This is a genomic window from Lentilactobacillus sp. Marseille-Q4993 (assembly GCF_951230165.1).
GTDB lineage: Bacteria > Bacillota > Bacilli > Lactobacillales > Lactobacillaceae > Lentilactobacillus.
The window spans coordinates 1-166,084 of sequence record NZ_CATNVB010000001.1; the positions used below are offsets into that span (position 1 = coordinate 1).

Annotated in this window: 161 protein-coding genes, 9 tRNA genes, 1 rRNA gene, 1 other RNA gene, 1 riboswitch and 2 other annotated features; of the genes, 143 read left to right on the forward strand and 29 right to left on the reverse strand. The window is 39.9% G+C overall.

The window, feature by feature from the left end; translation table 11 throughout:
- Positions 1–31: 31 nt before the first annotated feature.
- From rrf to QOW94_RS00070, 14 genes are all read left to right on the forward strand, one after another.
- A 5S ribosomal RNA gene (gene rrf, locus QOW94_RS00005) occupies positions 32–148 on the forward strand.
- 6 nt (positions 149–154) lie between these two features.
- A tRNA-Asn gene (locus QOW94_RS00010) sits at positions 155–227 on the forward strand.
- A gap of 48 nt (positions 228–275) precedes the next feature.
- Positions 276–348: transfer RNA gene (locus QOW94_RS00015), tRNA-Thr, on the forward strand.
- Positions 349–610: 262 nt separating this feature from the next.
- Positions 611–931, forward strand: coding sequence for a PTS sugar transporter subunit IIB (locus tag QOW94_RS00020; RefSeq protein ID WP_283677994.1), 321 nt, complete (start codon positions 611–613; stop codon positions 929–931).
- Positions 931–1,230 carry a PTS sugar transporter subunit IIA gene (locus tag QOW94_RS00025; protein WP_283677996.1) on the forward strand — a complete coding sequence of 100 codons (300 nt, stop codon included), beginning with the start codon at positions 931–933 and terminating at the stop codon, positions 1,228–1,230. The genes QOW94_RS00020 and QOW94_RS00025 overlap by 1 nt, the downstream gene beginning before the upstream one ends.
- Positions 1,231–1,449: 219 nt before the next feature.
- Entirely contained in the window at positions 1,450–2,940 is a 1,491-nt protein-coding gene (locus QOW94_RS00030; RefSeq protein ID WP_283677997.1) for a peptide MFS transporter, read from the forward strand.
- Positions 2,941–2,989: 49 nt separating this feature from the next.
- Positions 2,990–3,811, forward strand: coding sequence for a metallophosphoesterase (locus tag QOW94_RS00035; protein ID WP_283677998.1), 822 nt, complete (start codon positions 2,990–2,992; stop codon positions 3,809–3,811).
- Between the two features lie 89 nt (positions 3,812–3,900).
- Positions 3,901–3,983, forward strand: a tRNA-Tyr gene (locus QOW94_RS00040).
- Between the two features lie 10 nt (positions 3,984–3,993).
- Positions 3,994–4,065 (forward strand) — tRNA-Gln (locus QOW94_RS00045).
- Between the two features lie 236 nt (positions 4,066–4,301).
- Positions 4,302–4,384 (forward strand) — tRNA-Tyr (locus QOW94_RS00050).
- Positions 4,385–4,393: 9 nt separating this feature from the next.
- Positions 4,394–4,465 (forward strand) — tRNA-Gln (locus QOW94_RS00055).
- Positions 4,466–4,581: 116 nt separating this feature from the next.
- Positions 4,582–5,376, forward strand: coding sequence for a pyrroline-5-carboxylate reductase (proC, locus tag QOW94_RS00060; RefSeq protein ID WP_283677999.1), 795 nt, complete (start codon positions 4,582–4,584; stop codon positions 5,374–5,376).
- Between the two features lie 22 nt (positions 5,377–5,398).
- The gene (gene nagA / locus QOW94_RS00065) at positions 5,399–6,523 is read left to right on the forward strand and encodes an N-acetylglucosamine-6-phosphate deacetylase (protein WP_283678000.1); all 1,125 of its coding nucleotides are present in this window, start codon (positions 5,399–5,401) and stop codon (positions 6,521–6,523) included.
- Positions 6,524–6,541: 18 nt separating this feature from the next.
- Positions 6,542–7,246 carry a GntR family transcriptional regulator gene (locus QOW94_RS00070; RefSeq protein WP_283678001.1) on the forward strand — a complete coding sequence of 235 codons (705 nt, stop codon included), beginning with the start codon at positions 6,542–6,544 and terminating at the stop codon, positions 7,244–7,246.
- A gap of 37 nt (positions 7,247–7,283) precedes the next feature.
- Here QOW94_RS00070 and QOW94_RS00075 read toward each other — a convergent pair whose 3' ends face one another.
- A complete protein-coding gene (locus QOW94_RS00075; RefSeq protein ID WP_502867221.1) occupies positions 7,284–8,006 on the reverse strand; it encodes a WecB/TagA/CpsF family glycosyltransferase in 723 nt (240 codons plus the stop codon).
- 109 nt (positions 8,007–8,115) lie between these two features.
- Between QOW94_RS00075 and QOW94_RS00080 the strand changes: the two genes are divergently transcribed.
- The 13 genes from QOW94_RS00080 to QOW94_RS00140 all read left to right on the forward strand — a co-directional run bounded on the left by QOW94_RS00080 (position 8,116) and on the right by QOW94_RS00140 (position 20,854).
- Positions 8,116–9,588, forward strand: coding sequence for a nicotinate phosphoribosyltransferase (locus QOW94_RS00080; RefSeq protein ID WP_283678002.1), 1,473 nt, complete (start codon positions 8,116–8,118; stop codon positions 9,586–9,588).
- Positions 9,588–10,415: an NAD(+) synthase gene (gene nadE / locus QOW94_RS00085; RefSeq protein ID WP_283678003.1), complete on the forward strand. Its 828-nt coding sequence runs from the start codon at positions 9,588–9,590 to the stop codon at positions 10,413–10,415. The genes QOW94_RS00080 and nadE overlap by 1 nt, the downstream gene beginning before the upstream one ends.
- Before the next feature lie 192 nt (positions 10,416–10,607).
- Positions 10,608–13,271: a calcium-translocating P-type ATPase, PMCA-type gene (locus QOW94_RS00090; RefSeq protein ID WP_283678004.1), complete on the forward strand. Its 2,664-nt coding sequence runs from the start codon at positions 10,608–10,610 to the stop codon at positions 13,269–13,271.
- Between the two features lie 18 nt (positions 13,272–13,289).
- Entirely contained in the window at positions 13,290–13,724 is a 435-nt protein-coding gene (locus tag QOW94_RS00095; RefSeq protein WP_283678005.1) for a hypothetical protein, read from the forward strand.
- Between the two features lie 178 nt (positions 13,725–13,902).
- A complete protein-coding gene (locus QOW94_RS00100; RefSeq protein ID WP_283678006.1) occupies positions 13,903–16,065 on the forward strand; it encodes a Tex family protein in 2,163 nt (720 codons plus the stop codon).
- A gap of 10 nt (positions 16,066–16,075) precedes the next feature.
- A complete protein-coding gene (locus tag QOW94_RS00105; RefSeq protein WP_283678007.1) occupies positions 16,076–16,522 on the forward strand; it encodes a SprT family protein in 447 nt (148 codons plus the stop codon).
- A gap of 19 nt (positions 16,523–16,541) precedes the next feature.
- Positions 16,542–17,420, forward strand: coding sequence for a homoserine kinase (thrB, locus tag QOW94_RS00110; RefSeq protein ID WP_283678009.1), 879 nt, complete (start codon positions 16,542–16,544; stop codon positions 17,418–17,420).
- Between the two features lie 51 nt (positions 17,421–17,471).
- Positions 17,472–17,556: transfer RNA gene (locus tag QOW94_RS00115), tRNA-Leu, on the forward strand.
- Positions 17,557–17,622: 66 nt separating this feature from the next.
- Positions 17,623–18,231 carry an HAD family hydrolase gene (locus QOW94_RS00120; protein WP_283678010.1) on the forward strand — a complete coding sequence of 203 codons (609 nt, stop codon included), beginning with the start codon at positions 17,623–17,625 and terminating at the stop codon, positions 18,229–18,231.
- A gap of 80 nt (positions 18,232–18,311) precedes the next feature.
- On the forward strand, positions 18,312–18,728 hold the full coding sequence (locus QOW94_RS00125; protein ID WP_283678011.1) for a PTS sugar transporter subunit IIA: 417 nt from the start codon (positions 18,312–18,314) through the stop codon (positions 18,726–18,728).
- 1 nt (position 18,729) lies between these two features.
- On the forward strand, positions 18,730–19,212 hold the full coding sequence (locus QOW94_RS00130) for a PTS sugar transporter subunit IIB (RefSeq protein WP_283678012.1): 483 nt from the start codon (positions 18,730–18,732) through the stop codon (positions 19,210–19,212).
- Between the two features lie 14 nt (positions 19,213–19,226).
- Entirely contained in the window at positions 19,227–20,009 is a 783-nt protein-coding gene (locus QOW94_RS00135; RefSeq protein WP_283678013.1) for a PTS sugar transporter subunit IIC, read from the forward strand.
- 14 nt (positions 20,010–20,023) lie between these two features.
- A complete protein-coding gene (locus QOW94_RS00140; protein ID WP_283678014.1) occupies positions 20,024–20,854 on the forward strand; it encodes a PTS system mannose/fructose/sorbose family transporter subunit IID in 831 nt (276 codons plus the stop codon).
- A gap of 63 nt (positions 20,855–20,917) precedes the next feature.
- Here QOW94_RS00140 and QOW94_RS00145 read toward each other — a convergent pair whose 3' ends face one another.
- Entirely contained in the window at positions 20,918–22,003 is a 1,086-nt protein-coding gene (locus QOW94_RS00145; RefSeq protein ID WP_283678015.1) for an LCP family glycopolymer transferase, read from the reverse strand.
- 193 nt (positions 22,004–22,196) lie between these two features.
- On the opposite strand from QOW94_RS00145, the gene QOW94_RS00150 reads away from it, so the two are divergent.
- From QOW94_RS00150 to QOW94_RS00160, 3 genes are read left to right on the forward strand one after another with little or no spacing between them, the layout of a single operon-like run.
- Entirely contained in the window at positions 22,197–23,141 is a 945-nt protein-coding gene (locus tag QOW94_RS00150; RefSeq protein ID WP_283678158.1) for an AEC family transporter, read from the forward strand.
- 12 nt (positions 23,142–23,153) lie between these two features.
- On the forward strand, positions 23,154–24,122 hold the full coding sequence (locus tag QOW94_RS00155; protein WP_283678016.1) for a DMT family transporter: 969 nt from the start codon (positions 23,154–23,156) through the stop codon (positions 24,120–24,122).
- A 14-nt stretch (positions 24,123–24,136) separates the two neighbouring features.
- On the forward strand, positions 24,137–24,808 hold the full coding sequence (locus tag QOW94_RS00160; RefSeq protein ID WP_283678017.1) for a 2,3-bisphosphoglycerate-dependent phosphoglycerate mutase: 672 nt from the start codon (positions 24,137–24,139) through the stop codon (positions 24,806–24,808).
- A gap of 52 nt (positions 24,809–24,860) precedes the next feature.
- On the opposite strand, the gene QOW94_RS00165 is transcribed toward QOW94_RS00160, so the two are convergent.
- On the reverse strand, positions 24,861–26,195 hold the full coding sequence (locus tag QOW94_RS00165) for a C1 family peptidase (RefSeq protein ID WP_283678018.1): 1,335 nt from the start codon (positions 26,193–26,195) through the stop codon (positions 24,861–24,863).
- 96 nt (positions 26,196–26,291) lie between these two features.
- A complete protein-coding gene (rpiA, locus tag QOW94_RS00170) occupies positions 26,292–26,972 on the reverse strand; it encodes a ribose-5-phosphate isomerase RpiA (protein ID WP_283678019.1) in 681 nt (226 codons plus the stop codon).
- A 139-nt stretch (positions 26,973–27,111) separates the two neighbouring features.
- Here rpiA and QOW94_RS00175 point away from each other — a divergent pair, with 139 nt between their 5' ends.
- From QOW94_RS00175 to mprF, 18 genes are all read left to right on the forward strand, one after another.
- Entirely contained in the window at positions 27,112–27,651 is a 540-nt protein-coding gene (locus tag QOW94_RS00175; RefSeq protein WP_283678020.1) for a dCTP deaminase/dUTPase family protein, read from the forward strand.
- Positions 27,652–27,765: 114 nt separating this feature from the next.
- The gene (gene radA / locus QOW94_RS00180; protein WP_283678021.1) at positions 27,766–29,136 is read left to right on the forward strand and encodes a DNA repair protein RadA; all 1,371 of its coding nucleotides are present in this window, start codon (positions 27,766–27,768) and stop codon (positions 29,134–29,136) included.
- 17 nt (positions 29,137–29,153) lie between these two features.
- Positions 29,154–30,308, forward strand: coding sequence for a PIN/TRAM domain-containing protein (locus QOW94_RS00185; RefSeq protein WP_283678022.1), 1,155 nt, complete (start codon positions 29,154–29,156; stop codon positions 30,306–30,308).
- A 103-nt stretch (positions 30,309–30,411) separates the two neighbouring features.
- Entirely contained in the window at positions 30,412–31,905 is a 1,494-nt protein-coding gene (gene gltX / locus QOW94_RS00190; protein ID WP_283678023.1) for a glutamate--tRNA ligase, read from the forward strand.
- Between the two features lie 134 nt (positions 31,906–32,039).
- A complete protein-coding gene (cysS, locus tag QOW94_RS00195) occupies positions 32,040–33,449 on the forward strand; it encodes a cysteine--tRNA ligase (RefSeq protein ID WP_283678024.1) in 1,410 nt (469 codons plus the stop codon).
- Positions 33,450–33,454: 5 nt separating this feature from the next.
- Entirely contained in the window at positions 33,455–33,868 is a 414-nt protein-coding gene (locus QOW94_RS00200; protein ID WP_283678025.1) for a Mini-ribonuclease 3, read from the forward strand.
- Entirely contained in the window at positions 33,855–34,622 is a 768-nt protein-coding gene (gene rlmB, locus QOW94_RS00205) for a 23S rRNA (guanosine(2251)-2'-O)-methyltransferase RlmB (protein ID WP_283678026.1), read from the forward strand. Before QOW94_RS00200 ends, rlmB begins: the two co-directional genes overlap by 14 nt.
- An 8-nt stretch (positions 34,623–34,630) precedes the next feature.
- Complete coding sequence (locus QOW94_RS00210; protein WP_283678027.1) at positions 34,631–35,158, forward strand: NYN domain-containing protein; 528 nt, start codon at positions 34,631–34,633, stop codon at positions 35,156–35,158.
- A gap of 121 nt (positions 35,159–35,279) precedes the next feature.
- On the forward strand, positions 35,280–35,834 hold the full coding sequence (locus QOW94_RS00215) for a sigma-70 family RNA polymerase sigma factor (protein WP_283678028.1): 555 nt from the start codon (positions 35,280–35,282) through the stop codon (positions 35,832–35,834).
- Between the two features lie 50 nt (positions 35,835–35,884).
- On the forward strand, positions 35,885–36,034 hold the full coding sequence (gene rpmG / locus QOW94_RS00220; RefSeq protein WP_283678029.1) for a 50S ribosomal protein L33: 150 nt from the start codon (positions 35,885–35,887) through the stop codon (positions 36,032–36,034).
- 29 nt (positions 36,035–36,063) lie between these two features.
- Positions 36,064–36,240 (forward strand): preprotein translocase subunit SecE, encoded by a 177-nt coding sequence (gene secE / locus QOW94_RS00225; RefSeq protein ID WP_283678030.1) that lies wholly within the window; start codon positions 36,064–36,066, stop codon positions 36,238–36,240.
- A 110-nt stretch (positions 36,241–36,350) separates the two neighbouring features.
- Positions 36,351–36,899 carry a transcription termination/antitermination protein NusG gene (gene nusG, locus QOW94_RS00230; protein WP_283678031.1) on the forward strand — a complete coding sequence of 183 codons (549 nt, stop codon included), beginning with the start codon at positions 36,351–36,353 and terminating at the stop codon, positions 36,897–36,899.
- 22 nt (positions 36,900–36,921) lie between these two features.
- Positions 36,922–37,776, forward strand: a complete 855-nt coding sequence (locus QOW94_RS00235) for an alpha/beta hydrolase (RefSeq protein ID WP_283678033.1) — start codon at positions 36,922–36,924, stop codon at positions 37,774–37,776.
- 115 nt (positions 37,777–37,891) lie between these two features.
- A complete protein-coding gene (gene rplK / locus QOW94_RS00240) occupies positions 37,892–38,317 on the forward strand; it encodes a 50S ribosomal protein L11 (RefSeq protein ID WP_283678034.1) in 426 nt (141 codons plus the stop codon).
- Between the two features lie 94 nt (positions 38,318–38,411).
- On the forward strand, positions 38,412–39,104 hold the full coding sequence (rplA, locus tag QOW94_RS00245; protein ID WP_283678035.1) for a 50S ribosomal protein L1: 693 nt from the start codon (positions 38,412–38,414) through the stop codon (positions 39,102–39,104).
- A gap of 54 nt (positions 39,105–39,158) precedes the next feature.
- Positions 39,159–39,271 (forward strand) — a sequence feature (ribosomal protein L10 leader region).
- Positions 39,272–39,298: 27 nt separating this feature from the next.
- Positions 39,299–39,805 carry a 50S ribosomal protein L10 gene (gene rplJ / locus QOW94_RS00250; protein ID WP_283678036.1) on the forward strand — a complete coding sequence of 169 codons (507 nt, stop codon included), beginning with the start codon at positions 39,299–39,301 and terminating at the stop codon, positions 39,803–39,805.
- A gap of 50 nt (positions 39,806–39,855) precedes the next feature.
- Positions 39,856–40,221, forward strand: coding sequence for a 50S ribosomal protein L7/L12 (gene rplL, locus QOW94_RS00255; RefSeq protein ID WP_283678037.1), 366 nt, complete (start codon positions 39,856–39,858; stop codon positions 40,219–40,221).
- A gap of 201 nt (positions 40,222–40,422) precedes the next feature.
- On the forward strand, positions 40,423–43,020 hold the full coding sequence (gene mprF, locus QOW94_RS00260; protein ID WP_283678038.1) for a bifunctional lysylphosphatidylglycerol flippase/synthetase MprF: 2,598 nt from the start codon (positions 40,423–40,425) through the stop codon (positions 43,018–43,020).
- An 83-nt stretch (positions 43,021–43,103) separates the two neighbouring features.
- Here mprF and QOW94_RS00265 read toward each other — a convergent pair whose 3' ends face one another.
- Complete coding sequence (locus QOW94_RS00265; protein WP_283678039.1) at positions 43,104–43,997, reverse strand: LysR family transcriptional regulator; 894 nt, start codon at positions 43,995–43,997, stop codon at positions 43,104–43,106.
- A 100-nt stretch (positions 43,998–44,097) separates the two neighbouring features.
- Here QOW94_RS00265 and QOW94_RS00270 point away from each other — a divergent pair, with 100 nt between their 5' ends.
- The 5 genes from QOW94_RS00270 (at position 44,098) to QOW94_RS00290 (ending at position 50,365) form a co-directional block, all read left to right on the forward strand.
- Positions 44,098–45,129 carry a YeiH family protein gene (locus tag QOW94_RS00270; RefSeq protein WP_283678040.1) on the forward strand — a complete coding sequence of 344 codons (1,032 nt, stop codon included), beginning with the start codon at positions 44,098–44,100 and terminating at the stop codon, positions 45,127–45,129.
- Positions 45,130–45,442: 313 nt separating this feature from the next.
- Positions 45,443–46,609: a galactokinase gene (locus QOW94_RS00275; protein WP_283678041.1), complete on the forward strand. Its 1,167-nt coding sequence runs from the start codon at positions 45,443–45,445 to the stop codon at positions 46,607–46,609.
- Positions 46,610–46,650: 41 nt separating this feature from the next.
- Complete coding sequence (gene galE / locus QOW94_RS00280; protein WP_283678042.1) at positions 46,651–47,652, forward strand: UDP-glucose 4-epimerase GalE; 1,002 nt, start codon at positions 46,651–46,653, stop codon at positions 47,650–47,652.
- Between the two features lie 4 nt (positions 47,653–47,656).
- Positions 47,657–49,120 (forward strand): UDP-glucose--hexose-1-phosphate uridylyltransferase, encoded by a 1,464-nt coding sequence (locus tag QOW94_RS00285; protein WP_283678043.1) that lies wholly within the window; start codon positions 47,657–47,659, stop codon positions 49,118–49,120.
- Between the two features lie 249 nt (positions 49,121–49,369).
- Positions 49,370–50,365 carry a D-2-hydroxyacid dehydrogenase gene (locus QOW94_RS00290; protein ID WP_283678044.1) on the forward strand — a complete coding sequence of 332 codons (996 nt, stop codon included), beginning with the start codon at positions 49,370–49,372 and terminating at the stop codon, positions 50,363–50,365.
- Positions 50,366–50,423: 58 nt separating this feature from the next.
- On the opposite strand, the gene nrdF is transcribed toward QOW94_RS00290, so the two are convergent.
- The 3 genes from nrdF to QOW94_RS00305 form a co-directional block, all read right to left on the reverse strand.
- Complete coding sequence (nrdF, locus tag QOW94_RS00295) at positions 50,424–51,383, reverse strand: class 1b ribonucleoside-diphosphate reductase subunit beta (RefSeq protein ID WP_283678045.1); 960 nt, start codon at positions 51,381–51,383, stop codon at positions 50,424–50,426.
- Between the two features lie 15 nt (positions 51,384–51,398).
- Positions 51,399–53,564: a class 1b ribonucleoside-diphosphate reductase subunit alpha gene (nrdE, locus tag QOW94_RS00300; RefSeq protein ID WP_283678046.1), complete on the reverse strand. Its 2,166-nt coding sequence runs from the start codon at positions 53,562–53,564 to the stop codon at positions 51,399–51,401.
- Positions 53,565–53,663: 99 nt separating this feature from the next.
- On the reverse strand, positions 53,664–53,894 hold the full coding sequence (locus QOW94_RS00305; RefSeq protein WP_283678047.1) for a redoxin NrdH: 231 nt from the start codon (positions 53,892–53,894) through the stop codon (positions 53,664–53,666).
- 162 nt (positions 53,895–54,056) lie between these two features.
- On the opposite strand from QOW94_RS00305, the gene QOW94_RS00310 reads away from it, so the two are divergent.
- The 16 genes from QOW94_RS00310 (at position 54,057) to tsaD (ending at position 64,938) form a co-directional block, all read left to right on the forward strand.
- The gene (locus QOW94_RS00310) at positions 54,057–54,671 is read left to right on the forward strand and encodes a class I SAM-dependent methyltransferase (protein ID WP_283678048.1); all 615 of its coding nucleotides are present in this window, start codon (positions 54,057–54,059) and stop codon (positions 54,669–54,671) included.
- Positions 54,671–55,144: a tRNA adenosine(34) deaminase TadA gene (tadA, locus tag QOW94_RS00315; protein WP_283678049.1), complete on the forward strand. Its 474-nt coding sequence runs from the start codon at positions 54,671–54,673 to the stop codon at positions 55,142–55,144. The genes QOW94_RS00310 and tadA overlap by 1 nt, the downstream gene beginning before the upstream one ends.
- A 47-nt stretch (positions 55,145–55,191) precedes the next feature.
- Positions 55,192–55,278: signal recognition particle sRNA small type (ffs, locus tag QOW94_RS00320), an RNA gene on the forward strand.
- A gap of 170 nt (positions 55,279–55,448) precedes the next feature.
- Positions 55,449–57,239 (forward strand): DNA polymerase III subunit gamma/tau, encoded by a 1,791-nt coding sequence (dnaX, locus tag QOW94_RS00325; protein WP_283678050.1) that lies wholly within the window; start codon positions 55,449–55,451, stop codon positions 57,237–57,239.
- A gap of 21 nt (positions 57,240–57,260) precedes the next feature.
- Positions 57,261–57,572, forward strand: coding sequence for a YbaB/EbfC family nucleoid-associated protein (locus tag QOW94_RS00330; protein ID WP_283678051.1), 312 nt, complete (start codon positions 57,261–57,263; stop codon positions 57,570–57,572).
- A gap of 24 nt (positions 57,573–57,596) precedes the next feature.
- A complete protein-coding gene (gene recR, locus QOW94_RS00335; RefSeq protein WP_283678052.1) occupies positions 57,597–58,196 on the forward strand; it encodes a recombination mediator RecR in 600 nt (199 codons plus the stop codon).
- Positions 58,197–58,210: 14 nt separating this feature from the next.
- The gene (locus QOW94_RS00340) at positions 58,211–58,468 is read left to right on the forward strand and encodes a YaaL family protein (RefSeq protein WP_283678053.1); all 258 of its coding nucleotides are present in this window, start codon (positions 58,211–58,213) and stop codon (positions 58,466–58,468) included.
- Positions 58,469–58,593: 125 nt separating this feature from the next.
- A complete protein-coding gene (tmk, locus tag QOW94_RS00345) occupies positions 58,594–59,241 on the forward strand; it encodes a dTMP kinase (protein ID WP_283678054.1) in 648 nt (215 codons plus the stop codon).
- A 6-nt stretch (positions 59,242–59,247) separates the two neighbouring features.
- Entirely contained in the window at positions 59,248–59,574 is a 327-nt protein-coding gene (darA, locus tag QOW94_RS00350; RefSeq protein WP_283678055.1) for a cyclic di-AMP receptor DarA, read from the forward strand.
- Positions 59,575–59,591: 17 nt separating this feature from the next.
- Entirely contained in the window at positions 59,592–60,599 is a 1,008-nt protein-coding gene (holB, locus tag QOW94_RS00355; protein ID WP_283678056.1) for a DNA polymerase III subunit delta', read from the forward strand.
- 22 nt (positions 60,600–60,621) lie between these two features.
- Positions 60,622–60,954, forward strand: a complete 333-nt coding sequence (locus tag QOW94_RS00360; RefSeq protein WP_283678057.1) for a DNA replication initiation control protein YabA — start codon at positions 60,622–60,624, stop codon at positions 60,952–60,954.
- 13 nt (positions 60,955–60,967) lie between these two features.
- Positions 60,968–61,849: a 16S rRNA (cytidine(1402)-2'-O)-methyltransferase gene (rsmI, locus tag QOW94_RS00365; protein ID WP_283678058.1), complete on the forward strand. Its 882-nt coding sequence runs from the start codon at positions 60,968–60,970 to the stop codon at positions 61,847–61,849.
- Positions 61,850–61,864: 15 nt separating this feature from the next.
- Positions 61,865–62,620, forward strand: a complete 756-nt coding sequence (locus QOW94_RS00370; RefSeq protein WP_283678059.1) for an acyl-[acyl-carrier-protein] thioesterase — start codon at positions 61,865–61,867, stop codon at positions 62,618–62,620.
- A gap of 2 nt (positions 62,621–62,622) precedes the next feature.
- Complete coding sequence (tsaB, locus tag QOW94_RS00375; protein ID WP_283678060.1) at positions 62,623–63,345, forward strand: tRNA (adenosine(37)-N6)-threonylcarbamoyltransferase complex dimerization subunit type 1 TsaB; 723 nt, start codon at positions 62,623–62,625, stop codon at positions 63,343–63,345.
- A complete protein-coding gene (rimI, locus tag QOW94_RS00380; protein WP_283678061.1) occupies positions 63,329–63,904 on the forward strand; it encodes a ribosomal protein S18-alanine N-acetyltransferase in 576 nt (191 codons plus the stop codon). Before tsaB ends, rimI begins: the two co-directional genes overlap by 17 nt.
- 8 nt (positions 63,905–63,912) lie before the next feature.
- Positions 63,913–64,938, forward strand: a complete 1,026-nt coding sequence (tsaD, locus tag QOW94_RS00385; RefSeq protein WP_283678062.1) for a tRNA (adenosine(37)-N6)-threonylcarbamoyltransferase complex transferase subunit TsaD — start codon at positions 63,913–63,915, stop codon at positions 64,936–64,938.
- A gap of 77 nt (positions 64,939–65,015) precedes the next feature.
- Here tsaD and QOW94_RS00390 read toward each other — a convergent pair whose 3' ends face one another.
- Positions 65,016–66,947 carry an ABC-F family ATP-binding cassette domain-containing protein gene (locus QOW94_RS00390; protein ID WP_283678063.1) on the reverse strand — a complete coding sequence of 644 codons (1,932 nt, stop codon included), beginning with the start codon at positions 66,945–66,947 and terminating at the stop codon, positions 65,016–65,018.
- 159 nt (positions 66,948–67,106) lie between these two features.
- Here QOW94_RS00390 and QOW94_RS00395 point away from each other — a divergent pair, with 159 nt between their 5' ends.
- The 4 genes from QOW94_RS00395 to kimA all read left to right on the forward strand — a co-directional run bounded on the left by QOW94_RS00395 (position 67,107) and on the right by kimA (position 71,947).
- Positions 67,107–67,739: a redox-sensing transcriptional repressor Rex gene (locus QOW94_RS00395; protein WP_283678064.1), complete on the forward strand. Its 633-nt coding sequence runs from the start codon at positions 67,107–67,109 to the stop codon at positions 67,737–67,739.
- Positions 67,740–67,968: 229 nt separating this feature from the next.
- Complete coding sequence (groES, locus tag QOW94_RS00400) at positions 67,969–68,253, forward strand: co-chaperone GroES (RefSeq protein ID WP_283678065.1); 285 nt, start codon at positions 67,969–67,971, stop codon at positions 68,251–68,253.
- A 37-nt stretch (positions 68,254–68,290) separates the two neighbouring features.
- Entirely contained in the window at positions 68,291–69,910 is a 1,620-nt protein-coding gene (gene groL, locus QOW94_RS00405) for a chaperonin GroEL (RefSeq protein ID WP_283678067.1), read from the forward strand.
- A 195-nt stretch (positions 69,911–70,105) separates the two neighbouring features.
- Positions 70,106–71,947 (forward strand): potassium transporter KimA, encoded by a 1,842-nt coding sequence (kimA, locus tag QOW94_RS00410; RefSeq protein ID WP_283678068.1) that lies wholly within the window; start codon positions 70,106–70,108, stop codon positions 71,945–71,947.
- 305 nt (positions 71,948–72,252) lie between these two features.
- On the opposite strand, the gene QOW94_RS00415 is transcribed toward kimA, so the two are convergent.
- The gene (locus tag QOW94_RS00415) at positions 72,253–72,993 is read right to left on the reverse strand and encodes an LrgB family protein (protein ID WP_283678069.1); all 741 of its coding nucleotides are present in this window, start codon (positions 72,991–72,993) and stop codon (positions 72,253–72,255) included.
- 29 nt (positions 72,994–73,022) lie between these two features.
- Complete coding sequence (locus tag QOW94_RS00420) at positions 73,023–73,451, reverse strand: CidA/LrgA family protein (RefSeq protein WP_283678070.1); 429 nt, start codon at positions 73,449–73,451, stop codon at positions 73,023–73,025.
- 250 nt (positions 73,452–73,701) lie between these two features.
- Here QOW94_RS00420 and QOW94_RS00425 point away from each other — a divergent pair, with 250 nt between their 5' ends.
- Positions 73,702–74,793, forward strand: coding sequence for a glycosyltransferase family 4 protein (locus tag QOW94_RS00425; protein ID WP_283678071.1), 1,092 nt, complete (start codon positions 73,702–73,704; stop codon positions 74,791–74,793).
- Between the two features lie 252 nt (positions 74,794–75,045).
- Here QOW94_RS00425 and QOW94_RS00430 read toward each other — a convergent pair whose 3' ends face one another.
- Positions 75,046–75,690 (reverse strand): YigZ family protein, encoded by a 645-nt coding sequence (locus QOW94_RS00430; RefSeq protein WP_283678072.1) that lies wholly within the window; start codon positions 75,688–75,690, stop codon positions 75,046–75,048.
- Positions 75,691–75,754: 64 nt separating this feature from the next.
- Between QOW94_RS00430 and QOW94_RS00435 the strand changes: the two genes are divergently transcribed.
- From QOW94_RS00435 to whiA, 26 genes are all read left to right on the forward strand, one after another.
- On the forward strand, positions 75,755–77,071 hold the full coding sequence (locus QOW94_RS00435; RefSeq protein ID WP_283678074.1) for an ATP-dependent helicase ComFA: 1,317 nt from the start codon (positions 75,755–75,757) through the stop codon (positions 77,069–77,071).
- A 135-nt stretch (positions 77,072–77,206) separates the two neighbouring features.
- Complete coding sequence (locus QOW94_RS00440) at positions 77,207–77,749, forward strand: ComF family protein (RefSeq protein WP_283678075.1); 543 nt, start codon at positions 77,207–77,209, stop codon at positions 77,747–77,749.
- 127 nt (positions 77,750–77,876) lie between these two features.
- Positions 77,877–78,434 carry a ribosome hibernation-promoting factor, HPF/YfiA family gene (gene hpf / locus QOW94_RS00445; RefSeq protein ID WP_283678076.1) on the forward strand — a complete coding sequence of 186 codons (558 nt, stop codon included), beginning with the start codon at positions 77,877–77,879 and terminating at the stop codon, positions 78,432–78,434.
- A gap of 216 nt (positions 78,435–78,650) precedes the next feature.
- On the forward strand, positions 78,651–81,014 hold the full coding sequence (gene secA / locus QOW94_RS00450) for a preprotein translocase subunit SecA (protein WP_283678077.1): 2,364 nt from the start codon (positions 78,651–78,653) through the stop codon (positions 81,012–81,014).
- A 93-nt stretch (positions 81,015–81,107) separates the two neighbouring features.
- Positions 81,108–82,230, forward strand: a protein-coding gene (prfB, locus tag QOW94_RS00455; protein ID WP_283678078.1) for a peptide chain release factor 2 whose coding sequence is annotated in 2 segments (ribosomal slippage) — positions 81,108–81,185 and positions 81,187–82,230 — 1,122 coding nt in all. Because the reading frame shifts where the segments join, the coding sequence is not laid out codon by codon here.
- Between the two features lie 136 nt (positions 82,231–82,366).
- A complete protein-coding gene (locus QOW94_RS00460; RefSeq protein ID WP_283678079.1) occupies positions 82,367–83,515 on the forward strand; it encodes a PDZ domain-containing protein in 1,149 nt (382 codons plus the stop codon).
- 18 nt (positions 83,516–83,533) lie between these two features.
- On the forward strand, positions 83,534–84,259 hold the full coding sequence (locus QOW94_RS00465) for a response regulator transcription factor (RefSeq protein ID WP_283678080.1): 726 nt from the start codon (positions 83,534–83,536) through the stop codon (positions 84,257–84,259).
- Complete coding sequence (locus QOW94_RS00470) at positions 84,252–85,610, forward strand: sensor histidine kinase (RefSeq protein WP_283678081.1); 1,359 nt, start codon at positions 84,252–84,254, stop codon at positions 85,608–85,610. Before QOW94_RS00465 ends, QOW94_RS00470 begins: the two co-directional genes overlap by 8 nt.
- A gap of 358 nt (positions 85,611–85,968) precedes the next feature.
- Positions 85,969–86,853 carry a phosphate ABC transporter substrate-binding protein gene (locus tag QOW94_RS00475; protein WP_283678082.1) on the forward strand — a complete coding sequence of 295 codons (885 nt, stop codon included), beginning with the start codon at positions 85,969–85,971 and terminating at the stop codon, positions 86,851–86,853.
- Position 86,854: 1 nt separating this feature from the next.
- Entirely contained in the window at positions 86,855–87,784 is a 930-nt protein-coding gene (gene pstC, locus QOW94_RS00480; RefSeq protein ID WP_283678083.1) for a phosphate ABC transporter permease subunit PstC, read from the forward strand.
- Positions 87,781–88,671 (forward strand): phosphate ABC transporter permease PstA, encoded by an 891-nt coding sequence (gene pstA, locus QOW94_RS00485; RefSeq protein WP_283678084.1) that lies wholly within the window; start codon positions 87,781–87,783, stop codon positions 88,669–88,671. The genes pstC and pstA overlap by 4 nt, the downstream gene beginning before the upstream one ends.
- 11 nt (positions 88,672–88,682) lie before the next feature.
- Positions 88,683–89,498, forward strand: coding sequence for a phosphate ABC transporter ATP-binding protein PstB (pstB, locus tag QOW94_RS00490; RefSeq protein WP_283678085.1), 816 nt, complete (start codon positions 88,683–88,685; stop codon positions 89,496–89,498).
- Positions 89,499–89,509: 11 nt separating this feature from the next.
- Positions 89,510–90,268, forward strand: coding sequence for a phosphate ABC transporter ATP-binding protein PstB (gene pstB / locus QOW94_RS00495; protein WP_283678086.1), 759 nt, complete (start codon positions 89,510–89,512; stop codon positions 90,266–90,268).
- A gap of 11 nt (positions 90,269–90,279) precedes the next feature.
- On the forward strand, positions 90,280–90,936 hold the full coding sequence (gene phoU / locus QOW94_RS00500; RefSeq protein ID WP_283678087.1) for a phosphate signaling complex protein PhoU: 657 nt from the start codon (positions 90,280–90,282) through the stop codon (positions 90,934–90,936).
- An 88-nt stretch (positions 90,937–91,024) separates the two neighbouring features.
- Positions 91,025–91,348: a PspC domain-containing protein gene (locus QOW94_RS00505; RefSeq protein WP_283678089.1), complete on the forward strand. Its 324-nt coding sequence runs from the start codon at positions 91,025–91,027 to the stop codon at positions 91,346–91,348.
- A complete protein-coding gene (locus QOW94_RS00510; protein WP_283678090.1) occupies positions 91,345–91,692 on the forward strand; it encodes a phage holin family protein in 348 nt (115 codons plus the stop codon). The genes QOW94_RS00505 and QOW94_RS00510 overlap by 4 nt, the downstream gene beginning before the upstream one ends.
- Before the next feature lie 65 nt (positions 91,693–91,757).
- A complete protein-coding gene (hprK, locus tag QOW94_RS00515) occupies positions 91,758–92,792 on the forward strand; it encodes an HPr(Ser) kinase/phosphatase (protein ID WP_283678091.1) in 1,035 nt (344 codons plus the stop codon).
- A gap of 3 nt (positions 92,793–92,795) precedes the next feature.
- Positions 92,796–93,641 (forward strand): prolipoprotein diacylglyceryl transferase, encoded by an 846-nt coding sequence (lgt, locus tag QOW94_RS00520; RefSeq protein WP_502867219.1) that lies wholly within the window; start codon positions 92,796–92,798, stop codon positions 93,639–93,641.
- Positions 93,642–93,657: 16 nt separating this feature from the next.
- Positions 93,658–94,674 carry an NAD(P)H-dependent glycerol-3-phosphate dehydrogenase gene (locus tag QOW94_RS00525; protein WP_283678093.1) on the forward strand — a complete coding sequence of 339 codons (1,017 nt, stop codon included), beginning with the start codon at positions 93,658–93,660 and terminating at the stop codon, positions 94,672–94,674.
- Between the two features lie 28 nt (positions 94,675–94,702).
- Complete coding sequence (gene galU, locus QOW94_RS00530) at positions 94,703–95,596, forward strand: UTP--glucose-1-phosphate uridylyltransferase GalU (protein ID WP_283678094.1); 894 nt, start codon at positions 94,703–94,705, stop codon at positions 95,594–95,596.
- 71 nt (positions 95,597–95,667) lie between these two features.
- Entirely contained in the window at positions 95,668–96,615 is a 948-nt protein-coding gene (gene trxB, locus QOW94_RS00535; RefSeq protein ID WP_283678095.1) for a thioredoxin-disulfide reductase, read from the forward strand.
- 130 nt (positions 96,616–96,745) lie between these two features.
- Positions 96,746–98,749, forward strand: a complete 2,004-nt coding sequence (gene uvrB / locus QOW94_RS00540; RefSeq protein WP_283678096.1) for an excinuclease ABC subunit UvrB — start codon at positions 96,746–96,748, stop codon at positions 98,747–98,749.
- Between the two features lie 23 nt (positions 98,750–98,772).
- On the forward strand, positions 98,773–101,619 hold the full coding sequence (gene uvrA / locus QOW94_RS00545) for an excinuclease ABC subunit UvrA (protein WP_502867222.1): 2,847 nt from the start codon (positions 98,773–98,775) through the stop codon (positions 101,617–101,619).
- A 151-nt stretch (positions 101,620–101,770) separates the two neighbouring features.
- On the forward strand, positions 101,771–102,655 hold the full coding sequence (gene rapZ / locus QOW94_RS00550; protein WP_283678098.1) for an RNase adapter RapZ: 885 nt from the start codon (positions 101,771–101,773) through the stop codon (positions 102,653–102,655).
- Entirely contained in the window at positions 102,655–103,650 is a 996-nt protein-coding gene (gene mgfK, locus QOW94_RS00555; protein ID WP_283678099.1) for a gluconeogenesis morphogenetic factor MgfK, read from the forward strand. The genes rapZ and mgfK overlap by 1 nt, the downstream gene beginning before the upstream one ends.
- 16 nt (positions 103,651–103,666) lie before the next feature.
- Positions 103,667–104,608 (forward strand): DNA-binding protein WhiA, encoded by a 942-nt coding sequence (whiA, locus tag QOW94_RS00560; protein ID WP_283678100.1) that lies wholly within the window; start codon positions 103,667–103,669, stop codon positions 104,606–104,608.
- Positions 104,609–104,675: 67 nt separating this feature from the next.
- Here whiA and QOW94_RS00565 read toward each other — a convergent pair whose 3' ends face one another.
- Positions 104,676–106,055, reverse strand: coding sequence for a sugar porter family MFS transporter (locus QOW94_RS00565; protein ID WP_283678101.1), 1,380 nt, complete (start codon positions 106,053–106,055; stop codon positions 104,676–104,678).
- Between the two features lie 176 nt (positions 106,056–106,231).
- Positions 106,232–106,843, reverse strand: coding sequence for an ATP-dependent Clp protease proteolytic subunit (locus QOW94_RS00570; RefSeq protein ID WP_283678159.1), 612 nt, complete (start codon positions 106,841–106,843; stop codon positions 106,232–106,234).
- 173 nt (positions 106,844–107,016) lie between these two features.
- Here QOW94_RS00570 and QOW94_RS00575 point away from each other — a divergent pair, with 173 nt between their 5' ends.
- The 4 genes from QOW94_RS00575 (at position 107,017) to QOW94_RS00590 (ending at position 109,886) form a co-directional block, all read left to right on the forward strand.
- Entirely contained in the window at positions 107,017–107,925 is a 909-nt protein-coding gene (locus QOW94_RS00575) for a VOC family protein (RefSeq protein ID WP_283678102.1), read from the forward strand.
- A gap of 80 nt (positions 107,926–108,005) precedes the next feature.
- Positions 108,006–108,290, forward strand: a complete 285-nt coding sequence (locus QOW94_RS00580; protein ID WP_283678103.1) for a type II toxin-antitoxin system Phd/YefM family antitoxin — start codon at positions 108,006–108,008, stop codon at positions 108,288–108,290.
- A 101-nt stretch (positions 108,291–108,391) separates the two neighbouring features.
- The gene (locus tag QOW94_RS00585; protein WP_283678104.1) at positions 108,392–108,583 is read left to right on the forward strand and encodes a hypothetical protein; all 192 of its coding nucleotides are present in this window, start codon (positions 108,392–108,394) and stop codon (positions 108,581–108,583) included.
- 127 nt (positions 108,584–108,710) lie between these two features.
- A complete protein-coding gene (locus QOW94_RS00590) occupies positions 108,711–109,886 on the forward strand; it encodes an MDR family MFS transporter (RefSeq protein WP_283678160.1) in 1,176 nt (391 codons plus the stop codon).
- A gap of 3 nt (positions 109,887–109,889) precedes the next feature.
- On the opposite strand, the gene QOW94_RS00595 is transcribed toward QOW94_RS00590, so the two are convergent.
- On the reverse strand, positions 109,890–110,291 hold the full coding sequence (locus QOW94_RS00595; RefSeq protein ID WP_283678161.1) for an acyl-CoA thioesterase: 402 nt from the start codon (positions 110,289–110,291) through the stop codon (positions 109,890–109,892).
- 668 nt (positions 110,292–110,959) lie between these two features.
- Between QOW94_RS00595 and QOW94_RS00600 the strand changes: the two genes are divergently transcribed.
- The 3 genes from QOW94_RS00600 to QOW94_RS00610 are packed head-to-tail and all read left to right on the forward strand — an operon-like array spanning position 110,960 to position 114,204.
- Entirely contained in the window at positions 110,960–112,573 is a 1,614-nt protein-coding gene (locus QOW94_RS00600; RefSeq protein WP_283678105.1) for an ATP-binding cassette domain-containing protein, read from the forward strand.
- Positions 112,566–113,897: an ABC transporter transmembrane domain-containing protein gene (locus QOW94_RS00605; protein ID WP_283678106.1), complete on the forward strand. Its 1,332-nt coding sequence runs from the start codon at positions 112,566–112,568 to the stop codon at positions 113,895–113,897. Before QOW94_RS00600 ends, QOW94_RS00605 begins: the two co-directional genes overlap by 8 nt.
- Positions 113,884–114,204, forward strand: a complete 321-nt coding sequence (locus QOW94_RS00610; RefSeq protein WP_283678107.1) for an ATP-binding cassette domain-containing protein — start codon at positions 113,884–113,886, stop codon at positions 114,202–114,204. Before QOW94_RS00605 ends, QOW94_RS00610 begins: the two co-directional genes overlap by 14 nt.
- A 243-nt stretch (positions 114,205–114,447) precedes the next feature.
- On the opposite strand, the gene QOW94_RS00615 is transcribed toward QOW94_RS00610, so the two are convergent.
- Positions 114,448–114,519, reverse strand: a tRNA-Arg gene (locus QOW94_RS00615).
- A 282-nt stretch (positions 114,520–114,801) separates the two neighbouring features.
- On the opposite strand from QOW94_RS00615, the gene gap reads away from it, so the two are divergent.
- The 10 genes from gap (at position 114,802) to smpB (ending at position 126,646) form a co-directional block, all read left to right on the forward strand.
- Entirely contained in the window at positions 114,802–115,812 is a 1,011-nt protein-coding gene (gene gap / locus QOW94_RS00620; RefSeq protein ID WP_283678108.1) for a type I glyceraldehyde-3-phosphate dehydrogenase, read from the forward strand.
- Positions 115,813–115,912: 100 nt separating this feature from the next.
- Positions 115,913–117,127: a phosphoglycerate kinase gene (locus tag QOW94_RS00625; protein WP_283678109.1), complete on the forward strand. Its 1,215-nt coding sequence runs from the start codon at positions 115,913–115,915 to the stop codon at positions 117,125–117,127.
- A gap of 127 nt (positions 117,128–117,254) precedes the next feature.
- Positions 117,255–118,013 (forward strand): triose-phosphate isomerase, encoded by a 759-nt coding sequence (gene tpiA, locus QOW94_RS00630; RefSeq protein WP_283678110.1) that lies wholly within the window; start codon positions 117,255–117,257, stop codon positions 118,011–118,013.
- A gap of 103 nt (positions 118,014–118,116) precedes the next feature.
- Positions 118,117–119,436, forward strand: a complete 1,320-nt coding sequence (eno, locus tag QOW94_RS00635) for a phosphopyruvate hydratase (RefSeq protein WP_283678111.1) — start codon at positions 118,117–118,119, stop codon at positions 119,434–119,436.
- Positions 119,437–119,513: 77 nt separating this feature from the next.
- Positions 119,514–121,070, forward strand: a complete 1,557-nt coding sequence (locus QOW94_RS00640; RefSeq protein WP_283678112.1) for a hypothetical protein — start codon at positions 119,514–119,516, stop codon at positions 121,068–121,070.
- Positions 121,071–121,118: 48 nt separating this feature from the next.
- The gene (locus tag QOW94_RS00645; protein ID WP_283678113.1) at positions 121,119–122,669 is read left to right on the forward strand and encodes a ClC family H(+)/Cl(-) exchange transporter; all 1,551 of its coding nucleotides are present in this window, start codon (positions 121,119–121,121) and stop codon (positions 122,667–122,669) included.
- Between the two features lie 77 nt (positions 122,670–122,746).
- Entirely contained in the window at positions 122,747–122,983 is a 237-nt protein-coding gene (secG, locus tag QOW94_RS00650; protein ID WP_283678114.1) for a preprotein translocase subunit SecG, read from the forward strand.
- Positions 122,984–123,063: 80 nt separating this feature from the next.
- Positions 123,064–123,807, forward strand: coding sequence for an alpha/beta hydrolase (locus QOW94_RS00655; RefSeq protein WP_283678115.1), 744 nt, complete (start codon positions 123,064–123,066; stop codon positions 123,805–123,807).
- A 14-nt stretch (positions 123,808–123,821) separates the two neighbouring features.
- Positions 123,822–126,152 carry a ribonuclease R gene (gene rnr / locus QOW94_RS00660; protein ID WP_283678116.1) on the forward strand — a complete coding sequence of 777 codons (2,331 nt, stop codon included), beginning with the start codon at positions 123,822–123,824 and terminating at the stop codon, positions 126,150–126,152.
- Between the two features lie 17 nt (positions 126,153–126,169).
- On the forward strand, positions 126,170–126,646 hold the full coding sequence (gene smpB / locus QOW94_RS00665) for an SsrA-binding protein SmpB (RefSeq protein ID WP_283678117.1): 477 nt from the start codon (positions 126,170–126,172) through the stop codon (positions 126,644–126,646).
- Positions 126,647–126,724: 78 nt separating this feature from the next.
- Here smpB and QOW94_RS00670 read toward each other — a convergent pair whose 3' ends face one another.
- Positions 126,725–127,252, reverse strand: coding sequence for an LURP-one-related/scramblase family protein (locus QOW94_RS00670; protein WP_283678119.1), 528 nt, complete (start codon positions 127,250–127,252; stop codon positions 126,725–126,727).
- Positions 127,253–127,356: 104 nt separating this feature from the next.
- Here QOW94_RS00670 and QOW94_RS00675 point away from each other — a divergent pair, with 104 nt between their 5' ends.
- The 4 genes from QOW94_RS00675 (at position 127,357) to QOW94_RS00690 (ending at position 130,083) form a co-directional block, all read left to right on the forward strand.
- The gene (locus QOW94_RS00675; protein ID WP_283678120.1) at positions 127,357–128,049 is read left to right on the forward strand and encodes a uracil-DNA glycosylase; all 693 of its coding nucleotides are present in this window, start codon (positions 127,357–127,359) and stop codon (positions 128,047–128,049) included.
- A 27-nt stretch (positions 128,050–128,076) separates the two neighbouring features.
- Positions 128,077–129,051, forward strand: a complete 975-nt coding sequence (gene pta, locus QOW94_RS00680; protein WP_283678121.1) for a phosphate acetyltransferase — start codon at positions 128,077–128,079, stop codon at positions 129,049–129,051.
- Between the two features lie 75 nt (positions 129,052–129,126).
- Positions 129,127–129,597 (forward strand): tRNA (adenosine(37)-N6)-threonylcarbamoyltransferase complex ATPase subunit type 1 TsaE, encoded by a 471-nt coding sequence (tsaE, locus tag QOW94_RS00685; protein ID WP_283678122.1) that lies wholly within the window; start codon positions 129,127–129,129, stop codon positions 129,595–129,597.
- Positions 129,598–129,600: 3 nt separating this feature from the next.
- Positions 129,601–130,083: a GNAT family N-acetyltransferase gene (locus tag QOW94_RS00690; protein ID WP_283678123.1), complete on the forward strand. Its 483-nt coding sequence runs from the start codon at positions 129,601–129,603 to the stop codon at positions 130,081–130,083.
- Between the two features lie 57 nt (positions 130,084–130,140).
- Here the strand turns inward: QOW94_RS00690 and QOW94_RS00695 are convergent, their stop codons facing one another.
- Complete coding sequence (locus tag QOW94_RS00695) at positions 130,141–130,674, reverse strand: 3'-5' exonuclease (protein WP_283678124.1); 534 nt, start codon at positions 130,672–130,674, stop codon at positions 130,141–130,143.
- A 137-nt stretch (positions 130,675–130,811) separates the two neighbouring features.
- Between QOW94_RS00695 and murB the strand changes: the two genes are divergently transcribed.
- On the forward strand, positions 130,812–131,720 hold the full coding sequence (murB, locus tag QOW94_RS00700) for a UDP-N-acetylmuramate dehydrogenase (protein WP_283678125.1): 909 nt from the start codon (positions 130,812–130,814) through the stop codon (positions 131,718–131,720).
- A gap of 21 nt (positions 131,721–131,741) precedes the next feature.
- Entirely contained in the window at positions 131,742–133,856 is a 2,115-nt protein-coding gene (locus QOW94_RS00705) for a cation:proton antiporter (RefSeq protein ID WP_283678126.1), read from the forward strand.
- Positions 133,857–134,057: 201 nt separating this feature from the next.
- Here the strand turns inward: QOW94_RS00705 and QOW94_RS00710 are convergent, their stop codons facing one another.
- Positions 134,058–134,729 carry a DUF1361 domain-containing protein gene (locus QOW94_RS00710; RefSeq protein WP_283678127.1) on the reverse strand — a complete coding sequence of 224 codons (672 nt, stop codon included), beginning with the start codon at positions 134,727–134,729 and terminating at the stop codon, positions 134,058–134,060.
- A 175-nt stretch (positions 134,730–134,904) separates the two neighbouring features.
- Here QOW94_RS00710 and cdaA point away from each other — a divergent pair, with 175 nt between their 5' ends.
- The 10 genes from cdaA to QOW94_RS00760 all read left to right on the forward strand — a co-directional run bounded on the left by cdaA (position 134,905) and on the right by QOW94_RS00760 (position 145,880).
- A complete protein-coding gene (gene cdaA, locus QOW94_RS00715; RefSeq protein WP_283678128.1) occupies positions 134,905–135,753 on the forward strand; it encodes a diadenylate cyclase CdaA in 849 nt (282 codons plus the stop codon).
- The gene (locus tag QOW94_RS00720) at positions 135,750–136,715 is read left to right on the forward strand and encodes a CdaR family protein (RefSeq protein ID WP_283678129.1); all 966 of its coding nucleotides are present in this window, start codon (positions 135,750–135,752) and stop codon (positions 136,713–136,715) included. Before cdaA ends, QOW94_RS00720 begins: the two co-directional genes overlap by 4 nt.
- 20 nt (positions 136,716–136,735) lie before the next feature.
- Positions 136,736–138,082 carry a phosphoglucosamine mutase gene (gene glmM, locus QOW94_RS00725; protein WP_283678130.1) on the forward strand — a complete coding sequence of 449 codons (1,347 nt, stop codon included), beginning with the start codon at positions 136,736–136,738 and terminating at the stop codon, positions 138,080–138,082.
- Positions 138,083–138,270: 188 nt separating this feature from the next.
- Positions 138,271–140,088 carry a glutamine--fructose-6-phosphate transaminase (isomerizing) gene (glmS, locus tag QOW94_RS00730; RefSeq protein ID WP_283678131.1) on the forward strand — a complete coding sequence of 606 codons (1,818 nt, stop codon included), beginning with the start codon at positions 138,271–138,273 and terminating at the stop codon, positions 140,086–140,088.
- Between the two features lie 189 nt (positions 140,089–140,277).
- A complete protein-coding gene (locus QOW94_RS00735; RefSeq protein ID WP_283678132.1) occupies positions 140,278–141,753 on the forward strand; it encodes a glycoside hydrolase family 73 protein in 1,476 nt (491 codons plus the stop codon).
- Positions 141,754–141,772: 19 nt separating this feature from the next.
- A complete protein-coding gene (locus tag QOW94_RS00740; protein WP_283678133.1) occupies positions 141,773–142,555 on the forward strand; it encodes a glucosaminidase domain-containing protein in 783 nt (260 codons plus the stop codon).
- A gap of 142 nt (positions 142,556–142,697) precedes the next feature.
- Positions 142,698–143,762: a teichoic acids export ABC transporter ATP-binding subunit TagH gene (tagH, locus tag QOW94_RS00745; RefSeq protein WP_283678134.1), complete on the forward strand. Its 1,065-nt coding sequence runs from the start codon at positions 142,698–142,700 to the stop codon at positions 143,760–143,762.
- Positions 143,763–143,923: 161 nt separating this feature from the next.
- Positions 143,924–144,232 (forward strand): hypothetical protein, encoded by a 309-nt coding sequence (locus tag QOW94_RS00750; RefSeq protein WP_283678135.1) that lies wholly within the window; start codon positions 143,924–143,926, stop codon positions 144,230–144,232.
- Positions 144,233–144,315: 83 nt separating this feature from the next.
- Positions 144,316–144,387, forward strand: a tRNA-Asn gene (locus tag QOW94_RS00755).
- A 179-nt stretch (positions 144,388–144,566) separates the two neighbouring features.
- On the forward strand, positions 144,567–145,880 hold the full coding sequence (locus QOW94_RS00760) for a peptidoglycan recognition protein family protein (protein WP_283678136.1): 1,314 nt from the start codon (positions 144,567–144,569) through the stop codon (positions 145,878–145,880).
- Positions 145,881–145,936: 56 nt separating this feature from the next.
- Here the strand turns inward: QOW94_RS00760 and QOW94_RS00765 are convergent, their stop codons facing one another.
- Both QOW94_RS00765 and QOW94_RS00770 read right to left on the reverse strand, forming a co-directional pair.
- Complete coding sequence (locus tag QOW94_RS00765; RefSeq protein WP_283678137.1) at positions 145,937–146,245, reverse strand: DUF960 domain-containing protein; 309 nt, start codon at positions 146,243–146,245, stop codon at positions 145,937–145,939.
- 72 nt (positions 146,246–146,317) lie between these two features.
- Positions 146,318–147,139: a LicD family protein gene (locus QOW94_RS00770; RefSeq protein ID WP_283678138.1), complete on the reverse strand. Its 822-nt coding sequence runs from the start codon at positions 147,137–147,139 to the stop codon at positions 146,318–146,320.
- Positions 147,140–147,321: 182 nt separating this feature from the next.
- Here QOW94_RS00770 and QOW94_RS00775 point away from each other — a divergent pair, with 182 nt between their 5' ends.
- Positions 147,322–147,777 (forward strand): MarR family winged helix-turn-helix transcriptional regulator, encoded by a 456-nt coding sequence (locus QOW94_RS00775; protein WP_283678139.1) that lies wholly within the window; start codon positions 147,322–147,324, stop codon positions 147,775–147,777.
- 69 nt (positions 147,778–147,846) lie between these two features.
- Here QOW94_RS00775 and QOW94_RS00780 read toward each other — a convergent pair whose 3' ends face one another.
- On the reverse strand, positions 147,847–148,209 hold the full coding sequence (locus tag QOW94_RS00780; RefSeq protein WP_283678140.1) for a hypothetical protein: 363 nt from the start codon (positions 148,207–148,209) through the stop codon (positions 147,847–147,849).
- Between the two features lie 317 nt (positions 148,210–148,526).
- On the opposite strand from QOW94_RS00780, the gene QOW94_RS00785 reads away from it, so the two are divergent.
- Positions 148,527–149,876, forward strand: a complete 1,350-nt coding sequence (locus QOW94_RS00785; protein WP_283678141.1) for an amino acid permease — start codon at positions 148,527–148,529, stop codon at positions 149,874–149,876.
- A 65-nt stretch (positions 149,877–149,941) separates the two neighbouring features.
- Complete coding sequence (locus QOW94_RS00790) at positions 149,942–150,835, forward strand: magnesium transporter CorA family protein (RefSeq protein WP_283678142.1); 894 nt, start codon at positions 149,942–149,944, stop codon at positions 150,833–150,835.
- A 23-nt stretch (positions 150,836–150,858) separates the two neighbouring features.
- Here QOW94_RS00790 and QOW94_RS00795 read toward each other — a convergent pair whose 3' ends face one another.
- Both QOW94_RS00795 and QOW94_RS00800 read right to left on the reverse strand, forming a co-directional pair.
- The gene (locus QOW94_RS00795; protein WP_283678143.1) at positions 150,859–151,212 is read right to left on the reverse strand and encodes a hypothetical protein; all 354 of its coding nucleotides are present in this window, start codon (positions 151,210–151,212) and stop codon (positions 150,859–150,861) included.
- A 113-nt stretch (positions 151,213–151,325) separates the two neighbouring features.
- Positions 151,326–152,027: a hypothetical protein gene (locus tag QOW94_RS00800; RefSeq protein WP_283678144.1), complete on the reverse strand. Its 702-nt coding sequence runs from the start codon at positions 152,025–152,027 to the stop codon at positions 151,326–151,328.
- Between the two features lie 100 nt (positions 152,028–152,127).
- A riboswitch (SMK box riboswitch) is annotated at positions 152,128–152,209 on the forward strand.
- On the opposite strand from QOW94_RS00800, the gene metK reads away from it, so the two are divergent.
- On the forward strand, positions 152,207–153,397 hold the full coding sequence (gene metK, locus QOW94_RS00805; RefSeq protein WP_283678145.1) for a methionine adenosyltransferase: 1,191 nt from the start codon (positions 152,207–152,209) through the stop codon (positions 153,395–153,397). It overlaps the preceding riboswitch by 3 nt.
- Positions 153,398–153,470: 73 nt before the next feature.
- Complete coding sequence (locus QOW94_RS00810) at positions 153,471–154,958, forward strand: MDR family MFS transporter (protein WP_283678146.1); 1,488 nt, start codon at positions 153,471–153,473, stop codon at positions 154,956–154,958.
- A gap of 4 nt (positions 154,959–154,962) precedes the next feature.
- Here the strand turns inward: QOW94_RS00810 and mnmM are convergent, their stop codons facing one another.
- Complete coding sequence (gene mnmM / locus QOW94_RS00815) at positions 154,963–155,535, reverse strand: tRNA 5-(aminomethyl)-2-thiouridylate-methyltransferase MnmM (RefSeq protein WP_283678147.1); 573 nt, start codon at positions 155,533–155,535, stop codon at positions 154,963–154,965.
- Positions 155,532–156,161: a phosphatase PAP2 family protein gene (locus QOW94_RS00820; RefSeq protein ID WP_283678148.1), complete on the reverse strand. Its 630-nt coding sequence runs from the start codon at positions 156,159–156,161 to the stop codon at positions 155,532–155,534. Before QOW94_RS00820 ends, mnmM begins: the two co-directional genes overlap by 4 nt.
- Before the next feature lie 100 nt (positions 156,162–156,261).
- Positions 156,262–156,463, forward strand: a binding site (T-box leader).
- Positions 156,464–156,533: 70 nt separating this feature from the next.
- On the opposite strand from QOW94_RS00820, the gene leuS reads away from it, so the two are divergent.
- Positions 156,534–158,954 (forward strand): leucine--tRNA ligase, encoded by a 2,421-nt coding sequence (gene leuS / locus QOW94_RS00825; RefSeq protein ID WP_283678149.1) that lies wholly within the window; start codon positions 156,534–156,536, stop codon positions 158,952–158,954.
- Positions 158,955–159,041: 87 nt separating this feature from the next.
- Here the strand turns inward: leuS and QOW94_RS00830 are convergent, their stop codons facing one another.
- Entirely contained in the window at positions 159,042–160,007 is a 966-nt protein-coding gene (locus QOW94_RS00830; RefSeq protein ID WP_283678150.1) for an alpha/beta hydrolase, read from the reverse strand.
- A 3-nt stretch (positions 160,008–160,010) separates the two neighbouring features.
- Positions 160,011–161,036: an acyltransferase family protein gene (locus QOW94_RS00835; protein WP_283678151.1), complete on the reverse strand. Its 1,026-nt coding sequence runs from the start codon at positions 161,034–161,036 to the stop codon at positions 160,011–160,013.
- Between the two features lie 184 nt (positions 161,037–161,220).
- On the opposite strand from QOW94_RS00835, the gene QOW94_RS00840 reads away from it, so the two are divergent.
- Positions 161,221–162,870 carry a putative polysaccharide biosynthesis protein gene (locus tag QOW94_RS00840; RefSeq protein ID WP_283678152.1) on the forward strand — a complete coding sequence of 550 codons (1,650 nt, stop codon included), beginning with the start codon at positions 161,221–161,223 and terminating at the stop codon, positions 162,868–162,870.
- Between the two features lie 64 nt (positions 162,871–162,934).
- Here the strand turns inward: QOW94_RS00840 and QOW94_RS00845 are convergent, their stop codons facing one another.
- Entirely contained in the window at positions 162,935–163,759 is an 825-nt protein-coding gene (locus QOW94_RS00845) for an NAD(P)H-hydrate dehydratase (RefSeq protein ID WP_283678153.1), read from the reverse strand.
- 110 nt (positions 163,760–163,869) lie between these two features.
- Here QOW94_RS00845 and pepV point away from each other — a divergent pair, with 110 nt between their 5' ends.
- The 3 genes from pepV to QOW94_RS11085 all read left to right on the forward strand — a co-directional run.
- A complete protein-coding gene (gene pepV / locus QOW94_RS00850; protein ID WP_283678154.1) occupies positions 163,870–165,261 on the forward strand; it encodes a dipeptidase PepV in 1,392 nt (463 codons plus the stop codon).
- A gap of 22 nt (positions 165,262–165,283) precedes the next feature.
- Positions 165,284–165,760: a universal stress protein gene (locus QOW94_RS00855; RefSeq protein ID WP_283678155.1), complete on the forward strand. Its 477-nt coding sequence runs from the start codon at positions 165,284–165,286 to the stop codon at positions 165,758–165,760.
- Positions 165,761–165,791: 31 nt separating this feature from the next.
- Positions 165,792–166,084: helix-turn-helix domain-containing protein (locus QOW94_RS11085; protein WP_502867220.1), on the forward strand; the 293-nt coding region annotated here is incomplete at its 3' end.

The window sequence follows — 166,084 nt, forward strand, 5'->3', positions numbered from 1 at the left end:
TTGAGAGAACGAAGTTCTCTTATGAATATAGTGTGGTGGCGATAGCCAAAAGGATACACCTGTTCCCATGCCGAACACAGAAGTTAAGCTTTTGCACGCCGATAGTAGTTGGGGGATCGCCCCCTGCGAGGGTAGGACGTTGCCACGCGATTATTCCGGCATAGCTCAGTTGGTAGAGCACCTGACTGTTAATCAGGTTGTCGACGGTTCGAGCCCGCCTGCCGGAGCTTATGTAAAATGCTAACCCATTGAGTTAGCATTTTTGTTTATATCATGCCGGCTTAGCTCAGCTGGTAGAGCATCGGTATCGTAAACCGAGGGTCACAGGTTCAAGTCCTGCAGCCGGCATAGTTATAACATTAAGAACCAACCATTATCTGGTTGGTTCTTTTTTTATGTATAGTGGTTTTTCTAAATTGGTATAATTGTATCAATACGGAAATCTGCTAACTAAAAATAATTGGTATATATTTATAAATTGAATTGGTATATGAAGTTCCGTAGATGTAAATGCTGTTATATAGCGATTCCGGAAAAATAAAAAAAGAAATAGGTTTGCATAAAGTCGTTCCGTGTGATAATCTGTATAGTATCAAAGGGGATGACATATATGAAAAAAGTATTATTGGTATGTGAAAGTGGAATTTCAAGTAAATTTTTAGCAAAATCCGCTGAACGATTTATTGAAGCGGGGAATATTCAAATTGAAATTGAAAGTACGGATTTAAGCCAGTGTGCTACATATTTAACAAGCGATGTAGATCTAGTGCTTCTTGCTCCTCAAGCATCTTTTAAGGACGAGGAAATCAGACTGATTGGAAGTAAAAAGGCAGTAGAAGTTATTCCAGACGACGTTTATGGATGGGCGAACGGAGAGAGACTGGTTAAGTTCATTAATAAAATGATTCCTAGCCACGCTGAAGCAATTTAATGAATCTAGAAATGTTAAACAATATTTCCATGAAAATTTTAACTCTTTCTGGGAATGCCAAGAAAAAGCTGACCGATGCGTTAACGTTAGCTGAAACCGATTGTGATTCTAAGAAAGTGAACAGCCTTCTTGAAGAGGCTCATGTTCTATTGGTAAATGCTCATGTGGAACAGAATAAGGTGATTGCTGAAGTAGAAACGCTTGAGTATTCGGTGCTCTTTACCCACGCACAGGATACCTTGGCTAACACAGAAACAATCGAATTTTTGACTAGACACTTAATTAAACTAACAAAGTAAGAGTTATCCTGAATAAAAGGGATAACTTTTTTGCATTTTATACTGATTGTGGCATCATTAAATGTGGTGTTCGTACTATAAGGGAACGCTGAAATTGATTGAATTCATCTTAGAAAAAGATTATAATTGATTTTATGATTTTGCTTATAGACGCAATTAATCAAGATAATATTCTTAATCAGTAAGTACATATTCTGATTATATTTTGGAGGGTATCAAATGCAACAACAAGAACAATCTGATAGAGAAAGACGGTCCGATTCTTCATTCTTCGGCCAGCCTAGAGGATTGCAAACACTGTTCTTCACAGAGTTGTGGGAACGGTTCAGTTACTACGGTATGCGTGCCATTCTTTTGTACTACATGTACTTTAGCGTGGCTAAGGGTGGTTTAGGATTCTCACAATCCACAGCCGCTTCTGTCATGGCCATTTATGGTTCGTTAGTCTACTTATCTTCAGTTGTCGGTGGCTTCATGAGTGATCGGGTCTGGGGTAGTCGGAAGACTGTTTTCTACGGTGGTGTTTTAATTATGTTTGGGCACATTGCCCTTTCACTACCACTTGGTGCAATTGCGTTATTCGTCTCAATTGCCTTGATTGTCGTTGGTACTGGTTTGCTAAAGCCAAACATTTCTGAAATGGTTGGTGGCTTATATACTGAAGATGATATGAGACGTGATTCTGGATTCACTATTTTCGTGTTCGGAATCAACCTTGGATCATTCGTATCACCACTATTAGTAGGATGGGTTCAAGGAGCCGTCAACTTCCATGCTGGTTTTTCACTAGCAGCTATCGGAATGTTCTTCGGACTATTGTTCTACTACCTTGGCGGAAAGAAACATCTTCCAAGTCCAAGCTTGTACCCAACTGATCCATTAGAACCAGAAGATGTTAAAAAGCTTTCGGTTCGAGTTGGAATTGGGGTTGTTGCCTTCGCACTGATTTTACTTTTGATGAAGGTAATGGGCTCATTGACCATTGATTCATTTGTTACATTATTGAGTATCATTGCAATTATTACTCCAATCGTTTACTTTATTATGATGATTTCTAGTAAGAAGGTTACCAAAAAAGAACGATCACGAGTTATTGCTTATATCCCATTGTTTATTGCAGCAGCTGTATTCTGGGCAATTGAGGAGCAAGGCTCAGTTGTTTTGGCCTTGTTTGCTGGTAATCAAACCAACAATAATCTTGGTTTCTTAAATATTCAACCGGCGTGGTATCAATCACTTAATCCATTCTTTATCATGCTATACACACCATTCTTTGCATGGATGTGGACTAAGCTGGGTAAGAAGCAACCAAGCTCACCATCGAAGTTTTCAATCGGAATGGTGATTGCTGGACTATCCTACTTGTTTATGGTTATTCCAGTCATGTTATTTGGAACATCAGCCAAAGTTAGTCCATTATGGCTAATTGGAAGCTGGGCTATCGTCGAAATTGCTGAACTTCTTATTTCACCAATTGGTTTGTCAGTAACGACAAAACTTGCTCCTAAGGCGTTCGAGTCACAGATGATGAGTATGTGGTTCTTGGCTGATTCTGCTGGTCAAGCTGTAAACTCACAAATTGTCAAGTTCTACACGCCTGAAAATGAGATTAATTACTTCTTGATTGTTGGGTTGGTAGCAATTGTTGCCGGAATTATTTTGATGACAATGATTAAACCAATTAAACGATTAATGGAAGGTGTCAGATAAAAAATTATGCTATCCTAAACGGGATAGCATTTTTTGATGGAGAAAAATAATGGTTAATATATATGCATCAAGTGATAATCATTTTGATCTGAATAACATAGATCCCGCATCTGTTATAAAGGCGCAGGTAGAATATTTAAATGAAATTAGAGCTGATTACTACTTAATTGCTGGTGATTTATTCAACGATTTTCAAAAATCATTAACCTACGTTGCAAATTTACAGTCTGAGTTAACCAACACCAAGGTTCTATTTATAGCTGGTAATCATGATATGGTAAATGGGGTCACTTACGATGAGCTGGAAAATGGTCGATGGCCTGGATATCTAAATAATCGATATATTGACGTGCCAAATAGTGATATCAGAATCATTGGTTTAAACGGGTGGTATGATTATTCGTTTGCGGTGAATGTTGATAAAAGTGAGCATCAGTTTTACACCTGGAAAGAAACCTATTGGATTGATCGGTTGATTTCTCAGCCAATGAGTGACATTGAGCGTGAACGAATCGTTTTAACCCAGTTAGAAAGCCAGCTGGAGGCCGCTAAAGCTGATTCAAGGCAAGTAGTCCTAATGACTCATTTTGTCCCAAATCAAGCGTTTATTCGCTATTCTAAGGACTTCCGATTTTGGAATATGGCAAATGCAGTGATGGGCAGCTTAAAGTTTGAAAAAATACTTGATAAATATCAGGTCAAAGCCGTTGTTTTTGGCCATATCCACGAACACCTCAATCCGAGAAGGGTTAACGATACTGTGTACTATAATTCTGCAGTGGGGTATAACAGAAAAAGACATAAAGAATGGCAAACCGATAACTTTTTAAGCGAGTGGAAGCTTCAGTTGAAAAAGATTGAAACTTTTTAACTAAATTCTATTGACGGAAACTCTGATTTTCGGTATTATTATATTCGCTGGTTGAGTGAGAGCCAGCGTGCTGACTGTCTACAGTATTTGGAGGGGTAGCGAAGTCTGGCTAAACGCGGCGGACTGTAAATCCGCTCCTTCGGGTTCGGTGGTTCGAATCCACTCCCCTCCATTTTTATTATTGGGCTATAGCCAAGTGGTAAGGCAACGGGTTTTGATCCCGTGATGCGCTGGTTCGAACCCAGCTAGCCCAATCGTTACGCCTTTCGTCGTTTTATCAGGTTTATCTGACCTGATATAGCGGCTTTTTTTATTCCTAGTTTTGTCATGATTATTAGATTGTGTTTGGCTATTAGAGTCAAATTATGGGTTTGATCAAGATAAAGCTGATTAAATCAAACTTTTTCGCTAATTGTCTATTGACGAAAATGGGATTATTCGGTATTATTATATTTGTTGTTTTGATTGAAACAAACAGAGCGAGTATTTCGGAGGGGTAGCGAAGTCTGGCTAAACGCGGCGGACTGTAAATCCGCTCCTTCGGGTTCGGTGGTTCGAATCCACTCCCCTCCATTTTATTATTGGGCTATAGCCAAGTGGTAAGGCAACGGGTTTTGATCCCGTGATGCGCTGGTTCGAACCCAGCTAGCCCAACTAACTGCAACTCCGGAAACGGAGTTGCTTTTTTTATTCTAAAATTTCTGGTTTCCAGATTAAGCCATTTTAGCGTATAATTGGCATAGACAATTTATTTAACGGAGGACAGGCATATGAAAGTTGGTTTTATTGGTGTTGGCGCAATGGCGAAAGCAATAATCCGCGGAATGGTAAGGGCGAACCTAGTTCCTTCAGCTGACATTTTGGTTCACAGTGCTCATAAAGAAAACTATGAGACATTTGCGACAGAATTATCACTTACACCAGTTGCGACAAACAAACAGTTGGCTGCCGATAGTGATATTTTAGTCTTGGCAGTTGTTCCTGGAGTAGTTAAACAGGTAATAACAGAAATTGATGGATCTATTTCTAAAGAGACTACAGTGGTATCAATTGTCTCGGGCTTGTCACTATCACGAATTGAAGAGCTAACTAGTTATAATCAGCCAATCTTGAGAACGTTGCCCAACGTTAATTCAGCTTACGGGCAGGGAATGACCGCCGTAATTGCTAATGAGAATTTAACTGGGAATTCTTTAAAGCAGGCGTTATCGATTTTTGAATCAACCGGACAGACGATTGAACTTCCAGAATCGCAATTCGCCAATTTTAGTGCAATTTCCGGTAGTGCAGTTGCTTACGTTGATTTCTTTATTGATGCTCTAAGCAGAGCCGGAGTTAAATACGGTTTTACCAAAGAAGTAGCAACAAAAATCGCTACGCAAACTACTTTGGGATCAGCCAGTTCGCTTCTTGAATCTGGAAAATCACCAGCGGAGGTCATTGACGAAGTTTGTTCACCAGGTGGGGATACGATTGCGGGAATTCTAGCTATGGAAGAAAAGGGCTTCTTACCGGCAGTTGTTCACGGAATTGACGCAACGATCAAGAAGTCAACGGGCAATTAATTTGACCTGGGGGATTTGAGGCATGACATTATTGAAAAACGTCACCATTTACACTGGGGAAAATAAAATTGAGAATGGCTATGTAAATTTCGACCAAACAATTAATGAAGTTGGCCAAATGAGCAGTTTGAGTCACTTTAATGACTCAGATGTGATTGACGGAAACCATCAAATTTTGGTTCCTGGCTTTATTGACGTTCATTGCCACGGTGGTTATGATACTGATTTCATGGATGGCGACCCAGAGAGTATTGTTTCGATGGTAGACGAGTTTGCTGCTAATGGAGTTACTAGTGTGTTTGCGACGACAATGACTCAGAGCGACGGCAAAATCGAAGCGGCTATTCAAGGAATCAAAACTGCTATGAATATGACTAATAAGCTGGTTGGGATTCACCTTGAAGGACCGTTTATCAATGGTAAACACCGAGGGGCTCAACCTGAAGAATGTATTCGTAACTTTGACTCAAAAATAATCACAAGCTGGCAGAGGCTAGCTGATGATAACATTAAGCTAGTCACAGTTGCACCTGAAAAAGTCGGATACAGTGAGTTTGCGAAAACCTGTGATGATTTAGGCATCAAATTGTCAGCTGGCCATACAGATGCAAAATTTGCAGAATTAGAAGCTGCCAATATTAAGCGGATTACTCACTTATATGATGCTCAGCGTGAATTTCACCACCGAGAAGTTGGTCCATTGGGATATACCCTTTTGAGAAAACCAATGGTTGAAATAATCACTGATGGATTTCACGTTTCAAATGAAGCTATCAAAATCGCTTACCAGTCATTGGGGAGCTCTAATATTGAATTAGTGACTGACTCGATGCGAGCTAGGCATTCGCACCAAACGATATCTGAACTTGGTGGCCAACGGGTTATAGTTAGCGGTGGTCAGGCAAGACTCGAAAATGGCAAACTAGCTGGATCAGTTCTTGATTTCACAACGGCATTCAAAAATATTATTTCGATGACCGGGTGTGAGATTGAGGATGCCGTTAAAATGAGTTCAACAAATCAGGCCAGAGAATTTGGCCTCACTAAGAAGGGGAAACTACTTGTGGGGTTTGATGCAGATTTTAACCTTCTTAATCACGATTTAGACCTTATCAAAACGTATTCTTTAGGGAAAGCAACAAATTAAATCAAAGGAGTTGGTAACATGGGTTTACCAATTTATATCCAAATTCATAATGATATCAAACGAAATATTGAGGCCAATAAATGGAAGGTTGGCGATAGAATTCCATCAGAAAGGGAGTTATCACTGCAATTTGGCGTTAGTCGGATGACGTTACGGCAGGCGATTCAAACTTTAGTTGACGAAGGAATTTTGGAACGTAGAGTTGGTTCGGGAACCTTTGTTGCCAACCAAAAGGTTCAGGAGAAGATGGCGGGAGTTACCGGTTTTACGGACTTGATGATTGCTCAGGGCAAAAAACCGTCAAGCAAGACGATTTCGTATCATACGATGGAACCTTCACTTTCAGAGATGGAAAAATTAGGAATCAAGCAAGACGAACTAGTTTTAAGGATGGAACGAATTCGTTATGGGGATGACGTGCCAATTTGCTTTGAAGTTGCAACCGTGCCAGAGAGTATCATTGATGGGCTAAACAAATCCGAAGTAACTAGTTCTCTTTACCGAACCCTAGAGCAGAAAAAAGATCTTAGCTTGGGCAAGGCTCAACAGACTGTTTCAGCCATGTTGGCATCCGAGAGAATTTCTGAATTTTTGGATATTAAACGGGGAGACCCAATCCTTAGGCTTCGCCAGATTACGTATCTTCAGGATGGCCGCCCATTTGAATACGTGCGTACTCAGTATGTAGGTGAACGGTTTGAGTTTTATCTTGAAAAGGAATAGAAAAGGAAATTGCCGAGGCAATTTCCTTTTTTTACTATTATTTTTGCTTGCGAACTTTAAGCAAATATTTTGGTAGGACTGCTAATCTAGATATTCTTGCGGGTTCTTTGATCACTCGATATAGCCATTCAAGATGGGCATTTTGCCAAAACTTAGGTGCCCGTTTGACACTGCCTGTAAGAACGTCAAATGAACCGCCAATCCCCATGAACAAACCATTGGTAGTGTTGAGATTGCGTTGGATAAATTCTTCTTGTTTTGGTGAGCCGGTGGCAACAAAGACCATGTCTGGTTGAGATTCTTTGATTGCTTCAACGATAGGGGCCTCATCCTTAAAGTAACCGTCATACGCACCAGCGATTTCTAAACCGCTAAATTTAGTTGAGATAACCTGATTTAGTTTGGCGATTACTTCTGGCTTGGCTCCAAGAAAGAAGGCTTTCTTGTGATTAGCTGCGCCCCAAGTAAGTAGTTGCTCAAAGATATCATAGCCGGTAACTCGTTCGGGTAGCGGATCTTTTATTAATCGTGATCCTATAACAATACCGATGCCGTCTGCCACTACGTAATCCGCATTTTGAATGATTCGTAGAAATTTTTCGTGTTCATTAGCATACATCACGATTTCTGGGTTGGCTGTAACCACAAATGTTCGCTGATTTGCCTCGATTCTGTCAGTTAATTCGGGAATTATGCTGGAGATTGTTGTTTTTATGAACGGAACGTTTAAAATGGTTACAAAGTCGTGTTTTGAGATGATAACCAATCCTTTCAAAATTATTTGGTAAATAAATGCTGCCAATTACGGCTTTAATGCTAGAATTATAGTTATTATATATCATTTTCCTTAGGAGGAACTGACGATAATCATGACTGATGAAGCAAACTTGACCCTACATACCGATTTTTATGAAATCAATATGATGGCGACGTACTTTGAAAAGCATATGCAGGACCGGAAGGCCGTTTTTGAGGTTTTCTTTAGAAAACTACCTTTTGGTAATGGCTATGCAGTATTTGCAGGTTTGGAACATGTAATCTCATATATCAAGAATCTTAACTTTACTGACGATGATATTGATTATCTCCGGACCGTAACGGATTATCCAGAGGAGTTTTTGGAATATTTGAGAAACTTTAAGTTTAAGGGGAATATCCGATCTGCGATTGAAGGGGACTTGGTGTTTGCTAACGAACCTATTTTTCAAGTTGAGGGTACTTTAGCCGAATGTCAATTAGTTGAAACGGCTGTGCTCAATATGATCAACTATCAAACCCTAATTGCCACTAAGGCTTCAAGAATCAGAGTAGCTGTCGGAGACGACCCACTGATGGAATTTGGTAGTCGTCGAGCTCAAGAAGTGTCTGCTGCAGTGTGGGGCACTAGGGCTGCAATTATTGGCGGCTTTGATTCGACCTCTAACGTGCTCGCTGGTAAGAAGTTTGATATTCCGGTTAGTGGAACTCATGCGCACTCGTTAGTTGAATCGTTTGGTAATGATTATGACGCATTTAAAGCCTACGCTGAAACTCACCACAATTGCGTTTTCCTCGTGGATACATACGACACCCTGAGAAGTGGAGTTCCGAGCGCAATTAAGGTAGCAGATGAGCTTGGTGATAAAATTAATTTCCAAGGAGTTCGAATTGATTCAGGGGATATGGCTTACCTATCAAAACGAGTTCGGGAACTTCTTGATGAAGCTGGCTATCCAAATGCCAAGATATTTGCTTCAAATGACCTCGACGAAACTACAATTGCTAGTTTGAAAATGCAACACGCCAAGATTGATGTTTGGGGAGTGGGAACTAAGGTTATTACTGCATTTGATCAACCTGCTTTAGGGGCTGTCTACAAGATGGTCAGCATCGAGAATAAAGATGGCAAAATGGAAGATACCATCAAGATATCCGGGAATGCAGAAAAAATTTCTACCCCGGGTAAAAAACAAGTATGGCGAATTACTGATACTAAGGATGGCAAGTCAGAAGGAGATTACGTAACTCTTGATAGTGAAGACCCTCGACAAGAAAAATCCATCTACATGTTCCATCCAGAGCACACGTACATCAGTAAGACTGTTGAGGACTTTGATGCCAAACCATTGCTTAAAGATATCTTCAAGGATGGTGAGTTGGTGTATAAGCAACCAACCATGAAGGAAATCAAGAAGTATGCTGATGCATCGCTAGACTCACTTTGGCCAGAATATAAGCGGGAACTTAATCCTCAGTTTTACCCAGTCGATCTTTCACAGAAGTGTTGGGATAACAAGAAGGCAATTATTGAGAAGGTTCATAAGTACGTGAAAAGTATTGATTTTAGCTCGGAGAATAAATAATGACACCAAAACAAAGCGAAATTATTAGTGCGTTAAAAGTACAACCGGAAATTGATGTTGAACAAGAAATTCGTAGAAGCGTTGATTTTCTTAAAGACTACTTGATGAAGTATGATTTTCTAAAGAGTTTGGTGCTCGGCATCTCTGGTGGTCAGGATTCGACGCTAGCCGGAAAGTTGGCAGAGATGGCGATTTCTGAGCTTCGTGATGAGACGGGGGATGAAAGTTACCGTTTTATCGCAGTCAGACTTCCGTATGGAACCCAGGCTGATGAATCAGATGCTCTTGAGGCAATTGACTTTATGAACGCTGACCAGGTTGCGAGAGTTGATATCAAACCAGCTGTGGATGCAGCGGTTGCATCAGTTACTGAAAACAATCTGACGGTTACTGATTTTAATAAGGGGAATATCAAGGCTCGTCAACGGATGATTGCTCAGTACGCCATTGCGTCAGCTAGTCAAGGGGCTGTTGTCGGCACGGATCATGCTGCTGAGGCAGTTACTGGATTTTACACGAAGTTTGGAGATGGGGCAGCCGATATTACCCCACTTTGGCGATTAGATAAACGGCAAGGAAGAGCTTTACTAGAATTTTTAGGTGCTCCTAAAAATCTTTATGAAAAGACTCCAACCGCTGATTTAGAGGACGACAGACCGGCTCTACCTGACGAAATTGCCCTGGGAGTTTCGTATAAAGATATTGACGATTACCTTGAAGGTAAAGATGTTTCTGAATCGGCATCAAGCAAGATTGAGGAGTGGTACGATAAAACGGAGCATAAGCGCCATACGCCGATTAATGTTTATGATGAGTTCTGGAAGTAAAGTTTTAGTAATTAAAAAATGACAACTTTTTATTTAATCGCTATAATAGTGATTAAACAAGGGAGTAACCGACAATCTTTGATTGTGACAATCTCGTCAACGTGAAATATTATATTTCCGGGATGTCTTAAATGGTGAGACTTATGGATCAAAAAGAGATTCATAGGTCTCTTTTTATGTAGGAGGAAGATAATGGCGGAAAAGAAACAAACGATTTATCAAATGTCGGTCGATGAGGTTTTGAGTAAGGTAAGTTCTACTCAAAATGGATTGACAAGTGAAGAGGTTAAGGCTAGACGTGAGGAGTTTGGCGAAAATAAACTTCAAGCAACAAAACGGACTACAATGCTTCAAAAATTCATTGCCCAGTTTAAGGACCTAATGATCATTATTTTGATCGTTGCGGCAGTTATTGCTGGGATTGCGGGCGAGCACGTTGATGCGATTATTATTCTTGCGGTGGTCATTTTAAATGCAATTTTTGGGGTATTTCAAGAGTCAAAGGCGGAAAACGCAATTGATTCATTGAAGGAAATGTCCGCACCGATGGCTACTGTTCAGCGGGATGGAGAATCTAGAACTGTAAAAAGTGAAGAGATCGTGCCTGGCGATATCGTAATGCTTGAGGCTGGGGATGTCGTTCCCGCAGACTTGAGATTGATTGAGGCAAACTCGTTAAAGATTGAAGAAGCTGCTTTGACTGGCGAATCCGTGCCGGTTGATAAGTCAGTGGCTGTAATTGAAGCAGATGACCTGCCACTCGGTGATCGCGATAACTTGGCTTTTATGAACAGTAATGTAACGACTGGAAGGGCCGTTGGAGTTGCTGTTCATACGGGGATGGATACCGAAGTTGGTAAGATTGCCCATATGTTGAATACAACTGAGGAGCAATCAACCCCACTTCAAGATAACCTGCAATCTCTTGGTAAGATGCTGACTTACTTGATTTTAATTATTGCTGTAATCACGTTTGTAGTCGGTATGCTTCGGGGAAGTGAAAGCTTGCTGAACATGCTGCTTACTGCAATTTCGTTGGCGGTTGCGGCAATTCCTGAAGGACTACCAGCAATCGTTACGGTTACTCTTGCCTTAGGAACTCAGCAAATGGCACGTCACAATGCCTTGATCAGAAAACTGCCAGCAGTAGAAACGCTGGGAAGTACGGATATTATTTGTTCTGATAAAACTGGTACTTTGACTCAAAACAAGATGACGGTTGAAAAAGTCTTCCTGAATGAACAATTAACGGACTCTCAGGACACTGACTTGACCATGGATGACAAGATTGCTCAGGTTATGGCATTGAGTAATGATACTAAATTCCAACAATCTGAATTGGTTGGAGATCCAACTGAAACCGCATTGATCCAGTTTTACTTAAATAAAAAACAAGCAGTTCGTGAGTTCATCGATAGTCACGAACGAGTTGGTGAAATTCCATTTGATTCTGACCGAAAGTTAATGTCAACTTACAACAAGTTCGACAATGGTCAAATTGTGATGAATGTTAAGGGTGCTCCCGACCAACTGTTAATGAGAGTCACTAAGATTCTTGATAACGGTACAGTTAGAGACATTACCGAAACAGATTTCGAAAAGATTAGAACAGTTAACCATGATCTTGCAACTCAAGCATTACGGGTACTTGGTTTTGCTTACAAAGACGTTGATAGTGTTCCTAGTGAACCGACAACTGAAGCTGATGAGCAAGATTTAATCTTCATCGGGTTGATTGGAATGATTGATCCAGAGCGGCCAGAAGTTGAACAAGCGGTTGCTGAAGCCAAGACGGCGGGAATTAAATCAATCATGATTACTGGAGACCACCAAGACACTGCTCGGGCAATTTCAGAACGGTTGGGGATTATTGATCCAGCTAGTTCTGATAAGGCAGTCTTAAGCGGGTCACAGCTAGAAGAATTATCTGATGCAGAATTTGATAATCGGGTCAAAGATATTTCAGTCTACGCTCGAGTTTCGCCCGAACATAAGGTTCGAATTGTTAAGGCTTGGCAAAAACAGGGGAAAGTGGTTGCCATGACAGGTGATGGGGTTAACGATGCCCCAGCTCTAAAGACTGCTGATATTGGTGTCGGGATGGGAATCACAGGAACAGAGGTCTCTAAGGAAGCTTCTGATATGGTCCTTGCTGACGATAATTTTGCCACGATTGTTACTGCTGTTAAGGCAGGTCGAAAGGTGTTCTCAAATATTCAAAAAGCCCTTCAGTACCTGTTGTCAGCTAACTTAGGTGAAGTGTTGACATTGTTTGTTATGACTCTGATGGGTTGGCAAATTTTGGCTCCAGTTCAGATTCTGTGGATCAACTTAGTTACCGATACATTCCCCGCAATTGCCTTGGGTGTTGAACCTGCTGAGCCAGGAATTATGAAACGGCAACCAAGAGGGCGGTCATCAAACTTCCTTTCCGGGGGAATTATGACTAACATCCTCTATCAAGGATTCTTTGAAGGATTTATCACCCTCTGTGTTTACGCATACGCAATTGCAAACCCGGTTCATTCAGGGGATGCATTGATCCATGCGGATGCTTTAACGATGGCATACGCAACGTTGGGACTAATTCAGTTATTCCACGCGTTTAACTCAAAAACGATTCATCAATCAATATTCTCAGTTGGTTTGTTCAAAAACAAATTCTTCAACTGGGCAATGCTTGCATCAACAATTCTGTTGATTGTCACGATTGTTGTGCCAGGATTTAACCAAATGTTCCACGTAACCCATTTGGATTTATCACAATGGGTGGTAGTATTATTTGGTGGGGTTATGATCGTTGTAATTTCTGAAGTTGTTAAGTTATTCCAACGTAAAGTGCTTCATCAAGAATAAAGAACAGGAGAACTATGTATGAAACCAAGAGATACTCAACACTATGCTCAAGTAATCTCAGATGTTATTGACTTCACGGGGACAAATGGCGAGGATTTGAATGATGATTTTGAAACACTGAGAAAGGCTGTCGATGCTGATAACGTTTCTGATATTAGCACCGAAGAGTTGACTCGTATCCGAGATCATTTTCAGTCTGGCACCGATAAGTACAAGGATAGAGTTAACCAACTCCAACAGGTATCAGTTCCCGTTAGAATTTTGGGCCGTCACAAAACGATGGTGTCTGCTTACACTGACTATGCTAATGCATGTCAGGCGATGACTGATAGTATCAAACCGGAAGAATCAACAGTTGATGCTGATGCATTCAATCAATCTGAAAAGGATCAAGAGGCTAGTATCGACCGTTTCTCAAAGGCAGCTAACCGAGTAATGACTAATTTAATGTAAAACCATTAATATCAGGCTGTGAGGCTCAATAAGCCCCATCAAAAACTGCAGTGGTAATTTCAACAAAATGAAATTATCGTTGCAGTTTTTTTGGTATTTGGACCATTTTTTTAACTAAAAATAACCAGTGAAAATGTTACAATAATCAAGTGGTTTAATATTAAACGAGGTGAAATAAGTGGCTGATAATTTAGCAAAAAAGATTGCCGAACAGGTTAAAGAAGTTCGGGTTCACCAGATTGAAGAAACCTTAAAGATGCTTGATGAAGGGGATACAGTTCCGTTTATCGCTAGGTATCGAAAGGAACGAACTGGTAATTTAGACGAAGTTCAAATTCGGGATATTCAAGAAGCAGCTCATAAGATTGAGTCACTGGATAAACGAAAAGCAGAAGTTATCAAGATTATTGGAGAAAACGATCAGCTAACTCCAAGTCTAGAGAAAAAAATCAACCAAGCCGAAACTTTACAACAAGTTGAAGATTTATACTTGCCATACAAACAAAAGCGCCGGACTAAGGCAACAATTGCCAAGGAACAGGGCTTAATGCCATTGGCTGAATCGGTATTAAAGTTTGAATCTAATATTAGTGAGTTGGCTGAACAGTTTGTTGATCCCGAAAAGGAGCTGGCTGACAAGGATGCCGTTTTAGCTGGGGTCCATGAAATTCTGGCTGAACAGATTGGTGATCATGCTGAGTTTCGTGAGTGGATTCGGCGAGAAACGTCTGACCATGGTACGATTGAATCAACCGTTAAGAAGAAGATAGCTGATGAAGAAGATGCCCAAACCTATCAGCAGTACTTTGAATTTGAGCAACCAGTTAACAAAATCCCTCCGTTTAGAACGTTAGCTATCAACCGTGGTGAAAAAGAAGGGTATCTTAACGTTAAGATTCTTACGGATGTTGATGAAATTACTAACTATCTTCACTTTAAATTAATCGGTAATCATGCCGGAGAAGCAGCTGATTTGATTCAGGATGCTGCTGAAGATGCGTATAAACGATTTATTGGCCCAGCGATTGAACGAGAGATCAGGTCTAACCTTTCTGAAGTGGCATCAGACCACGCAATCGAAATTTTTGGGAAGAATTTATATAATCTATTGATGCAAGCCCCACTAAAGGGACGAATTGTAATGGGATTTGATCCAGCATACCGGACAGGGTGTAAATTAGCCGTGATTGACCAAAATGGTAAGTTCATGGATAAAATGGTTATTTATCCTCATAAACCGGCACCAGAAGCTAAGCGGAAGGCTGCTAAGCAACAATTCATCGACTTTATCAATAAAAATAACGTTCAAATGATTGCTATTGGTAACGGAACAGCGAGCCGGGAATCAGAACAGTTTGTTTCCGATGCAATTAAGGAAATCAAACACGAGATTTTTTACGTAATTGTTAATGAGGCGGGTGCGTCCGTTTACTCTGCAAGTGATGTTGCTAGAAAGGAGTTTCCCGACTTCAGCGTTGAGCAACGGTCGGCAGTAAGTATTGGTCGGCGAATCCAGGATCCATTAGCGGAGTTAGTTAAGATTGATCCCCAGTCAATTGGAGTTGGTCAGTATCAACATGATGTTCCCCAAAAGCGGCTATCGGAGCAATTGGACCAAGTTGTCGAAACAGCTGTCAACCAAGTTGGTATCAATTTGAATACGGCAAGTCCGGACTTATTGATTCATATTTCGGGATTATCTGGGACCATTGCCAGTAATATTGTTAAGTACCGTGAAGAGACCGGCGAGTTTAGCGATAGAAAACAATTAAAGAAAGTTCCCCGTTTGGGACCGAAAGCTTTTGAGCAATCAGTTGGGTTTCTGCGAATCCCAAATGGAAAGAATCCATTGGATAATACTGATATTCACCCCGAAAGTTATTCAGTTGCCACTAAAGTGTTGAAGATGGTTGGACTATCATCTGATCAGATGGGAACAGATGTAGCTAAACAAGCATTTGACCATTTTGACTTCAAACAAAAGGCGGCGGAACTCGAGGTGGGTGAAGCGACCTTACGCGATATTGTGGATGGTTTGGTTCAGCCCGGTCGAGATCTTCGTGATGACATGCCGGCTCCTCTTTTGAAGGCGGATGTTTTAAAAATGAGCGATTTGAAACCAGGGATGAAGTTGCAAGGTACCGTCAGAAACGTTGTGGATTTCGGAGCGTTTGTTGATATTGGAGTTAAGCAGGACGGTTTGGTACACATTTCCAAATTAAGTAATAAGTTCGTTAGTGATCCAAGTACGGTTGTTTCAGTCGGGGACATTGTCAATGTTACTGTCGAATCTATTGATGAGAATCGAGGACGCATCCAGCTATCAATGATAGAGGATTAGGGATGAGACTTTGGAAAACAAAGAATTACAGAGACTAGTTGAACAAATATCAGTGGAGTATTTTGCTAAACCATTCAGTCATAAAGCTCGTTTTAATGGGCGGTTGAGAACGACGGGTGGTAGGTATATTCTGCAGAGCCATGACATTGAGATTAATCCTAAGATGGTTGCTAATTTTTCTCAGGATGTATTGGTTGGAATAGTGAAACATGAGTTATGTCATTATCATCTGCATCTTGCCGGTAAGACAGGCAAGCATAACACGAAGGAATTTCAGACATTGTTAAAGGCCGTTGGTGGGAGTAGGTATGCACCGGCAGTCCCAAAACCAAGTAAGTACCAATACGTTTGTAGTGAATGTGGATTAATTTATAAGCGGCAACGGAAAATCAATACAAAAAGGTATGTCTGTGGTCGGTGTCATGGTAAATTAGAATTAGTGGAAATAAATAATTGATGAATCGAGGAATAAGTTTATGGCAAAGATAATTGTTAGGGTGCCAGCAACATCTGCCAACTTAGGGGCTGGATTTGATTCCCTTGGCTTAGCTTTGAAGTTATATTATACGGTGATCGTTGAGGAGCCCACTGCTGAGTGGAAAGTCAACCATGCACTAGGAGAAGACATTCCAACGGATAAGAACAACCTCATTGTTCAAAGTATTCTAGCTGTTGATCCTAAAATTCAACCACATCAATTAACGGTTATTTCGGATGTTCCGATTGCCCACGGCCTTGGCTCAAGTACAACGGCGGTTGTTGCCGGAATTAAAATTGCAAATTCGCTTGGGGAACTTAATCTATCCGCTGATGAACAGATAACGCTTGGATCTAAAATTGAAGGACACCCTGAGAATGTTGCTTCAGCTATTTTAGGTGGATTGACGGTCTCAACATATGAAAATGAAGTAGCCACCTCGACCTCACTTGAAACGGGTGACTTAGCAACGTTGATGTACATTAGACCGGATGGTATTAGTGAAGTTGCTAGCCGAAAGAAATTACCAAGAAAGTTAGACTTTTTTGAAGCTGTTGCCTCAAGCGCAAGAGCCAATGTGTTTGTTGCCCTAATGGCTCAACAAAAATATAAGGAAGCCCTTAAATTTATTGAGGGTGACAAGTTTCATGAACCATTCAGGGAGGACTTAGTTCCCGAAATTGCAACGATCAGGGAAGCCGCCCATAAGCTTTCGATTGACGGGACTTACTTAAGTGGTGCCGGCCCTACAATCGCAACGATTGGCAGTAAAGATGAATTAATTCAATTAAGACTCGAACTACAAAAAATGGACCTAAATGGTAGTCTCAGAATCCTTGATATTGATAAGGATGGGGCAACTGTTAGAGGAGAATAAAAAAAGCTATTGTCAACCGCGTTTCTGTCTGATATAATATTTCTTGTTGATGCGGCCATGGCGGAATTGGCAGACGCGCAAGATTAAGGATCTTGTCGGGATTATCCCGGTGGAAGTTCGAATCTTCTTGGCCGCATAATTAGAGTTCGAGTCACTAAATTGTGATTCGGACTTTTTTTGTTTGATAAAATTGGAGGAAGCTATGGAAGCATATATTTTTGACGTTGATGGTACATTGATTGATACAGAAACGATGTATTTAAAGCCCCTTAGCCAGGTTTTAGCTAATAATGGATACCAAGTATCAAAGGATGAGTTAAACGCCGTATTCGGCATTACAGCCATTGATGCTTTAAAGAGACTGGGGGTTACTGATCCACAGAAGATCAAAGATGAGTGGTTTAGTAAGGTTCCAGATTTTAGGGATACGGTTACGGTGTTTGATGGAATCGAGGATGCCCTTGCTGAATTAAGCAAAACAAAGAAGGTTGCCGTTGCAACTTCTAAAGCAAGTGATGAATTCAAGCGAGACGTAACCCCATTTGGATTGGACAAGTATTTTAGTGAATTTGTGTTTCTAGACGACGTGGAGTATGGGAAACCCGCTCCTGATCCTGTATTAAAGGGAATTGAAAAATTAGGTTCACGTGCCGAAATGACTGTATACGTTGGTGATACAGAATATGATCTACAGGCTGCTCACGCGGCTGGATCAAAGTTTGCACTGGCAGGGTGGCAAACGCCAATGAATCCTAAATTCAGTGCCACTGATTTTTATTTAAAAGAACCGGCAGATTTACTTAAAATTTAACCAGGCTTTTTTGATAAGCTGAAATTGTTAAATGTTAAACTATTAGTAAACAAACGATTGTTAAAAGGGGGAGACAAGTAGTGTTATCAATAATTGTTGCTACGCATGGTGGTTTTGGTGCGGAACTGATAAACTCGGCGGAAATTATTTTTGGTCATCGGGAAAAGGTCTATCCGATTTCCATGGATCCAAGCTTTGGGTTAGATAAAGTCAAGGAAGTATTTTCAACAACTTTAGCTGAAATTGGAAACAATAAGGTGGTTATCTTAACTGATTTATTTGGGGGCACACCATTTAATGTAGCTGCGCAGTTTGTTGCCGAAGATCATGATCGGCGAGCGTTGATTTCCGGGGTGTCACTTCCAATGCTGATTGAGGCTTTCCAAGCTAATGAAAGTGAAAGTTTGAACGAGGTATGTAATCGATTAATTGAAACGGCCCAAACTGGAATTCGTCAGTTTGAACTCCATAATAATGATAGTGAGGATGATTTATAAAATGAAGATTAAACTAGCTCGGGTTGACACGAGATTACTTCACGGCCAAGTGGCTACATTATGGACGCGTGATGTTAACCCCAACCGAATTCTTGTTGTTTCTGATTCAGTGGCTAATGATCCACTAAGAAAGACTTTGATTACCCAAGTAGCACCTGCGGATATAAAGGCAAATGTTATTACCAAGTCAAAGTTTACGAATATTTATTCTGACCCGAAGTTTGAATCTATGGAAGCACTACTATTAACGGAAACGGTTGCTGATATGCTTGATTTGATTAAATCCGGGTTGGATTTATCAAATGTTGGGGTAAACATTGGTAATTTGGCTTATTCTGAAGGGATGAAGATGATTACTGACACCATTTCGGTAGACGATGAGATTATTGATCAAATCAAAGAAATCAGCGACCAATTTGGGGTTAGAGTTTATGCCCAAACAGTTCCAAATGACAAAAAACAAGATATCTTGACCTTGCTTTAAAAGATGGTGACAAAATGACCGGATCAACTATAGTATTAACCATTGGATTAGCCTTCATTGCTGGAATGGCGGGAATTTTAGATGAGTGGCAGGTGTATCAGCCACTAGTTGTCTGTTCCTTAATGGGGCTTGTTTTTGGTGACTTACAAACCGGAATTATGTTTGGAGCGACCCTACAAATGATTGTAATCGGGTGGATGAATATTGGTTCAGCTGTATCCCCTGATATAACTTTGGCGGCAGTAATTTCTGGCTTGTTTGTGGCCGGACCATCCCAATTAACAATTGAACAAGGTGTTATCGTTGCGTTGGTATTCGGTGTGATCGGTCAGTATTTAAATATCGGAACAAGAAAACAGGTTCTCAAGGTAGTCCATCGAGCTGACCAATATGTAGCGGTTGGAGATATTAGCGGGGTAGGCCGTAGTCATCTAAAGGCACTATCTTTGCAAGGGCTCAGAGTTGCTGTTCCCACTGCTATTGCAATGGCCTTTATGAATAATTCCACTAAAGAGGTCTTTGACGCTATTCCACCGCAGGTAAATAGTGGATTAAAAGTAGGGGTATCATTGATTGCACTCGTTGGGTTTTCAATCATTATTAATATGTTTGCAACGAGACATAACTGGGGTTGGTTATTTTTGGGAGTTGGAACGACAATACTACTCCGGGTCAATTTTATGATCATGGTATTAATTGGACTAATATTTGCGATTGCTTGGGTGGTTATTAGCAACCATCAAGAGGCAAAGGAATCTTCAAGTGATGATGACTTTGATGATCTAGATGATCTGTAAACGAGGTGGTAGCAGTGGGTTACGATGCTTCAAAAAAGAAACAAATTAGTAAAAAAACGAGGTTCTATGTCTTTTTGAGATCCTCTCTAGAACAGGGTTCTTGGAATTTTGAACGGATGCATAACCTTGGCTTTACATACTCAGTAATTCCGGTAATCAAGCAGTTGTATCCAGACCATGATCATATAACCAGAGCACTTAAACGACATATGACCTTTTTTAATACTACCCCGATTATGCAGTCGTTTATTGCTGGGGTTATCATCAATTTAGAGGAAAGGTATGCTAGCAAACAAATAACAGAGCCACAAATCAATCAAATTAAAACGGCGATGATGGGACCATTAGCTTCCATAGGAGATCCATTATGGTGGGGGATAACACGGCCAGTTATTGCAGCCTGTGGGGCAGCCCTTTGTTACTCTGCGGTGCCGGTTGCCGGGCCACTCTTCTTTTTTATTGCCTGGAACATACTTAGAGTTAGTTTTCGAGCCATCACTCAAGTTGTTGGGTACCATGAAGGAGTTAAAGTGATTTCAATTTTTAATACTGGGTTTCTAAAGAATTTAACCAAAGGAATGCCAGTATTTGGAATGTTTATGATGGGATGTATAATTGCGACGTTTGTAAAGATTACAGGCGTCGTTGGCTTTACCGACCAAATAACCGGCAGTGGCTATTTGGGTAGTGTGCTAGCCTCTTCGATTTCGGCTCTTGTTGCATTATTGTTGCTTTTTATTTGCTTAAGATTGTTGAAAAAGCGAATAAGACCAATCTGGATTATTACTGGAATATTGATTGTTTCTATAGTAATCGAATTTGGGATCAAGATATTCGTTATGTAATTAAAAAGGCAACTGATTTCAGTTTTGAAATCAGTTGCCTTTTTGATTTGGAATAATTATTTGTTAATATCCATTACCAGTTGTTCCTGACTGGGTAGTCGTATCTGTGGTTTGGTCAGTAGTTGTTTGAGCATTTGTTAATTTAGTAGACTTTCTCAATCCTAACGAAGCACGGATTGAATTGGATACTCGCATTAATTCTTTTTGGGGAACATCTTGATATGAAATTCCGTCGATCATTGCATCTTGACCTTGGAGAGTCTGTGACTTGATATGGTGAGTTGCATCTCCGTATTTGGCTCTGATGGCAATTAGGTCATCGAAGGTTAAGTCGGTCTTTAGGTTTCCCTTGAGGGAAGTTAATATGTTCTTATAACGAGGTAATGATGTAACTTTGATTCCCTTCATAACCATCGTTTTGATAACTTGGCGTTGCCGAATTTGACGACCATAATCACCGAGAGGATCGGTTTCTCTCATACGGGCGTAGTCTAATGCTTGGCGACCGTTAAGGTGGATTTTCTTGCCCTTAACAACGTTAGCATGACCATATTTGAAAGTTAACGTTGGTTTCACAGTTACTCCACCAACAGCATTTACCATCTTTTCTAGCCCACCCATGTTGACTAGGGCATAGTAATCGATTGGAATATCTAATAAATTCTGAACGGTTTTAATTGTAGTAGCTGGTCCACCGATTGTGTAGGCAGCGTTGATCTTTTCGTAAGCAACAGTGTCTCCTGGAATTGATACTCGGGTATCACGTGCAATACTTGTTAAATGCACGGTTTCCTTTTTGGGATTGACCGTTGCAACAATGATTGTGTCGGTTCTCCCAGTATCGTGGCGTCCAAGGGCACCTGTATCAGTCCCTAGCAACAGAATAGATAACGGTTTACCTTTCTTAATAACGCTAGAAACATTTCGTGATTTTTGAATCTTAGAAGAATCATAGGTTGACTTGAAGGTGTTTTGAGCGTCCTTCCAGGCTGCATAGCCCCAAATTAGGCCACCGCCGATCAAAGCAAGAATGGCTACAAAAATTGTCCAGCCGATTACTCTTTTTTTCTTTGAGTGCTTGAAATGTGGTTTTTCTTTGGAACGACGACTAGTAACTGGTTCAAAATCATTATCTTTTTTTATTGGCATATTAGTTCCTCATCTATAAAAATGTCTTTCAAAATTATATTGCAGAATGAGAGTATTATAAAACAATTCCGGTTTACTTTAAATATTTTTAATAATTATTCCGCATACACGCTTTTTATTATATCAAATACGGGTAGTCAATTGTGGTACAATATTGAAAGTATTCTACTTAAAAAGGGGTGATGTGGTAATGATGCCAGTGTTTTTTAAAGCTATTACGGGTGTTTTAGTTATTTTAATTATGATTGTGGTTGGTTTTTTACTGGCTAGAAATAATTGGTTTGACAGTAAAAGTACTAGTTTGATAGCTAGATTAGTTACACAAATTGCGTTGCCAGCGTACATGATGGCGACAATTTTAGAAAAGTTTGACACCAAGACGCTGTTGTCAACGTTGCCTGATTTGTTATTCCCGGTAATATCGATGTTCTTACTGTATATTTTATCGATTGTTATCGTTAGACTGTTTAAAATTCCAAAGTCTCATAGTGGGCTGTTTCAATCTATGTTTGCCAATTCCAACACGGTGTTTGTTGGATTACCAGTGAACATTGCCTTGTTCGGTAAGCACAGTTTGCCTTTTGTGTTGGTTTACTACATGGCCAATACAACCTTTTTCTGGACCCTCGGAGTATACCTGATTCAAAAGGATGGTCGTGGTGAGGGAAAGTTTGACCTTGCCAAAACGGTTAAAAAAGTATTTTCACCACCTCTACTTGGTTTTATGGTTGGAGTGGTATTAGTACTATTTCACGTGTCGCTCCCAGACTTCATTATGCAGGACCTTACATATGTTGGTAGTTTGACGATTCCTTTGTCTATGTTCTTTATAGGAATCTCAGTAAATAGTGTTAACCTGACAAACGTTCACTTTGATCGTAGCAATTTTTTGATCTTGATTGGTCGGTTTATTCTTGCCCCCGCTTTAATGGCCTTACTAGTAGGATTCACATCAATGCCATTATTGATGAAGCAAGTGTTTATTTTACAGGCTGCAATGCCCGTCATGACTAACGCTCCCGTTGTATCGAGGCTTTATGGTGCCGATTCGGAATTTGCCTCAGTGATGGTAACGGAGACAACCTTACTGAGTTTAATAGTAATTCCAATCTTAATGGTGTTAGTTCAAAATCTATAAGGAGAATTAGTTTTGAGAAAGACAATTTTGTACGTTTTTATTTCAACCCTGATGTTTAGTTCAATGGAAATCGCTCTGAAGACGGTTGCCAATGCTTACAGTCCTATTCAGTTAAACTTGATTCGGTTTTTTATCGGTGGATTAGTGCTACTACCACTTGCAAATCGATCCTTAAAAAAGATGGGGCAGAGATTATTTATTAAGGACTGGCTGATTTTTGCTTTGACCGGCTTTCTTTGTATCATTCTAAGCATGACGCTTTATCAATTAGCAATTGTGTACGATAAGGCTGCAACAGTCGCTGTCTTGTTTAGTTGTAATCCAATCTTTGCTTTGATTTTTGCTTTTGTGATTCTTCATGAAAAACTAAACCGAACTGCAATTATTTCATTGGTAATTTCGTTTATTGGCTTGTTAGTAATCGTTAATCCTGTTAACCTAACTAATCCGTTAGGAACCACCTTGGGCGTTCTAGCAGCTCTGTTTTTTGGCCTTTACAGTATCATTTCTCGTTGGGGTTCGATTCTTGAAGGATTTAATGGGATCACAATGACTGCCTATACGTTTATAGCAGGGTCAATCGAATTATTTATAATTGTGTTATTGACTAGGATTCCAGTTGTTGCTCACGCAATGAGAGGTGTTTCATTTTTAAAACAGTTTGCCGATACCCCGATTTTAAAGAACGTTAACTTAGAACATTTTTGGATTCTATTTTTCATTGGCGTTTGTGTTACTGGTGGTGGATTTGCCTTCTACTTCCTAGCAATGGAAACGGGTGGTGTGTCAATGGCATCGTTGGTATTTTTCATCAAACCAGCACTTGCCCCTGTACTTGCAATGATTTTGATTCATGAGCATATAACTGTTACGATGATAGTTGGAATTATCATAATTTTGATTGGGTCAGTAGTAACCTTTATTGGTAATATGAACCAAGATAAGGAACTTAAAAATAATGAAGCACTATCCAATCAGTAGAAGAGGATGGCAAAATGGCTAAGTTGGTGATTATGCGGCACGGCCAAAGTCAGGCAAACCGCGATAATATTTTTACTGGCTGGAGTGATGTCGATTTAACTGAACAGGGAATCGAGCAAGCCCATACAGCTGGGAAAAAGTTAAGAAAAACCGGGTTAATGATTGACGAGGTTCATACCTCATTTTTAAAACGGGCAATCTTAACATCATATATCATCCTAGACGAAATTCATCAAAACTATTTGCCGATCCATAAGACCTGGCGTCTCAATGAACGGCATTATGGTGCTCTTCGTGGCAAGAATAAAAAAGTCGTTGAAGATGAAGTGGGGAAGGAACAACTGAAGATTTGGCGGCGTAGTTATAATGTCGTTCCGCCGTTGTTGAACCATGAAGACAATGAGCCACGATATGAAAAACTAGGAGTTAAGATGCCACTTGGTGAAAGCCTTGAAATGGCTTGGCAACGTTCATTTCCTTACTGGGAAGATAAAATTGCTCCAGAATTGCTGGACAATAAGAACGTGCTGATTGTTGCTCATGGCAGTACTTTAAGGGCATTGATAAAGTATATCGATGGCATCTCTGATGATAAAATCCAGGAAGTTGAGGTTCCTAACGGGAAACCAATTCTTTATGATTTCGATGAAAAATTAAATGTGATAAACAAAAATACGGTAGATTAGAGGATTTCCTCCAATCTACCGTATTTACTATTGTAGATATTTGATTATTTGATTATGCTAAGGCACCCATTGGATCCCATGGCTTAAGAACAGTTGGTTCTTGTGCTTGAGCCTTCAATTGTTCTTCTGAAAGGTATTTTTTGTTAATAACAAACTGGTAAACAAATTGATCTAACCATTCGTCACTCATTACAAAGTAACCTTTAGTACCAACCTTTTCACCCCAGCTGTTTTCGACCTTCCACTTTGTTGGTTTGCCGTCCACTAGGTCAACCCCGGTGATAACCATCGCGTGGGTCATCAAACTCTCACCAAAATCGAGACGTTCTGCCTTTGAAAGTGAGAGATCAGTTCCAAACAATTCATCTGGAGCGTACAGGCCAGTATCCATGATTCCCTTTTTAGAATCAGAGCTTTGGCCAACATCACTACCAAACCAAACAGTTTCACCGTTTTCAAGTTGCATAATGGCAAGTTTCTTGAGAGCATCCATATCTAAGTTCAAATGCTTTACTTGCCGGCCATTAACAACGTTGCCTAGCATTTCAATTGTGTAGGTTTTGTTGAAAGGTTTGTCATCAGTAGGTGAGTTGATCAAAGATACGTAATCATCAAGGTTCAAATTAACGTACTTTTTGAAGAATTCTTGAGGAGTAATTCCCCGGTCAATGTGGTAATTGTTATCTTTATCTCTGAATTCAAAGTCGAACGCATCGACTGGGTTACCAAGTGTGTATACCAACATCCGGTAAATGTCATTAAGCATTTCTTCTTTAGTTGAGCTTATTTTTTCGGCTGATTCGTTGTTAGCAACGAGTTCACGAAGAATAACAGCATCGTGACGAAGTTTTAAGTTCAAGAACTTGTTGAGTTCGCGTGATTTTGAACTACTATAAGTTTCTGGCATTGCTGACTTTGGCACGATTCCGTACTTTTCAATCAATGCGCAAAGCATATCCCATTGGCCACCGTCTTGTTGTGGAGTAGCCATCAACCAAGCAACCTTCCGAGAATCAAGGGGCTCGTTAGCTGTTTTTAATACGTTTTCTAAGAAGTAGTTTGATTTTTCAAACTTGTCCCAGAAGTTGGTGTAGTTTTGAGATAATTCAAAGTCATCACCAACTTTGAATGTGTTCATTAAACGAACTCGCATCGTATTTAGAGCAGCAAACATCCAGCACCGGCCACTTTGCTTTTGGTCTGCAACTTTTCCAGTCGATAAGTCGATTGAAAATACAGGTTGCATTGCACTATCTGACTTATAGTCAGAGCTAGTTGCTAAAATTCCTTGGTGGGAAACGGCTCTGGTAAGAACAGCTGCGTTCTTATCATCGTCTAAGTTCTTTTGGAACTTACTGAGTTGATCTAAATTAATTTCTGATGTCAAAAATAATCACTCTCCTTAATGATTATTTATTTTACTCTCATTTTGCCATAAAAAAAACCGTTTCTCGAAAAACGGTTTTGGTTCGGATGACACGATTTATCTGGCATTCAAAATCTCTGGTCCGTTTGGTCGACCTACAATGACAGTGTTAACCAAATCAAGGAATAATCCGTGTTCCACAATCCCAGTCATGGAATCAAGTTCTGCTGCTAAAGCAAATGGGTCATTGATTCGGTGCATGTGAAGGTCAATCACATAATTCTTAGAATCGGTAAGGACATGATGGCCATCTGCCATCCGGAACTCTGGATTGTAGTTTAGTTTTTGAAGTCGTTTGAATAATTGTTTACTACCGTACGGAGTTACCTCTAGTGGTAATGGAAAAGAACCGAGTTGCTGAGTCATCTTGCTTTCATCAACGATCCACATATTCTTTTCAGAATTAATTGCTACGATTTTTTCCCAGAGGTGAGCGGCACCACCACCCTTAATTCCCTGAAAGTTTTCATCGATTTGATCAGCACCATCGATTGTTAGATCAATGTGGTCAACATCATCGACCCCCTTGGTGATAATGCCAAGACTATTAGCTTGTTTTTCCGTTCTTTCAGAAGTTGGGACCCCGATTATTTTAATACCCTCTTCCTGAACTTTTTTTCCAAGCGCATCGACCATGTATTTCACAGTTGAACCAGTGCCAAGACCAACGATCATTCCATCATGAATGTAGTCCACCGCAGCCTCACCGACTAGCTTTTTTAATTCATTTTGCTCCATTATGATTCTCCCCTTAGTGGTTAAGTTAAATGTTTTACCTAACTAGTATTTTGCCTTGTTCAACCCTATTTGTCAATCTATTAAAAGTCTGGCTGATAGTTTATACTTAATCAGAATAAATTATGAAAGAGTGATTTTTGTGCATAGAGGATTTGAAGTAGTTTCAAAGTATGAGGGGAAGGGAATCCATCTTCCTTATCGGTCCACTGAAAATGCTGCTGGCTACGATTTTGAAAGTTCCGTTGATATGGTGATTCCTTCAATTTGGAAACTTGGAGTCATGAATGCGTTCAAACGGCTCCACGACAAAAGTGAACTGACCACGGACGAATTAAAGCAGGCTAACAGTGATTTAAAGCCATTCTTAGTTCCAACTGGAATTAAGTCATATATGGAACCAAATGAAGTTTTGATCATTGCCAACCGCTCAAGCAATCCTCTGAAAAGGGGATTGATTTTGCCAAACGGTATTGGTGTGATTGATGCGGATTATTATAATAACGATAGTAATGAGGGAGAGATTTTTGTCCAACTCTTTAATTACTCGATTACTGATTATCACGTTAAGAAAGGCGACCGGATTGCCCAAGGAATCTTTATGCCATTTCTATTGAGTGATCAAGATGATGCCAATGCCAAACAAACCAGAACTGGTGGTTTTGGTTCTTCTGGAAATTAATCAAATGTAAAGATGTGTAAAAAAAGCCGATTGCCCCCTTAAAAAGGCTTTTTTTGCATGGTACAATTTAGATTGCTACGATAAGAGTAGAGTAAGGACGTTAGGAGAATTTAATTGGCAAAGGTAAAAACACAATTTGTATGTCAAAATTGCGGTTACATTTCACCTAGATACTTAGGTAGGTGTCCAAACTGTAATGAGTGGAATACACTGGTAGAAGAAACAGTACAAAAAGAATCCTCGACCTCAGTAAAAGCCGTAAGGAACACCAGAACCCATAACACTGAGCCGGAGCCAATCAATTCAGTTAAGTTTGAAGAAGAGGATCGGTTTAAAACTGGTAATGAAGAACTTAACCGCGTTCTTGGGGGTGGTGTCGTCCCTGGCTCACTCGTATTAATAGGTGGGGACCCAGGAATTGGAAAGTCAACCCTATTGTTACAAGTTTCCGGAGAATTGTGCAAGCGATTTAAGGTCCTCTATGTATCAGGTGAAGAGAGTGCTAGCCAAATCAAAATGAGAGCTGACAGACTTGATGTTAGTGGCTCGGACTTACTAGTTTTTCCTGAGACAGACATGAATGTAATTAAAAATACTATCAATGATGTTCAACCAGATGTAGTAATCATCGACTCGGTTCAGACAATGCAGATTCCAGAGTTACAGTCTGCCACTGGTTCGGTTGCACAAATTCGGGAAGTTACGGCCGATCTTATGAGTGTTGCAAAGGACCAGGGCATTACCGTGTTTGTTGTTGGCCACGTTACAAAGGGTGGAGCAATTGCGGGCCCCAAGATTCTTGAACACATGGTGGATACAGTGCTTTACTTTGAAGGTGATCTGCACCATTCCTACCGGATTTTAAGAGCAGTAAAAAACCGGTTTGGGTCGACCAATGAACTTGGTGTCTTTGAAATGAGAGAAACCGGTCTGGTTGAGGTAAACAATCCATCAGAAATTTTTCTTGAAGAACGGTTGAAGGATGCTACCGGCTCTGCAATTGTTGTTTCAATGGAAGGAACCAGACCAATTTTGGTTGAAATTCAAGCACTGATTACCGCGTCCGTCTTTGGAAATGCCCAGCGAACGGCCACTGGGGTCGATCGAAATAGGGTATCTCTAATCATGGCCGTTCTTGAGAAACGAGCGGGATTGCTACTTCAAAATCAGGATGCGTATCTTAAGGCTGCCGGTGGGGTTAAATTAAATGAACCCGCAATTGACTTGGCGATTGCTGTCAGTATCGCGTCTTCTTATAAGAACAAAGGGACGTTGCCAAACGATTGCTTTATTGGCGAACTCGGCCTGACTGGTGAAGTTAGACGGGTTACCAGAATTGAGCAGCGAGTTGCAGAGGCTCAAAAATTAGGATTTAAACGGGTAATTTTACCCGCTAACAATCTATCCGGTTGGACCGCACCTAGCGGAATTGAGGTGGTTGGGGTTAAAACACTTGCCCAAGCACTAAAAGTAGCGTTAGATTAAACTATGAAGGAGGTGAAATGATGAGAAAAAGAGTCGTACAAGGTATCTTTACCCTTGCTGGAGCTGCACTTGGAGCGAGCTATTTTCCACTTCTCTGGTTGTTGTTTCAAATAAGGTACGGAACCTTAATCAATAATTCAATCACCAACGCAATTTTGGGTGCAATTATTTTCTATATTATTTCGTTACTAGTTGGTGGCTATGTATTAAAGATTATCGATCGAATTGAAAGTAATTTATCTAAACAGAGTCCTGTTTCATTGGTGTTTGGGACCCTTGGCCTGATAATTGGATTGGTGGTTGCAGCGCTGATATCAATAGTGTTCTTTAGAACCCATACCGTATTTCTTAATACCATGGTTCCAACACTGTTGATGATAATTCTTGGTTACTTTGGATTTAGAATTGGAACAACGCAGTCTGACCGGTACAAAAAAGGATTTTCACTTAGTCGTAAGTCTAAAGATAATAATAAAGCCGATAGCTCAATTATCGATAAGCCCTTAGATAAGAATTACCATCACTACAAAATTTTGGACACAAACATCTTAATTGATGGTCGAATCTACGATGTTGTTAAGACTGGATTTATTGAGGGAACATTGTTAGTACCCAAGTTTGTTCTTTATGAGTTGCAATATATTGCGGATTCAGCAGACAGTGTTAAACGGGTTCGTGGTCGTCGCGGTTTGGATATCCTTAACAAGCTGCAAAATGAAGATTTGATTCCAATTGAGATTTCTGATCGAGACTATGAGGATATCGATGAGGTTGATACCAAATTGATTCAGCTGGCAAAGGATGTCAACGGGATCATAATCACCAACGATTACAACCTGAATAAAGTTATCCAGTTCCAAAACGTTGAGGTGTTTAATATTAACGCCTTAGCAAATTCATTACGGCAAAAGATTTTGCCTGGCCAAAAACTGAACGTAATGGTTGTGAAGAACGGAACTGAGCGTCAGCAAGGAGTTGCTTATTTAGACGATGGGACGATGGTGGTTGTTGAAGAAGGTAAGTTCTTCCTTAACGAACACATTGATGTTGTTGTAACAAGTGCAATTCAAACTGATGCTGGGAAAATGATTTTTGCTCGTCCCGAGCATTCAACTAAGAATATTAATGAATCAAATGAGGAAGCTCATAAAAAGTCAAAAAACAAGAAGTAAAAATGCCAGTGAATAAAGGGTAATCACCCTTTATTTTTTTAGGGCTTCATTGTACACTAAAAGCACTGACAAAAATTGAAATTGAGAAAGAGGCGTTATGATTTTGGCAAACGACGCAATTCGAGTTCGTTATGCTCCAAGTCCTACTGGTCACTTACACATTGGTAATGCCAGAACAGCAATCTTCAACTATCTTTTTGCCCGTCACAACAAGGGTAAATTTATCATTAGAATTGAAGATACAGATACAAAGAGAAACGTAGCTGACGGTGAAAAGAGTCAACTAGATAACCTTAAGTGGTTAGGGTTGGATTGGGATGAAGGTCCTGATAAGCCTGGCGATGTAGGCCCATACCGTCAATCAGAAAGAAAAGAAATTTATACTCCACTTATCCAACAATTGTTAGATGAAGGTAAGGCGTATGAATCATACCGAACTGAGGAACAACTTGAAGCAGACCGTGAGGCTCAAAAGGCTCGGGGGGAAATGCCTCATTATGAATACGAATATGCTGGTATGTCTGAGGAAGAAAAACAACAGGCTATCGATGATGCTAAGGCCCAAGGATTAAAACCAGTTATTCGTTTCAGAGTTCCAAAGGATAAAGATTATGCGTGGGACGACATGGTAAAGGGTAATGTTTCGTTTAACTCCGATACCATTGGTGGTGATTTCGTCATTGTTAAACGTGACGGAATGCCTACTTATAACTTTGCGGTTGTTATCGATGATCATATGATGAAGATCAGCCACGTTTTCCGTGGTGATGATCACGTTGCTAATACACCAAAGCAATTAATGATTTACGAGGCATTTGGTTGGAACGCTCCTAAGTTTGGTCACATGAGCTTGATTATCAGTGCTGACACTGGTAAGAAATTAAGTAAGCGTGATGAAACAGTTCTCCAATTCATCGAACAGTATAAGAACCTAGGTTACCTACCTGAAGCAATGTTTAACTTTATTTTGCTTCTTGGTTGGTCACCAGTTGGTGAGGATGAAATCTTTAGCAAGAAAGAATTCATCAAGATGTACGATGAAAAACGCCTCAGTAAGTCCCCAGCCAAGTTTGATTCAAAGAAACTTGAGTGGATCAACAACCAGTACGTTAAATCTTCTGACGAAGATGTAGTGATGGATTTGGCCCTTAAGCAATTGATTCAGGCTGGCAACATTCCTGCCGATGCCGATTCAAAGACGATTGAGTGGGCTCGTAAGCTTATCAATGTTTATAAGCAACAAATGAGCTACATGGCCCAAATTAACGAGATGGCGGATGTATTCTTCAACGAACCTGAAAAGGTCGATGGGGAAGCCCTTGATGAAATTTCCAATGAAGATGCTAAGACTGTTCTTCAAGCGTTTAGACAAAAAATTGATGATATGGAAATTTTTGATAAGGTTCAAATTCTTCAATCAATTAAGTCAATTCAAAAAGAAACTGGAATTAAAGGACGTAAGTTGTGGATGCCAATTAGAATTGCGGTTACCCACGAAATGCACGGACCAGAATTACCAGAATCAATTGAATTGATTGGTCGCGAAAAAGCAAAGCAACACGTTGATGAAGTTTTATCACAAATTAATAACATTTAATCTTTAAAAAATATTTTTATTTAAATTGGTCTTGTTTTGGCAAGGCCAATTTTATTATTCTAGACGAATTGGTACTCGAGAGTAGCCAATCTATGCTATCATTCTTATTAGAAAAAACGAAAAGAGGAATTATTATGCTGCAGATTTTTAATACACTGACACGCAATAAAGAAAAGTTCGAACCAATCAAACCGGGCGAAGTTAGTATGTATGTCTGTGGCCCCACCGTATATAACTACATTCATATTGGAAACGCTCGTAGTGCCATTGCTTTTGATACTATCCGGCGGTATTTGGAATATCGTGGTTATAAAGTTAACTATGTGTCAAACTTCACCGACGTGGACGACAAAATGATCAATGCCGCTCGTGAGAACAATACCACGGTTCAGGCAATTGCTGATAAATATATTGATGCATTCATGGAAGATATGGATCAATTAAATATCTCAAAAGATATTTATCACCCACGAGCAACCGAAAATATTAAAGATATTATCGAGTTTGTCGAGACATTGATTGATAAGGGATACGCCTACAACGTTGATGGTAATGTCTACTATCGAGCAAGAAAGTTTGAATCGTATGGTGAGTTGCCTCATATTAATGTTGATGACTTAGAGATTGGTGCCAGTCAACACGTTGAGGCTGGTGAGTTTGATCAGAAAGAAGATCCCGTTGATTTCGCGCTATGGAAAAAGTCTAAGGGTGACGAGATTTCTTGGGATTCTCCTTGGGGCAAGGGCCGGCCTGGGTGGCATATTGAATGCTCGGTTATGTCCACTAAGTATCTGGGTGATACTATTGATATTCACGGTGGCGGTGAGGATTTGATTTTTCCACATCACGAAAACGAACGCGCCCAAAGTGAAGCTGAAACGGGGCACCAGTTTGTAAAGTACTGGATGCATAACGGCTTCGTTACTATTGGTGAAGATAACGAAAAGATGAGTAAGTCATTGGGCAACTTTATCACCGTTCATGATTTATTGAAGCAAGCTGACGGCCAGTTGATTCGGTTCTTAATGTCAACCACCCATTATCGCCGGCCAATTCAATACAGTGATAGTAGCATTCAAGAAGCAGAAAGTAATTTGAAGAAGTTACAAGCAGCCTTTGATAATTTGACATACCGGTTGGACAGTTCTGAACCTGGTTCAGACGTTAAGGTTGATCAAGAAGTTCGAGAAATTGAAGCCGATTTTGTTTCTCAAATGGACGATGATTTTAATGTTCAAAACGGGATTGCTGCAGTTTACGAGCTGGCAAAATTTGCTAATACTTACGTTCAAAGACCAATCGTTAATAAGGACTCAATTCAATTTATTATTGATACTTTCACAGCGATGACGGCAGTGTTTGGAATTACATTTACCAAGACAGAGCTTGATGATGAACAGATTGTGTCATTGATCAACGAGCGTGAAGAGGCTAGAAAAAACAAAGACTTCATTCGAAGCGATGAAATTCGTGAAGAACTGAAGGCACGCGGTGTGATTCTCGAGGATACCCCTCAAGGAACGCGGTACAGAAAGGAAAAGTAATTTTAATGAGTGAAGATTTTTCCCAGGTAAATGGGATTGCCTTAGCCTATATGGGTGATGCGGCGTACGAAATATTTATCAGACGGCATTTGATTGAACAGGGACTAACAAAGCCAACTCGTCTTCATCACGTTGCCACCAATTATGTTTCAGCTAAGGCTCAGGCAGCGCTTATCAAATTGATGGAAGAACAGTCTGTATTAAGTGAGGAAGAGTGGGATTACTTCAAACGAGGTCGTAACCAAAAGAGTCACACGCACGCCAAGAATACAGATGTTGTCACATACCGAATCTCCACTGGGTTTGAAGCGGTGTTTGGTTTTCTGTTTTTAAGTAATAATTATGACCGGTTGAGTGAACTAGCCGGCTGGTGCATTGAGCAAGTTGAAAGTGGGAAGATAGTCCATGGAAAAAAGTAATGAACCAGAAGAATTTGTAATCGGTCGTCATCCCGTTGAATCTGCCTTGAAAGCCGGTCAAGAGGTTAATAAGCTGTTTATTCAAGTTGGAATCAAGGAAGAGGATCCGACAGTTACGGAGATCATCAAGTTAGCTAAGAAACAAAAATTAGTTATCTCTAAGGTGCCCAAGCAAAAGTTGGATCAACTAGCCAACAACCAAAATCATCAAGGTGTTGTGTTAGGTGTAGCTGCCTTCAAATATGCCTCAATCGATGATTTGTTTGCTAATTCAGAGAAAATGGGGGTTGCCCCATTCTTTGCAATTCTTGATAACATTGAAGACCCACACAACCTGGGCTCAATCATTAGAACTGCAGATGCAGCGGGTGTTACTGGTGTAATTATTCCAAAGCACCGGGCAGTTGGCTTGACCGCTACTGTCGCCAAAACTTCTGCCGGAGCAATTGAACGGGTCCCAGTTGCTAGGGTGACTAATTTGGTTGCGACAATCAAAGAGTTGAAGAATCGTGGCGTTTGGATTTTTGGTACAGATATGAAGGGTACCGACTACCGACGCTGGGATGCTAACGGACCTGTGGCTGTTGTTATTGGTAATGAAGGGAAGGGTATCGCCCCCCTTGTTAAAAAACATGTGGATGAAATGCTGACGATTCCGATGGTTGGTGACATTCAAAGTTTGAACGCTAGTGTGGCTGCCAGTGTTTTAATTTATCAGGGTTATAACTCACGAAATCCACTTGCTGGAAAGTAGGTGGCATCGTGAAAGAAGAATTGTTGATTGTTGATGCTTACAATATGATTGGTAATTGGCCTCATTTGACTAAATTAAAACTAGCTGACCGGCTTGAGGACGCCAGGGATGAGCTCCTTGATGAATTGGCTGAGTATAAAAAGTATCGGGGCATCAATATGATTGTCGTGTTTGATGCAATGTACGTCCCTGGAAATTCGAAGAGTTATCAGAAATACGATATGGAAATCGTTTGGACAAGCAAAGACCAAACGGCTGATAGCTACATTGAGGCCTTAGCCAAACAAAAATCTGACCGATTTACGCAAGTTATCGTTGCGACTAGTGATCAAGCAGAGCAGTGGACGATATTTGCGTCTGGGGCATTAAGAATCCCCGCATTAGAGTTTTTAACTGATGTTAAGCGAACTAAAAAAGAGGTTGATAGTGAAGCCGAGCAGATGACTGCAGAGGGACAAGTGTTTGGCCGGAATGTTTTTACTGAAGATCAGCTTGAGAGACTTAAACGGTTACGTGACGATTTATCAAAAAAATAAATATATTTATAAAATATAATTGGTCTACCTAGTTATATTTTGATAAAACATTGGTTCGCTTGTTCGATATTTTGACCTTTTGTATTCTTGTATGCAAAATTACAAAAGGGAGATAAGTAAGATGTTTGACAAGGATGAACTAGATTTGATTGAAAAGGTTACTCAAAAGGATGATGAGGCGTTTGCCCAACTATTTAAACAGTACTATCCAGTAGTTAATAAACTCAGAACGGAGTACTATGTAAATGGAATGGACAACGATGATTGGGATCAAGAGGCGAGAATTATTATGTATCGGGCTGCCAGAAAATTCGATCCCAATTACCGATCGAATTTCGGGTCGTTTTATTCAAGGTTATTGAAACATCGAATCTTTGATTTGATTAGGCGCCACAATGCCCAAAAACGACTTCCGGCTGAGCCATTAGTTTCAATTGATAGTGATGAGAGTTATTATGAAGCAACGGTAGAGGATCCGCGAGTAAACTGTCCAGAAGGGACAACTGTTATGAAAGATACCCTTGCCAATGTTCTTGACCAGTGTACCCCGCTTGAACGGGATGCCCTGCTAGAGATTATATCGCGTCCATCTGAAGCGTTTGACGAGAACGCACATCGGGTATTCTTAAATGCGTTTGACCGGGTAAAACGAAAGTATCTTAAAGAACGAAATTGACGTTGGCGGTAATGAATGCTAGAATTATTTTGCTACGAGGAGGTGCCTAAATGGCACAAAAGAAAGTTGCTTTAGCTTGCACGGTTTGTGGATCTCGGAACTATACGATTCCTGCCAATCCTAACCGGACAGAACGACTAGAGCTTAATAAATTTTGTAAGTATTGTGGAAAGTACACACTCCACAAGGAAACCAGATAATTGGAACCTTAACTGAGGGAGATATAACATTGAGATTATTTAAATTTTTCAAATCAGTAGTTACGGAAATGAAAGTTGTTACTTGGCCAAACGCCAAGGAAACTAAGCGAGACACATCAACAGTTATTGGGACTGCCATTATTATGGCAATCTTTTTAGGTGCTGTTGACTGGATCGTTCAGTGGGCATTAACACTTCTTGCTTAATGACAGTGGCAAAGAAGTTGAAATTCTGATATTATCTATTTGAGACCTGACAAAGTTGCAGGTTTTTTTATTTGATTAAAAAAGAGTATAAAACGAAGGGAAGACGCATCGTGGTCGAATCAGCAGAGAAAAAATGGTATGTTCTCCATACTTATTCAGGATATGAAAATAAAGTTAAAATGAACCTTGACAGTAGAAAAGAGTCAATGGGGATGGAGGACTACATTTACCGGGTAGTTGTTCCAGAACAAGAGGAACACGAAGTTAAAGACGGTAAGGATAAGGTCAAGATGGATAAGACATTCCCAGGATACGTTCTGGTTGAAATGGTTATGACTGATCAGGCTTGGTATATTGTTCGAAATACACCAGGAGTTACCGGATTCGTGGGTTCTCATGGTCAAGGTAGTAAGCCAACGCCACTATTAGATGATGAGGTTAGCCTTGTTTTGGGTCGCCTTGGAATGAGTTCTCGTCATGAAGAACTTGATGTCAATGTTGGTGATACTGTTAAGATCATTGATGGCGCCTTTACTGGACTTGATGGTAAGGTTACTGAGATCGATAACGAAAAGATGCGCTTAAAAGTTAATATTGATATGTTTGGTCGGGAGACCAGTACTGAACTTGAATTCAACCAGGTTGATGAAATTGATTAGTTAACCAAAGCGGGTGATCCCAATGGTCAATGAATTAATAGTTACCGCCGTTATTTTCTTAATAGCGGTTTTTATTATCTATAAATATGATTCGTATGCTAGGCCAATCAAAGTTAAGCATCCTGAGTCACAAGTGAATCGGCAAATGATACCAACAATTTTTATTCCAGGTTTTTTAGGAAATCGCTTTTCATTTGGCTCAATGCAAAAGCGACTTGTTAAACAAGGAATCGCTGATAAAACGCTAGTGATTATCGTAAAGCGAGATGGGGCTTTAAAGGTTCGCGGCAGTTTAATCGGTAAGAATCCAATGGTTCAAGTTCTGTTTAGCCAAAACACGGTCAGGCCTAAAGGGCAAGTCAGGGCAATTTTTGATATCTGCCAATTATTAGTCGATGACTATGGAGTTACTAGTTGTAATTTTGTTGGCCATTCGATGGGGTGTATTTCGATTATTTGGTTTATTTCTCATCAGTTAAAAGAGCTAGAACTCACCGTTCACAAAGTAGTAACGATTGCGGGACCGTTTAATGACAATGAGGTATCTAAGGACACGTATCCAATAGATAAGACTTATTTAACGAAGCAGGGACCGGCTGACAAAAGCCAAACATATCGAGCATTGAAACGAGATATTAGCGGTATTCCAAGGACAGTATCAATTTTGAATATTGCAGGGTTGTCTGATAGCAAGACTTTATCAGATGGGTCTGTTTCGGTAAATAGTGTTCGGGCATTGAAGTATTTGACTCAGGAAATTGTAAAATCCTACCGAGAATTGATTTTCAAGGGAGATAGGGCTGGTCATCGTTTACTTCATGAAAATGGTGATGTCGACAAAGCAATTCAAAGATTCTTATGGTCAAGTGAAAATTAGGTTGAGATAGTTAGATTTGTGTGGTATATTGTGTAAGTATGTTTGTGCATACTTACGTGGGAGGAGAAATACGTATCTCCATTAACCACACACGGACTTAAGGAGGTTATGTCTCGTGGCAAAGAAAGTAGCTAACGTTGTTAAATTGCAAATTCCTGCGGGAAAAGCAACACCCGCTCCTCCTGTTGGTCCTGCTTTAGGACAAGCAGGTATCAACATCATGGGCTTTACAAAGGAATTTAATGCTAGAACTGCTGATCAAGCAGGGATGATTATTCCAGTTGTAATTACTGTGTACGAAGATCGTTCATTCGACTTCATCACAAAGACCCCACCTGCTGCTGTGTTACTCAAGAAAGCTGCTGGTGTTCAAAAGGGTTCCGGTGAACCAAATGTAAACAAGGTCGCTAGTGTTACTAAAGACCAAGTTAAAGAAATTGCCGAAACTAAAATGAAGGACCTTAACGCAGCTGATGTTGAAGCAGCAATGCGAATCATTGAAGGTACTGCTCGTAGTATGGGATTCACTGTCGAAGGTTAATTCAAACTATAAGTATTATTTTTAATGACGCATTGAAGCTTTGCGTCGCGTGGGAGGTTAATCCGTTATAACCACATTAAGGAGGAAAACACACATGGCTCGTAAAAGAGGTAAGAAGTACGCTGCAGCCTTAGAACAAGTGGATCAAGTTAAGGCTTATCCAGTTGAAGAAGCTGTAGATTTAGTTAAGAAAATTGATTTTGCAAAATTTGATGCAACTGTTGAAGTTGTTTTCAATTTAAACGTTGATACAAAACAAGCTGATCAACAATTACGTGGTGCCGTTGTTTTACCAAACGGAACTGGTAAAGATCAAACTGTTGTTGTATTCGCTAAAGGTGACAAGGCTAAAGAAGCTGAAGAAGCCGGTGCAGACTTTGTTGGTGAAACTGACTTAGTTGAAAAGATTCAAGATGGTTGGTTGGACTTTGATGTTGCTATTGCAACTCCTGACATGATGGCTCAAGTTGGTCGTCTTGGTCGTGTCCTTGGACCTAAAGGTTTAATGCCTAACCCTAAGACAGGTACTGTTACCATGGACGTAGCAAAAGCTGTCTCAGAATCTAAAGCCGGAAAGGTTACTTACAGAACTGACCGTGACGGAAACGTTGCAGTTCCAGTTGGTAAGGTATCTTTCGATGCTGAAAAACTTCTTGGCAACATCAAGACTATTGAAGAAGTTATTGTTCGTGCCCGTCCTGCATCAGTTCGTGGTACTTATGTTCAAAACGTTTCAATTGCTTCGACATTTGGCCCTGGTGTTAAGGTTGATATTGATTCATTCTAAATCAACTTTAAAAAAATCCCTAATTGACGGCGCAAGCTGTTAATGGTATTATATTACATGTTTGATATCTGCCCTAAGACTCAGGTGGCTTTTGCCTTAATATCCTGCCGAGGAAACTTTTAGTTTTTTCCTATGTCTGGGTGGCATAGGGATTTTTTTAAGTCCCAACAATATTTTTTTGGGAGGTGAAACTTGTGAGTGAACAAACTATTGCTGTTAAAGCAAAACAAGTTGAAGAGATTGTTGAAAAAATGAACAATGCTTCATCTATGGTTGTTGTAGATTACCGTGGACTTACTGTTGAAGAGGTTACTGATCTTCGTAACCAACTTCGTGAAAACGGGGTTTCAATGAGCGTTCTTAAGAACAAGTTATTACAGAGAGCTGCCGATAAGGTTGGTCTTGAAGACTTGAAGGACACTTTTAATGGTCCTACTGCCGTTGCGTTTGCATCTGACGATGCTGTTGCCGGCCCTAAGGTATTACACAACTTTGCAAAGGATCATGCTGCTCTTGAACTTAAGGGTGGCGTTATCGACGGTAAGGTAGCTTCAGTAGACGAAATTTCTAAATTCGCTACATTGCCTAGCCGTGAAGAATTGTTATCTACTCTTGCTAACATTCTTCAAGCACCAGTTCGTAACGTTGCTTATGCTGTTAAGGCTGTTGCCGACAGTAAAGATGATGGCGACGCTGCATAAAAATAAACTTAATATACTTAAATTAGAAGTATAAAACGGAGGAAAACAAAATGGCTTTCGATAAAGATAACATTATTGAACAAATCAAAGATGCTTCAATCAGCGACTTAAACGACTTAGTTTCAGCTATTGAAGAAGAATTCGGTGTTTCAGCTGCTGCTCCAGTTGCAGCTGCAGGTGCTGCTGGTGGCGACGCTGCTGCTAAGGATTCATACGACGTTGAGTTGACTGAATCAGGTGACCAAAAGGTTAAAGCAATCAAGGCTGTTCGTGAAATCACAGGTCTTGGCTTGAAAGACGCTAAGGGTCTTGTTGATGGCGTACCTTCAGTTATCAAGGAAGGCGTATCAGAAGACGAAGCTAACGACATCAAGGCTAAGCTTGAAGAAGTTGGTGGAGTTGTAACTCTTAAGTAGTTTCCTACTTCTGAGTTTCTTCTCAGAAAAGCTCATATCCGCTTAATGCGAATATGGGCTTTTTTATTGTCTTTGGATTGGGGAAAGAACTCTTTTGGTAGACTCAACTTCAGTGTTAATTGTTAGTGACTGCTATAATAATAGGTAACAGCTAGTGAGTCTAAACCAAATATTTTAATAATAGTCAAAAGGGGGAGACTAATGGTTAAAAAAATTCGGACATTTATTGACAGCCACATGACCCTAATTAAGTTTGTGTTTGTTTTTTCAGTTTTTATTTTCGTAATCCGTCAGTTGATCAAAATAGTTAAGGAAGTCAGGGGAGAACAACTTCACGCGGTCCTTGCTGATCAGTCACCACTTAATATTGGAATCATGTTGGTATTGGGATTGATTTCGATTCTGCCAATGATGGTGTATGACTTTTCAATTGTTCAATTCTTACCGACAACTTTCAAAAAGAGCTACATTTTAAAAAGTGGTTGGGTAGTTAACACATTTACCAATTTACTCGGGTTTGGTGGCCTACTTGGAGCCAGCTTGCGAGCTAATTTTTATGGTAAGAAAGTCGAAAAGAAGCAAATAATATATGCAATCTCTAAAGTGGCGTTATTTCTGGTCGCTGGGTTGTCGCTGCTATGTATGGTTTCACTGGCAATGATTTTTGGGTTTGGAATCGGTAGTCAGTATTCACACTACTTTATCTGGTTGATTGGTGGGGCTCTTTATTTTCCAATTATGTTTTTATTTACTAGGCTCAACCAATCAAGTTTCTTTGATGATTTATCTGTAAGACAAGAACTGACAATGACCACTGGCTCATTTTTTGAGTGGGGCAGTGCCCTAGGATTCTTTTTAATGGTTGGCTACCTAATGGGAATATCAACTAACTTTGCTGCAATAATTCCTTTGTTTGTTGTTGCAAACGTAGCTGGGGTTGTTTCACTGATTCCCGGTGGGATTGGTTCCTTTGATGTTTTCATGATCATTGGTCTTGGCTTTGTTGGGGTTGGCCGTAGCGACGCGCTGGTTTGGATAATGCTTTATCGGCTGTTCTATTACTTGATTCCTTTTATTATTGGAGTTGGGCTATTTATCCATGAGACTGGAAGCTCGATTAATGAGTATTTGGACGGCTTGCCAAAGGTTATTATTCAAAGATTTGCTCAAATCGTTCTAACTGTATTTATGTATTTTTCTGGAATTATGATGCTCTTGTTTGCTACTATTCCTACGGTTGTTGTTGAAAATAAAGTCTATCTGAAACTATTTCCGTATACGATTTTCTTTGTTAGTCATTTGACCAATATTATAATGGCATTTCTACTGATTGGACTTGCAAATGGAATTTGGGCTAGGACTAAGAGGGCATTTATACCGACAGTTATTGTTTTAATAGGTTCGATTGGTTATACAGTACTAAATGAGTCGTTTACATGGAGAATGATTTTGGTTCTTATCATTAGTTTGGTAGTTCTCGCTTTATCAAAGGGCGGTTTATACCGGGAGAGGATGACAACTTCGTGGGGGATGGTAACTCTAAACGGGGCGATTTTTGTCAGCACTTTCATGTTTTATGCCTGGGTTGGACTTTCGTTTAGACATCATCGAGTTGGGTTTAACAATGCCTTCCTGTTTCCCTCTGAGGGAGCGTGGTTAGTTGGATTCGTTGGTTTAATAGTAGCCGTGGTGGTCTGGATTGGACTGACAAGGTATTTGGCCAAGGGAAGCCCTAGTTGGTTTGAAGATCAGTTTGATGAGCAAAGAGTTGAGGGGGTATTAAACGAGTTTGGTGGCAATGAAAATAGCCATCTTGCCTTCCTTCGTGATAAGAATATCTACTTTTACCAAGAAGATGGTCATGACCAGATATTCTTCATGTATAAACAATTTGCTGACAAGTTAGTCATTATGGGAGAGCCAGTTGGTAATTCTGATAAGGTTGAGGCCGCAGTTGATGATTTTATGACCCAAGCCGACAGGTACGATTACAAATTGGTGTTCTATGAAGTAAACCAGGAAACGACGATGACGCTTCACGAAAAGGGATTTGATTTTATCAAGACTGGTGAAGATGGCTTGGTTGATGTCCAGAACTTCACGTTAGCTGGGAAACGGCATCGGGGAGAACGGGCATTAGTGAACAAATTTGACCGGGAAGGTTACACTTTTGAAATAATCGAACCGCCGTTTTCAGACGATGTTTTTGACCGCCTCGAAACAATCTCAAAGGAATGGTTAGCTGGGAAAAGTGAAAAGGGGTTTTCGCTTGGCTTTTTTGACCGGTATTACCTTGAGAAGGCACCCGTCGCGGTGATGAGAAATGCTGACGGTAGAATCGTTGCGTTTGCGAACCTAATGCCAAGTGATACGGCTGAATATAATTCCATTGATTTGATGAGATCAAGTTCAGATGCCCCTTCAGGAGCGATGGACGGCATCTTTATCAAGCTCTATGATCATTCAAAGGAACAGGGATATCGGTATTTCGATCTAGGAATGTCACCATTATCGAATGTTGGAACGTCTAGGTTTAGTTTTATTCAGGAAAGAGTTGTTCACTTGATTTACAAATATGGTTATCGTCTCTACAGCTTTGAGGGGTTGCGGACGTATAAAGAAAAATATGTGGATGAGTGGAAACCTAAGTATATTTCATACTTTAGAGGCTCTTCGCTGGCGTTTACTGTTCTGCAAATCATGTCATTAGTAAATCAGCGGGTTGGTGAAAGACCCAAGTCTAAGCTTAGATTCAGGCTGATTTCGATGATTAGTTCGATCTCAAATCGAGAACGATAGAGAAGCCATGTGTTTTACTATGTAAATAAATGATAAAAAAACTTTGACGTCAATCTGAATGGTTATGATTAGCGTCAAAGTTTTTATGCTTTCGTTTGATTCGAAAGAATTGGTCTTATTAAGTTGGCAAATCGTTCAACTTCACTAATTTTAGGTGAGTTAGGAAGGTAAACAATATTGAGATCATGGGTGATGTCAAATCCGACTAACTTAAATGTTTTGAGGTTGAATTGCTTTGGTAAAGAATTAATTGCTGATTGGTACATGAAACTGATTCCTTGATTATTATTCAGTAGTTGTTGCAACGTCCTAATATCACCAACGGCAATCACCTTGAAAAAGTCGTCGAGATGGTGATTTTGACCATTAAGCCAGTTTTCAAAGATGAATCGACTACCAGACCCGGGTTCTCTGACTAGTAGGCGGTTTGCGAGACATTCATCTATCGTTACGGTTTGATTATGGAATGGATGGTCCGCTGCACATACCCCCACAAATTGATCTTGACCCAGTAAGAGAGAATCAAAATTATGACGATCAAAGTTTCCCTCAACCAGGCCAAACTCTAGCTCGCCGGCACTGATGTCTTTGAGTATTGCCTCGGTATTAGCAACCTTACAGTTTATTTTGGCATAGTCGTTACTAATTGATTCAATAAATTGAGGCTCAAGAACTTCATTCATTGAGAGAGTTGATCCAAATGAAAGAGACTTTGGTTGACCTGGGGCAGCGATTTCTCGAATTCTTTGTTGAGTTTGGATGTCGATCCTTCTAATTAGATTTGCCAGTTCAACTCCTTGTGAGGTAAACGAAAGTCGGGAGTGAGAATATGTTACGAGATCCATTTTTAATTCTGATTGTAGTGCCTTTATCTGCTGGGAGACGGCGGGCTGGGTTATAAATAGCTTTTCAGCGGTTTTTGTAAACGATTTAGTCTCATATAATGTCCAAAAAGTGAAGTATTTATTATCTAGCATGAAGCGCCTCCATAAAATTATCTAATAGCATTATCATAGCTAATAATTAGAATTGATACAACATATTTGATACTATTGTTATTGTTATGGAGGAAAGAGAATGAAGAATTATAGTATTTTAGAAATGAAGAGTTTTGGATTAGCTGCAATCCTTACCTTGATTTGTGCACTTATTGGAACTTTTGCAGCTGGATTGCCATACCTTAGTTTGATTGGTGCCTTGGTTATTTCATTGATCATGGGAATGGTTTTCCAAGTATTTAAGAAACCGATTGAAAATGCCAAAATCGGAATCGGGTTCATCTCAAATAAGTTTTTACGATTAGGAATTATTTTACTTGGATTTAAATTGAATTTGATTGATTTAGCGCGTGCCGGTGTAAAAACAATTTTGCTCGCCATTGTGGTCGTTACTGGGACGATTGTCGTTACCTATACAATCGCTAGGAAAATGAAGGTTGAAAAGGAACTTGCAATTCTTGCTGCCGGTGGAACTGGTATTTGTGGAGCGGCTGCCGTTATGGGAATCTCTCCTCAAATTAAAGTCCCAGAAGAACAAGCAGAACATCAACACGAAAACGAAGTGTTGGCTGTGGCAATCGTGGCGATCCTAGGAACAGTATTCACTTTAGTTGATATTGGTATCAAACCATTGCTACACCTAACGCCAACTCAGTTTGGGGTAATGACTGGTGCTTCTCTTCATGAAATCGCTCATGCGGTTGCAGCCGGTAGTGCTGGCGGCCCAGTTGCCCTTGATTCTTCAATCATCACTAAGTTGTCACGGGTACTTATGCTTGCCCCTGCTTCATTAATAATCGGTGCTTGGTATCAACGATCATCTGCAAAGACTAATAGTGGAGCAGAGAAGGCCAAACTACCAATTCCTTGGTTTATGGCAGGATTCATTGCTGCCAGTGTGATTGGGACTTTCTTGCCATTGGGTACTAACTTACTTCAATTGCTGGTTAAAGCTGCATACCTATTCTTAGGAATGGCAATGGCTGCTCTTGGAATGAGCGTTAATTTTAAAGTGATTTTTCAGCGTGGTAAGAACATTTTCATCGCTGCCATCACTTCATCCGTTATTCTATTAGTATTCTCGATTATCGTAGTTAAGTTATTCTTCTAGAAAAATAAAATTTTAAATACCATTTGATTAAAATAACAGTCAGAATTTCAATTTTTGAGATTCTGGCTGTTTTTGTAACCACCTGACCTTAAAGTGGGGAATGAAGTTGGCTGTTTTACTGTTTTTTACTTTCACTAAGTAACCATTGTTTAACCAAAAATGCTCAAAAAGCCTGTAAGCGTAAACAACGGTTGTATACTGGCATTTGTAATCGGTTAAATTAATAAAAAAAGTTCGATAGTGTTGACACATTTCACAAAAGGGAGTACCTTTAATTAAGTAAAGTTTACTAAAACAAAAAGGGATGAATATAATGATTACTGAAGATGCAAAGCAAAAGTTTAATGAGCTATTTGGATATGAGTCACAACGACTATTTTTCTCACCAGGAAGAATTAACCTGATTGGTGAACATACTGATTACAATGGTGGAAATGTTTTTCCCTGTGCGATTAGTTTAGGGATTTATGCCGCTTATGGTGATCGTGATGACAATACGGTGAGAATGTATTCGATGAACCTTCCGGATCAAGGAACCGTTGAATTCTCACTTGACGACCTTCACTTTGATAAAGCGGATGGTTGGTCAAACTATCCAAAGGGTATGATTGCTGAAATCATTAACCAAGGACACAAATTGAGCCATGGCTTTGATGTTGTTGTTAATGGTAATTTGCCTGATGGTGCTGGTTTGTCATCTTCAGCTTCAATTGAATTATTAACTGCAGAGATTGTTAACGACGTATTCTCATTCGGTATTGACCAGCAAGAATTGGTTAACTACGGTAAGTTAGTTGAAAACAACTTTATCGGGGTTAATTCCGGAATTATGGATCAATTTGCCATCGGTATGGGAAAGAAAGACAAGGCAATCCTACTTGATACTAATTCGATGAAGTTTGAGTACGTTCCAGTTGAGCTTGGCAACCACGTGATCGTTATTATGAACACTAAGAAGCATCGTGAGCTTGCTGATTCAAAATATAACGAACGTCGGGCAGAATGTGAAGAAGCCTTGAAACGACTTCAAACCGGTGTCAAAATAGATTCGTTAGGTGACTTAAGTGAGGCTGAGTTTGACGAAAATAGTTACCTAATCAATGATGAAACTTTGATTAAACGTGCTCGTCATGCGGTGTTTGAAAACCAACGGACATTGCTTGCTAAGGCAGCGCTTATTGATAGCGACTTGGAAACGTTTGGTAAGTTAGTTAACGCTTCTCATGTTTCTCTTCACTATGATTACGATGTAACTGGTAAGGAATTGGATACCCTTGCTGAAACGGCTTGGGAACAACCTGGTGTTGTTGGAGCCAGAATGACGGGTGCTGGGTTCGGTGGCTGTGCTATCGCAATTGTTGAAAAGGATAAGGTTGACGACTTTATTAAAAACGTTGGCGATACTTATGAAAAAACAATCGGTCACCCAGGCGAATTCTATATCGCTGAAATTTCAGATGGTCCTAGAGAGATCAAGTAGTTTTTAATTGAGAGAAAAAGAATATTTAGGAGGCAGCATTCATGGCAGTTTTAGTTTTAGGTGGAGCAGGATATATTGGTTCTCATACAGTAGATCGTTTGGTTGAAAATGGTTACGATGTTGTTGTAGTTGATAACTTGGTAACTGGTCACGTTGATGCAATTAACAAAAAGGCCCGGTTTTATGAAGGAGACGTTCGCGATAAGGAATTTCTAAGTGGTGTCTTTGATAAGGAAGATATCGAAGGGGTAATTCACTTTGCTGCCTTTTCAGTTGTTCCCGAATCAATGGAAAAACCACTCAAGTACTTTGACAACAACACTGGTGGGATGATTACTTTGCTTGAAGTAATGCATGATCACGACGTTAAGAAGATCGTCTTCTCATCGACTGCTGCTACCTATGGTGAGCCAAAGCAAATTCCAATTAAGGAAACTGACCCTCAAGTACCAACTAATCCTTACGGTGAAAGTAAGCTGGCAATGGAAAAGATTATGCACTGGAGTGATATGGCTTACGGAATTAAGTTTGTTGCTCTTCGGTACTTCAACGTTGCTGGTGCTAAGCCGGATGGAACAATTGGTGAGGATCATAACCCTGAGACCCACTTGGTTCCAATTATTCTTCAAGTTGCTGCTGGTGAAAGAAAAGAATTGACTATTTTTGGTGATGATTATGACACCAAGGATGGTACTAACGTCCGTGATTACGTTCACGTTGTTGACCTTGCAGATGCCCATATTCTTGCATTGGAATACCTAAAGAAGGGCAATGATAGCCAAGCGTTCAACCTTGGTTCATCAACTGGTTTCTCTAACAAAGAAATATTGGAAGCTGCCCGTGAAGCAACTGGTAAACCAATTCCAGCCAAAATGGGTCCTAGACGGGCCGGTGATCCAAGTACGTTGATTGCTTCTAGCGAAAAGGCTCGTGAGATTCTTGGTTGGGATCCACAGTTTGATGATGTTAGAGAGATTATCAAAACCGCTTGGAACTGGAAGGTTGGTCATCCAAACGGATATAACGACAAGAAGGGAAACTAGTCTGATGGCAGAAACAGCAGTTGATAAGTTTATTGAATTTATAGTTGATTCAGATTCACCATACCAAGATGTTGATCGGGTATACGTTCGAAATTTAATTTACCGGCTAATCGGTGATGGTGATGGCGAAGCTACCACTGATACCGAAGTTGTGGATGTTGCTAATGATTTGGTAAACCTTGCAATTATTCACGGTAAGATTGAAGATTCGATTACCAATAGAGAAATATTGGAAGATCAATTAATGGATCTATTAACGCCGATTCCATCAAAGGTTAACGAAATCTTTTGGAATAAGTATCAAGTTTCACCAAAGGCCGCAACTGACTACTTTTATAAGTTAAGTCAGTTTAACGACTATATTAAGACAAGAGCGATTGCCAAGAATATTTCTTACGAGACAAAGACTGATTATGGAAACTTGGAGATTACTATTAATCTGTCTAAGCCTGAAAAGGATCCTAAGGCAATTGCTGCCGCTGGAAAGAAAAAAGCAACCTCATACCCAGTTGGCCCGTTAGCAATCGAGAATGAAGGCTATTTAGGTAGATTGGGCTACGCTGCCAGAAGTAATCACCGGGTTATCCGAATGATGATTGGTGGCCAGCTTTGGGGATTCCAGTACTCACCATACGCATATTTTGGTGAGCATGCTATCTTCCTCAATTTGAAACACGTGCCAATGGCAATTAATCACCAAACTTTTGTTAATTTGACTGATATCATTCGTCAATTCCCAGAATACTTCGTTGGAAGTAACGCTGATCTACCAATCGTTGGTGGCTCCTTGCTTGCTCAGGATCATTACCAAGGTGGCCGTCACTCATTCCCAATGATGAAGGCAAAGATTGACCGCAAGGTTGACTTAGGTATCGATGGTCTTGATGCGGGCATCGTGAAGTGGCCAATGGCAACTATCAGGCTTGAAAGTGAAGACCAAACTAAAGTGGTTGAAGCAGCAACGAAGATTTTTGCCAGTTGGAAAGAATATTCTGATGAGAGTGTTGATATTCGAGCATATACTGATGGTACTCGCCATCACACAGTTACCCCAATTGCTCATCGAAACGGTGATAAGTACGTTCTGGATGTTGTTCTTCGTGATAATCAAACCTCCGCTGAGTATCCAGATGGTATCTTCCATCCTCATAAGGATGTTCAACACATCAAGAAAGAAAATATCGGCTTGATTGAGGTTATGGGACGAGCAATTCTACCAGCCCGTTTGAAGGAAGAAATGAAAGAAGTTCAGAATTACTTGATTGGTAAGGACAATAATATTGCTGACTACCACAAGGAGTGGGCTGACCAAATTAAGGCCAACAATGACTTGACCGAATCAAACGTTGAGGAAGTTGTTGATCGTGAAGTTGGCCTTGTCTTTTCACGAGTGCTTGAGGACGCCGGTGTCTTCAAGTGGGATGATAAGGGACAAAAAGCTTTCGATAAATTTATTTCACAAATCTAATATTTTGATGATAAAGCGATTGGAAAAGGGCTTCCAATCGCTTTTTTTGATAAAATTAATTTATGAGTAAAGGTTAGTAGCTGTCATCTTTTCTTCCGCTATTACTAGTGAAGAAAATGTTGGTAACACTGACGGGTGAATGCGGATTAACCGAAACCTTATTTTAGAATGACGATTGATAATCAACATTTGAGAATAGGCGAAATGGATAATCGGCATTCAATAATATATTGAAAGTAGGAATAAATCATGAAGTTGATTGCTTATAACGTTAGGGACGATGAAATTCCATTCTTAACCAAATGGGGTTTAGAGCACGGAGTAGATGTTGATTACGACACCGAGACTCTAACTATCGATACCCTTTCAAAGGCAGAGGGCTTTGACGGTATTTCTGGGTTGCAGACGATTCCTTATGATGCTGACTTGTTTGCTGCGATGAAAGATATGGGAATTAAGTTTTTAGCATTAAGAAACGTTGGATTAGACAACGTTGATCTTAACGCTGCTAAGAAAAACGGAATTTCAGTCACTAATGTCCCTGCGTACAGTCCAGCCAGTATTGCTGAATTTGCAGTTACTTTAGCCCTTAATGTTAATCGAAAAGTTGGCTACATGTACCAACAACTTCACGACAAGGGAGAATTTCATTTCTCTGCGGATTTTATGGGCAGACTAATGAGAAACCTCACCGTTGGGGTGGTTGGAACTGGTAGAATTGGTCGGGAAGCAATTTCAATGTTTGCTGGATTGGGAGCAAAAGTGATTGCGTATGATAAATTTCCGATGAGTGATTCAGAGTTGCCGTTCAATTACGTTGACTCAATGGATGAGTTAGTAGAACAGGCAGATGTTGTTGATTTACACATGCCCGGACTGCCAGAAAACGATCATTTATTCAACGATGATACTTTTAAGCGGATGAAAAATTCGGCTGTCTTAATCAACACCGCTCGTGGCTCGATTGTTGACACCAAGGCTTTAATCAATGCCTTGAAGACGGGGGAAATCGCGGGGGCTGGAATTGATACCCTTGAAAATGAAACTGCAGAACTTCAGGATTCTCGCTCTACGGCAAAAGTTACGGATGAAGATGTTCTAGAATTGTCAAAATTACCAAATGTTATTTTGACTCCTCATTCGGCATTCCATACTGATGAAGCGGTGGCTAATATGATTGGTCTTTCATTGGGGAATTTGGAAAAGATGGTCAATGGCGAGGCAGTAGATAATTTAGCAAAATAATAGTTCATGGTATAAGAAAAGCCTGAATCCAGATGGAATCAGGCTTTTTTGTGTGGTATTAGATATCGTAATCACTGTCGTTCATTGCTTCAACGTTTCCAAGAAGATAACCATTACCAACTTGTGAGAAGAAGTCATGGTTAGCTGTTGTGGTTGAGATACCATTCATGACAACTGGGTTTACGTTCTCAGCTGTGTCTGGGAAAAGGGGATCTTGACCTAGGTTCATCAGTGCCTTGTTAGCGTTATAACGAATAAAGGTCAAAACATCCTCAGTCCAGCCAGTTTGGTCATACAACATGTGGGTGTAGTTTTCTTCGTTTGAGTACAGTTGGTAAAGGAAATCATACATCCAGTCTTTAAGCTCTTGCTTCTTGCTGTCGTCTAATTGGTTAAAACTAACTTGGAACTTATAACCAATGTAGGTACCATGGACAGACTCATCGCGGAGAATCAACTTAATGATCTCTGCAACGTTAGCAAGTTTGTTGTGACCCAAATAGTAAAGAGGAGTGTAGAAACCAGAGTAGAATAAGAAGGTTTCGAGAAAGACACTGGCAATCTTTTTCTTAAGTGGATCCATTAATGGATCTGAGTAGATACTTTCGATCTTGATTGCTTTATTCTGAAGGAATTCTTCTGTGTCGGTCCAGTTGAAAACTTCTTCAATTTCATCAGGAGTGTTAAGCGTTGAGAAAATTGAAGAATAACTCTTAGCGTGCACTGACTCCATGAACTGGATATTGTTTAACACAGCAGTTTCATGTTGCGTCTTAACGTCGTGTCTCAATGAAGCCATTCCTTCTTGAGATTGAAGGGTATCAAGTAAAGTCAAACCGCCAAACACGTGGGCAACGACCCATTTGTGGTCGTCATCTAATTCCCGCCAGTCGCTAAGGTCGTTTGAAAGGGGAATTCTAGTGTCAAGCCAGAACTGTTCAGTAAGTTTTTCCCAGGTTGCCTTATCGATTTGATCATCGATGGCATTCCAGTTGATTGCTTTATAGTTTTCGGTCATTTGTGGTATTCCTTTCTAAATTACGCAGCTTTCACATTCGTTTGAACCAACTTCTTCTTTGTCATCGGTGAATGTTCTGATGTAGTAGATTGATTTGATGCCTTTCTTGTGAGCGTAGTTTCTAAGAATATTAAGATCACGAGTTGTCATCTTATCAGTTCTACCAGCTTTCCATTCATAAATGCCGGCTGGAATTGTTGATCTCATGAATAGGGTCAAACTCATTCCTTGGTCAACGTGCTCTTGAGCAGCTGCGTAAATGTCGATAACTTTTCTCATATCCATATCGTAAGCAGATTTGTAATATGGCATAGTATCGTTTGAAAGGTATGGTGCAGGATAGTAGATTTTACCAATCTTGGATTCTTGGCGTTCTTCGATACGGTTGATGATTGGGTGCAAACTAGCGGTCGTATCGTTGATATATGAAATTGAACCGTTAGGAGCGACAGCCATCCGGTTTTGATGGTACAAACCATATTTCATGACTGATTCCTTGAGTGCTGCCCAGTCTTGCTTAGTTGGGACGTGAATGCCGTTGAATAGTTCCTTAACTTTATCGTCCTTTGGAGCATAGTCATTCTCAAGGTACTTATCAAAATAGGTACCATCAGCATACTTACTCTTGTCAAAGTCTACGAAAGTAGTTTTCCGTTCCTTAGCAATTTGGTTTGAAGATACTAAGCTATAGTAGTTAAGTAGCATGAAGTAGGTGCCAGTAAATTCGATTGATTCAGGTGAGCCGTAGTACATGTGGTGATTAGCAAAGAAGCTGTGAAGGCCCATTGCTCCCAAACCGATTGAGTGAGACTCTTCGTTTCCTTTTTGAATTGAAGGCACAACGTCAATGTTAGAGTGATCAGTAACAAACGTTAGCGCTCTAACCATTGAGTCAACAGAATGACCAAAGTCCTTAGATTTCATAAGGTTGTTGATATTGGTTGAACCAAGGTTACATGAGATATCCTTGCCCATCTTGATGTAATTTTGACCGTTATCAACGGTTGATGGAGTTTGAACTTGAAGAATCTCAGAACAAAGGTTGCTCATTACGATTCGACCGTTGATTGGATTGACCCGGTTGGCAGTATCGATATTGATAACGTATGGATAACCAGATTCTTGTTGTAACTTACTAATTTCAGTTTCAAGATCCCGAGCTTTGATTTTTTTCTTAGTGATTTTTTCGTTAGCAACTAAGTTGTCGTATTCCTTAGTGATGTCAACGTATGAGAATGGTTTGCCGTATTCACGTTCAACGTCATAAGGACTGAATAAGTACATGTCCTCGTCATTTTTAATTAATTCGTAGAACTTATCGGGTACGATTACACCTAAGGATAGCGTCTTTAGCCGAATCTTTTCATCAGCATTTTCCTTCTTGGCTGCAAGAAAATCAATGATATCAGGATGGAAGACGTTTAAGTAAACAACACCAGCTCCTTGACGTTGGCCAAGTTGGTTTGAGTACGAAAAGCTATCCTCAAGTAATTTCATAACTGGAACAACCCCAGATGCAGCTCCTTCAATATGCTTGATTGGAGCACCAGCACCACGAAGGTTTGAAAGGTTGATTCCAACCCCGCCACCAATTCTAGAAAGTTGGAGGGCTGAGTTGATTGTCCGGCCGATGGTGTTCATGTCATCAGTTGATTGAATCAAGAAACAAGAAACGAATTCGCCACGGTTTTCGCGACCGGCGTTAAGGAACGTTGGGGTAGCGGGTTGGTAACGCTGGTGAATAATTTCATCGGCTAGATCCATAGCAAGTTGCTCGTTGCCATCAGCAAAGTAAAGGGCGTTAGCAGCAACTCTGTCCACAAAAGTTTCGAGATAAGAATCATTATCATTAGTTTTAAGAGCATACTGGGCGTAAAACTTATATGCCGCCATGAATGATTTAAATTGAAAGTTTTGGTCATTCAAATAATCGTAAAGTTTTTCAATGAACGAAAAGTTGTACTTACTAATAAAGTCTTTTTCGTAATAGTTATTTTCAATCAAGTAATCGAATCGGTCTTTTAATGAATCGAATTTTACTAAGTTAGGTTTGACGTTTTCTTTGATGAAAGCATCTAAAGCTTCCTTATCTTTATTCAGAGGAATTTGACCATCCACCGGAATGTTGATTTGGTTGTTAAGGTCAAAGTAGGAGACGTCTTCTAGTTTGTGAAGAGACATATTTTTACCACTCTTTCTTATTTTTGCGAAATAAAATAGGCGAGAACCTAAAAAAGTTTCGCCCGTTTGTAAAAGTCAATATGTTAGAATTAACAAGGACTATCCGGCAATCGAATTTAGTTGATCAGGACGAAAGCCACTGAACGCGTCTTTGCCGTCGACATCGACGACAGGTAGTGCCATGAAACCACGTTGTTTTAAGTAGTCAACGTATTCAGGTTGTTCGTTGATGTTGTGTTCTTCAAAGTCAATGTTGTGTTCTGAAAGATAACGCTTTGTCATTTTGCATTGCATGCAGTTGTTTTTTGAGTATACTGTAACTTTAGCCATATTATTCACCCTCCAAATATGTAGCTATCAATTTCTTCATGTTTATATACTACACTATAAATTCTAAAAATCAATCAAAAAACACTATATATTGTGATTGCACAAAAAATAAGTACAAAATATTGTGACCCGCCCTCAACCGCTAGTATAAGGAGTTTTACCATGACAGATAATCAATTTTACTATTCTAAACACCCAGATGTTGTGTCTGATCCAATTGAATGGAACTTTCCGTTACTTGGAAACAACATTAAGTTTACTTCAGATAACGGAGTGTTTTCTAAAAAGACCGTTGATTACGGTACCAGAGTGCTACTAGGTAACATCGACTTTGAAAAAATGCCTGCTGGCAAAATTCTTGACCTGGGGTGTGGTTATGGTCCCATTGGTTTGGCTATCGCTAAGAAGTTTCCTAGTAGGACAGTTGAAATGGTCGATGTTAATGAGTTAGCCCTAGCCTTAGCTGAACAAAATGCTGCTAACAATAAAATCGAAAATGTTCAGATATACGCCAGTGATGCGTATCAAAACGTAGAGGGTCAGTTTGCTGCAATTATAACGAATCCGCCAGTTAGAGCAGGTAAGAAGGTTGTTGATACAATGATCAGTGAATCAATCGATCATTTATTACCAAACGGAACTTTATCCGTAGTTCTCCAAAAGAAGCAAGGGGCTCCCTCTGCCAAAAAGTTAATGACGGAAGTTTTTGGTAACTGCGAAATATTAAAGCGGGATAAGGGGTATTACATTTTAGAAAGTATTAAGGAAGATAATTAATGGTTTCAGAGCAAGAATTTTTTATGAATGAAGCCCTAACTGAGGCAAAGAAGGCATATTTGTTAGGGGAGGTGCCGATTGGGGCAGTCGTTGTTCACAATGGCAAGGTGATTGGTCGTGGCCATAATCTTCGTGAACGATTTCAGGATGCAACTGCGCATGCTGAAGTAATGGCAATCCAGGAAGCTGGTAGGGCAGTTGGTAATTGGCGGTTAGTTGATTGCGACCTGTACGTTACGATTGAACCGTGTTTAATGTGTTCCGGAGCGATTGTCAATGCCCGGGTTTCTAGAGTGTTTTATGGTGCCCCTGATAATAAAGCAGGGGCCGTAGATACTCTTTACGACACGTTGAGGGATGATCGGCTTAATCATCAGGTTGAAGTTCATTCGGGAATTTTGAGAGAAAAATGTGCATCTATAATGAAGCAATTTTTCAAAGAAGCTCGGAAAAGAAGAAAACAGCTAAAATAAACTGGCATTTTTTCTGAATTTACGTTATGATATTAAATGCCGCAAGGCCTTGAGACAAGGGTTGGTTTACGAACCGTGTCAGATCCGGAAGGAAGCAGCACTAAGTATTCTCGATCTTGTGTCTCTCGTTATATGAAATCAACAGCCAGGATAAAACGGTGTTTTATCTTGGCTTTTTACTATCTAAAAAGCCAGTTTGAATTAACGGTTCCAATTTTAAGATTGCCTGATTTTGAATGGAAACTTTCCGTTATTCATACTATAATATTCAGGAGTGAAATTATTTATTAACGGAGGCTGAGGCATGAGTTATCAAGCACTATATCGGGTTTGGCGGCCCCAAAGGTTTGACGAGATTGTTGGTCAAGAGATTATTACTCAGACGTTAAAGAACGCTCTGATCACTAACCAAACCAGCCATGCCTATCTGTTTACTGGGCCCCGAGGAACTGGAAAAACGTCAGCTGCTAAGATATTTGCTAAGGCGGTCAACTGCCATTTTAGAAAAGACGGCGAACCATGTAACGAATGTGAAACCTGTAAGGCAATCACTGATGGTAGTTTGAGTGATGTTATTGAAATCGATGCCGCTTCAAACAACGGGGTTGAAGAAATTCGGGATATTCGCGATAAGGTAAAGTACGCTCCAACCCAAGCCGACTATAAAGTTTATATAATTGATGAAGTTCATATGTTGTCAACGGGAGCATTTAACGCCTTGTTAAAAACGCTAGAGGAGCCACCAGCTAACGTTATCTTCATTCTGGCTACTACTGAGCCTCATAAGATTCCCGCCACAATTATTTCACGGACTCAGCGGTTTGACTTTAAGCGTATCAAGCCCCAAGTTATTTTAAAACGGATGGAGTACATCCTTAACGAGAAAAATGTCGAATATGATGACAAAGCCCTTCGCTTGATTGCAAAGTCGGCTGAGGGTGGAATGCGGGACGCGTTATCGATTCTTGATCAGGCTATGTCATATGGTGATAATCAGATTACTTATGACAATGCGTTACTTGTCACTGGTAGTGTCAAGAATGATCTGCTACTGACTTATATGAAGCAGATCATTGATGGTCAAACGACAGATGCTCTCAAGACCGTTCAACAAATTATTGATGAGGGTAGTGATCCAAGTCGGTTTGTTGAAGACGTGACTGGATTGTGCCAAGATATTCTTCTGTACAATCAGGATCCAGAGATGGTTGAAGCTATGGAACTTGGAATCGTTGATGATTCTTTTAAGGACCTTGCTGGCCAGACCACTAACGAAATGGTCTATCAGATGATCAATGCTCTTAATGATGTGGCAAATTCATTGCGGTTTACCAATCATCCTGATGTTTACTTGGAAGTGTTAACGGTTAAAATGGCTACTCGGGATTCACAGCCATCTGCAGAAACAGGAGTGACCACATCGGTTGATGATGCCACAGTTCAGCAGCTTAACCAAACAATTTCGCAGCTGAGTCGGAAAGTTAATGACTTGGAGTCAAAGCTTGACCATCAAGGGAGTAATGAATCTGCTCAGGCAGTTAAGCCGGAAATCAAGCCGGCAAATGCTGCTCCTAAACTAGATTCAAAAGTTGAATTAACTAAAATCTATCCAATTTTGGATAGCGCAACAAGAAATGAATTGAATCAGTTCAAACAAGTTTGGCCAGAATTAATGAACAGTTTGTCAGTAACCCAACGGGCAGTGATGCACGTGTCAGAACCGGTTGCAGCTAGTGATGATGGGGTGATTGTTTCCTTCGAATACCTATTCCTATACCAGAAGGCAAAAAGTGATATTGAATTGCGCGATGCCCTTGAAAATAGTCTGGATAGAATCGTCGGTAAGGTACCGAAATTGGTGTTCGTCCCTGAGAGTCAGTGGCCAGATATTAGGTCGGGATACTTAAAGAACAATCGGGGTAAGAAGGTCACTCCAACTGAATCGGTTGATAAGAGTGAAGCCCCACAATCGGCAGAAGTGGCAGAACAGCCAGCAGACATGCCACCAGATGACGATGATCCTGACAAGGATCCAGTTGTTGACAAGGCTGAGGAGTTGTTTGGCCCTGATGTAGTTGATGTTAAAGAAGATTAATTAAAATGGAGGCCAATTTCAATGATGAATGGCATGAACATGAACAAAATGATGAAACAAATGAAAAAAATGCAAAAACAAATGGCTGAGGAACAAGAAAACCTTAAGGAACAGGAGTTTGTTGGGACTGACCCAAGTGAAATGGTCACCGCTAAGTTTTATGGCGAAAAGAAGATGACTGATTTGAGTATAAAACCAGAAGCGATTGATCCTGATGATCCAGACATGCTTGCTGATTTGATTTTAACTGCTGTAAATGATGGAATCACGAAAGTCGAAAAGGCAACTCAAGATACGATGGGCAAGTATACAAAGGGACTTCCTGGACTTTAATTTGCAGAATAGAAGGGTGAAGATATGCAATACCCAGAACCAATCGCAAAACTAATTGATAGCTTCATGAAATTACCGGGAATTGGAAGTAAAACCGCCACGAGGTTGGCCTTTTATGTCGTTGACATGAATGAAGATGACGTGAAGGGGTTTGCCAAGTCGCTCGAAGCTAGTAAAAATGACCTTCGATATTGTTCGATTTGCGGCAACCTGACTGAAGAGGATCCTTGTGAGATTTGCCAAGACAAGACTAGGGATCAGTCAACAATTCTTGTGGTAGAACAACCTAAAGACGTGATGGTAATGGAAAAGATGAATCAGTATCGTGGATTGTATCACGTTTTACACGGTGTTCTTTCACCAATTGAGGGAATTGGCCCAGAAGATTTGAATGTGAGTTCCTTGATCAAACGACTTCAGCAAAACGAAGCAGTGAAGGAAGTCATTGTGGCCACTAATGCAACGCCTGAGGGTGAATCAACCGCAATGTACTTATCTAAACTAATTAAACCAGCTGGAATCAAAGTAACAAGGCTTGCCCATGGTTTGTCAATGGGAGCCGATATTGAATACGCCGATGAAATGACTTTGTTTAAAGCTGTTGAAGGTAGAACTGAACTTTAAGGTGGCCAGAATAAATGTTTAACTTTTTCAAAAAACGGGACATTAAGTCAGAGTATGATGCCCAATTATTGGATCTTATCAATCAGTTAAAGGAAAATTGGGATTACGCTCAAAAGACCCAAGATGCTGTTGCTGACGCAGATATCCAAATTCAACAAGAAACAGCGTTGGCCAAGCAGAAGTATTTCTACATTTATAAAGAGGCCAGAAGACGAAGGGTCAGAAATGATCATATTCAGCCATCGGTAATCAATTATGATCGGACCGAATAGTAATCGAATCGATAAGTATTTCAAATTTTGGAATATTTACCGATTTTTATTAGGTTAGGTCACATAGACAATAAAAAAAGCATCAAGTACAATGAACTAAGATAAGAAAAGTGGAGTTGATTTTGGTGGATGGATTGTTTTTGACTTTTGAAGGTCCAGATGGTGCTGGGAAAACAACCGTGATGAATGCGATTGTGGACCAAATCAGTGAAAAACTGGGAGATAAATTGTTGGTCACTAGAGAGCCGGGTGGCAACAAAATTTCTGAACAAATCAGGAATATTATTTTGGATCGTGATAATACTGAAATGGATGCAAGAACTGAGGCACTATTGTATTCAGCTGCTAGGAGACAACATTTGGTTGAAACAATCATTCCAGCTTTAGAGGATGGTAAACTAGTCTTATGCGACCGCTACGTTGATAGTTCAGTTGCATATCAAGGGTCTGGTCGTGAGATTGGCATGGAACAGGTCTATGAGATGAACCGGTTTGCTACGGAGGATCGACTGCCAGATGCGACGATTTATTTTGATATTCCAGTGGAGGTCGGTCTTGACAGAATTCAGGCTAACCGGCCTGCAGGAGATGTTGATAGATTAGATGTTGAGACTAAGGCATTTCACGAACGAGTTCATGATGGTTACCTTAAGGTTGCTAGTCAAAATAAAGATAGATTTAAAATCGTGGACGCTACTCAACCACTTGCTAAAGTTGAATCAGATACTTTAGCGATTATAAGACAAATCGCACAGAATTATTTTAAGGGGTAATACTAGATGAAATTAGTTATCGCAATCGTTCAAGATAAAGATGCAAACAAGTTGAGATCAGTCTTTGTTGCTCACGATATTATCGCAACTAGATTCTCAACGACTGGAAGTTTTTTGCGGGCCGGTAACACGACCTACTTGGTTGGAGTTGACGATGATAAGGTTGACTTAACCCTTCAACTTATCAAGGAAACATGTTCATCGAGGCAACAATTCATGACACCACCCGTAAGTCTAAGCGGAGATACATCAGAGCATACGTTCCCAATCGAAGTTCAGGTTGGTGGAGCAACCGTAATGGTGTTACCAATTGAATCATTCCATCAATTTTAGAGTGGTAGGCGGAAAAATTGGAAGATAACGTTTTTACAATTGCACAGGATAAGCAGGCTGAGCTAGTTGACCGGTTTATGGAAATAATTAACCGGGGGACGCTGTCTCATGCTTATTTGTTTTCCGGTGAGGAAGGTGCTGGTGAGTTTGAGGTCGCGATGACCATTGCCATGCGCCTTTTTTGCCAGAATGTCGTGAATGGCAAACCGTGCGGAAAATGCAATGAATGTCGGCGAATCATGAGTTTGGACCATCCTGATGTTGTTGTAGAAACTCCAGATGAGAGAAGCATTAAGGTCGACCAGATTCGCCATATCAAAAGTGAGTTTACAAAGAGTGCAGTTGAAGGGAACAAGAAGATTTTTATTATTTCAGGGGCTGAGACGATGACTACTGGCGCAGCAAACAGCCTGCTTAAGTTTATCGAGGAACCGAGCTCTGATATAACGACCATTTTGATTACCACAAACAAAAACATCGTCTTACCAACAATCATCTCGAGAACGCAGGTAATCGATTTTCCCGAAGCAACCCGCGAGGATTTGGTAAGTCGATTGCGCAGTAATGGGGTCAAACAAAATAGTATTAATTTACTACTTACATTGACTAATAGTGTAAGTGAGATTAACAGCTGGCTAGAGGATGATTGGTTTTACCATGCCCAGGAAAAAGTTGAGCAGTGGTTTAAGTACCTTGTAAAGGACGATCGAATGGCGTTTACCTTCATTCAAACTGACATTATGCCGGTCGTTAACAATCGTCAGCAACAACAACTAGTTTTAGCGATGATGGTTGAAATTTTTCGTGATTTAATGGAACTCCGTTATGGGGCTACTGATAGCGATAAGTTGAGTTTTCCAGGGTTGGTGAAAGTTTTGACCACTCAGGCAGAACGAATTAGTAGTCACCAGGTTATTGATAACATGAACATTTTATTAGATACAAATACCAGTTTTAAAGGGAACATGAACTTCCAAAACATTTTGGAGTCAACAACCTTAAAGCTGTTAGACGTAATGGTGTGATTAAACGTAGAGGGATGATCAGGTGGATTCAAACAGTCTATATGATGAATTAAAAGACTTAGATAGTCGGTTAAGCAGTACGGCGGAACAATTCACTAATTTACACGAAACCATCATTAAGTTAATGGAAGAGAACGCCGAATTAAAAATTGAAAATCAAAATTTAAGGGATAAGCTGAAAGATGACAGGGCCCAGGAGAATCCTGAGAACGAAAACCAGCTTTCAAAATCCCGATTAAACCTAGAAAAGTTATACCATGAAGGTTTCCATGTATGTAGTGACTATTATGGCAAACGTCGTGAAGATGGTGAAGAATGTATTTTCTGTACCGAGATAATTTACGGCAGACGTTGATTGGAGTAATAAATTGCAGACCCAAAAGAGTTTTGAACAAAATACGAATATTGGAACGTTGTACCTTGTGCCCACACCGATTGGGAACCTTGATGACATGACTTTTCGGACAATTAATATTTTAAAGGAAGTTGATTTGATAGCAGCTGAAGATACTAGAAATACAGCTAAGTTGTTGAATCATTTTGAAATTCATACCCACCAAATTAGCTTTCATGAGCACAATACTCAAAGTCGAATTCCTGAGTTGATTGGGATGCTAAAGGAGGGGCAAAGTATCGCTCAGGTTAGTGATGCTGGAATGCCTTCGATTAGCGACCCTGGTAAGGAATTAGTGGCTGCCTGTATTGATGCTAATATTACGGTGGTACCGTTGCCTGGGGCTAATGCAGCGTTGACAGCCTTGATTGCTTCGGGAATATCACCCCAACCATTCATGTTTTACGGTTTCTTACCACGAAAAAATCAGGAGCAGAAGGATGCTCTTGTAGCCCTTGCAAAAAAACCGGAAACGGTAATTTTGTACGAAGCTCCCCATAGGTTAAAACAAACCCTTAAGGTACTGCAAAAGGCATTTGGAGAAGACCGCAAGGCTGCTTTATGCCGTGAACTAACAAAAAAGCATGAGGAATTTATCCGTGGTACGCTGGATGAATTATTACAATGGGCCACAGAAACGGAAATAAGAGGCGAATTCGTAATTATTATTAGTGGCAATGACTCAGTTGAGGATACTGACGACAAGGTTGAAGAAGTTATTACCAGTTTGCCTGTAACCGTGCAGGTTCAACGATATATTGACCAAGGAATGACTACTAATGATGCGATTAAAAAAGTTGCTAAGGACAACGGAGTTAGAAAACAAGTAATTTACAACCAGTATCATAATTTATAATGAAAAGAGATCTTCATGAGCGCAAAAGAATTTAGCGAATTTCATACTGTGCCTTACTACGAGGCTGACGTTACTAACCACGTCACAATTGCAATGTTATTAAATATATTAATTTTGATATCTGAGCATCAAAATAAGGAATTAGGAGTTGATCATACCGAGTTGATCAATAACTATTCCTCTGGGTGGATTGTTACCTCGTATTCAATTAAGATAACTGAGATGCCAACTGTTGAATCCAAAATTAAGGTAACCACGCGCGGAACGTCGTACAATAAGTACTTTGCATACCGTGAATTTTGGGTTCATGATGAATCTGGTGCCGAGATGGTCAAGGTTGATAGTATTTGGGTGCTCATGAATGAAGAAACTAGAAAAGTCCAGACAATAACGGATAATTTTATTGAACCCTATGAATCTGACCAAGTTAAAAAAGTTCCCCGGCTACCAAGACCTGAGAAATTAGTTGGTGATCCCGATGCTGTTAAGCAATACCAAGTTCGTTCAAATGATATTGACTTTAACGGCCACGTAAACAATTCTCATTATCTGGAGTGGATGGTTGATGTGTTACCAATGGATTTCTTGATTAGTCATCAACCAGTTCAAACCGATATTCGATTTGAAAATGAAGTGAAGTATGGCCAGATAGTAGAGAGTAAAGTTTCTCAGACTGAAGTAGATGATAAAGTAAAAACCGTGCATTTAGTTACGTGTGGTGGTAATATTTCAGCTATTGCTACAATTGTTTGGAAAAAAGTGAAGGATTAACTATGGCAAAAATACTTTCAATTGATACATCAAACACCCCGTTATCCATTTCGGTAGTAGAAGATGATTTTGTGATGGCGTCTGAAACCCTGACGACTCATAAGAAGCACGCGGAATATATGCTTCCAATCATCGAGGATTTGGTGAAAAAATCAGGATTAACCCCTGCAGGAATTGACAAAATTGTTGTTGCGACCGGTCCTGGATCATATACAGGCATTAGGATGGCTACCACGGTGGCCAAAACCCTAGCAAGCACTCTCGAGATACCGTTGATAACCGTGTCTAGCTTGTGGTCATTAGCGCTTAATCGATTTGATTCAGATGCCTTGATAAATCCAATTTTCGATGCCCGAAATGGCAACATGTTTACTGGTTTATACAAGAGAAATGGTAATAAGCTGGAATCTGTCGTTGCTGACCAACACACAAACATTGACAATTGGATTCCAGTATTGAAGAATTATAGTGATAAAATTGAGGTATTGGGGGATATTGGTGAGCTTTCAGCACAACTTACTGCGGAAGTATCGACATTAACGGTCTTGCCAAGACAGTTTGCTGTACCAAATGCAACGTTAATGGCAATTCATGCTAATGATTTTAAACCAGTAGATAATGTTGATGCAGTTGTCCCTAACTATTTAAGGCTGACAAAAGCTGAAGCGGACTGGCAAAAAGCTCACCCTAATGAGGGAAATGACAACTATGTGGAAAAATATTAAGGGGTGGTACGAAAACCACTTCTATAATAAAGAAAAAGCTCTTAGGGAAAAGTACTTGGATATTAAGAATCATGACGTTGATATCAACGGAACTGAGTTTTTTCTTGCTAAGGCAATGATTCCTGACATTCCAGAAATTTTGGGAATTGAACGGGCGGTGTATGGTGGCCAGACTCCGTGGGATGAACGGGCGTTTAGATCTGAACTGATGAGATCAGACGATCGGCTCTATTTGGTATTACGTCGAAATGACTGGTTGGTGGCCTTCATTGGCTGTTCTTGGAATTTTAATACTCAAGACTGCCATATTACAAACGTGGCGGTTGCACCTAACTTCCAAAATCGGGGATTGGGGTATTTTCTTGTGACTACGATTATCAAAAAAGCAAGACAAATGGAATTCAATAAAGTTACGCTTGAGGTCAGGATGAGCAATACCCGAGCTCAGCAGTTGTACAAGGATATTGGGTTTGTTGAGGATGGAATTACTAAGGACTATTACTTTAACGACCGTGAAGATGCTTTGAACATGACAATGGATATAACAAAGATTGGTTGAGTGGATTTATGAACAGAAATTTAATTTTAGCATTTGAAACTAGCTGTGATGAAACCTCAGTTGCCGTAATCGAAAATGGCGACAAAATTCTGTCCAATATTGTTGCGACTCAAATTAAGAGTCACCAGCGATTTGGTGGGGTTGTTCCAGAAGTAGCTAGTCGTCACCATATAGAACAAATCACTGGGTGTATTGATGATGCCTTGACTAAAGCAAACGTTTCTTATGATGATTTAACGGCAGTTGCAGTAACATATGGTCCCGGTCTAGTTGGGGCCCTGTTAATTGGGGTAACAGCCGCAAAAGCAGTTGCTTGGGCGCATAATTTACCATTGATTCCAGTTAATCATATTGCGGGTCATATTTATGGGGCTCGCTTGGTCAAACCGATTGAATTTCCTGCCATGGCTCTTGTTGTTTCCGGTGGCCATACTGAACTTGTATACATGAAAGAAGAAAACTCCTTTGAAATTATCGGTGAAACTAGGGATGATGCTGCTGGTGAAGCTTACGACAAAGTTGGTCGGGTTCTCTCAATCAATTATCCAGCTGGTAAAGAGGTTGACGAACTTGCTCATAAAGGGAATGATACGTTTAACTTCCCTCGGGCAATGGATCAAGATGACAACTTTGATTTTAGCTTTAGTGGCTTAAAGAGCGCATTTATCAACACCGTCCATCATGCGGATCAGATTCATGAATCATTATCGCGTGAAGATTTAGCCGCTTCTTTTCAGCAATCAGTTGTTGACGTATTAGCTGATAAAACAGTCCGGGCTCTTCATGAATACCCAGTTAAACAATTAATCCTAGCCGGAGGAGTTGCTGCCAATCGGGGAATCCGTGAACGACTCACCGATGAATTAGCTAAATTTTCGAATACCGAATTAGTCCTCGTGCCACTTTCACTTTGTGGTGATAATGCCGCAATGATTGGTGCTGCTGGTGAGATGCTTTATCGGCATTCAATAAGCTCCGATGCGACCCTCAATGCAGACCCATCGCTTGATTTTGATTGGATTGGCGAGGCTTAATAATAAATAATCAAAAAAACGTTTGATAGCACCTAAAAATCAATTTGATTTAAGGGTTGCTACCAAACGTTTTTTGTTTAATCAAAATCTTCGAGCTCAAGGCTTTTTGACTCCCATTCAGTCTCAGTCTGGGTAATTTCTTCGCTAAGATTATCGACTTGTGCTTGCAGTTCCGTTAGTTTGCCTAAGTCATTAAAAGTATCAGGTTGAGTCATTTCAGCTTCAGTTTGCTCTTTTTGTTGGTTTAACTTTTCGAGGGTAGCTTCAAGTGACTCTACTTCCCTTGAAAGTTTCCGCTTTTTCTTTTGGTCTTCCTTTGATAATTGGTACTGATTTTTCTTGGCAGATATCACCTTGGTGTTTGTGGCTGGTGATTGTTGCTCTAATTCGTGTTCCTTAACAGCTGCCATTTCCTCTTTTTTAGCAATATAGTAGTCGTAGTTTCCTAAATAAGCGTGGCTCCCATCTTTTGATATTTCGACTGTCCCAGTCGCAATTTGATTAATGAAGTACCTATCATGGGAAACAAACAAGATTGTGCCGTCAAATTCTCGTAGGGCCTTTTCAAGAACTTCACGACTATCGATATCCAAATGGTTAGTTGGCTCATCAAGAATCAAAAAATTGTTGTGCTTCATAGCTAGTTTAGTTAACAAAAGGCGGGCCTTTTCGCCCCCTGACAAATCAGCTACTAGTTTGTCGACGTCGTCACCGCTAAACAAGAAACTTCCGAGAATGCTACGAATGTCACCTTCGTTTACAGTTGGGTGGTCGTCCCAAAGTTCGTTTAGGACTTTTTTGTTTCGGTGCAGAGATTTTTGTTCCTGATCATAGTAACCAGTGTCGATTCCAGTTCCAAATTGGACACCACCTTTGATGAAGGGGATTTGCCCAAGGATACTCTTTAGGAGCGTCGATTTACCGACACCGTTAGGACCGACGATGGCAATTGCTTGGTGTCTCTTAACTTCAAAATTGATAGGTTCACTTAGAATCTCAGTGTAACCAATTGCGGCATCGGATACTTTAATGATATTGTCGCCGCTTTTTCTGTTTGGGGTAAATGAAAAGCGAGCAACCTTGTTGTCGTCTTTTGGTTTTTCAATCCGATCCATTTTCTCAAGTTGCTTTCGCCGTGCTTGCGCTTGTTTGGTTGATGATGCTCTCACAATATTCTTGTCAACAAACTCCTGCATTTTTTCAATCTTTGCTTGCTGTTTTTCGTACTCCTTCATCTGTGTTTTTTCAATTTGGGCCTTTTCTTCAACGTATTTTGAATAATTACCCTTGAAATGATGCAGAGTTCCCGTTGCCATCTCGTAAACTTCGTTGACGATTTGATCTAAAAAGTACCGGTCATGAGAAATAATCAGCAAAGCGCCAGGATAATTCTTTATGTATCCTTCTAGCCAGGTGATCGTAGCTACATCCAAATGATTAGTTGGCTCATCTAAAATCAATAAGTCTGGCTTTTCAAGTAGGAGTTTTGCCAAAGCAAGTTGGGTCTTCTGACCACCAGATAATTCTGTGATTTTGCGATTGTAATCTTTTTCACCAAATCCAAATCCATGAAGAACCCCACGAATTTCGGCCTCGTACGAGTAACCGTTCTTTTGTTCGAAGTCCGCCCGGAGATTATCGTAAGTTGACGATAATTCCTCAAGTTCAGCGGGTGAGGCTGTAGCCATTTGTTGTTCAATTTGCCGAAGCTTTGCCTCTGTTGCTTTTAACGCTGCAAAGACAGATTCCATTTCATCGTAAATTGATTTGTCAGAGTCAAGACCAGTATCCTGGGCAAGGTAGCCGATGTTGAGGCCTCGCTTTTGTGAAACTTCGCCTTCATCAGCGTTTATTTCTCCCGTGATAATTTTAACGAGAGTTGATTTGCCTGCTCCGTTACGACCAACAAGAGCAATCCGGCTTTTTTCTTGAACGGCAAGGTTCACATTTGAGAAGATATCCTCGCCGTTAAATCGCTTGGCGACGTTTTGTGTTTGTAGGATTATCACTATTGCCATCCACCTTTCTAAGTCCTAACCATTTTAGCATAATCAAGCTAGTTTATAAAAACATAAATAAAATTGAAATTTATTTCACAAAGTCCCAACTTATGATAGAATATTAGCTGAAGAGGGTTTCACAAACTAACAAAAAAGGAGGAGTTAATCTTGACGGCAGAAAATATACCTCGTGCCACCGCAAAACGGTTGCCCATCTACTATAGGTATTTAAACATTCTCCATGATACTGGCAAGCAAAGAATATCTTCAACCGAGCTAGCTGACGCTGTCCAAGTAGATTCTGCGACCATTAGGCGAGACTTTTCGTATTTTGGGGCACTTGGTAAGCGAGGCTATGGCTATGATGTTGATAGTTTGCTATCATTCTTCAAACAGATCCTGAACCAAGAACACTTAACTAATGTGGGATTGATTGGGGTTGGTAATCTGGGGCATGCCTTACTGAACTTTAATTTTCACAAAGACGGTAACGTTAGAATTTCGGCTGCATTTGATGCTGATGATTCGCTAGTAAACACAATTGAGGATGGCGTTCCTGTATACCCCGTGAACGAATTAGTCAGTCAATTAAAGGAACAACAAATTCAAGTAATCATTCTGACTGTTCCATCTTCTGTTGCCCAATCGGTAGCTGATAAGGCCGTTGAAGGAGGAGTTAAGGGGATTTTAAACTTTACTCCATTAAGGTTGTCAGTTCCAGATGATGTATTAGTTCAAAATGTCGATTTGACAAACGAGTTACAGACTTTGATTTACTTCATTGAAAACTTTGGTAAGTAGGTTGATGTTTAATTTATGTGGTTAAGTAATTATTTTTTAAATTGGCAATCATTTATTGATACTGCTAATTGAGCGGTTTAAGACCGGTTGATTAGTGGTATTTTTTTGTTTTTTGGCGGTCTAACCTTGCTTTTTTTTAGGAAAAATAATATAGTAATAGACAGTGATTAGCACTTTTAACATATGAGTGCCAATTATGCTAAAACTTTCATAATCTGGAGGGACTAACGTGTTAAAACCATTAGGAGATCGCGTTTTAGTTGAAACGCAAAGTGAAGAAGAAAAGACAGTTGGTGGCATTGTCCTAGCAAGTAATGCTAAGGAAAAACCCCAAACTGGAAAAGTTGTTGCCGTTGGTTCGGGTCGAGTATTAGAAAATGGTCAAACTGTCGCACTTACCGTTAAGGTTGGCGATGAAGTTATGTTTGACAAGTACGCCGGAACTGAAGTTGAAGACAATGATAATTCCTATTTAGTTTTACATGAAAAAGATATCGTAGCTATTGTTGAATAGTGAGAATTAAAAAATACTTTTGAGGTGAAATATAGTAATGGCTAAAGAAATAAAGTTTTCTGAAGACGCTAGAACTAAAATGTTACAAGGTGTCGATAAATTAGCAGATACTGTTAAGACGACAATTGGTCCAAAGGGACGTAACGTCGTTTTGGAGCAAACCGCTGGTAATCCAACAATTACTAACGATGGTGTTACCATCGCAAAGTCGATTGAACTTCCAGATCATTTTGAGAACATGGGTGCCAAGTTAGTTTCTGAAGTTGCTTCAAAGACTAATGATGTTGCCGGTGACGGTACGACTACTGCCACAGTTTTGACTCAAGCAATCGTTAATGAAGGGATGAAGAACGTTACTGCCGGTGCAAACCCAGTCGGAATTCGTCGCGGAATTGAAAAGGCAACAAAGGCTGCGGTTGAAGCTCTTCACAAGATGTCTCATGAAGTTGCAACTAAGGATGACATTGCTCAAATCGCTTCGATTTCTTCTGCTAACGAAGAGGTTGGTAAGTTGATTGCTGATGCCATGGAAAAGGTTGGTAACGATGGTGTTATTACCATTGAGGAATCACGTGGTGTTGATACTAGCCTTGATGTTGTTGAAGGAATGCAATTTGATCGTGGTTACATGTCACAATACATGGTAACTGATAACGACAAGATGGAAGCAAACCTTGATAACCCATACATTTTAGTAACTGACAAAAAGATTACTAACATTCAAGATATTTTGCCACTTCTTCAACAAATCGTTGAACAAGGTAAGTCATTATTGATTATTGCTGATGACATTGGTGGTGAGGCCCTTCCAACCCTTGTTCTTAACAAGATGAGAGGAACATTCAACGTTGTTGCCGTTAAGGCTCCTGGTTTTGGTGATCGTCGTAAGGACCAACTTCAAGATATTGCTTACTTGACTGGTGCCACTGTAATTACAGACGATCTTGGTTTGAACTTGAAGGATGCCACCATTGATCAATTAGGCCAAGCTGGTAAGGTTAATGTAACTAAGGATTCAACTACAATCGTTGAAGGCTCAGGTTCTAAGGAGCAAATCAGTGGTCGGGTTGAAGAAATCAAAGCTCAGATTGAAAAGACCACTTCAGACTTTGACCGTGATAAGTTAAAGGAACGTCTTGCTAAGTTATCAGGTGGAGTTGCCGTTGTCCGTGTTGGTGCCGCAACTGAAACCGAATTAAAAGAACGTAAATACAGAATTGAAGATGCATTGAACGCCACAAGAGCCGCCGTAGAAGAAGGCTTTGTTCCTGGTGGTGGTACTGCATTGATCAATGTCATGAAGGACGTTGATGGGGTTAGTGCAACTGGTGATGAAGCAACTGGTGTTAAGATCGTTCGCCGTGCTTTGGAAGAACCTGTTCGCCAAATTGCTGAAAACGCTGGGATTGAAGGATCTGTCATTGTTGAAAAACTTAAGAACGAAAAGGATGGGATTGGTTACAATGCCGCCGAAGATAAGTTTGAAGATATGATTAGTGCTGGAATCGTCGATCCAACCAAGGTTACCCGTTCAGCCCTTCAAAACGCAGCCTCAGTTTCTGCTTTGCTATTAACAACCGAAGCTGTTGTTGCTGATGAACCAAAGGATGATAGTGCTGCAATGCCTGCAATGCCAAATCCAGGAATGGGAATGTAATAACTAAATTATTGGATAATTAATCCACATTAAAAGAGCTTCCGCACTTGTCGGAGGCTCTTTTGTGTTGTATTGTTGTTTTGTTGATTTAAAATACTGCTTGTTTTTAAATCGAATATGAATTATCATTCTATGGACATTCAAACAAGTCACGAAAAGTGACAAATACTGTAAATGTAAAAGGGGAAAGAGTTTATGTGGCGATTGTTAAAGCGGGTTCTAATTGGGAAACCGTTAAAGACTGCCGATGAGGGTGGTCAATCGTTAACTAAGTTTAAAGCACTAGCACTGCTTTCGTCAGATGCTTTATCGTCTATTGCTTATGGTACTGAGCAAATTACGACGATATTGATTACACTTTCTGCTGCGGCAATGATGTATCAAATTTGGGTTGCGGCCCTTGTTTTGGTTCTTTTGGCAGCAATCACAATATCCTACCAGCAAATTATTCATGCCTACCCATCAGGTGGGGGTGCATATGTTGTTGCTAGTACTAATTGGGGTCGTTCTGCTGGTTTAGTTGCCGGTGGTTCGCTCCTAGTTGATTATATGCTTACCGTTGCCGTTTCAACGACGTCAGCGACTGAGGCTATCACCTCGGCCATACCGAGTTTGTACAAACACCAGGTATTGATATCTTGTATTATTGTTATTTTGATTATGCTATTAAACCTGCGTGGGATGCGCGAATCAGCTGCAATTTTAACGGTACCGGTGTATCTGTTTATTCTAGTTATTCTCAGTATGATTGTTTATGGTGGTTTTAAAATTGCAACTGGATCAATTCAGTACCATGCAGCAGCAAATGTTGGTTCACCAGTTGCTGGAATGACCCTGATTCTATTCTTTAGAGCCTTCTCGAGTGGATCATCATCACTTACTGGGGTTGAAGCCATTAGTAATGCTGTTCCAAACTTCAAAGATCCTAAGAGTAAGAATGCCTCTCACACATTGGCGATTATGGCTGTAATCCTTGGGTTCTTCTTTGGTGGAATTACCATCTTGAGTTTTTACATGGGAATCGCACCAAACACCCACGAAACTGTGCTTTCACAAATTGGTGAAGGGATATTCGGCCACGGGTTGCTTTACTACGTACTTCAAATGTCAACTGCCTTAATTTTGGCTGTTGCGGCAAACACTGGTTTTTCAGCATTCCCAATCTTGGCTTATAACTTAGCAAAGGACAAGTTTTTGCCTCACGCTTATCTTGATAAGGGGGATCGGCTCGGATACTCTAACGGAATTATTTCGTTAGCGTTAGGAGCCATTGTCCTAATTCAAATTTTCGGTGGTAAAACTAATTCTTTGATTCCACTCTACGCGGTCGGAGTTTTCGTACCATTTACTCTCTCTCAGTCAGGAATGATTATTCACTGGCGTCGAAATAAGGGTAAGAATTGGCAGTTGAAATCAATCGTCAACTTTGTTGGGGCATTCATTTCGGTTGCACTAGTTATTTTCTTGTTCCTGCTTAGATTTGAAAACGTATGGCCATACCTGATTGTTATGCCAATCGTGCTCAGAATTTTCTATAAAATTAATATTCATTATCAAAAGGTTGCCAAACAGCTTAAAGTGGCTGAAGAAGCAGCCGAGTTGACGCCTATTCACCACTTTGACGGTTCAACAGTTATCGTTTTAGTTGGTGGGGTTACCAGAGTTACTGCGCGGGCAATCAGTTATGCTCAGTCGATTGGTGATTACGTGATTGCAATGCACGTTTCGTTTGATGCTAATCCGGAGAAAGAGCATAAGATTTCAGAGGAATTTAGAAAGGAATTCCCTGACGTGAGGTTCGTCGATATTCACTCGTCATACAGGTCAATAACGCAACCAACGTTGAGGTTCTGTGATGTAATTGCCAAACGAGCCGCTGACCGGAACTTCTCGACTACAGTCTTGGTTCCTCAATTTGTGCCACGCCATAGATGGGAACGAGTTTTGCATAACCAAACTGCTTTAAGACTAAGGGCAATTCTTAATTCAAGACAAAATATTATTATTTCAACCTATAACTACCACCTGCGTGAGTAGTTAATGAACGATATAAGCAATGATTTTTCTCGATTTGTTGAGAAAATCATTGCTTTTTTTGATCTCTTGAAAATAACCACTAATGCTTCTTTGTAGTCAATTAATATAAGGGAGTTTAAGCTAGTTTAAGGTTTGCATGATAAAGTATCAGTATCCAATGAAAGTAATGGTTACAGGCCGTTTAATTGGCCGTTAAAGGTGACTGAGTTTGTTTAGTCACTTATTCAATGTAGTTTTGGAGTGCTGATTTGGAAAAGTAATAAATTTGCGTAAAAAAAAACACCCCGAAGGATGTTTTTTGATTATTAGATAAGTCCCATCATACTTGCAAATGGAGGAACAATTAAGTCAACAACGATTGAGATAATAACAACCGCGATGGCAGCCATGGCACCAGGAACAGAACCGATTTGAATAGCTTTAGCTGATCCAACAGTATGTCCGGCAGTTCCAAGACCAAGTCCCATACCAACTGGTTCTTTCAAATGGAAAATCTTGAGTAACCAGTTAGCCAATGCGTAAATAAGAACGGCGTTAAGGATACATGCCATAGCAGTGATGGCTGGTGTACCACCGATAGCGCCTGAAATTGGCATTGCGATAGCAGTAGTTGCTGCTTGTGGAAGTAATGATGCGATACCTGAGTTGTTCAATCCCATGATCTTTGCAAGGAAGTAAATCAAGAATAGTGAAATACCAAGTCCAACGATTAATGAGAGAACAATTTCAAGCCAGAAACGTTTAACAACATCGTTACGTCTGTAAAGAGGAATGGCAAAGGCGATAGTAGCAGGGTTCAAGAACCAGAAGATGATGTCTCCACCTGGTTTGTATGCGTTGGTGTAGAACCAAGTAGTATCAACACCGAACATTTTTGCCATTAACCATAGAATAAAAATACCTAAAACCATACCAACAAACAGAGGTTGGAAAATAAATAGTCCCTTACTGATCTTAAATAGCCATTGGCCAAGTAAGAATACGGCAAGCGATAGACAGATACCGAAAATCGGTGTGCCTAGATAAGTAATAATTGTCGTTTGCATTATAAGTTCACCCTTTCGTTATTTAATTGTTAATCTTCGATTGTTGCGTCTTTATGGAAAACTTTGGTTCTGATCATGATGAAGAATGAGGTGGTGTAGGCAACAACAACAAGTAAGATAACGGTGGAAATAATAATTGCAATGATTAGTTGTAGCCCTTGGGCCTTCATGATATCGAGTGATGCAGTCAATTGAATACCAGATGGTACGAACATGAATGCAATCAAACCGATCATAAAGTCAGCAAACTTTTCAACCCACTCTAACTTAATAATGTGTAGCGTTAGTAGTAAGTATAGAAGAACTAACCCAATAACTGGTGTTGGAACTGGGAACTTAGGTGGAAATAGTGGTGAAATTAAACTTGAAACGAATAACACGGCAGCGAAAATACCCATTTGAACTAAAATTGGGGCTTCTTTTTTCTCCGCTTGTGTAGTATTTGCTTTATCAGCCATAACAAAAACTCCTTTCACTTATTAAAATTAACACGTTTACAAAACCTGTTATCTTACATTTTCCAGTATAATTGTTTTTGTGAAATAACACAAATAGAAACACTGTTTAATGCAAAGAATGTGAAAATTACAACAATCTTTTGCCAGGGCCATTTTCAAATTAAGTTTTCTTCATATTCGTCGAAGTTACCTTGTTTTTATAAAATGGGGTTTGTATAATTGAAATAATAATTATTGAGAGGTTTCAACATTGAAATTTGAAATAATCGTCTTTTTATTTGCGACAATGCTTTTGTCAGCATTATTAACTCCATTTGTGAGAAAGTTAGCTTTCAAGGTCGGAGCAGTTGATAAGCCCAACGCTCGGCGGGTTAATAAAATACCGATGCCAACCATCGGCGGGTTGGCAATTTTTATTGCTTACACATTCTCGACAATGGTTCTTCTTCGTAACCAGATGCCCACTAAAATATTGTGGGGGATGTTTGGTGGCGAAATGATTATTATTCTTACCGGAATAATCGACGATATCTATGAACTGAGGCCTCGCCAAAAGGTATACGGAATATCGCTAGCCGCACTGTGGGTTTACTTTGTGGCCGGAATTAGGATGACTACAATTACCCTGCCATTTACCACGATTCATCTTGGCTGGATGAGTTCACCGATAACCTGGCTCTGGATTCTTGCTATCACCAATGCCGTAAACTTGATTGACGGTTTGGATGGGTTGGCAACTGGGGTTGGAATGATTGGCCTCACAACGATGGGAATCACTGGAATGTTTTTCTTAAACATCGGCAACGTTTTTGTTTCGATTATGTGTTTCTCTTTAGTGGCAGCGTGTCTAGGTTTCTTACCATATAATTTCTTCCCAGCACGAATATACCTTGGAGATACTGGGGCCCTGTTCATTGGTTTCATGATCGCAACGTTTTCACTATTTGGACTTAAAAACGCAACGTTTATCACGGTGCTTATTCCTGTAATGATTCTTGGTGTTCCAATTACAGATACGGTTTATGCAATCTTTAGACGACTTTTAAATCGGGAGCCAATTTCCCACGCGGATAAACGTCATTTACATCATCGATTGATGCAGATTGGGTTAACTCATCGGCAAACCGTGTTGGTTATCTATGGGATTGCCTTGATCTTTTCGTTTATTTCATTGCTTTACCCAATCTCAAACCTTTGGGGTTCGGTATTGCTTACAATCGCGGTTTTAATCGGTCTTGAACTGTTTGTCGAGACAATTGGGTTGGTCGGTGAAAAACGCCAACCAATGTTAAACGGAATAAAGAAGCTGGTTAAGGGAACAACTAGTAAAGAGAATCATTAGCAAGTACTTAGATAAAAGAAAAAAGGTGGAGTGTGACGAAAGCATACGAAGATGTTTTCGTCGTCCCACCACCGCAGAGAGCACTACAGAAATCTTTAATTTCGTTTTAGTGCCCCAGCAAGAACAACAATTTGGATGAAAGCAAAAAAGTAGCGATGAAATTTCAAAAAAATGAAATTTATCGCTACTTTTTTTCGGTTTACCTAGTTATGTCCTATGTCCCGACCACGCTTTCTTAGTGCCTTAAGATAATTAATTCTTTGAATATGGAACCTCAGAGATTACGTCATCACCGATTTTTAAGGTGAATTTATCAGCTAATAAATTTTTGATGTCAGCTGTGAAGGATTCAATTTTGGTTTCGTCAACTGGTACAGATAAAGTAACGTTTTCTGTAAATGAAGGTTCATCAATTTGATAGCCATTTTCAGTTAAAAAGTAGTTCAGTTTGTCATAAAGGGGATATTCAACTGTGATAATGAGTTGTTTTTGAGGAACTAGGTCGACAATGCCGACTTTTTCAATCGCCTTTGATGCAGAATTACTATATGCTCTGATCAGTCCCCCAGCACCGAGCTTGATTCCGCCAAAGTATCTAGTTACTACTGCTAGGACATTATGGAGTTCGTTTTTCTTCAGTACTTCCAGAATTGGGACCCCAGCCGTCCCTGATGGTTCTCCGTTGTCACTTTCACGCTGGATTTGATCTTGGTCACCAGTCATATAGGCGTAACAGTTGTGAGTTGCCTTTGCATGGATGGTAGTGATCTCACTAAGGAGACGTTTAGCATCGTCCTCGTCTTTGATTCGGCGAATGTTACAAATGAACTTTGATTTTTTGATATCTAGCTCGTTTGTTCCGTCTTCTTTAATTGTTAATGATGGTTTTCTTTCCATAAATGTTAATCTCCCAAAAAAGTAATAATGATTATGTCGGAATTAATTATTGAGGTGATTCTTCATGATTAATGATATATCAGAGTTGTACGGACGCCAAATTGAATCTTCAAATGTCAGTGATTGGCTTTTAACCGACCACCGAATTCAGCGAATTCCTGCGATTAGTGACGGTAAGTGCAACCGCTGTGGGTATCTGTTGCCATTGAAGGAATCCCGGTTGCCAAACGGGCACGTGTATTGTCGTCAGTGCATTCAAATGGGAAGAATGGCAACGGTTAGTGAATTGATTACGGTTAAAGAGCCAAATCAGTTTAGTTTTCCTCCTAAAGTGTTGTCATGGCATGGGCAATTGACAGTTGAACAGACGAAATGTGCTAATGAAATTGTTAATGTCTTTACGAACCGTCAAACCCATTTGCTGTGGGCGGTCACGGGGGCAGGAAAAACCGAGATGCTGTTTCGGGGGATTGAGAAGGCTATCCTTGCAGGCAAACGAATCGCCGTTGCTTCTCCCCGGGTGGATGTTTGCATAGAGTTGTTTCCGCGTCTTCAGGCGGCTTTTGATCAAATTGATATGATTTTACTTCATGGACAGGGCGAAACAAAATATCGCTATACTCAGTTAGTGGTTTGTACCACCCATCAGCTACTAAGATTTAAGGAGGCATTTGATGTTGTCATCATTGATGAGGTTGATGTGTTTCCGTTTAGTGGGAACGATATGCTCCACTTCGCAGTAAAGCAGGCAGCAAAACCTAAAGCTGCTAAATTATACTTAACTGCCACTCCCGACCGCCAGTTACTAATGATGATTCGGCGAAAGCAAATCTCTGTTAGTTATTTGCCGCTTAGGTTCCATCGTCATTTATTACCAACGATTTCAGTGATTAAAGATAAGCAGTACCTGGAAAAGATTGGTAAATTAAAGTGTCCAACGGAGATCAAACAATTTTTGAACCGGAGGTTGGCTGATGGGAGACCATTTTTAATTTTTGCACCAAGAATTTCGGATTTGGACAGGATGATGCTACTAATTAAGCCACATATTGGCGGTTTAGCGATTCAAACTGTGTTTTCAGCGGATTCTCATCGATTAGAAAAGGTTCAAATGATGCGTCAAGGGCAGCTGAATGGGTTGATAACAACGACGATTTTAGAAAGAGGAGTCACGTTTAGTAAGCTTCACGTCTTGATAGTTGGAGCTGACAATGAAATTTTTAGTGCTGCCGCGTTAGTTCAGATTGCTGGAAGAGTGGGGCGCAAAGCTGACTGTCCCGATGGCGAGGTAAGACTATTAGTTTCAAGGCACTCAGCCACGGTTCGAGAAGCTGAAAAGCAGATTATTATGATGAACAGGCGGGCAAGTGAAGTTGAATAAATGCGTGTTATGTAACCAAACAATATCCACTCGCTTTGAATTACGTGATGTACTCGTTTTGACTAAGGCATACCCACAAAGTCGAGTTTGTGAGGAGTGTAAAAGCAATTTTTCTTATTTGGAGGATTATCCACTGTGCCCGGAGTGTGGACGGAAGATGTTCCCCGTAGTGCGGTTTGCTATGACTGCCAAAGGTGGGATAAAAAGGGCGATAGGTTTAAAAATGAAGCTATTTTTGAATACAACGATGCCATGAAAGAATATATGCATCGGTATAAGTTTTTAGGGGATTATTACCTTCGGAAGGCGTTTCAAGGAGAGATAAAAAGGAAAGTAAGGAACTTTAAAGGGGTAATTGTTCCGATTCCAGTCAATCCGGTAACTTACAAGCGTCGAGGATTCAATCAAGTTGAGGGACTGCTTGATGGCTTGAAATATGTAGATGCTATGAGATGTGTGATTAATAAAAAAATTGATCAATCAGCTAAAAATCGAAGTCAACGATTGAAAGCAGAACAAACTTTTCAGCTCCGTGAAAACATGATAGAAAAGCTCCGTGACCAAAACGTATTGTTAGTTGATGATGTCTACACAACTGGGACGACAATTAGGCATGCTACAGAAGTTTTAAAAGTGGCTAATCCGTTGCAAATAAAGGGGTTAACCTTAGCAAGGTAAATTTAGGGGTTCTAATGATTGTTAAAAAACGAACTTTAATCTATACTTGAATTATAGCCAAGGATGAAACGTTTACAACGCTTTGTTTTTGGACCATCATACCGTAATGGTGAAGGGAGAGAGTGTTATGTTAATCTTTAACATTCGTGGAGAAAATATTGAAGTAACTCAATCAATTCGTGAATACGTTGAAAAACGGATCAGTAAGCTGGAAAAATACTTTGAAAATGATGTGAAAAATACAGCACATGTAAATATGAAGGTATATCCAGATAAGCAAGCAAAAGTTGAGGTTACAATTCCTTTGCCATATCTAACATTGCGTGCAGAAGAAATGTCAAATGACTTGTATGCCAGCGTAGACTTGGTAACTGATAAATTGGAACGTCAAATTCGTAAGTACAAGACTAAGGTCAACAGAAAGTCTCGTGAAAAAGGCTTTAAGAATCTTGAGTTTGCAGCTCCTGAGGCATCAGCTGATACTGATGAGCAATCAGATTCCAAGTTCGAAGTTGTTAGAACTAAGCGAATTTCATTAAAACCAATGGATAACGAAGAAGCAATTCTTCAAATGGACATGCTTGGTCATGACTTCTTCATCTATGAAGATGCGGAAACATCAGGAATTGACATTGTCTATCGTCGTAATGATGGTCGGTACGGCTTGATTGAAACTGGCGAATAACTTAAATAATATTCTAAAACCGCTTTAACGTGTACCCCAAGAGTTAAATTTAACTTTTGGGGTACATTTGTTTCTGAAAATAGTTTATATTAGAAGTATTATGTATGCCGTTATGGTTTAAAAACCAATTGGTAGATGATACAATTGGATAGTATGTAAATGAAAACATTAATTTACCAAGTAATATTCTGAGACACAAGAAGGGAAAATGACTAGATGCGTAATGTCTTAAAAAAATGGGTTGAAAGTGATAAGCACGAACTCAAACGCTTAAGTAAGCTAGCCGATAAGGTTGGTTCTTATGCTGAGGAATATCGTCAACTTTCAGATGATGATTTAAAAGCTAAAACACCAGAGTTTCAAGAAAGATATAAAAAGGGTGAAACTCTCGATGATCTTCTTCCAGAAGCGTTTGCCGTTGCTCGAGAGGGTGCCAAACGGGTTCTTGGCCTATATCCATTCCACGTTCAAATCATGGGTGGAATCGTTCTTCATGAAGGTAACATTGCTGAAATGAAGACTGGTGAAGGTAAGACCTTGACTGCCACAATGCCCGTATATTTGAATGCTTTAGCAGGCAAGGGTGTTCACGTTGTTACCGTTAACGAGTACCTATCACAACGTGATGCCACTGAAATGGGTGAGTTGTATAACTGGTTGGGACTAACTGTTGGGGTCAACCTAACTGAAATGGGCCCTGATGAAAAGCGGGCAGCCTATGCAGCTGATATCACTTACTCAACTAACAGTGAAATTGGTTTCGATTATCTTCGTGATAACATGGTTGCTTACAAAGAAGAAATGGTTCAACGACCATTGAACTTTGCTATCGTTGATGAGGTTGATTCAATCCTAATTGATGAAGCTAGAACCCCATTGATCATTTCTGGTCAAGCAACTGGAACTTCAGAACTTTACCAAAGTACTGACCGGTTCGCCAAGACACTTCACGAAGGTGAAGACTTTAAGTTGGATTTGGAAACTAAGACGGTTTCACTAACTGATCAAGGAATTGAAAAGGGTGAAAAGTACTTCAACCTTAACAATCTTTACGATACAGACAACACTGCATTGACCCACCATTTGGATCAAGCTCTTCGGGCTAATTTCATTATGCTTCGTGATAAGGACTACGTTGTCCAAGATGACGAGGTACTGATTGTTGATTCATTTACTGGTCGGATCATGGATGGTCGTCGATTCTCTGACGGACTTCACCAAGCTATTGAAGCTAAAGAAGGCGTAACAATTCAAGAGGAAAGTAAGACAATGGCTAACATTACTTACCAAAACCTCTTCCGGATGTACCATAAACTTGCTGGTATGACTGGTACTGCCAAGACTGAAGCCGAAGAATTCCGTGAAATTTACAACATGGAAATTATCACGGTGCCAACTAACAAGCCTGTTATCCGATTGGATGAACCAGATATTTTATATCCAACTCTTCAAGCTAAGTTTGATGCTGTTATTGATAAAATCAAAGAACTTCATTCAAAGGGCCAACCTCTTTTGATTGGTACTGTTGCCGTTGAAACTTCAGAATACCTATCAGACCGCCTCGACAAAGAAGGCATTGATCACGTTGTCTTGAACGCTAAGAACCATGCTAAGGAAGCCGATATTGTTACTAATGCTGGTCAAAAGGGTGCCGTTACAATCGCCACCAACATGGCTGGTCGTGGTACCGATATCAAACTTGGCCCTGGGGTAGTTGAAGCCGGTGGCCTTGCAGTTATTGGTACTGAACGACACGAGTCTAGACGTATTGATAACCAACTTCGTGGCCGTTCTGGTCGTCAAGGTGATCCTGGTTTGTCACAATTCTTCCTTTCACTTGAAGATGACTTGATGCTTAGATTCGGTTCTGAAAAAATCAAGAACTTCCTTGAGAAGATGAATGTTGATGGCGATGACGCTGTTATTCGTTCAAAGATGATCACTAAGCAAGTTGAATCAGCTCAAAAACGAGTTGAAGGTAACAACTATGATTCTCGTAAGAACGTCCTTCAATATGATGATGTTATGAGACAACAACGTGAAGTTATTTACGGTGAACGTCAAGAAATCATCGGTGAAGATAAGTCACTTAAGTGGGTTATCATTCCAATGATTGAAAGAACTGTTAACCGAATTGTTGACCTTCATACTCAAGGTGAGAAGGAAGATTGGGACCTCCAAACAATTCTTGATTTTGCAATTACTGCAATGGTAAATCCTGACCAAGTTGGTTTGGATGACTTCAAGGATAAGTCAGCAGATGAAATCAAGGCATTCTTGATGGATCTTGCTAACAAGGAATACGACGAAAAGAAAGCAGAACTTTACGACGAATCACAAATGCTTGAATTCGAAAAGGTTGTTATTCTTAGAGTTGTTGATTCCCACTGGACTGATCACATTGACATGATGGATCAACTTCGTCAGTCAATTGGTCTTCGTGGTTATGGCCAACAAAACCCATTGGTTGAATACCAACGTGAAGGTTACAAAATGTTTGAAGAAATGATTGCTGATATCGACTATGATGCAACTCGTCTCTTCATGAAGGCTGAAATTAGACAAAACATGCAACGGTAGTACTGATGAACCGTTGAAATAGAACTATTGGAGGAGACCAGAAGTCTGAATTAAGATTTCTGGTCCCTTTGTCATTAAGAAACGAGGCAAATTATGGCTTTTGAAATAAGTGAAGCAAAAAATCAAATCGCAGATATGCAACAAACCATCGCTGGTTTTAGGAGGTCACTTTGACTTCGATGCCCTAAGTGAAAACATCGAAATTAATGAGTCCAAAATGGCCGAACCTGGCTTTTGGGATCATCAAGAGGACGCTCAGAAATTAATTGATGAAACCAATCAGTTGAAAACCAAGCATGATGACTTTATAAAGTTACAGCAAGGAATTGAAGATCTTGAGGTTAGTCTGGAACTGCTGGCCGATGATCAGGATCCAGAGATTATTTCTGAATTTGAAAGTAATCGGGATGAACTCAAGAAAGAATTGGCCAGTTATCAATTGAAGTTGTTGCTGAATGGTAAGTATGACCATAATAATGCAATTCTTGAAATCCACCCTGGTGCTGGTGGAACTGAATCCCAGGACTGGGGCTCAATGTTGCTGAGAATGTATACAAGGTGGGCGGAGAGTCACGATTTTAAAGTTGAAACGCTGGATTATCAGGTAGGAGAAGTTGCTGGAATCAGTAGTGTTTCATTACTGATTCAGGGTCCAGACGCCTATGGTTATTTACGATCAGAAAAAGGAGTTCATCGATTGGTTCGAATCTCACCGTTTGATTCAGCTGGTCGGCGGCATACGTCATTTGCATCTGTGGATGTAATGCCTGAATTAAATGATGATGTCTCGATCGAAATTAGCCCCGACGAAATTAAGGTTGATGTCTATCGGGCTAGCGGGGCTGGTGGCCAGCACGTCAATAAAACATCTTCAGCGGTGCGAATCACCCATCTCAAGACTGGAATCGTTGTCGCTAGCCAGGCTCAACGGTCTCAACTCCAAAACCGGCAAACGGCGATGAATATGTTGAAATCGAAGTTGTATGAATTAGAAGAACAGAAGAAGGCTGAGGAAAAAGCTCAGCTTGAAGGCGAGCAATTAGATATTGGTTGGGGTTCACAGATTAGATCTTATGTTTTTCACCCGTATTCAATGGTTAAGGACCACCGAACAAATCACGAAACGGCGAATGCCAACGGCGTAATGGATGGTGACCTAGATCCGTTTATCAATGCTTATCTTCAATGGAAACTAAGTAAAGAAAATCCAGATTAATATTTTTCTGGCAAGCTATCAGCATGAAAACTCATGTTTGGTGGCTTTTTTTGGTTGGAGGACCTTTTCTAATTGGCGTTTCCCTAAAAATTAATAAATGATATACTAAAATCAAATAAGTACAGGGGATATTGGAATGAAAATATTAGTTTTAATACTGTTTTTTATTCTTCAACCGGTTTTATGGGTTGGGGTGCTCAAATCATACATAACATTTAATAATCGAATCAAACGAGAAAGAAAGATGTTCAGTTCCGCTATTTACGAAGACTATTTTGAGGGGCGCCATTTTGCACGAGCTCTGCTAATTTTAGGGATAATTGGTTCAATTTTAGGGTCATTCATCGCAGTTAGTGGTGGGCTTATTGGGGCGTATGTGATAATTGCGTTAGTATTAAGTGTTGTTTTTTTTACCAGGCCGTTTCCAGTTCTAACTGCCCTGGTTGCCAGTGGGTCAGCTTTACTAATCCCAGGTGTAGCTAAATATCCGGTTGTTTCGAGCATTGTTTCGTTCACTGGTGGTTTACCGGCGCCTGTTCCCGCGACAAGTTTAATTGCATTCGTTGGCTTAGTCATCATTCTGAATGTTTTGTTTATTAAGATAAGCTTTGGAAATTACTCATCGCCAGTTCTTAGTCGTAACAAACGGAACAATTTAGTTGCTAAGTATCGGCTAGAAGAATCAACCGTGGTTCCACTATTATTGATGATGCCTGGTGATTGGTTTACCAGTCATCTTGCTTTTTGGCCGGTGTTTTCGTATGGGGGCCATACGTATACTTTTGTCTTTTTACCATTGGTTCTTGGCCTTAGAGCGACAATTCAGCATTCAGATCCCAAAGCCTTTACAAGACGCTTAAGCAATGCCCAACTGATTATTGGGGTGGTTGCTCTGACCTTGGCGGTAGCTGGTAAGTATTTACCTAAGTTTGCCGGTTATGGTCTGATAGTGGTGGCAATTGGTTATCTTATCACGTTGGTTGCCCTCAAGCACCAGGACAAGCAGAATCCGTTTGAATATACTCAGGTAATGGATGGAGTCCGGGTGTTGGGAATTAAACCGGCCACCCCAGCTGCTAAGATGAATCTTAATATTGGCGATGTGATTCTAACAGTCAATGGTCTTGATGTGACCAATGAAACTGAGCTATATCAAGGGCTATCACGTGATTCTACCTACGTAAAAATGCGGGTTCGTGATCGTAATGACCAGCTTAAGATTACTGAGACTGCAATATTTAAGAATTCACCTCATGAAATTGGAATCAAGACGTATACGGATTAATCACTTTGGAGGAAAACCATGAAAAAAGTGTTAGTTGTAGATGATGAACCGTCGATCGTAACTTTGCTGGAGTATAACTTGAAAAAGGCTAGTTTCGAGGTGGACAAGGCGACAGATGGGGCAACCGCCTTGAAGAAGATTCAGGAAAATAAGTATGATATCGTACTTTTGGATTTGATGCTGCCAGAGATGAGTGGTGAGGATGTTCTTAAGCAGGTGCGAATGGATAAGAATGAAACCCCAGTTATCGTTTTGACAGCTAAAGACACCGAGTTTGATAAGGTATTTGGGTTAGAAATGGGGGCTGATGACTATATTGCCAAACCATTTAGTCCTCGTGAAGTCCTTGCCAGAATAAATGCAGTATTACGAAGGTACCAACCTACAAATCAGTCTGAAAAAGATGTTCCTGCCACCAATGACGAGCGAGTGAAAGCTGTAGGACCATTTACCATTGATAAGCATCAGTATCGAGTTCTCCAAGGGAATAAAAACCTGAAACTAACGCCAAAGGAATTTGAACTCTTTGAATATTTGGCAAGCCATAAAAACCAAGTGTTTAGCCGTGAGCAATTGCTTTCTGGAGTTTGGGGCTTTGATTATTCTGGCCAGAGTCGAATGGTTGACATCCAAATTGCCCATCTCCGGGATAAAATTGAGGAAAACCCAAAGAACCCCCAGTTTTTGAGAACTGTCCGTGGGTTCGGTTACGAATTTCTAATTGGAAGTGATGAGGGTGAATAAACTAAATAAACAAATTCTCATTACGGGAGTTATCGGGACATTGGCGGTTATTTCATTAATAATCGCTGTTTTTGACTCAGACTCTTTTTTTGAATATGTATCATTGATTTTGGGAGTGGTTTGGTTGTTGGCTATGGGGCAACTGCTGATTACAAATTATCAGAGTCACAGAGTCCTAAGAAGAATTCATCATTCAGTTGATAAATTGGTCAATGATAATGATGCAATCCCTATTTTGGTTAGGCCAGGGGATGACTATAAACGATTAGCGGACAGTGTTAACGACTTAATCGATAAGAAAGAAAATCAGGATGAGGAGAGTAATTACCAGGCGTCCGAAACAGAAAAAATTATGAATGTGTTACCAATTGGGGTAATGGTGATTGGCGAAAATAAAGATGTTATTTATTCAAACTCCCAAATGGAAACAATTCTGAGTAAGCCAATCGGAGAAGAGAAACACCTGTACACAGATGACATTACTAATTACGAATTACTGACGATGATCGATAGTGTGTTTGATAAGAAAGAAACTCAAAAGAGTGAAATCACTGAGGTTGCTGATGATCCAAAGACCACTGAGGTTCAGGTAATGTACAACCACATTAACTCATCGTTTCATATTATTGTAATTGCCTACGATATCACTGAAGTAATTAATATAAAACAAATGCAAATTGATTTTCTTAGAAACGCCAGTCACGAATTGAAAACGCCAGTCACGGCAATCTCTGGATTTGCAAAGACGTTATTGGACGGAGCAATGGAAGATCATGATGATTTGGCCGAATTTTTAACAATTATTGATAAGCAGAGTGAACAGCTAACGTCGTTGATTAACGATATTTTAACAATTTCTCATGTTCAGAACCATGAGTCTAGCGCTGTCAATCTGATTGATTTAGCAAGTTTTATTGATGCTGAGTTTAAAACGCAACAAAATCAGGCGAATAAATTAAACGTTTCGCTGATCAATGAAATTGAACCCGATTTGCAGGTTCGGATGGATAATAACTCACTGCAACGAATTGCTAGAAATCTCATTTCAAATGCGATTAAATATAACCGCCAGGGTGGTCAAGTCACCGTCAATGCCAACCGTGAGGGGGATATTTGGTACTTTAAGGTAGCTGATACTGGTACGGGAATTGCCCAGAAGGAGATTGGGCGGATCTTTGAACGCTTTTACAGAACGGACGCCTCCAGAAATAAGCAGAAGATTGCTGGAACCGGCTTGGGACTATCAATTGTAAAAGAATTGGTTGATTCGTTGTCTGGTAAGATAACGGTGGAGAGCCAGCGTGGGGTTGGCACCACGTTTACGGTGAGGTTGCCGTATGTGAAAGGTTAGAGTGGGAGTGGGACAGAAAGCATACGAAGATGCTTTCGTTGTCTCACCCCCGCAAGACCAACAGTAACTGAGGACCATAAATAAATGGTCCTCAGTCCTGATGGTCACTGCGAGTTGACCTATCAAGAACTTAACCAAACAGGTAATAATAGTCTTGCCAATACTACTTGCTTTTAGCTAATAAGGACTATCACGACTGCAGTATCTCGTGATAGTCCTTATTTTGATGGGAACTGCAAACTTGTCCATTAAAAGTAAATACAATACCCCTATCAACTATTTACATAACTTTTACAAACGGGTGGCCAAATATTTACATTGGTTTTATATGATTAATCTTGTGAATGGAGGATTAGCGATGCGAAAACAAACATTATTTAAATTCTTAATTGGATTTTTGATTATTTTTGGAGTTACATACGCATATGCCAGTCGGGACAAGTCCGAAACTGGTGGGGAATCAATAACTGCGGTGGGCTCCACAGCTCTTCAGCCATTAGTTGAAGCTGCCAGTGAAGAATATCTTGCCAGTCATCCTGGGGTGTTCATTAATGTTCAAGGTGGAGGATCGGGAACTGGTCTTAGTCAAATTGAGTCAGGGGCTGTTGAAATGGGGAATTCTGACCTATTTGCCCAGGAAAAAAGTGGTATTGACTCAAAGGGATTGGTTGATCACCGAATTGCGGTCGTGGGGGTTGCTCCAATCGTTAATAAAGATACTGGGGTAAGGAACTTAACTAGTAAGCAATTGATTGGGATTTTTACAGGTAAAATAAAAAATTGGCGCGAAGTTGGTGGTAAAAATTTGGATGTTACTTTAATTAACCGTTCTCAAGGAAGCGGAACTCGGGTAACCTTCGAAAATTATGGTCTTGGTGGTAAGCAAAGTGCAGTTGCTCAGGAGCAAGACTCCTCTGGAACAGTTCGCCAAATTGTTTCCACAACTCCCGGTGCAATTAGTTATGTTGCCTTTGGTTATTTGAATGACTCAATTCATCCATTGTCTGTTAACGGAGTAAAACCAACGGCCAAGAATGTTGAAAGTAATAAGTGGAAAATTTGGTCATATGAGCATATCTACACGAAAGGCCAACCAACTGGGCTCACTAAGAAGTTTATGAACTACCTTAAGAGTGAACATATTCAAAGAAAGTTATTTAATAGTTTAGGTTATATTTCCGTAAAGGACATGCAGTTCCAACGGACATGGCAAGGAAAAATTCTGAAGGGGTCGGGTGAATAAAATGCAGAACGAAAAACTTGCAAAGCAATTAATGAAAAAATCAAAAACTGCCCGGTATGAACGCTTTGGAAAAGCTATCAGTTTGTTGGCACTGCTTCTAATCATGGTGATTGTGATTGGAATTATTATCTTCGTTGCCTCTAAAGGGTTGTCCACGTTCTTTAAGGATCATGTCAAACTGTCTGAATTCTTTGGTGGAACACTTTGGAACCCAGGGACAACGACTCCAGATGGGAAACAGTCGGTTGGGGCGTTACCAATGATCGTTGGTTCCTTCTTAGTGACTTTGTTGGCAGCAGTAGTTGCGACGCCGTTTGCAATTGGTACCGCGGTCTATATGACTGAAATTTCCCCAAAGCGGGGAGCCAAAATTTTACAACCAGTTACGGAGTTATTAGTTGGGATTCCTTCGGTTGTTTATGGATTTATCGGTTTATCAGTCGTTGTTCCATTTGTTCGTCACGTTTTTGGTGGTAGTGGATTCGGAATCCTGTCAGGAACATTTGTATTGTTTGTAATGATTCTACCGACAATTGTATCGATGACTGTTGATTCTTTGAAATCAGTACCAGGATACTATCGGCAAGCGTCATTAGCCTTAGGGGCAACTCAATGGCAGACAATTTTTAAAGTGGTGCTACGAGCTGCCACTCCTGGAATCTTAACGGCGATTGTTTTTGGAATGGCCAGAGCGTTTGGTGAAGCCCTTGCCGTTCAAATGGTTATCGGGAACGCTGCTCTGATGCCACATAACTTGGTGTCACCAGCTTCAACGCTAACTTCTGTGCTGACGGCTGGAATGGGGAACACGGTAATGGGGTCATTAGAAAACGACGCCTTGTGGTCACTTGCCCTAGTGTTGTTGGCAATGTCACTGTTCTTCAACCTGTTAGTTCACTTTATCGGTCGGAAAGGAGCCTTTAAGAAATGAAAGATACTCAACTTCAAAGTAAGATTGCAATTGGGATCCTAAAGGGAATCGCATTCTCAGTGGTATTGATTCTTGCGTTTCTAATTGGCTATATTTTCGTTACGGGATTACCAAATATAAGTTGGGGATTCCTTACAAGACCAGCTCGGGCATTTCAAGCTGGCGGTGGTATTGGAATTCAACTCTTCAATTCGTTTTATCTTCTGATTCTGGCAATGTTGATCTCGATTCCAATCGCCCTTGGTGCAGCAGTTTACCTTAACGAATATGCAAAGGATAACCTGTTTACATCGATTATCAGAACGTCAATTGAAATTCTAAGTTCGTTACCATCTGTGGTTGTGGGATTGTTTGGTTTTCTGCTCTTCGTAATCCAGTTTGGCTATGGCTTCTCAATTTTATCTGGAGCGTTAACCCTAACGATTTTCAACTTGCCACTACTAACCAGAAATATTGAGGAATCCTTATCGAGTGTTTCTGATGATCAACGGCAAGGAGGACTTGGACTTGGCTTATCCAAGTTTGAAACGATTGTTCACATTGTGATTCCGGCTGCATTACCTGGGATTATTAGTGGGGTGATTCTCTGTTCAGGACGGGTTTTTGGTGAAGCCGCTGCGTTGATTTATACAGCAGGTCAAAGTGCTCCAGCCCTTAACTTTGCAGACTGGAACCCATTCAACATTGATAGTCCTCTAAGTCCATTGAGACCAGCTGAAACTCTAGCAGTTCACATTTGGAAAATTAATTCAGAGGGAATCATGCCAGACTTATCTCAAGTATCATCAGGTTCGTCTGCGGTCCTAGTTCTCGCAATTCTAATTTTTAACCTTTCTGCTCGTTATATCGGGAAGAAAATCTTTGAAAAAATGACCTCAGAAATTTAGGAGGAATGATGATGGAATCAAAAATTCATAAAACTGGTGAGCAAGACCGGTTCATCTACAATTTCAACGATGATCCTTCCCAAGTGGTAATGGAAACGATTGGAATGAAGGTATATTACGGTGATGAACTGGCAATGCATAATGATGATATTCAATTTAAAAAGAATAACATCACATCCTTGATTGGCCCATCCGGGTCTGGAAAGTCAACGTACTTAAGGTCACTCAACCGAATGAATGATGACGTAGCGAGAGTTACTGGAAAAATTCTGTATCAAGGTGTTGATATCAATCAACCTGGAATCGATGTTTACGAAGTTCGGCGGAAAATTGGGATGGTATTTCAACGCCCAAATCCATTTGCCAAATCAATCTACGACAACATCACTTTTGCTTTGAAACGGCGGGGTCTAACGGATAAGAAAAAGTTAGATGAGATTGTTGAAACTACACTGAAGCAAGCTGCTGTTTGGGACCAAGTAAAGGATAGTTTGCATAAGAGTGCGCTTTATCTTTCAGGTGGTCAGGCTCAACGGGTCTGTATTGCTCGCGCATTAGCGGTCAAACCTGAAGTGTTGTTACTGGATGAACCTGCGTCAGCACTAGATCCTGTTTCAACCGTTCAACTTGAGCAAACCCTTCGTGAATTAAAGAAGGACTATACAATCATTATCGTGACTCATAACATGCAACAAGCAGCTCGGCTTAGCGACTATACTGTGTTCTTTAACATGGGTGAAGCGATTGAGTATAACGAGACTAGAAAAGTATTTACACGACCAAAGGTTCAGCTGACAGAAGATTACGTTTCAGGGAACTTTGGTTAGGAGGAAAAACGATGAGTGAATCAATTATTTCTTCAAAACATTTAGATTTATATTACGGAGACTTCCAAGCTCTGCATGACATTCATCTGGATTTTCAAAAAAACGAAATTTCAGCGTTGATTGGCCCATCAGGTTGTGGTAAATCAACATTTCTGAGATGCCTTAATCGGATGAATGACATGATTGATAACGTAACGATTACCGGGTCGGTCCAGTTTGAAGACAAGAATATCTATGCTCCTCAAACAAACCTAGTTGAACTACGTAAGCAGATTGGAATGGTGTTTCAGCAACCTAATCCATTTCCGTTCTCAGTGTACGATAACGTTACTTATGGCTTAAAGATTGCGGGAATCAAGGATAAAGAAGTTCTTGATGAAATCGTTGAACGGAGTTTGAAGCAAGCTGCCGTTTGGGATGAGGTTAAGGACCATTTGTATGACAACGCCTTGTCGTTCTCAGGTGGTCAGCAACAACGAATTTGTATTGCTAGAGTGCTTGCAGTTTCGCCATCAATTATCCTAATGGATGAGCCAACTTCAGCCCTAGACCCAATTTCCAGTGCCAAAATTGAAAATACGCTATTGGATTTGAAGGAAAAGTATACGATAATTATCGTAACTCACAACTTGCAACAAGCATCTAGAATATCTGACCGGACGGCATTCTTTATGGACGGGACGGTAATCGAATTTGATAAAACGAGAAAAATATTCACCAACCCGGCGAGTCAAAAAACAGAAGACTATGTTTCTGGTCGGTTTGGTTAGGAGGAAACTAAATGGCAAAGGTGTTTGACGACGAACTAATTAGTCTAAAATCAGATTTTATGAAAATGGCTGCCCTTGTTGGTGAGGCGGTAAGCAAAGCGGGAAATTCATTCATCAACCATGATGTCGACCTCGCTAAAAGTGTAATTGAAAGCGATCACCAAATTAATGATCTGCAAATTCATTTGGAAAAGCGATCATTTGAGCTGATCGCTTTGTACCAACCCGTAACAACTGATTTGCGAGAAGTAGTTGGTATTTTGAAGTCAGTTACTGATTTGGAACGGGCTGGGGATCATGCAAGAAACGTTTCTCGATCAACGATTAAAATCAAGGGGCAGGATCGGATTGCTGAAGTTGAAAAAGTAATTGCAACTTTGGTTAACGAGGTTAGTAAGGAATACAACGATTCTATCGACGCATACAATATGGCTGATGAGACCAAAGCAGTTGAAACTGCTAAAACTTTTGATGAAGAAATCAGCGACCTATATAATGGAATTGCTTCACCAAGTTACCGGACAATGGCTGACAATCCAGCGATTCTCAACTCCGCGATTATCTATTTAAATGTTGCTAAGGATTTGAGCCGGATATCTGATTACAGTACAAATATGTGTGAATGGACGGTTTACCTAGCTACCGGTAAGTTCATTGAGTTAAATTAATATAAATAATTTGGTTTACGGGGGTTGCATACTTGAATGCGTCCCCGTTTTTTACTAATCTTAAGGTAGTTATATTGGAGGTTAGAATATGAAAAAGGATAAAAAAATAACTCGCTCCAACACTGATGCTTGGATAACAGGTGTCATTGGCGGTGTTTCTGAGTATTTTGACTGGAATTCGACTTTAGTTCGGGTGTTATTTATCGTTCTTTGTTTCACCCCAGCCTTTATATTTATGGTGGTGGGGTACATTATTGCAGCAATGACGATACCCGGAGATTCAAATTCCACGAGTTTATTTAAAGTGTTTAAAAACGAAATCAAAGAAAGTCACCAAAAGAACACAAGAAAGGTTATTCATGGCGTTGAAGAACACGACGTTGATGAAGACAAGAAGAGGATCAACAAATGAGATTTTTGACTAACCTTATTATCAACACAATTTTGTTTATGGCGATCAGTGGTTTCTTGCCAAACAGCTTTTACGTTTCTAGCTTTGGAGTTGCTTTAGGAGCAGCTCTAGTTCTGGCTATTCTTAATTTCCTAGTTAAACCATTACTGACGTTGTTTACATTGCCAATTAACTTTTTGACCTTTGGACTATTTTCGTTGATCATTAACGGTTTGATGTTAGAGATGACCTCGATGTTTATTGGCAACCAATTTAAGTTTTCATCATTCTGGACTGCGGTTCTGGTGGCAATTTTAATGTCAATCGTTAATTCGATTTTGGCGAGCTATTTTTCAAGGGAATAAACATTGATAACGCTTAAAGTGGTAAAATTGTGATAGATTATTTACCTTAAAAAGGAGGGCTAGTATTGGCTGAAAGCGTAACGATTGCTGACCTAGTTGAAAACGCAAGATTGGATGTCTATTATGGCGAGGAGTTACTCGAAGAAAAAACAGTTTCCACGAGCGATATTTCGCGACCAGGACTTGAGTTAACTGGTTATTTTAATTACTATCCATCTAAGCGAGTTCAGTTATTAGGTATCACTGAAATATCGTACTCAAAGGGGCTTGATCATGATGAACTGCTGGGAGTGTTCCGGCAAATGTGTCAACCAGAGACCCCGGCTTTTGTTGTGTCAACTCAATTGGAACCACCAGAGGAATTAGTTGAAGCGGCTAAAGAAGCTAAAATCCCGGTTCTCGGGTCTAAACTGACTACTTCTAGAGTCCTCAGTAACATGACTAATTTTCTCGAAGATAATTTGGCTGAACGAAAGTCACTTCATGGTGTCTTGGTTGACGTTTATGGCTTGGGAATTCTAATTACCGGTGATAGTGGAATCGGTAAGAGTGAAACCGCACTAGAATTGGTAAAACGGGGCCATAGATTGATTGCCGATGATCGGGTCGAAGTCTATCAACAAGACGAGCAAACGCTAATGGGAACGGCCCCCGCAATTTTGAGACACTTACTTGAAATTCGGGGAATTGGAATCATTGACGTTATGATGCTGTTTGGAACCGGTGCTGTTAGAAGCAAGACTAGAGTGGCACTAATTATCCACCTGGCAAACTTCTCCAAAGACGCTAATTATGACCGACTTGGGAATAATACTGAGGATGTTAAGCTTTTTGATGTTCATGTGCCTAAGCTTACAATTCCGGTTAAGACAGGACGGAACTTGGCTATTATCATTGAGGCAGCGGCGATGAACTTTAGGGCCCAATCGATGGGATACGATGCTACGGAAACGTTTGATCGTAACCTGAATAATTTAATCAAACAAAATAGTAAACAAGATGCCAAGAAAAAATCAGCTGACGATAAAAATCAAGTTGATTCTAAAGCAAAATCAGTTGATAATACAAATGAACCAAAAACTACTGATAAAAAGAAATGATAGGTGAACAGTTTGTTTGATTTTACAACGTTAGCTTTGAACCCAATTGCGATTCATCTTGGTCCAATCGCAGTTCATTGGTATGGAGTAATAATCGCCACAGGTGTTATTCTGGCGGTTATTTTAGCAGTTAGAGAAGGAAAACGAGTTGGAATTAAGGCAGATGATATCTATGACATGATTTTGTATGCCTTACCAGTTGCTTTGATTTCAGCAAGGTTATATTACGTTATCTTTCAATGGAGTTACTATAAAAATAATCCAAGTGAAATTATCAAAATATGGGATGGCGGAATTGCGATATACGGATCGCTGATTGGCGCAATGATTGTTGTGGTCTGGTTTTGTCACAGTCGCTTTATTCCAGTTTGGAAAATGTTAGACGTTGCGGCGCCCACGGTTATTATGGCCCAGGCAATTGGCCGGTGGGGTAATTTTATGAACCAAGAAGCGTTTGGCAAAATTACTTCCCTTCATTTTTTGCAGGGGTTGCACCTACCAGAATGGATCATTACTCAGATGAATATTTCTGGAGCGTATCGCCAGCCTACTTTTTTGTATGAATCAATGTGGAGCTTTCTAGGGTTCTTGGTATTGATTTCACTACGCCACAATCCCAATTTGTTCAAACGGGGAGAGATATTTTTAGCGTACGTGATGTGGTATTCGTTCGGTCGCTTCTTTATTGAAGGGATGAGAACTGATAGTCTGATGTTTGGTGGGATTCGGGTTTCCCAAATTCTGTCTATCGTCTTGTTTGTTGGGGCGGTTGGACTGATTTGGTACCGCCGTAAGGATAAATTTAATCCTTATTACACCAGTGAAGAAAATAAAAAATCGTTAGCATAATTTAAGGAGAATGATGATGACAAGCAAAATTGCAGTTTTAGGTGCAGGTTCATGGGGCAGTGTGTTAGCAAGTATTTTAGACGAAAATGGGCACGATGTTAGACTTTGGTCGTATTCAAAGGAGCAGGTCAATACATTTAACACTACTCACACCAATCCTGGTTACATTAAGGATCACGTATTTTCTGATACGTTGGTTGCATATAATGACTTGAAACTAGCTATTGATGGGGTGGACTACATTTTGTTCGTAGTGCCAACCCAAGTTACTCGTTCTGTGGCCACCCAAGTTGCCAAGATTTTGGAAGACACCAACCAAAGTGTCAACTTAATTCACGCATCTAAAGGAATTGAAGAAAAGACCTACAAGCGGTTGTCACAAGTGCTGGCAGAAGAAATCAAACCAGCTAACCGTAAGTCGATTTCAGTTTTATCGGGTCCTAGTCATGCTGAAGATGCTATTCAAAAAGATATTACTTTAGTGACGGTTGCTAGTGAAAACGTCAAGGACGCAGAGGCGGTTCAAGATTTATTTATGAATGACTACTTCCGGGTTTATACAAGTGATGACGTGATTGGGGTTGAGATTGGTGCTGCCCTTAAGAATATTATTGCAATTGGAGCCGGAGCATTAAATGGATTGGGATACAAAGATAATGCTAAGGCAGCGCTAATGACTCGTGGGTTAGCTGAAATTTCTCGTTTGGGAACATCCTTCGGTGCAAACCCACTAACTTTCATCGGATTATCTGGAGTTGGTGACGTTATTGTTACTGGGACAAGTACTAATTCTAGAAATTGGCGGGCTGGTAACGAACTTGGTCAAGGTAAGACCGTCAAAGAAGTTATTGATGGTATGGGTATGGTTATTGAAGGAATTGCGACAACCAGAGCTGCGTATGAGTTAGCTAAACAACGCAATGTTGATATGCCAATTACTAGTGCAATTTACCATGTGCTGTATGAAGGTGCTGACATTAGAGAAACGGTTAAGGCATTGATGACTCGCGAAGGTCGGTCGGAACTAGCTTAATAAATTTGTTGTTAGGAGTTATTTGATAATGGTAAAAAAAGTAACTAAGGCAGTTATTCCTGCAGCGGGGCTAGGAACTAGATTTTTGCCTGAAACCAAAGCACTACCAAAAGAAATGTTGCCTATCGTTGATACGCCAACGATTCAGTTTATCGTCGAAGAAGCCAAACAGTCGGGTATTAAGGATATCGTTATTGTTATTGGCAAGGGAAAGCGCTCAATTGAAGATCATTTTGATTCAAATCCTGAATTGGAAATGAACCTCGAGCAAAAGCAGAAGAACGATATTCTTGAGACAATTCGGAAGACAAATGATATGAATATTTATTTCATTCGTCAATCACACCCACGTGGCCTAGGTGACGCGGTGTATACTGCCCGTAGCTTTATTGGCAATGAACCATTTGTTGTTATGCTTGGTGATGATGTCATGCAGGATAAGGTTCCTTTGACCAAGCAATTAATGGATAGTTATCACAAGACGGGTGCGTCGACCCTTGCTGTAAAGAAGGTTCCGCATAAAGATATCTCTAAGTATGGGGTTATTGATCCTTCTGAGGAAGTAGTTCCGGGTCTGTATAATGTTAAAAAATTTGTTGAAAAACCATCTCCAGAGAAGGCACCTAGTGACCTTGCTATTATCGGTCGTTATTTACTGACGCCTGAGATATTTGGAATTTTGGAACAAACTAAACCTGATAAGTCAGGAGAAATTCAGTTGACATCAGCAATCGATGCTTTGAATCAAACTCAACGGGTTTTTGCCCACGAGTTTAAGGGTGAACGCTTTGATACTGGTAATAAGTTAAGTTGGCTAAAAACCAATATCATCTTTGGCCTCCGTCATGATGAGATTGCTGACGGGTTAAGAGACTACATTGTCGACTTAGCTGACCAAATTCAGAAAAAAGCTAAGAAATAAAAACTCTTTTCTTTACATGCTTACAAAAAGATAGTAAATTTAATCAAGGATAAAAAACAGGAGGGACCATAATGGCAAAAAGTTATGATGTAGTAGTGATTGGTGCTGGCCCTGGTGGAATGACAGCAGCTCTTTATGCTTCAAGAGCAAATTTATCAGTAGCAATGATTGATCGGGGAATTTACGGTGGCCAAATGAACAATACGGCCGAAATTGAAAATTACCCTGGTTTTAAATCAGTTATGGGCCCAGACCTTGCTCAACAAATGTATGACGGCTCAATCAACTTTGGAGCAGAATACGTTTATGGTTCCGTTGAGTCAATCGAAGATAAGGGTGAAGTAAAGCTTATTAAGACTGACAGTGATGAGATTGAGGCCAAGGCTGTCGTGATTGCCACTGGTTCTGAGTATAAGAAACTTGGAGTGCCTGGTGAGAAAGAATACGGTGGCAAGGGTGTTTCCTACTGTGCCGTATGTGATGGTGCATTCTTTAGAAATAAAGACGTTGTTGTTGTGGGTGGTGGTGACTCCGCAATCGAAGAAAGTCTCTATCTATCAAAGATTGTCAACAGCGTCACTGTGATTCATCGTCGTGATCAGTTGAGAGCTCAAAAGGTTATTCAGGATAGAGCTTTTGCTGACGAAAAAATCAACTTTATTTGGAACTCAAACGTTGTTGAAGTTTTAGGTGATGGCGCAAAGGTTTCTGGTGTTAAGGTAGTAAACAACCAAACGAATGAAGAGTCAGTTGTTGATGCTTCTGGTGCCTTTATTTACGTTGGTTTGTTACCAATGACCGACCCATTCAAGGACCTAGGAATCACTGATGAAAATGGTTGGATTCCAACGAATGATCACATGGAAACATCAATTCCTGGTATCTTTGCGATCGGTGATGTTCGTGAAAAAGAACTTCGTCAAATCACAACTGCTGTTGGCGATGGTGGTCTTGCCGGCCAACAAGTTTTTAAGTATATTGAAGAACTTAATTCAAACAAGGCAAAGCAACAAGCATAATTTTAATTTAATTGGCGAAAGTATGTTCGTATGGTAAAATACTTTTGTTAGTAAGGCTGAAACAAAACCTGGTTTTGCTGATGCCTTTTTTATTTGCTGTAAGTTTTAAGTCCGAATAGGGGGCGTAACCTTGATAGAGCGTCAAGATGATAAAAAATTCGATTTAGTATCTAAATACAAACCAACTGGGGATCAACCTCAAGCAATCTCAGAATTGGTACAAGGAATCAATGATGGTGACAAAGCTCAGATTTTACTTGGAGCGACCGGGACTGGTAAGACGTTTACGATTTCTAATGTAATCGCTCAGGTTAATAAACCAACGCTGGTTTTATCGCATAACAAAACGTTAGCTGGTCAGTTATATAGTGAGTTCAAAGAGTTCTTCCCCAATAATGCGGTGGAATACTTTGTGTCTTACTATGATTATTACCAACCCGAGGCCTATGTTCCTTCAAGTGATACGTACATTGAAAAAGATTCCTCGATCAATGATGAAATTGATAAACTTCGGCATTCAGCAACTAGTTCGCTGTTGGAGAGAAATGATGTAATCGTTGTTGCTTCAGTATCATCAATCTTCGGACTAGGTAGTCCAATTGAGTATAAAAACCACGTTGTGTCATTAAGAGTCGGCCAGCAAATTGACCGGGATTATTTGTTGCGTCAACTAGTTTCAATTCAGTTTGATAGAAATGACATTGATTTTCAACGCGGTCGGTTCAGAGTTCATGGAGATGTGGTTGAAGTATTTCCTGCTTCCCTCGATGACCACGCACTAAGAATTGAATTCTTTGGTGACGAAATCGATCGAATCAGGGAAGTTGATGTATTGACGGGTGAAATCGTTGGCGATCGGGAACACGTCGCAATCTTCCCCGCCACCCACTTTTTGACGAGTGATGACATTATGAACAAGGCCCTCCCAGAAATCAAAGAGGAAATGGAACAGCAGGTGAAGAAGTTTGAAGCTGAAGGTAAGCTTCTCGAAGCTCAACGTCTTCAACAGCGAACTACGTACGATATTGAAATGATGCGTGAAATGGGCTATACCAGCGGAATCGAAAACTACTCTCGGTTCATGGATCGGCGTGAGCCTGGTTACCCACCATTTACGTTGCTCGATTTCTTTCCACAGGATTTTTTAATGGTCGTTGACGAGTCTCACCAAACGATGCCTCAAATCAGAGGAATGTATAACGGTGACCGAGCAAGAAAGCAACAATTAGTGGATTACGGTTTTCGGTTGCCAAGCGCTTTAGATAACCGACCTTTGAAGTTGGAAGAGTTTGAGAAACATGTTAACCAAGTGATTTATATGTCTGCCACTCCAGGTCCTTATGAAGAAGCTCAAACTGATAAAGTCGTTCAACAAATTATTCGGCCTACTGGATTACTGGATCCAATTATTGATGTAAGGCCAATTATGGGGCAAATGGATGATTTGGTTGGTGAAATCAATAAGCGAGTTGAGCGTAATGAGCGGGTGTTTGTTACGACTCTAACTAAGAAAATGGCTGAAGATCTAACTGATTATATGAAAGACTTGGGCATTAAGGTTAAGTATCTTCATTCTGATATCAAAACATTAGAGCGAACTCAAATCTTACGTGATTTAAGACTTGGGAAGTTTGATGTTTTGGTTGGAATCAATCTTCTTCGTGAAGGAATTGATGTTCCTGAAGTTTCGCTTGTGGCCATTCTTGATGCTGATAAGGAAGGTTTCCTTCGTAATGAGCGGTCGTTGATTCAAACGATTGGTCGGGCAGCTAGAAATGAAAACGGAATGGTTATTATGTATGCTGATCAGGTAACGGATTCAATGAAGGTAGCCATTGATGAAACTGCTCGTCGCCGGGCAATTCAAGAGCAGTACAATAAGGAACATGGAATTACACCCCATACAATCAAGAAGGAGATTAGGGATGTTATTTCATCGACGAAAGAAACTGGCGATACCGGTGAAAAGGATGACTTTGTTGAAAGTGACTTCCAGCAAATGTCAAAGAAGGATCAACAAGCAATGATTAAGCGTCTTGATGCTGAAATGAAGAACGCCGCCAAGGAATTAGACTTTGAACAAGCAGCAACCCTAAGAGATACGATTATTGAGCTTAAGGGTGAGATGCACTAAAAAGGGGACTTGCAAACGTGGTAATGAATAACATTGTGATTCGCGGTGCGCGAGCGCATAATCTAAAAAATATTGATGTAACCATTCCAAAGAACAAATTAGTTGTAATGACCGGTTTGTCAGGCTCTGGAAAGAGTTCATTGGCTTTTGATACTCTTTATGCTGAAGGTCAACGCCGATATGTCGAAAGTTTATCGTCATATGCCCGCCAGTTTTTGGGGCAAATGGATAAACCGGATGTTGATTCAATTGAGGGGCTCAGTCCCGCAATCTCAATCGATCAGAAGACAACATCCAAAAACCCGCGTTCAACTGTTGGGACAGTCACTGAAATCAATGATTATTTGCGATTGTTGTGGGCCAGAGTCGGCACACCAATTTGTCCAAACGATGGGACGGTCATTTCGAGTCAATCAGTTGACCAGATGATCAGCCAAATTTTGGCACTTCCGGAGAGAACCAAACTTCAGATTTTGTCGCCAATTGTTCGTGGTAAAAAAGGTGAACATAAAAAAATCTTTGAGAAAATCAAACGTGAGGGGTTTGTCCGGGTACAAGTTGATGGGGAAACTTACGATATTGACGACTCGATTGAGTTAGAGAAGAACAAACAGCACGATATCAACATCATTATTGATAGAATCATCGTTAAGGACGGCATTAACAATCGGCTATCTGATTCACTTGAAGCTGCATTAAGGCTGTCAGGTGGTTACGCAATCGCGGATTTCTTGGGTGAACGAGACCCACTGATGTTTTCTGAACATTATGCTTGTCCAGTATGTGGGTTTACTGTTGGCGAATTAGAACCAAGACTTTTTTCATTCAACTCACCCCTTGGGGCTTGTCCGGACTGTGACGGTTTAGGAATGAAACTTGAGGTGGACCCTGACCTGATTATCCCTGATGCGGATAAGTCGATTAATGAGGGAGCTGTTGCCCCATGGAACTCTTCAAGTTCAAAGTACTACCCTAACATGCTTGAGCAGGTATGCCGGGAAGAAAATATTGACATGGATACGCCATTCAAAAAGTTGCCCAAAAAGCAGCGAGAATTAATTTTGTACGGTGCCAAGGCAAAGATATATCATTTTCACTTACAGAGTGATTTTGGTGGAATTAGGGATGTTGATGGCCCATTTGAAGGGGTTGTCAATAACGTTGATCGTCGATACCACAACACTTCATCTGATTTTGTGCGGGATCAATTAGGCCAATATATGACTGAGTTGACCTGTGCTACTTGTCATGGATTTAGATTGAATCGGAAAGCATTGGCTGTGAAGGTCGATGGTCAAAATATTGCAGAGGTGTCTGCATTAAATATCATCAAGGAATTAAATTTTTTTGATCAGGTAACTTTCGGTGAACAAAACACGATGATTGCTCAACCGATTATTAAGGAAATAAGCGATCGCTTAACGTTCCTTCAAAATGTTGGGTTGGATTATTTGACCTTATCGCGGTCTGCTCGGACGCTTTCAGGTGGTGAAGCTCAACGAATTCGGCTGGCTACCCAAATCGGCTCAAACTTGACTGGAGTTTTATATATCCTTGATGAGCCTTCAATTGGATTACATCAGCGAGATAATGACCGATTGATTCAATCGCTTAAGAATATGAGAGACCTTGGAAATACACTAGTGGTTGTTGAGCATGATGAAGACACAATGCGGGCTGCTGATTATATTGTTGATATCGGCCCAGGTGCCGGTCAAGCCGGTGGTCATGTAATGGCTACAGGTACCCCAGAAGAGGTTGAAAAAGTTCAAGAATCAATCACTGGTCAGTATTTGGCTGGGAAGAAATTTATTCCGGTTCCAGAAACTAGGAGAACTGGAAATGGTAAGAAAATTACCGTTACAGGCGCTAGTGAAAACAACCTGAAGGATTTGAAAGTTGATTTTCCCCTAGGCGAGTTCGTTGTGGTAACGGGGGTTTCTGGATCTGGAAAATCAACGCTAGTTAATGACATTTTGAAAAAAGCACTGGCTCAAAAAATCAACCGGAACTCTGAAAAGCCGGGTGCATACAAGTCTATTTCTGGCTATAAGAACATTGAAAAAATTATTAATATTGATCAAACCCCAATTGGCCGAACGCCTAGGAGTAATCCCGCAACTTATACGGGGGTATTTGACGATATTAGGGACTTGTTTGCAAGTACTAACGATGCAAAACTTAGGGGCTATAAGAAGGGCCGGTTCTCCTTCAACATTAAGGGTGGTCGCTGTGAAACCTGTCATGGGGATGGAATTCTCAAAATTGAGATGAACTTCCTACCAGATGTTTACGTTCCGTGTGAGGTTTGTCATGGAAAACGGTACAATGCTGAGACCTTGGAAGTGGAATATAAGGGAAAAAACATCGCTGATGTTCTTGATATGACCGTGGATGAAGCACTTGATTTCTTCGCTGCCATTCCAAAGATTTCTCGGAAACTAGAAACCATTAAAGATGTTGGCCTTGGTTACGTTTCTTTGGGTCAACCGGCAACCACGTTGTCAGGTGGTGAGGCTCAACGAATGAAGTTGGCTTCTGAATTGCATAAAAAATCAGCTGGTAATAATTTCTATATTCTTGATGAGCCAACGACTGGTCTTCATAGTGAGGATATTAGAAAGCTGCTGGGAGTACTTCAACAGTTAGTTGATCAAGGAAACACCGTATTAATTATTGAGCATAATCTTGATGTTATTAAGAGTGCTGATTATTTGATTGACCTAGGCCCAGAAGGTGGCGATGGTGGCGGTACTATTGTTGCTACGGGAACGCCTGAAGAAGTTGCTGAGGTTGAAAGTAGTTACACCGGTCAGTATCTAAAACCAGTTTTAAAGCGAGATATGGCATTAACTAAACAGAATAAGTAACTAGTAGTGTGTCAGCTTCTTTATCAAAGAGAGCTGACTTTTTTATTTTTGGGTGAAAAGTTATATTATTGTTTATATTAAGCGGTTTGACTTAAAACGGAACGCCCGGTATGTTATACTGAAACGAGTTTGTTAACGAAAGGACATTGCAATGGCTTTAAATAATCGGTTTGTGATAATTACCGGAATGAGTGGCGCAGGAAAAACTGTCGCTGCCCAGAGTTTCGAAGACTTGGGTTATTTTGTTGTTGATAACATGCCACCAACTTTATTGCCAAAGTTTATGGACTTGATTAGTTCAGAAAGAGAAATCAATCGAATTGCTTTAGTGGTAGATTTGAGATCTCAAGTTTTTTATGAAGAAATTTTAGATATGAACGAACGACTGAAGGAAGATACCAAAAACTCAGTTGATTTGATTTTTCTAGAGTCGTCAGATGCTAAACTAGTTTCGCGCTATAAGGAATCCAGAAGGTCGCATCCACTGGCTCGTAATGGTCGGGTGATTGATGGAATCAGACAGGAACGAGACCTGCTCGCTAACATCAAAAAGGCGGCGGATTTAGTTGTTGATACAACAAATTTGGCACCACGGCAGCTGAGAGAAGAGATTTTTCATAACTTTCAATCAACGACTACAACTACCTCTTTTCACGTTGAGGTAATGTCATTTGGTTTTAAGTACGGCTTGCCTTTAGATGCGGATATCGTTATGGATGTAAGGTTCTTACCAAATCCGTACTATGATCCAAAGATGCGCTACGAAACTGGTCTTGATAAGGACGTTAGTGATTTTGTCATGCAGTCCGATGGAGCTCATGAATTTTATGATAAACTTCATGATTTGATTGAGTTCACACTACCGGGTTACAAGGCTGAAGGTAAGTCTAGCTTAACAATTGCAATTGGTTGTACGGGGGGCCAGCATCGGTCGGTAACCATTGCTGAAAAACTTGCGAGTGATTTGAAAGAGAAATACCCAGTTAATATTACGCACCGGGATATCAGTCGCATTAAGCAAAAGGGGGGAGATTAATGTATAACGCATTAGTCAGTCATAAGCCAAAAATTGTTGTGATTGGCGGAGGAACTGGTTTACCAGTTATCCTAAAAAATTTAAAAAATCGGAATGTCGATATTACTGCCATCGTGACGGTTGCGGATGATGGGGGCTCATCCGGAATTTTAAGAAATTATATTAACGTTGTGCCGCCTGGAGATATTAGAAATGTCATGGTGGCATTGTCTGAACTACCAAAGACGGTTCTTGATTTATTCCAGTATCGATTCAAAAGTGAAGACCAGTTTTTTGCCGGTCATGCGATCGGTAATCTAATTATCGCTGCCTTATCTGAGATGAAGAGTGGTATCTTTGATGCTGTGCAGTATCTTAGCAAAGCGATGGAAGTTGATGGCCATATTTACCCAGCGGCAAATACTCCACTCGAACTGAATGCTGAATTTAGTGATGGGACTACCTTAAGTGGGGAATCTGAAATTACTGCGGCTGATAAGTTGATCAAACGAGTTTGGGTTGAAAAAACCGATGGTGACGGCAAACCAGAAGCTGTTGATGAGGTGATTGATGCCATAATGCAGGCAGATCAAATCGTCCTAGGCCCTGGTAGCTTATTCACCAGTATCTTGCCAAATTTGATGATTGAAAACGTTGGTGAAGCCCTTCGGTTGACCAGCGCCGATGTTGTGTATATATGTAATATCATGACCCAAAAAGGTGAAACGGAAAACTTCACCGAGGCAGATCATGTTCGGGTGCTGAACGATCATCTTGGAATGAATTTTATCGATACAGTTCTTGTTAACATAAAGGAAGTTCCAAGTGAGTATATTGATTTCAAAAAATGGAACGAAGTATCACAACCAGTGAAACACGATTTTGAAGGTTTACGAGCAATGGGTTGTCGAGTTATCTCGGCTGACTTTCTTGAACTGAAGGATCGGGGAGCGTTTCATAATGGTCAGGAAGTTGCTGATGAGTTAATCAACTTAATTGGCAGACCAAACGAATAATTAAGGAGGTGGCCGTTTGTCATATGCAAGTGAAGTCAAGAAGGAATTAACATCCTTAACCGTTCACAGAGATAATGCTAAGGCTGAGCTGATGGCACTTATAAGAATGAACGGGACATTGACAATAAAAAACCACCACTTTGTACTAAACGTAGCATCCGAAAATCCGGCGATTGCTAGACGGGTGTACCAGTTGCTAACGAAGTTTTATGGGATTACCGGGGAACTTAGTGTCCGGAAAAAAATGAAACTGAAGAAAAATAACCTGTATATTTTACGGGTTGCTGATAAGGCAACGGAATTACTAGGAGATTTAAATATCTTTGATGGTGTTCAACTGGTAGATCGACTACCTGAATCAGTGTTGAAGAATGATGGCCAAATTAGATCATATTTGAGAGGAGCTTTTTTGGCTGGTGGTTCGGTGAATAATCCTGAAACATCTAGATATCATCTTGAAATATATTCATTGTATGAAAACCAGAACGATATGATTGCGGAGCTGATGCAGAAGTACCATTTGCCCGCACGGACTACCAAACGACGGAGTGGATACATCACTTATCTAAAAGAAGCCGAGAAGATAGCGGACTTTTTGCAGCTAATTGGTGCAACCAGTTCAATGCTGAAGTTTGAGGATATTAGAATTGTTCGGGATATGAGAAACTCTGTAAACCGGTTGGTCAATTGCGAAAATGCTAATCTGAACAAAGTCGCAAATGCTGCAAGTAAGCAAATTGAGAGTATCAAACTGATTGATGAATCAATGGGGATTGAGAAGCTACCAGATAAGTTAGCTCAGATTGCTAGGACAAGGTTAGAACACCCTGAAGTTAGCTTGAAAGAGTTAGGTGAAATTGTTCCGGGTGGGCCGATTTCAAAATCAGGAGTTAATCACCGACTAAGGAAAATCAACGAAGTGGCCGAAAAGATTAATGAAGGTCGCGTTGAAGTATAAAAAACAGCTGTAATTGGCAATTTGATTGCCAACTATCAGCTGTTTTTATTTGTTATTTAGAATTTTGTTATTTGATTTTTTCGCCCTGCTTTTTACGCATTTCAAGCTCAATATCCTCTAGTGTTTTACCCCTTGTTTCAGGGACAACATAAATTACGAAGAAAATTGATAGAATTGCGAAGAAGGTAAATACTCCGAATGGGCCACCAATATTATTATGGAACGCATCAAGAAGTACTAAGAAAAATTGAGAAACGATAAAGTTACCGATCCAGTTGGCTGCTGAACCAATTGAGGCACCAATTCCCCGCACGTTTAGTGGGAAAATTTCACCAATCATTAACCAAGCAATTGGTCCCCAAGAAACGGCAAAACCGAGGATGTAAAAAGCAATAAGGATAATTGTTGGCACGGCAACCTGTTTGACGTTCATCGTAAAGTTGAGAACTGAAAGAATTCCAATTGCTAGGGCCATTACGATTGAACCAAAGAGAAGAATCTTCTTTCGGTCAAATTTATCCATAATTTTGTATGCCACAACGGTGCAAAGAAAGTTTACAACTCCAATGAACACGGAAATCCAAATTGCATCTCCTTCAGGGAAACTAAACGCTTTGATAAAGACTTGTGGTAGGAAGTAGATGACAGAATTAATTCCCACTAGTTGTTGGAGGAACATTAAACCCACAGCAACGATTACGGCAGGGCGGGCTATCGTGAATAACTCCTTAATTCCGCCGTGTGGTTGATTAGCAACTAATTGAATTTCTTTTAATTCCTTTTCTGGATCCTCGTCTGGATTGTTTTTTCTTAAATTATTCAGAACTGACCTAGCTTCGTCAATATTTCCTTTTTCAACAAGGTAACGAGGGGATTCCGGTAGGACGATTGAGCCGAAAAATAGAATCAAGGCAGGAATCAAAGCAGATCCAAGCATCCACCGCCAGTCCCGCATTCCAAGCAAATTGTGGTGCAGAAATCCTAGGTTAGAAACATAAGCCATCAAAATACCAAAGGTCAGCATTAATTGAAACATTGTTCCTAAGGAGCCACGATGAGGTGCATCCGCCAATTCCGCCAGATACGCAGGGGTTAAAGCTGAAGCCGAACCAACTGCTAATCCAAGGATAATTCGGGCAACAATCATTGAAACAAAGCCCACCGCTAACATCGACATTGTAGATCCAATTAGAAATAAAATTGAAGCGACAATTAATAGTTTTTTGCGGCCAAATTTATCTGATAATGGACCGATTGAAAGGGCACCAACAGAAGAACCAATCAACACTGATGATGTTATAAAAGCGGTTTGCTCAACGTTGAGTTGAAAGTTGGTTTCAATCAACGGGGAAGCACCAGAAATAATTCCAGTATCAAATCCAAATAGCAGACCACCTAACGCACCTATGAAGAAAATAACAGAGGTGTTAAGCTGTTTTTTTGCCATTATAATTCCTCTTTTCGTTCAATTTGATCATCGGTTAAATAATTGCAGAACAATGGTAAATACCGGTGACTCACATTAAATTTTACTCAAAATTATCGGCTAGGCAAACGGTTACACTTATAAACAAGCACAAAAAAACCGAAGTCAAAATAGACTCCGGTTGAAAGATAATTAGATTATTTTTTCTCACTACTTGAGTTCATAATACCGTCAAGCAAACCATAATCAACGGCCTCTTGGGCAGTTAAGTAATGATCCCGTTCAGTATCTTTATTAACTCGGTTGATTGATTGACCAGAATTCTCAGCTAAGAGTTCGTTGATCATCTTACGAGCCTTTAGAATCTCTTCAGCAGCAATTTCAATTTCAGTTTGTTGTCCTTGAGCACCACCTGATGGTTGGTGAATAAGAACCTGTGCGTGTGGCAATGCGAATCGCTTACCCTTAGTTCCTGATGATGCTAGAACTGAGGCCATAGAAGCAGCCATTCCCATAACGATAGTTTGAACGTCAGCTTTAATGAAGTTCATTGTATCGTAAATTGCCATTCCTGATGTAATAACTCCACCAGGTGAGTTGATGTAAAGGTAAATATCTTTTTCAGAATCTTGAGCATCCAAGAATAGTAATTGTGCAATGATGGCGTTTGCCATGTCGTCTTCGATAGGGCCTGATAACATAATGATTCGGTCTTTCAACAAACGAGAGTAGATGTCATATGCACGTTCACCGCCTGATGATTGTTCAATAACGGTTGGCACTAAATTCATAGAAGAATGCCTCCTTATTTGTTTTTGTGATAGATGGTCTCTACCAAGTTCACGATAATAGTTTACTCGAAAGGTCAAAAAAGGTCAAATGGTTTGCCCCTTTTTACCATAGGTGACCGCTAGGCTTATTTTGAAAGAGTTTACATTCTAAATGTTATAATTTAGGAAAGCAAACGGGGAGGATTTAAATAATGCAAACTCATCATATTTCACTTTTGACCAAGGATGCAAAACAAAATATTGATTTTTATACTAGGGTATTAGGGATGCGCTTGATAAAGAATACCGTCAATCAGGAAAATATTAAAGTGCGTCACCTGTTTTATGGGGACTACTTAGGAACTCCAGGGTCAGTAGTAACGTTTTTTGTTCTGCCTTTACTTGGGCAAAGGACTGATGGTAATCATTTCTTTAGCGGGTTTAGATTGTCTATTCCAAAAGGGAGCTCGTCTTTCTGGATTGATAGATTAGCGGCTGAAAATATCAAGGCCGAAAAAACTGATTATGGACTAAAATTTGCCGACCCTGAAGAGATTGAAATTAAAATGGTGGAAACTGATGAAGTTCTAACAGAATGGAGAATCGTTCCGAATAATGGTATCGAACCTCAGTATCAAATAACTAGACTATTGGGGACCGAACTTCATATTCTGGATCCTAAAGCTACTGGTGAGTTTTTCCACAATTGGTTAGGATTAGCCGTTGATAATAATGTCGTTAAATTAACAAATAATCAGAGTATTGAGTTATATCAGACTGATTCGGGTGCTACTAAAAGTAGATTTGGCAAGGGTAGTATTGACCATTTTGCCCTAGCGGTAGAGAATCAAGAGGTTTTGGACAGCTATTATCAAAAGGCGAAGGATCAACATCTGAATATCGAAGAATTAACTGATCGTGGGTGGTTCAAGAGCCTGTATGTTAGGGACCCAGGTGATAACAGAATTGAGCTGGCCACGATGGGACCAGGCTTCAGTTTGGATGAACCAATATTGACAATGGGTAGCAGTCTGGGCTTACCTCCAAAATTCGAAGGTAAACGTGATGAAATCATGGAATACTATAGTCGTGATGGAATTGATTTTGCTGAGAATAATTAGTGAAAATAAAGGGCACGAAACCCCATTTTTGGGCTAAAAAATGTTAAAATTTAGTCAAACAATAGGGGGGAGGGATCACTATGAAACCGGGGAATAGCGATCCGTTTTATTCAGAAGAAAACCAAGATTTTTTGAAGAAATCACTGGCTGAAATGGAACCTCAATCATCGAAAGATAAAGTTATGCAGTCAGTTGATGTTGCTGATTTTATTAAAAACGTTGGCGACTATGTGCACAATGTTAGTAAGTCGTCTCGGCGAATTACCGTTACGGGTGATGATAACCGGAAAGTGGTGCTCCTTAGTCAAAATGACTATGATGATTTAATTGAAAAAATTTATTTATTAGAAAAAACAAGAGAATAGTTACGAAGGAATTCGGGTTGACGCACAGCCGTTATCTTGGATTCCTTCTTTTTTTTATTTATGTTAGGATGTTGGTAACCAAATTGGAGGGACCCGCTTGTATGAGAAAATGGTCTTTAAAAAGAATTTCATTAACTTTAATTTTGTTATCAGCTTTCTTTCAAGTAATAATTGCTGTTGATCTAATTCCGATTTTAAACACTCTGTTTAGTGTTGCTTCGGTTGGAATGCTCTTAATTACGTTGATTTTGGTAGTTCACAACAATATGAAGAAGGCGGCTGACAAAAGGTAATCTTTTCAGCTGATTTTGATCGCTAGTCTATTCAAAAGAGACTAGCTTTTTTTATTAGAAATAATCTATAATTATTAGGATATGCTTTGGCAACTTTTAATTAAGGAGAATTTTTACTGTGGCAGAGATGAAATTAAAGTGGTTAGCAATTGGGTCATTTACCAGTAGCATTGGAATGAGTTTTATTTGGCCACTTACAAGTGTTTATTTACATAATAGGTTAGGAGTTTCGCTCACAATCGTGGGAATAGTCCTCCTATTCAATTCACTGGCTAGCGTTGTTGGTAGTTATATCGGTGGCCATATGTATGATCGGTTTAATCCATACAAACTGCTGATAGCTAGCGTGATTGTCACGCTGGCAGTGTTATTACTTTTAATTCCATTTCATGGGTGGCCAATTTTTGGTTTTTTGCTATTCGTAAACGGGCTAACATCGGGCTGGAACATTACAATGGTTAACGCAATCGGTTCGAACATCAAGGGTCAAGATACTAGGTATGTGTTTAACGCCCTTTACTTTGCCCAGAATATTGGAATTGTTTTGGGAACATCACTAGTGGGCTTTGTATATGGAATCAGTGTTACCTTGCTATTTATTATTGCCAGCACTCTGTACGCTGTTTTTCTGATAATTGTTGTGACTAAATACAAGCCGGCAGCAAACAAAGGCTCAAAGGCTCTAATCAGGAACAATAAAGGAATAAAGAGTAACTTTGTGCCAAAACCTAATTTGATTATTTTGTATACTTTTTTTGTTTCACTGCTCATTATCTGGGTGATGTATCAACAATGGGTTTCAAATTTGTCGGTATACATGACTACTCAAGGGATTCCACTGAGTGCTTATAGCATTTTATGGACGCTGAATGCAGGGCTGATTGTTATTACTCAGGTGGTTATAAACTGGATCTCAAGATATCATGAAAATTTATTATTTCAAATTTTATTTGGTGTTTTAATGTTTGCTATTTCATTTTTTGTCCTGATCTTTGCAAAGGATTATTACCAGTTTGTGATTGCAATGATCGTTTTAACGATTGGAGAAGCGACAGCTATGCCAACGATTCCTGCGATTGTTAACGTTTTGACTCCAGTGGAGGTCAAGGGAAAGTATCAGGGCCTAATCAATGCGTGGGCATCAAGTGGTCGGGCAATTGGTCCGCTATTCGGTGGCCTGGTTATTGACCTTCAATCGTATTCAGCTTTGTTTATAATTGCAGCTACGTTCAACTTGATTATTTTTATTTGGATCGCATTTACTTGGCAAAGTGTAAAGCCACGCCTAAAGACTTACAGATAGATATTATTTTGTGGCTAGTAAGGCTTGGTAAAACTCAGGGATTCGCCGTTTAATATTTATGATTTTGCCGTTTTTATCAAGGAATCCATGTTCACTTTTACCTTCAAAAACCAAAACATTGTCAACTTTCATTTGGTACTTCAATGTTAGTTTAGCAACTTTGACATCTTCAACTTCTGTGGTGATAGTGATTACGTCAGGAAAATCTGTTGGCTTAATGTACTTTCCAGTAACGGAAGCCACTGGGGAGGTAATTCCCTGCTGCTCGAGCTTATCGAATGGCCAGCCAATCTTGTTAAGAAAGTCAGTTCTGGCTTCTTCCATGTAACGAATGTAATTTGAGTGGTGAGTGATCTGCATTCTGTCGGTTTCGTAATACTGAACTTGATGTTTGTATGTAGTAATCATAGTTATTGTCCTCCTGATTTGTGATTTAATTGTAAGCCCATGTGATTAATGGCTGTCAATAGAAAAAATTCAATAAGAGAAGGTTAATACTTTGAAACGACTTGAAAAATTAGGCGTTTAAATACTTGCTAGATTTAAATTATTAAGACCCTTGTCCAAAATTCAATTGGGGGCGGGCTTTTTGCTTCCAAAAAATTCTATTGTCGCTTTACCGCTCAATCGGTCAAAATAAATATCATTAAGTGGAGATAGGAGATTAAAATCTATTGTTTTCAAGCACTCATGCTTTATTCCATATCAAACTGAAAGCATAAGCCGTTGAAAGTATTGATTATTATTAGCTTATATCTAATCAAATTAGTTAAAACAGAATTTAATTAAATTAAATCTCATTTAAATGTTTACATTTTTTTGAGAGGGAACTATTATGTTTGTAATAACAGCGTACCTAAGCGGTTTGGAGGAGATACCATTGAAAAAATATTGATTTCAAAAAACACACTTAATTAACGGTAAATTATCTGTATAAACTCAAACTTCTTAGCGCTTACATACAAAACTAAAACACCACCAGCTAAATTCTAATTACACATGTGTTACTGATTGTTTGTACTTTGAATAAGAGTAATCAATTTATTCTTGCCACTTGAAAGTTGGTGATTTATATGAGTGAAACACAGCTGTTGAAATTTATCCGTCCAAAAGACTATATTCCGTTATTGATTAGCAAAATTTATATAAATGGATTTAATGTATTCGTATCGATCATGATTCAATTTGGAGTTGGAGCGGCACTGGATAAGCAGATTTTAGCTCTTTATAAAATATTGTTTATCCTAGTTCTTGCTTCTCTGCTATATGCCCTGATCTACTATTTTTATTCTATGTATTCAGAAAGATTAAAAAAACGAATTGTTGAATATGTTGCCAAGGGGTTGATTTCTAGCGCGTTAATGAAAGTTGATCTTACTCAAGACAATGGAACAATGGTCAATTTAGTCAACCAAGATGCAAATAACGTAGCCAACTATTTTATGATGGGGCTAATGCCAACGATAGATTTTTTGATGATAATCACTGGTGGCTTGACGTATACATTTATTAATTCTTGGATTTTTGGAATTGTTTATAGCACTATTGGTATCATTATCTATGTGATATCTCGATACTATTATGTTAAAGATGTTGAGTTTCGAGTAGAGTTCCAAAAGGACGATGATAATCAGAAAAACTTTATTCCAGATGTATACAATAATTTACCGATTATTCGAGTCTTTAACGTCCGAAACTGGGTGCTATCAGTAAACAATAGACTATATCAATATAAGCAGCGCTCTTTAGAGAAAGATGTAACGGCCACGTCTTCAAGTGCGGGAATCGTCCGCGGTGGGATATACGTGGTAGAAATTATGGCCTTATCCATCGGTCTTCTGTTAGTAAATATGCAACAGCTTAGATTTGATGTTATGTTAGGAATTTGGAATGTGGGGATTGGATCGGTGTTTGATCCATTCTTATCCTTGCCGATTGTGTTGTCATTTATGGCACAACAGCAGGCATCCATGAAAAGGATCCGCAATAATTTTATTTATCAAGGTACAACAACTGATGTTGGCGGAAACGACTCCGAGGTAGATATAACTGATATTGAGGCAAAACAGATAACCTATAAGTACCCAAACAATCAAGCAGTCGCTATAAAAGACCTTTCCTTCCACATTGCGGCAAAGAAAATTACATTTATCGTTGGTAAAAATGGTGCTGGAAAAACTACGCTACTTAGCATATTACAGGGAGTATTACCGAATTTTAGTGGGTCAATTGTTGTTAATACAAAGCAGAAGATGGTTTTGCCTTCTTTAAATGGTCAATCAGCTTTTGTCCCGCAGAAAGGGCAATTGTTTTCAAACACGATTAATTCTAATTTGACACTGGATAAGCCAATAGATAAAGCAAAAGTTATAGAAGTGCTTTCAAAAGTAAACATGTGGGAGACAATAAAAGAACTCCCAAAGGGATTAAAAAGTGTTGTTGGTGAGGATACTAATTTCTCTAAAGGGCAGATCAGACGGTTGGCTATTGCAAGAGCCCTATTGTTGAATAGACAGTTCTTAGTACTTGACGAGCCGTTTTCTGACATTGATTTTGATACTCAAAAGACACTAATGGAACTTCTTAGAAAGTTATCTTCTAATATGGGTATCATCATTGTGACCCATACATATGATTTTGTGAAAAGCACAGACGGAATTATTAGGGTAGGTGGTTTGAATGAATAAGAAAACTATCAACTATTATTGGAATGTTCTAAAACGATTGGGTTATCGTCCGTTGTTGGTGACTGTGGTTGTGATATCTATTTTAGAGTTTCTGCTTGCATATTCATTGAATTACTTTGTCCAACTACTTCAACAGGTATCGATGACCACTTTTGCTATAGCTGCGGTAGTGCTGTCAGCAGTTGGTGTAGTCATTGGGGTTCTTCACCGCCACGTTAAGATAAAAGAGGGGATTTTAAGTTTAAAACTTGAAAATCAACTTACCGATGAAATCATAGACTATTCAAATAAAAATATTGTCGAACAGAATCCTAATTATGATTCTGGATCATGGTTGTCGCTGTGTAATTCAGATGCTCCTCTTATTTCTCAAGCATTATCCGTTACCCTAACTGATTTTTTTGCAGGATTGACTTCCTTCTCAGCCGCTTTTGTGTTTGGCATGATAGTTTCACCTTTACTGACAATTATTGTTCTGCTTTTGGGATTAACGTCTATGATTATTCCCAAATATACTGGTAAGTTAATTTTAAAAAATCAACAAAAACGTCAGCAAGATCAAGACAGTATGCAAACAATACTTCTGCAATTATTCAATGCTAAAGTGCTTTTGTACACTATGAAAGCTCAAAAATTTGCCGAAAAGATGTTTGCAAATAAATATAATAAATTTACTCAAAGTCAGCTGGAAAACGCCCGCAATGAACATCTAGTGGGTAGTGTCAGTGTTGGTACAGGGTTTGTATTTGATGTTACGATCCTCATCATTAGTTTGGTGTTTGTAGCAAAGTCGAAAATTACGATAGGGCAGTTTATGGGGTTTAATGTACTGAATAGCAACTTCCTGTGGATTTTTTACACGATGCCCTCGTTATATAGTCAGTTACTAAGAGGCAGGGTTTCATCACAACGTATTTTTCAATTGTTAAGGCAGAATGATAAGACAGCCCAAAACACCGTTTCGAAGGTCCCAGCGAAAGAAATCGTCATGAAAGATATTGGCTATCATTACCCTAACTCAAGCAAGCAAGTTCTCAACGATGTCACCGTTAATTGGCGAGTAGACAATTTTGCTAAGATTTTAATTACCGGTCCTAGTGGAGTAGGCAAAAGTACATTATTAGACCTTTTATTAGGGTTTAAGAGGCCTAGCATAGGTGAGGCATATTATCTTGATGAAAACAATAAGCAATTACAACCGTCTCAAATACGGCTATCATATGTTCCCCAGCAGGTTAAACTATTTAATCTTTCCCTGAAAGAGAATATTTTGCTAGGGAGAAGAGTGAATAAAAAAAAATATTCAAATATTGAAGCAGGCTGATCTTTATGATTTTGTAGAATGTTTACCTAAGAAAAGTCAAACATTGCTAGTTTCAAACAATGGCAGCAATTTATCGTCCGGGCAGATTCAAAAAATTGGGTTAGCGCGGGCATTAGTTACTTCAACTAATTTACTATTATTAGATGAACCAACTGCAAACTTAGATGAAGGCTCTGCTGTTGAATTTGAGAATATTATTCAAACACTTGATTTATCAGTAATTATAGTTACTCATAGGTCTGAACGACTAAAAAAATGGATGACAAATTATGAATTGAAAAATTCGGCTCTAAGGAAGATAAGTTAATAATTGGATTAAGAGAATACAGTTGTGTATTTGATCATTACTCCAAAACTAAAAAAAGTCCGGCTATTAGCCGGGCTTTTTTGCATATTCATAATCCAAGTCTTTTCGAAAATTAGTTAATTAATAGATAATGCATAAAAGAATAAGAATTAAACATTTAAGCGCTTGTAGAATTTAGAACAAATAAAAAAGCCGATATGACAATAGGCTTTAGTTGATTTATAGAGTTGTGAAACTTTTAAATGCGCCTGGAGGGAATCGAACCCCCATTTCAAGAACCGGAATCTTACGTGCGATCCATTACACTACAGGCGCAACTACAATATAATAATATACAGAATAATCTTCAAAAACTCAACCCCAAAAAGAATCAATTTATGTAAGCGATTACTAAACGGCAAGTTATTGCAAACAATTTATTCTCTGATATACTTGTTTCTGGGTATTGAACGAAGGCCCTCAGCACTCGTTTGAAACTTTTTTCACATGGGGTGCTGACTTTGTTTATTTTTAGTGGTACGATTATCTCTGTACGGTGGTATGATTTAATTCGTATCATTATAATTTTTCTGATTTCCTAAAGGAGGAAAACACAGTATGACTGTAAAGATTGGTATTAATGGTTTTGGCCGTATTGGTCGTTTGGCATTCAAGCGTATTCACGAATTGCACTCTGATGAAATTGAAGTTGTTGCAATTAACGATTTGACTACACCTGACATGTTAGCTTACTTACTTAAGTATGACTCAACTCATGGTCGTTTTAACGGCGAAGTTTCATCAGATGACAAGGGTATCATTGTTGATGGTAAGGAAATCCCTGTTTACGCTGAAAGAGATGCTGCTAACTTACAATGGGTTAAGAATGATGGTGTTGACTACGTTCTTGAATGTACTGGTTTTTACACTTCAGAAGAAAAATCACAAGCTCACATCAAGGCTGGTGCAAAGCGTGTATTGATCTCAGCTCCTGCTGGTAAGATCAAGACTGTTGTTCCTGGTGTTAACTTGGACATCTTGAACTCAGATGACGTTATCGTTTCTGCTGGTTCATGTACTACTAACTGTTTAGCACCTATGACTTACTTCTTGAACAAAGAATTCGGCATCAAAGTTGGTACTATGACAACTGTTCATGCCTTCACTGCTTCACAACAAATTCTTGATGGTCCTAAGTCAAAGAAGAAGCGTACAAACCGTACTGCTAGTGCAAACACTATTCCTCATTCAACTGGTGCTGCTAAGGCTATTGGTTTGGTTATTCCAGAACTTGACGGTAAACTTCAAGGACACGCACAACGTGTTGGTGTTGTAGATGGTTCATTAACTGAATTGACTACTATCCTTGACAAGAAGGTTACTGCTGACGAAGTTAATGCTGCTATCAAGAAGTACACTGTTGATAACGATGCATTTGGCTGGAACGAAGACGAAATCGTATCATCAGATATTATTGATGATTCACACGGTTCAGTATTCGACCCAACTCAAACTGAAGTTACTACTGCTGGTGACTCACAACTTGTTAAGACCGTTGCTTGGTATGACAACGAATGGGGCTTCACTTGCAACATGGTACGTACATTATTGAAGTTTGCTACTCTTTAATAAGTAGTTTGACAATTAACGGAGGAGTGCAACTTCTCCGTTTTTTATTATCTAACAGGCAGTTTTAAATCAATTAATAAACAAATTAGGAGGCAATAAAATGGCAAAACTTACAGTTTCTGACTTGGAACTCGAAGGCAAAAAAGTTTTAATGCGTGTTGACTTCAATGTTCCAATCAAAGACGGAGTTATTGGTGATGACAACAGAATCCAAGCTGCATTACCAACAATCAATTACGTATTGGATCACGATGGAAAGGCAGTTTTATTCTCCCATCTTGGCCGGATCAAGAAGGAAGACGACAAGAAGGGACTTTCACTTCGCCCAGTTGCTGAAAGACTTTCAAACTTGTTAAACAAGCCAGTTATCTTCGTACCAGTTACTGAAGGTGCACAACTTGAAGAAGCAATTGACAAGATGGAAAACGGTAGTGTTCTTTTGTTTGAAAACACTCGTTATGAAGATGTTGTTGATGGCGAATATGTAAAGCGTGAATCAGGAAACGATGCTAAGCTTGGCGAATACTGGGCTTCATTGGGTGACGAGTTTGTAAACGATGCCTTTGGTACCGCTCACCGTTCACACGCATCAAATGCTGGTATTGCAGAAGCAATGCACAAAGCTGGCAAGCCAGTTGCTGCTGGTTTCTTGATGGAAAAGGAAATCCAATTCTTGGGCGAAGCTGTTAATAGTCCTAAGAGACCATTCGTTGCCATTCTTGGTGGTGCTAAGGTTTCTGATAAGATTGGTGTTATTGACAACTTACTCGACAAAGCTGACAAGATCATTATTGGTGGTGGAATGACTTATACATTCTACGCTGCTAAGGGAATCAAGATTGGTGGTTCACTTGTAGAAACTGATAAGATTGATACTGCTAAGTCAATTCTTGACAAGGGTGGAGACAAGATTGTTCTCCCTGTTGACAACGTTGTTGCTACAGAGTTTAAGAACGATGCAGAACACAAGGTTGTTGAAGGCGATATTGACGATGGTTGGATGGCATTAGACATTGGACCTAAGTCAGTTGATCAATTCAAGGATGTTCTTAAAGATGCAAAGACGGTTGTTTGGAATGGACCTATGGGTGTGTTTGAAATGGAAAACTTTGCAAAGGGAACTCTTGAAGTAGGTAAATTCTTAGGAAGTCTTTCAGATGCTACTACAATCGTTGGTGGTGGCGATTCTACTGCCGCTGTTAAGCAATTAGGTGTATCTGACAAGCTTACTCATATTTCTACCGGTGGTGGAGCTTCTCTTGAGTATCTTGAAGGTAAGACTTTACCTGGTATCGCAGCAATCGATAACAAGTAATCAAATAAGATCCGCCAGAGGCGGGTCTTTTTTTGATATAGTTAATGATTTGATATGGTAAAATTAATTGTAAGGCGATTTTTTGTCGAATTGCTCAACTATAATCAAATCAAAGGGATGATTTAAAATGCGAATACCGTTTATTGCTGGTAACTGGAAAATGAATCTTTCAGTTGACGAAGCAGTCGATTTCTTGAAAGCAATGAAGGATAAATTGCCTGATCCTAGTGTTACTGAAACTGCAATTGCTGCGTCACCCCTGTTTTTGGAAAGCATGGTTAAGAATCGTGACGAACTGCCACTGATTATTGCAGCCGAAAATTGTTTTTACGAAGATGAAGGGGCATACACTGGTGAGACTAGTCCTAAGGCACTTGCTGAAATGGGTGTTACTCATGTAATTATTGGTCATTCCGAGAGACGTAAGTACTTTAAGGAAACAGACGACGTTATCAATAAAAAGGTTCATGCTGCTTTTAGGAATGGCCTAACCCCAATTATTTGCTGTGATGAAACGATGAGTCGGCGTGAGTCACCAAATAAGATTTCGTGGGTGGTAAGCCAGGTTACTAACGCTTTAAAGGGAATCGATAATGAGCAAGCTAAAACCTTGATCATTGCATACGAACCAAGTTGGGCGATTGGTAGCGGTAAAACTGCTAGTTCAGATGAGGCGGAAGAGGGATGTTACTTGATTCGACAAACCGTTGCGGATCTCTATTCTGATGAAATTGCTAATCAGGTTAGAGTTTTGTATGGTGGAAGTGTCAATGATAACAACGCTGATGAAATTTTAAGTCAAAATGATATTGATGGCGTTTTGGCTGGTGGTGCGAGTTTAAAGGCGGATTCGTTCCTCCGACTTGCAAATTTTTTACAAAAATAGCGTGAATGAGCTTTTTATTATTGAAAGTTTGCGCCTAAACTAATAAAATTAAGTTGAACCTTGTACAAGAGGTCACAACTTTCGTTAAGGAGAGAAAAAAGACATGTCAATTATTTCTGATATTTATGCTCGTGAAGTTCTTGATTCACGTGGTAACCCAACTGTTGAAGTTGAATTGTATACTGAAGCAGGTGCTATGGGTCGCGGAATCGTACCTTCAGGTGCTTCAACAGGTGAACATGAAGCCGTTGAACTACGTGATGGTGACAAAGACCGTTTCATGGGTAAAGGCGTTCAAAAGGCCGTTGACAACGTAAACAACGTTATTGCAAAGGAAATCGTTGGTTACGATGTAACTGACCAATTAGCAATCGATAAGGCTATGATCGAATTGGACGGTACTCCTAACAAGGGTAAGCTTGGTGCAAATGCTATTTTGGGTGTTTCACTTGCTGCTGCTCGTGCTGCTGCTGATGAATTAGAAATGCCATTGTACAACTACTTGGGTGGTTTTAACGCTAACTTATTACCTACTCCAATGTTGAACGTTATCAATGGTGGAAAGCACGCTAACAACAAGGTTGATTTCCAAGAATTCATGATTATGCCTGTTGGTGCACCAACTATCAAGGAAGCTGTTCGTTGGAGTTCAGAAACATTCCACAATTTGAAAAACTTATTGAACGAACGCGGTTACTCAACTGCTGTTGGTGATGAAGGTGGATTCGCACCTGATTTGAAGAACAACGAGGAACCATTTGAAATTCTTGTTGAAGCTATCCAACGTGCAGGTTACAAGCCAGGTAAGGACATCGCCATTGCCTTTGACTGTGCCGCATCAGAATTCTACAACACTGAGACTAAGAAGTATGACCTTGTTGGTGACGGCAAGTCATACACTGCTGACGAATTCGTTGGTTTACTTGAAGAAATCGTTGACAAGTACCCAGTTATTTCAATCGAAGACCCACTTGATGAAAACGAATGGGAAGATTGGAAGATGGCTACTGACCGTCTTGGCAAGAAGGTTCAAATCGTTGGTGATGACTTGTTCGTTACTAACACTGACTACTTGAAGAAGGGTATTGAAAGTGGCGTTGCCAATGCTATCCTTATCAAGCTTAACCAAATCGGTACTTTGACTGAAACAGTTCAAGCTGTTGAAATGGCCAAAGAAGCAGGTTACACTGCTATCATTTCACACCGTTCTGGTGAAACTGAAGATACTACAATTTCTGACTTGGTTGTTGCTCTTAACGCTGGTCAAATCAAGACTGGTTCAATGAGCCGTGGCGAACGTATCGCTAAGTACAACCAATTGATGAGAATTGAAGATCAATTGGGCGACATCGCTAACTACAAGGGTGTTGACTCATTCTACAACCTTTCAAAGGAAGCTCGTCAAAACATTTTAAACAAGTAATTTTAAATTACTAAAATAACTAGCCTTCATTTTTTCGGATTTAATTTATGAATCGAAAAAAATGGAGGTTTTTTATTGTGAAAAAATTGATTCTCTTTTCAACAGCTGTATTAGGAATGACAATGGTAGGTGGGGTTGGTGCTTCCGCGGACCAACAAATGGCAGCATCACAAAATAGTGCTGCAAAGGTAGAAAATAGTGACTTGATTTTGGTGAGAACAACGTTCTGTTCCTCAAATAGTGAAGGCAAACAGCAAATTGTCAATCGGTACCAATGGCTAAAGGGTGATTATAAGGTTGGCAACGCAGTATCGGCACCAACCTATGCTGGCTATACCCCATCTGCAAAAGCTGCCAGTGTATCACCACAAAAAGATATGGCATTTACTTATCTTCAGGACGAAGAGTTCGTTGGGGAACGTTATGCGGTTGATTTTACAGTTGATGAGGACAAGCCAGGTCGGACCAATGTTGATCAGTCAAAAGTAACTGACAAATTAATTGGTGATGACAGCGGAAGAATTAAGGGGGAAGGTCAAAGAGTTACTGGAAATGATAGTGACCAAAAGCCTGACACCGGTACTAGTATAGAAAAACCTAAGGATGAGGATATTAATCCTGCAGACGATGGAAAAATTAAGGATGATACCAGTGTCTCTGGGTCTGGTAAAACTGAGAACCAACCAACTACCGATAAACGGGATGAGGGGACCATTACTGATCAACCTAACACGAGTGATCAAGGTACCGAAACTAAAGAAATTGACGCTAAGGACGAATCAACTGCAACTGACATTAGTAAGAGCAAGGATACTGGTGTTGGGGATGGAGAAATTAAAACCACTGACGAAGGAACTGGATCAAGTGAAATTGGTGTAAATGATAAGGGAATCGGAGAAGATTTGGTTACTGCAAGCGATCAAGGAACTGGTGACAATTTAGTTTCTGTGAGCGATGAAAATGTTGGAACCGATAAAGTTACCACAGTGGATACTGGTGTGGGCGATGACATGATTTTAAGTGGTAAAACAGATGTCGAGACTCAAGCTGATTCAACTAAAAATCAAGGTAACCAAACTGGGAGCAATCCTATTCAAATTACAACTCCCACAGTTAACCACTATCAAATCATTGGCAAGTCGTTTGGTAATGTACTATTTGAATATCCAACCAGTTTAAGTAGTGAAGACATAAACGCTTTAGCTCGAAATGGATTAAATTATTATGGTTATGTATATCAAGGTGGAATGGTTCAAGGCGACCGCTTGTTCATGAACTTCATTCCCGCAAAAGTCCCTGTGAAAGTTCAAGCGGTCAACAAGCATGGAAAGAAGATTAAAAGACTTACTTTTTACGTTGACTACGGCACGACTATCAGCAAATCAACGCTTAACTTGAAGGGGTATAAAATTGCCGGTAAACTGACCCCCGTTAGAGTATCTACTACAGATCCGATTGATTTGACAGTTAAGTATAATAAGCAACGTTCTAGCAAAATTCATCGTGTGGTGAAGAAGGCCAAGCTGACCAAGAATCGAATGGTGCGGAAAGCTAATCGGCATCGTGATACCAAAAAGGCAAAAAAGGTTGTTAAGAAAGCGATTACCAAGGGTCGAGTTATTAAAAAACATTAATATTAACTCTCAAATAATGATATTATTTTAGATAGTAATTATTTGAGGATGAGAAAATTGATTAGTCAAAGTAGATTTTATTACAACCAGATAAAGATGATCTTAAGTGGTATTTTGATTGGGGCTTTGTCTGGAACTGTGGTAGCCATGTTTCGCTTTATTATTCAGGGGTTAACTGAATTTATGACCAAATTATTGGGCTTGGCAAAGCATGATTTTAAATTAGTTCTTGTCGCCCTAGTGATCGTGGTCACAATTGGTTTGATTGGTGGCAAGCTACTTTCAGATGTCCCTGATATAAAAGGGTCCGGAATACCTCAAGTTGAAGGCCAACTTCAAGGTCTAGTTGAGTTCCCTTTTTGGCCGGTATTATGGCGCAAGTTTGTTGCGGGTTCATTAGCTATTGGTAGTGGGCTGTATCTTGGGCGTGAAGGCCCCTCTATTCAGCTTGGGTCAACAGTTGGTCAGGGAGTTGCAAAACTTACTAACCAGGTTGGAACGGATCGAAAGGTTCTGATTTCAAGTGGGGCTGCAGCTGGCCTCAGTGCTGCCTTTAATGCTCCGATAGCAAGTACGATGTTTGTGCTTGAAGAAATTTATCACAACTTTTCAACCAACATTTGGGTCGTTTCGCTATCTGCTTCGATTACGGCTGACTTCGTGGCAACATATGCTTTTGGTTTGAAACCAGTTCTATATATGCCATCGTCACCGTTGCCCTTAAATTACTTTCCGTTGGCAATTTTGTTAGGAATCGTTCTGGGTGTACTTGGAAGGGCATATCAATTTGTCATTTTAAATATCAATGTGGCATATGATTGGATCAATAAGATCAATCCAAAATTAAGGCCATATGCTGGAATAATTCCTCTGGTCTGTTTAATTCCACTTGGAATGTATCTGCCAATCCTAATGGGAGGCGGAAGTAGAGTAATATTGTCGTTACCAACGGGAAGTTACTCAGTCATTGCAATCTTAGGATTCCTTATCGTTAGATTTTTTGTTTCAATCTTTAATTATGGTAGTAGTTTGCCTGGTGGCATCTTTCTCCCCATCCTTTGTTTAGGCGCTTTAATTGGTGCTGTGGTAGGTAAAATTCTGATAATGGTTGGTTTGGTTTCCCCTCACTACTTTTCAAGCTTTGTAATTATGGGGATGGCTGGTTATTTTGCAGGGATCAGTAAGGCGCCTTTTACGGCAATTTTATTGATTACTGAAATGGTTGGTAGCTTGACCCATATGCTGGGACTTGCTGTGGTATCACTAGTAGCGTACATCGTTGTTGATGTTTTGAGAGGTGGCCCAGTTTATGCAGATATGCTAGATGCAATGATGAAGGTGGACACCCAAGAGTTTATTGGTCGGACAAGCGAAATTATTCAAACGGTGTTTGTCGGGGCCAATGCTGATGGTCGTAAGGTTAAAGACATCAAATGGCCAAAGGGAGCTCTAATTACAAAGGTTAAGCGAAATGGTCATGAGTTTATCCCAACTGGAGATATGCTGATAATGGCTGGTGATACTATGTTCGTTAATGTTGCTGATAAGAATCGATATCAGCTAACAAAAGAACTTCAAAAAATTGCAACGAAGAAATAGTAAACTGGCATTATCTGTTGGTTTATGGTATCGTATTATGAGTAATGTAAGCCGTATGTTCGGTGGGAGGCTATCACGTGTATAATTTACTATTAACTTTGCTAATAATTGATTGTATTTTGATTACAATCGCAGTTTTGATGCAACCATCAAAAACCAACGACGCTATGTCTGCTTTAACAGGTGGGGCTGATGATTTGTTTGCAAAACAAAAGCCACGCGGGTTTGAAGCGTTTATGCAAAAGACGACTGTTGTACTAGGAGTAATCTTTTTCGCATTATCACTTGGTCTAGTTTGGTTGTCATCACATTAGTTATGGAATCCTCCTGTTTAAAAGCAGGGGGATTTTTATTATAATGAGTATATGAATCTGAATTGAGGGGGGAAGGTACCATGCCACAACCAGGAACATTCTTTTTTGAACACGGGAAAAAGGGTATTATTTTAATGCACGCGTTTGCTAGTGGCCCAATTGACGTTCGTTTATTAGCAAGGCGATTGGAGAAGTTGGATTACTCAGTTTACGCGCCGCTACTTACTGGTCATGGAACTCCTGATTTTATGGACATTATAAATCAGGGATCCCCTGAGAAGTGGTGGCAAGGTACTCAAGATGCTGTTTCATTCATGAAGGAAAAGGGAATGGAACAAATTAGTATCTTTGGGATTTCGCTTGGAGGTATTTTTGCTGCCAAGGCTTTGGAATCTTTTCCAGAATTAGTTGGTGGTGGATCGTTTGGTTCCCCAATTGTTCGTGAGGGACCTTCCACAGTCCACAATACATTTATCAAGATGGCAAGGGCCAATTATGTTGCCTATAAAACTGACCCATCTGTCATGGCTGAAAAGCTCGAATGGCTTGATAATAATATTGATTCACTGCTTGCTGATATTTCAACATTTACGTTGGATGTTTCGGCCAATCTTGATAAAATCCAGGTTCCCTACTTTATCGGCCAGGGACTTGCTGATGAGATTGTCGATCCACAAAGTGGCCGCAATTTGAATAATCGTTTGAAGAATACCTCAGTGAGTTTTCATGAGTATCCAGATGCTAGTCATATGATTACGGTCAATTCTGCTCACCAGCAGTTGGAACAAGATTTAAGCCTGTTTCTAGAAAATATATATAAATAATTGAGGAATAAATATTGCAAGATCAAGATAAAGAATTAAAAAACGAAATTGAAGGTGTGCTTAGAGCACATCCAGACCAATCCAAATCGGTAGAAGAAATTGCTGATGAACTTCACTATCACGGTTCAGCTGCCTTTAAATTAATTGTTCAAGAACTTGTTATTCTTGAGAGAGAAGGAACTGCAGTGGTGACCGAAGACGGTAAATTCAAACTGAATCCAGAAAATCTCAAATTAAGTGGTATTTTCCATGCAAATGATAAGGGATTTGGGTTTATTGCCTACGACGATGTTCAACCAGACGCTTATGTTGCCCCAGACAACACGATGATGGCTCTGAATGGAGACACGGTTGAATTTGAAATCACTAGACCAGCGTCAGCTGACATGAGTAAGGGACCCGAAGCTAAGGTTACTGCTATCACTGATCGCAAGTATAAAAATGTTGTTGGTGCCTTTTCTAAGGGCGAAGATGATGGTGAATACTACGGTCAAGTTCGATTGACAGATAAAAAAATCGCCAAATATAAGTTTTATATCAATGAGATTGGACTGAAACCAACTCCTGGTGAAGTAATTACTGCTCAAATCACCGAGTATCCAAATGCAAAGCATCCTGACTATATGGTGGGAATTGCTGACCAAATTATTGGTTCGGTTGACGATCCAGGAATTGATATTTTACAAATTGTATACGCTCATGATATTCCTTCTGAATTTCCAGAGGAAGTTATGGAAGCCGCTGATCAAATTCCAGACCACGTTACCGAAGAGGAAAAAATTGGTCGGGAAGATATTACTGATCAAACCTTAGTAACTATTGATGGTGAGTCATCAAAAGATTTGGATGATGCGGTAACTGTTTGGAAATTAGATAACGGAAACTATCACCTTGGTGTTCATATTGCCGATGTTAGTCATTACGTTACTCCAGGTAGCGTTATTGACAAGGAAGCATTTAGACGCGGAACTTCAGTTTATTTAACTGACCGCGTAATTCCAATGTTGCCAAGACGTCTTTCCAATGGAATCTGTTCTCTTAACGAGGGTGAATTGCGACTATGTATGAGTTGTGACATGGAAATTGACCAAGCCGGAAATGTTATTAAGCACCGAATCCATCCTAGTTTGATGAGATCTGCTGCCCGTATGACCTATACCGCGGTTAACGAAATCATTGAATCTCATGATGAAAAGACAATGGCTAGATATGACAAACTAGTGCCAATGTTTGAAGACATGGCTGATCTTCATCGAATTTTGTACAAGCACAGAAAAAATAACGGTGCAATTGATTTTGACAATCACGAAGCTGAAATTATCGTTGATGAAAAGGGTCACCCAATTGATATTAAGCTACGAGTTCGGGGATTAGCAGAAAGAATGATTGAATCATTCATGTTGGCTGCAAATGAAACCGTTGCTCAACATTATTATGAAGCCCATGTTCCGTTCCTATATCGGGTTCATGAAACCCCAGATGCTGACCGAATTAAGAGCTTCTTTGAAATGCTCACGGCCTTTGGAATCAATGTTAAAGGTGATCCAGAGCACATTAAACCAAAAATGCTTCAGAATGTTTTGAAAAAGGTTGCTGGTAAGCCTGAAGAAACAATGGTGTCCGTAATGTTACTTCGGAGCTTAAAGCAGGCTAAATATTCCGATCAGTCTCTTGGTCACTTTGGTTTGGCTGCACCATACTATACCCACTTTACTTCACCAATTAGACGGTACCCTGATACAATGGTTCACCGGATGATTCATTACTACGAAGATAACGGGATTAATAAGGAAACCAAGAAGAAGTATGCGAATGTCCTAGATGAGATTGCAACCACAACTTCTGAGTATGAACGCCGAGCTGTTGATGCCGAGCGTGATACGGATGCAATGAAGAAGGCAGAGTACATGCATGACCACATTGGTGAAGAGTTTGATGCCGTGGTTAGCTCAGTTCTTAAATTCGGAATGTTCGTTGAATTGCCAAATACAGTTGAGGGACTTGTTCATATTAGTCGGATGAACGATGACTACTATGAATACGTTGAACAGTTTATGGCACTCGTTGGTCGGAATACCAGAAGAACGTACAAGATGGGGCAAGAAATTCGGGTTAAGGTAATCAACGTTGATATTGAACAAAGTGCAGTTGACTTTGATATTGTTGATCCTGAAAAGACCCCAACAAGTGATATGTTGCCAAAACGTCATTACAATAATGATAGACAGCATTCCAACAACAGACATTCATCAAATAACAACCGGAATCACAGTAACAATCGTAACAGCCGTGGTGGTAATGGTAATTCCCACTCAAGACAATCTGGAAATAATAAACGCCACTAATCTGAGGAGGTGTAATCATGGCAAAGAATAAGACCAAAAAAAATGACGACAATTTGATGGCCCAAAACAAAAAGGCTAGACATGATTACTCGATTCAAGATACTTATGAGGCAGGAATTGTACTGACTGGAACTGAAATTAAGTCGATTCGCGATAGGAGAATCAATTTAAAAGACGGGTTCGTCCAAATAAAGAACGGTGAGGCTTACATGATGAACGTTCACATTAGTGAGTACGCTAATGGTAACCAGTTCAATCATGATCCAATTCGAAATCGGAAGTTACTTCTCCACAAGAAGGAAATTAAACGGTTATCTCAAGATACTTCAGATAAAGGGATTACAATTGTTCCACTAAAGGTTTATCTTAAGAATGGTTTTGCTAAGGTTTTGATTGGTGTCGCTAAAGGTAAGCGTGAATTTGATAAGCGTGAATCCATTAAGCGTCGCGATCAGGAACGTCAAATCGACCGAGTAATGAAGCACTATAAATAAATTCGAACACATGTCCCACTGTTCGATACATAAAAAAACGAAGATTATACCAGCGATGCTGGTTTTAATCTTCGTTTTTTAATCTAAAGATGGACTGAAATTTTTGAAAGGGTTTTTGGAGATGTTCAAGTGGTTAACCACGACTGGATGATTTAAAATCGCTGAAATTGCAACGATGATTGGTTCGTACTCTAAATTAGTTGCGGTAATTATTCGGACTACTTTACCATCATTATTAAATGAGTTAATTGCTCCAATTCGCTTGTGACCATTAAATATTATGTAGTTTTGCTTTTTCTCATTGCCAACCACTAACCAGTTAATACCGTTGATATAAAGAGTCGTATAACGAAATGCAACGTTAAAGAGTGAAGTTCCAATCATGTCTTCTGAGGCGAATAATTCGAACTGGGGGTGGGTTCCCAAAGTACGTTGCTTGATTTCAACTAGCAGTTCGCCAATTCGGGAGTAAACGGAGTATGAATCCGATACCAGTCCCCAACGACCAATAATCAGATATTTTGTGTCATCAAATTCATTGATGACCTTTGCCGAACCACTTTGTTCAAGTTCCGAAACGTTAAGTTGAATTTTTCGACTCATCATATTAACCCTTTCCTTGTTTTAATTTTATTTTAACATGTTAACCCAGTTATTACTCGCTGATAAACGGTAATTCATATGGTAAAATAGATGTTGAGGTGTTGGGAATGAAACCGTTTATCAAGAATGACTGGTGGGATGTATTGGAGCCAGAGTTTGAAAAAACTTACTATCAAGAACTACGAAAGTTTTTGGTAAGTGAATATGAGACCCAGTTTATCCATCCAGATATGAATCATATTTTCGAAGCTTTTGCTTTAACCCCGTTTAGTAAGGTAAAAGTTGTTATTCTTGGTCAGGATCCTTATCATGAGCCTAATCAAGCTCACGGTCTTAGTTTTTCAGTTTTACCGGGGGTGCAAATTCCACCTTCGTTAAGAAATATTTATAAGGAACTAGAATCAGATTTAGGAATCAAGCCAGTCAACCACGGTTATTTGACTAGTTGGGCAAAGCAGGGAGTGTTACTCCTTAATTCTGTTCTGACGGTTAGAAACGGTCAGGCATTCTCTCATAAGGGCAAGGGTTGGGAGCAGTTAACAGATGCAGCAATCAAAAAGTTATCGGAACGAGAAGAGCCGGTGGTGTTCATCCTATGGGGACGGGCCGCTAGGAATAAGATATCTTTAATTGATACTGATACCAACATCGTAATTCAATCAGCCCATCCAAGCCCATTGTCAGCAAGTCGCGGATTCTTCGGCTCTAAGCCATTTTCTAAGACTAATGAGGCTTTGATTGCCATGGGAAAAGAGCCAATTAACTGGCAGTTACCTGAACATGTAGATCAACCAATCTAATTTAGTAAATCTCAGGAGGAATATGTAATGGATTTATTTGATAGTTTAAAGAGCAAAATTAAAGGCAAAAAAATTAGTTTAGTATTTCCTGAAGGTAGTGACAGAAGAATTGTCGAGGCGGCTTCACGACTAGCTGCGGATGATCTTGCTCATCCAATTTTATTAGGGACAAATGATGAAATTTCGAAAGTTGCTACTAGCATTGATGCAAGCTTAGACGGTGTGGAAATCGTTGATTTTGAAAACCAACCTCAAGACGTAATCAATTCAATGGTCAATGCAATTGTTGAGAGACGTAAGGGAAAAACGGACGAAGAAAAGGCTCGTCAATGGCTGAAAGATGCAAACTATTTTGGAACTACGATGGTATACATGGACAAAGTTGACGGAATGGTTTCTGGTGCTTTCCACCCAACCGGTGACACTGTTCGACCAGCTCTTCAAATTATTAAAACAAAGCCAGGAGTCAATTTGATCAGTGGTTCGTTCGTTATGCAGAAGGGTGACCAAAGATACTTATTTGCTGACTGTGCAATTAATCTTGAGTTGGATGCTCAGCAAATGGCAGAAGTTGCCGTTGTAAGTGCTGAAATGGCCAAAACTTTTGATATTGATCCTAAAGTGGCAATGCTTAGTTTCTCAACTAAGAGTTCAGCCAAAGGGGATATGGTGACAAAAGTCCAAGAAGCCACTAAACTCGCAAAAGAAATGGCACCAGATTTACCAATTGATGGTGAATTTCAATTTGATGCTGCATTTGTCCCTGAGGTCGCTGCCCAGAAGGCCCCTGATTCAGACGTTGCAGGTCACGCGACCGTGTTTATCTTCCCAAGTTTGGAAGCCGGAAACATTGGTTATAAAATTGGTCAACGGTTTGGTGGGTTTGAAGCACTTGGCCCAATCCTTCAAGGACTTAACAAGCCAGTTAATGATTTATCACGGGGTAGTAACCCAGAAGATGTCTATAAAGTAGCGATTATTACCGCTGCACAAGCGCTATAATATGAAACAAGGGTGGGTCATTGGTATTATAAAATTGACCCACTTTTTTAATACCTTGGAAAAGGAGCTTTTAAAATGAAAACAACAGTTTTAGCTAAATCGGCTGATCAAACAATTGAAATTGGTTCTAAACTTGGCAACTTGCTACAGCCAGGTGATGTTTTGCTCTTAGACGGTGACCTTGGTGCCGGGAAGACAACCTTCACAAAGGGAATTGGAAAGGCGTTAGGAATAAAAAGGCCGGTTAAGAGTCCCACGTTTACAATCATCCGTGAGTATAAGGGTGGACGAATCCCGCTCTACCACATGGACGTTTATCGTCTTGAAGATGGCGGTGGTGAGGAACTTGGCCTTGAGGAGTATTTCAATGGTGATGGTGTAACCGTGGTCGAGTGGTCTGAATTTATTGAAGATGAATTACCAACTGAATACTTGAAGATAAAGTTTGAACGACTTGATAATGAGGCTGAAGATAACCGTAAAATCGAATTTGAAGGCCATGGTAGCCGGGCAGATGAAATGATAGGTAAAGTAGTGGGAGAGTAGATGATGAGCAGAGAAGTGGGGTTTAAGCTTGCAGAGCCAAATGATGCGGTGGCAGTGTTGGGGATGCTTAGGCAACTGAGTGAAGAAACTGATACTTTTTTTATTGACGCTGACCTTGATGAAATTGATGAATTAGATATTCGAAAATATATTGATATCATTTCCACATCTGATCGAAATCTAATGGGACTTGCTGAGATTGATGGTCAACCGATTGGAATAGTGACCGTTGATTATCTTAAAAACGATCAGGGTGAACTCGGAGTTGCAGTGTTAAAACAGTACCAGGGACATGGGCTGGGCACTAATTTGGTGGAATTAGCAATTGAATGGGCAGCGGAGTACAGCAATCTTGGGGAGATTTTTTTGGTGGTCCTTAAAGATAATCTCCCTGCAGTTCATATCTATGAAAAGCTAGGCTTTAGGACTCATAAACAGACCACTGTTGATGGTGAGGAAGCCTTATTGATGAGTTTGCCAGTCTAAACCTAAAAAAGCACCCACGGACTAATGGAAATGTCGTTGGGTGCTAAGTAGCGGCTATTAAATTGCTTTGACGAATGGCATAAGTTGTTCGCTGCCAAACTGGTTTTGCTGGTGAATTAAAATATTTGCACATGCAACGCTATCATCGAGGGCGTTGTGATGATGTTCTAACGTGATATTGAGGGCATCACAGAGCGTGTTTAATTTATGGTTTTCCAAGTCCGGGTAAAATTGCTTTGAGGTTCTCAGCGTATCCAAGCTTAAAAAGTGTGGTGTTTCAATTCCGTAACGTTCAAGTGATTTTCTGAGAACGCTATTATCGAAAGAGGCGTTGTGAGCAACGACTAATCGATTAGTTCCGAACAGGCTGTTGATGTGGTCCCACAGTTCAGGAAAAGTCGGCGCGTCAGCAACGTCAGCCTCATGGATGCCGTGGACCTGAATGTTGCGCCAGTCAAAGTCAACTTCTGGGTTAATCAAAGAGTATAGTTCATCTGCAATCTGGTTATCTTTTACAACTGTAAGAGCGAGTGAACAGGCACTTGCTCGTTTTCGATTTGCTGTTTCAAAATCCATAGCAACAAAATTCATGGTTTCACCTCATTTATTGTGTCTAATTCTAACTTGAATTTGCTGAACTTTCAATCAATAACGGGTTGGTAAATGGCTGATTTTAATATTCGTGTTACAATATTAGTACATATGTTTTGAAATTGAGGAATGAGAAAATGAACCAATACGAGGAAATGAAGACTGAATATCCAAAGACTGACATTTACTTAAATGAACCACTGTCAAAGTATACCCACACAAAAACCGGCGGGAATGCAGATATTTTGGCTTTCCCAAGTAGTGTCGATGAAGCTCAGCTATTACTTAACTACGCAAATGAACACCAAATTCCTGTTACGGTCATTGGGAATGCAAGTAATTTAATCGTTAAGGATGGTGGAATTCGTGGATTGACCATGATTCTAACTAAGATGAGTAAAATTGCAGTTCACGAAAATACAATCGTAGCTCAAGCTGGAGCTGCTTTTATTGAAGTCACTAAAGTTGCTCAGGCTCACTCGTTGTCTGGCGTAGAATTCGCTGCAGGGATCCCAGGAAGCGTTGGTGGGGCAGTGTACATGAACGCGGGTGCATACGGTGGTGATGTTGACGATGTTGTTACAGCTGCGGAAGTGCTCACTCCTGATAACAAAATCATTCATCTAAATCAGAAACAACTCGATTTTGGTTATCGTCACTGTAGCGTTCAGGAAAATAACCAAATCGTTCTTTCTGCTACTTTTAGTTTGACTCATGGTAATCCCGCTAAGATTCAGAAGCAAATGGATCACTTGAATGAACTTAGGGCGGCTAAACAGCCACTCGAATTACCTTCGTGCGGTAGTGTTTTCAAACGACCAGAAGGTTATTTTGCCGGTAAGTTGATTCATGATTCAGGGTTACAAGGTTTTCAAATCGGTGGCGCTCAAGTGTCTACGAAGCATGCAGGATTCATTGTCAACGTTGATAATGCCACAGCTACTGACTATCTTAACGTCATCAAGCACGTTCAAGAGACTGTCTTTGAAAAGTATCAAGTTCACTTAGAAACAGAAGTTAGGATTATAGGAGAAGACGTTAAGTAATCAAAAAAGGGGGACGCTCAATTGCACATCCTAGAAGCGGTTATTTTATTAATTGGAATCGTCTTACTATCCAATGTGGTCGATCACTTCATTCCGGCCGTTCCGGTTAGTTTGATTCAGGTTGCCTTTGGATTAGGGGCGGCCCTTTTTTTACATACATCAATCCCATTAGAAACGGATTGGTTTTTGCTGTTGTTCATTGCCCCATTGCTGTTCAACGATGGTCGGAAATTTCCTAAACAGGAGCTTTGGAAGCTTAGAGGCCCAATTTTAGGGAATGCTATTCTGTTGGTGTTTTTAACTACTGCGATAGGGGGATTGTTGTTTCACCAAGTTATTCCGACAATGCCTCTTTCAGTTAGTTTCGCTTTGGCAGCAATTCTATCCCCAACTGACCCCGTTGCGGTTCAATCCATTTCCAAACGAGTTCAACTACCAGAAGGGGTCCTTCACCTGGTTAACGGTGAGAGTTTGATTAACGACGCCTCTGGTTTGATTGCTTTTAAATATGCGGTTGCTGCTACGGTAACCGGATTATTCTCAATCAAGGCAGCCGCAATTGACTTTTTCTATATTAGTATTGTTGGTTTCCTAAGCGGAGTGGTCATTATCACGCTCGTTATTGTGATTCAAAACTGGCTATTTAGACAGGGAATCAACGATGTGATTTTTAATACGGTGTTACAAATGTTAACGCCATTTGCAGTGTATTTACTTACAGAAGAGCTTTTTCACGCTTCTGGAGTTATTGCAGTGGTGGCGGCCGGAATCGTATTTCACTTTTTTGGTGGGGTAATTGATTACAGCCAACCGGAACTTACTCTGGTTAGCGAACGGACTTGGGACATTATAATCTATACGTTAAACGGAATTGTGTTTGTTATTTTGGGAATTGAGTTACCGTTTGCAACCACTGAAATTATCCAGAATGATAAGATCAATACTTTTGGTGCAATTGGCTTGTCCTTTGTTGCCTGGTTAATTATTTTAATTATTCGGGTAGTTTGGATTTATCTTTACCAGATTGTTGGAACAGCTATCACTCATGGTAAATCGATGATGCATCCATTTAAGGCTGCCGTATTGGCTGGCCTTTCTGGAGTTAGGGGTGCGGTAACGATGGCCGGAGTTTTATCACTGCCAATGGTAGTCGGCAACGGTGATAAATTTCCATCTCGGGCCCTTGCGTTGTTTATTGCTGCGTTTGTAATCCTAATCAGTTTGATAGTTGCAACCATCACGTTACCACTGATTTCCGAGAATAAAGCACCATTACTTACCCGTGGTTCAAACGTTGATGGTTCTGATGTTGATAAGGAAGAACCAACAGTGGATAATGACAGCTTTATAACCGATACTGCTGCTAGAATTTACCTGATGAGGTTGGCAATCAACCGAATTGAGGAGCAACGGCGAGATTCTAATCAGCGAGAAGCTTATGATTTGATTTTGGATTACCAGTTTATGATTAGGCGCCTTGAATTTCAACAGGATAATTCCAATAATATGGCTGCAGTGATTTCTGATGAATTGGCCCTTAGACGGGTGGCGTTGAATGGTGAACGTGAAGCCCTTGAAAGGTTATACACGGCTGATAAAATAACTAAGCGAGCCTATAATATTGCTGGTGCCCAGTTGGTTAATCAAGACAATCACTTGATGCACTCGGAGGGTCATTCGCCACGTTTTCAGTTAGGGTTAAGGGTTAAGAAACGCGTTGCTCAAGTGAAGGGTCGATTGCGATTATGGATGATCAATCGCGTCGATGATCCAAACTTATCCGAGGAGCTTGCTGAAATTCAAATAGCAGAATCAAAAGAAGCAATTAAAGCATTATCTGAATATTTTGAGCGTGATGATATTGATAATGATAGATTTGACGGCCAGTCGGTGTACCACTTAGTAATTCACTATCGTAATCAAATTGAAATTGCGAAAGAGAAGACCAAACGAGGTCGTAAAGAACATAATATGAGCTATCATAACTTACGAATCAAAGCTTTAGCTGCTGAGCGGGAAGGGGTTCAAATTTTACTTGAGCAAGGTAAGATTGACTGGCGCATGGCGGCTCATTTAAGGCAGAACATCAATTATTCAGAGTCAGTTTTGATAATGAACTATCAGAGAACAGAGTAGGGAGCATTACAGAAAACTTTGATTTTGTCTTAGTGCCCCAGCAAGACCAACAGCAGTTGAGAACCATGAATACTAGGGCTCAGTTCTGATGGGTACTGAGTGTAGCAAGGATTTGGATGAAAACAAAAAAGTAACGATAAATTTCAAGAGAATGAAATTTATCGTTACTTTATTTTGATTTACCTAGTTATGTCCTAGCCACTACTCATTATTTAAAGTGTCATCTGATTTTACTATTAACTCAAGCGTATAGTAGAAAACAAGTTGTACCACAGTAAGTAAAATAATAAAAATGATGGTACTTCGGTTCCACATATTCAATAATGGATTGATGAATTGTTCCGGCGTAAGGAACAAGTAAATTGTGTGAATTCTTAAGAATCTACCGATAAAAATTCCCGTTGAAGATAACAATGTTATCAATAAAACGACTAAATTTGAACCAAGTAGGGTAGGTAGATGTAGCTTAACGGCTATCGCTCTGGAAATCGTCTTTACACCCCACATACCAATAATCGTAGTGAATAACGCTGAAACTAACAGTAAGGTGAAGTTAAGCCACATCTGGTTGTCTAGCCGAAGAAGTCCGTTAGTCCCGTAAGGGTTTAGCAACGATAAGTGGAATAAATCCGTTAATAAGTAGGGGGTATTTGGATAAAAGAGCATCCAAATTATAAATAAAATCCAGAATAAAATGGAGTTTTTTGGCTTCTTAACTCCTAAATGGAAGCTTAATTCAATCGGAATTAGTGCCAAAAATGTGTTAAGCACTAAAAAATTAAACGGAGGATTCTTTAGTCGAAGATAGAGGAAGGCCAACCATAAAATAGATATAATTCTAACGGCCCATTTTGCTTTTTTACTCAATCCCATTCCTCCTAACCGAATTCTATTAAACAATGTTTTGACTAAAATTACCACTAATATTGAAAAAGACTAATATTTTTTATAACTTACTTAAAAATCGGTGCAGAACTTTGATCTGATTAGGAGTTGCAATGGTTGAATGATATAATAAATGGGTGAGCAATTTTAAAAGGAGTTTGAGATGAACTGGACAGATATAATTTCAATTCAAAGCCTGATCAAGCTAGTTGATTTCGCAGTGGTTTGGTTTGTGATTTATAAATTGATTCTTTTGGTCAAAGGAACCAAAGCAGTTCAGCTTTTGCGGGGAATTATTCTAATTGCTTTGATTAAGTTGGTCAGTGTCTGGGCAGGCTTTACGATGATGTCCTGGGTAGTTGATCAGGTACTTAATTGGGGAGTTATTGCAATCATTATTATATTTCAACCTGAGATTCGGAGAGGATTGGAACATATCGGTCGCGGTTCGTTGTTCGTTAAAAGCAAACGTGAAAATAAGGCTGCGGAAAAGCTGATTTCTGAACTAGATAAAGCCATCCAATATATGTCAAAGAGAAGAATCGGAGCGCTAATGACGATTCAGATGAATACTGGTCTAGAAGAGTATATTGAGACTGGTATTGATATTGATGCGGACGTCACTGGCGAATTGTTGATCAATATTTTTATTCCTAATACTCCACTTCATGATGGAGCGGTAATCCTTAAGAATAACCGAGTTGCTGTGGCTGCGGCATATTTACCACTATCTCAGAGTAATTTGATTCCAAAGGAATTGGGTACTAGACATAGAGCTGCAGTTGGAATTTCTGAATTGACTGATGCTTTAACAATAGTTATCTCTGAAGAGACTGGCGAGGTTTCGATTACTCAAAATAACGAGCTTCTTCGAGGGATGACTCAGGAAGACTATATTAAATATTTACGCGATCAATTGATAAAGGATGACTCTGAACCTGAGCATCGAAATGCAATCGTTACGATTACACACTTTATTGAGAGTCACTTTCGGGGAGGGAAGAGTGAATGAAAAAATTCTTGCTTAGTAACTGGACTTACCGGTTGATGGCCCTCTTCCTTACCGGACTGCTGTTTATTTACGTCGACGGTACCCAGACAAACTCTCAATCATCTCGAGGCAACAATCAAATCACCAGGTTGACCTCAGATAAGTCAGAATCTTTTTCCGTTCCGTTGTCCCTGACGGTCAATAGTAATAAATACTTTGTTAATGGGTATCCGCAAAGAGTTAAGATTCGGCTGACCGGACCATCAGCATTGGTAACAACTACAGCAAACACCCAAAATTTTAAAGCTTACGCTGATCTATCAAAGCTATCAGTTGGTAAACATAAGGTTCGAATTCAACAAGAGGGGCTTAATTCTGAGATTAAGTATCGATTTGAGCCGACTACAATTACAGTTGATATTCAACCTCGAAAGACGGTAACTTATCCACTTTCTGTTAAGTATAATAAGCAAAATGTTGCGCCAGGTTATAAGACAGGTGAGGCTAGTGCTGATGTGAAAAACGTCAAAATTACTGGTGCTTCTGACGAGATCAATAAGATCAAACGGGTGGTTGCCCAACTTAATATCCCGCAAGATGCAAGAACATCAATTCAAAGCCAAGCAATTATTGAGGCCTTGGATTCAAAGGATAAGACGGTTAATGTTGTTATTACTCCGGCTACGGCAGACGTAAACCTACCAATTTCGGCAGGAAAAAGCAAAGAGGTTCCAGTGTCGTTGAAGAGCCGTGGGGTTCAAAGTAAATCAGATAAATTCAAGTTAACATCAACTACAAAACGCGTTAGGGTGTTTGGTACTTCTGAGCAACTAAATAACATCAAACGAGTAGTTGTGGAAGTTGATACGAGCGATGTTGCGGATGAAAAAACAAAAACCGTTGATTTAGATGCAAAGCTAAACAAAGTAGCTGGATTTGAACAGTCAACAATTAAAGTGAAAATTTCACGTCAAAATGATTAATTCGAAATGAGGATGAAGTAATGAAGTATTTTGGTACAGATGGTGTTCGGGGAGTAGCAAACAAAGAATTAACCCCTGAACTTGCGTTTCAGTGTGGTCGTGCGGGTGGATACGTTCTAACCCACCATTCAAGTCGGGACCAACCACAAGTTTTGGTAGCTCGGGATACGAGAATTTCTGGTCAAATGCTTGAAGAGGCTTTGATTGCTGGCCTATTATCAGTTGGAATTGAGGTTTTGAATCTTGGTGTAATTACGACGCCAGGGGTTGCTTACTTGGTTCGTAACCAGGAAGCTGACGCTGGGGTTATGATCACTGCTTCGCATAACCCGGTTGAGTATAACGGTATCAAATTCTTTGGTTCCGACGGGTATAAGCTATCTGATCAAATGGAAGAAGAAATTGAGGCAATCCTTGAGAAAGACGATGATATTTTACCAAGGCCTGCAGCCGATGGGCTAGGAGTTTCTGGCGATTATCTTGAAGGAAGTCAAAAATATATCCATTTTCTGGAACAGACGATTTCTGATGACTTGTCTGGAATGAATATTTGTGTTGATTCTGCAAACGGCTCAACCAGTAAGCTTGTTACTACTTTGTACGCTGACCTTGGAATTGATTTTGAAACGATTGCTACCAATCCAAATGGTTTAAATATTAATGACCACGTTGGCTCAACTCATCCAGAACAACTTCAAAAGTTTGTGGTTGAAAAGGGTGCCCAAGCTGGTTTAGCTTTTGATGGCGATGGTGATCGTTGTATTGCCGTTGATGAAAATGGTGAAATTGTTGATGGTGACAAAATCATGTACATCTGTGGTAAGTTCATGGAAGAACGTGGCCGATTGAAGAAGGACACCATCGTTACTACTGTGATGAGTAACCTTGGGATGTACAAAGCAATGGAGCGAAATGGATTGACTAGTGTTAAGACTAAGGTTGGTGATCGTTACGTTGTTGAGGAAATGAACAAGAATGGTTACAACCTTGGTGGTGAGCAATCAGGCCACATCGTGTTCCTAGATTTCAATACGACTGGTGATGGTATGCTTACTAGTTTGCAATTGTTAACTGTAATGAAGGTTACTGGTAAGAAACTTTCTGAGCTAGCTAACGAAGTGACAAAGTACCCACAAAAGTTGGTCAACGTTAAGGTCAGCGATAAAAAGCATGCATTAGATAATGACAAAATCAAACAGTCAATCGCTGAAGTTGAGAAAGAAATGAACGGTGACGGTCGGGTTCTTGTTCGGCCAAGTGGAACTGAACCACTACTTCGGGTGATGACTGAAGCTCCAACAAAAGAACTAGTAAATAAATATACCGATGCGATTGCCGACGTTGTTAAGGCAGAGATTGGCATCTAAAAGGGTTCCCGTATACGGGCCTTTTTTTATGCCATCAAAGATAATTGAATTGTTTTAAGATGGTATACCAATACGGTGAAAAAGATTGACATTCATTTCAAAATTCGGTAGATTATACATGTTGCATTAATAAAGTAAATGCTAATTGATGTCTATACCAATATTGATTAGGTTAGGAGAAAAATAATATGTGTGGAATTGTTGGAGTAACAGGTAATGATAATGCTGTTTCAATTTTATTAGAAGGACTCCAAAAATTGGAATATCGGGGATATGATTCTGCTGGAATCTATGTTAATGATCTAAACGGTCAGGATTACCTTGTTAAAGAAAAGGGTAGAATTGCTGATTTAAAGAAGGCGGTTGGCCCAGAAGTTCACGGGACTGCAGGAATTGGTCATACTCGTTGGGCAACCCATGGGGTTGTTAGCGTGGCTAATGCTCATCCACAGTACTCTGAAGATCACCGTTTTTACTTGGTTCATAACGGGGTTATTGAAAACTTTAAAGAATTAAAAGCCTCATATTTGAGTGATGTTTCATTTGAAAGTCAAACTGATACTGAAGTTGTTGTTCAGCTACTTGATTTGTTTGTTCGTACTGAGGGCCTTAATACTAAAGATGCCTTCATCAAAACATTAGGATTATTGGAAGGATCATCTTACGCTTTCTTACTTGTTGATAGCGAAGATCCTGACACTCTCTATGTTGCTAAGAATAAGAGCCCATTATTGATTGGGGTCGGTGAGGAGTGCAATGTTGTCTGCTCTGACGCCCTAGCAATGCTCAACGTCACTCACGAGTTCTTAGAGCTCCATGATGGTGAAGTTGTTACAATTAAGCCTAAGTCAGTTGAAATTGAAGACATGGACGGCAATGCGGTTTCTCGTGACACTTTCCACGTTGACATGGATGCCCAAGATACTGACAAGGGAACATACCCATACTACATGCTCAAGGAAATCGATGAGCAACCAAATGTAATGCGAAAGTTGGCCCAAGCCTACACTAAGGAATCTGGGGACGCTGATATTGACCCAGAGATCATAGAAGCATTAAAGAATGCTGACCGAATTCACATCGTTGGTGCTGGTACTAGTTACCATGCTGGATTGGTTGGTAAGAAGATGTTTGAGAAACTAACACACATTCCAACTGAAGTCCACGTTGCCTCTGAGTTTGCTTATGACGATCCATTGTTGACTAAAAATCCATTCTTTATCTTCTTGTCACAAAGTGGTGAAACTGCTGATAGTCGTGAAGTGTTGGTTAACGTCAACGCAAGAGGATTCAAGAGCTTAACGATTACAAACGTTGTCAACTCAACTCTTTCTCGTGAAGCTAACTACACAATTCTTTTGAATGCCGGTCCAGAAATCGCGGTTGCCTCAACTAAGGCCTACACTGCTCAAATTGCCGTTGAAGCAATTTTGGCAAAAGCGGTTGGGGTAGCAAAGGAGCAAGTTATTGCAGAAGATTTTGATATTCGGCAACAACTTGGTTTAGTAGCCACTGGAATGCAAGCAATCATCGATGAGAAAGAAACGATTGAGAAATTAGCAGATCAATATTTTGTTAACTCAAATCGAGCTTTCTACATTGGTCGTGGTATTGACCAAACGGTTTCGTTGGAATCTGCGCTGAAGCTTAAGGAAATTTCCTATGTTCAAGCCGAAGGATTTGCTTCAGGTGAATTAAAGCACGGAACGATTGCTTTGATCGAAGAAGGTACTCCAGTTGTTGGAATCATCACCCAAAAGAAGACAGCAGGCCTTACTAGAAGCAACTTGCAAGAAACTCAATCAAGAGGGGCAATCACACTAACCATTGTTAGAAATGGTTTGAAGAAGGAAGACGATACTATCGTCATTCCAGATATCGACGAAATGATCACCCCACTTTTGAGTGTTGTGCCTGCTCAATTGTTGGCATACTATACTAGTTTGAACAAGGGATTAGACGTTGATCGTCCAAGAAACCTTGCTAAGAGTGTTACGGTTGAATAATTTATAATAAGCATTACTTTGTTCAGTAAAACGAGAGAACTTTCAATTTCACAATTGAAGGTTCTTTTTTTGCAATTATTAGGGTTTTTATAAGTTTGGGTGGATAACCCGAAAAAAAGGTTCAAAAGGTTCATTTTTTAGATGAAATTTAATATTATTGACGTAGATAGTTTCTGAGGGGTGGAACATTTGAATAAAAAGACGATTATTAAAATTCTTACATCAGTCGCTTGTTTAGTGCCTTTACTAGTTGCTGCTGGTCAGGGTGTTAAAGCTGAGGCGAGCACACAATCAACATTTATTAGTACATACAAAAGTGACGTAAAGAAAGCATCAAGCAAGTACAGACTTTATGGTTCAGTTATGATGGCTCAAGCAGGAGTTGAAAGTGCATGGGGTCAAAGTCAATTGACGCAGCAAGCCAATAACTTCTTCGGTATTAAGGGAGCATATAACGGCCAATCTGTTTCAATGCCGACGTTTGAGTATGACGAAAATGGGCAAGTTGAAAACATTAATGCAAATTTCAAGAAATATCCAACCGCCTATGCATCATTCGCGGACAATGGGAATACTTTGCGGAATGGAACAAGTTGGAATCCAAGTTATTACTCCGGCACATGGAAAGAAAATGCTGCAACGTATGCTGATGCGGCTAATTTTTTGACTAACAGGTATGCAACGGCACCAAACTATGGGGCGGTTTTGATCTCAGTTATTCAACAATACCAGTTGGACAAGCTGATAGACGGTGCAAGCTCTAGTTCTAGTTCTAGCTCCAACTCGACTAGTACAAGTAGCTCATCATCAAGTTCGGCAAGTGTTAGCTCATCAACAGTAAATCAAAATACTACAACCGCTGCGCATGGTGCCACACCTAAACCACTAGCCAAGGTTAAGTATTACGGTGGTGATTCTTACCAGCTAGTTAAGCTTTCTAATTCGTTCAAAAAATACTATGTCTACAATCATGTTAAGGGTGCTAACAAGAACGAAAAGAAGTATACTTTTAGGCAGTTAAACGTTACTAAACCAGTTTGGGTGTACGTAGACATGCGTGGTGTCAAACAAGGCAGTAATACTAGCTGGTATCGAATTAGATTTTACAAGAATAACAAATCAAAGAAGTTCTGGGTTTATTCCCCAGTTCTTTCTTTTCCTAATACCTACTATTCATCGGTAAATGGAAAATTAACCGTAAATGTTGATTCAAAACAAAAAATCTATGATCATATGTACGGAACTAGTTATGTAGCTAAGGCAATCAAAAATGTCGATGCTTTAAAACGAAATTCACGTTATAATGTGGATAAGATTGGTGTTAAGGATAATATCAAAACTGGTGAGCTGTGGTACCGAATCTCTTTCTCAGGAAAAAAGGGATGGGTTAAGTCAACTGCGGTTGAATCGTACTCATCAAAAGTAATTTATCTTAAAGATAAGGCCAATAAACAGTTATACAATTCCCGAGCAGTTGTTTATGACCACGTTCCCGAAAAGGGAGTTAAGGTTAAAAAGACTACTGCTAGTAAGGCCGGGTTTTCAACTAAAAAGACTGTCAAAACTAATATGGTTGCGTACTCACTTGATATGAAAACGGTATGGTACCGAATTGCTAATGCAAAAGGTAATCAATACTGGATTTCAGCTACGTACGTATCATAAGGAGGATTAACACTTGTAAATGAAACGTAAATTATTTGGGGCGATAGTAACTCTGTTACTTGGAATGATTTGGTTTGTTGCATCACCTACCAATAATGCTAGGGCGTCCGTTGAAACTGATTTTATCAATATAATGAAGGATCCGGTTATTCAGGTGAGCCGGGAAAATCATTTATACGCATCTGTGATGATGGCTCAAGCAATGTTAGAGAGTAATTCTGGTCAATCAGATTTATCAATTGAAGCAAATAATTTTTTTGGAGTGAAGGGAAACTACGATGGTGAGTCAGTTACCATGAGAACCCAGGAAATGAAGTCTGACGGTAAAACAGTAACTATCTCTGCTCAATTCAAAAAATATCCAACGATTCTTGATTCAATAAAAGATAATGCGTATTTGCTTAGACACGGTACAAGTGATGACCCCGATTATTATTCAGGGACTTGGACAACTAATACTTTAAGCGCGAGCGACGCTGCATATGCATTATCGCAAAAATACGCTACGGATATGGCGTATGGCCACAAATTGAACCATTTGATTAAGAAGTACCATCTAGAAAAGCTTGATGGTGAAACCACTTCTGTCAGTGTTAACGATCAGATTGCCCAAGAATTAAAGAAGCAATTAACCACTACCAAAAAGAGGGAAACGGAAGCACAAGAGTCGAGTATGCCCTCCAAAATTACTAATCGAAAAATAATTATTCAAGCTGAACAGGTTTTTAAGAATAAACAATCACAAAAGCAAATTAAAGATAAAATTCACATTGCTTTACCTTCGTTGGAGCTCAAAAAGTAATGGTAATTGAATTAACCACATAATTTGGGGGTAGAACTTTGAGATTCGGTTAAACCAATCTTGGTTCTTCCTCCATTTTAGGTCAGTTCTGGTATAATGGGGTGGTTGTTTTAGATCCCTAAACATTAGGAGAGTTTTTAAAATGCAAGAAGAGTACAAAGTAAAAGTCGAAAACGTTACAAAGGAATATGAACTTTTCAAAACTCAATCAGAAAAGTTGAAATCATTTTTTGCCATTTCAAAGAAAAAAGTGCCTCATTTTTGGTCATTAATGGGAGTATCACTAACCATCAATCCGGGAGAAACGTTAGGCTTGATTGGTGTTAACGGTTCAGGTAAATCAACTTTATCAAATATAATTTCTGGGATTATTCCACCTACCACAGGAACTGTTGACGTTCGTGGAGATACGTCAATCGTTGCTATTCGTGCTGGACTAAGAAATAATTTGACGGGTCGCGAAAATATCCGATTGAAATCATTGATGCAGGGATTAACTAACAAGCAAATTGATGAGATGATGCCAGACATTATTTCGTTTGCAGATATTGGTGATTTCGTGGATCAACCTGTTAAGAGCTATTCTAGTGGTATGAAGTCAAGGTTGGGATTTGCAATCGCGGTTCACATTAATCCAGATATTTTAATTATTGATGAGGCTTTGTCTGTCGGTGATGATACCTTTTATCAAAAATGTGTGGATAAGATTACCGAATTCAAAAAGGAAGGCAAAACGATTATCTTCGTTAGCCACTCTTTAAAGCAAATCAAAATGTTGTGTGATAAGGTTGCCTGGATCAACTATGGTGAACTTAAAATGGTGGGTGAAACTCAAGAAGTAACTGCAAAGTACCGTGAGTTTACTGAATGGTTCAAGTCACTAAGTAAGAAGGAAAAGAAAGCCTTCCAAAAAGAGCGAAAAACAATTCAAAAAAACTTCAGTATTCAAAAATACCAAAAGGATGTTACAGAGCAAGAACAAGCCAAAAATCCCAATGATAGTAGTATCCCTGCAAAAATTCAGAAGCGATTTTATGGATCCGTTATTTCTGAAAAGATGTCATTAGCAAACAAGTTATTTACATGGGTCGTCCTTGCAGCGGTTGTTTTTCTTTGCCTGGTGAACGTGTCAGGGCATTCGATTGTTAGCGTTCTTGGTGATCCTAGTTTATTACTTCACCCAACTAGCTTCTTACACTTACCATAGCATAGAAGTAAGTCGTTGACAGCGCTTACAAATAGTTGTAAATTAGAAATTGGGTACAAGATACCTCTTAATCAATTCTCTTTCTCTCTAATAGGACTGGCAGTCTTTCCACTGCTAGTCTTTTTTTGTATAATTGAATGAGTCTAGGAGGAATCATAATTTTGAAAAGCAATGAAGTATTAACTCTAATTGAAGAAATTACCAGAAATGATGGTACTAAATACGTTGAAATCAGTAATATGGTCCAAAACGGTCGCGCAGAATTAGCCGCCGAAAGAGGATTTATAAAGGAAGTTAGGATTTTACAATTGAACATTCCCCATTCTGCTCATGTGGCAAAATACGAAAAATATATTAATGAGAATTTTGTTATGCCTGATGAAAATATGGATCACTTCGAAGAGTGGACCAAGACTGATGAAATGAAGAATGAGATTGCGGTTATTCTGAAAGAAAATCACATTGGATGAAAAAATAGTTGGAAAATGTTTATAAATAGTTGTGATTTATTCATAGATATGGTATAAATATTACATGCCTTATTAAAGCATATTGCTCCGTAGTTCAGTGGTAGAATAATTGACTGTTAATCAAGAGGTCGCTGGTTCGAGCCCAGCCGGAGCAGTAGGAATAAAATCGACACTTTAATGTTTTCAATGAAGCTAAGATAACTGTTTAAGTTTTCTTAGCTTTTTTGTTGTTTGGATAATTATCAGTCCTCAAATTGTCGGCTATATGTTACGATACAAATACCGTTTCGAGTTTAGAAATATAATTAAAATAGCAATACTGGGGGATCTTATTTTGAATAAAAAGGGATTAGTAAAACTAGTGATTGGAGTCGGCTTTGCTCTTGGGGGGGTTGTGATTGGCTCTTTAGGTTCGATTAGTTCATCTGCTTCGGCAGTTAATAATTATGTGTTGGATAATAATCTGCAGCCTGCAAAAGTTACAAGTCAAATTTGGTCTGGATTTCCAAAGAATAATTATCTGACTGCGAATAAAAAGCCCAATGGGGTAGTGGTTCATGAAACTGCGAACCCTAACTCAACAATTTATAATGAAATCGCATATATGAAAAATAATTATCAAAATGCGTTTGTTCATACTTTTGTTGATGCTTCCAGGGTAATTGCGATTGCCAATCCAAATTATCTTTCTTGGGGTTGTGGTTATCCCGGAAATGGTCGGTTTATTCAGTTTGAACAGGTGGAGGTTCATAGTAAGGATGCGTTTGCCAAAGAGGTCAATAACGCCGCAAATTATACCGCTGAGATGCTACATCAATATAACTTGCCACTGAATAACGCAGCAAGCGATGGAAATGGCTCTGTATGGTCGCACAAGGCCGTTTCAACCTTTTTAGGTGGAACTGACCACGGAGACCCGGATGGCTATTATGCAGCTAATGGAAACAAGTATTTTGGCTCTCCTTATACGATGAGTGACTTTTATGCACTGGTTAAGCATTATTACAACAGTGACGATAGCAGTACAAGCAGTTCAACCACTGATCAGGACGATGTTGCTGTTAATAATGATAAGGTTGATTCGGCAACCAGTTCATCTGAAAGCTCTTCTCAGGTATCCACCACGCCAACGACTCCGACTATTAAATACTACAAGGGTCAAGGCAATGAAACCGCAAAACTATCTGGGAGTTATTCTAAATACCGTTTGTATAATCACGTTAAGGGTTCAGGCTATAACGTAAAGCAGTACAGTTTTTGGGGCCTTAATCTATATTCAGGTAAGAAAGTGTATGTTGATGGCCGGGCTAAAAAGAATGGTAGCTCGACTTGGTACCGAATTAGATTTAGTAAGAGCTCCACCGCCAAAAAATATTGGATGTATTCAAAGGCATTATCTTTCAATCCTGTGTCCTATTCGAATAGTAATAAAAAAATAACTATCAAATCAAGTAAATATGCACTAAGAAACCACGTGTACAATAGTGCTTATCTATCTAAGGTAACTGGTTCAACAGCTAGCCTGCTTGGTAAAACATTCAAGGCTAGTAAAGTGGGGTTGAAATCCCATTCCAAGGGAACCACCAACTGGTACCGATTTAGTGATGGTAATAATACTTATTGGGTTTGCGAGCAAGCCCTAGCATAGGGCATAAAAAAAGAAGGATTTCAATTTTGTTGAAATTCTTCTTTTTAATTTGTTTTCTATAAATTTACTTCATTTGGAGTTGCTATCAGTTGCTGGTCACCACTGTCGTACACGACAATTGTTTTGGGGTAATCAGTGTTGAAGGGGTACGGACTATCAAATGTGGCAACAAGCTCGTTATCTTGAATAAAATCATAAGATAAACGCTGGTCATTGTTTACCAAATTGAATGTCACTAAGTTTGAGAGGGGAAAGACCCCTTGTAAATTATTATCAATCAAGAACCAAACATTGTCGATAGTTTCATCTGGCATGACTGACACTACGTTATAACTCGCAAAGCGAGCATGAGTTCGATCAAACATATTATTCACCTCGGTATTATATGTCTTCTTGGTTTTCAAGTTACCAAACTAGTTGGCTTTTTGCAAGTTATACTAACGGAGAAACTCCTGATTATCGTATATTAGTCTGGTAATGTGTTTTGAATTTTGCTGATTTTCTGGCGGTAATTCATTATAGTCGCCATAAAGTCTGGTTAAAACTGAACTATACTCTGCTGGGACCTTAATAGTAGTGTCTTCGAACGGTACTTCAAGTGGGGTTCCCAGTTCTGTTTCGGTAAAAAGTTCCTTCTCGTAATCGTATTGAGAGGCAAGGTTTTTTAAAGCAAAATGGTCTTTTAAATTGTTGTATGTCTTCATTGCCCGTTCCCGATTATGCTTAAACTCTAAGGCCGTATCAAGTTGCTCGGATGAAAGTGGAGAGTATAGTTTTTTGATGGGATTATCAATAAAGTTATACCGTAATTTTAGATATAATCGACTATCCAAACGTTTGATTTCAGTAATTTGCTTTTGACGTCTAAGCTGAGATTCCGGAATGTTATCAATTGGGAAAATATCAATAAAGACGCCTTTTTTTGCGTCATTGTAGTTGTTTTTCTCCTCAATGTACGTGTTACGATCCAAGAGTTTGGCGTAACTTAGAGCGTAATTCTCGTCACTGAACGGTGTTTGTAAAAAATAGTGATCATTTATCAATATTTCGGGTAAGATGACCAATAGCTTTTCATAATCAGGCCGTAATAAGGCGATGTCCATATCATCGTCCCATGGAATGAATCCCTGGTGGCGAATTGCCCCTAAAAGAGTTCCGCCGATGGCATAGTAAGGAATCCCGTTGGCATCAAGGATAGAACTTAATTTCTTAAAGGAATTAAGCTCAATTTGCTGAACTTTATTTGTGATTTCTACCATCTTTTTCACCTTTGCTGTTGATTTTATATAAGCATACCGTTTATATTATATAGTGCGGACAAAATTTTGTCTTAGAATATACTGGAATGAAAAACGAACACTGTGACTCTTTAATTGAATCCATCACTTATGGGTTTTATAATAACAGTGTTAACAATATTTATGGGAAACGGTGACTTGTTATGAGCAGAACAAACGAAGAATTGCTTACAGAGGCGATTGATGTATATCTTTCATCGCTTAAATATCTTGATAGTTTCGTTTCAGAGCCGGCTGTAAAGTACGGTTTATCCTTTGAGCAGTTTTTGATTCTCCACACGATTGCTGACAGAAAGGACGTTTCGCTTATGGATATTGCTTCTGAGCGAAAGGTTACCAGAAGTGCAATTTCAAGGCAGATCAAAGTTCTGCTTTCGCATGATTATATTTACCAAAAGCCTGCCGAAAGTGATAGGCGACGTTTATATCTTCACTTGACACCAAGCGGTCAAGAAGTAGAGCGAAAGGTATATGACCTTATTACCCAAAGATTCAATCGGTGGCTTACCCACTACGGTGAGGACAGAGCAAAAGAAATTATTGGTTTTATTAAAGATTTTGCCTCAACCGAGATGCAAAACTTTCCACCAGAGGGATAAAAAAGATTGTGAGTTATTCAACTTTGCTTTTCCAGTTAAGCTTTGTTGAACGGACATCACAATCTTTTTTTATAGAATCTCGACGTCTTCAGCAAGTTCGAGCCACAAAGTCAAGGGTGTGGGATTAAAATCCGGCCATTTGGCAATGTGCTCATATCCTCGTTGAAGCAATAAGCTTTTCTTTTGTTTCTTTAAATCGTCAAAAATGCTAAGCGCAAACTTGTTTTCCTCAAGGTCAGAAGTAACCGTTGATAATTTGTGATTCCATTCTGCCAGTAAATCTTGGTAGATTAGAAGTTGGCGGGCGTGCTTTATTGTATAATCAACGCCGTTTTTTCTTAGCAATTCAAGGTATTCCTCATATTCGTCAGCTACCGCCTGTTGAGCTTGCTGCCATTGATGTTCATTAAAAGTTGGAATTTTTCCGCTCATGAATATCCTCCTACATCAATTTTTATGTACTTCACAACTAATCAAATTCCATTAAACAATAAAAAATGTGAATTTGCAAAATTAAGTTATTCTTGACAATTGACAATTCTTTAATATAATTGGTGTTACGTTGTTAACAGAGAAGTCGATATCGCTGAAATTCGACCAACGCTAAAATGGCATTTATCGGTAGCTACCGTTATCAGCTTTCATGAAGGCAATAAATTATTGTAAAAAATGGGTGGAACCGCGTTTAAAACGCCCCTGGTTATTTAAGTAACCAGGGGTGTTTTTTTATTTTGAATGGAGGAAATTAAATGGAGAATCAAAAGCTATCACGATCCTTAAAGAGTCGACATATTCAGATGATTGCAATTGGTGGAGCAATCGGAACTGGGCTATTTCTTGGCTCGTCAAGTGCCATCAGAAAATCAGGGCCATCGATTATTTTGTCCTACTTGATTGTTGGTGTCTTTTGTTTTCTGTTAATGAGGGCAATTGGAGAATTACTTTTGTCTGATAGTTCAAAGCATTCTTTTTTGGATTTTATCAAGGAATACCTCGGTGATCGGTGGGAATTCATTGCTGGCTGGATGTATTGGTTTTGTTGGATCAGTTTGGCAATGGCTGATTTAACGGCGACTGGAATCTATATTCGGTTTTGGTTTCCAAGTGTGCCGCAGTGGGTTGGGCCGTTAGTAATCTTGCTATTATTGTTTATGGCAAACATGGTTAATGTCAAACTGTTTGGTGAGATGGAGACCTGGTTCTCAATGATCAAGGTGGTTGCAATTATTTTACTAGTAATTGTTGGTTTTGTTCTTGCAATCTTTCAGGTTAAGGTCCAAGCTTCGACCGCATCATTTGCAAATTTGTTTAATCATGGTGGATTCTTTCCAACCGGATTTTCTGGCTTCCTAATGTCATTTCAAATGGTTGTGTTTGCCTTCGTTGGAATTGAAATGGTTGGTTTGACTGCTGGTGAAACTGACAATCCAGAGGTTAATTTACCAAAGGCAATCAATAGCTTACCGATTAGAATTGGTTTGTTCTACGTGGGTTCAATGATTGCAGTTATGAGTGTTTATCCATGGAACAAGATCAATCCAACGGTTAGCCCGTTCGTTCAAGTTTTCTCTGGCATTGGTGTTGTCGGCGCGGCTGGAATTTTAAATTTTGTTGTTTTAACCGCAGCAATTTCTGCCACTAATAGTTGTTTGTTTAGTACTAGCAGGACTATGTATGCTTTAGGCATGGGTGGTAATGCATCTTCATTCCTGACTAAAGTATCTCGGAATGGGGTGCCAAACCTTGCTCTGAACGTTTCCACAATGTTCTTACTAGTAATTGTGGTGTTGAATTATTTTATGCCCGATGGGGTGTTTGATTTAGTATCAAGTGTGTCGACTATTAATTTTGTGGTCGTTTGGATTATTCTCTTGATCGTTCATGTTAAGTATCGTAAAGCGCATAAAGAAGGGTCAAAAATATTTCCAATGCCCTTATACCCATTAAGTGATTATCTGGCAATCATCTTCTTTTCAGGAGTTTTGATTTTTCTATTGATTACTAAATCAACTCGGGTAGCAATGATTATTTCTCTAGTTTCGGTTGCGTTACTATTTATTATTTACCAATTAAGTGTGAATAAGAAGAAGGTAAACTAGTAAATATACCAATCGTAATTACAAATAGTATAATTTAGGTAAACTGTTGTCACGGGGGAACAAGAATGATTAACGTTGAGGAAAGTGCTCATTTCAAGTGGCTCAGTGCGGTTAGTCCTGAAGCTAGTGAGTTGAAGTCGGAAATGGATAAACTAGGAGTACCGCCAAAGTTTATCAACTACATGCTTGATGCTAGGGAGCAACCTCGGGCCGACTATGAACGAGTTGCAGAATTTGGAGTTTTAGTTGTTAGGGGCTTGACCGATAATAGTCACGGCAAGATAACTAGTCCAGTGTTCATTGGATTTAATCGGTCATTACTGATTACGGTGTGTCATGACAGTGAGCAAAACAGGGTGATCAAAGAGTTACCCCAACAAGACAATATCACTGACCTAATCTTTCAAATTTTGAACTCATTGATATCACCATTCTTTGACAAACTTGAAGAGTTGAGCAATTTGGCTGAGAGAATTGAAACCCGCCGGGGAAATGTTTCCAATCAACGACTAGATGAATTATCTAATTTGAAGCAAAATCTGGTCTACTTACGGGCGGCAACCACGGGGAACTCACTTGCCATTGATGAACTTGATGATATGGTTACCGCAGATACGAACTTTCCAATGGCTAGTAATTCAGAGGTGATTCAAAGAGTTGCTGACCTTAAAGTTGAGTATAATCAGTGCCAGCATGGTTATGAAATCGTGTCAAATGTCGCATCGGAGTTTGAATCAACCTTTGGGAATATGCTTAACAATCGGCTGAACAAGACGATGCAGTTCCTGACGGTTTGGTCGCTACTGTTGGCGATTCCCACAATCGTATCAGGATTTTACGGAATGAACGTTAAGTTGCCGTTAGCTACCCAGCCTACTGCGTGGGTCATAACATTGGTGATCACTTTTGGATTAATGCTAATCATGTACGTTTACCTTAGAAAAAATAATAAGTTGTAATAAAAAACTGCGAGGATTGAGGATTACTCAACTCCTTGCAGTTTTTGTTTGATTAGGTTGAAAATTTTTTGGGATATTGTTGAAACATCGCCATGAATCAAGTCATTATGATTAACTTGAATCAGTCGCAGGTTTGGCATCTGTTCATTCGAGAAGTACTGGGTTATTTCCTCGTCCATTAGGATGATGTCGTCGTTTTCGGCTATCGTTGTGAAAAAGTGATCCGGCTTGACTGGGAGATTGATTTGGTTTGCTACGAGTCGATCTCTCAGATTAAGACAAAAATTTTCAAGCAGAGCATCATCCACAATTGGGTTGCCAGTTAACGATGGTTGAAATTTACCGGTACGAATATCCCCAACTACTTTAATGTTCAAGGCATTCACCGCTTTCTAAATTACAAATTTAGTTTAGCATGCAATTGCTTTTAAAAACCAAGTAATAACAGAGCTTTGCGAAATATTAATTTTATTTAGAAAACCGTAATTTTTTAGATAAATAAAAACAAGGTATAGATCAATTGGGCGATGTAAGTGATATCAGTCTTGGTTTTATAGTGAGTCGCTCGTAACTGTGACTCAATGAAGATAAACGCAATGGATAGAACAGTTGCCCCGATTATTCTCCAAGTGGTAAATGGTAGATTGGTCATTAATAAGATATTCATTACCAGAATTGCCCCAACAAACACGTAACTTGGCTTTTTTATAAAGAATGGGAATGAGAAAAGAGCGTTAGAAAATATTAACAGAATAATATTCATTAGTGAAAAAATAGTGATGTAATGGTTCTGGGCAAAGTGGAAAATTAGAACAACTCCAGGGCCGCTGATTAGTGAGTAGATGATCCACATGCAGTGAGCTTCAGAAATGAAGGTCGTGAGTGAAAAAAGGTTTGCAATGACGACTCCGAATATTAGCAGTGATAGATTTAAGATGCCGACAGAAGGTAGGACTTTAAGTGCTACGAATCCGATGACAACATCCGTGATGATAATCAGTAATAGATTAGGTTTTGCCATAAAAACCTGGCCAATTAGCATTGATAGGCCGATGGCAATGATCAACGACCATCTTAAAATAGAATTTGAAAGATAGGTTGAGATGGGAATCTGGGCGTACAGGAGCCACACTAGAAATGGAATCAATATTTTGATTGCGTGATATAAAACTGTCTGGTAACGCTGATTCATAGTTTCCCTCCAAATTTCAGTAACATAACCATTCTAAACTATTTTTGGCTTAATGGTTCATTTTTGCTGTTTAAAAAGGTACTTTTTTGTGATAACATATGAGAGTTATGAGTTCCCGATAGGATTCACTTGACGGTGAAGAAGCCTTGTAACCAAATCAATTAGATGGGGGAAACAAAATGCAAGAACGACATTTATTTACTTCTGAATCAGTTTCGGAAGGACATCCAGATAAGATTGCGGATCAAATTAGTGATGCAATCTTGGACGAATTGCTTAGACAGGACCCGAATGCACGGGTCGCTTGTGAGACTTCAGTTACTACTGGGTTAGTGCTCGTGTTTGGTGAGATATCAACAACCGCGTACGTGGATATCCAGAAAGTGGTTCGTGACACAATTAAGAAGATTGGCTACACAGGTGGTAAGTATGGCTTTGACGGCGATACTTGTGCTGTAATGGTAGCAATCGATGAACAGTCACCAGATATTGCTCAAGGCGTTGATGAAGCCCTTGAACGCCGTGAGGGTGACAAGGATCCGCTTGATGAAATTGGGGCTGGAGATCAAGGCTTGATGTTTGGTTATGCAATTAACGAAACGCCAGAGTTGATGCCATTGCCAATTTCATTGAGTCATAAGCTGATGAGAAAGCAAGCTCAGTTACGAAAGACCGGCGAGTTGACTTATCTTGGTCCTGACGCCAAGGCAGAAGTTACGGTTGAATATGATGATGACAATGTTCCCGTTCGGGTGGACACAGTTGTTTTAAGTACCCAACATGATGATGGGATTGAATTAGACAAAATTCGGCATGATGTGATTGAAAAAATCATTAAGGAAGTAATTCCTGCGAAGTATCTCGATGACCGAACAAAATATTTGATCAATCCAACTGGCCGGTTTGTTATCGGTGGCCCCCAAGGGGATGCTGGTTTAACCGGACGAAAGATTATTGTTGATACTTACGGTGGTTATGCTCATCATGGTGGTGGTGCCTTTTCTGGTAAGGATGCTACTAAGGTTGACCGTTCAGCAAGCTATGCCGCTCGGTATATCGCTAAAAACATTGTTGCTGCTGGCCTTGCAAGCCAAGTTGAAGTCCAACTTGCATACGCAATTGGGGTGGCAGAACCAGTTTCAATTTCTGTTAATACATTTAAAACGGCTAAGGTTTCTGAAGATGCACTTGTATCAGTTATTCGGGAATTGTTTGACCTTAGACCAGCCGGAATTATTCAAATGCTTAATTTGAACCGACCAATCTATGAACAAACGGCCGCTTATGGTCACTTCGGAAGAACGGATGTTGATCTTCCGTGGGAACATACTGATAAAGTTGATGCGTTAAAAGATTATTTCAAGTTATAAACAGCATTTATGCAAAACGCCCTTGAAAGCAAGGGCGTTTTTTTATTCTTTTCTTACAGAAAGAGGTTAGTACATGGAACAAAGACGAAATAAAACGAATATTCCGTTGGTAACAGCATCTCTCTTCATCGCAACTTTTATGAGTGCCGTTGAAGGAACAATTGTATCAACCGCAATGCCAACGATTGTTGGGGACTTAAAGGGAGTTGACCTCATGAACTGGGTCTTCTCGATCTTTCTTCTAACCAACGCAATTGCCACGCCGATTTATGGTAAGTTGGCAGATCAGATTGGCCGGAAACCGATGTTTTTAATTGGAATTAGCATTTTTATTATTGGTTCGGTAATGTCCGGGTTATCCCATTCGATGATTGTTTTGATTTTTTGGCGCGCGGTTCAGGGAATCGGAGCTGGTTCAATCATGCCAGTATCAAACACGATTATCGCTGATGTTTTCCCACTTGAAAAAAGGGCTCAGGTTTTGGGGCTCAATAGCTCCTCGTGGGGAATTGCATCAATTATCGCTCCGCTATTAGGTGGGTTTATTGTTGATAATCTTAGTTGGCACTGGATTTTCTTTATCAATTTACCAATTGGCTTAGTTGTGATGGTGATGATTGCGCTATTTTTGAAGGAGCCAAACCGTGATAAAACTAAGACTAAAATTGATGTTATGGGAATGGTTTATCTGACCCTGATGCTTTTATCGATTATGTATGTTTTCCAGTTGATTGGCCAACGACCAATTGATTGGAAGATGATGGCAGCTTGCGCGTTAGTTGCAATTGTAACGACGGTATTATTCATTAGAAATGAGCGGCTAGTAGATAGTCCAATTTTACCAATGGAATTATTCTCTAACCGGACATTTGTCACGCAAAACGCAGTTGCAGCGTTAGTTAGTGGTTTTTTAATTGGGTATGAAGTTTATTTGCCAGATTGGACTCAGGGAATATTAGGGTTGCAAGCTTCTTTGGCAGGGTTTGCGGTTACCCCAAGTTCATTAATGTGGATTAGTGGGTCATTTATAGCGGGTAAAATGCTTGGCCGTTTAAGACCATATCACATTATTAATGTTAGTCTGGTATTTGTGTTGATTGGGGCAGTTATAATGGTTATCATCCCCGCTGAAGTGCCATTCTTTAGCTTCCTGCTTATCTCAGCTATTTGCGGGACGGGATTTGGGATTTCAATTACCACGTCAACAATTAGCGTTCAAAACGAGGTAGACCATAACCAGATAGGAGTTGCAACGTCGTTTAATACGCTTTGCCGAACACTTGGGCAATCATTGATGATGTCGGTGTTTGGAATCGTCATGAACATGACACTACTGAGTAAAGTTGCTTCCTCACAAGGGGTAACAATGAAGATGGTTGATAAATTGATCAACCCTAAGACAGCGGACCAACTTCCAATCGATTTACTGCCAAAATTAAGGGAGATTCTGTATAGTGCGCTACACAACGTGTTCATTGTGGCATTGGTACTTGTCGTCCTAGCAATCGTGGTTAACTATTTTGATCGCAAAACGGCCGTTAATAAGCAGCAATCGCGGTAGTGGTCTACCTTTTTTCGATCCCCAAAAGAATGGGTGGATTGTGCTGTTGGTTGATATATCCGTATTGTAAGACGTTGAACTTTTTTTGATCTAATTGCCGGCAAAAGGATAGAACTGCTTCTTTTTCTTCTTCACCACCTGGATGGCCATAATAGACGACAATTACCACCACCCCATGGGGAGTGAGGCGACTTAAGCATGCTTGAATTGCGGGAATCGTAGCGCTCTTTGTGGTGATGATTGATTTATCGCCACCGGGAAGGTAGCCGAGATTGAAGATGGCACTTGAAATCTCAGTATCCAATGGAATCAAATTATCAATCTCAGCGTTACTTTGATTAAATAAGGTGACCTGGTTTTCAACACCGAAGGAGCTTTCGATTTTAGATTTAGTCGCTTCAATTGCTTGCTTTTGGATATCGAATCCAAAGACGTGGCCAGTTTGACCGACGAGTTGAGCTAGAAATAATGTGTCATTGCCGTTGCCAACAGTGGCATCAATAACGTTATCCCCGTGGGTGACGGTTTCCTTTAAAATATCGTGGCTAAATTCTAATGATGAATGTAGTGTGTTCATTTTGCGGCCTCCCGAAAGTAAATTACGTTTGATAATTCAATAACAATAAGTCCGGCTAAGTAACCACCAATAATGTCAGTTGGAAAGTGGACTCCTAGGTAGATTCTTGAAATGCCGATGGCGAGAATAAAACAAACTAAGGCAACGATTAGGGCACCTTTGATCAGCTTGTTGGTCATTAGCTGGTTTAAGATAATAATCATGCTACCAGCAATGATCATGGCGGCCATTGCATGGCCACTTGGAAAACTAGTCGAATTTACGTGGACTAAGTGTTGCAGAGTAGGCCTAGGTCGGTTGATAATGGCCTTTAACAGGATGTTCACCGGATACGCCAATAGAATTCCGTTGATAAAGATAAACTTTGCTTGCCGCTTATATTTGAGAACCCAGAGAATGAGGACTAAAACAGTCACGATCATTAGAGTTTCGGTTGCGTTCATGAGCTTGGTAAACGCAGCCACCCCAGGTTCAGCATTAAAACCAATGGATGATCTAATAAAGGTTTGAACAGTAGTATCAAAGCTTGTGATCCAGTGGACGTGTAGCTTTATAAGAACTGATAACAGAGCCAACAGTATGGCCGCAGAAATGATAGCGAATGATTGACGATGGTTTTGTTTCATAATCGACTTCCTTAACAACAATAATTATTTATAGTATATCATTTGTGATATTGATTTTTGAGCAAGCTTTTGATAGCATTAAAGCAATAACTTTACACGAAGAAAAATGACGATACGAAATAGTAACTTGAAGTGGTTTTTAAGAAACTAGGTGGTAGCTGTGAACCTAGATTCCGCAACAGGCGAACTCATCGTAGAATGGCTAGTCGAACCAAGTAAACTAGTCCGGCACTCACCGTTAACGAGAGAAGAGAGCCCGTTAGGGAAAAATAGGTGGTACCGCGTTATTTAACGTCCTATAAAAAGCTAAAGTAGCTTTTTATGGGGCGTTTTTTATTCCCGTGTAAAGAACTTTTGAGAGGTGGAAAAACAATGGCATATAATCATGACGTGATTGAACGGAAATGGCAACATTTTTGGAATGAACATAAGACGTTCAAAGCAGATGATAATTTTGATAAAGAAAAATACTACGTACTAGATATGTTCCCTTATCCTTCAGGTCAGGGACTTCACGTTGGGCATCCAGAAGGATACACAGCAACTGATATCATGGCCAGAATGAAGAGAATGCAGGGGAAAAACGTGCTTCATCCAATGGGATGGGATGCCTTTGGTCTTCCTGCGGAACAATATGCCCTAAAAACTGGTCACAATCCTCGTGACTTTACCGCTCAAAATATTAAGACGTTTAAACGCCAAATCAAATCATTAGGTTTTTCATACGATTGGGATCGTGAAGTTAATACTACTGATCCTGAGTACTACAAATGGACTCAATGGATTTTCGAGCAGCTCTACAAAAAAGGGTTAGCCTATGAAGATAAAATTATGGTTAACTGGGCTCCTGATTTTATGGGTGGGACTGTTGTCTCAAACGAAGAGGTTATTGATGGTAAGACTGAACGTGGTGGTTATCCAGTTTACCGAGTACCAATGACCCAATGGGTTCTTAAAATTACGGCGTACGCTGACAGATTGATTGATGATTTGGACGATCTAGATTGGCCTGAGAGCATCAAAGAACAGCAACGTAACTGGATTGGTCGCTCTAAGGGAGCCAGTGTCTTCTTCAAGGTTAAAGACCATCCAGAAGACCAAATTGAGGTGTTTACTACACGCCCAGATACTTTGTTTGGCGCTACCTACATGGTGCTCTCTCCTGAACATGAATTAGTTTCAAAAATTACTACTCCCGAGCAGAAGGATGCTATTGAAGCATATCAAGAAGAGGTATCTCGTAAATCAGATCTCGAAAGAACTGATTTGAACAAGAACAAGTCAGGAGTATTCACTGGGGCTTATGGAATTAACCCAATCAATGGTAAGGAAGTTCCAATTTGGATTGGTGACTACGTTCTTTCGTCATACGGAACAGGTGCTATTATGGCCGTTCCTGCGCACGATGACCGTGATTACGAATTTGCTAAGAAATTTGGCTTGCCAATTGTTCCGGTCATTGAAGGCGGCAACATCGATGAAGAAGCCTTCACTGGTGACGGTGTTCATATTAATTCCGATTTTTTGAATGGATTAAATAAGCAAGATGCCATTGAAGCTGCCATCAAATGGCTTGATGAGCACAAAGTTGGCCACGAAAAGGTTAACTTCCGCCTTCGTGACTGGATTTTCTCTCGTCAAAGATACTGGGGTGAACCAATTCCGGTTATTCACTGGGAAGATGGGGAAACTACATTAGTTCCTGAGGACGAGTTACCACTTAAATTACCAAAGGCTAAGAACATTGAGCCTAGTGGTAATGGCGAGAGCCCACTTGCTAACCTTGATGACTGGGTCAACGTGGTCGATGAAAATGGTCGAAAGGGTAAACGAGAAACTAACACAATGCCACAGTGGGCTGGTAGTTCTTGGTACTTCTTAAGATATATCGATCCTAAGAATCCAGATAAGCTTGCGGACCCTGATAAGCTAAAATACTGGTCACCGGTTGACTTATATGTTGGTGGTGCGGAACATGCTGTTCTGCATTTGCTTTACGCGCGGTTCTGGCACAAGTTCTTGTATGATCTTGGGGTCGTTCCTACTAAGGAGCCATTCCAAAAGTTAGTCAATCAAGGAATGATTTTGGGTACCAACCACGAAAAAATGTCTAAATCTAAGGGAAATGTTATTAATCCCGATGACATCGTTAATGAATATGGTGCTGACACATTACGAGTTTATGAAATGTTTATGGGTCCTTTGGATCAATCAAAGCCTTGGAGTACTGAAGGAATTAATGGTGCCCACCACTGGCTTGATCGGGTTTGGAGATTAATGATCGATGATAACAATCATCTTCGTGATAGAGTCACCACAATCAACGATGGTAAGCTTGATAAGGTATACAATGAGACGGTCAAGATTGTTACCGATGACTTTGAACACATGAGATTCAACGTTGGAATTTCTCAGATGATGGTCTTTGTCAATGACGCATACAAGGCTGATGCATTGCCAATTGAATACATGGATGGCTTTGTTAAGTTGTTGTCACCAATTGCCCCTCATATTGCTGAAGAGCTGTGGAGTCTACTTGGTCATGATGACACAATTTCTTACGAGGAGTGGCCAACTTATGACGAGTCAAAATTAGTCGAAAGTACCGTTCAAATGGTGGTTCAAATCAACGGTAAGGTTAGATCTCACATTACTGTTAACCGTGACGAGGATAAGGCTAAGGTAGAAGAAATCGCCACAAGTGATGAAAAGATCAAGGAAATGCTTGAAGGAAAGACGGTTAGAAAGGTAATCGTTATTCCTAACAAGATTGTTAATATCGTTGCAAATTAGTTATTAAGAATATTTAGGTCAACAAAAAAGACCATCAGTAGCTTCGGATTGAAGTTACTGATGGCTTTTTTCTATCAAGATTGTAATTTAGTTTTGAATGTTTGCTGTGTCAGCCGCATTACTTGGGATGTAGTTCTTTGCCCACAAAAAATTATTCATTTCTCTGTTAACAACGATATTGTTGTTATGCAGTTCGGAGTGTTGAGCCCGATTGCCAAACACCTCAAACGTTTGGTAGTAGGTTACATGGTCCCGTAATAGATAACCAAGTGACAGGGCGGATGTCGTTGAAACAACTCCGTCTGAATTTGATCCGTTCCCCAAATTACCATAGATGTTTAACACCCTAATATTCCGGGGAAAATTCTTTTTGAGTAGTGATAGAATTTGGTATTCTGGGTGAACGATTTTTGGTTTACCAGAAATGGTAATTCGATTTTTATTGGGAGCGTCGTCCCACAATTTCGCAAGCGGACCGGTTAATGGTTGGTTAGGTTTGTGATCATCAATAATTCCGTCATACGGACCGGCAACGGCACAAACTTTTTCGGTTTTCGGAATTTTGCTAGATTTACCATTTAGCATGTTGTAGTAAATCACGGCGTATGCCCCCATTGAATGCCCGACAAAATTCAGTTTATCGACGTGGTACTTTGATTTGAGTAATTTACAAACTTTAGTCAACCACTTTGTATACTGAAATTCGCCGGCCCGATTATTATCAAATTGAACCATAATAATTGGATTCTTCATCCACTTTTTTACGGTTCCCTTGATAACTAGTTTGCCACTAGGTTTAACCCGAATCATCATTCTTTTTCTGGCAATTCCTGCAAGTTCTGCAGAATCAACCCAAGGCCGTTCTGACCGCCAGCTACTGGTCCAGCCGTGAACAAACACAGTTGGCGTACTACTTGAAACATACCCAGCTTTGACTGTATCTGGATTTTTAGGATGGTCCTGCCACAAAAACAGTGCTCCTAAAACCAGAATAATAATTCCAATTGGGAAGTATAGTTTTGATAAATCAAACCTTTTGGTTGCTTTGAACATGAATTAAGAAACCGCCTTAGTCTTTGGGTTTTTGAATGATTGATAAAAACTGTTGAATGCATATGATATAACAAACGATATCAGAAGTGCAAGGAGGGCCTTTACGTAATCACCGTTTACACCCATGTTCCCAAGAATATCGATCATCGCTTTGTGTAAGTACATGATGCCCAGTGTGTGCTGGCCAAGGACTTGAATGGGCTTAACGATGAACTGAGGGACATATTCCGAAAGATAGTAGCAAAAGGCAAAAACGACAAGACTTACTAGTATCGGAATTATAGTAATGTAGGAAACCCTCGAAATTGCGATGTGGTGATATGATGCGTGAATCAACCGAGACTTCAAGAAAAAGCCAAAGTTAAACTGATCGGCCCGTTGCATGAGTACCAACCATAACGTAATCATCGCTGCTGGTATCACAAACCAGAGGTCTTTAACCAATTCTTGAATCTTATGGAAATACAAGTAACCAAAAAACATGAAGAATACCGTAATCAAGGTCACATCAAAGTCCCATGGAAGGTATTTATAAGTTAAGAATCCCATGTGTTTATATGATGAACCGATAATCAGCGATACGAATGCGATGATTATTTGATATTCGCGGTTTTTAACGAAGGTGATTATCAGCGACACAAATAAAAGGGTCAAAATATACACATTGATGTACCAGAAAACACTTAAATAGTGATTGAGTGTTCGACCACCGTAGACTAACCTAACGAAATAGTGAGCGGTATAGCTCCAACTCTGATCCCTGATATAATGTGATAGCAGAATCAAAATCGCGCCACTAAAGAAGTATGTAATCAGAAGTGGAAAGATTCTCTTTTTGAAGAATGTCAACCAGCCACCTGGTTGAACTGGGCGGAGAAAGAAACCACCCAGAACGAAGAACATTGGCATATGCCACCAATATAAAACGTGAAACGTTGTGCCATGAACGGACATTGCGTGTCCAAGGACGACGGCGGCAATACCGACGGCCTTTGCAACATCGATCCATTCAATTCTCTTCTTTGCCACAAAAAACACCCCAAAAATTATTTTTAATCCAATAATATAATATTTTAGTGCATTTTTAGCCTTTGTTACAATAATTTTTGATTACAGATTTAAAAAACGGATAAAATGGTTTGCTCATGTTGCTATTCATTCATTTACTGATAAAATAGTACGAGTGTACAAATGATGAAAGTGAGCATGGAAAATGAACGAAAATGACATTAATCATTCAGAAGAGAATCGCTCGAAGATGCTCTCCGGTTCAGCATGGATGACTGCAGGAAGTATCCTGTCGCGAGTCCTCGGGGCAATTTATATCATTCCTTGGGGCCACTGGTTCGGGGAATATTTCTTCCGCGGAAACGCACTCTACGGTTTTGGTTACAATATTTACAGTTTTGTTCTCATCGCTGCAATTGCTGGGATTCCGTCTGCAATCGCTAAGCAGGTCTCTCACTACAATGCTCTTAACGAGTACGGCGTAGGGATTAGGATATATAAACGCGGATTAGTTTTGTCAGCGGGGATGGGAATAATTTCTGCTTTATTCCTATACTTTGGGGCGCCACTAATCAACGGCGGTAACGAAAATGTTATCCCAGTTTTACATTCTCTCGCTTGGGCGGTTTTGATTATCCCAACCATGAGTTTGACGCGGGGATACTTTCAGGGTTATCAGCAAATGGCACCATCAGCAATTTCACAGTTTGTTGAGCAATTAGCCCGGGTTATCTATATGCTGCTTACTGCATACATTATTATGCAGGTGATGCACGGAAGTTGGATTCATGCGGTTGCCCAGTCAACGTTTGCTGCCTTTGTTGGAGCTGCGTTTGGTCTGGTAACTCTCGGAGTTTATTATTTAAAGCGCCGGTCATACTTTCAAGATTTAGTGGCCAATAGTAACAACGAAATTCACGTTGAACCAAAACAGTTGTACAAGGAAATTATTGCTCAAGCTGTACCGTTTATCATTCTCGGGGCTGGTATCACTATTTTTCAACTGATTGATCAGTATACCTTCTTCGATATTATGACCAAACACTCACAGATGTCACAGAATAATATCACTAACCTGTTCTCCATGTTTGCTGTTAATTCGAATAAGTTGATCATGATTACCATATCATTGGCTTCAGCTCTCGCAATTACCGCTGTGCCAATGTTATCAGAGGCATTAACTAATGGCGATAAACGAGAGCTATCCCGGCAGAATTCAAATATCATCACTTTGTTTATGTATGTTATGATTCCAGCTGCGTTGGGGATGGCTGCAATTGCCGGTCCACTAAATCGTGGTTTCTACGGGGTCACTGAACAGGCGCTGGGAGCAAACGTGCTGGCATTCTCATCATTTATTTCGATTTTTATGGGACTGTTTGTTGTTATCTCGGCGGTAATGCAAGGGTTATCCCAAAACAAGCGGGCAGTTAAGTTCTTCTTCATCGGTACCATTGTAAAATTGATTGTTCAGTGGCCAATGGTTGTGCTTCTTGGTGTATTCGGACCTTTGGTTTCAACGATGATTGGATTAACTGTTTCCAATGTTTTGATTGTTCGGTATTTAAACAATCGATTTGGTTATGGCACTAAGGAAATTACCGATGTTTTCACTAAAGTTGGTTTGGCATCACTTGCTATGTTTGTCGTAGCATGGTTGGTAGTTTACGCAGAAAACTTTGTGTTTGGTCTATTCATGGATTACCAAACTAAGATTCCAAGTCTAATGGTTTCAATTATTGCTGCCATAGTTGGTGGGATTGTGTACCTGTACTTGACACTTCAAAATCGAGTGGCTGATGAAGTACTGGGGCCACGTGCTAATTCGCTTAGAAGTAAATTAAGAATTAAATAATAAAATAAGGCATCAGTGGTTAGAATGGTTTGTAAACCAATCATAACTACTGGTGCCTTTTAACTTAATTTTCATGTTGCTTCATGAACTTAGGTAACTCTTGTGAAATTTGGTGGGGGAGAACAACGTAGTGGGTCTTGGCAATCTCATCCGCAATGGCACTGTGGGTATAAACGGCAGCGAGGATTGCTTGTTGTTTATCTTCAAACTGACAGAGGAACCCGCCAATCAATCCAGCTAGCGTATCGCCCATCCCGCCGGTAGCCTGAGCAGGTGAACCAGTTGTATTTTCAAATACCTCATCATCTGCATATACGTGGGTATGGGAGGACTTTAGAACTACGGTTGCGCCTAATTCATTTGCCACTCGTTGACTGTTTTCGGTCGTCTGATCAATTATTTTGATTCCTGATAGTCGTTGCCATTCCATTTGATGGGGGGTAAGCACGTTCAGTTTACTATCGGGTAAATCTAACCCCTTTTTGGCAATCAAGGTAATTGCTGACCCATCAATCACAAAAATTTGATTCTTAGTTGCCAGCTTAAAGACGGATTTTAACAGGGTAAGACTGTTGTCATCTTCACCTAGACCTGGTCCGATCACCACCACATCCACGCCAGTAACGATTTTGGCGATTTCTTGACGGTCCCGGTTATCAACAAACATCGCCTCTGGTAATTGTGAATGGAGACTGGAAAGGTTGGCTTTATCTGTAATGGTGGAAACTAGGCCAGCTCCAGAATACACCGCAGCCATTGTGGCCATTATAATTGCACCACCAAAATTTTTATTGCCACCGATTAGGCAAATTTTGCCAAACGTTCCTTTGAAACTGTCAGTTGGTCGTTTTCTGATTACGTTTAGAATATCACTTGTTATTTGTTGCATTTATCTCACCCCTATTACTATCAGTATAGCATTTACGGGTCACGGCGATAAACACAGCTGTTTGATTGTGATAGAATATTATAAAAGAGTAGAAAGTGGGAGAATAAGAAATGGCAATTGATTGGCAAGAACTTTCACAGAGTTACAAAGAAGATTATCTTAAGGACCTAGAAGAAATGATCAGCATTGCGAGTGTTCGGGATGATGAACATACAACTGATGAGTTTCCACTGGGAGAAGGCCCAACAAAAGCGATGAAGAAGTTCCTTTCGTTTGGTGAACGGGATGGCTTTAAAACTAAGAACTTAGATAACATCGTTGGATATATTGAGTACGGTGAGGGGGACCAAACCTTAGCAATTCAATCACATGCAGACGTAATGCCCGCAGGTGATGGTTGGGATACTGATCCATTTACCCTTACTATTAAAGACGGGATTGCCTACGGACGGGGAACCTCAGATGATAAAGGTCCAGGTCTTGCTGCTTACTATGGTTTGAAAATGATGAAGGACCAAGGATTGGTCCCAAATATGAAGATTCGGTTGATTGTTGGTACTGATGAGGAAAGCGATTGGACGGGAATGAAGCATTACTTCGAAGTTGAGCCTCAACCAACCTTTGGCTTTTCTCCTGATGCTGAATTTCCATTGATCAATGGTGAGAAAGGGAATTCAACCTACGAGATTAAGTTCGGTAATCAAAATGGTGAGGATTTTGTTCTTCGTTCATTTGATTCAGGACTCCGAACTAACATGGTTCCAGGAAATGCGGTTGCTGTCGTGGAGACATCTGATAACCAAGCATTTGTTGATGAATTTACTAAGTTCTTAGATACCAATCCACTATCTGGTGACGTAAAAGTCACTGGTGATGGGGTCCAAGTTCACGTTATTGGAAAGGCAGCTCATGCCATGGAACCAAAGAACGGAGTGAACGCCGGAACGTACTTGGCTAAATTCCTAAGTCAATTCAACTTTGATAAGGATGCCAAGCAGTTTATTGAGTTTGCAGGTAATGAACTTCATGATGATTCTCGGGCCCACAAAATCAACGCTGCGTACACCGATGACATTATGGGCGATTTGACGATGAACGTCGGGATTTTAACGTTTGATGAAAAAAACGGTGGCCTGATCAACACTAATTTCCGTTATCCTAAGGGAACCTCAGATGAAGAGATCCTTGATAAATTAAAGGCAGCTACATCAGCTGATGTGGTTGAAACTGGTCACATGGTTCCTCACTACGTTTCAAAGGATGATCCAATCGTTAAGACTTTACTTGGAGTGTACGAGAAGCAAACTGGTGAGAAGAACGTTGAGCCTGAAGTTGTTGGTGGCGGAACTTACGCAAGAATGATGAACCGTGGAGTTGCTTTTGGAGCCTTATTCCCCGGCACTCAGGACACGATGCATCAAGCCAATGAATTTCAACCCGTTGATGATTTGATCAAAGCCATGGCGATTTATGGTGAGTCGATTTTTGAGTTAACTAAGTAGTTGCTAGAAATGGGGGAATAATATGGATGAATTTAACTATCATCACGTGTTGGTGGGGGTTGATGGGTCAAAGGCAGCTGAGAAAGCAGTCCGTAAAGCCATCATTATTGCCCAGCACAATCAAGCTAAGTTGACGATTGCTACCGTAATCAACGACCGCAAGATGATTGGGGTCTCAAAATCAGCAACTTTAGGGTTTGGTAATATCAATCCAACCAATGTTGAGGAATTAAAACAAAGCTTTGAAAAATTGGTCAGTGGTTATGCTAAGCAGGCCACTGAACAGGGAGTAGAAGTTGATACGATAATTGCCTCTGGTGATCCCCGAACGACGCTTGCTACCGATTTACCTTCGGAGAACGATTACGATGCTATCGTGGTTGGTGCAACCGGGGTCAATCTAGTCGGCCGGATGATTATGGGGTCAACTGCATCATACGTGGTTACCAATGCGAAGGTCGATGTGTTCGTGGTAAGAACAGATCAAAAGGATCTATAAAGTTTCATAATAAAAAGGATGCCGATTTCAAATGAAATTGGCATCCTTTTTTAGGCTCAAAGTCAAATCGTGTGATAGGGAGGAGATACTCCTAGTATGTTGGACACGGAAACAATTAAAATTCCGGGTTCATATACTAGGAGTTTTTATATTGACTAAATATCGCTACACCATAGACGAAAAATTATTCTTTCTTGATTTGCTTGCTCAGGGTTGGACGGCTACCGCCATCCAAGAGGAATATGGGGTTAAACGCGACACTGTTAAATACTGGAATCAAACATATCAAAAGACTGGTATCGAAGGATTGAAAAGAAGACAGTT

Excerpts from the sequence above, each read along its gene's own strand:
- QOW94_RS00580 (WP_283678103.1), top strand. The coding sequence starts at position 108,006 with ATGAAACCGGGGAATAGCGATCCGTTTTATTCAGAAGAAAACCAAGAT.
- glmM (WP_283678130.1), top strand. The coding sequence starts at position 136,736 with ATGAAGTATTTTGGTACAGATGGTGTTCGGGGAGTAGCAAACAAAGAA.
- glmS (WP_283678131.1), top strand. The coding sequence starts at position 138,271 with ATGTGTGGAATTGTTGGAGTAACAGGTAATGATAATGCTGTTTCAATT.
- QOW94_RS00035 (WP_283677998.1), top strand. The coding sequence starts at position 2,990 with ATGGTTAATATATATGCATCAAGTGATAATCATTTTGATCTGAATAAC.
- pepV (WP_283678154.1), top strand. The coding sequence starts at position 163,870 with ATGGCAATTGATTGGCAAGAACTTTCACAGAGTTACAAAGAAGATTAT.
- QOW94_RS00525 (WP_283678093.1), top strand. The coding sequence starts at position 93,658 with ATGACAAGCAAAATTGCAGTTTTAGGTGCAGGTTCATGGGGCAGTGTG.
- QOW94_RS00200 (WP_283678025.1), top strand. The coding sequence starts at position 33,455 with ATGAGTGAAGATTTTTCCCAGGTAAATGGGATTGCCTTAGCCTATATG.
- rimI (WP_283678061.1), top strand. The coding sequence starts at position 63,329 with ATGTGGAAAAATATTAAGGGGTGGTACGAAAACCACTTCTATAATAAA.
- QOW94_RS00605 (WP_283678106.1), top strand. The coding sequence starts at position 112,566 with ATGAATAAGAAAACTATCAACTATTATTGGAATGTTCTAAAACGATTG.
- mnmM (WP_283678147.1), bottom strand. The coding sequence starts at position 155,535 with ATGAACACACTACATTCATCATTAGAATTTAGCCACGATATTTTAAAG.
- QOW94_RS00235 (WP_283678033.1), top strand. The coding sequence starts at position 36,922 with ATGGTCAATGAATTAATAGTTACCGCCGTTATTTTCTTAATAGCGGTT.
- QOW94_RS00770 (WP_283678138.1), bottom strand. The coding sequence starts at position 147,139 with ATGGTAGAAATCACAAATAAAGTTCAGCAAATTGAGCTTAATTCCTTT.
- pstA (WP_283678084.1), top strand. The coding sequence starts at position 87,781 with ATGAAAGATACTCAACTTCAAAGTAAGATTGCAATTGGGATCCTAAAG.
- nagA (WP_283678000.1), top strand. The coding sequence starts at position 5,399 with ATGACATTATTGAAAAACGTCACCATTTACACTGGGGAAAATAAAATT.
- QOW94_RS00370 (WP_283678059.1), top strand. The coding sequence starts at position 61,865 with ATGAGCGCAAAAGAATTTAGCGAATTTCATACTGTGCCTTACTACGAG.
- groL (WP_283678067.1), top strand. The coding sequence starts at position 68,291 with ATGGCTAAAGAAATAAAGTTTTCTGAAGACGCTAGAACTAAAATGTTA.
- QOW94_RS00080 (WP_283678002.1), top strand. The coding sequence starts at position 8,116 with ATGACTGATGAAGCAAACTTGACCCTACATACCGATTTTTATGAAATC.
- QOW94_RS00785 (WP_283678141.1), top strand. The coding sequence starts at position 148,527 with ATGGAGAATCAAAAGCTATCACGATCCTTAAAGAGTCGACATATTCAG.
- QOW94_RS00150 (WP_283678158.1), top strand. The coding sequence starts at position 22,197 with ATGCCAGTGTTTTTTAAAGCTATTACGGGTGTTTTAGTTATTTTAATT.
- QOW94_RS00845 (WP_283678153.1), bottom strand. The coding sequence starts at position 163,759 with ATGCAACAAATAACAAGTGATATTCTAAACGTAATCAGAAAACGACCA.
- phoU (WP_283678087.1), top strand. The coding sequence starts at position 90,280 with ATGGCAAAGGTGTTTGACGACGAACTAATTAGTCTAAAATCAGATTTT.
- QOW94_RS00800 (WP_283678144.1), bottom strand. The coding sequence starts at position 152,027 with ATGAATCAGCGTTACCAGACAGTTTTATATCACGCAATCAAAATATTG.
- QOW94_RS00720 (WP_283678129.1), top strand. The coding sequence starts at position 135,750 with ATGAAAAAATTCTTGCTTAGTAACTGGACTTACCGGTTGATGGCCCTC.
- QOW94_RS00130 (WP_283678012.1), top strand. The coding sequence starts at position 18,730 with ATGAAGATTAAACTAGCTCGGGTTGACACGAGATTACTTCACGGCCAA.
- tsaD (WP_283678062.1), top strand. The coding sequence starts at position 63,913 with ATGAACAGAAATTTAATTTTAGCATTTGAAACTAGCTGTGATGAAACC.
- QOW94_RS00030 (WP_283677997.1), top strand. The coding sequence starts at position 1,450 with ATGCAACAACAAGAACAATCTGATAGAGAAAGACGGTCCGATTCTTCA.
- QOW94_RS00670 (WP_283678119.1), bottom strand. The coding sequence starts at position 127,252 with ATGATGAGTCGAAAAATTCAACTTAACGTTTCGGAACTTGAACAAAGT.
- galE (WP_283678042.1), top strand. The coding sequence starts at position 46,651 with ATGGCAGTTTTAGTTTTAGGTGGAGCAGGATATATTGGTTCTCATACA.
- QOW94_RS00790 (WP_283678142.1), top strand. The coding sequence starts at position 149,942 with ATGATTAACGTTGAGGAAAGTGCTCATTTCAAGTGGCTCAGTGCGGTT.
- QOW94_RS00465 (WP_283678080.1), top strand. The coding sequence starts at position 83,534 with ATGAAAAAAGTGTTAGTTGTAGATGATGAACCGTCGATCGTAACTTTG.
- QOW94_RS00810 (WP_283678146.1), top strand. The coding sequence starts at position 153,471 with ATGGAACAAAGACGAAATAAAACGAATATTCCGTTGGTAACAGCATCT.
- kimA (WP_283678068.1), top strand. The coding sequence starts at position 70,106 with ATGTGGCGATTGTTAAAGCGGGTTCTAATTGGGAAACCGTTAAAGACT.
- tsaE (WP_283678122.1), top strand. The coding sequence starts at position 129,127 with ATGAAAACAACAGTTTTAGCTAAATCGGCTGATCAAACAATTGAAATT.
- nrdE (WP_283678046.1), bottom strand. The coding sequence starts at position 53,564 with ATGTCTCTTCACAAACTAGAAGACGTCTCCTACTTTGACCTTAACAAC.
- QOW94_RS00765 (WP_283678137.1), bottom strand. The coding sequence starts at position 146,245 with ATGTTTGATCGAACTCATGCTCGCTTTGCGAGTTATAACGTAGTGTCA.
- QOW94_RS00020 (WP_283677994.1), top strand. The coding sequence starts at position 611 with ATGAAAAAAGTATTATTGGTATGTGAAAGTGGAATTTCAAGTAAATTT.
- tsaB (WP_283678060.1), top strand. The coding sequence starts at position 62,623 with ATGGCAAAAATACTTTCAATTGATACATCAAACACCCCGTTATCCATT.
- QOW94_RS00505 (WP_283678089.1), top strand. The coding sequence starts at position 91,025 with ATGAAAAAGGATAAAAAAATAACTCGCTCCAACACTGATGCTTGGATA.
- QOW94_RS00090 (WP_283678004.1), top strand. The coding sequence starts at position 10,608 with ATGGCGGAAAAGAAACAAACGATTTATCAAATGTCGGTCGATGAGGTT.
- rplL (WP_283678037.1), top strand. The coding sequence starts at position 39,856 with ATGGCTTTCGATAAAGATAACATTATTGAACAAATCAAAGATGCTTCA.
- QOW94_RS00095 (WP_283678005.1), top strand. The coding sequence starts at position 13,290 with ATGAAACCAAGAGATACTCAACACTATGCTCAAGTAATCTCAGATGTT.
- QOW94_RS00820 (WP_283678148.1), bottom strand. The coding sequence starts at position 156,161 with ATGAAACAAAACCATCGTCAATCATTCGCTATCATTTCTGCGGCCATA.
- QOW94_RS00025 (WP_283677996.1), top strand. The coding sequence starts at position 931 with ATGAATCTAGAAATGTTAAACAATATTTCCATGAAAATTTTAACTCTT.
- hpf (WP_283678076.1), top strand. The coding sequence starts at position 77,877 with ATGTTAATCTTTAACATTCGTGGAGAAAATATTGAAGTAACTCAATCA.
- QOW94_RS00590 (WP_283678160.1), top strand. The coding sequence starts at position 108,711 with ATGAAATTAAAGTGGTTAGCAATTGGGTCATTTACCAGTAGCATTGGA.
- QOW94_RS00645 (WP_283678113.1), top strand. The coding sequence starts at position 121,119 with ATGAGAAAATTGATTAGTCAAAGTAGATTTTATTACAACCAGATAAAG.
- pstC (WP_283678083.1), top strand. The coding sequence starts at position 86,855 with ATGCAGAACGAAAAACTTGCAAAGCAATTAATGAAAAAATCAAAAACT.
- pstB (WP_283678086.1), top strand. The coding sequence starts at position 89,510 with ATGAGTGAATCAATTATTTCTTCAAAACATTTAGATTTATATTACGGA.
- QOW94_RS00145 (WP_283678015.1), bottom strand. The coding sequence starts at position 22,003 with ATGCCAATAAAAAAAGATAATGATTTTGAACCAGTTACTAGTCGTCGT.
- QOW94_RS00690 (WP_283678123.1), top strand. The coding sequence starts at position 129,601 with ATGAGCAGAGAAGTGGGGTTTAAGCTTGCAGAGCCAAATGATGCGGTG.
- QOW94_RS00780 (WP_283678140.1), bottom strand. The coding sequence starts at position 148,209 with ATGAGCGGAAAAATTCCAACTTTTAATGAACATCAATGGCAGCAAGCT.
- mgfK (WP_283678099.1), top strand. The coding sequence starts at position 102,655 with ATGTATAACGCATTAGTCAGTCATAAGCCAAAAATTGTTGTGATTGGC.
- QOW94_RS00655 (WP_283678115.1), top strand. The coding sequence starts at position 123,064 with ATGCCACAACCAGGAACATTCTTTTTTGAACACGGGAAAAAGGGTATT.
- rpmG (WP_283678029.1), top strand. The coding sequence starts at position 35,885 with ATGGCACAAAAGAAAGTTGCTTTAGCTTGCACGGTTTGTGGATCTCGG.
- cdaA (WP_283678128.1), top strand. The coding sequence starts at position 134,905 with ATGAACTGGACAGATATAATTTCAATTCAAAGCCTGATCAAGCTAGTT.
- tpiA (WP_283678110.1), top strand. The coding sequence starts at position 117,255 with ATGCGAATACCGTTTATTGCTGGTAACTGGAAAATGAATCTTTCAGTT.
- QOW94_RS00305 (WP_283678047.1), bottom strand. The coding sequence starts at position 53,894 with ATGGCTAAAGTTACAGTATACTCAAAAAACAACTGCATGCAATGCAAA.
- QOW94_RS00310 (WP_283678048.1), top strand. The coding sequence starts at position 54,057 with ATGACAGATAATCAATTTTACTATTCTAAACACCCAGATGTTGTGTCT.
- QOW94_RS00070 (WP_283678001.1), top strand. The coding sequence starts at position 6,542 with ATGGGTTTACCAATTTATATCCAAATTCATAATGATATCAAACGAAAT.
- QOW94_RS00475 (WP_283678082.1), top strand. The coding sequence starts at position 85,969 with ATGCGAAAACAAACATTATTTAAATTCTTAATTGGATTTTTGATTATT.
- leuS (WP_283678149.1), top strand. The coding sequence starts at position 156,534 with ATGGCATATAATCATGACGTGATTGAACGGAAATGGCAACATTTTTGG.
- QOW94_RS00435 (WP_283678074.1), top strand. The coding sequence starts at position 75,755 with ATGATTAATGATATATCAGAGTTGTACGGACGCCAAATTGAATCTTCA.
- QOW94_RS00575 (WP_283678102.1), top strand. The coding sequence starts at position 107,017 with ATGCAAACTCATCATATTTCACTTTTGACCAAGGATGCAAAACAAAAT.
- QOW94_RS00840 (WP_283678152.1), top strand. The coding sequence starts at position 161,221 with ATGAACGAAAATGACATTAATCATTCAGAAGAGAATCGCTCGAAGATG.
- dnaX (WP_283678050.1), top strand. The coding sequence starts at position 55,449 with ATGAGTTATCAAGCACTATATCGGGTTTGGCGGCCCCAAAGGTTTGAC.
- rapZ (WP_283678098.1), top strand. The coding sequence starts at position 101,771 with ATGGCTTTAAATAATCGGTTTGTGATAATTACCGGAATGAGTGGCGCA.
- QOW94_RS00135 (WP_283678013.1), top strand. The coding sequence starts at position 19,227 with ATGACCGGATCAACTATAGTATTAACCATTGGATTAGCCTTCATTGCT.
- rlmB (WP_283678026.1), top strand. The coding sequence starts at position 33,855 with ATGGAAAAAAGTAATGAACCAGAAGAATTTGTAATCGGTCGTCATCCC.
- QOW94_RS00340 (WP_283678053.1), top strand. The coding sequence starts at position 58,211 with ATGTTTAACTTTTTCAAAAAACGGGACATTAAGTCAGAGTATGATGCC.
- thrB (WP_283678009.1), top strand. The coding sequence starts at position 16,542 with ATGGCAAAGATAATTGTTAGGGTGCCAGCAACATCTGCCAACTTAGGG.
- QOW94_RS00285 (WP_283678043.1), top strand. The coding sequence starts at position 47,657 with ATGGCAGAAACAGCAGTTGATAAGTTTATTGAATTTATAGTTGATTCA.
- smpB (WP_283678117.1), top strand. The coding sequence starts at position 126,170 with ATGGCAAAGAATAAGACCAAAAAAAATGACGACAATTTGATGGCCCAA.
- nrdF (WP_283678045.1), bottom strand. The coding sequence starts at position 51,383 with ATGACCGAAAACTATAAAGCAATCAACTGGAATGCCATCGATGATCAA.
- QOW94_RS00830 (WP_283678150.1), bottom strand. The coding sequence starts at position 160,007 with ATGTTCAAAGCAACCAAAAGGTTTGATTTATCAAAACTATACTTCCCA.
- QOW94_RS00185 (WP_283678022.1), top strand. The coding sequence starts at position 29,154 with ATGATGAGAAAAAGAGTCGTACAAGGTATCTTTACCCTTGCTGGAGCT.
- QOW94_RS00270 (WP_283678040.1), top strand. The coding sequence starts at position 44,098 with ATGAAGAATTATAGTATTTTAGAAATGAAGAGTTTTGGATTAGCTGCA.
- QOW94_RS00430 (WP_283678072.1), bottom strand. The coding sequence starts at position 75,690 with ATGGAAAGAAAACCATCATTAACAATTAAAGAAGACGGAACAAACGAG.
- QOW94_RS00585 (WP_283678104.1), top strand. The coding sequence starts at position 108,392 with ATGAGAAAATGGTCTTTAAAAAGAATTTCATTAACTTTAATTTTGTTA.
- uvrA (WP_502867222.1), top strand. The coding sequence starts at position 98,773 with ATGAATAACATTGTGATTCGCGGTGCGCGAGCGCATAATCTAAAAAAT.
- QOW94_RS00160 (WP_283678017.1), top strand. The coding sequence starts at position 24,137 with ATGGCTAAGTTGGTGATTATGCGGCACGGCCAAAGTCAGGCAAACCGC.
- galU (WP_283678094.1), top strand. The coding sequence starts at position 94,703 with ATGGTAAAAAAAGTAACTAAGGCAGTTATTCCTGCAGCGGGGCTAGGA.
- cysS (WP_283678024.1), top strand. The coding sequence starts at position 32,040 with ATGCTGCAGATTTTTAATACACTGACACGCAATAAAGAAAAGTTCGAA.
- QOW94_RS00330 (WP_283678051.1), top strand. The coding sequence starts at position 57,261 with ATGATGAATGGCATGAACATGAACAAAATGATGAAACAAATGAAAAAA.
- QOW94_RS00600 (WP_283678105.1), top strand. The coding sequence starts at position 110,960 with ATGAGTGAAACACAGCTGTTGAAATTTATCCGTCCAAAAGACTATATT.
- QOW94_RS00265 (WP_283678039.1), bottom strand. The coding sequence starts at position 43,997 with ATGCTAGATAATAAATACTTCACTTTTTGGACATTATATGAGACTAAA.
- mprF (WP_283678038.1), top strand. The coding sequence starts at position 40,423 with ATGGTTAAAAAAATTCGGACATTTATTGACAGCCACATGACCCTAATT.
- QOW94_RS00625 (WP_283678109.1), top strand. The coding sequence starts at position 115,913 with ATGGCAAAACTTACAGTTTCTGACTTGGAACTCGAAGGCAAAAAAGTT.
- rplA (WP_283678035.1), top strand. The coding sequence starts at position 38,412 with ATGGCTCGTAAAAGAGGTAAGAAGTACGCTGCAGCCTTAGAACAAGTG.
- QOW94_RS00460 (WP_283678079.1), top strand. The coding sequence starts at position 82,367 with ATGAAAATATTAGTTTTAATACTGTTTTTTATTCTTCAACCGGTTTTA.
- QOW94_RS00775 (WP_283678139.1), top strand. The coding sequence starts at position 147,322 with ATGAGCAGAACAAACGAAGAATTGCTTACAGAGGCGATTGATGTATAT.
- murB (WP_283678125.1), top strand. The coding sequence starts at position 130,812 with ATGAACCAATACGAGGAAATGAAGACTGAATATCCAAAGACTGACATT.
- recR (WP_283678052.1), top strand. The coding sequence starts at position 57,597 with ATGCAATACCCAGAACCAATCGCAAAACTAATTGATAGCTTCATGAAA.
- gap (WP_283678108.1), top strand. The coding sequence starts at position 114,802 with ATGACTGTAAAGATTGGTATTAATGGTTTTGGCCGTATTGGTCGTTTG.
- eno (WP_283678111.1), top strand. The coding sequence starts at position 118,117 with ATGTCAATTATTTCTGATATTTATGCTCGTGAAGTTCTTGATTCACGT.
- QOW94_RS00120 (WP_283678010.1), top strand. The coding sequence starts at position 17,623 with ATGGAAGCATATATTTTTGACGTTGATGGTACATTGATTGATACAGAA.
- QOW94_RS00855 (WP_283678155.1), top strand. The coding sequence starts at position 165,284 with ATGGATGAATTTAACTATCATCACGTGTTGGTGGGGGTTGATGGGTCA.
- QOW94_RS00675 (WP_283678120.1), top strand. The coding sequence starts at position 127,357 with ATGAAACCGTTTATCAAGAATGACTGGTGGGATGTATTGGAGCCAGAG.
- secA (WP_283678077.1), top strand. The coding sequence starts at position 78,651 with ATGCGTAATGTCTTAAAAAAATGGGTTGAAAGTGATAAGCACGAACTC.
- QOW94_RS00565 (WP_283678101.1), bottom strand. The coding sequence starts at position 106,055 with ATGGCAAAAAAACAGCTTAACACCTCTGTTATTTTCTTCATAGGTGCG.
- QOW94_RS00215 (WP_283678028.1), top strand. The coding sequence starts at position 35,280 with ATGTTTGACAAGGATGAACTAGATTTGATTGAAAAGGTTACTCAAAAG.
- QOW94_RS00275 (WP_283678041.1), top strand. The coding sequence starts at position 45,443 with ATGATTACTGAAGATGCAAAGCAAAAGTTTAATGAGCTATTTGGATAT.
- QOW94_RS00415 (WP_283678069.1), bottom strand. The coding sequence starts at position 72,993 with ATGCAAACGACAATTATTACTTATCTAGGCACACCGATTTTCGGTATC.
- darA (WP_283678055.1), top strand. The coding sequence starts at position 59,248 with ATGAAATTAGTTATCGCAATCGTTCAAGATAAAGATGCAAACAAGTTG.
- proC (WP_283677999.1), top strand. The coding sequence starts at position 4,582 with ATGAAAGTTGGTTTTATTGGTGTTGGCGCAATGGCGAAAGCAATAATC.
- pstB (WP_283678085.1), top strand. The coding sequence starts at position 88,683 with ATGGAATCAAAAATTCATAAAACTGGTGAGCAAGACCGGTTCATCTAC.
- QOW94_RS00695 (WP_283678124.1), bottom strand. The coding sequence starts at position 130,674 with ATGAATTTTGTTGCTATGGATTTTGAAACAGCAAATCGAAAACGAGCA.
- nadE (WP_283678003.1), top strand. The coding sequence starts at position 9,588 with ATGACACCAAAACAAAGCGAAATTATTAGTGCGTTAAAAGTACAACCG.
- QOW94_RS00710 (WP_283678127.1), bottom strand. The coding sequence starts at position 134,729 with ATGGGATTGAGTAAAAAAGCAAAATGGGCCGTTAGAATTATATCTATT.
- metK (WP_283678145.1), top strand. The coding sequence starts at position 152,207 with ATGCAAGAACGACATTTATTTACTTCTGAATCAGTTTCGGAAGGACAT.
- pta (WP_283678121.1), top strand. The coding sequence starts at position 128,077 with ATGGATTTATTTGATAGTTTAAAGAGCAAAATTAAAGGCAAAAAAATT.
- QOW94_RS00740 (WP_283678133.1), top strand. The coding sequence starts at position 141,773 with ATGAAACGTAAATTATTTGGGGCGATAGTAACTCTGTTACTTGGAATG.
- rpiA (WP_283678019.1), bottom strand. The coding sequence starts at position 26,972 with ATGGAGCAAAATGAATTAAAAAAGCTAGTCGGTGAGGCTGCGGTGGAC.
- trxB (WP_283678095.1), top strand. The coding sequence starts at position 95,668 with ATGGCAAAAAGTTATGATGTAGTAGTGATTGGTGCTGGCCCTGGTGGA.
- QOW94_RS00290 (WP_283678044.1), top strand. The coding sequence starts at position 49,370 with ATGAAGTTGATTGCTTATAACGTTAGGGACGATGAAATTCCATTCTTA.
- QOW94_RS00420 (WP_283678070.1), bottom strand. The coding sequence starts at position 73,451 with ATGGCTGATAAAGCAAATACTACACAAGCGGAGAAAAAAGAAGCCCCA.
- tadA (WP_283678049.1), top strand. The coding sequence starts at position 54,671 with ATGGTTTCAGAGCAAGAATTTTTTATGAATGAAGCCCTAACTGAGGCA.
- tagH (WP_283678134.1), top strand. The coding sequence starts at position 142,698 with ATGCAAGAAGAGTACAAAGTAAAAGTCGAAAACGTTACAAAGGAATAT.
- QOW94_RS00510 (WP_283678090.1), top strand. The coding sequence starts at position 91,345 with ATGAGATTTTTGACTAACCTTATTATCAACACAATTTTGTTTATGGCG.